Origin of the sequence: Tropicimonas marinistellae (genome assembly GCF_001509585.1) — a bacterium.
In the GTDB taxonomy this organism is placed as follows: Bacteria; Pseudomonadota; Alphaproteobacteria; order Rhodobacterales; family Rhodobacteraceae; genus Tropicimonas; species Tropicimonas marinistellae.
The window spans coordinates 56,461-238,099 of sequence record NZ_LNCI01000010.1; the positions used below are offsets into that span (position 1 = coordinate 56,461).

163 protein-coding genes, 1 tRNA gene and 1 pseudogene (1 of these 165 cut by a window edge) are annotated in these 181,639 nt (G+C 64.0%); 72 read left to right on the forward strand and 93 right to left on the reverse strand.

The features are described from left to right. Both edd and ARC39_RS19770 read left to right on the forward strand, forming a co-directional pair. Positions 1 to 588, forward strand: partial view of a phosphogluconate dehydratase gene (edd, locus tag ARC39_RS19765; RefSeq protein WP_068116858.1) — the 3' end only. Its footprint begins 1,218 nt before the window's first position; the window shows 588 of its 1,806 coding nt (coding positions 1,219–1,806); the start codon falls outside the window, past its left edge; the stop codon is at positions 586 to 588. A gap of 180 nt (positions 589 to 768) precedes the next feature. Next, positions 769 to 1,410 (forward strand): bifunctional 4-hydroxy-2-oxoglutarate aldolase/2-dehydro-3-deoxy-phosphogluconate aldolase, encoded by a 642-nt coding sequence (locus tag ARC39_RS19770; protein ID WP_068116859.1) that lies wholly within the window; start codon positions 769 to 771, stop codon positions 1,408 to 1,410. An 18-nt stretch (positions 1,411 to 1,428) separates the two neighbouring features. Here ARC39_RS19770 and ARC39_RS19775 read toward each other — a convergent pair whose 3' ends face one another. Both ARC39_RS19775 and glnE read right to left on the reverse strand, forming a co-directional pair. Then, positions 1,429 to 1,701: a hypothetical protein gene (locus ARC39_RS19775; protein ID WP_068116860.1), complete on the reverse strand. Its 273-nt coding sequence runs from the start codon at positions 1,699 to 1,701 to the stop codon at positions 1,429 to 1,431. Then, complete coding sequence (glnE, locus tag ARC39_RS19780) at positions 1,698 to 4,505, reverse strand: bifunctional [glutamate--ammonia ligase]-adenylyl-L-tyrosine phosphorylase/[glutamate--ammonia-ligase] adenylyltransferase (protein ID WP_068116862.1); 2,808 nt, start codon at positions 4,503 to 4,505, stop codon at positions 1,698 to 1,700. Before glnE ends, ARC39_RS19775 begins: the two co-directional genes overlap by 4 nt. 121 nt (positions 4,506 to 4,626) lie before the next feature. Here glnE and ARC39_RS19785 point away from each other — a divergent pair, with 121 nt between their 5' ends. Further along, positions 4,627 to 5,106 (forward strand): YbaK/EbsC family protein, encoded by a 480-nt coding sequence (locus tag ARC39_RS19785; protein ID WP_068116866.1) that lies wholly within the window; start codon positions 4,627 to 4,629, stop codon positions 5,104 to 5,106. Positions 5,107 to 5,308: 202 nt separating this feature from the next. Here the strand turns inward: ARC39_RS19785 and ARC39_RS26430 are convergent, their stop codons facing one another. Continuing rightward, positions 5,309 to 5,431, reverse strand: coding sequence for a hypothetical protein (locus ARC39_RS26430; protein WP_268874352.1), 123 nt, complete (start codon positions 5,429 to 5,431; stop codon positions 5,309 to 5,311). Positions 5,432 to 5,676: 245 nt separating this feature from the next. Between ARC39_RS26430 and ARC39_RS25700 the strand changes: the two genes are divergently transcribed. Further along, on the forward strand, positions 5,677 to 7,458 hold the full coding sequence (locus ARC39_RS25700; RefSeq protein WP_068116868.1) for a calcium-binding protein: 1,782 nt from the start codon (positions 5,677 to 5,679) through the stop codon (positions 7,456 to 7,458). A gap of 59 nt (positions 7,459 to 7,517) precedes the next feature. Here the strand turns inward: ARC39_RS25700 and recG are convergent, their stop codons facing one another. The 4 genes from recG to sciP all read right to left on the reverse strand — a co-directional run bounded on the left by recG (position 7,518) and on the right by sciP (position 13,507). Then, positions 7,518 to 9,608 carry an ATP-dependent DNA helicase RecG gene (gene recG, locus ARC39_RS19795; RefSeq protein ID WP_068116870.1) on the reverse strand — a complete coding sequence of 697 codons (2,091 nt, stop codon included), beginning with the start codon at positions 9,606 to 9,608 and terminating at the stop codon, positions 7,518 to 7,520. Then, positions 9,605 to 11,773: an NAD-dependent DNA ligase LigA gene (ligA, locus tag ARC39_RS19800; RefSeq protein WP_068116872.1), complete on the reverse strand. Its 2,169-nt coding sequence runs from the start codon at positions 11,771 to 11,773 to the stop codon at positions 9,605 to 9,607. Before ligA ends, recG begins: the two co-directional genes overlap by 4 nt. Before the next feature lie 609 nt (positions 11,774 to 12,382). Next, complete coding sequence (gene ctrA / locus ARC39_RS19805) at positions 12,383 to 13,096, reverse strand: response regulator transcription factor CtrA (protein WP_068116873.1); 714 nt, start codon at positions 13,094 to 13,096, stop codon at positions 12,383 to 12,385. Between the two features lie 126 nt (positions 13,097 to 13,222). Then, positions 13,223 to 13,507 carry a CtrA inhibitor SciP gene (gene sciP, locus ARC39_RS19810; protein ID WP_068116874.1) on the reverse strand — a complete coding sequence of 95 codons (285 nt, stop codon included), beginning with the start codon at positions 13,505 to 13,507 and terminating at the stop codon, positions 13,223 to 13,225. A gap of 130 nt (positions 13,508 to 13,637) precedes the next feature. On the opposite strand from sciP, the gene mnmA reads away from it, so the two are divergent. Then, positions 13,638 to 14,780, forward strand: a complete 1,143-nt coding sequence (gene mnmA, locus ARC39_RS19815) for a tRNA 2-thiouridine(34) synthase MnmA (RefSeq protein ID WP_068116875.1) — start codon at positions 13,638 to 13,640, stop codon at positions 14,778 to 14,780. A gap of 105 nt (positions 14,781 to 14,885) precedes the next feature. Further along, positions 14,886 to 15,971 carry an NAD(P)/FAD-dependent oxidoreductase gene (locus tag ARC39_RS19820; RefSeq protein WP_068116876.1) on the forward strand — a complete coding sequence of 362 codons (1,086 nt, stop codon included), beginning with the start codon at positions 14,886 to 14,888 and terminating at the stop codon, positions 15,969 to 15,971. A gap of 16 nt (positions 15,972 to 15,987) precedes the next feature. Here ARC39_RS19820 and lpxB read toward each other — a convergent pair whose 3' ends face one another. From lpxB to pyrH, 13 genes are all read right to left on the reverse strand, one after another. Continuing rightward, entirely contained in the window at positions 15,988 to 17,151 is a 1,164-nt protein-coding gene (gene lpxB / locus ARC39_RS19825) for a lipid-A-disaccharide synthase (protein ID WP_068116878.1), read from the reverse strand. Continuing rightward, a complete protein-coding gene (locus tag ARC39_RS19830; RefSeq protein ID WP_068116880.1) occupies positions 17,151 to 17,987 on the reverse strand; it encodes an LpxI family protein in 837 nt (278 codons plus the stop codon). The genes lpxB and ARC39_RS19830 overlap by 1 nt, the downstream gene beginning before the upstream one ends. Before the next feature lie 5 nt (positions 17,988 to 17,992). Then, positions 17,993 to 18,790, reverse strand: a complete 798-nt coding sequence (gene lpxA / locus ARC39_RS19835; RefSeq protein WP_068116885.1) for an acyl-ACP--UDP-N-acetylglucosamine O-acyltransferase — start codon at positions 18,788 to 18,790, stop codon at positions 17,993 to 17,995. Positions 18,791 to 18,794: 4 nt separating this feature from the next. Beyond that, on the reverse strand, positions 18,795 to 19,274 hold the full coding sequence (gene fabZ, locus ARC39_RS19840) for a 3-hydroxyacyl-ACP dehydratase FabZ (RefSeq protein WP_068116887.1): 480 nt from the start codon (positions 19,272 to 19,274) through the stop codon (positions 18,795 to 18,797). A 199-nt stretch (positions 19,275 to 19,473) separates the two neighbouring features. Further along, complete coding sequence (locus tag ARC39_RS19845; protein WP_161470995.1) at positions 19,474 to 20,085, reverse strand: OmpH/Skp family outer membrane protein; 612 nt, start codon at positions 20,083 to 20,085, stop codon at positions 19,474 to 19,476. Between the two features lie 116 nt (positions 20,086 to 20,201). Beyond that, complete coding sequence (gene bamA, locus ARC39_RS19850) at positions 20,202 to 22,610, reverse strand: outer membrane protein assembly factor BamA (protein WP_078059371.1); 2,409 nt, start codon at positions 22,608 to 22,610, stop codon at positions 20,202 to 20,204. 133 nt (positions 22,611 to 22,743) lie between these two features. Further along, positions 22,744 to 22,875, reverse strand: coding sequence for a hypothetical protein (locus ARC39_RS26435; protein ID WP_268874353.1), 132 nt, complete (start codon positions 22,873 to 22,875; stop codon positions 22,744 to 22,746). A 122-nt stretch (positions 22,876 to 22,997) separates the two neighbouring features. Beyond that, positions 22,998 to 24,335: an RIP metalloprotease RseP gene (gene rseP, locus ARC39_RS19855; RefSeq protein WP_068116897.1), complete on the reverse strand. Its 1,338-nt coding sequence runs from the start codon at positions 24,333 to 24,335 to the stop codon at positions 22,998 to 23,000. Between the two features lie 6 nt (positions 24,336 to 24,341). Next, a complete protein-coding gene (gene dxr, locus ARC39_RS19860; protein ID WP_068116898.1) occupies positions 24,342 to 25,520 on the reverse strand; it encodes a 1-deoxy-D-xylulose-5-phosphate reductoisomerase in 1,179 nt (392 codons plus the stop codon). Continuing rightward, positions 25,517 to 26,332, reverse strand: a complete 816-nt coding sequence (locus tag ARC39_RS19865; RefSeq protein ID WP_268874354.1) for a phosphatidate cytidylyltransferase — start codon at positions 26,330 to 26,332, stop codon at positions 25,517 to 25,519. The genes dxr and ARC39_RS19865 overlap by 4 nt, the downstream gene beginning before the upstream one ends. Next, positions 26,325 to 27,050, reverse strand: a complete 726-nt coding sequence (uppS, locus tag ARC39_RS19870; protein WP_068116899.1) for a polyprenyl diphosphate synthase — start codon at positions 27,048 to 27,050, stop codon at positions 26,325 to 26,327. Before uppS ends, ARC39_RS19865 begins: the two co-directional genes overlap by 8 nt. Positions 27,051 to 27,097: 47 nt before the next feature. Next, complete coding sequence (frr, locus tag ARC39_RS19875) at positions 27,098 to 27,664, reverse strand: ribosome recycling factor (RefSeq protein WP_068116901.1); 567 nt, start codon at positions 27,662 to 27,664, stop codon at positions 27,098 to 27,100. 209 nt (positions 27,665 to 27,873) lie between these two features. Next, the gene (gene pyrH, locus ARC39_RS19880) at positions 27,874 to 28,611 is read right to left on the reverse strand and encodes a UMP kinase (protein WP_068116903.1); all 738 of its coding nucleotides are present in this window, start codon (positions 28,609 to 28,611) and stop codon (positions 27,874 to 27,876) included. Positions 28,612 to 28,695: 84 nt separating this feature from the next. Between pyrH and miaA the strand changes: the two genes are divergently transcribed. The 6 genes from miaA to ARC39_RS19910 all read left to right on the forward strand — a co-directional run bounded on the left by miaA (position 28,696) and on the right by ARC39_RS19910 (position 37,074). Further along, positions 28,696 to 29,565 (forward strand): tRNA (adenosine(37)-N6)-dimethylallyltransferase MiaA, encoded by an 870-nt coding sequence (gene miaA / locus ARC39_RS19885; protein ID WP_068116905.1) that lies wholly within the window; start codon positions 28,696 to 28,698, stop codon positions 29,563 to 29,565. 112 nt (positions 29,566 to 29,677) lie between these two features. Further along, positions 29,678 to 30,493 carry an AraC family transcriptional regulator gene (locus ARC39_RS19890; protein WP_068116907.1) on the forward strand — a complete coding sequence of 272 codons (816 nt, stop codon included), beginning with the start codon at positions 29,678 to 29,680 and terminating at the stop codon, positions 30,491 to 30,493. A 262-nt stretch (positions 30,494 to 30,755) separates the two neighbouring features. Continuing rightward, positions 30,756 to 32,420 (forward strand): ABC transporter substrate-binding protein, encoded by a 1,665-nt coding sequence (locus ARC39_RS19895; protein WP_068116909.1) that lies wholly within the window; start codon positions 30,756 to 30,758, stop codon positions 32,418 to 32,420. Positions 32,421 to 32,554: 134 nt separating this feature from the next. Continuing rightward, entirely contained in the window at positions 32,555 to 33,601 is a 1,047-nt protein-coding gene (locus tag ARC39_RS19900; RefSeq protein WP_068116910.1) for an ABC transporter permease, read from the forward strand. A gap of 11 nt (positions 33,602 to 33,612) precedes the next feature. Continuing rightward, positions 33,613 to 34,773, forward strand: coding sequence for an ABC transporter permease (locus ARC39_RS19905; RefSeq protein WP_068116911.1), 1,161 nt, complete (start codon positions 33,613 to 33,615; stop codon positions 34,771 to 34,773). 219 nt (positions 34,774 to 34,992) lie between these two features. After that, positions 34,993 to 37,074, forward strand: a complete 2,082-nt coding sequence (locus ARC39_RS19910) for a dipeptide ABC transporter ATP-binding protein (protein WP_068116912.1) — start codon at positions 34,993 to 34,995, stop codon at positions 37,072 to 37,074. Between the two features lie 28 nt (positions 37,075 to 37,102). Here the strand turns inward: ARC39_RS19910 and ARC39_RS19915 are convergent, their stop codons facing one another. The 3 genes from ARC39_RS19915 to ARC39_RS19925 form a co-directional block, all read right to left on the reverse strand. Then, on the reverse strand, positions 37,103 to 37,690 hold the full coding sequence (locus tag ARC39_RS19915; RefSeq protein ID WP_068116913.1) for a hypothetical protein: 588 nt from the start codon (positions 37,688 to 37,690) through the stop codon (positions 37,103 to 37,105). A 112-nt stretch (positions 37,691 to 37,802) separates the two neighbouring features. Further along, on the reverse strand, positions 37,803 to 38,972 hold the full coding sequence (locus ARC39_RS19920) for a cytochrome-c peroxidase (RefSeq protein ID WP_068116914.1): 1,170 nt from the start codon (positions 38,970 to 38,972) through the stop codon (positions 37,803 to 37,805). A 113-nt stretch (positions 38,973 to 39,085) separates the two neighbouring features. Continuing rightward, the gene (locus ARC39_RS19925; RefSeq protein WP_068116916.1) at positions 39,086 to 39,697 is read right to left on the reverse strand and encodes a lytic transglycosylase domain-containing protein; all 612 of its coding nucleotides are present in this window, start codon (positions 39,695 to 39,697) and stop codon (positions 39,086 to 39,088) included. 193 nt (positions 39,698 to 39,890) lie between these two features. Here ARC39_RS19925 and ssb point away from each other — a divergent pair, with 193 nt between their 5' ends. Then, positions 39,891 to 40,391, forward strand: coding sequence for a single-stranded DNA-binding protein (gene ssb / locus ARC39_RS19930; protein WP_068116918.1), 501 nt, complete (start codon positions 39,891 to 39,893; stop codon positions 40,389 to 40,391). 118 nt (positions 40,392 to 40,509) lie between these two features. On the opposite strand, the gene ARC39_RS19935 is transcribed toward ssb, so the two are convergent. After that, entirely contained in the window at positions 40,510 to 41,982 is a 1,473-nt protein-coding gene (locus ARC39_RS19935) for an ABC transporter substrate-binding protein (protein ID WP_068116919.1), read from the reverse strand. A 126-nt stretch (positions 41,983 to 42,108) separates the two neighbouring features. Further along, positions 42,109 to 42,531 carry a c-type cytochrome gene (locus ARC39_RS19940; protein ID WP_161470996.1) on the reverse strand — a complete coding sequence of 141 codons (423 nt, stop codon included), beginning with the start codon at positions 42,529 to 42,531 and terminating at the stop codon, positions 42,109 to 42,111. 372 nt (positions 42,532 to 42,903) lie between these two features. On the opposite strand from ARC39_RS19940, the gene idi reads away from it, so the two are divergent. Next, the gene (idi, locus tag ARC39_RS19945; protein WP_149866497.1) at positions 42,904 to 43,437 is read left to right on the forward strand and encodes an isopentenyl-diphosphate Delta-isomerase; all 534 of its coding nucleotides are present in this window, start codon (positions 42,904 to 42,906) and stop codon (positions 43,435 to 43,437) included. Positions 43,438 to 43,461: 24 nt separating this feature from the next. Here idi and ARC39_RS19950 read toward each other — a convergent pair whose 3' ends face one another. Beyond that, positions 43,462 to 44,235: a DUF1013 domain-containing protein gene (locus ARC39_RS19950; RefSeq protein WP_068116920.1), complete on the reverse strand. Its 774-nt coding sequence runs from the start codon at positions 44,233 to 44,235 to the stop codon at positions 43,462 to 43,464. Between the two features lie 123 nt (positions 44,236 to 44,358). Here ARC39_RS19950 and ARC39_RS19955 point away from each other — a divergent pair, with 123 nt between their 5' ends. After that, the gene (locus tag ARC39_RS19955) at positions 44,359 to 44,988 is read left to right on the forward strand and encodes a ribonuclease T2 family protein (RefSeq protein ID WP_068116922.1); all 630 of its coding nucleotides are present in this window, start codon (positions 44,359 to 44,361) and stop codon (positions 44,986 to 44,988) included. A 190-nt stretch (positions 44,989 to 45,178) separates the two neighbouring features. Here ARC39_RS19955 and aqpZ read toward each other — a convergent pair. From aqpZ to ARC39_RS19970, 3 genes and pseudogenes are all read right to left on the reverse strand, one after another. Beyond that, positions 45,179 to 45,853 (reverse strand): annotated as a pseudogene (gene aqpZ / locus ARC39_RS19960) (aquaporin Z); the annotation flags it as partial. A 118-nt stretch (positions 45,854 to 45,971) separates the two neighbouring features. Then, entirely contained in the window at positions 45,972 to 46,955 is a 984-nt protein-coding gene (locus ARC39_RS19965) for an NAD(P)H-quinone oxidoreductase (RefSeq protein WP_068117182.1), read from the reverse strand. A 70-nt stretch (positions 46,956 to 47,025) separates the two neighbouring features. Beyond that, on the reverse strand, positions 47,026 to 47,769 hold the full coding sequence (locus ARC39_RS19970) for a COQ9 family protein (RefSeq protein ID WP_068116925.1): 744 nt from the start codon (positions 47,767 to 47,769) through the stop codon (positions 47,026 to 47,028). A gap of 119 nt (positions 47,770 to 47,888) precedes the next feature. Here ARC39_RS19970 and rpsU point away from each other — a divergent pair, with 119 nt between their 5' ends. Together rpsU and ARC39_RS19980 are read left to right on the forward strand one after the other, a co-directional pair. Beyond that, entirely contained in the window at positions 47,889 to 48,095 is a 207-nt protein-coding gene (gene rpsU / locus ARC39_RS19975) for a 30S ribosomal protein S21 (protein WP_005614280.1), read from the forward strand. 365 nt (positions 48,096 to 48,460) lie between these two features. Next, positions 48,461 to 49,186: a glutathione S-transferase family protein gene (locus tag ARC39_RS19980; protein ID WP_068116927.1), complete on the forward strand. Its 726-nt coding sequence runs from the start codon at positions 48,461 to 48,463 to the stop codon at positions 49,184 to 49,186. A 51-nt stretch (positions 49,187 to 49,237) separates the two neighbouring features. On the opposite strand, the gene ARC39_RS19985 is transcribed toward ARC39_RS19980, so the two are convergent. The 4 genes from ARC39_RS19985 to ARC39_RS20000 form a co-directional block, all read right to left on the reverse strand. Then, positions 49,238 to 49,687, reverse strand: coding sequence for a YtoQ family protein (locus ARC39_RS19985; protein WP_068116929.1), 450 nt, complete (start codon positions 49,685 to 49,687; stop codon positions 49,238 to 49,240). 270 nt (positions 49,688 to 49,957) lie between these two features. Then, complete coding sequence (pheT, locus tag ARC39_RS19990; RefSeq protein ID WP_068116932.1) at positions 49,958 to 52,366, reverse strand: phenylalanine--tRNA ligase subunit beta; 2,409 nt, start codon at positions 52,364 to 52,366, stop codon at positions 49,958 to 49,960. Positions 52,367 to 52,494: 128 nt separating this feature from the next. Beyond that, positions 52,495 to 53,607, reverse strand: a complete 1,113-nt coding sequence (gene aroB / locus ARC39_RS19995) for a 3-dehydroquinate synthase (RefSeq protein WP_068116934.1) — start codon at positions 53,605 to 53,607, stop codon at positions 52,495 to 52,497. Positions 53,608 to 53,611: 4 nt separating this feature from the next. Further along, a complete protein-coding gene (locus ARC39_RS20000; RefSeq protein WP_068116937.1) occupies positions 53,612 to 54,202 on the reverse strand; it encodes a shikimate kinase in 591 nt (196 codons plus the stop codon). Between the two features lie 91 nt (positions 54,203 to 54,293). Here ARC39_RS20000 and ARC39_RS26440 point away from each other — a divergent pair, with 91 nt between their 5' ends. From ARC39_RS26440 to ARC39_RS20010, 3 genes are read left to right on the forward strand one after another with little or no spacing between them, the layout of a single operon-like run. Next, the gene (locus ARC39_RS26440) at positions 54,294 to 54,428 is read left to right on the forward strand and encodes a hypothetical protein (protein WP_268874355.1); all 135 of its coding nucleotides are present in this window, start codon (positions 54,294 to 54,296) and stop codon (positions 54,426 to 54,428) included. Between the two features lie 3 nt (positions 54,429 to 54,431). Beyond that, positions 54,432 to 56,114 carry a hypothetical protein gene (locus ARC39_RS20005; protein WP_068116939.1) on the forward strand — a complete coding sequence of 561 codons (1,683 nt, stop codon included), beginning with the start codon at positions 54,432 to 54,434 and terminating at the stop codon, positions 56,112 to 56,114. Beyond that, positions 56,111 to 57,055: a tyrosine recombinase gene (locus tag ARC39_RS20010; protein WP_068116942.1), complete on the forward strand. Its 945-nt coding sequence runs from the start codon at positions 56,111 to 56,113 to the stop codon at positions 57,053 to 57,055. Before ARC39_RS20005 ends, ARC39_RS20010 begins: the two co-directional genes overlap by 4 nt. A 233-nt stretch (positions 57,056 to 57,288) precedes the next feature. On the opposite strand, the gene ARC39_RS20015 is transcribed toward ARC39_RS20010, so the two are convergent. Together ARC39_RS20015 and dksA are read right to left on the reverse strand one after the other, a co-directional pair. Then, complete coding sequence (locus ARC39_RS20015; RefSeq protein ID WP_068116944.1) at positions 57,289 to 58,476, reverse strand: FAD-dependent oxidoreductase; 1,188 nt, start codon at positions 58,474 to 58,476, stop codon at positions 57,289 to 57,291. A gap of 118 nt (positions 58,477 to 58,594) precedes the next feature. Continuing rightward, the gene (dksA, locus tag ARC39_RS20020) at positions 58,595 to 59,017 is read right to left on the reverse strand and encodes an RNA polymerase-binding protein DksA (protein ID WP_068117184.1); all 423 of its coding nucleotides are present in this window, start codon (positions 59,015 to 59,017) and stop codon (positions 58,595 to 58,597) included. Positions 59,018 to 59,235: 218 nt separating this feature from the next. Here dksA and ARC39_RS20025 point away from each other — a divergent pair, with 218 nt between their 5' ends. Both ARC39_RS20025 and ARC39_RS20030 read left to right on the forward strand, forming a co-directional pair. After that, positions 59,236 to 60,075, forward strand: a complete 840-nt coding sequence (locus ARC39_RS20025; RefSeq protein ID WP_068116945.1) for an AAA family ATPase — start codon at positions 59,236 to 59,238, stop codon at positions 60,073 to 60,075. Positions 60,076 to 60,469: 394 nt separating this feature from the next. After that, positions 60,470 to 60,883, forward strand: coding sequence for a Fur family transcriptional regulator (locus tag ARC39_RS20030; protein WP_068116946.1), 414 nt, complete (start codon positions 60,470 to 60,472; stop codon positions 60,881 to 60,883). A gap of 10 nt (positions 60,884 to 60,893) precedes the next feature. Here ARC39_RS20030 and ARC39_RS20035 read toward each other — a convergent pair whose 3' ends face one another. Beyond that, positions 60,894 to 61,253, reverse strand: coding sequence for a putative quinol monooxygenase (locus ARC39_RS20035; protein WP_068116947.1), 360 nt, complete (start codon positions 61,251 to 61,253; stop codon positions 60,894 to 60,896). A 185-nt stretch (positions 61,254 to 61,438) separates the two neighbouring features. On the opposite strand from ARC39_RS20035, the gene ARC39_RS20040 reads away from it, so the two are divergent. The 3 genes from ARC39_RS20040 (at position 61,439) to ARC39_RS20050 (ending at position 64,228) form a co-directional block, all read left to right on the forward strand. Further along, on the forward strand, positions 61,439 to 62,314 hold the full coding sequence (locus tag ARC39_RS20040) for a DMT family transporter (protein WP_068116949.1): 876 nt from the start codon (positions 61,439 to 61,441) through the stop codon (positions 62,312 to 62,314). 42 nt (positions 62,315 to 62,356) lie between these two features. Next, positions 62,357 to 63,631 carry a phosphopyruvate hydratase gene (gene eno / locus ARC39_RS20045; protein ID WP_068116950.1) on the forward strand — a complete coding sequence of 425 codons (1,275 nt, stop codon included), beginning with the start codon at positions 62,357 to 62,359 and terminating at the stop codon, positions 63,629 to 63,631. 171 nt (positions 63,632 to 63,802) lie between these two features. After that, on the forward strand, positions 63,803 to 64,228 hold the full coding sequence (locus ARC39_RS20050; RefSeq protein ID WP_068116952.1) for a cupin domain-containing protein: 426 nt from the start codon (positions 63,803 to 63,805) through the stop codon (positions 64,226 to 64,228). Positions 64,229 to 64,295: 67 nt separating this feature from the next. Here ARC39_RS20050 and ARC39_RS20055 read toward each other — a convergent pair whose 3' ends face one another. Beyond that, positions 64,296 to 65,402 carry an anhydro-N-acetylmuramic acid kinase gene (locus tag ARC39_RS20055; RefSeq protein ID WP_068116954.1) on the reverse strand — a complete coding sequence of 369 codons (1,107 nt, stop codon included), beginning with the start codon at positions 65,400 to 65,402 and terminating at the stop codon, positions 64,296 to 64,298. 69 nt (positions 65,403 to 65,471) lie between these two features. On the opposite strand from ARC39_RS20055, the gene tyrS reads away from it, so the two are divergent. The 3 genes from tyrS (at position 65,472) to ARC39_RS20070 (ending at position 69,947) form a co-directional block, all read left to right on the forward strand. Further along, positions 65,472 to 66,725, forward strand: coding sequence for a tyrosine--tRNA ligase (gene tyrS / locus ARC39_RS20060; RefSeq protein ID WP_068116956.1), 1,254 nt, complete (start codon positions 65,472 to 65,474; stop codon positions 66,723 to 66,725). 310 nt (positions 66,726 to 67,035) lie between these two features. Then, a complete protein-coding gene (gene typA / locus ARC39_RS20065) occupies positions 67,036 to 68,853 on the forward strand; it encodes a translational GTPase TypA (protein ID WP_068116958.1) in 1,818 nt (605 codons plus the stop codon). Between the two features lie 137 nt (positions 68,854 to 68,990). Beyond that, a complete protein-coding gene (locus tag ARC39_RS20070) occupies positions 68,991 to 69,947 on the forward strand; it encodes a hypothetical protein (protein WP_068116959.1) in 957 nt (318 codons plus the stop codon). Positions 69,948 to 69,994: 47 nt separating this feature from the next. Here the strand turns inward: ARC39_RS20070 and ARC39_RS20075 are convergent, their stop codons facing one another. The 3 genes from ARC39_RS20075 to recA form a co-directional block, all read right to left on the reverse strand. Continuing rightward, entirely contained in the window at positions 69,995 to 70,282 is a 288-nt protein-coding gene (locus tag ARC39_RS20075; RefSeq protein WP_068116960.1) for a DUF1330 domain-containing protein, read from the reverse strand. 4 nt (positions 70,283 to 70,286) lie between these two features. Beyond that, positions 70,287 to 72,947, reverse strand: coding sequence for an alanine--tRNA ligase (gene alaS, locus ARC39_RS20080; protein ID WP_068116962.1), 2,661 nt, complete (start codon positions 72,945 to 72,947; stop codon positions 70,287 to 70,289). A gap of 317 nt (positions 72,948 to 73,264) precedes the next feature. After that, positions 73,265 to 74,341, reverse strand: coding sequence for a recombinase RecA (gene recA, locus ARC39_RS20085; RefSeq protein ID WP_068116963.1), 1,077 nt, complete (start codon positions 74,339 to 74,341; stop codon positions 73,265 to 73,267). A 118-nt stretch (positions 74,342 to 74,459) separates the two neighbouring features. Here recA and ARC39_RS20090 point away from each other — a divergent pair, with 118 nt between their 5' ends. Beyond that, positions 74,460 to 75,167, forward strand: coding sequence for a gamma-glutamyl kinase (locus ARC39_RS20090; RefSeq protein ID WP_201455779.1), 708 nt, complete (start codon positions 74,460 to 74,462; stop codon positions 75,165 to 75,167). 68 nt (positions 75,168 to 75,235) lie between these two features. Here the strand turns inward: ARC39_RS20090 and ARC39_RS20095 are convergent, their stop codons facing one another. The 5 genes from ARC39_RS20095 to ARC39_RS20115 form a co-directional block, all read right to left on the reverse strand. After that, entirely contained in the window at positions 75,236 to 77,530 is a 2,295-nt protein-coding gene (locus ARC39_RS20095) for a hybrid sensor histidine kinase/response regulator (RefSeq protein WP_068117187.1), read from the reverse strand. Positions 77,531 to 77,679: 149 nt separating this feature from the next. Then, on the reverse strand, positions 77,680 to 78,846 hold the full coding sequence (locus ARC39_RS20100) for an RsmB/NOP family class I SAM-dependent RNA methyltransferase (protein ID WP_068116965.1): 1,167 nt from the start codon (positions 78,844 to 78,846) through the stop codon (positions 77,680 to 77,682). A gap of 70 nt (positions 78,847 to 78,916) precedes the next feature. Continuing rightward, entirely contained in the window at positions 78,917 to 79,795 is an 879-nt protein-coding gene (locus ARC39_RS20105; protein ID WP_068116966.1) for a transglutaminase family protein, read from the reverse strand. Positions 79,796 to 79,802: 7 nt separating this feature from the next. Beyond that, a complete protein-coding gene (locus ARC39_RS20110; RefSeq protein ID WP_068116968.1) occupies positions 79,803 to 82,172 on the reverse strand; it encodes a circularly permuted type 2 ATP-grasp protein in 2,370 nt (789 codons plus the stop codon). Positions 82,173 to 82,186: 14 nt separating this feature from the next. Then, positions 82,187 to 85,516, reverse strand: a complete 3,330-nt coding sequence (locus ARC39_RS20115; protein ID WP_068116972.1) for a transglutaminase family protein — start codon at positions 85,514 to 85,516, stop codon at positions 82,187 to 82,189. Positions 85,517 to 85,794: 278 nt separating this feature from the next. On the opposite strand from ARC39_RS20115, the gene purU reads away from it, so the two are divergent. The 3 genes from purU (at position 85,795) to ARC39_RS20135 (ending at position 88,329) form a co-directional block, all read left to right on the forward strand. Further along, entirely contained in the window at positions 85,795 to 86,679 is an 885-nt protein-coding gene (purU, locus tag ARC39_RS20125; RefSeq protein ID WP_068116975.1) for a formyltetrahydrofolate deformylase, read from the forward strand. Positions 86,680 to 86,849: 170 nt separating this feature from the next. Continuing rightward, positions 86,850 to 87,503: a cysteine hydrolase family protein gene (locus tag ARC39_RS20130; protein WP_068116976.1), complete on the forward strand. Its 654-nt coding sequence runs from the start codon at positions 86,850 to 86,852 to the stop codon at positions 87,501 to 87,503. 145 nt (positions 87,504 to 87,648) lie between these two features. Continuing rightward, on the forward strand, positions 87,649 to 88,329 hold the full coding sequence (locus ARC39_RS20135; RefSeq protein ID WP_068116977.1) for a DUF4386 domain-containing protein: 681 nt from the start codon (positions 87,649 to 87,651) through the stop codon (positions 88,327 to 88,329). A gap of 10 nt (positions 88,330 to 88,339) precedes the next feature. Here ARC39_RS20135 and ARC39_RS20140 read toward each other — a convergent pair whose 3' ends face one another. Beyond that, on the reverse strand, positions 88,340 to 91,492 hold the full coding sequence (locus tag ARC39_RS20140) for an efflux RND transporter permease subunit (RefSeq protein WP_068116978.1): 3,153 nt from the start codon (positions 91,490 to 91,492) through the stop codon (positions 88,340 to 88,342). A 3-nt stretch (positions 91,493 to 91,495) separates the two neighbouring features. Further along, positions 91,496 to 92,647 (reverse strand): efflux RND transporter periplasmic adaptor subunit, encoded by a 1,152-nt coding sequence (locus tag ARC39_RS20145; RefSeq protein WP_068116979.1) that lies wholly within the window; start codon positions 92,645 to 92,647, stop codon positions 91,496 to 91,498. A gap of 443 nt (positions 92,648 to 93,090) precedes the next feature. On the opposite strand from ARC39_RS20145, the gene ARC39_RS20150 reads away from it, so the two are divergent. Then, positions 93,091 to 93,348 (forward strand): hypothetical protein, encoded by a 258-nt coding sequence (locus tag ARC39_RS20150; RefSeq protein WP_068116980.1) that lies wholly within the window; start codon positions 93,091 to 93,093, stop codon positions 93,346 to 93,348. Here the strand turns inward: ARC39_RS20150 and ARC39_RS20155 are convergent. Then, a complete protein-coding gene (locus tag ARC39_RS20155; protein ID WP_068116982.1) occupies positions 93,345 to 94,082 on the reverse strand; it encodes an RlmE family RNA methyltransferase in 738 nt (245 codons plus the stop codon). The genes ARC39_RS20150 and ARC39_RS20155 overlap by 4 nt on opposite strands. A gap of 134 nt (positions 94,083 to 94,216) precedes the next feature. Beyond that, positions 94,217 to 95,329 carry a Ppx/GppA phosphatase family protein gene (locus ARC39_RS20160; protein ID WP_068116984.1) on the reverse strand — a complete coding sequence of 371 codons (1,113 nt, stop codon included), beginning with the start codon at positions 95,327 to 95,329 and terminating at the stop codon, positions 94,217 to 94,219. Positions 95,330 to 95,610: 281 nt separating this feature from the next. On the opposite strand from ARC39_RS20160, the gene ARC39_RS20165 reads away from it, so the two are divergent. From ARC39_RS20165 to ARC39_RS20200, 8 genes are all read left to right on the forward strand, one after another. Next, a complete protein-coding gene (locus ARC39_RS20165; RefSeq protein ID WP_068116985.1) occupies positions 95,611 to 95,907 on the forward strand; it encodes a virulence factor in 297 nt (98 codons plus the stop codon). 26 nt (positions 95,908 to 95,933) lie between these two features. Further along, the gene (locus ARC39_RS20170; protein WP_068116986.1) at positions 95,934 to 96,860 is read left to right on the forward strand and encodes a methylenetetrahydrofolate reductase; all 927 of its coding nucleotides are present in this window, start codon (positions 95,934 to 95,936) and stop codon (positions 96,858 to 96,860) included. Between the two features lie 8 nt (positions 96,861 to 96,868). Next, positions 96,869 to 97,528, forward strand: coding sequence for an HAD family hydrolase (locus tag ARC39_RS20175; protein WP_068116987.1), 660 nt, complete (start codon positions 96,869 to 96,871; stop codon positions 97,526 to 97,528). Next, positions 97,525 to 98,484, forward strand: a complete 960-nt coding sequence (locus tag ARC39_RS20180; RefSeq protein WP_068116989.1) for a methyltetrahydrofolate cobalamin methyltransferase — start codon at positions 97,525 to 97,527, stop codon at positions 98,482 to 98,484. Before ARC39_RS20175 ends, ARC39_RS20180 begins: the two co-directional genes overlap by 4 nt. 16 nt (positions 98,485 to 98,500) lie before the next feature. Next, positions 98,501 to 100,540, forward strand: a complete 2,040-nt coding sequence (locus tag ARC39_RS20185) for an ASKHA domain-containing protein (protein WP_068116990.1) — start codon at positions 98,501 to 98,503, stop codon at positions 100,538 to 100,540. Between the two features lie 69 nt (positions 100,541 to 100,609). Next, a tRNA-Gly gene (locus tag ARC39_RS20190) sits at positions 100,610 to 100,683 on the forward strand. 131 nt (positions 100,684 to 100,814) lie between these two features. After that, on the forward strand, positions 100,815 to 101,048 hold the full coding sequence (locus ARC39_RS20195; RefSeq protein ID WP_068116992.1) for a hypothetical protein: 234 nt from the start codon (positions 100,815 to 100,817) through the stop codon (positions 101,046 to 101,048). A 45-nt stretch (positions 101,049 to 101,093) separates the two neighbouring features. Further along, positions 101,094 to 101,567: an acyl-CoA thioesterase gene (locus ARC39_RS20200; protein WP_068116996.1), complete on the forward strand. Its 474-nt coding sequence runs from the start codon at positions 101,094 to 101,096 to the stop codon at positions 101,565 to 101,567. Positions 101,568 to 101,658: 91 nt separating this feature from the next. On the opposite strand, the gene ARC39_RS20205 is transcribed toward ARC39_RS20200, so the two are convergent. The 4 genes from ARC39_RS20205 to zwf all read right to left on the reverse strand — a co-directional run bounded on the left by ARC39_RS20205 (position 101,659) and on the right by zwf (position 105,859). Then, the gene (locus ARC39_RS20205) at positions 101,659 to 101,955 is read right to left on the reverse strand and encodes a putative hemolysin (protein ID WP_068116998.1); all 297 of its coding nucleotides are present in this window, start codon (positions 101,953 to 101,955) and stop codon (positions 101,659 to 101,661) included. A gap of 170 nt (positions 101,956 to 102,125) precedes the next feature. Beyond that, a complete protein-coding gene (pgi, locus tag ARC39_RS20210) occupies positions 102,126 to 103,727 on the reverse strand; it encodes a glucose-6-phosphate isomerase (protein WP_068117000.1) in 1,602 nt (533 codons plus the stop codon). 9 nt (positions 103,728 to 103,736) lie between these two features. Further along, positions 103,737 to 104,408 carry a 6-phosphogluconolactonase gene (gene pgl, locus ARC39_RS20215; RefSeq protein ID WP_068117002.1) on the reverse strand — a complete coding sequence of 224 codons (672 nt, stop codon included), beginning with the start codon at positions 104,406 to 104,408 and terminating at the stop codon, positions 103,737 to 103,739. Beyond that, the gene (gene zwf / locus ARC39_RS20220; protein ID WP_068117003.1) at positions 104,405 to 105,859 is read right to left on the reverse strand and encodes a glucose-6-phosphate dehydrogenase; all 1,455 of its coding nucleotides are present in this window, start codon (positions 105,857 to 105,859) and stop codon (positions 104,405 to 104,407) included. Before zwf ends, pgl begins: the two co-directional genes overlap by 4 nt. A 175-nt stretch (positions 105,860 to 106,034) precedes the next feature. Here zwf and ARC39_RS20225 point away from each other — a divergent pair, with 175 nt between their 5' ends. The 3 genes from ARC39_RS20225 to ARC39_RS20235 all read left to right on the forward strand — a co-directional run bounded on the left by ARC39_RS20225 (position 106,035) and on the right by ARC39_RS20235 (position 108,116). Then, positions 106,035 to 106,982, forward strand: a complete 948-nt coding sequence (locus ARC39_RS20225) for a radical SAM protein (RefSeq protein ID WP_068117004.1) — start codon at positions 106,035 to 106,037, stop codon at positions 106,980 to 106,982. A gap of 66 nt (positions 106,983 to 107,048) precedes the next feature. Then, entirely contained in the window at positions 107,049 to 107,531 is a 483-nt protein-coding gene (locus ARC39_RS20230) for a lytic transglycosylase domain-containing protein (protein ID WP_068117006.1), read from the forward strand. A 102-nt stretch (positions 107,532 to 107,633) separates the two neighbouring features. Next, positions 107,634 to 108,116, forward strand: coding sequence for a GNAT family N-acetyltransferase (locus tag ARC39_RS20235; RefSeq protein ID WP_068117008.1), 483 nt, complete (start codon positions 107,634 to 107,636; stop codon positions 108,114 to 108,116). Between the two features lie 61 nt (positions 108,117 to 108,177). Here ARC39_RS20235 and ARC39_RS20240 read toward each other — a convergent pair whose 3' ends face one another. Continuing rightward, positions 108,178 to 108,783 carry a biotin transporter BioY gene (locus tag ARC39_RS20240; RefSeq protein ID WP_068117190.1) on the reverse strand — a complete coding sequence of 202 codons (606 nt, stop codon included), beginning with the start codon at positions 108,781 to 108,783 and terminating at the stop codon, positions 108,178 to 108,180. Positions 108,784 to 108,853: 70 nt separating this feature from the next. After that, on the reverse strand, positions 108,854 to 109,339 hold the full coding sequence (locus ARC39_RS20245) for a DUF6314 family protein (protein WP_236545317.1): 486 nt from the start codon (positions 109,337 to 109,339) through the stop codon (positions 108,854 to 108,856). A 92-nt stretch (positions 109,340 to 109,431) separates the two neighbouring features. Here ARC39_RS20245 and purB point away from each other — a divergent pair, with 92 nt between their 5' ends. The 3 genes from purB to ARC39_RS20260 all read left to right on the forward strand — a co-directional run bounded on the left by purB (position 109,432) and on the right by ARC39_RS20260 (position 112,473). Further along, positions 109,432 to 110,739, forward strand: coding sequence for an adenylosuccinate lyase (gene purB / locus ARC39_RS20250; RefSeq protein WP_068117011.1), 1,308 nt, complete (start codon positions 109,432 to 109,434; stop codon positions 110,737 to 110,739). Between the two features lie 193 nt (positions 110,740 to 110,932). Continuing rightward, on the forward strand, positions 110,933 to 112,222 hold the full coding sequence (locus ARC39_RS20255; RefSeq protein WP_068117013.1) for a DMP19 family protein: 1,290 nt from the start codon (positions 110,933 to 110,935) through the stop codon (positions 112,220 to 112,222). 44 nt (positions 112,223 to 112,266) lie between these two features. Then, positions 112,267 to 112,473: a hypothetical protein gene (locus ARC39_RS20260; protein WP_068117019.1), complete on the forward strand. Its 207-nt coding sequence runs from the start codon at positions 112,267 to 112,269 to the stop codon at positions 112,471 to 112,473. A 3-nt stretch (positions 112,474 to 112,476) separates the two neighbouring features. Here ARC39_RS20260 and nqrM read toward each other — a convergent pair whose 3' ends face one another. Beyond that, positions 112,477 to 112,710: a (Na+)-NQR maturation NqrM gene (gene nqrM, locus ARC39_RS20265; RefSeq protein ID WP_068117021.1), complete on the reverse strand. Its 234-nt coding sequence runs from the start codon at positions 112,708 to 112,710 to the stop codon at positions 112,477 to 112,479. A 29-nt stretch (positions 112,711 to 112,739) separates the two neighbouring features. Continuing rightward, positions 112,740 to 113,765: an FAD:protein FMN transferase gene (locus tag ARC39_RS20270; RefSeq protein ID WP_068117023.1), complete on the reverse strand. Its 1,026-nt coding sequence runs from the start codon at positions 113,763 to 113,765 to the stop codon at positions 112,740 to 112,742. A 248-nt stretch (positions 113,766 to 114,013) separates the two neighbouring features. Between ARC39_RS20270 and ARC39_RS20275 the strand changes: the two genes are divergently transcribed. The 7 genes from ARC39_RS20275 to ARC39_RS20305 all read left to right on the forward strand — a co-directional run bounded on the left by ARC39_RS20275 (position 114,014) and on the right by ARC39_RS20305 (position 120,579). Next, positions 114,014 to 115,363 carry a Na(+)-translocating NADH-quinone reductase subunit A gene (locus ARC39_RS20275; RefSeq protein ID WP_068117197.1) on the forward strand — a complete coding sequence of 450 codons (1,350 nt, stop codon included), beginning with the start codon at positions 114,014 to 114,016 and terminating at the stop codon, positions 115,361 to 115,363. Between the two features lie 3 nt (positions 115,364 to 115,366). After that, complete coding sequence (locus ARC39_RS20280; protein WP_438273275.1) at positions 115,367 to 116,578, forward strand: NADH:ubiquinone reductase (Na(+)-transporting) subunit B; 1,212 nt, start codon at positions 115,367 to 115,369, stop codon at positions 116,576 to 116,578. Beyond that, a complete protein-coding gene (locus ARC39_RS20285) occupies positions 116,571 to 117,380 on the forward strand; it encodes a Na(+)-translocating NADH-quinone reductase subunit C (RefSeq protein ID WP_068117025.1) in 810 nt (269 codons plus the stop codon). Before ARC39_RS20280 ends, ARC39_RS20285 begins: the two co-directional genes overlap by 8 nt. Beyond that, positions 117,381 to 118,034 (forward strand): NADH:ubiquinone reductase (Na(+)-transporting) subunit D, encoded by a 654-nt coding sequence (locus ARC39_RS20290; RefSeq protein ID WP_068117026.1) that lies wholly within the window; start codon positions 117,381 to 117,383, stop codon positions 118,032 to 118,034. Then, positions 118,034 to 118,642 carry an NADH:ubiquinone reductase (Na(+)-transporting) subunit E gene (gene nqrE / locus ARC39_RS20295; RefSeq protein WP_068117028.1) on the forward strand — a complete coding sequence of 203 codons (609 nt, stop codon included), beginning with the start codon at positions 118,034 to 118,036 and terminating at the stop codon, positions 118,640 to 118,642. The genes ARC39_RS20290 and nqrE overlap by 1 nt, the downstream gene beginning before the upstream one ends. A 13-nt stretch (positions 118,643 to 118,655) precedes the next feature. Further along, the gene (nqrF, locus tag ARC39_RS20300; RefSeq protein ID WP_068117029.1) at positions 118,656 to 119,879 is read left to right on the forward strand and encodes an NADH:ubiquinone reductase (Na(+)-transporting) subunit F; all 1,224 of its coding nucleotides are present in this window, start codon (positions 118,656 to 118,658) and stop codon (positions 119,877 to 119,879) included. Positions 119,880 to 120,057: 178 nt separating this feature from the next. Next, on the forward strand, positions 120,058 to 120,579 hold the full coding sequence (locus ARC39_RS20305) for a CBS domain-containing protein (protein WP_068117032.1): 522 nt from the start codon (positions 120,058 to 120,060) through the stop codon (positions 120,577 to 120,579). A 43-nt stretch (positions 120,580 to 120,622) separates the two neighbouring features. On the opposite strand, the gene ARC39_RS20310 is transcribed toward ARC39_RS20305, so the two are convergent. The 9 genes from ARC39_RS20310 to ARC39_RS20350 all read right to left on the reverse strand — a co-directional run bounded on the left by ARC39_RS20310 (position 120,623) and on the right by ARC39_RS20350 (position 131,002). Further along, complete coding sequence (locus tag ARC39_RS20310) at positions 120,623 to 121,735, reverse strand: ABC transporter ATP-binding protein (protein ID WP_068117035.1); 1,113 nt, start codon at positions 121,733 to 121,735, stop codon at positions 120,623 to 120,625. 16 nt (positions 121,736 to 121,751) lie between these two features. Then, positions 121,752 to 122,804, reverse strand: coding sequence for a carbohydrate ABC transporter permease (locus tag ARC39_RS20315; RefSeq protein WP_068117036.1), 1,053 nt, complete (start codon positions 122,802 to 122,804; stop codon positions 121,752 to 121,754). Further along, entirely contained in the window at positions 122,797 to 123,768 is a 972-nt protein-coding gene (locus ARC39_RS20320; protein WP_236545318.1) for a carbohydrate ABC transporter permease, read from the reverse strand. The genes ARC39_RS20315 and ARC39_RS20320 overlap by 8 nt, the downstream gene beginning before the upstream one ends. 61 nt (positions 123,769 to 123,829) lie before the next feature. Then, positions 123,830 to 125,098 carry an ABC transporter substrate-binding protein gene (locus ARC39_RS20325; protein WP_068117037.1) on the reverse strand — a complete coding sequence of 423 codons (1,269 nt, stop codon included), beginning with the start codon at positions 125,096 to 125,098 and terminating at the stop codon, positions 123,830 to 123,832. Between the two features lie 18 nt (positions 125,099 to 125,116). After that, positions 125,117 to 126,193 (reverse strand): Gfo/Idh/MocA family protein, encoded by a 1,077-nt coding sequence (locus ARC39_RS20330; RefSeq protein ID WP_068117038.1) that lies wholly within the window; start codon positions 126,191 to 126,193, stop codon positions 125,117 to 125,119. Continuing rightward, positions 126,190 to 127,197 carry a Gfo/Idh/MocA family protein gene (locus ARC39_RS20335; RefSeq protein ID WP_236545319.1) on the reverse strand — a complete coding sequence of 336 codons (1,008 nt, stop codon included), beginning with the start codon at positions 127,195 to 127,197 and terminating at the stop codon, positions 126,190 to 126,192. Before ARC39_RS20335 ends, ARC39_RS20330 begins: the two co-directional genes overlap by 4 nt. A gap of 27 nt (positions 127,198 to 127,224) precedes the next feature. Then, on the reverse strand, positions 127,225 to 128,256 hold the full coding sequence (locus ARC39_RS20340) for a Gfo/Idh/MocA family protein (RefSeq protein ID WP_068117040.1): 1,032 nt from the start codon (positions 128,254 to 128,256) through the stop codon (positions 127,225 to 127,227). A 118-nt stretch (positions 128,257 to 128,374) separates the two neighbouring features. Next, a complete protein-coding gene (locus tag ARC39_RS20345; protein WP_068117041.1) occupies positions 128,375 to 130,420 on the reverse strand; it encodes an oxidoreductase in 2,046 nt (681 codons plus the stop codon). A 207-nt stretch (positions 130,421 to 130,627) separates the two neighbouring features. Further along, entirely contained in the window at positions 130,628 to 131,002 is a 375-nt protein-coding gene (locus tag ARC39_RS20350) for a rhodanese-like domain-containing protein (RefSeq protein ID WP_068117043.1), read from the reverse strand. Between the two features lie 160 nt (positions 131,003 to 131,162). Between ARC39_RS20350 and ARC39_RS20355 the strand changes: the two genes are divergently transcribed. From ARC39_RS20355 to rpoC, 7 genes are all read left to right on the forward strand, one after another. Next, positions 131,163 to 132,401: a lytic murein transglycosylase gene (locus ARC39_RS20355; RefSeq protein ID WP_068117045.1), complete on the forward strand. Its 1,239-nt coding sequence runs from the start codon at positions 131,163 to 131,165 to the stop codon at positions 132,399 to 132,401. Between the two features lie 95 nt (positions 132,402 to 132,496). Further along, a complete protein-coding gene (locus tag ARC39_RS20360) occupies positions 132,497 to 132,850 on the forward strand; it encodes a hypothetical protein (RefSeq protein WP_068117047.1) in 354 nt (117 codons plus the stop codon). A gap of 55 nt (positions 132,851 to 132,905) precedes the next feature. Beyond that, positions 132,906 to 133,604 (forward strand): L,D-transpeptidase, encoded by a 699-nt coding sequence (locus ARC39_RS20365; protein WP_068117048.1) that lies wholly within the window; start codon positions 132,906 to 132,908, stop codon positions 133,602 to 133,604. A gap of 374 nt (positions 133,605 to 133,978) precedes the next feature. Further along, entirely contained in the window at positions 133,979 to 134,497 is a 519-nt protein-coding gene (gene rplJ, locus ARC39_RS20370; RefSeq protein ID WP_068117050.1) for a 50S ribosomal protein L10, read from the forward strand. Positions 134,498 to 134,563: 66 nt separating this feature from the next. Then, complete coding sequence (rplL, locus tag ARC39_RS20375; RefSeq protein ID WP_068117052.1) at positions 134,564 to 134,944, forward strand: 50S ribosomal protein L7/L12; 381 nt, start codon at positions 134,564 to 134,566, stop codon at positions 134,942 to 134,944. 233 nt (positions 134,945 to 135,177) lie between these two features. Then, a complete protein-coding gene (gene rpoB, locus ARC39_RS20380; RefSeq protein ID WP_068117054.1) occupies positions 135,178 to 139,314 on the forward strand; it encodes a DNA-directed RNA polymerase subunit beta in 4,137 nt (1,378 codons plus the stop codon). A 74-nt stretch (positions 139,315 to 139,388) separates the two neighbouring features. Further along, entirely contained in the window at positions 139,389 to 143,636 is a 4,248-nt protein-coding gene (gene rpoC / locus ARC39_RS20385) for a DNA-directed RNA polymerase subunit beta' (RefSeq protein WP_068117056.1), read from the forward strand. Between the two features lie 151 nt (positions 143,637 to 143,787). On the opposite strand, the gene ARC39_RS20390 is transcribed toward rpoC, so the two are convergent. From ARC39_RS20390 to surE, 8 genes are all read right to left on the reverse strand, one after another. After that, entirely contained in the window at positions 143,788 to 144,921 is a 1,134-nt protein-coding gene (locus ARC39_RS20390) for an ABC transporter permease (RefSeq protein WP_068117059.1), read from the reverse strand. After that, positions 144,918 to 145,850, reverse strand: a complete 933-nt coding sequence (locus tag ARC39_RS20395) for an ABC transporter ATP-binding protein (protein ID WP_068117061.1) — start codon at positions 145,848 to 145,850, stop codon at positions 144,918 to 144,920. Before ARC39_RS20395 ends, ARC39_RS20390 begins: the two co-directional genes overlap by 4 nt. Then, the gene (locus ARC39_RS20400) at positions 145,847 to 146,803 is read right to left on the reverse strand and encodes an HlyD family secretion protein (RefSeq protein ID WP_068117066.1); all 957 of its coding nucleotides are present in this window, start codon (positions 146,801 to 146,803) and stop codon (positions 145,847 to 145,849) included. The genes ARC39_RS20395 and ARC39_RS20400 overlap by 4 nt, the downstream gene beginning before the upstream one ends. Next, positions 146,800 to 147,459 carry a CerR family C-terminal domain-containing protein gene (locus tag ARC39_RS20405; protein ID WP_068117068.1) on the reverse strand — a complete coding sequence of 220 codons (660 nt, stop codon included), beginning with the start codon at positions 147,457 to 147,459 and terminating at the stop codon, positions 146,800 to 146,802. Before ARC39_RS20405 ends, ARC39_RS20400 begins: the two co-directional genes overlap by 4 nt. A gap of 127 nt (positions 147,460 to 147,586) precedes the next feature. Next, on the reverse strand, positions 147,587 to 148,429 hold the full coding sequence (locus tag ARC39_RS20410) for a c-type cytochrome (RefSeq protein ID WP_068117070.1): 843 nt from the start codon (positions 148,427 to 148,429) through the stop codon (positions 147,587 to 147,589). A 111-nt stretch (positions 148,430 to 148,540) separates the two neighbouring features. Then, positions 148,541 to 149,728, reverse strand: coding sequence for a M23 family metallopeptidase (locus ARC39_RS20415; protein WP_068117072.1), 1,188 nt, complete (start codon positions 149,726 to 149,728; stop codon positions 148,541 to 148,543). Positions 149,729 to 149,833: 105 nt separating this feature from the next. Continuing rightward, a complete protein-coding gene (locus ARC39_RS20420; protein WP_068117079.1) occupies positions 149,834 to 150,475 on the reverse strand; it encodes a protein-L-isoaspartate(D-aspartate) O-methyltransferase in 642 nt (213 codons plus the stop codon). Then, positions 150,472 to 151,260 (reverse strand): 5'/3'-nucleotidase SurE, encoded by a 789-nt coding sequence (surE, locus tag ARC39_RS20425; protein ID WP_068117082.1) that lies wholly within the window; start codon positions 151,258 to 151,260, stop codon positions 150,472 to 150,474. Before surE ends, ARC39_RS20420 begins: the two co-directional genes overlap by 4 nt. A gap of 288 nt (positions 151,261 to 151,548) precedes the next feature. On the opposite strand from surE, the gene ARC39_RS20430 reads away from it, so the two are divergent. After that, entirely contained in the window at positions 151,549 to 153,288 is a 1,740-nt protein-coding gene (locus ARC39_RS20430) for a M10 family metallopeptidase C-terminal domain-containing protein (protein ID WP_068117084.1), read from the forward strand. 135 nt (positions 153,289 to 153,423) lie between these two features. Here ARC39_RS20430 and ARC39_RS20435 read toward each other — a convergent pair whose 3' ends face one another. Next, complete coding sequence (locus ARC39_RS20435; RefSeq protein ID WP_068117088.1) at positions 153,424 to 154,107, reverse strand: SDR family NAD(P)-dependent oxidoreductase; 684 nt, start codon at positions 154,105 to 154,107, stop codon at positions 153,424 to 153,426. Positions 154,108 to 154,153: 46 nt separating this feature from the next. After that, positions 154,154 to 154,405 (reverse strand): hypothetical protein, encoded by a 252-nt coding sequence (locus ARC39_RS25705; protein ID WP_149866498.1) that lies wholly within the window; start codon positions 154,403 to 154,405, stop codon positions 154,154 to 154,156. 356 nt (positions 154,406 to 154,761) lie between these two features. Here ARC39_RS25705 and ARC39_RS20445 point away from each other — a divergent pair, with 356 nt between their 5' ends. Both ARC39_RS20445 and ARC39_RS20450 read left to right on the forward strand, forming a co-directional pair. Then, positions 154,762 to 156,573, forward strand: coding sequence for an SLC13 family permease (locus tag ARC39_RS20445; protein ID WP_068117094.1), 1,812 nt, complete (start codon positions 154,762 to 154,764; stop codon positions 156,571 to 156,573). A gap of 119 nt (positions 156,574 to 156,692) precedes the next feature. Continuing rightward, positions 156,693 to 157,115, forward strand: a complete 423-nt coding sequence (locus tag ARC39_RS20450) for a globin family protein (protein ID WP_068117097.1) — start codon at positions 156,693 to 156,695, stop codon at positions 157,113 to 157,115. A gap of 23 nt (positions 157,116 to 157,138) precedes the next feature. Here ARC39_RS20450 and purF read toward each other — a convergent pair whose 3' ends face one another. The 5 genes from purF to ARC39_RS20475 form a co-directional block, all read right to left on the reverse strand. Beyond that, the gene (gene purF, locus ARC39_RS20455) at positions 157,139 to 158,626 is read right to left on the reverse strand and encodes an amidophosphoribosyltransferase (protein WP_068117099.1); all 1,488 of its coding nucleotides are present in this window, start codon (positions 158,624 to 158,626) and stop codon (positions 157,139 to 157,141) included. A gap of 245 nt (positions 158,627 to 158,871) precedes the next feature. Further along, positions 158,872 to 159,489: a CvpA family protein gene (locus ARC39_RS20460; RefSeq protein ID WP_068117102.1), complete on the reverse strand. Its 618-nt coding sequence runs from the start codon at positions 159,487 to 159,489 to the stop codon at positions 158,872 to 158,874. Between the two features lie 40 nt (positions 159,490 to 159,529). Beyond that, complete coding sequence (gene radA, locus ARC39_RS20465) at positions 159,530 to 160,894, reverse strand: DNA repair protein RadA (protein ID WP_068117105.1); 1,365 nt, start codon at positions 160,892 to 160,894, stop codon at positions 159,530 to 159,532. 14 nt (positions 160,895 to 160,908) lie between these two features. Then, entirely contained in the window at positions 160,909 to 161,364 is a 456-nt protein-coding gene (locus ARC39_RS20470) for a paraquat-inducible protein A (RefSeq protein ID WP_068117109.1), read from the reverse strand. Between the two features lie 163 nt (positions 161,365 to 161,527). Beyond that, positions 161,528 to 162,307 carry an SDR family oxidoreductase gene (locus ARC39_RS20475; protein WP_068117206.1) on the reverse strand — a complete coding sequence of 260 codons (780 nt, stop codon included), beginning with the start codon at positions 162,305 to 162,307 and terminating at the stop codon, positions 161,528 to 161,530. A 156-nt stretch (positions 162,308 to 162,463) separates the two neighbouring features. Here ARC39_RS20475 and ARC39_RS20480 point away from each other — a divergent pair, with 156 nt between their 5' ends. Further along, positions 162,464 to 163,534, forward strand: a complete 1,071-nt coding sequence (locus ARC39_RS20480; protein ID WP_068117112.1) for a Hint domain-containing protein — start codon at positions 162,464 to 162,466, stop codon at positions 163,532 to 163,534. A gap of 24 nt (positions 163,535 to 163,558) precedes the next feature. On the opposite strand, the gene ARC39_RS20485 is transcribed toward ARC39_RS20480, so the two are convergent. The 6 genes from ARC39_RS20485 to ARC39_RS20505 all read right to left on the reverse strand — a co-directional run bounded on the left by ARC39_RS20485 (position 163,559) and on the right by ARC39_RS20505 (position 169,467). Next, the gene (locus ARC39_RS20485; protein ID WP_068117117.1) at positions 163,559 to 164,188 is read right to left on the reverse strand and encodes a nucleotide-binding protein; all 630 of its coding nucleotides are present in this window, start codon (positions 164,186 to 164,188) and stop codon (positions 163,559 to 163,561) included. A gap of 15 nt (positions 164,189 to 164,203) precedes the next feature. Next, entirely contained in the window at positions 164,204 to 164,368 is a 165-nt protein-coding gene (locus tag ARC39_RS26040) for a hypothetical protein (RefSeq protein ID WP_201455780.1), read from the reverse strand. Positions 164,369 to 164,810: 442 nt separating this feature from the next. Next, on the reverse strand, positions 164,811 to 165,782 hold the full coding sequence (locus ARC39_RS20490) for a calcium-binding protein (RefSeq protein WP_068117119.1): 972 nt from the start codon (positions 165,780 to 165,782) through the stop codon (positions 164,811 to 164,813). A gap of 273 nt (positions 165,783 to 166,055) precedes the next feature. Then, entirely contained in the window at positions 166,056 to 167,558 is a 1,503-nt protein-coding gene (locus tag ARC39_RS20495; RefSeq protein WP_161470997.1) for an LVIVD repeat-containing protein, read from the reverse strand. Positions 167,559 to 167,795: 237 nt separating this feature from the next. Next, a complete protein-coding gene (locus tag ARC39_RS20500; RefSeq protein ID WP_068117209.1) occupies positions 167,796 to 168,773 on the reverse strand; it encodes a DMT family transporter in 978 nt (325 codons plus the stop codon). A 145-nt stretch (positions 168,774 to 168,918) separates the two neighbouring features. Next, a complete protein-coding gene (locus ARC39_RS20505; protein WP_149866500.1) occupies positions 168,919 to 169,467 on the reverse strand; it encodes a hypothetical protein in 549 nt (182 codons plus the stop codon). Between the two features lie 161 nt (positions 169,468 to 169,628). Here ARC39_RS20505 and ARC39_RS20510 point away from each other — a divergent pair, with 161 nt between their 5' ends. Beyond that, entirely contained in the window at positions 169,629 to 170,120 is a 492-nt protein-coding gene (locus ARC39_RS20510; protein ID WP_068117129.1) for a Crp/Fnr family transcriptional regulator, read from the forward strand. Positions 170,121 to 170,391: 271 nt separating this feature from the next. Here the strand turns inward: ARC39_RS20510 and ARC39_RS20515 are convergent, their stop codons facing one another. After that, positions 170,392 to 170,787, reverse strand: coding sequence for a glutathione S-transferase C-terminal domain-containing protein (locus ARC39_RS20515; RefSeq protein ID WP_078059380.1), 396 nt, complete (start codon positions 170,785 to 170,787; stop codon positions 170,392 to 170,394). Here ARC39_RS20515 and ARC39_RS20520 point away from each other — a divergent pair. The 3 genes from ARC39_RS20520 to ARC39_RS20530 all read left to right on the forward strand — a co-directional run bounded on the left by ARC39_RS20520 (position 170,769) and on the right by ARC39_RS20530 (position 173,816). Continuing rightward, positions 170,769 to 172,376, forward strand: coding sequence for a peptide chain release factor 3 (locus ARC39_RS20520; RefSeq protein WP_068117136.1), 1,608 nt, complete (start codon positions 170,769 to 170,771; stop codon positions 172,374 to 172,376). The genes ARC39_RS20515 and ARC39_RS20520 overlap by 19 nt on opposite strands. A gap of 133 nt (positions 172,377 to 172,509) precedes the next feature. After that, positions 172,510 to 173,127, forward strand: a complete 618-nt coding sequence (locus ARC39_RS20525) for a hypothetical protein (RefSeq protein WP_068117138.1) — start codon at positions 172,510 to 172,512, stop codon at positions 173,125 to 173,127. Between the two features lie 71 nt (positions 173,128 to 173,198). Further along, positions 173,199 to 173,816, forward strand: coding sequence for an exopolysaccharide biosynthesis protein (locus ARC39_RS20530; protein WP_068117141.1), 618 nt, complete (start codon positions 173,199 to 173,201; stop codon positions 173,814 to 173,816). A 188-nt stretch (positions 173,817 to 174,004) separates the two neighbouring features. Here the strand turns inward: ARC39_RS20530 and cobT are convergent, their stop codons facing one another. Continuing rightward, positions 174,005 to 175,033 (reverse strand): nicotinate-nucleotide--dimethylbenzimidazole phosphoribosyltransferase, encoded by a 1,029-nt coding sequence (cobT, locus tag ARC39_RS20535; protein ID WP_068117145.1) that lies wholly within the window; start codon positions 175,031 to 175,033, stop codon positions 174,005 to 174,007. A 71-nt stretch (positions 175,034 to 175,104) separates the two neighbouring features. Here cobT and ARC39_RS20540 point away from each other — a divergent pair, with 71 nt between their 5' ends. Beyond that, positions 175,105 to 175,887, forward strand: a complete 783-nt coding sequence (locus ARC39_RS20540) for an adenosylcobinamide-GDP ribazoletransferase (RefSeq protein WP_068117147.1) — start codon at positions 175,105 to 175,107, stop codon at positions 175,885 to 175,887. Positions 175,888 to 175,917: 30 nt separating this feature from the next. On the opposite strand, the gene ARC39_RS20545 is transcribed toward ARC39_RS20540, so the two are convergent. Both ARC39_RS20545 and ARC39_RS20550 read right to left on the reverse strand, forming a co-directional pair. Next, entirely contained in the window at positions 175,918 to 176,403 is a 486-nt protein-coding gene (locus ARC39_RS20545) for a hypothetical protein (RefSeq protein ID WP_068117150.1), read from the reverse strand. 240 nt (positions 176,404 to 176,643) lie between these two features. Further along, positions 176,644 to 177,105, reverse strand: a complete 462-nt coding sequence (locus tag ARC39_RS20550) for a helix-turn-helix transcriptional regulator (protein WP_068117153.1) — start codon at positions 177,103 to 177,105, stop codon at positions 176,644 to 176,646. A 217-nt stretch (positions 177,106 to 177,322) separates the two neighbouring features. On the opposite strand from ARC39_RS20550, the gene ARC39_RS20555 reads away from it, so the two are divergent. Then, complete coding sequence (locus tag ARC39_RS20555) at positions 177,323 to 178,123, forward strand: glycosyl transferase (RefSeq protein ID WP_068117156.1); 801 nt, start codon at positions 177,323 to 177,325, stop codon at positions 178,121 to 178,123. Positions 178,124 to 178,162: 39 nt separating this feature from the next. Here the strand turns inward: ARC39_RS20555 and ARC39_RS20560 are convergent, their stop codons facing one another. Beyond that, the gene (locus ARC39_RS20560; RefSeq protein ID WP_068117159.1) at positions 178,163 to 179,485 is read right to left on the reverse strand and encodes a DUF3422 family protein; all 1,323 of its coding nucleotides are present in this window, start codon (positions 179,483 to 179,485) and stop codon (positions 178,163 to 178,165) included. A gap of 172 nt (positions 179,486 to 179,657) precedes the next feature. Beyond that, positions 179,658 to 180,830 carry a type III PLP-dependent enzyme gene (locus tag ARC39_RS20565; RefSeq protein ID WP_068117162.1) on the reverse strand — a complete coding sequence of 391 codons (1,173 nt, stop codon included), beginning with the start codon at positions 180,828 to 180,830 and terminating at the stop codon, positions 179,658 to 179,660. A gap of 318 nt (positions 180,831 to 181,148) precedes the next feature. On the opposite strand from ARC39_RS20565, the gene ARC39_RS20570 reads away from it, so the two are divergent. Continuing rightward, positions 181,149 to 181,517, forward strand: a complete 369-nt coding sequence (locus tag ARC39_RS20570; protein ID WP_068117164.1) for a hypothetical protein — start codon at positions 181,149 to 181,151, stop codon at positions 181,515 to 181,517. Positions 181,518 to 181,639: the final 122 nt, after the last annotated feature.

Below are 181,639 nucleotides of genomic sequence, written 5' to 3' on the forward strand. Positions count from 1 at the left end.
ATCCTGCGGCCGGCAGCCACGCCTTTCCAGCCGACCGGCGGGTTGAAGCAACTCAAGGGGTCGTTGGGTCACGGCGTCATGAAGGTCTCCGCCGTCGCGCCGGAGCGCCATGTAATCGAGGCCCCCGCGCGCGTGTTCCACGATCAGGATTCGGTCAAGGCCGCGTTCAAGGCGGGTGAATTCACCGAGGATACCGTGGTCATCGTGCGCTTCCAGGGTCCTGGTGCCAACGGCATGCCGGAGTTGCACGGTCTGACCCCGACACTCGCGGTGTTACAGGACCGTGGGTTGAAGGTCGCGCTGGTAACCGATGGTCGGATGTCAGGCGCGTCCGGCAAGGTGCCGGCGGCGATCCACGTCACACCCGAAGCAGTGTCAGGCGGGCCGATTGCGAAGGTACGCGACGGAGACCGCGTACGTGTGGACGCGACTGCCGGCACGCTGGACGTGCTGGAGCCAGACTTCGACCAGCGAACCGCCGTCGTCGCCGATCTGGCTGCAAATGGCCATGGGCTGGGCCGCGACCTCTTCGAGACCTTCCGAAAAGCCGCCGGCCCCGCCACAGATGGCGCCTGTGCAATATTGTAGGGCCTTCCTGCGGCAAAGACCCGCTTGACTAATATTCCAGTTCGGGCTCTCACTGCGCGCGACACCTGCCCCCAGGTATCGGCGGCGAAAACCCGCACCGTGCGAGCCTGAGCGCCGTATCGGCCAATACCCCTTCCGGAGGCGAGGCACACCCCGCTCCGGCCACTGAAGGACGAAGCGATGACCCCACAAGACGCAAGCAAGAAGACCGCGGAGATCTGCAGGCTGGCACCGGTCGTACCGGTGCTGGTGATCGACGATGCCACGACGGCCCGGCCCCTTGCCGAAGCCCTGGTCGCGGGCGGCCTGCCAGCCCTGGAGGTGACACTGCGCACGCCTGCCGCGCTCGATGCGATCCGCGAGATGGCCAAGGTCGAGGGCGGTGTGGTTGGAGCAGGCACATTGCTCACCCCCCAGGACGTCGCCGCGGCCAAGGAGGCCGGTGCCCGCTTTGGCGTCTCCCCTGGCGCCACCGACACTTTGCTGCAAGCCTGCGAAGACGCCGACTTGCCGTTGCTGCCCGGCGCGGCCACTGCGAGCGAGGCCATGCGCCTGCTGGAACGCGGATACAGCGTGCTGAAGTTCTTTCCGGCCGAAGCCTCGGGCGGCGCTCCCGCCCTCAAGGGCATCGGCGCACCCATTCCACAGATCAGCTTCTGTCCCACAGGCGGCGTGTCTCCGTCGAACGCCGCGGATTACCTGTCCCTGTCGAACACCATCTGTGTTGGCGGAAGCTGGGTCGCTCCAAAGGAAATGGTCGCAGCCGGTGACTGGGCCGGCATTGAAGCGCTCGCATGCGAAGCTGCATCGCTCAGCGTTTAAGGACGCAGGGGCGCTGCCCTAAGCCTTGCCACGGCGGCCCCGCCACCCGCCCCGACGCGCGGCCGGGCGACCATCGGCCATGCCTTCCCGCAGGACAGCGCTCATGGGATGGTCGGGACGCGCGTCGGCGTAGCGCTTCAGTAAAACGTCGAGCGCGGCACGGGACTCCACCGTTCCGGCCACCGAAAGAGCCCAGTCCAGGAAAATCGATCGGCATTCGCGCTCACCGATGCCGTCGATCCGGTAGGCCTCGCGGATCAGTCCCTTGGGGTCGTAGCTATCACCCTTCACGCCACGCCCGCCGCTTTGGATGGCTGTCGTTCCAGCGCCGAGTCGATGATCTCTGCCGCGCGTCCACGCCAATCCGCCAATACCCTCACCAATGCGTCTATGTCCTCGTGACCGGTTTCCCGGGCCAAGACCTCTCGGCCTCCCTGCCCCAACGCCTCCGGCTCGATCGGCCCGTCAATGATCAACCGTCCAACGCTCTGCACCGATCGGGCCAATCGATAGGTTGCGGTCAGATGCGCCGCTTCCGCCTCGGTCAGCCACCCCAGACGTGCGGCGGCATGTAGCTGTGGCGCCGTACGTCGCGCGCGCGCGCCCGCGAGCAACGCCCCGGCCTGCGCCGTGAGTTCGATATCCTGCATCCCGCCGGGTCCCCGTTTCACATCCAGCGGCCCCTGCTGCCCCTTTGCCTCCGCGAGCCGGCGCCGCATGTCGCGCACATCTGCAAGCACCTTCGCGCCGTCACGGGGTGTCGAGAGCACCGAGAGACGGACTTTCTCAACCTGTTCAGCAACCGCTGAACTGCCAGTGACCACCCGGGCGCGCGTCAGCGCGAGGTGTTCCCACGTCCAGGCCTGTTCATGCTGATAGCTGTCGAAGGCCGCAAGCGACGTCGCCACAGGCCCCTGTTTTCCGGATGGACGAAGCCGCATATCGACCTCGTAGAGCCGCCCTTCGGCCGTCGGTGCGGTCAGGGCCGTCAGGATCGCCTTGGTCAAACGGGCGTAATAGGTCGCCACCGGCAGCGAGCGCGGACCGTCGGAGCTATCTGAGCGCTCAGCGTCGTAGATCATGATGATATCCAGGTCGGACCGTGCATTGATCCAGCCCGCGCCGAGCGATCCCATCCCGAGCGCTACACCACCACGACCGGGCGGCGGCCCGTGTTTCGTTGCGAAATTCTCAACGACCACCGGCAGAAACGCCACAAGCACCGCATCGGCCAGATCGGCAAACTGCCGGCCCGCCTCGGCGGCATCTACCAGCCCCCGCAAGTGATGCACGCCGACGCGGAAGTGCCATTCCTTCCACCAGATCCGGGCGGCATCGAGACGCCGCTCATAATCCTCCGCCGCCTCCAGCCGGTTGGCCAGATCCCGCGCAAGCTCGACCTTTCCGGGCCAAGACGCGAAGAAAGCGCCACCCAGCACCGCGTCGAGCACCTGGGAGTTGTGCGACAGGTAGCTCGCCAGTGCCGGGGCGGTCGAAGCGATATCGACGATCAACGCCCGCAAGTTCGGGTTCGCTTCGAAGAGCGAAAAAAGCTGCACTCCCGCCGGCAATCCGGACAGGAAACCGTCGAAGGCGCGTATCGCCTCTTCCGGCCGGGGTGCGCCGTTCAGACGGGCCAGCAAATCCGGTTTCAAGCGATCGAATATTTCCTGCGCGCGCGACGAACGCATTGCCGGATAGTGCCGCCAGCGTGCGACGATCTCCGGCTCCTCCGCGTTCGGCGTTCCGGTGGTGCCGGCACCCGCCTCGCGTGGTGTGAAGAAGGACTCGGCACGCGTACGCACCGCGTTGAAACGGTCCGACAAATGCCGCATGAACCGCTCGGTGTCGCCCTCGCCACACATCCGTGCGATCCGGTCAAATCCTTCCCTCGTACTGGGCAACACATGGGTCCGGGCATCCTCAACCATCTGAACCCTGTGCTCGACCTCACGCAAGGCGCGGTAGTGATCGGTGAATTCCTCGGCAAGCGACGCCGGAATCCATCCTGCCTCGGCCAATCGTGCAAGCGCCGGAACGGTGCCGCGAAGCCGAAGGCGGGTGTCCCGTCCGCCTGCAATGATCTGACGCGTTTGTGTGAAGAACTCGATCTCCCGAATGCCGCCGGGACCGAGCTTCAGGTTGCGGCCCTCCAACACGCCGGTTTCGTGCAGCCCCTTGTGCTCCTTGATCTTTAGCCGCATGTCGTGCGCATCCTGGATCGCCGCGAAATCAAGGTGGCGCCGCCAGATGAATGGCCGAAGCCGCTCCAGATATGCCTCACCGGCGGTCACGTCGCCGGCACAGGGCCGCGCCTTGATATGGGCGGCTCGCTCCCAGGTGCGGCCCACCGACTCGTAGTAGCGCTCCGCTGCCTCCATCGACAGACATACCGGCGTCACCGACGGGTCGGGCCGCAACCGGAGATCCGTCCGCCAAACGTATCCGTCCCCAGTCAGTTCGCTCAACAGAGCCGTCATCCGGCGCGTCGCCTTGACGAATCCCGCGCGCGCCTCCTGAAAATCGCCCGGGTCGTACCGGCTCTCGTCAAACAGCATGATGAGGTCGATATCGGAGGAGTAGTTCAGTTCCGCTGCACCCATCTTGCCCATCGCCAGCGCGACCATGCCACCGGCCTCGGCCAGATCATCCGGTCCCTGCCCCGGGAACTTTCCCCGTTCGAATTCCCGAGCCAGCACCGCCTTCATCGCCAAATCCACCGAGAGATCGGCGAATTCCGTCAGTGCGCCGGTCACCTGTTCCAGCGACCATACCCCGGCCAAGTCGGCCAGCCCGGCAAAGAGCGCAACGCGTCCCTTGACCCGCCGCAAGGCCGGTTTGAGCTCTGACTGGCTCATCGGGCGCAGAGCGACGTACTCCTTCGAAAGGACCGATGTGGGATCGGCTGCAAACGCCGCCTCCAACCACTCCGCATCCCGATCCATCAGGCCTCGCAGGTACGGGCTGCAACCGGCCGCGCCAGCCAGCAACTCGCGCAGTTCCGGCGCAAGCGCGCCGAAGCGCGCGTGGACTTCCGCCCCGGCCGATACATCGAAGGGAATGGGTGTTCGTGTGATCGCGCTTGAAAAACTCATGCAACGTTGATGACTTGCGGCGCATTCGCGGTCAATCCGTATAGGCGCTGCGGACACTGCGCCTTGCCATCGCCCCGTTTGCTCAGGTTAGAAGATAGCAGGGCAGCGTGGGGGAGACATCATGAGTAAGAGCCTAAACCGTGTGACAGGCGCCCTTGAGGCGGCCGGAGCAACGTTCGATCTGCGTGAAATGCCCGAGGGAACCCGCACCGCACGGGCCGCCGCCGACGCCATCGGGTGCGACCTCGACCAAATCGCCAAGTCGGTTATCATGGCGGCAGAGGACAGTCGCACCCTCGTCCTCTTTGTCACCGCCGGGGGGAATTTCGTCTCGACCGAGGCCGTGGCCGCACTTCTTGGCGAGGTTGCGCACCCTGCAAGCGGTAGCGAAATCCGCGCGGTTACGGGATTTGCGATCGGAGGCGTCTCTCCAATCGGGCACCTGAGACCAATTCGCGCCTTCTTCGATCCCCGGTTGACGGACTTCCCAACCGTCTGGGCTGCTGCGGGCACGCCACAGCACGTATTTGGCATCGCGCCGGACCGGCTGCGAAAGCTGTGCAAGGGGGAGTTCGCGGAATTTGTAACGCCTCCCCAGTAGAGGGATTCCAAACCGGCGCGGTGCGAAATGAAAAAACCGCCGCGCACCCGGGCGGGGTGGCGGCGGCGAAGTGGCGACTTTGCTGGACCGGATGGCGGGGAAAAGGCAAAAACCCCGACGCCAATGGGGACAGGCAGATACCGGGCGCCGCATCGAATTGGGGACGGTGACGCGGGCAGCAGGTCGCAGGCAGAGGTTAGACTCAGATCAGCGAAGGCAGATGCAACCCGGCCACCAGAATGACCATCAGCGAGGCGACGCCAATGGCGTCCTCCAACAGGGTTGCTTCGGACCGGACGATGAGGGCTTTGAATTCTGTGAACATGGGCGGTGTTCCTCAATTCGTGGCGATAACGTTTGTTGCACCTTTGTTCTCATATCGCGGCCGGCCTGTAAAGAACTTTTTAAGAACATTTGCGAACGTATCGGAACAACAACCTCCACGAAACGCGCACCGCTCGCTCCGCGTGAGTTTGGACGAGGCTCCGCATGCGTTTGCGCGGCGTCAACGACAGTAATGACGGCGCATGCGATAATTCCTTAAGAACAAAAGAATATTTGGAGGCACCGATGGCCAGGATCGTTGCGAACGCGGGTCTTAACTTGTCCGATTTCGACCTCCACCAAATCATCGAGGGCGCGGTCTACGCACGGTACCGAGACGGCGCGAACGTGACGGTCGACGGAACAACCTACCCCGACGTGTTCGAAGTCCAGTGGAGACAGTCCGATACACTTCTGCTCACACAGCTCGCAGGGCACCATTTCGAGGGTAATGATCTGGAGCTCAGGGCCGGGACGGTCACGGGGTATTTCGAAGCCACGATGAAAGGTGGCACATGGGCACCTTTCTGGCAGGTCACCGAGATTTCGGTCCCCGCGGTCACCATGTATGTGGCGGCGGTGACGCCGGACACAACCGACGACATGAAGCTTCTGCGCACGATTCTCTCGGGGTCCGATCGCTTCGTGCTGAGCGATCAATCCGACTATGTCCACGGCTACGACGGGCGCGATGTGTTCTTCGGCAACCGTGGAAACGACGACCTCCACGGCGGGCGTGGGAATGACGTCCTGAACGGCGGCGGCGGGAACGACCGGCTGTATGGCGAGGCCCATGCCGACGTCCTTCGCGGACACGACGGAGACGACGAACTCCGGGGCGGCGACGGCAACGACGAGTTGCTCGGCGGCAACGGAAACGATTCCCTCGAGGGCGACGGCGGGAAGGCCCGCACCGGTGGTGGCAAGGACCTGCTCCGCGGCGGAGCCGGCAAGGACGATCTCCGCGGCGGCGGTGGAAACGACCGCCTCTACGGGGACACGCAAGACGATCTCCTGCACGGCGGCGATGGCGATGACCGGCTGTGGGGAGGCGATGGCAGGGACAAACTCAACGGTGGTTCCGGTCAGGACATCATGCGTGGTGCGGGTGCAGGTGACTTCATCTACGGCGGTGGCGGCACGGATTTGTTGCTTGGGGGGCGCGGCGGTGATTGGCTCGATGGCGGCGGCGGCGATGACATCCTGAAAGGCGACGCGCACGACGACCAACTTCATGGGAGCAATGGTGAGGATACCCTTCTGGGCGGCACCGGGAACGATCACCTCTACGGCGGGGCACAGGCCGATGTTCTGAAAGGCGGTGACGGCAAGGATTGGCTGTCCGGCGAGGAAGGCGCAGACCGGCTCGAAGGCGGCGCCGACAAGGATTGGTTGTCCGGAGATGACGGGGCCGATATGCTGCTCGGTGGCTCGGGAAACGACACGCTCATAGGCGATGCCGGTGGCGACCTGCTCAAGGGTCAGGCTGGCGACGACTTCCTGCACGGATACGAGGATCGGGACGAGCTCTATGGCGGCGACGGCAATGACCGCATTCTGGGTGGCAGCGGCAAGGACGTGCTTCGGGGCGGCGATGGAAAGGACAGGCTCTTCGGCGACACGCAAGACGACCGGCTGTACGGCGAGGCCGCGAACGACAAGCTCTATGGTGGAGACGGCGACGATACGCTCGTCGGCGGTGACGGCGATGATGTTCTCGAAGGTGAACGCGGGTCGGACGAGCTGATCGGCGGTGCAGGTATGGATACATTCGTCTTCGGGCGCTACGCCGCGCACGAGGTCATTCTCGACTTCGAGGACAACGTGGACCGGTTGAAACTGGAAGATGAACTCTGGATCCATAGCGACGGCACACTGACCAAGGCCGAGGTGGTGGACACCTATGCCACCGTTATCGACGGCAACACCGTGTTCGACTTCAGCACGGGACCCTACGGTACGAACATCCTGACGGTGATCGGTGTGGAGGATCCCGAGGTGCTGATTGACGACATGATGATCGTTTGATGCAGGCTCCAACCTCATGGGATGACGCGGCGCCCCGCCCGAAGCCCCCGCACCTGCACTCAACCAACGGAAATCAGCCGGATCGCCTTGTCCTGTTCCATGAGCCACAGCAGCACGCGCACTGCCTCGCCACGCGGCGATTTCAGCGTATGGTCGTCCGCCAACAGGCGCCGCGCATCCTGCTGGGCCATCTGCATCAGACCGGCCTGCCGCTCAATGTCGGCGATCCGAAAACGCGGTAGCCCCGATTGCGCGGTGCCGATCAGGTCGCCCGCCCCGCGCATTGCCAGATCTTCCTCCGCGATCCTGAATCCGTCCTCGGTTTCTCGCAGGATCTCCAGGCGGCGCCGCGCCGTCTCCCCGAGCGGTCCCTTGTACATCAGCAGGCAGGTCGAAGCGGCTGAGCCGCGCCCGACGCGTCCGCGCAACTGGTGAAGCTGCGCCAGACCGAAGCTCTCTGCCTGCTCAATCACCATGATCGAGGCATTGGGCACGTTCACCCCCACCTCGATCACCGTCGTGGCCACCAGTACGGCGGTTTCCCCCGCCACGAAACGCGCCATGGCCGCGTCCTTCTCCGCCGGTGGCATCTGGCCATGCACCAGCCCGACCGTGCCCTCGCCGAGCGTCGCCCGCAGTTGCCGGAACCGTTCCTCAGCGGCGGTCATCTCCACCGTTTCGCTCTCTTCCACCAGCGGGCAGACCCAGTAAGCCTGCTTGCCTTCGACCACCGCACGTCGCAGGTGATCCACCACCTCGTCCATGCGACCGGCGGAGACCAGCGCGGTAGTCACAGGCGTGCGCCCGGGCGGCTTCTCGTCCAGGACCGAGAGGTCCATATCCCCGTATTGCGCCAGCGACAGGCTGCGCGGGATCGGCGTGGCGGTCATCACGAGCACGTCCACCGCATGCCCCTTGGCCCCCAGTTCCATCCGCTGCGCCACGCCGAACCGGTGCTGTTCGTCGATCACGGCCAGCCGCAGATCGTGAAAGGCCACGTCCTTCTGAAACACTGCGTGGGTCCCGACGAGGATGTGGATGTCGCCCCGCTCCAGCGCGGCCAGCTTTGCCTGCCGCTCCGCCCCCTTGTCCCGCCCGGTGAGTATCTCCAGCACCACACCAGCACTTTCAGCCAGTGGCCGGATCGATTCCAGGTGCTGACGCGCAAGGATCTCGGTCGGCGCCATCATGACGCCCTGCCCTCCGGCTTCCGCCGCAACCAACAGCGCCATCACTGCGACCAGCGTTTTGCCCGCCCCCACATCACCCTGCAGTAACCGCGCCATGCGCTTGGCGCCGGCCATGTCCTCGGATATCTCCCGGATCGCCCGTTCCTGCGCGCCGGTCGGCCGATAGGGCAGCGCTTCCTGCACCCTGCTCTGCAATCGCCCGGTTACAACGGAAGACCGCCCCTTGCCGCGCCTTTCGACGCTGCGGGCGAGCGCGAGCGTCACCTGGTGCGCAAAGAACTCGTCATAGGCCAGACGCCGTCGCGCCGGTGCATCGGGCGAGAGGTCCCGGCTTCCATCCGGGGAGTGGGCGGCCAAGACCGCTGCGGGCCATGCAGGCCAGCCTTCACGCGCCAAAAGCGCGGTGTCGATCCATTCGGAAAGCTCCGGCACGCGCGTCAATGCCGAGCGCACCGCTTTCGTCATCACCTTCAGCGTCACGCCGGAAGTCAGCGGGTAGACAGGCTCATAGGGCGGGATCTCGTCTGCCGCCTCGGGGCGGAGGATGTGGTCGGGATGTACCATCTGCGCGACGCCGTCGAACAACTCGATCCGACCGGACACGACGCGCCGTTGACCGGTCGGCAATTGGCGCTCCAAGTAGTCCCCGTTGGCATGGAAGAACACGAGCTGGAAACTCGTCTCGGCATCCTCCACTTCCACACGGTAGGGCCGACCCCGCGATGCGGGCTTGCGGTGCCGGCCGATCGTCACCTCCAACGTGCCCGTCGCCGGCAGGTCCAGCGCGCGCACCGAGGCCACCGGGCGCCGGTCCACCCCCGAATGCGGCAACGTGAAGATCAGGTCGCGCGGCCGCTCGATCTCGATCTGGCCGAAATGTTTCGCCGTCTTAGGACCAACTCCGTCCAGCGTCTCGAGATCCGCGAAGAGCGGAAAGAGGATCGGCGGCCGACCACTCATGCCTGGCCGATCAGGGTGAGCCAGCCGTCCTCATCAAGCGTCTCGATGCCCAATTCGGCCGCCTTCTTCGCCTTGGAGCCCGCGCCGGGCCCCGCGACGACGATATCGGTTTTCTTCGAAACCGATCCGGACACCTTCGCGCCGAGCGCCTCTGCCCGCGCCTTGGCCTCCGCCCGGGTCATCTTTTCCAAAGTACCGGTGAAAACCACCGTCTTGCCCGCAACCGGCGACCCCTCTCCCGCGGGTGCGGCGACCTCCTCAATCTCCAATTGCGCGACCAACCTGTCGATCACGTCGCGCTCGGCCGGCTGACGCATCGCCGCCACCAGCGCTTGCACCAGCGCATCGCCGATCCCGTCAACCGATACCAGTTCGGACCAGGCCGGGCTCTCCTCCATCGCCGCCTTGCGCGCCTTTCCGTCCGCCGCCTCGGCCGCTGGCTCGCCGCCAGCGCGATCCACCGTGTCACGCAATGTCTCCCAGTTCTGGAAATGCCGCGCCAGCGTCTTTCCCGCGACCTCGCCCAGGTGGCGAATACCGAGCGCGAAGAGAAACCTGTCGAGCGGGATACGGCGACGCTCTTCGATAGCGGCAAAAAGGTTCGTCGCGGATTTCTCGCCCCATCCTTCGCGGTTTTTCAGTTGTTGCATCCCGTCGCCAAAACGGGCCTGAAGCGTGAAAATGTCCGCCGGTTCGGAAATCCAACCGTCGGCGTGGAACTGCTCCACCTGCTTCGCACCGAGCCCCTCGATGTCGAAAGCCGCGCGGGACACGAAATGTTTCATCTTTTCAACGACCTGCGCGGCACAGATCATCCCACCTGTACAGCGGCGCACGGAGTCGCCTTCCTCGCGGATCGCCTCGGAGCCGCAGACTGGGCAATGGGTCGGAAAGTCGAAAGGAACGGCTCCCGCCGGTCGCGCGGAGAGGTCCACATCCGCGATCTTCGGGATCACGTCGCCCGCGCGATAGACCTGCACCCGGTCGCCCACGCGAATATCGCGTCCCTCCCGGATCGGCGCGCCCGAACTGTCCCGGCCGGCGATGTAATCCTCGTTGTGCAGCGTCGCGTTCGACACCACGACACCGCCGACTGTGACGGGCGCGAGCCGGGCCACGGGGCTAAGCGCACCGGTGCGGCCAACCTGAATGTCAATGGCCTCGAGTTGTGTCCAGGCAAGTTCCGCCGGGAACTTGTGCGCAATGGCCCATCGCGGCGTGGTGGAGCGAAATCCGAGCCTGCGCTGGTAGTCAAGGTCATCGACCTTGTAGACTACGCCATCGATATCATAGCCAAGGGTGGCACGCTGCGCCTCGATGTGCCGGTACTGCGCCAACAACTCGTCCGCTGAATTGCAACGCCGAGTCAGTGGATTGGTCGCGAACCCCAACGCGGCGAGCCTTTCGATGGCTGCGGTCTGCGTTTCCGCAAGGGGCTCGCTGACCGCGCCCCAGGCATAGGCGAAGAAACGCAGAGGCCGCGCGCGGGTGATACTCGCATCGAGTTGGCGCAGGGAACCGGCCGCCGCATTGCGGGGATTGGCGAAGGTCTTTCCGCCAACCTCTGCCTGCCGCACATTCAGAGACGCGAAATCTGCGTGGCTCATGTAGACCTCCCCACGCACTTCCATCACATCGGGCGCGCCCGCGATTTGCTGGGGGATGTCGGCCACGGTGCGCGCGTTGGCGGTGACGTTTTCGCCCGTTGTCCCGTCGCCGCGCGTGGCCGCCTGCACGAGACGGCCATCCTCATAACGCAGCGAAAGCGACAGGCCGTCGATCTTGGGCTCGGCGGTATAAGCCAGCGGCGCATCCTCCGCGAGCCCCAGGTATTTGCGGATCGAGCTGTCGAATTCCCGCACATCCGCGCTGTCGAAGGCATTCCCGAGCGAAAGCATCCGAACAGCATGGGTCACCTTGGCAAACCCGTCTGACGGTGCCGCACCAACCTGCGCGGAGGCGCTGTCGGGGCGGATCAGATCCGGGAAACGCGCTTCGATCTCTCCATTTCGGCGCTTCAGCGCGTCGAAATCCGCGTCTGACATCACCGGCGCGTCGTCGGCGTGATATGCCCGGTTCGCTTCCTGCAGAAGCAGCGCGAGGCGGGCCAACTCATCCCGTGCCTGAGCGGGCGTCAAATCCGCCACATCGATTGTCTCGCTCATGTGCCCTCCGCCTGTTTCGCGTACCAGAGATATGCGGCTGAGCGGCGGGGGTCCAGTTGCTCGCGACGGTGCCGTCTCGAAGCCAGCGAACTATCCGATCCCTGCCATTGACGTGGTGCGAAAGCATGCCAGTCACGCCTTGTAGCGCCGGAGGTCGCGCCGCGGCGAGACGTTACACATCACATCGACAACCGGGATAGCGCGCATGACGCCCGCATGCGGTTCCACTTCGGAAGGATACTGGTTCGCGCGCGCGGCCTCGACACGCTACACTCGCCAGCGCGGTCCGACCGCCCCTCGCAGCGCCACACGAATGCGCCGACCGACCTGTATCGCGATAATTCGAGCCATCGGCGTTTGTACGCATTGGTTGGAGTAGTCTCGCGCATTGCCGGTCCAATTTGCCGGCGCCGCGAAATCGCAGAAAGAAATTGGCGAATTGGATAGCGCGCGAGCAACCTGCCTCGGCAGAAAAAAGAGCGCGCCATGTGTCCATGAACGCGCCCGAGGTACACCGCCTTGGAGGGAAAAGACGTCTGGCAGAAATTCAGCTCGTTATTTCCACCAGTGTTGCCGTGAGTTGAGGTGGTGGTGTTGCATTCGCCGCGCTCAAGCGCCTATCGCGAACCTCTGGTCCATCTCCGCCGGTTCCGGATCGCGCATCACGTAGCCGCGGCCCCAGACCGTCTGGATGTAGTTCTCGCCGCCGGTTGCATTGCTGAGCTTCTTGCGCAGCTTGCAGATGAAGACGTCGATGATTTTCAGTTCTGGTTCGTCCATTCCTCCGTAGAGGTGGTTCAGGAACATCTCCTTGGTTAGTGTCGTCCCCTTGCGAAGACTGAGCAACTCCAGCATCTGATATTCCTTACCGGTCAGGTGCACGCTCTTGCTGTCCACGTCTACCGTCTTGGCATCCAGGTTCACGGTGACTTTGCCGGTCCGGATGACCGATTGGGCATGTCCCTTGGAGCGGCGGATAATCGCGTGAATTCGGGCAACGAGTTCCTCGCGATGGAACGGCTTTGTCAGGTAATCGTCTGCTCCAAACCCGAACCCCTTGATCTTGTTGTCGGTGTCATCGGCGCCGGACAGGATCAGCGTTGGTGTCTCTACCCGTGCAAGCCGCAACTGGCGCAGTACCTCATGGCCGGTCATGTCCGGCAACCCGAGATCGAGAAGGATCAAATCGTAGTCGTATAGCTTTGCAAGGTCGATCGCCTCCTCGCCCAAATCGGTGCAATACACGTTCAGGTTTGCGTGCGTGAGCATCATTTCGATGCTCTTGGCGGTCGCCGGGTCGTCTTCGACGAGCAGGATTCGCATAACTCTTTCTCCGGTTCGATCCCTCTTGACGCGACCATGGCCCGAAATGGTTAATCCCCAATTACCGAATTCGTCCTCGATCACTCTCAACTGACAGTTGCATCTTATTGAGAAAGGTTAACCTCGCTAATTATGGGGAGCCCGGAACTGCTGTAGCAGGGTTGTCTTCAGTGCAACCTCGCCGAATCGGCTGACCGCGGCCTGCCAGCTTTCGAATTCCTCGTCGGAAAGCCCATAGCGGCTCTTGGCCTCCTCAAGCGTAATCAGTCCGCCATCCACCGCGCGCACGACGGCCGCTTTTCGACTGGCCACCCACCGCCGCGTATCCGCCGGCGGGAGGTCGGCGCGGGTCATGATCTTGCCGTCGGGCAGCGTCACCGCCCGCGGTCCGTCTATCTTCTTGATAAACATGCGTTGCACTCCCATCTCACCACAGGGCCGCAGCCTGCCGCCGGTGCACTTAAGGAGTGGTGAAACGAGGCCTTGAGAGTGTCTCGAATTTTCCTATAGTCCGGCGCACCTTGACAACCGGAGCCAAGACATGCCGCTTGATGGCGACAACCAATTGAATTCACTCGGCTTTGCAAAAGCACCGAGCGAGACACGCGTTGTCGTGGCGATGTCGGGCGGCGTCGATTCTTCCGTCGTGGCCGCCGAACTGGCGAGCGAGGGCTACGATGTCATCGGGGTCACGCTTCAGCTCTACGATCACGGCGCGGCACTCGCCAAGAAAGGCGCTTGCTGCGCAGGCATCGACATCCACGATGCCCGGCGCGTCGCCGAGGAGATGGGATTTCCGCATTACGTGCTGGACTACGAGAACATTTTTCGTGACGCGGTGATCGACGAATTTGCCGACAGTTATCTTGCCGGCGCAACACCCGTGCCCTGTATCCGATGCAACGAGCGGGTGAAGTTCAAGGATCTGCTCGAAACGGCGCGGGACCTCGATGCCGACTGCATGGCAACCGGACACTACATCCAGCGGAAAACGGGCGGTCACGGCCCCGAATTGCACATGGCCGGCGATCCGCGTCGCGACCAGTCTTATTTCCTGTTCTCGACGACGTCAGAACAGCTCGATTTCCTGCGTTTCCCCCTGGGTCACCTGACCAGCAAGGCCGAAACGCGGGCGCTGGCGGTCAAACATGGTCTGCAGGTGGCCGACAAGCCCGACAGCCAGGACATTTGCTTCGTACCGGACGGCAACTACGCCTCGGTGATCGAGAAGCTGCGCCCCGGGGCCGGCGAACCCGGTGAGATCGTCGATCTGAACGGCCGTGTTCTGGCGCAGCACGACGGGGTCATCCATTACACGATCGGTCAGCGACGGGGGCTTGGCATCGGCGGGCTCTCGGAGCCCCTCTACGTGGTCAGACTCGACCCCGACGCGCGCCGCGTGGTTGTGGGCCCGAAGGAGGCACTCTCCACGCGGATCGTCCCGGTGCGCGAAATCAACTGGCTCGGCGACGTTCCCATGACCGAACGTTCAGAGTGGCCGCTTTCGGTGAAAGTTCGCTCCACCCGCCCGCCACGCGAAGCGATCCTGCGGCCAACGGATCCGGATACTGCCGAGGTCGAACTGCTCTCACCCGAAGAGGGTGTCTCGCCCGGACAGGCTTGCGTGTTCTACGAGACCGAGGGCACCCGCGTCTTTGGCGGTGGTTGGATCTGGCGCGGGTGAAGCCCCCCCTGTTCCACAGGAAATGCGAGAGGGCCGGCGCCGCTGGGGCTTGACCACCACAGCCGGCAGCGCCACTTGCCAAGGAACGCAACGGGAGCCGGGTCAATGAACCGAAATATCGTGATTGTCGGCGGCGGCTACATTGGCGCTGAACTGGCACGCAGGCTCGACCCTGTAGCCGACATTACGCTCGTAGAACCACGCGCTGCCTTCGTCCATGCCGCAGCCATGATCCGCGCTGTGGTACAGCCCGAGTTGCTCGACCGCGCTCTGCTGCCCTACGACAATCTGTTGACCCGCGGCCGTGTCATACGGGAGCGCGCGACTGCCATAGACTCCGACGGGGTGACGCTCGCGGATGGCCGCAGGCTCATGGCAGACATCATCGTCGTGGCGACAGGCTCGGGCTATGCCGCGCCGTTCAAACCCAACGGCGGCGACGTTGATACACTCAGGCAGGCGAACGCCGCGTCGCATGCTGCAGTGATGAACGCGCGTTCCGTCGCCATCATCGGCGCCGGGGCGGTCGGCATCGAACTTGCAGGTGAGATCAAGGCAGCAAGGCCCGCCTGCGAGGTAACGCTTGTATCGGATACTGCCTCGCTGCTGCCCACCTATCCGCCCCGTCTGGGGGCGGAGATGGAACGCCAGCTGAGCGTGCTCGGCGTAACCCTGCAGCTTGGTCGCCGCGTCACGGCGCTACCGACAAAAACCGCGCCCTTCTCGGAAATCGTATCGCTGGACAACGGCGAAACCATACGCGCCGATCTCGTATTCCCGGCCACCGGCGCCTGCCCCCGGACAGATTTGCTCACACCGCTACCCGACGCGCGCATCGGCGCCGATGGGCGGGTAGTGGCAGACCGCTGGATGCGCCCTTCGGCGCTGCCGAACGTGCTGGCGGCTGGTGATGCGGTCGATCTGGGCGATGCAATGACCATTGTCGCGACGACCCGGCAGGTCCCTTGGCTGGAGCGGGCGATCCGTTCAATGCTCGCCGGTCGACAGCTCGACCGGACGCCACCCTACACCCCGTGGAGGAATCCGCCGATCCTGCTGCCGCTAGGCCCGCAGATGGGCGCGAGCTACTTGCCGCCCGCCGGGGTGCAGGGGCCGATACCGACGCGCCTGATCAAGGGCCGCGCGCTGTTCGTTCCCAAGCACCGCCGCCAGTTCGGCCTCGGCGGTTGACCACGGACCCGTCGCGTCAGACCGGCATCCCGTCCAGAACCGCCCGTGCCGCCCGAAGCCCCGGCGACTCCTGCCCGCGCCCCAGGCGTTCCATCGTCAAGCGCATCGCTGCGTGTTGTTCCCCGCCGCTATCCAGCACATCCAGCAGCGCCGGCGCCATCGCCTCCGCCCGGCAGTTTTTTCCCAGAAACTCGGGCACAGCGCGCGTCTCCGATACAAGGTTGACGAGCGTCACCGTGTCCACCAGCAACAATCGGGTCACGTAGATGCGGCTCAACCACGCGCCATCGTAGCCGATCACCATTGGAGTATCGGCCGCCGCCAGTTCGAGCGAGACGGTACCGGAGGCTGCCAGCGCTGCGTCAGCGGCCGCGAAAGCCGCGCGTTTCTCCGCCGCCACAACCGCGTCGTCCCGCCCGCGCGGATCAAGCAGGATCGGCGCGCCCGGCCAGTCCGCCAGCGTCTCGGCCATCAGCTCCGCCCGCGTCGGCACTGTGGGTACAACGATTCGGACCTCAGGACGCGCCGCCAGCACCTGCCGCAGCGTCTGCGCGAACACCGGCCCCAGCTTCGTGATCTCCCCCCTCCGTGACCCCGGCAACGCCAGGACGAGCGGCACATCGGGCGCGATTCCATGCGCCCTCCGAAACGCCGCGGCCTCATCCTGACCGGCCTGTTGCTCGGCGACCACCGGATGCCCCACGAAGTCGCAGCGCATCCCCGCGGCCTCCATGTAGGGTGGTTCGAAGGGAAGCAGCGCGAGGACCTGGTCGATATCGGGCGCCATTTTCGCCGCCCGCTTCGGCCGCCAGGCCCAAACAGTCGGCGCGACGTAGTGCACGGTATGCTGCTCCGGCCGCTGTTGCCGCACGCGATTGGCCAATCTCAGGCTGAACTCCGGCGAGTCTATCGTGATGAGCGCATCCGGTGCGATCCGCACCGCCTCATCCACCGTCTCTTCCAACCGACGCTTCAGTTCGAAATACTTCGGCAGGATCTCCGCCAGCCCGGCAAGCGAAAGCTCCGACATGGGGAACAGGCTTTCCATGCCCTCCGCCTCCATCAGCGGCCCACCGATACCGTGGAACTCGACCTCCCCCAGCAGCGTTTTCAACCCTGCCATCAGCGCCGCGCCAAGTTTGTCGCCGGAGGGTTCACCCGCCACCAGGAAGAGCCGCATCACACCGCCTCCCGTGGACGCACCCACAGGAAGAGTCCGGCCGCATCCGCCTCGCGCACAACCTCTTCACGGTCCAGGACCATGACGCCGCCAGCCTCGATCACCACCCCGCGCAACCCCGCCCTTGCCGCGTTCCGGATCGTGCCCTGCCCGATAGCCGGTAGATCCACACGCCGGTCCTGGCGCGGCTTCGGCCCCTTGTAGAGTAACCCGCCCTCCGGCAGTCCCGCGCGATTGGTTGCCAATGTCTCGAGCATCCAGTCGGTGCCCGGCATCGCTTCGACCGACAGCGCCTGCCGGCGCGACACGACACAGGCCTGCCCCACATCCGCCGAGCCCAGTGCAACCACGATCTCCGCGCCGCGTTCGGCATCCTTGCGATCCGCCTCCTCCGGCTGGAAACGCCCCAGAACGCCCGGTGCAGGCAACAGATCGGGCAGAAGCTCATGTGCCCCGCGCACTGCCATGCCGCGCGCTTCGAACAACTCCAGCACCACGCGCAGCGCGCCGTCGTCCCCTTTGCCGAGCGCCGCCATCAACCGCGGTACAAGTGGCGCTGTTGCCAGATCCAGCGCGCGCGGCTCCAGCTTCGGCCGCCGCACACCGCCGGCGAAACAGACGTCGCGCGCCCCGCGTTTCTGAAGCTGTTTGAGCAGCGTACCCAGGGTTTCCAGGCGAAACGCCAGATCTGGCGCCACTGTTCCAGGCGGCGCATCGTGGTACGCACAGTAAATCACGTCACGCCCGCTGGCCCGCAGTCGTTCAGCCAGCAACTCGGGCAGCCGCCCTCGTCCGGCAATCAGCGCCAGCGGCGGGGTATCCGTCGCGCCGCCCATGGGCCCTACTCCGGCGTCAGGAAGCTGCGGTCACTGTCGCTCCGGATGAAATCGACAATCGCCTGAACATAATCGCTGTCGCTTTCCGCCCCCAGGGCCTCCGCCCGCTCGCGAAATGTCCCCGTGCCTGTGGCAAGCGACCGGTAGGCGTTGCGCAGCACGGCGATGTCCGCGCGGTCAAGTCCGGCACGCTTCAACCCGATAAGATTCAGCCCCACCAGGGCTCCGGCTTCTCCCTGTACCATGCCGTAGGGGATCACGTCCTTCTCGACCTTTGACAGCCCGCCGATGATCGCGCCCTTCCCGATCCTCACCCACTGATGAACCCCGGAGATGCCGCCAATGATGACATCATCGTCGATCTGCACGTGACCGGCCAGGCCCACGTTATTCACGAGGATCACCCGGTCTCCCACGCGGCAATCATGCGCCACGTGAACACCCGCCATCAGCAGGCAATCGTCGCCAATGCTCGTAATGCCGCCGCCACCCTCGGTGCCCGGGTTGATCGTCACGTGCTCCCGGATACGGTTGCGCGCACCGATCACCAGCCGCGTGTCCTCGCCGTGGTACTTCAGATCCTGCGGAATCTCCCCGATCACCGAGAATGGAAAGACAACGGTCTCCTCGCCAATCTCGGTCCTGCCCGTCAGAACGACATGGGACTTGATCTCCACAGCGCGGGCCAGCGAAACCTCCGCACCAATAACAGCGAACGGACCTACGGAAACACCGGCCCCGATCTCGGCGCCCTCCTCGATCACCGCGGTGGGATGAATGCGCGCCGTCTTATCGATCGTCATGGGCTCAGCCCTCCGCTTCCGCCTCTTTCGGCAATTGCACCATGGCCGAAAACTCCGCCTCGGCGGCCAATTCGCCGTTCACCAGCGCGCGCCCTTCGAACTTGCCGATCCTGGTCCCCGCACGTTTCACTGTGATGTGCAATTCCAGCACATCTCCCGGCACGACCGGACGACGGAACTTTGCCTTGTCTACCGTGGTGAAATAGATCAGCAGCTCTTTTTCGATTCCGCGCGACACACCGATCAGAACGGCCCCGGTCTGCGCCATCGCCTCGATCACCAAGACGCCCGGCATAACCGGGTGCCCGGGGAAATGCCCCTGGAAATGCGGTTCATTGAAGGTCACGTTCTTGATCCCGACGCCGCTCTTTCCCGGGTCGATGTCGCGCACGGCGTCGATCATCAGGAAGGGATAGCGATGGGGCAGAATCTTCTGGATCGTCTCGTGGTCCGCCTGCAGCAGCGGGCTCTGTTCTTCGGTCATGAATTCTGTGCCTTGCCGTTGTCGTGTCGGGTCGCGGCTGCGCCCGCCATTGGCAAGCTCCTACACGGCAACCCCCGGCACGGCAAGCGAGGCCGCTGGCCCATTGCCTTGCAAGTGGTGGTCACTGTGCACACACGCGAAGGGCGCCACGCGCAACAATGTGTCGCGATCGTCAGTTCGATTTGAACTTGTGAGAGGACTACGGCTCGGTCGGCGTTTCAATCGCTGGCATGGGGCTCCCTGGGGCCGCGTCGGGATCATCCTGAAACGTCTCCGGAGCCAGACTGGCAGGAGCTTGCGGCGCAGCCTCCTCCGTCTCCTCCAGTGGAACGGCGTCACCGGACCTGCTCAGGTCGCCGCCGTCCCCAAGCAACTCGTTAACCCGCGTGATTGCCCTGTCGGTGATGTCGATCCGGTCAGCGGAGAGAATCACCGCGCGTTCGTCCAGAATCGCGACTGCCCCGGTCTCGATGGCCAGGTCTGAGAGCACGGGCAATACGCGTTGCGTGAACTCCCGACGCTCCTGATCCCGGCGCCTCTGCAACGCGACGATCCGCGCATCCTGCTCTTCGCGGAGACGGATGACCTTGGTGTCGAAAGCGTCCGCGAGCGGCCGGAAGGTTTCCGCGTCCAGGGTTTGGCGCTTTTCTGTCAGCGCCTGCTCTTCGGTAATGAGAAGTGCCGAAATCTCGCGATTTCGCTCGGCCAGCTCCCTGGAGATGGCGTCGAGTTCCGCCAAAATGCGTTTTCCGTACAGTGACCCGGTGAACAGGCGCTCCTGATCAAGTGTCAGAACATCTGCTTGAGCCACGGACCGAACCTGCTGCGCGAGTACAGGCGCCGGCAGGATCGCGGCCGAAACGGCGACAACGCATGAGACGGCCGCCGGCGCCCACATTCTGCGGAACAGGGCACCGACGCACATGGTCAGAAACGCGTGGAAACGGTGAACTCGAAGTTCTGCTCTTCGTCGTAGACCTTCTTCATCACAGGACGCGAGAAGTTGAACCGAAGCGGGCCAAGCGGCGTTTCCCAGAAGATCGAGACACCAGCCGCCGAGCGCCAGTAGAGCTCGTCGTCAACTTCGTTATCGCCGTTGGGACCACCGCCGGTGTTATCGAGCCCCCAAACGGTGCCGATATCCCAGAAGACACCACCGAGGATCCCGTATTCTTCCGGCAGGCCGAGGGGGAAGTCCGCCTCAAGCCGCGCCACAGCGAAGTAGTTGCCGCCAAGGACGTCTTCGTTTTCCACCTTGCGGTCCCGTGGCCCCACACCATTCGGTTCGAAACCACGGATCTTGTTGGAAAGGCTGTAGCGTTCGATGATCCGGCTGTCGCCGCCGGAGAACACCACTCCGCCCCCCTCGATCTCGGCCCGAAGGTTGACCTCTTCGTTCCAGATCGCCTTGCGCGCACGCAGCATCGCGTCGGTGGAGATATAGCTTGCACCGTCGTCGCGGTAGCCGAAATCCTGTCCGAAACGGAAAGCGACGCCCGCGGTCGGATCGAGGCCCGTGTCCATGCTGCTGTAGGTAAGCGAGTAACCGGCCGAAAAGCTGCTCAGGCCGCCCAAATCCTCTTCTTCCTGCAGGATGAAGGACGAACCGCTTTCGAATTCGTTCTCGTCCGGTGTGTCCGGATCATCCGCCCGTCCCTCGTCCACGTTGTGGACACGCCCGTAATCGTAGGCAACGCGCAGGCCCAGACGTGTGCGCTCGCTGATCGGGAAGCTGAAGCTCGGCCGGAAGCGCCCAAGGTCGGTATCGTAGTCGGCGTTGTCCTGTTCTGTCTCCCGATAGTAGGCGCTCAATCCGAATGTGACGTCACGCCCAAGGAATGCCGGTTCGATGAAGTTGAACCCGAACACCTGCGACGAATCCGTGAAACCGATGTCGAACCCAAGCGACTGACCGCGCCCCAGGAAGTTCGCCTCGTTGAACGAGAAGTTGAGCCCCAGACCGGAGTTGGTCGAGTAGGCGACACCGAAACCGAGCGATCCGGTTGGCTTTTCCTCAACGTCGACGTCGATCACGACCTGATCGGGGCTTGTCCCCTCGCGCGGGCGCACCTCGGCCTCGGCGAAAAACCCGAGCGCACGGATACGTTCCGCCCCCTCGCGCACTTCACGCGGATTGAACGGGTCGCCCTCCACGGTCTTGAACTGGCGCCGGATTACCCGGTCCAGCGTGTTCGTGTTGCCCTCGATGTCGATACGTTCCACGAAGACACGCGGGCCGCGGCTGATCACGTATTCCACATCGATGGTCAGGTCCCGGTCATTGCGCCGCAACCGCGGTTCGACGCGAATGAAGTTCAGGCTCTGATCGACGGCCAGGCGCTCAAGGCGTGCGATATCGGTGTCGATCGGCACCGGGGAATAGACCGCGCCGGACCGCATGCGCGTAGCTTTCAGATACTGGTCGATGTCGATCCCGGCAACTTGCGAACTGACGCTCACCTGTCCGATGCGGTAGCGTTGCCCTTCCCGGACGTTGAACTGCAACAGGAAGCCCTTGCGGTTCCGGTCGAGTTCCGAGGTAACGCTAAGAACCTGGAAATCGATGAAACCGCGCGACCGGTAGAAATCCGTCAGCAACTGCTTGTCGAACTCGATGCGGTCGTCAACGAACGTGTCGCGCTGAATCAACTGGCGGAACGACCCGGCCTGTTTGGTCGCAAGTACCCGCCGCAAGCGCCCATCGGAATACGCGCGGTTCCCCACGAAGGACAACCGCTCAACCTCGCTCACCCGGCCTTCGGCGATCTCAAATACCAGATCGACCCGGTTGTCAGAGCGGCGAATGATCTTCGGGGAAACCGTCGCGGCCAGTCGGCCGCTCTGCCGGTACGCCTCGGCAATCGCCGCCGCATCGGCCTCTGCCGTGGAGGGCGAGTAAACCCGGCGGGACTGGGACTGAACAATACCAGACAAGGCCTCGTCGTTGAGGCGCCGATTACCCTCGAAGGCGACGACGTTGATCGTCGGGAATTCCGTCACCTTGATGACGAGAGTGTTGCCCGAAGGTACCAGTTCGACTTTCTCGAAGAGCCCAGTTCCGGCGATATTCTGATATGCGTCGTTGAGCTGTGCCGCACTGACGGCCTCGCCGGCGCCGATTCCCGCGTAGGTGACGATGGTTGCCGGGTCGACCCGTTGGTTTCCCTGAATGTCGACATTGGTGAAGCGGTAGTCCTGCGCCCCGACCGGCATCGGGAAAACTCCCGCCATTACAGGTAACAAGCCGACGACGATGGATTTCCTGACGACCGCGAGACCGCTCTTACCGCTCCGCCGGGCGCGCCTGCTCCTGCCGCCCGTCCCTTGTTTGCTCATGCCGACGTCCCCCGGCCTATGTTGAAATTCGTTACGCCTTTGCTAGCGATGATCGGCTGTCTTGTCAAAATGACAAAGGGCGGCGCTTTCGCACCGCCCCACGAGGGAAGTTTTTGTAAAATCGTCTGGAATGTCAGCCCAGGGCGCTCGCCAGCGCGGTTGCACAAAGAAGCGCACCGACAATCGTCGCCACGTAAAGCAAACGATCCGAATTCAGACGAAACAGAAGGCTCAAGCTTTGGTATCCGGCGTTCATTGTCTGCATTGTTCCATCCTGCGTGCTAATCCCGTCAGGGGTGACTTGCAGTCAGAATAGGCAGCGATTGTGACCAGATTGGGGCGTCACCGTGGTCAAATCTCAACGGTCGCGACCACCTGCCAGCACGGTCACGGGCAGAACAGGTCGTTGGTCAGCGCAAAGGCCATGAGGCTCAGCATCAGGGCCAGCCCCATGCCCATCAGTATCCGCAGCGCGCGGTCGCTCGGCGGGCGGCCAGCGATCGCCTCGAACGCGTGGAACACCAGGTGTCCGCCGTCCAGAACCGGAATCGGAAAGAGGTTCAACAGGCCAACCGCAGTGCTGAGAACGGCGATGAACCAGATGAAGCTTTCCACTCCCTGGCTGGCCGCGGCGCCGCTAGTTTCGGCGATGCCGATGGGGCCGCGCAGATTGCAGGAGGAGATCGCTCCAGTGACCATGTGCCATAGCCCCGAAAGCGAGCTTTGGACGATGAACAGGGTCTGATCCGCGCCGTATTGAAGTGCTTCCAGCGGTCCCGGTGTCTGCGTGGCTGGCGTGAACATCAACCCGCCGGTCATGCCGATCAGCCAGCGAGTTTCAAACCCGCCATCGTTGTCCGGCAGGTCCACGCGCCGGGGCGCAAGAACGAATTCAAGCGTTTCACCGTCACGCCATATGTCGACGGCAAGTGCACGACCTTCGGAACTGCCCACCACATCCTGCAATTGCTTGAACGCAGTGACCGGTTCGCCGTCGATCGCGGTAATCAGATCGCCCTTCTCGATCCCCGCGTCCATCGCCGCGGACCCGGCCTGTAGTCCTTCGACCAGCGGCGGGAAGGGATACGGGCCAGTCACGGCGCTTTGTTGCCCGTCACGCTCAATCTGATACGCGACAGTATCGCTCACAGGCATGTCGCCGATCACGTCGAAGAAGCTCTGGTAGTCCGGGGTTTCTGTCCCGCCAACAGCGAGGATGCGGTCGCCTGCCATCAGTGCCTGCACCTCTGCCGGCATGGGCTTCAGTGCCCCAACCTCCACGGGCTCCTTCGGGGTCCCCTGCCATAGCAGGATTGCCGCGAAGACGAGGGCGGACAGGATGAAATTGAACACCGGGCCAGCCGCCACAGTCGCCGCCCGCGCCCAGAGCGGTGCTCCATGCATCGTGTGCCGCTTCGTTTCGTCGTCGAGTTCGTCGTATGTGTCGGACGCCTTGTCGCTTGCGGCCGAGGCATCCCCGAGAAACTTCACGAAGCCGCCAAAAGGAAGTGCCGCCACCTGCCACTGGGTGCCGTGTTTGTCCGTACGGGAAAAGAGAACCGGACCGAACCCGATGGAGAACACCTCCGCGCGGATACCGGACCAGCGCCCGACGATGTAGTGACCGTATTCATGCACAAACACGATGACGCTGAGCGCGACGACAAAGGCGGCGAGGGTCCATAGGGCGCCCCCGAACTGGGGAATCAGCGAGGCAATATCCATCAGGCTTCAGGCATCCGTTCCGATTTTCAACACGGCCTCTGCCGCGCACTTCCGTGCCAGATGGTCGGTTTCCATGACATGATCAAGGCGCATCCGGTCACATTTCAGGGCACCATCGCCATCCATCGCGTTCAAAACCTCCTCCACGACCGCCGCCATATCGGTGAAACGGATCTGTCGCGCAAGGAACGCGTCGAGCGCCTGCTCCTTCGCGGCGTTGAAGGCGGCGCCGGAAAGGCCGCCACGCCCCATGACCTCCCGCGCCAGTCGCAACGCGGGCCAGCGCCGCTCACAGGGCGCGCGAAAATCCAACTGGCCAATCTTCGCCAGGTCCAGACGCTCTACCGGCAAGCGCCGCCGCTCAGGATAGTGCAGCGCGTACCCGATGGCGTGTCGCATATCCGGTGGACCGACATGCGCCATCAGTGCGCCATCGTTGAAACCGACCAGCGCGTGAACCAGCGACTGCGGATGCACCAGCACCTCGATCTGCGCCGGGGAAAAACCGAAATACTCTCGTGTTTCAATAACTTCCAACGCCTTATTGAACATGGACGCGGAATCAACGGTGATCCGCTGCCCCATATCCCAATTCGGGTGGCTGCTCGCTTGTTCTGGCGTCGCATCGGGCAACCGCTCCAGCGGCCAGTCCCGGAACGCGCCGCCAGACGCTGTGATGATCACACGTTCGACGTCAGCGATTTCTTCACCGACAAGCGCTTGTGCGACGGCACTGTGCTCGCTGTCCACCGGCAGGATGGACGCCCCGTGCGTCCGCGCCGTCTCCATCAGCAGCGCGCCGGCACAGACCAGCGATTCCTTGTTGGCCAATGCCAGCGTCGTTCCTTGCTCCAGCGCCACAAGCCCGGGCTGAAGCCCGGCCGCTCCGACGATGGCCGACATGATCCAGTCCGCCGGTCGCGCCGCGGCCTCCAACAGCGCCGCTTCTCCGGCCGCGACGGCAATCCCGGTGCCTGAAAGACGATCTGCAAGCCGCTGTTTCAACTCCGGAAAACATGTCACTGCAAGCTCGGCATTCAGCGCGATTGCCTGCTCCGCCAGACGATCCACGTTGCGCCCGCCCGTCAGGGCCACAACATGATATTCTTCCGGCGCACGGGCGATCAGGTCCACGGTGTTTTCGCCGATCGACCCCGTTGACCCGAATATCGAAACTCTCTTCATATCCGCACCTCCGGCACGTCGACGATCAACGCAAGCAGCAGCATGAAGAGCGAAGCGCCCAGCAACCCGTCGAAGCGGTCGAACAGACCGCCGTGGCCCGGGATCAGCGCAGAACTGTCTTTCACACCGAGCCGTCGCTTCAGCGCGCTTTCGGCAATGTCGCCCATCTGCGACGCCATGGACAGGATCATGGATATCCAGATCAGGTCTCGGCCGGCATTGGTGAACGTGAGGAAGAGCGCGCCCACCGCAGCGGCCCCGACCCAGCCGGCAATGGTGCCGGACCACGTCTTTTTGGGGCTGATGCGGGGCCAGAACTTCGGCCCGCCAAAGCGGCGCCCAGCGAAATACCCCGCGACATCGGTGACGACCACGCAGATCACCATCCAGAACAGCCACGTGCCCCCGTAGGTGTCGCGCGCCATGATCAGGCCCCAGCCCGCCACAGTAATACCGAGTGCAAACAGGAAGAACGTCAATCGCTCGCGCGCCATCGCAGCCGAGCCGACTGCGGCCGGCACGAGCAGCAGCGCCAGGTGCCAATCTGGTTTCTGAGACAGTAATCCGGAGATGACGGAGGCCGAAAACGCGGCCAGCAACATGGCGCCCACGTCGAGACCCGGGCGGATCATGCGCGCCAGTTCCCAGATCATGACCGCTGTTACGAAAACCACCAGCATCTGAAACCAGACACCGCCGAGCCGAATAGCCACGACGCCGACCAGAACCATTGCCAGCCCGGTCCATGTCCGGGCGCTCAGGTCATCCCATCTCGTGGGCTTCTTGCCCCCGGTCTCGCCGTCGTCAGCCAATGACGGCCCCGTAGCGCCGCTCCCGTTTGCCGAACTTGGCGAGGATCCGGGCGAAGGCGTCCGCGCTGAAGTCCGGCCAGAGCGTGTCGACGAACTCGTACTCGGCATAGGCCGACTGCCAGAGCAGGAAGTTCGAGATTCGCGCTTCACCGCTCGTTCGAATGACGAGGTCCGGATCGGGTAGCGTATGGGTGTCGAGGAACCGACCGAGGGTTTCGGCATCAACCTCGTCCGGGTCGATCCGCCCAGCGGCCACCTCATGCGCCAGACGCCGTGTGGCACGGGTCACCTCGTCGCGCCCGCCATAGTTGAGGGCAATGGTGAGGTGGACGTTATCGTTGGCTACCGTGAGCGCCTCCAGATCGTCCATAAGCTGCACGAGCTTCGGGTCGAGGCGGTTCCGGTCGCCGATGAAACGCACACGCACGCCTTTGGCGAGGAGTCGCTGCGCCTCCTTGAGAATGTAGCGCCGAAACAGCGTCATCAGGCCGGAAACCTCGGCCTGCGTGCGCTTCCAGTTCTCGGTGGAGAAGGCGAATATCGTCAGGTACTGCACCCCCAGATCCGGGCAGGCCTCCACGATCTCGCTCACCCGACGTGCGCCGGCCTGATGACCGAACAACCGCGGGCGGCCGCGCGCCGTGGCCCACCGACCATTGCCGTCCATGATAATGGCCACATGGTCCGGGGCCTTGGAACTTGCGTCGGTCGCGGGCATGAATGGCCCCTTTCGTGATCTGAAATTTGGTTTCGGGGAGGCGCAGGTCAAACCTGCATGATTTCTTCCTGCTTGGTTTCCAGCGCGGTATCGACCTGCTTGATATGCTTGTCGGTCAATTCCTGGATCTCGTCGTGCCAAAGCCGCTCGTCGTCCTCAGACATTCCGTCGGACTTGGCCTTCTTGAGCTGGTGCATGCCGTCCTGGCGGACATTGCGGATCGCCACGCGGGCGCTTTCGGCATAGTGCGCGGCCACCTTCGTCAGCTCGCGGCGCCGTTCTTCGTTCAATTCGGGAATGGGTAGCCGAATGATCGTGCCGTCGACCACGGGATTGATGCCCAGCCCGCTTTCGCGGAGGGCCTTCTCCGCTTTGGAGACCATGGTTTTGTCCCAGATGTTCAACGTGATCATCCGCGGTTCCGGGACATTGACCGTTCCAATCTGATTGAGCGGCGTCATCGACCCATAGGCGTCCACCTGAATCGGGTCCAGCATGGAGGCAGAGGCGCGCCCCGTGCGGAGCGACAGGAATTCGTTCTTGAGCGCTCGGAGAGCCCCGTCCATGCGGTGCTTCAGATCGTCCATATCCGGGTCTTCATAGTCGGCTGACATGTGCCTGTTCCCTTGCAAGCATCTCGTTCGTTCGGAACGGTTCTAACGCCGGGGCAGCCGAATGTATAGCGGCCAATCCAGCGCCTACCGTCTGCCTTCGATCCCTTTGGGCATTTCGCGCACAACAGGTTGTAAAACAGTTAATCGTGCAGCAATCACGAAAACAATCTGACGATTCCGAGGCGGATTGATGCGATCTCCGCGACAGTTCAACCCTGCACGCGCGTGTAGGTCCCCTGCCCCGCGAGAATACCCCGAAATCCGCCGGGTTCATCCAGCGAGAACACGATGATCGGCAGGTTGTTGTCGCGGGCCAGCGCGATGGCCGAGGCATCCATCACCTTCAGCCGCTTGGCGAGACACTCGTCGAAGGTGATGTTCTCGTAGCGCACGGCGTCGTCGTGTTTTACCGGGTCCTTGTCGTAGACACCGTCGACTTTGGTTCCCTTGAAGATCGCCTCGCAAGCCATTTCATTTGCCCGCAGAGTCGCGGCCGTGTCGGTGGTAAAATACGGGTTTCCTGTCCCGGCGGCGAAGATACAGACCCGACCTTTCTCAAGGTGGCGTACCGCGCGGCGACGGATGTAGGGTTCGCAGACCTCGTCCATCCGTATGGCCGAGATTACCCGTGTGAAGACGCCAATACCTTCCAATGCGGATTGCATCGCGAGCGCGTTCATCACCGTGGCGAGCATCCCCATGTAGTCGGCCGTTGTCCGCTCCATCCCCTGTGCACTGCCCTGCAGCCCGCGAAAGATGTTGCCGCCGCCGATGACCATGCAGATCTCGACCCCCAGTTCATGGACCGACTTCACCTCCTGCGCGATGCGCTGCACCGTGGGCGGGTGCAGACCGAAGCCTTGATCTCCCATCAGGGCTTCGCCGGAAATCTTCAGGAGAACCCTCTTGTAGGCCGGCGCCGGTTGATCCTCGGAAGCTTGCAGCATATCACGGTTCCCCTGATCTGGTCGGCGCCTTCCTGTCGGAAAACGGCGCCGGCATCAACCGGTAACACGAGGACGGGTGCCGCAGTGGGGGATTTCCCCGATATCGACCGGGAGCGACCCGTTCTGATCGCCGGCCCCACGGCGAGTGGAAAATCCTGGCTCGCGCTGGAGGTCGCCGCCGGCCAGGGCGGTGTAATCGTCAACGCCGATGCCTTGCAGGTGTATGAAAACTGGCGCGTACTCACGGCCCGTCCGTCACCGGAAGACGAAGCGATCGCGCCTCACGAACTCTACGGACATGTGGGGCGGACCGCGCCCTACTCGGTCGGTCATTGGCTGCGCGAGGTCGCTGGCCTCCTGGACGGCCCCCTCAGGCCGATTATCGTCGGCGGTACCGGGCTTTACTTCACCGCGCTCACCGAGGGGCTGGTAGAGATACCGCCCGTGCCGGCGGAAATTCGCCGGCAAGCTGACGAATTGGACCACGCCGACCGCCTCGCGGCCCTGGACCCCACCACCCGAGGGCGCATAGACACCGCGAATCCAGCCCGCGTTCAGCGTGCGTGGGAGGTGCTCGCCACGACCGGCCGGGGACTCGCGGATTGGCAGGACGACACCCCTTCCCCATTATTGCCACTGGCAGAAACAACCGCGTTTGTCCTCGACGCGCCAAAGGACTGGCTGACCCCTCGGATCGAAGCGCGATTCGACCAGATGTTGGCGCGTGGAGCGTTGGACGAGGTTCGCGCCAACCTCAGAGGTTGGGATCCCGCGCTTCCGTCGTCCCGGGCCATCGGCGCACCCGAACTGATTTCGCACCTTCAAGGTGCGCTCTCGCTAGAGGATGCCCGGGAAGCCGCGGTCATCGCCACACGGCAATATGCCAAACGCCAACGGACTTGGTTCCGTGCCCGAATGAAGCGCTGGACACAGGTGGGCCCGCCCAACGATTGAGCGAGACGGTGCGGCTGGCAACGACCCGCCGTCGCCGGCGCGGGCGGCTTGATTAACCATTTCGCGCGCGGCAGGATTGGCAGGTCGAACCAGGGCTGCTCAGGGTTCCATCATGTCCATTCCGGTTGCCGTTCCGGCCGGACCTCTCCGGCAGGTGTCGATCCAGCGGCTCGCGATAGGCGGGCGCTGGCGCACGGAAGCTATGCGCAGCTACCGAACGCCGCTGCTTTTGTGGTTCACCCGCGGCCAGGGAAGGATAACGGTCGCCGGGTTGACCCGCGGCTATGGCGCACACAATGCCGTCTACATCCCCGCCGGCACGATGCACGGGTTCGAGATCTCGGGACAGGTGTTCGGAACGGCCATCTTTTTCAGCGACGTGAAAAACGACGCTCTACTGACCGATCCCTGCCACCTGCGCGTTCGTGACGTCCGGCAACAAGGCGAACTGACGGCCTTGCTCGAAGCTGTCCAGCGCGAGGCGGACAGCGACCGGCCCTTGCGCGAACAGGCGCTCTCTTACTACGGGGGGCTGTTGGCGGTTTGGATAGCGCGTCAGCGACAACACCACGAGGACCGCCCCGAGGACAGCGCCGCCCGGGCGCTCGTGCGGCGCTATACGCAGGCGATTGAACGGCAGATCTACACCGGTCAATCGGTTGGTGACTACGCCGAAACGCTCGGAGTAACGCCGACCCATCTCAGTCGTGTTTGCCGCAAGACCTGTGGCCGGCCGGCCTCGGAAATCCTTGCCGACCGGTTGACTTTCGAGGCGCGTCGGCTGCTGCTCGACACGTCGCTGCCGGTGAAACGCGTGGCGGAAGTTCTGGGATACCGTTCAGCGGCCTATTTCACGCGCGCTTTCCACAACCGTACAGGCCAGACGCCGACCGATTTTCGCCGCGACCGCCGCTCCGATCCGCGCTGAGACACCGCACCACCGCGGTATTGGTTTTCCTGATTTCTGGTTGATCTCCGGGCGGATGTCGTTTTTGGTCGTGGAAGAGGTCGTTTTCAGCTCATCTCCGTCGCAAGCGGCCGTTGACCCGCCGGGTGAACTGGTGATCGAATGACTTGGCCGACAGGGCTAAACGACGGAGCGAAAAAGGGTTTGTGCACGGCGCTGCGCCACTCATCGTAGCCCCGGACGGCCAAAAAGTTGCGAATGCATGTGTCACAGGGAGACAAGAATGACGCATCCCACCAACAACCGCAGCCGGGTGCATCCGGCGGCACGGATGTACGCTCGGGAATACCGCGAGGGGCTGTTGAGCCGGCGCGAATTCATGACCCGCGCGACCGCGCTCGGCGTTACAGCCGCAGGCGCCTATGCGTTGATCGGCGCAACACGTCCCGCCGTTGCACAGTCGACGCCCACCCAAGGCGGCGACATGAAGATGCAGATGGAAGTCCTGCCGATCAAGGATCCGCGCGTCTATGACTTCTCCCAGATTGCCAACGTCGCCCGTGGCACGTTGGAATACCTGGTTGAGTACAACAACGACGGCACGATCCGCGGCATGTTGCTCGAGAGCTGGGAAGTCAGCGAAGACGCAAAGACCTACACGCTCAAGGTCCGCGCCGGCGTGAAGTGGAACAACGGTGACGATTTCACGGCCGCCGACGTTGCCCGCAATATCGAGCGTTGGTGCGAGGCCGAGGTTCCGGCAAACTCCATGGCAAGCCGCATGGCGACGCTGGTGGATGCCGAAACCAAGATGCTCGCCGACGGTGTGGTCGAGGTCGTGGACGACCTGACCGTCAAGCTGAACCTGCCCAAGCCGGACATCACCATCGTTCCCGGCATGGCCGACTATCCCGCCGCGATCGTGCACGAAAGCTTCGACGTGGAACTCGGAAAGGACAATGTCGGCACCGGTCCCTTCCTCATGGAAAGCCACGAGGTTGGCGTGCAATGCACGATCGTGCGCAACACCGAACATGAGTGGTGGGGAACGGAGGTTTACGGCGGCCCCTACATCGACAGCCTGCAATTCATCGACTACGGCACCGATCCCGCGGCACATCTTGCGGCACTGGAATCCGAGGAAGTCGATCTGAACTACGATTCCGTCGGCGAGTATATCGACGTGCTGTCCGATCTCGGTTTCGTACGGTCCGAGGTCACCACCGCGCATACCATCGTCATCCGCCCCAACCAAGTGGCCGAAATCGATGGCAAGAAACCCTACGAAGACGCGCGGGTGCGCAAGGCGCTGGCGATGGCCGTCGACAATTCGGTGCTGCTGGAACTTGGCTATTCCAATCGTGGAGAAAGCGCCAACAACGACCACGTCGCGCCGGTTCACCCGGAGTTTGCGGACCTCGGCCCGGTGGAGCGTGACGTCGACGGCGCGATCGCACTTCTCGAAGAAGCCGGGATGCTCGATTTCGAGCACGAGATCTTCTCCATCGACGACGACTGGCGCCGGAACACCACCGATGCCGTGGCAGCACAGCTGCGCGATGCCGGGATCAACGTGAAACGGACGATTCTGCCCGGATCGACATTCTGGAACGACTGGACGAAGTACCCGTTCAGTTCGACCAACTGGAACGGCCGCCCGCTCGGCGTGCAGGTCTATGCCCTGGCATACCGCTCCGGCGAGGCATGGAACGAGTTCGGTTTCGCCAATGCCGAGTTCGACGCGTTGCTGGAGGAAGCCCTGTCCATTGCCGATGCCGAGAAGCGGCGCGAAGTCTCCGCGAAGTTGCAGCAGATCGTGCGTGACGAGGGGGTCACAATCCAACCCTACTGGCGCAAGGTCTATCGGCACACCCGCGAAGGCGTGCTTGGCGCGGAGCGGCACATCTCCGACGAGATACACGCCTACAAATACGGATTCGCCGGCTGACACCGGCAGTTTGAGAACGGCCCCGGCCGCCTTTCTGGCGGCCGGGCGCCCGCCGGGGCATGGGGAACGGCTGACCCCGGTTCGACGCGTTAGCCCGAGGTGCGCAGCCGGCGCACCCGCCAACAAGGAACGTCATGCTGTTGTTCATCCTTCGCCGGATTGGGATCATGATCCTAACGGCGCTCTGCCTGACCTTCGTCGTCTTCGCACTGACGAATCTGGAGCCCAACCTGGAAAAGCTCGCGAAGACCCAGGGCAACGTTCGGATGACCGACGAGCAGGTCGCCACATGGCTCGAGCAGAACGGGTATACCGATCCCATGCTGTCGCGTTACGGGCAATGGCTTGGCGTATTCCCGGGATGGACGCGCGAAGATGCGGATGGCAAAATTTCCGGCCGTTGCATCAGCCGCGATGTGCCCGCCGACATCGCCCCGCAACGCTGTGGCGTGCTCCAGGGCGACTGGGGGTGGTCCACAGTGCTGCGCGAGGAAGTCAGCTCGGTTATCGGTAAGCGCCTGGGTCTCACCGGCATCCTGATGTTCTGGGTCATGGCGTTGATGGTGCCCATGGCGCTGATCATGGGGATCCTGGCGGGAATGCGAGAAGGGTCCCGGCTCGACCGCTCGCTGTCGACCATCTCAATCGCGACGACCGCGACACCGGAATACGTTTCCGGCGTGATCCTGATTACCGTCTTCGCCTCCTCCGCCGTTGGATTGAAGTGGTTCAAGGGAACCGCGACCTCGGCAATGGATGGGATCACCTTCGAGAACTTCACCTTGCCCGTCGTGACAATCGCGCTCTACGGCATGGGCTATATCGCGCGGATGACGCGCGCCTCGATGACCGAGGTCATGACAGCGCAGTACATCCGGACCGCCCGCCTGAAGGGCGTGAGTTTCCACAATATCGTACTGAAACACGCGCTCCGGAACGCGCTGATCGCCCCGTTCACCGTCATCATGCTGCAGATCCCCTGGCTGCTGAACGGCGTGGTGATCGTGGAGACACTCTTCAACTACAAGGGCTTCGGCTGGACGCTCGTTCAGGCGGCCTCCAACAACGACATCGAGTTGCTACTTGGCTGTTCGGTCGTCGCTGTCGTCGTCGTTCTGGTCACGCAACTCATATCGGATGTGGGCTATGTGTTCCTGAACCCGCGAATTCGGATTTCATAGGGAGCGCCGCGATGGAACCGATGTCCTGGGGCGCGATCGTCCTGCAAATCCTCATCCAGTTCATCCCGGTCTGGATCGCCATGATCGTGATGTTCGGCGTCTCCTTTGCCTTCCGCCGGAAGCTCGGGCTCTACGGCCAACTCTTCGACACGATGATCGGCGGGATCGGCTTTGCGCTGGTGATCTTCTGGGTCTTCACGGCGCTCTTCGCCGACATGATCGTCACCCATGATCCGCTGGTGCAGGTTTCCGGCATGAAGAACAAACTGCCCGGCACGCCGGTACCGGAGGGCACCGCCGGTTTCGGCTACTACCTTCTGGGCGGCGACAACCTCGCGCGCGACGTGTTTTCCCGAATGGTCTCCGGCTCCACAATCGTGATGCAGATCGCGCCGGTTGCCACGCTTTTTGCCTTCATGGTCGGAATCACGCTCGGCCTTCCCGCTGCCTATTTCGGCGGAACACTCGACACGTTCCTGTCGTTCCTTGCCAACCTCATTCTCGCCTTCCCGGTAATCTTGCTGTTCTATCTGCTGGTGACGCCCGAGATCGTACAGACCGGGCTGCCGACCTACATGGCCGCCGTACTGTTCCTGTTTCCAATCCTCTTTCTGGTGGTGCTTTGGAACTCGCGGTATTTCACCCAACCCACGAAACGGGCGGTCTACCTTGCCGTGACCCTCGTACTGGGTTTCTGGATATACCTCGGCGTCGCCTGGAACGCGGACCCTCTCGGACTCATCTCCGTGCCGCCGAACATCCTGATCGTCTTCGTCTCGGTGGTCTTCGTAAATGCCCCCACCGTATTCCGGATCGTCCGCGGCATCGCGCTGGACATAAAGACCCGGGATTATGTCGCCGCCGCCCAGACGCGAGGCGAAGGCCCGTGGTACACCATGCTCTGGGAGATCCTGCCCAATGCCCGCGGGCCATTGATCGTCGATTTCTGCCTGCGGATCGGCTACACCACGATCCTTTTGGGAACCCTAGGCTTCTTCGGCCTCGGCCTCGCTCCGGAAAGCCCAGACTGGGGCTCGACCATCAACGACGGACGCAAGCTCTTGTCGATCTACCCGCATCCCGCGCTCGCACCGGCCCTGGCGCTGATGAGCCTCGTTCTGGGATTGAACCTTCTGGCAGACGGGCTGCGCGAAGAGAGTTTGAAAGATTGACCGTGGGCGCGAGAAATCCCATTTGCGGCGCTGACATCCCGTCCGGACCGGGGACCAGCCCCCGGACCCCCGGGATATTTCAAGACAGAAGACATCAGACGAACAGGGGGGCACGCGCGCAGCGCGTGCCCGGCCCAACGCTCTTGGTGAGCCCGCAAGGGCGAGACAGAGCGGCGGGAGCCCTGGTCGTACAGAGCGACCGATCCAACGGAGGCTGAGATGACCAAACGGGACTATGATGGCCCGATCCTTGAGATCGAAAAGCTCTCGATCTCCTTCTTCACGCGGCTCCGCGAGATTCCGGCGGTGATGGATTTTTCGGTCAAGGTTCAGCCCGGCGAGGCGATGGGGCTGGTGGGCGAGTCGGGCTGCGGCAAGTCCACCGTGGCGCTTGGGGTGATGCAGGATCTCGGCGTCAACGGCCGGATCGTTGGCGGGACGATCAAGTTCAAGGGGCGCGATCTCTCGGAAATGAGTGCCGAGGAGTTGCGCGACATCAGGGGCTCCGAGATCGCGATGATCTATCAGGAGCCCATGGCCTCCCTGAACCCGGCGATGAAGATTGGCAAGCAACTGATGGAAGTGCCGATGATCCACGAAGGGATCTCGGCCAAGGCAGCCTACGAGCGCGCGCTGGAAGTCGTGACGGACGTGCGCCTGCCCGACCCCAAACGAATGCTGGAATCCTATCCACACCAGCTTTCCGGAGGTCAGCAACAGAGGATCGTCATCGCGATGGCGCTGATGGCAAACCCCTCGCTGCTGATCCTCGACGAACCGACCACCGCGCTCGACGTGACCGTCGAGGCAGCCGTGGTGGATCTGGTCAAGGATCTGGGGAAGAAATACGGCACGTCCATGCTGTTCATCTCGCACAACCTCGGACTTGTGCTGGAAACCTGCGACAGGCTTTGCGTGATGTATTCCGGCGAGGCCGTGGAGACGGGCTCGATTGAGGATGTCTTCGACGAGATGCAACACCCCTATACGCAGGCGCTCTTCCGCTCGATCCCGCTTCCGGGCGCAGACAAGAACGCACGGCCTCTCGTCGCCATTCCGGGCAATTTCCCCTTGCCACACGAACGGCCCCCCGGCTGCAATTTCGGTCCGCGCTGCGACTATTTCGAAACCGGTCGCTGCGACGCGCAGGATATCCGAATGCACCCCGTCCCCGGCAATGACCGTCACGCCACCCGATGCCTGCGGTTCCAGGAGATCGACTGGCACGCGCCGGTGGCGCGGGCGGAAACGACCGAATCGACCGCCGTCGGAGCACCGGTCCTGAAAATCGACCGGCTGAAGAAATACTACGAGGTCGCGGCAAACGCGCTCTTCAGCGGCCACAAGAAGGTGGTCAAGGCCAACGAAGACCTGAGCTTCGAGGCGCGTGAGGGCGAGACACTGGCCATTGTCGGCGAATCCGGTTGTGGCAAGTCGACTTTCGCCAAGGTGCTCATGGGGCTGGAGACTGCAACCGATGGCGCAATCCGGCTCGACAACGCGGACATCGAGGGGATTCCCATCGAAAAGCGCGGCACAGACCTCGTTTCCTCCGTCCAGATGGTGTTCCAGAACCCGTTTGACACGCTCAATCCGTCGATGTCGGTGGGCCGGCAGATCATGCGCGCATTGGAGATCTTCGGTGTCGGCGCGACGGATGCGGAACGGCGTGCACGCATGCTCGAGCTTCTGGACCTTGTGAAACTGCCGCGCGCATTCGCCGATCGCATGCCACGCCAGCTCTCCGGCGGGCAAAAGCAGCGTGTCGGTATCGCGCGGGCCTTTGCCGGGGGCGCCAGGATCGTGGTGGCTGACGAGCCGGTATCCGCGCTGGACGTCTCGGTGCAGGCGGCCGTCACCGACCTCTTGATGGAAATACAGCGGGAGGAGAAGACGACACTGCTCTTCATCTCCCACGATCTTTCAATCGTGCGCTACCTGTCGGATCGGGTGATGGTGATGTATCTCGGCCATGTCGTCGAACTCGGCACGACGGATCAGGTCTTTTCGCCGCCCTATCATCCCTACACCGAGGCGCTGCTCTCGGCCGTACCTATCGCCGATACCAGCGTGAAAAAGAAGCATATCGTGCTCGAGGGCGACATTCCCTCGGCGATGAATCCTCCGTCTGGCTGCCCGTTCCAGACCCGCTGTCGCTGGAAGACCGAGGTACCGGGGGGGATCTGTGAATCCGAAGTGCCGCCGATCCGGCGTCTCGCCGAGGGACACCAGATAAAGTGCCATCTCAGCGACGACATGCTGGCGCGCATGGAGCCCGTTATCAAGATCGCCGCCGAGTGAGTTGCGGCTGCCGGGGCATCGACTGACGTCAGTCGCAGTGATTGTGCTTGCGCCACATCTCGGCGTCGTGCCCGTCGGGCACGCTCGCGCAGGGGTCGTCACGATATCCGCGCAACACGGTGTAGCGCGAGATTTGAGCCTCGCTCAACAGGCTCGGCGTTGCGAGGTGACGTGACAGGTGGACAAACCTCAGCGCGGCGCGGGCTTCTCCTGCTTCGGTAACGAGCAGACGGAGCGCTTCCGGCTCCAACGTGCCGGAGGCAAAAGCGGCGTCCAGCGCCGCCTCAGCGGCAAGCAAGCGCTCCCCGGCGGCAATCGCCTCCGCCTGCATTTCTTGGTGAATCGCTTCGATCTCGGCCACCTGCGCGGGGCTGAGACCAATCTCGTCCTGCAACTCGAGAAGATGCGCCGGACCGGGTTGCCCGTTGAGCTCCGCCGGCAGCGCCAGCCCCCATCCGGCGCCCGCGCGGATCTCGGCAATATCTTCGTCCGACAGGCTCTTGATGGCCCGTGTTTGGAGGCCCGCATACGGGGCGGCATGTTGGCTGTGCGTTTGAGCCTGCGCCCCGGCCGCGGCAATCGCAACCGTGGCAAAGAGGATCGATCTGAGTTTCATGGCATCCTGTCCTGTCAGAAACGCGTTTCCGACTTATGCCATTCGGACAGTCCGATGCGAAATCACAGTCTTTCGAGTGCGACACTCGCACCGGCGCAGGGCAGGCGCGCGGTCATTCCTCTAGCAGGTCCTCATAGCGCGCGTCCGTCAATGTCTCGAGGAACGCCACGATTGCGTCGACGCGCTGGTCGTCCAACGCCGGGCCTATCTCCAGCTCTTCCATCGAGAGCGTCCCGTCGACCTCGGGCACGCCCCAGGGCTCGCCGGTTTCCGGGTTGATCTGACGGGCCTCCGCAACGGAATTGTACTTGTCGTAGAAGAGCACAACGGTGCGCAAGTCGTCGAACACACCGTTGTGCATGTAGGGGCCGGTCACCGCGACATTGCGCAGCGTCGGCACCTTGAACTTGCCGGCCTGGGCCGCGTCGTCCACATTCGGGTGTTGCAGGAGCCCGGTGTCCACGTAGCCAGGGTCCATGCCGTTCTTCTCCCGCAAGGCCACGTTCTCCGGCACGCCGATATTGTGGTATTCGTAGTTGGAGAAGGTTTCCTGTGGGTCGATGGCGCTTCGGCCAAGCTGGTGGCACTGGTTGCAATTGGTGAATTGCTGGGAGAAGAACAGCACCCGGCCCAACTCCTCCTGGTCCGTCATCTTGTACTCGCCCCGCAGAAAGCGGTCGTACTTGCTGTCGAACGGCGCGAATTCCTCAGTCCGCTCAAAAGCCGCGATGGCCCGCGTCATCGCAGAATAGGCAGCCTCGGCATTGTCGAAGAGGTCCGCCCCGTAAAGCACCTCCATCGAGTGTACGTACTCGGCGTTTTCCTGCAGTCGTGCGACGACGCTCGCCTTGTCGGGCATGCCCATCTCGATAGGGTTGAGCGGTGGCCCGCCGGCCTGCCCTTCCAGATCCGGCTCTCGCCCGTCGAGGAACTGACCGCCCTTGAAGAACCCGGTCTCGGCGTCGAAGTGAAACTCCGGTGCGAACATTGCATAAGCGGCCGTCGGCGCGTTGCGATCCCCGATGGAGGTTCCATCGTCACCCAACGACACCGCCAAGCCGGCTTCGGTTTCCCGCGGATCTGTGAAGCCCTTCGAGGGATCGTGGCACGTGGCACACGCTTGGGTACGGTTCATCGACAGGTTGACGTCGAAGAACAACGCCGCGCCAAGCTCTTCGGGCGTACTGAAGGCGGGGGCGGCCTGAACGCCGGAACCAAGCATCGCAACGGTTGCACAGACAAGGGATGGCGACCAAGGGCAGAAGGCGGGCTGTCGTCTCATGGGTTGTCCTGAACACTGAATCGTTGAACTGGACCCGTGCTATCGCCGCAGCGATCCGCCCCCCTTGATTCAGATCAATTCCCTAGTTTTTCTATCAGTTAAGTGCCGTGGCCTCAACTGCCCCAGATCTTGCGCACGTAGTTCTTGGTTTCGCGGTAGGGCGGCACGCCGTCGTACTTGTCCACCGCAGCCGGTCCCGCGTTATATGCCGCCAGTGCGAGACGCCAGTTCCCGTAGCGGTCATACATCATCCTGAGATAGCGTGCGCCGCCGTCGAGGTTCTGCTTGGGATCGTGGGGGTTTACCCCCAGCTTGGCGGCGGTACCGGGCATGAGTTGCGCCAACCCGATTGCGCCCTTGTGAGATTTCGCGCTGACGCGCCAGTTGCTTTCCTGTTGAACCAGTCGCAGGAACAGGTCTTCCGGCACCCCGTGCTTGCGTGCCGCGCTCTTCGCAACACTCAGGAATTCTCCGCGGTACCGGCCGTGATATCCGGGGACCGCAAGCGCGCTTACGGCGGGTTTTGAAGTGGGCGGCTGGAAGCGGGCGGAGTTCGCGTATTGCTTGGAGGCCCGGCTGTCGAGAAGCCGCGTCTGAGAGGCGAAGAGCCGCGCACGCGACTTCGAAGACACCTTTGTTTCCGCAAATGCGGGCGCGACGGATCCGACCGTCACGCTCGCAGCGACGATGGCCGCGACACCAAACACACCGAACAGCCTGCGCATTGGTTCTGCCTTGTCCCGTCTCCCGTTCGGCGGGCAGTATAGGCATCCTCGCCGTGTCCGCCAGTGCAGCTTTGCCACGCCAAAGGAATTAGGCGGTTTTTGCCGGGCCGGAGGTGGTGTAGCGTCGGGCTCCAGACCGGAATCGGTGCCAATCGGCAACAGACGACCACTCGCAAGCATAAAGGAGCAGCGCATGGCGGGATCGGTGAACAAGGTGATCCTGGTGGGCAATCTGGGCCGCGACCCCGAGGTGCGCACCTTTCAGAACGGCGGCAAGGTGTGCAACCTTCGGATCGCCACGTCCGAGAACTGGAAGGACCGCAATACCGGAGAACGGCGCGAGCGAACGGAGTGGCATTCGGTCGCCATCTTCTCCGAACCGCTGGCCCGGATCGCCGAGCAATACCTGCGCAAAGGCTCCAAGGTCTATATCGAGGGCCAGTTGGAAACCCGGAAGTGGCAGGACCAGTCCGGACAGGACCGCTATTCCACCGAGGTCGTTCTGCGCCCATACCGCGGCGAGCTGACACTGCTCGATTCCCGCGGTGGTGAAGGCGGCGGCGGATATGGCGGTGGTGGCGGATACGACGACCGCGGCAGCTACGGCGGTGGCGGCGGTCAGTCCGGTGGCGGGTATGGCGGCGGCGCCCCGGCAGGCGGCGGCAGCGACATGGACGACGAAATCCCGTTCTGATCCGGCCGTCCGCAGTAACGATCGAATTCAAAGGGGTCGGCTTGTGCCGGCCCCTTCTTTTTCTCACCGGACGTCGCTGTGCCTGCGACTGCTGGAACGACGTCTATCCCGGCGCATTTCAATCCGTCCAGCGCACCGCTGTCAGATCGTTGGCCTGGGTGGGAGCGTTCTCCCACAGGCCCTCGATCTTACTGTTCGCGACGCCGGTCTTGGCAAGCTGGAAGAGGAACCCATTCACGTAGTCGTCCGCGATCATCTGCTGGGCGGTCTTCAGAATATCGCTGCGAGCGGCCGGATCGGCCGTGGCCTCCAGCTCCGTCATCAGCGCTTGAAAGTCCGGATTGTCATACTGGAAGTAGTAGTCGGGCCTGGCGTAGATGTTTATGTCAGCGGGTTCGGTGTGGCTGACAATCGTCAGGTCGAAGTCCTTTCCCTTGAATACCTGTTCCAGCCATTGTGCCCACTCCAGATTGGAAATCTCGGTCTCGATACCGACATTGCGGAGCTGTGCGGCCACGATTTCACCACCGCGGCGCGCATAGGAGGGCGGCGGAAGGGCAAGGCGCAGTTTGAGATCGGTCTGTCCCGCTTCGTCCAACAGCGCTTTTGCCGCATCCGGATCGAACGCGGATTGTCCCGTCAGATCAACGTAGTCTGGATTATGCGGAGCGAAATGCGTGCCGATTGGCGTTCCGTAGCCGTGCATGGCTCCATCGACGATCTCCATCCGGTTGATTGCGTGCGCGATTGCCTTGCGCACACGAACGTCCGCGAGGGGCCCTGCAGCGTTGTTCATCGCGAGGATCGTCTCACCCTCGGTCGAGCCGACCATAACCCGGAACATCGGGTTGGCGTCGAACTGCACCAGCGTTTCCGGCGCCGGGAATATGGGGAAGGCATCCAGCTCGCCCGACATCAACGCCGCGAAGGCGGCGTTCGGGTCGGAGATGAACTTGAACGTCGCGCTGGCGAGCGCGGCTGGTTCGCCCCAGTAGGAATCGTTCCGCGCGATTTCCACGCGGTCACCCTGTACCCATTCAGAGAAGGCGAATGGCCCGGTGCCGACGGGATGGGTCGCTGCCTGATCGGCGGTTTCAGGCGCCAAGATAACGGCGTCCCCCCAAGCCATCTTGAACGGGAATGCGCCGTCGGCCGCCGCAAGGCCGATCACCACTGTCTGCGGGTCCGCAACCTCCACCGATTCGATCCCTGCAAACAATGCCTTCTGAGCATTGGTGCTGTCCTCTGCACGGGCGCGGTCGAGTGAAAATTTCACGTCCTCGGCGTCCATTGCCGTGCCATCGTGGAACGTCACACCCTCGCGAAGGTGGAACGTGTAAGTCGTACCGTCCTCCGACACGTCCCAGCTTTCAGCAAGGCCAGGGACAATGGAGCCGTCCGACGCGAAACGCGTCAGCCCCTCGAAGATGTTCGCATAGACCACCTCGTCGATGGCAGCGGCAGCGCCGCCGGTCGGATCGAGATTCGGTGGCTCCAGTGCCATCCCGACAGTGATGTCGTCCTGCGCGGCGCTGGCCATGGCGGCGACAAGAGTGAGCGCCGTGGCGCCGGGGAGTGAGCGGGTAAACATGAATCGGGCTCCCTGTTTCTTTCCACGTGAAGGCTACAGGCGCGGCCCGGTGTTTGGAAAAGAAAAACTGACCGTGATGAGCCAGCCCCCACTCGCTTCGATCGGCACGATCTCGTTCGACGAAGACTACTGCACCGATTTCAGGAAGGCGAAGATCGCGGCAGCATCTTCCGCCGACTTCGCCTTGCCGGCCATTTTCGATCGAGCTTTGCGGTCGCCGGTGAATTCTCGCAAGAAGCCGTTTGTGTCCGTGATGAAGGCGACGAAGGTCGCGTCGTCCCAGATCAACCCGGCTTCGGCGGCAGCCCGCAGCCCTGAGCCGTATCGAAACCCGTCGATTCTGGCGGCGGGCGCTCCTGCGACACCGTATAAGTTAGGCCCGGTTCTCGCCCGCTTTCCGGCAAGCGTTTGTCCCGCGCCGTTCACGACGACGTGGCAGCTTGCGCATTGTTGGTCGAAGGCTTCGGCACCGGCCTCAGCGGTCTGGGCGTTGGATTGGAGCGACAGCGCGATTGTAGCGACGGTAGCCGCGACCAAAGTGCAAAACATGCGGGTTCCTCGCATCAACGCGGCGGTCATGCAAGTCAGTGGTGTTCTGTCGGTATCTCCACCTCGCCGCCCAATCCCTCTCATGTAGAAACGGTGCTCCCGCGCGGGCGGTCAAAAAGACGCATGCGTGCGCGAGCCGGATGGCGTCAGACCGGTGGATCGCCCCGGTTTTCCATGGGTTGCAGGACAGTGTTCGCATGACCTTGCATACACAGGCATGCTAGCCTCCGCCCCCTGTGTCACCTTGTCGAGGTGATATGCTACCAGTTCACGGCTTAGGTTTTCAGGGAATCCGCGCCTGCCCGGCATGGCGCGCCTAAAACGTTACAGTCCGCCCGTACCCGCCATCGCTTTCGCTCCGATCCATAACCAATGACCGACGAAATGATCCCCGCCTGGGTCGATGGCACGCTACAGCCCGTCGACAAGTTGGAGGTGCACCGCCGTGGCCTCCGGCACAAGGCGGTGTCCATCTTCGTCATGGACGGCGAGAACGTCCTGCTGCAGCGCCGGGCAGCGGGCAAGTACCATTCACCCGGTCTCTGGGCGAATACGTGCTGCACCCATCCGCGCTGGATGGAGCCGGCCGCGGACTGCGCCGTTCGACGTCTGCGGGAGGAATTGGGAATTACCGGGCTCTACCCGGCCCACAGGGATCGCGTGGAATACCGCGCCGAGGTCGGTGGCGGCATGGTCGAGCACGAGGTGGTCGACATCTTCATGGCGATGGCAGAACGCAAGATGAAGGTCTATCCGAACCCCGACGAGGTCTCGCAGGTTGAGTGGGTGGGCTTTTACGATCTAACGGCCGAGATAAAACGGCGTCCGCAGCGCTTCACGCCCTGGCTGAGGATCTACCTCGAAGAACACCGGGACCGGATCTTCGGAACGCTGATGCGCCCCTGACGGGGCGCAAAACCAGCAAACAGCTCAGGGCTGCGGGTCGTCTTCCTCGTCGTCCTTGTCATCCGTGGACTCTGGCAAGTTGAAGAAGCTGTCCGCGTCCACGATCGGATCTCGGTCGTCTTCGTCCTCTTCCCCCCGCGGATCGCCAGAGAGCGTGAAGGTCTCAAGGCCGGAAATCGCCGACGGAATCTTCGGTTCCGGATCGGCAGCCAGAGACTGCTCCGTGGAGACCAGCTTGCGACGCTCGTCGTCGCTCATCACCTCGCCCTCGGCAGCCTTCTTTGCCGCCGCCTTCTGCACCACAGCATCCAGTTCGGATTGTTTGCACAGCCCGAGTGCGACCGGGTCGATGGGCTGCATGTTCTGGATGTTCCAGTGCGTGCGTTCCCGGATCGACTGGATTGTCGGCTTGGTGGTGCCGACCAGCTTGGAGATCTGGCCGTCCGTCAGCTCGGGGTGGAACTTCACCAGCCAGAGGATCGAGTTCGGCCGGTCCTGGCGTTTGGAAAGTGGCGTGTAGCGGGGTCCGCGGCGCTTTTCCTCGCCCACCGCAGCAGCGTTGAACTTGAGCTTGAGCTTGTGCAGTGGGTTATTCTCGGCCCGGTCGATCTCGATCTGGTCGAGTTGGTTATTGGCCACGGGATCGAATCCCTTCACGCCGGCGGCGACATCCCCGTCGGCGATCCCCTGCACTTCCAATTCGTGCAGGCCGCAGAAATCCGCGATCTGCTTGAAGCTGATCGTGGTGTTGTCGACCAGCCAGACGGCGGTCGCCTTGGCCATCAGCGGCTTGTTCATATCTGCCTCCTTCGCACATTTCTCCCGTGGCCGGGAAACGGCCGCGACCTTTCGGGGCCGCTTTTCCTCGTTTTCGGGAATTGCATGGCATATAAGGCGGCCGCGGCGGAAAGGAAAGTCAAAATGCGTTGGATACTTGTATGGGCGGCGCTTACCGGCGCGGCCCTGGCCGAGGGCGAGCGGGCCGGCGACTTCGATTACTACGTGATGGCGCTGAGCTGGTCGCCGAGTTTCTGCGCAATCGAGGGCGATGCGAAAGGGGCCGAGCAATGCGACCCACGCTTGGATCACGGATGGATTCTACACGGGCTCTGGCCGCAATACGAGGACGGCTGGCCGAGCTTCTGCAACACCGCCGCGCGCAACCCATCGCGCGGACAGACAGCGGCCATGGCCGACATCATGGGGTCAAGCGGGCTCGCCTGGTACCAATGGAAAAAACACGGGCGCTGTTCGGGGCTTGAGGCCAATGCATATTACGAACAGGCCCGCGACGCATACGAGAGTGTTACCCGGCCACCCGTACTTCGCAGTCTGAAAGAGAGTGTCGCCCTGCCCGCCTCCGTTGTCGAAGAGGCGTGGTTGGAGGCCAATCCGAATCTGACCGCCGATATGGTAACCGTAACCTGCCGGGACGGTCGCATCATGGAAACGCGGATTTGCCTGACCAGGGATCTTGCCCCGCGGGCATGTGGCCGCGATGTCCGCCGCGACTGCACCGAGCAACGGGCCCTGCTGGACCCGGTGCGCTAGGCAAAGCGTCCCAGATTGGGTGGCGGGCGCTGATTTACCTCTACTTGGTGTCCGTATCCGGTTTGGCGATGTCCTCGGCCTTGTCGGCGACATCTTCTGCTGCCGCTTCGGCCTTTTCGACAACAGTGTCCACGGCTTCCTCGACAGCATCCACAACCGAATCTGCCGCCGCCGTGACGCTCTCACCTTCCAGCATCTTCCAGATCACGGCACCGAGCGCACCACCGATGAGCGGGGCGACCCAGAACATCCAGAGCTGCAGGATCGCTTTTCCGCCACCGAAGAGCGCCACGCCTGTCGACCGCGCCGGATTCACCGATGTGTTGGTCACCGGGATCGAGATCAGGTGGATAAGCGTCAGGCCAAGGCCGATGGCGATCGGTGCAAAACCGACCGGCGCTCCCTTGGCGGTGGCACCAAGGATAATGACGAGGAACATCGCCGTCATAACGATTTCGGTCACCAGACCGGCGAAGAAGCCGTAGCCACCGGGGCTGGCAGACCCATAGCCGTTGAGCGCGAAGTTCCCGACGGACGAGAATCCGTCCTGCCCATGCGCAATGATCCAGAGCACGAAACCGGCGACGATGGCGCCTGCAACCTGCGCCGCCCAGTAGGACAACAGGTCCTTTTGGTCGAACTTGCCGGCCACCATGAGCCCGAAAGAGACCGCCGGGTTGAAATGCCCGCCCGAGATGCCGCCGACCGCATAGGCCATCGTCATGACGGTCAGTCCGAAGGCAAGCGATACCCCCAGGAAGCCGATACCCACATCCGGCACACCCGCCGCAAGAACGGCGCTGCCGCAACCGCCCAACACCAGCCAGAAGGTGCCTACGAATTCCGCAATTAGTTTCTTCGACATGTTCGATATCCAGGTTTGATCAATTCAATTTGGGGAAGCTGCCGCACGGGCGACGACTAGGACCTGAATACCTGTATGCCGCAGCGCCGCCGCACCGCGAAACGAAATCTCTCTGTCGTTACACAACCCGCAGCACGATCTTGCCGACATGGCCCGAACTTTCCATGCGGGCGTGCGCCTGGTCGGCCTTGTCGAGCGGAAACTCCGAATCCATCACCGGCGCGATCGAGCCCGCGTCCAGCAATGGCCAAACCTTCTCCCTTAAGCTCGACGCGATTCGCGCCTTGGCCAGATCCGACTGTGGGCGCAGCGTGGAACCGGTGATCGTCAAACGCCGCAACATGACCTGCGCGAAATTCAGCTCGACCTTCGGCCCCTTGAGGAAGGCGATTTGCACCAGGCGGCCATCGTCAGCCAGTGCCCTCACGTTGCGCGGCAGGTAGTCGCCGCCCACCATGTCGAGGATCAGGTCGGCCCCGCCTTCGCCGCGCAGGACTTCCACGAAATCCTCTTCACGGTAATTGATCGCGCGCTCGGCACCGAGTTTCGTACAGGCAGAGCACTTCTCCGGCGACCCCGCCGTCGCAAACACCCGTGCGCCAAACAGGTTGGCGAGTTGGATTGCCGTCGTTCCAATACCCGAACTGCCGCCATGCACGAGGAACCGCTCACCGGCGGCAAGGCCGCCACGCTCAAACACGTTGGACCAGACGGTGAAAAACGTCTCGGGCAGACAGGCGGCCTCGCGAAGCCCCATATCCGTCGGGATTGAAAGAGCATGGGCGGCCGGTGTCGTCACGTATTCGGCATATCCGCCACCGGGCAACAACGCGCAGACCGCATCGCCCACGGACCAGTTCGAAACGCCCGCCCCCACGGCGGCAACCTCGCCTGCGGCTTCCAGCCCCGGCAGGTCGCTCGCGCCCGGCGGTGCCTTGTAGCTGCCGGCGCGCTGCAAGGCGTCAGGCCGGTTCACACCGGCCCAGGCAACGCGGATCAGAATCTCGCCCTGCGCGGGCTGCGGTACCGGACGGTTGGAAAGCGCTAAAACCTCCGGTCCGCCCGGTTCACGGATTTCGACGGCGCGCATCGTCTCTGGCAGGGTCATCGCGGGGGCTCCTCATTGGCGTTCCCCGCTTGTGACCCGCTCGGCGAGGGGTTTCAATCACCGCTCAACGATGACGGAACGCCGCACCCGGCGTCGTCGGCGGCTCTGCCCACTGGCCGGGCGCGCTTTCTTCCGACTGCGGGGCACGTACCATTGCCAACAGCCGGTTCGGTACTACGAACACCCGCTTCAGCACCGGATTGCCGGTGATCCGCGCCCGCGCCTCTTCCAGTCGCATCACGTCTGCCACACGGCGGTCGAGGAAGGACCAGGTATCCTTGTTTCCATCGCTCTCGTCACCGAGCCAATAGAGCACCGTGCTTGCATAGACACCGGCAAGTGACGCGCGCTTGGTGTACCAATTGATGTCGTCGTCGCTGTCGCCTAGGGCGGCCCAGATCCGGTCCGCCGTGGTCCAGAGCGCGCGGGCGCTGTCGGTGGCATATTGCGGCAGCGACAAGAGCGCCGTGCCGCGCCGGACCGCTTCCTTGTCGTCGATCGCCTCGATACGGTAGCGGATCGCACGCGCGATCCGCTCGCGCAGGCGCAGCGTCGGCAAGTCCTCAAGCGCCAGCCGTTCCATCATCAGGCGGTCGCCCTGCTCGTGGTAGGCAAGCGCCAGATCGACCCCGCCACGCGGAAAAAGCACCCGCGCGACGCCGGACTCCACCTCCGCGTCGCGGCACGCGGCGCGAAAGGTCGCATCGCTCCATCCGTCGAAAGCAACATTGACAAGGGCCGCCTCCAGCAGCCGCGACCGGAGCTCGTCCTGCGGCGCAGCATCGGGCGCGCCCAACGTTTCGATCATCCTGTACCTCTCGTGGCGATTTCACGAAAACGACGCAATGGACATCGCCGTAATCGTTTGCTATACGGCCACCTCCTGCAATCAGATGCAACTCTAACAGGAAAGGTGGTGACAACCACATGCAGGTCAGTGTTCGCGACAATAATGTCGATCAGGCGCTCCGCGCGCTGAAGAAGAAGCTGCAGCGGGAAGGCGTTTTCCGCGAGATGAAGCTCAAGCAGCACTTCGAAAAGCCTTCCGAGAAGAAGGCGCGCGAGAAGGCCGAGGCGATTCGCCGTGCACGCAAGCTGGCGCGCAAGAAAGCGCAGCGCGAAGGGCTCCTCTGAGACGGGTGAGACCCACGGCGCCGCCAAGGCGCGACTGTACCGACATGGCGAACGCCAGTCACGAAGCCCCCGGCACTTGTTCGGGGGTTTTTCTTTTTCATGGTGTCCGCGTGCCCATGCGCACCACCATCGCCCGGCGTCTCCCGCCCGTCGTCCCGGCATCGCAGATGCCGCTCCTCCCGTTGGGCCGGGCCGCGCGCCGCTGGCGCGCGGCCGTCGAAAGCGACAAGCAACCGCAGTGCCATGCCGGACGACATGTTTTTCGGCCAATCAATGCACAGGCATTCCCGCAGCTTTGCACAAGTCGCGGGGTTTATCGGATCGCAACAATCTCTACATGGATTTGGAACGCGTAAGGAACCGCCATGAATATTCAGCACAACCCCGCCGTCGCAGATCTAACGACCTTCCCGATCTCGACTCGCTGGCCGGCGAAACACCCCGACCGGATCCAGCTCTACTCCTATCCCACGCCGAACGGTGTGAAGATCTCCATCGCGCTGGAGGAACTGGGCCTGCCGTACGAAGCCCACAAAGTCACCTTGGCGGATGCCGATGTGAAGAGCCCGGAATTTCTGTCGCTCAACCCGAACAACAAGATCCCGGCAATCATCGACCCGGACGGACCGGACGGGGTGCCGCTGCCACTCTTCGAATCCGGTGCGATCCTGCTCTACCTGGCCGACAAGACCGGCAAGCTGATCGGAAAGACAGCGCGGGATCGGCAGATCGTCACCCAATGGCTGATGTTCCAGATGGGCGGCGTCGGCCCGATGTTCGGTCAGTTCGGGTACTTCTATGCCTATGGTGGCAAGGCCATCGAGGACGCTCGCCCGCTAGAGCGCTACCGCAACGAGGTACGCCGTTTGCTGGCTGTGCTGGACGGACAATTGTCGGAGCGCGACTGGATCGCCGGTGACTTCTCCATCGCCGACATCGCCATCGCTCCGTGGCTGCGGTCGCTGGAGACAGGCTACCAGGCGCTCGACGCCATCGGCTGGAGCGACTTCCCGAATGTCGCCGCCTACCGCGAACGATTTCTGGCGCGGCCAGCCGTGCAACGCGGACTGAACATGCCACCGCGGGACTAGCACCGAGACCATGCATGGCCGAGCCGCGCAAACGGTTCGGCCATTCCCCCCTCAGCCCGGCAGTTTTCCGGTCAGCACGTATCGCAGGATTTGCACCACCTGTTCCGGTGTCTCGGCCACCGCAAGGGCTGCGGCATCAACTTCCTTGAGCGCATGCTGGTGGTCGGGGCCATGCTGCACGATCAGCGATTTCCCAAGCGCGGCCGCATAACCTGCATCGAACGCAGCGTTCCACTGCTTGTATTTCTCGCCGAACCGCACGACCACGATGTCTGCATCGGCAATGCCCTTGCGAGTGCGGATCGCATTGACTTTCGCGCCCTTGTGATCGTGCCAGAACTTGTCAGGTTCCGCGCCAAGGATAGCCACACCGCAATCGTCGCTGGCCGCGTGGTCGGTCACCGGGCCATCGAACGAAACGTCAAGTTCGGCCGCTCCGGCCACGATCCGCTCCCGCCAGTCGGTGTGGATCTCTCCCGATAGGTAAACTCTCAGCGCCATGCCACTCTCCCTTTTCCCGTCGCAATACCGTCTTCCTCCCGTGACCGATAGCCCCGTTCGGCAAACCTAGCATTTCGAGATTCCACTCACCGGAACGCCCCTGAAATTGCAGGGGCGCCCCTTGCGGAAGCCTCAATCACTCACATCGTCGGGGAAATCTTCCCGGCGGGCTCCCTACCGCCATGATACACCGCCGATGCGCTTTTTGCTTTGAGCCCGATCAAGCCGAGACAGCCGCGCGACCACGGATGATGTAGCCGCGCAAGGCCGTCACCCCCTGAGAACGCCCCCAGTGGCCTTGGAGACCTTCTCGATCACCTTCTTGCCAACCGCTTCGATTTCTTCCTCGGTGAGGGTTTTCTGCTTCGGCTGAAGTCGCACGGTGATCGCAATCGACTTCTTGCCCGCGCCCATCTGCGCTTCGGCCTTCGCCCCGTGGAACTCGTCGAAGACGCGCACCTCCTCGATCAACGCCTTGTCGGCACCGGCGGCTGCATTGACCAGTGCCAGTGCCTCGACCTCTTGGTCCAGAACGAAGGCGAAGTCGCGTTCAACCGCCTGAAGATCGGCAAGTTCCAACGCGCCACGGCTGGCGCTCTTCGACTTCGGGAAGGGAATCGCGGCAAGGTTCACCGAGAAGGCCACTGCCGGCCCTTTTACATCGAGCGCCGAGAGCACCTTCGGGTGCAACTCACCGAACGTCCCGAGGACGTTCTTGGGTCCGAGGCAGATCGCGCCGGAGCGACCGGGGTGGTACCAACCCGGCACATCGCGCCGCACCTGAACCTTTGCAGGGGCGCCGCAGGCGGCAAGCACCGCCTCGATGTCGGCCTTGGCATCGAACACGTCGACCGCACGGCGCGCACCATGCACGTCGCGCGGTCCGCTGTGCCCCACCAGAAGCCCCACCGCCACCTGGTCCTGTTCCTCCGGCTCGCCGCCGTGGAAGGCAGGGCCCACCTCGAACAGCGCAAGATCACTCATGCCGCGCGCCTGATTGCGGGCCGCAGCCTGTAACAGCCCCGGCAGGGGCGACGGGCGCATGTGGCTCATCTCCGAGGAGATCGGGTTCTCAAGCCGCGTGGTCTCGCCACCGCCACCGAAGAGCTCGGCCGCGGCTTGGTCGATGAAGGAATAGGTCACGCACTCGTTGTAGCCGAGTGCGGCCACGGTGCGGCGCGTCAGGCTCTCTCGCCGCTGCATCGGCGTCAGGACAGGCTCCGGCACGCCGGGCGCCGCACGGCTCATGGGTTTGCCTTCCAGACCGGTGAGCGAGGCGATGCGCGCCACCTCCTCCACAAGGTCAGCCTCGCCCATCACATCGGGGCGCCAGCTCGGTACATGGGCCATGTCGTCTTCCAAGCGGAAGCCGAGCGCGGTCAGCGTCGCGCGCTGCGTCTCCTCCGGGATCTCCATACCCACGAGGCTCTCCACGCGCTTCGCGTCCAGCCGGTAGGCGCGGTCGGTATCGGGAACCGCGCCGGCAATGACGAGTTCGGAAGCCTCGCCCCCTGCATGGTCCACAATCATCCGCACCGCGTGTTCGAGCCCGACCGGCGTGAAAGCCGGGTCCACGCCGCGCTCGAAACGATAGCGCGCGTCGGAACTGATCTTGAGGGCACGTCCTGCGTAGGCGATCTGGATCGGATCCCAGTAGGCGCTCTCAACGAAGACATTCACGGTCTCCTCAGTGCAGCCAGTTTCCAAACCGCCCATGATCCCCGCAATGCTCTCGGGGCCAGCCTCGTCGGAGATCACCATCTGACCCGGCTCGAACGAGTATTCCTTCTCGTCCAGCGCCAGCAGCGTCTCCCCGCCCTTTGCGCGGTGGACGCGCAGGTTACCGTTCACCTTGTCGGCATCGAAGACGTGAAGCGGCCGGTTGCGGTCGTAGGTGAAGAAATTGGTGACATCGACGAGGAAAGAGATCGGGCGCAGGCCGATGGCACGAAGCTGTTCTTGCAACCATTGCGGCGAGGGGCCGTTTTTCACGCCACGAATGAGACGGCCGCAGAATAACGGGCAGCCGTCAAGCGTATCTTCGTCGATACTCACCGTGAGCGGCGAGACGAAGGTGGCCGGAATCGGCTCTACCTCGCGCGGAATGAGTGTGCCCAGGCCGCGTGCTGCCAGATCACGCGCCACCCCCTCGACACCGAGCGCGTCGGGTCGATTGGGTGTGATGGCAATTTCGATCACCGGATCCACCTTCTCCGGCGAATTCTCGGCCAGCCAGTCCGTGAAGCGCTGCCCGACCTCGCCGGAGGGCAGCTCTATGATGCCGTCATGCTCGTCAGACATCTCCATCTCGCGCTCCGAGCACATCATGCCGAAGCTCTCGATGCCGCGGATCTTGCCAACCGAAATCGTCGTGTCGATGCCCGGCACATAGGTGCCCGGCTTGGCCACCACCACGGTGATTCCGGCCCGCGCATTGGGGGCGCCACAAATGATCTGGGTGTCGCCCTCGTCGGTCTCCACCACGCAAACCTTCAGCTTGTCCGCATCCGGGTGCTTCTCGGCCGTCTTCACCTTGCCAATCGTAAAGGCTGCGAGCCGCTCGATGGGGTTCTCCACCCCTTCGACCTCCAGACCGAGGTCAGTCAGGGCATACAGGATTTCGTCCAGCGTCGCCTGGGTTTCCAGGTGATGTTTCAGCCAGGACAGCGTGAATTTCATGGGTTGGCCCCCGCAGCATTCGAAAGTCGCGTGTGCTTATCCCATCCCGCGCGGGGGGTGAAGGGGCGGCGGCAATGCGGGTACGGATTATGTGCCGGCGCCGGTCTCCGTTCCTATGGGGCGTTAACTCAGGCGTTTCGTCCGAGTTCGTCCTGCAAAAGGCGCAGCACCTCGTGGTGCGGCACATCGTTGGCGACGAAGGCGCGCCCGATACCTCGGGTCAGCACGTAGCGGATCTGACCCGCGACAACCTTCTTGTCCTGTCCCATCAGGTCCAGCAGCGCCTCGGCGGACGGCAGATCGCCCGGAATATCCCCAAGATCCACCTTCATACCCATTTGACGCAGATGCGAGCGCACCCGGCTCGGGTCTTCCTGGGAGCACAGTCCCAGCCTTGCAGAGAGTTCCACGGCCAGCGCGCATCCGATGGCCACGCCCTCCCCGTGCAGAAGCCGGTCGGAATACCCGGTCGCGGCTTCCAGCGCGTGACCGAAGGTGTGCCCGAGGTTCAGCAGCGCACGATCCCCCTGCTCCGTCTCGTCGCGGGTCACGATATCGGCCTTCATCTTGCAGGACCAGGAGACGGCCGCCGTGCGTGCGCCTTCGTCGCCGGCCTTCACCGCCGCCCCGTTGTCCTCAAGCCATTCGAAAAACTTGAAATCGCCCAGAAGTCCGTACTTCACGACCTCGCCGTATCCGGCCAGCAGATCGCGCTCTGTCAGCGTGTCCAGCACACCGACATCGGCCAGAACGAGGCTCGGCTGGTGAAACGCGCCAATCAGGTTTTTTCCGGTCGGGGCATTGATCCCGGTTTTTCCCCCGACCGAACTGTCGACCTGCGCGAGCAGCGTCGTGGGGATCTGCACGAACCGTACCCCGCGCCGAATGACGGCCGCGGCGAATCCCGTCAGGTCGCCGATCACCCCGCCACCCAATGCGATTACCATATCGTTGCGCTCGACCCGCTCTTCGAGGAGCCATTCGACCGTTCGCGTGAAATGGGGCCAGGATTTCGTGGCCTCGCCCACCGGCAAAACGTGGGCCGAGCGTTCTATCCCCTCCTCCGCCAGCGCGGCCGAGAGCGTGCCGAGGTGCCGGTCGGCCACGGTTTCGTCAGTCACGATGGCCACGCGAGGGCGGTTCAGCAACGGCGCAATCCGGTATCCCGCCCGTTCCAGGACACCCGCACCGATCACGATGTCGTATGCGCGTTCGCCCAGCGGCACGTGAACGATTTCCATGAACTCAGCTTTCCTCCAAAACATCGGGCCGCGCCTTCAGCGCCTCCACAACCTTCTCCACCATATCCGATATGGCGTATTCGGGACGCGCCTGCACCTTCAAGTCGGCCTCGCCATAGATTGGTGAGCGCTCGGCGTAAATCGCCTCAAGCGTCGCACGCGGATTGGGTGTGCGCAACAGCGGACGGGTATCCTTGTGCCGAACACGGTTCCAGAGCAACTCCACATCCGCGTCGAGCAACACCGATACGCCGCGGTCATGGATCATCTGACGGTTGCGCTCCGCCAGAAAGGCACCTCCACCGGTTGAGAGAATCCCTGGCTCCCCGTCCAGCAGCCGTGAAATCACTTCGCTTTCCCTGTCCCGGAAGAACGCCTCGCCATCGCGCTCGAAGATCTCGGCAATGCTCATGCTGGCAGCCGCGACGATCTCGGAATCGCTGTCGAGGAAAGGCACCCCGAGATACCTGGCAAGCCCTGTGCCGATGGCGGTTTTGCCAGCGCCCATCATACCGACCAGCACCACCGTCTTCTTCAGTCGCAACGCCACCGCGCCCACCTCCTCCGGCGCCAAGCTGCCGGTCGCAAAAAACATCCTCTGAATGGCGTGAAATTCGCCGGGATGCCATGTATAAACTGAAGCGAACGCACGGACGAATGCGCAAAATAAGAGAAAGCGGGCAGATATGCGGCGACTCCTGAAGCTCTTGCTTTACCTCGTGATCCTCGGGGCTGTGGCTCTGGTCGGATATGCCTACCTGGCAGACCTGTCTCCGGATCAGGTGCGGGTCAGCGAGCCGGTGACGCTGGACGTGGACTAAACCATGTCGCGCGCCACCCCGGTCGCCCCTCCGATCCGCGTTCAGGCACGCGGCGTGGGGTACGATCTTGTCCACTCCATTGCCCTTGTCGGTGGTGTCGCCTGCGCCCTGGCTTTCTCCGTCGACGTCCTCGTTGCGCAGCCGGTTTCAGGCTCCGTCGCCGGAACCGGTTCCAGCCCGGGCACCGGACGCGCTCCGGACACAGGCACGGAGGCCGACGCCAACCCGATCTCGGCGATCGACTGGCTTTCCCACAGCCTGGCCACGCCTCGGTCACTGCCGGAGCCGGAGGCGCCCGTCACAAGCGGAATCGTGACCGATGTGATCTCGGTACAGCCACTCGATGCTCCTTCGCCCGATGGGGTCGGATTGTTGCCGCGCGCGGTAACCGGTCTGCCGACCGATCTCTGGGGGGCATCCGAACTCTCAACCCTCATCCGCATGATCGCCGATTTCCCCGCAGAACCACTGCCGGCGATTCAGTCCCAGTTCCGCCACCTGATGCTGGCCGAACTGGCCCCGCCGCGCGGCTCCACACGGGACGGTCCGATGTTGCAGGCGCGCGTGGACGCGTTGTTGGCACGCGGCGCGGTGGAACAGGCCGAGGCATTGCTGGCCCGCGCTGGCTCCAACGAGCCGGAACTCTTCCGGCGCACCTTCGACGTGGGCTTGCTCACCGGACGGGAACAGGCGGCCTGCGCCCGAATGCGCGCTGTGCCTGGGATCACACCGTCCTTCCCGGTGCGGATCTTTTGCCTGGCGCGTACCGGCGACTGGCCGGCAGCCGCGCTTACGCTCGAATCGGCCAAGGCGCTCGGTCAGCTATCGCCCGAGGAAGACGCGCTCCTGGCGCAGTTTCTCGATCCGGAACTGTCGGAGATCCTGCCGCCCACGGCGCCACCGAGCCGCCCCAGCCCTCTCACGTTCCGCATGTTGGAGGCAATTGGAGCCCCGATGCCGACCGCGACACTGCCGCTCGCCTTCGCCCATTCGGACCTGCGCCACACCGCCGGCTGGAAAGCGCGGATCGAGGCGGCCGAACGCCTTGCGCGCGCGGGGGCCCTGTCGCCGGATGTCCTCCTGGCGATCTACGGAGAGCGTCAGCCCGCAGCCTCTGGCGGCGTCTGGCAGCGGGCGGACCTTGTCCAGAAGTTGCTACGCGATCTCGATGCCAGCGATGCCGAGGCGGTCGGTAACAGCCTCGGCCCGGCATGGAGCGCCATGTCATCGGCCGGGCTTGCCGTGCCCTTCGCCCGCTCCGTCGGGCCGAAACTCAGGGGGATCGACCTGAGTGGAAAACCCGCGCAACTCGCCCCTCGCATCGGGTTGTTGTCCGATGCCTACGAAGAGGTGGCGCTCGAACTCGACACCGCCGCCGATCCGACCATTGCCTTTGCCGCCTCGCTGGCACGCGGTCTCCCGGAGGGCGATCCGCCGGGCGCGACGGCCGCGGCAATTGCAGAGGCGTTTTCGCTCGACGCTCCGCCAGCGGGCGACCTCATGACCCGTGCCGTCTGGGATCGGATGGGCGAGGCCCTGCTCATGGCCCTTGAAGCGATAGCAGGTGGTGCCGATACCGATCCGAGCGACCTTGCAGAGGCTCTGGCTTTTCTGCGCCACATAGGGCTCGAGGACACCGCGCGCCGCGCCGCGCTCCAGATCCTGTTGCTGGAGACACCGGCATGACGTCGCCGCCCTCGTCCGCCCATCAGTGGATTTCCACTTTCTTGGAGGCACAGGCAGCCGAATTGAACGCGGCTCAGAACACACTGCTCGCCTATGGACGGGACCTGAAGGACTTTGCTGACTGGACGGAACGGCGCGGCAGATCATTTGCATCGATCGAACGCGGCGATGTGGAGGCCTATCTCATCCATTGCGACGCACAGGGCTTCTCGCGCGCCACACGCGCGCGCCGCCTGTCGGCCATTCGCCAGCTCTTCCGCTTCGCATTCGAGGAGGGGTGGCGCGAGACCAATCCGGCGATCCAGATCAAGGGACCCGGACGAAAAAAGGCGTTGCCCGGCACGCTGGAGATCGCCGAAGTCGATGCGCTTCTGGAAGCGGCCAAGGCGACAGGACGCAGCACGGCGGACCGATCGCGAAACGCCTGCCTGATGCAGGTCCTCTACGCCACCGGAATGCGGGTGAGCGAATTGGTCTCGTTGCCCGTTGCCGCCGCGCGCGGCGACCCGCAGATGCTCCTGGTTCGAGGCAAGGGCGACAAGGAACGCCTTGTGCCGCTCTCCCCACCGGCACGAATGGCATTGCAGGATTGGTTGGCCGTGCGCGACGCGGCGGAGGCGGATGCCCGCACGAAAGGAAACCCCCCGTCGCGGTATCTTTTTCCTTCTTCCGGCAGATCCGGTCACCTGACGCGGCACCGGTTCTACGCCCTCGTGAAGGAATTCGCGGTGGCAGGCGGCATCTCACCGTCCAAGGTCACGCCGCACACCCTGCGCCACGCCTTCGCGACCCATTTGTTGGCCGGCGGCGCGGACCTCAGATCGATCCAGACGCTATTGGGCCACGCGGATATCTCGACGACCGAAATCTACACGCATGTACTCGACCAGCGCCTGAAGGATCTCGTGCTGGAACATCACCCGCTGGGTCGGGACGACTGAAATCCCGAGCACCCGTTGTCGCAGGCGCGCACCGCCGGTTCCGGGGCGTGCGGCAACGGTAGGGCTCCCGCCCGCTTCGAGACGCTGCCGCGTCGTAAGCGGTTGGGCATGGCACCTGCGGTGCGCTGTCTCTTTCTCAATCGGGCGAACGAGTGACCGCGCGACGCTCAAGGGCCCCTGTCACCCGGCAAATCGCAGATTGGGAAGCTACTTCGCTTCGATCTACGCCCGCCTTACGATCCACTCGGTTGCTGACGCGCCGTCACATCATGGGCATATAGCCACGCGAACCGGTCGGGCATGAACCCCGGCGCCACCGCGCCGATCGTCCGCAAACCGGCATGGGCTATTCCACGAATCGGACCAGCGCGCAGGTGGTAGTTGCGTGCATTCGCAGTGGCAGCATCGACGATGCGCCGACACCGGGGCCGACGCAGCGCCTCGAAGCTGTCGAGCGCGGCATTGTTGGTGTCGTGGCTGACAAGCATTTCCGCGAGCACCCAGGCGTCCTCGAGAGCCATACATGCGCCCTGGGCCAGGAAAGGCAGCGTCGGATGCGCAGCGTCGCCAATCAAGACGGCGTTGGAGCCGTGCCATTGCGTGGCCACCCCGTGCCGGAAGAGGCCCCAAACCATGACCGACTCGACGCGCTCAAGCCATCCGCGAACAGGCCCGCCAAACTCCGAGAAATGCGCGCGAAATGCGGCCGGATCGCCGGCGTGGTTCCATCCCTCGGCAGTCCATTCCGGCGTTTCCAGAACACCAACGACGTTGAGCAACCGGCCGCCCCGGAGCGGATAGACGACGAGATGGCGCCCGCGCCCCATGAAAACCTGCGCCTCGTGCGGCACTTCACCCGGCTCTATCGGCAGCAACGTCCGCCAGGCGACCTGCCCGGTGAAGCGTGGCGCCTCGTCTCCCAGGAGTGCGGCACGCAGGCGCGAATGCAACCCGTCCGCGGCCACCAGAAGTTCGTCGCGCTCTGCATCGGCCCCGTCGATGAACAGCACCGGTCGCCGGCCGTTGAGATGCACCGAGGCCACGTGCACGCCCAGCTCGATCTGCACGCCCGCGTCCCGTGCCCCACGCTCCAGCAGCGCGATCAGATCCGCACGATGCACCAGCCCGAAGCGCCCGAACCGGGTCAGGTCCAGGCGCAGAACCTCGGCTCCCTGCGCGTAGTCCCGCAGCACCGCTCCGCGCGAGGCGACCGAGATCTCCTCGAACTCCTTGCCGAGCCCGAGCGCATCGAGCACCACCGCGCCATTGGGGGAAATCTGTAGCCCCGCCCCGACTTCGGAGATTTCGGTCGCCTGCTCCAAAAGCCGCACACGGGCGCCACGCAGCGCCAGCGCGCGCGCGGTCGCCAATCCTGCGATACCCGCCCCGAGTACGGTGACATCCTGCCCAATCAGGTTCATGGACACTCCTAACGAAAACGCCGGGCCCTACGGTCCGGCGTCCCTTTGATTGGTCGAAACGCGCATCCAAGGACACGGACCCGCAGGGGCCGTACCAAGGTTCAGCGCGCTGGAACGCTCAGTCGTCGCGATGCACCTTCTCGCGACGCTCGTGGCGCTCTTGCGCCTCAAGACTCAACGTCGCGATCGGACGCGCGTCCAGACGCTTGAGCGAAATCGGCTCGCCCGTGGCCTCGCAGTAGCCGTATTCGCCCTCGTCGATCCGCCGCAAGGCCGAGTCGATCTTGCCAACGAGCTTGCGCTGCCGATCCCGGGTGCGCAATTCCAGCGCCCGGTCCGTTTCCTCGCTGGCCCGGTCGGCAACGTCGGGTATGTTCCGCGTGCTCTCCTGCAGCCCTTCGATGGTATCTCTGCTGTCGGCCAGAAGATCTTCCTTCCATGCGATCAACTTACGCCGGAAATACTCCAGCTGCCGTTCGTTCATGAAGGGTTCGTCTTCGGCGGGGCGATAGTCGTCTGGAAGAAAGACTTCCTGTTTCATCCCTGCTCCCTCTCGCATTTCACCCTGCGTCAGAAACGTCTCGCCGTTCGTCGGCGCGATTTCGCTTTTTTCGTCGTCTGCCACAGGCATCCTGTCTCCCTGGCGCGGTGATTACTCCATGGCGCATGGGTTGTCACTGCCAAAAAGCAAAGGCAGGGTGGCGCAGGCACGGGACCGGGCAAATGTGAAGGTCGCAATCCAAGAGGCGGAAATTTGGGATGAAATTTACGGGCACCGATTCCTATGTGGCAACCGAGGACCTAAAAGTCGCGGTGAATGCGGCCGTGACGCTCGAACGACCGCTCCTGGTGAAGGGCGAGCCCGGCACCGGCAAGACCGAACTGGCGCGACAAGTGGCAAACGCGCTCGCGCTGCCAATGATCGAATGGCACATAAAGTCCACCACGCGGGCACAACAAGGGCTCTATGAATACGACGCCGTAAGTCGGTTGCGCGACAGCCAACTCGGCGACGAACGCGTTCATGACGTGTCCAACTACATCAAACGCGGCAAGCTCTGGGAGGCGTTTTCGGCCCCGGGGAAGGTGGTGCTGCTTATCGACGAGATCGACAAGGCCGATATCGAGTTTCCCAACGACCTGCTGCAGGAACTCGACCGCATGGAGTTTCATGTCTACGAAACCGGCGAATCCGTGAAGGCCTTGAACCGCCCAATCGTCATAATCACCTCGAATAACGAGAAGGAATTGCCTGACGCCTTCCTTCGCCGCTGCTTCTTCCACTACATCCGGTTCCCCGACATGGAGGTGATGAAGCAGATCGTCGAGGTGCATTTTCCCGGGATTAAGCAATCGCTTCTGACCGCGGCGCTGACCCAATTCTACGAGATCCGTGACCAGCAGGGGCTCAAGAAACGCCCCTCAACGTCCGAGGTGCTGGACTGGCTGAAACTGCTTCTAGCCGACGATCTCGACGCCGAGGATCTTGCCCGCGACGCGTCGGACGCCCTGCCCCGGCTTCATGGCGCGCTGTTGAAGAACGAACAGGATGTTCACCTGTTTGAACGCCTTGCCTTCCTGGCCCGGCGTGGGCGCTAGGGCATTCCCCCAAAGAACCAGCGGCAATACCGGGACAGTGGCATGCCGCCGATGAACCGACAGCGCGCCCGGCAGACCATAATCCGCCCGCGTTCCGGTGGCAGGCGACTGATCTGGTATTCCAGCTGTATGACCGTGTTGCGAACGCACTCAGCCCGTGATTTTGCGCTACAGGCCTGCCCGGGCGGTATGGACCCGCCCCACTGGCGCGCTCCCTGATGCCCTGTTGTTCCAATTTTCTTTAGGATCACTGGAGTATTTTCCGTCCCTTGAATACCCAACACGAGCTCCTTGTGACTCGCACGGCAGGTGCCGCGCGGGTCCGACAGGACATAGCCTTCCCCTGACAAGAGCCATCCGATAACCTGCGCCCAAGAGGCAGGGACAGCGTCGAATGAGCAGGACGATTCTCGAAAGGCTTGAAGAAAAAGGGCTCCGAATGACCGGACAACGGCGGGTGATCGCTGAAGTTCTCGGGGAAGCCAGGGACCATCCGGACGTGGAAGAGCTCTACAACCGCGCCTCCGCCCAGGATCCGAAGATCTCCATCGCGACGGTGTATCGCACCGTAAAGCTCTTCGAGGAGGCCGGAATCATCGACCGGCTCGAATTCGGCGACGGGCGCGCGCGATACGAGGATGCGGAGCGGGAGCACCACGACCACCTTATCGACCTGAACTCAGGCGAGGTCATTGAGTTCTGCGATCCCGAGATCGAGAAACTCCAGGAACGGATCGCCGAACGCCTCGGCTACCGGCTAAAGGGGCACAAGCTGGAGCTTTACGGCGTGCCTAAGAAAAAAGGCTGATCCTGCCCTTTCAGTACCGTGGTTCCTGAAGCGATGTTGCGTCGAACGTCGCGACGTCCGTTTCAACGCTGCCCGCGAATACGTTGTCGAATTCGCCGCGATCGCACATTGTGTTGACGGCAGACCACATCTTCCGGAACGGTTCGGCCTTGAGATGCTCCGAATGCGCCGCAGGCGAGGCGAAGCACTCCGCGATGACGATGACATTCGGGTCGAGCATGCTTGGCGCCATCTCGAAGAAAAGGCATCCCGGTTCTCGCAGGGTATAGCGCATGTAATCCGGCAAAAGCGCCACAAAAGCTTCGCGATGACCCGGCCGAACGAACAACCGTCCGACAATGTATTTCCGGTGTTGGGAACTCTCGTCCATCTGGATCCTCCTACCCGCTCCCGAAGCGATCCTACCACGGACGAGCGCCGACGGCAGCCAAAGCCTTGCGCGCGACGCAGCGCGGCTTTTCGGCCGAATTCGCTGTTTGACCCTTTGTTATCGCCCCAAACGGGTCTAGAGCGAAGCCAAACGCGGCTTTTCAGCCCCAAACACCCGGATTTTCGATGAACAACCTGCGCGGCGCCCTGCTGATGATACTTGCGATGGGCGGCTTCGCGTTGGAGGACATGTTCATCAAGAAAGTGTCCTCGCATCTGCCCGTGGGCCAGATCCTTCTCTTCCTCGGATTCTTCGGCACGCTCGTCTTTGCCAGCGCCAGCCTCTTGCAGCGGCAGACGCTGTTTCCGCCCGAGGCGTTTCACACCGCCGTGCTGCTGCGCAATGGTCTGGAGATTGTCGGCACCTTCGGCATCGTCAATGCGCTTGCCCTGACCACCCTCTCGTCGACCAGCGCCATCATGCAGACGATCCCGCTCCTGGTTACGATGGGTGCGGCGCTTTTTCTCGGGGAGACGGTGGGCTGGCGCCGTTGGACGGCCATCCTCGTGGGTTTCGCCGGCATGCTGATGATTGTCCGGCCCGGCATGGCGGGATTTGAACCTGCCTCGCTTTTTGCGGTACTCGGCGCGGTCGCGCTGGCGGCGCGCGACCTGGTGACGCCAAAGATCCCGGCCCGCATGAGCGCGCTCCAGGTTTCAACCTGGGGATTCTCCATGCTGGTTCCGCTCGGCGCATTCCTCCTTTTCTTGAAGGGGGGTGCACAACCTATGGATAGCATCACGCTCTGGCAGCTTACGGCTGCGGTTCTGTTCGGCGTGAGCAGTTACTACACGCTGATCGTCTCCATGCGTATCGCCGATCTCGCCGCCGTTGCCCCCTTCCGTTACTCTCGCCTGCTGTTTGCGCTGGCCCTCGGCATAGCGATATTCGGCGAGCGGCCCGACGTTCTCACCCTGTCCGGGGCGAGCCTCATCATCGCCTCCGGACTCTACACCCTTGCGCGGGAACGCGCACTTTTCTCAGAGGCCCGACAGAGGTAAGAGGGCCCCGAGTTTCATGACCGCACGGAAAGGACCGTCGAAATGAGCACAATCATCGACATTCACGGACGCGAAATCCTGGACAGCCGGGGCAACCCGACCGTCGAGGTCGACGTTACCCTCGAAGACGGAACCCTGGGCCGCGCCGCCGTGCCGTCTGGCGCCTCCACCGGCGTTCACGAAGCCGTCGAAAAGCGCGACGGCGACAAGTCGCGCTTCATGGGAAAGGGCGTGCAGCAGGCTGTTGCCGCCGTGAACGGCGAGATCGCCGAAAACCTCGTCGGCTTTGACGTGACCGACCAGATCGCCATCGACACGACGATGATCGAACTCGACGGCACCGAGAACAAGGGCCGGCTGGGCGCCAATGCCATCCTTGGCGTCTCCCTCGCCGCTGCAAAGGCCGCTGCTGATTTCACCTGCCAGCCGCTCTATCGCTACGTCGGTGGTACTGCCGCGCGTACACTTCCCGTGCCGATGATGAACATCATCAACGGCGGCGAACACGCCGACAACCCTATCGACGTTCAGGAATTCATGATCATGCCGGTCTCTGCGACGTCGATTGCTGACGCCGTGCGGATGGGCTCGGAAATCTTCCATACGCTCAAGAAAGAGCTCTCCGGCGCCGGTTACGCCACCGGGATCGGCGACGAAGGCGGCTTCGCACCCGCTCTTAGCTCCACCCGCGATGCTCTTGATTTCGTGCTGAAATCCATCGAGACCGCCGGGTACAAGCCGGGCGAGGACATCGTGCTGGCGCTGGACGCGGCCTCCACCGAGTACTTCAAGGACGGCAAGTACGAGATGAAGGGCGAGGGCCTGTCGCTGACCGCCGAGGAAAACGTGAAGTACCTCGAGGCGCTCTGCAACGACTATCCAATCTTCTCGATCGAAGACGGCTGCTCCGAGGACGATTGGGAAGGCTGGAAACTGCTTACCGACACGCTCGGCGACAAGGTCCAACTCGTTGGCGACGACCTCTTCGTCACCAATCCCGCGCGCCTCGCCGAAGGCATCAAGCAAGGCGTTGCAAACTCGCTGCTTGTGAAGGTGAACCAGATCGGTTCGCTGACCGAGACGCTGGCGGCCGTCGACATGGCACACCGCGCCAAATACACCAACGTGATGTCGCACCGCTCGGGCGAAACCGAGGACGCCACCATTGCGGACCTCGCCGTTGCCACCAACTGCGGCCAGATCAAGACCGGCTCCATGTCGCGCTCCGACCGTCTGGCCAAGTACAACCAGCTGATCCGGATCGAGGAAATGTTGGGCGAAACAGCCACTTACGCCGGCAAGTCGATCCTCAAGTAAGAGCACTAGGGCACATATTCATTGGGGCCGTCCGCTCGTCGCGGGCGGCCCGTTTTACATCGGCCACGAACGCGATCGGAAGCTGCAAGGAGTGATCGCCACGTCTCGAACGTGGGGCTGGTCCGCAGTCGCCACGCGGGTACTATCGCAGCGGGCAGCGGCGGAGAATCCATGTTTCCGGAAAAGATCATCTCGCACTTCGGCCTGGAGCCACACCCCGAGGGCGGTTGGTACCGCCAGACGTGGATCGAAGAAGCCGCCAAAGGACGTCCGGCCGGTACCGCGATACTGTATCTTCTTTCCCGTGGTGAACGCAGCCATTGGCACACGGTCGACGCTACGGAGATCTGGCATTTCTACGCGGGAAGTCCGCTGACGATACGGCTGAGCAAAACCGAAGCCGGCCCTGCTCGCGAAGTGCGTCTGGGTCCGGACTTCGCGGCTGACCAACACCCGCAAGTGATCGTTCCCAAGGATCACTGGCAGAGTGCTTTGGCGACAGACGGTTGGTCGCTCGTCGGCTGCACGGTGTCGCCAGGTTTCCGCTTCGACGGGTTCACCCTTGCACCGCCGGATTTTGATATCCCGCACGCGTGACGGGCCGGTCGGTGTCCCGGGCCAGCGGCGCAGTTACGAGCATTTTCTTAGAATTACCGGCAGTTGCCTAAGCGGCGCGCTCTGGATAGGAAACCTCACCGCCACCAACCGCCGCCGCGACACCCGTTGTCGATGGGAAGCTCGTAGGCAACCCTCGCGCCACACGCACGGCGAGATATGCAAAGGCCTGCGCCTCCAGCATGTCGCCATCAAGTCCGACGGCCTCCACCGGCTCCACACCGCATCCGACGCCCTCGGCGATCATAGCCATCATGACGGGGTTTTTCCGCCCACCTCCAGTCACGAGAAGGCGCTCGACGGGCATGGGGAAGAACTCGGCACCTCGCATGACCGATACCGCGACCGCCGCTGTCAACGTCGCGGCGGCGTCGGCATCGTTCAACTCGGCCACCGCCTCGGCAAGCTCCGCAAAATCGTTGCGGTCAAGTGACTTCGGCGGCATTCGATGGAAATATCGATGTTCAGCAAACCGGTCCAGGATGCCCGCCGCGACGGCCCCGGTGGCCGCCAGTGCGCCGCCCTCGTCAAAGGAGGTCCCACGCCGCGCCTGTACCAGATCGTTCAAGGGCGCATTCGCGGGGCCAGTGTCGAAGGCCAGCAACGCGCCTTCCGCCTCCGGTGCCGGCTTGCTCGGATCAACCCAGGTCAGGTTACCCACGCCCCCCAGGTTGAGAAACGCAAGCGGCGCCTCCGCCCCGATCCATTTGGCGAGGGCAAAGTGATATGCCGGCGCCAGTGGCGCCCCCTGTCCGCCAAGGGCAACATCCGCACTGCGAAAATCCCAGACGACCGGCAGCCCCAGGCGCGCTGCCAGAACGGCCCCGTCGCCAACCTGATGCGTCCCCTTGACCTGCGGGTCATGCGCCAGGGTCTGGCCGTGAAACCCCGCAAGGGCGACATCGGAAAATCCTGCCATGATCTCCGCATGTGCCGCCTCGACCAGCGCCGCTGCCTCCGAAACACCCGGCTCGCCCGGCCAACATCCGAGCGCACGGCGCAGTACCGCTCGCTCGGCATCCGAGTATCCGCGAAAGCCGCTGTCGCCAAAGCCCGCAATCGCCACTCCGTCGGTTTCGATCACCGCAGCATCCACGCCGTCGAGAGATGTCCCCGACATGGCGCCAAGCGCCCGCACAGTCCCTGCTTTCAACATGGCCTTTCCCTCGGCACGCCTCGCCGCTAGATATGCGGCACTTAACGCCGACAATGGACCGAAAAACCCATGACCTACCACCCGAAATCCGACTTCATCGCCGTGATGATCGAACGGGGCTTCATGGCCGACTGCACTGATATGCAGGGACTGGACGAAGCCATGTGCGCAGGCGTGGTGCCGGCTTATATCGGCTTCGACGCCACCGCGAAATCGCTCCACGTCGGCTCGCTCATCCAGATCATGATGTTGCGCTGGCTGCAGAAGACCGGCCACAAGCCAATCACGCTCATGGGCGGCGGCACCACCAAGGTCGGCGACCCGTCCTTCAGAGCCGAAGAGCGTCCGCTGCTCACGCCCGACCAGATCGAGGCCAATATCGCCGGCATCAAGCAGGTCTTCTCCGCCTATGTCACCTATGATGACAGCGCCACCGGCGCCTTGATGATCAACAATGCCGAGTGGCTGGACGAATTGAACTACCTCGATTTCCTGCGCGATATCGGCCGCCATTTCTCGGTCAACCGGATGCTCAGCTTCGAAAGCGTGAAATCGCGTCTCGACCGGGAGCAGTCGCTGTCGTTTCTCGAATTCAACTACATGATCCTGCAGGCCTACGACTTCCTGGAGCTGAACCGCCGCTACGGCTGCGCGCTGCAGATGGGCGGCTCAGACCAGTGGGGCAATATCGTCAACGGCATCGACCTGACCCGCCGGGTTCTGGACCAGGAAATCTACGGCCTGACCTCGCCGCTCTTGACCACCAGTGACGGCAAGAAGATGGGCAAATCCCTCTCGGGGGCCGTCTGGCTGAATGGCGACATGCTCAGCCCCTACGAGTTCTGGCAATTCTGGCGCAATACGACCGATGCCGATACGGGTCGTTTCCTCAAGCTCTACACCGAGTTGCCGGTTGAGGAATGCGATCGTCTGGGGGCGCTGGAAGGTTCGGAGATCAACGCGGCCAAGATCCTGCTCGCCAACGAGGTGACCACGCTGCTCCACGGCGCCGAAGCCGCCGCCGCCGTCGAGGCCACCGCCCGCGAGGTCTTTGAGAAGGGCGGCGTGGGTGACGATCTGCCGACACTGGAACTCACCACCGACGATGTCGCCGATGGCATTTCGGTGGTCCAGCTCATCGTTCGCTCAGGCCTTGCCAAATCCGGCAAGGAAGCCAAGCGACTCATCGCGGACAACGGTGCCCGGATCGACGATGCGCCGCTGACCGACGCCGGCCTCATGCTGGACGCGGCGGCTCTCGCCTCCCCGGTCAAACTCTCCGCAGGCAAGAAGCGCCACGCCCTGGTCACGCTTTCCAACTAAGCCTGCGCTTCGGAGCCGTCCTCGCTTGAGACCGGACGGACGGACCGGCGGCCGGCGGTCAGGGGAAATTGCGGAGGGTCCGCGGGCCCGCCCGCGGAAACCGCCATTTCCCTTGAACGACGGGCACCGGGCTGTCAGGCAAGGATCGAGCGAGGATGGCTCAGACGCGCCTGCGCTTGGGTGAGTTCCGAAGCCGGAAACGCGCGAAGCGCATGAGAAGAATGCGCCGCAAGGCGCGCATTTTGAAAACCGCCCTAGCCTTTTCTGCGCGTGCACGCTACCGACGCGGCAAGTTTTCAAGGACACCCAAATGGACCTGCGCAACATCGCCATCATCGCCCACGTGGACCACGGCAAGACCACCCTCGTGGATGAACTCCTCAAGCAATCGGGCGCCTTCCGTGCCAACCAGGCCGTCGCCGAGCGGGCGATGGATTCCAACGATCTCGAACGCGAACGGGGGATCACGATCCTCGCAAAGGCGACTTCTGTGGAGTGGCATGGCACCCGGATCAATATCGTCGACACCCCGGGCCACGCCGATTTCGGCGGCGAGGTGGAGCGCATCCTCTCCATGGTCGACGGCGTCGTATTGCTCGTCGATGCCGCGGAAGGGCCAATGCCCCAGACCAAGTTCGTCACCTCCAAGGCGCTCGCCCTCGGCCTGCGGCCCATCGTGGTGCTCAACAAGGTCGACAAGCCTGACGCGGAGCCCGACCGGGCGCTTGACGAGGTCTTCGACCTCTTCACCACGCTCGATGCGGACGACGACCAGCTCGATTTCCCGCACCTCTATGCGTCCGGCCGTTCCGGCTGGGCCGACGCAGAGCTCGACGGGCCGCGCAAGGATCTTTCCGCGCTCTTCAACCTGATCGTCAATCACGTCCCCGAACCGCGCCAGCTCAAACGGAAGGGGGACGATTTCCGGATGCTCGCCACCACGCTCGGAAGCGACCCCTTCCTGGGCCGCACGCTCACCGGCCGGGTAGAATCCGGCACGCTCAAGGTGGGCGCCACGGTGCAGGCGCTCTCCCGCATCGGCCAGAAGATCGAGCAGTTCCGCCTGACCAAGATCCAAGCGTTCCGCGGTCTTGCCATGCAGGAGATCGACGAGGCAATCGCTGGCGACATCGTCACGCTTTCAGGTATGTCCAAAGCCACTGTCGCCGACACGATATGTGCGCTGGCCGTGGAGGACGCGCTGCCAGCCCAGCCAATCGATCCCCCCACAATCACCGTCACCTTCGGCATCAACGACAGCCCGCTTGCCGGGCGCGACGGCAAGAAGGTGCAATCCCGCGTGATCCGGGACCGGCTGATGAAGGAAGCCGAGACCAATGTCGCGATCCGCGTCACCGATACACCGGGCGGCGAGGCCTTCGAGGTTGCCGGTCGCGGCGAATTGCAGATGGGCGTGCTGATCGAGAACATGCGCCGCGAAGGATTCGAGCTCTCCATCTCCCGCCCTCAGGTGCTGCTGCGCGAGGAGGACGGGGTGAAGATGGAGCCCATCGAGGAGGTGACCGTTGACGTCGACGACGAGTATTCGGGCGCGGTCATCGAGAAGCTCACCGGCCCCCGCAAGGGCGAGATGGTGGACATGCGCCAGTCAAACGGAAAGACCCGCATAATCGCACATGTCCCTTCCCGCGGCCTCATTGGGTACCACGGTGAATTTCTGACCGATACGCGAGGCACCGGCGTTCTGAACCGCGTCTTCTTCACCTGGGCACCGCACAAGGGCGCAATTCCGGGGCGCCGCGCGGGCGTCCTGATTTCCATGGAACAAGGCGAAGCCGTTGCCTACGCGCTTTGGAACCTCGAAGAGCGCGGACGCATGTTCGTCGGACCACAGGCGAAGGTCTATCAGGGCATGGTGATCGGCGAACACAGCCGCGACAACGACCTGGAAGTGAACCCGCTCAAAGGCAAGAAACTGACGAACGTGCGGGCCAGCGGTTCGGATGAAGCGGTACGGCTCACACCGCACGTTCAGTTCAGCCTCGAAGAAGCCATTGCTTACATCGACGACGATGAGTTGGTTGAAGTCACGCCGAACGCCATCCGCCTAAGAAAACGTCACCTGGACCCACACGAGCGCAAGAGACAGGCAAAAGCAACAGCCTGAACCGACACAATCAGCGGTTCTTCGGCGGTTCGTCGCAGAGGGTGGTCCGCCACCTGTCCTTCTCTCCAGCGTTTTGCTATGAACGCAGACGGGCGCTTTCTTGCACTTCTGCGCGTCCGATGGAGGGAGCTTCGCAAATGGACATCGGCGTCGACGACGACCGTTTCCGGCATCTCGTTCTGCTTGCCAATTCCGCCGCACTGGATCAGCGCAAATGGCAGTGGTTTCTTGAGGAACTGCATCACCTGGCAGGTGGGATCCGCGTGCAGATGTTCTGCCACGACATCCACGCGAGTTCCTCGCTCGGATTCCTCGAATTCGGCTACGATCCCTCCTATGTCGAAGCCTACGAAACGCATTTCGTCGACAAGAACCCCTGGACGCCGATGTTCGAAACCCTGCCTGTTGGCAAGATCGTGCAGTCCGACCAGGTTTTCCCGATTGCGGAACTCGAACGTACGGAGTTCTACAACGAATGGGTTAGACCGCAGGACGACATCGTTGGTGGTGCCGGCGCCGTCATCGACCGCGGTGATGGCCGGATGGCGCTTATTGGCGGCAACATTCCTCGCCACTTGAAGGACACGCTGGAAGCACCCTTCGCCGCATTGCTTGACCGGTTGCTTCCGTTCGTCCAGAACTCGCTGCAGGTCTCGCGAATGCTCGGCGATCTGACCATCGAGAACCGCGCCTTGCGCGACGGGATGGATCCCGATCTGACGGCCGTCTTCGCGTTGGACCGCACCGGACGGGTGCATTTCGCCAACGGCCGCGCCCGCCGCCTGGTCGAGTTGGGCGAGATCGTGCAACAGGACAGCCGCGCCCGGCTACGCTTCAAAGACAGCGACGCGCAGGCCGCCCTGGTCCGGGCGATCTACGATCATTTCCAACCTGAAATGACGGTCACCCTGCCCTTCTTCGCTGGCAAACCGCGCGGCAGGTTCCTCTGTCGGACAGCGCCCATTTCGGAATGCGATGGTCCGTTGCCGTGGCTTGTGGGCAATGGCTCGCAGGCCACCGGGTTCATCCTGCTCATGCTCGCGCCCGCCGCGCCGCGCACCCGGCTCGCCCCACGCGAACCCATCATCGGGTAAGCGTCGCGCGCCCCGAAGGCTCCCGATCCGAGCCGGAAGTCAGACAGCTACTCCGTCGTTTCCACGATCAGGAGTTCGCGTTCCGATGCGCCCCTGGCATGGCTGAGCGCTTCCTGGTAGCGCTCCGAATTGTAGCAGGCCTCCGCGGCCTCAACGCTGGGAAACCGTGCCACGACGTTGCGCGGCCGCTCCTTGCCCTCGAGTTGCACATACCGACCACCACGGGCGATAAATGTGCCGCCATGTTCCGCGATCGCCTCAGTGGCAATGGCCGCGTATTTCCCGTAGGCCGCCTCGTCGGTCACGGTGACGTGGGCAATCCACAATGCCGGCATGGGTCTATCCTCCTATAACGGCTTCCGCCGCCTTGATTGCTGCTTCGGCGTTGGTCGCGTCCTTGCCACCACCCTGCGCCATGTCGGGACGGCCACCACCGCCAACGCCACCCAGTTCCACCACTGCCGCTTTGACCAGGTCGATAGCAGAAACCTTTGCCACCATGTCGTCGGTCACCCCAGCCGCGACCGCTGCCTTTCCGTCGGCATCGGCAATCAGCAACACCGCACCAGAGCCAATGCGCGATTTATGCTCGTCGATCATCCCTCGGAGGTCCTTCCCGGTGACGCCCTGCAGAACCTGGGCCAGGAACGGTACACCCGCGATGTCGCGTACCGCCGGACCCTCGGACGCGGATCGACCACCCGCCATCGCCAGATCGCGACGAAGTTGCGCGATCTCGGCCTGCATCGCCTTGCGTTCTTCCACCAGACCGCGAACGCGCTCAACCACCTCGGCCTGCGGTGTCTTGACGGCACCTGCCACTTCGGCCAGACGCCGCTCCTGCTGCGCCAGGTAACGGCGCGCCGTCTCACCCGTCAGCGCTTCAACCCGCCGGACTCCTGCACTCGACGCGCTGTCGCCCAAGGCAACGAATAGCCCAATGTCGCCGGTCTGGCGCACATGAGTTCCGCCGCAGAGTTCGATCGACCAGGTATCGCCGTCGGCGCCCTTCCCTGTCGCCGCGCGCCCCATGGAGACAACCCGGACCTCGTCGCCGTACTTCTCACCGAAGAGCGCCTGTGCACCGATTGCGCGGGCATCGTCCGGCGTCATGATCCGTGTCTCCACGGGCGAGTTCTGGCGGATGAATTCATTGACCTGCGCGGAAACCGTCTCCAGATCCTCGGCGCTCAGCGCCTTGCCATGAGAGAAGTCGAACCGCAGACGGTCGGGCGCGTTGAGCGAGCCGCGCTGTGCCACGTGATCGCCCAGCCGCTCCCGCAGCGCCTCGTGCAGGAGGTGGGTGGCCGAATGGTTGGCACGGATCGCGCCGCGCCGCTGGTGATTCACTTCAAGTTCCACGCCCACGCCGGCGGTCAGCGTGCCGTCCGTCACCTCTGCCACATGGAGGAATACGCCCGTGACCTTGCGCGTATCGGTGATCCGGGCTTTGCCCGCCGGGCCGGTCAATGTGCCCGTGTCCCCCACCTGCCCGCCGGATTCCGCGTAGAACGGCGTCTGGTTCAGGACAACCAGCACCGTCTCGCCAGCACTGGCCTCTTCTGTCAATGCCCCGTCCTTCACGAGGGCGAGGATCTGGCCCTCTGCCGTCTCCGTGTCGTAGCCCAGGAAGTCCGTCGCGCCATGTTCTTCGGCCAGGTCGAACCAGATTGTGGCATCCTTGGTCTCGCCGGAACCGGCCCAGGCCGCCCGCGCCTTGGCCTTCTGTTCCGCCATAGCCGCGTCGAATCCGTCCGTGTCCACGGTCAGGTTCTTTTCCCTGAGCGCATCCTGCGTCAGGTCGAGCGGGAAACCGTAGGTGTCGTAGAGCTTGAACGCTGCCTGACCCGGAAGTTCCGCTCCTTCGGGAAGCTTCTCCAGCTCTTCGTCGAGCAGACGCAGACCACGGTCCAGCGTCTGACGGAACCGTGTTTCCTCGGTCTGCAGAGTCTCGGCAATCAACGCCTGCGCTTGCGAAAGCTCCGGGTAGGCGCCCCCCATCTGGCGCACGAGTTCCGGCACCAACCGGTGCATCAGCGGGTCCTGCGCACCCAATAGATGGGCGTGACGCATGGCGCGGCGCATGATCCGGCGCAGAACATAGCCCCGACCCTCGTTGGACGGCATCACCCCGTCAGCGATCAGGAAGGAGGTCGAGCGTAGGTGGTCGGCGATCACCCGGTGATGCGTACGTCCTGGCCCATCGGGATCGGTCGAGGTCTGGTTGGCACTGGCCTCGATCAGCGCGCGCATGAGGTCGGTCGCGTAATTGTCGTTCGTTCCCTGCAGCAGCGCCGCGACCCGCTCGATCCCCATTCCGGTGTCGATCGACTGGTTGGGCAGGTCGATCCGGCTACCGTCCTCGAACTGCTCGTATTGCATGAAGACAAGATTCCAGATCTCCACGAAACGATCGCCATCCTCCTCCGGACTGCCTGGAGGGCCGCCCCAGATGTGCTCGCCGTGGTCGTAGAAGATCTCCGTACAGGGGCCGCAGGGGCCGGTGGGACCCATTTGCCAGAAATTGTCGTTTGTCGGGATGCGGATGATCCGGTCGTCCGGTAACCCGGCAACTTTTTTCCACAGCTCCGCCGCCTCGTCATCGGTGTGAAACACCGTGACAAGAAGCTTGTCCTTGTCGATACCAAGTTCCTTCGTGACGACGTCCCACGCGAAGGGAATGGCCTGTTCCTTGAAGTAGTCGCCGAACGAGAAGTTGCCCATCATCTCGAAAAAGGTGTGGTGCCGGTTGGTGTAGCCGACATTGTCGAGATCGTTGTGCTTGCCACCGGCGCGCACGCATTTCTGCGCCGTCGTGGCACGCTTGTAGTCGCGATGTTCAACCCCGGTGAACAGGTTCTTGAACTGCACCATGCCGGAATTCGCGAACATCAGTGTGGGGTCATTGCGCGGCACGAGCGGAGAGCTGTCCACCACCTCATGGCCCTGGCGGCGGAAGTAGTCGAGGAAGGTCGTGCGAATGTCGTTCAGGCTGAGCATCTTGGTCTCCGGCGGGTCTGCCGCGAAGATGTAACTGCCCCCGAGGAGGCTGTCCACAGCATGCGGTGCGCGAGGGCGTGGGCAATGCGCGACGATAAGGCTGAGGCTCCCGCCGGGCACGCCGCATCACAGATGCGACCCAGCCCGTTGGGCCGGGCACCGCCTCTGGCGGTGTGGACAAACGGACATGCGGCGCCCTGCCAAAACCGCCGCGGTAAGACGAACGGGGACGCGGTGCCGCGTCCCCTTCAACGCCCGTTCCGGGCGGGCTTGCTTGGCGCTTCGCGCCGGGTCATGTCTAGGTTTTGGCGGCGGTGTCAGGCCTCGACCAGATCGTCTCCGTCACCGGCTTCGCCGTCCATATCGAAGTCGAGCCCATGCGCGGCCCGGATCTTGTCCTCGATTTCGAGCGCAACGGACTGGTTTTCCTTGAGAAATGTCTTTGCGTTTTCCCGCCCCTGACCGATCCGCTCGTCGCCGTAGGAGTACCAGGAACCGGACTTGTCAACGACGCCCGCCTTGACGCCAAGATCAAGCAGCTCGCCCGTCTTCGAGATACCCTCGCCGTACATGATATCGAACTCGACCTGTTTGAACGGCGGCGCCACCTTGTTCTTGACGACCTTCACGCGCGTCGCATTGCCGACGACCTCGTCGCGGTCCTTGATCGATCCGATCCGTCGAATATCGAGCCGTACGGAGGAATAGAACTTCAGCGCGTTGCCGCCCGTCGTCGTCTCAGGGCTGCCGAACATGACGCCGATCTTCATGCGAATCTGGTTGATGAAGATCACCATGCAATTCGACCGCGCGATGGAGCCGGTCAACTTGCGCATGGCCTGGCTCATGAGGCGCGCCTGTACGCCGACCGAACTGTCTCCCATGTCGCCTTCGAGTTCCGACTTCGGTGTCAGGGCGGCGACCGAATCAACAACCACCATGCTGACCGCCCCTGAGCGTACCAGCGTATCGGTGATTTCGAGCGCCTGTTCACCCGTGTCTGGCTGCGAGATCAGCAACTCGTCGAGGTCGATGCCGAGCTTTTTCGCGTAGAGCGGATCCAGTGCATGTTCGGCGTCGACAAAGGCGCAGACACCCCCCTTTTTCTGCTCCTCGGCGATGCAATGCAGTGTCAGCGTCGTCTTGCCCGAGCTCTCGGGCCCGTAGATCTCGATGATCCGCCCCTTGGGCAATCCGCCAATACCGAGCGCGATATCGAGGCCGAGCGAGCCGGTCGAGGTCGCTTCGATCTCCGCCACTGGATTGTCTGCGCCGAGCTTCATGATCGAGCCCTTGCCGAACTGGCGCTCGATCTGCGCCAGGGCGCTGTCCAGCGCCTTCTGTTTGTCCGAATTCCGTTTGTCTGCCATGTCGAGAAGGTTCGCCGTCGCCATCGTTCCCGTCCTTATTCCATAGGCCGCCTGCCGCGGCAATGACTGCTCGTGTTCACCTCTTGTTCCTATGCTTATCAGACCGAAACGAGAACATTTCAAGTCAATTCTTCTTCTTTTCATGACTGAGGCAGAGAGGTTAAGGAGTGATGAATACCTACGCAGCCATGTCGCGACACGCGCATCATCTGGAAGACCCGCACATATGATGATCTTTTGGGAGGCTGGCCTCGTTCTTCTCGCGGTGCCGAAAACCGGGACGCAAGCGCTCGAATCCGCGACTGCGGACTACGCCGATGTTCTGATCCGCAACCCGCCGAAACAGAAGCACATGCCTCTGCGTTGGTATCAGAACGCGGTGCTTCCTCTTTTTGACGGCACCGAGCGCAGCCGGCTGCAAACCGTCGCCGTGATTCGAGAGCCAGTCGATTGGCTCGGTAGCTGGTTCCGCTACCGGCGCCGTGCCAGCCTGTCAGGCCATGCAAACAGTACGCGCCACGTGGATTTCGGCGGGTTCGTCGAGGCTTATCTGGCTCCGGACCCACCCCCCTTTGCCGCCGTCGGGCGCCAGTCGCGTTTCGTTGAAGACGCGACCGGAGAGGTCGGCGTAGACCATCTGTTTGCCTTCGATCGAATGCCAGACCTCGTTCAATTTCTGCGAGAGCGGCTTAGGCAACCTATTTGTCTACCGAACCGAAACATCTCTCCGAACGTCGATCTGCATCTGCCGCCCGACTTGTTGGCCCGCCTCAAACACGAATGTGCCCGCGACTTTGAACTGCACAAGCGTTTGATAAGCCAGACGTCTTCTTCGCCCTGGCGCGCGTAGTGGGATCAATCGGATCTTGGTTTAAACCTGGGTTGCACAAATCCTGACGGTATACTTGCCCATGCGCGTCAATGAATCTGGCTCTGAACGGTCTGAGCGAGTTCATTCAATGAGAAAGGTTTTGGAAGAAAAACCGAATTCGGTATGTTTGACTGCTCGTCTGACAGGCTTTCTTCGGCATATCCCGAAACGAATACAACCCGGACACCGGGTCTTTGTTGCAACGCCAGCCGGACCCAACTTGGTCCATCCATTCCCGGCATGACCACATCGGTTACAAAGACGTCGATCCTGAGGTCCTCATCCTTCAATGTCTCGAGCGCCTCCTCGGCATTTTCGGCCTCGATGACCGTGTAACCACGCATGCGCAGCGCGCGCGATGCGAACGCACGCACGGGCGCTTCGTCCTCGACGAGAAGGATGACCCCGTCAACCTTCTGCGTGGATACAGACGCCGCGATCGGTTTGGGATCTTTCGCCTCCGGCACCTGCCGCTCATAGGCCGGAAAATACAGGGAGAAGATCGTGCCTGTCCCGACGACAGAGTCGACGAAAATGTACCCCCCAGTCTGCTTGATGATGCCATAGGCCGTCGACAACCCAAGACCGGTCCCTTCACCGGTTCGTTTGGTCGTGAAGAACGGCTCGAAGATCTTCGCCAGCTTGTCGGCCGGGATTCCGGTCCCTTCGTCGGTCACCCGAACAACAACGTAATCTCCGGGAGGAACTGTCGCCCGGTCACGTTCCATAGGTACCGAAATCCGCCGGCTCTCTGTCTCGATCCGCACTTCACCGCCCTCGGGCATGGCGTCCCGAGCGTTGACGACCAGGTTCATCAGCACCTGTTCCAACTGTCGCTTGTCTGCCCGGATCGGTCGCAACCCCGGGTCATGTGTCAACGAGAGTGTGACCTTTTCCCCGACGAGACGATTGAGCAAATGGGTTAGGTCCGACAGCGTATCCCGCAGATCCATAACCTCGGGTCGCAGATTCTGCTTTCGGGAAAACGCCAACAGCTGCCCGACGAGGCTCGCCGCCCGGTTGGCATTCTGGTTGATCTGCACCAAGTCACCGTAGTCCGGGTCGCCCTGATCGTGGCGCAACAGGAGAAGGTCGCAGTGACCGGAAATCGCGGTCAGCAAGTTGTTGAAATCGTGCGCAACGCCACCAGCCAATTGACCTATCGCCTGCATCTTCTGGCTTTGGACAAATTGTGCTTCGAGCGTCTTCAACTCCGTCGCATCGTTAATGACCGCGACAAGGTGGACCTCTTCGCCTTCGACGACGCGCCCGAGGGTGATCTGTAGATAGAGTTCCTTGTCTGGCATGCTTGCGCGAACGAATTCCGGGCGCCCGAGGCCGCGCCCCGAGGCAGCTTCCTCCAACCAGTCCCGAACCGAGCGCCCCAAGCCTTCCACAAGCTTCTGTAGCTCCACACCCGGGGCCACTGAATCGCCCAATAGCGTACGGGCCATCGTGTTGGCTTCCCGCAATTCGCCCCGACCATTGAGTTTCAGCACCGCGACAGGCAGGCCATCCATGTTGCCGCTCAATTGATCGCTCCCCTCGCCTGCCACATCACTGTCGCCAACCGGGAGAAGGAATATCTCGCGGCGGCCACCGGCCGCGTCGATCGCGATCACACGCACTGTTACCGGACCGTCCGCGCTGTCGATTCGGTTGATCGAATTGTTTGCGAGCGGCAGATCGGTGAACACCCGGTCGAGGTGCTTCACGCGCCCGCCAAGTATCCGCCGCGCAGCATCATTCATGAACAGGATCGTTCCACTGCGGCTGGCGGTCATCATTGGCAGGCTGAGGGATTCTGCGCCACGCGCCCCGTGCGACCGTTCCGCAAGATCTTCCAGACGCCACAAGTATCGATCATCGCCAATCTGGTGAACCGACAGTCGAACGTGCCCGCGACGCGACAGGATATCTTCCCGCGCCGAGCCACGTGCCTCCGCTCGACCCTGTAGACGCATCAGAATCGACGTTGGATTGGCGAAGAGGTCGCGCAGGCAGCGTGCGATTGTCTGGTCCGGTTCCGTGGCATCGCCGAAACGGTCCCGCGCGGCGCGGTTGCGGTTCAGCACCACGCCCTCGGTGGTTGTGGTGAAATTCGGGGCCGCATCGTTTTCAATGAACCCGGCGATGGTATCTGTGAGGTCCGTCTGCGCGAGACGATGCCTGGTCGAAAACGCCCGGATAAGAATGGCCATCGCCGTCAACGTCCCCCCGGCCGCCAGCAGCGACAGGCCCAAGACCTGCCCCGGAACCACAAATGCCGAACTGAGAAATACCAGGGCAAACAAAAGAAGGTACGGCGTCCGACCGGCGAAGGCGGCGGCCGTACGGGTCATTGGATCAGGGGCGAGCGCTGGATGCGACAAGGCCTTTCTCCGTTGCGATTCGGACCCGCTCATTTCCGCCCCCAATTCGTTAAGTCCGGCTTAAGGGATTTGCGAGAGCCGAAATCACCGGACAAGGAGCGGCCATCCGCCGCCCCGCTTCAAGCATTTCGGCGCAACACACTCAGAAAGAAACCATCTCCGCCAGAAAGCGGCGATAGCTGTTCGCAGGTCTCCACGTCCCATAACGGGTGTTTCTGCAGGAACCGGTCAATCTGCCCAGTGTTCTCCTGCTGCAGAATCGAACAGGTCATGTAGGCGACAGCTCCCCCATCGGCCGTCAGGCGAGCCACCTCGCTAAGGATCTCCGCCTGCGTAGCCAGCAAAGCAGCGAGCGCCGGCCGGTCGAGGCGCCATTTCGCTTCCGGCTGGCGGCGCCACGCGCCACTGCCGGAGCACGGAACATCCGCGACAATGACGTCAAACGGGGCAAGCCGGGCAATGTTCTCATGCGAAATAGTCTTCACCCGGGCCCCAGCTCGAGCAGCGCGCGCCGGAATGTCCTTCATACGTGCCGGTTTTGCGTCATGTGCGACGATCTCACCGTCGAACCGTGCGGCAAGGGCGAGTGCCTTTCCCCCGCCGCCGGCACAATAGTCCAGAACAGGCCCGGAGTTCGGCAGAGGAATGCGATCGGAAACGGCCTGAGACGCGGCATCCTGCAACTCGACCAACCCGTTCCGGTAAGCTTCGGAGGCGCTGACACGACGGGCACCCTCTATCACCCGCAGCGCCGTCGTCGATAGCGGATGGGGCTCCGTGACGATCCGGTCTCCAGCAAGCGCCGCCTGTGCCTCCTTCAACGTGCCTCGCGCCAGATTCACCCTCAGAAACACATCGGCTCTCTCACGCAAGACATTCATGACCCGGGCATAGTCGCCGCCCAGGCTGTGTCTGAGGTCCGCCTCCAGCCATTCAGGGCAATCCAGAGCCTCGGCCTCGGAAAGCTCTGGCGTATGCGCGCTTTCCGCGTCGCTGAGCGGCGGCAGGGAATATCCGGTGCCGGTCAGCATCGTCGTCGGGTCCACCCCCTGCAGGCGCAACAGACCGATTATCAATCCACGACCGGTCTCCGCGCCACCCGCGGCGGCTGCAGAACGTTGCCGTCGAATGGCGTCGTACACGTGGTCGCGAATTGCTGCCCGATCACCCGACCCGGCAAACCGGCTGCGGCGGGCCCACCGCGTCAGTGCCCGTTCCGCAGGCTCTCCTGCCAGATAGAGATCAAGGATCTCGGCTGCCGCTGCGATCCGTGCCTCAGGTGTCATTCCACCTCTCGACCAATGTTAATATCACCCCAAAAGATATTGATAAATATCCCTTTTTCAGCTTCAAAATTCACTCCAGCGGAATAACGTCGACCGATTGGGTCGTACTATGATCGCCTGCCAGGCGCATCATCCCCTTCACCGGCGCGATGTCGCCGTAGTCGCGCCCGTAGGCGATCACGATATGGTCGCGACGCACCTGCTGGGCATTGGTCGGGTCATATTCCACCCACCCCGCCTGATGGCCGCACCAGCACCGAACCCAGGCATGCATGGCATCCGCTCCTTCCAGCCGTGGCTGTCCCTCGGGCGGCACAGTTCGAAGGAATCCGCTGACATATCCCGCCGGAACGCCAACGCCGCGCAGGCACGAAATCATCACGTGGGTGAAATCCTGGCACACACCGTGGCGGCGTTCGAAAGCTGTCAGCGCCGGCGTATCGACCTCGGTCGCCTCCGGATCGAAATCGAAATCCGCATGAATCCGCTCTCCTAGACGCAGCACAAGCTCAAGAACCGTGGCCGACCCCTCAGCCACCTCATGCGCATAGGCGGTCATCTCGGGGTGCGGCGAGATGCGGGGGGAACTCCCGAGAAAGTGGTGTGGCGCTTCGGGTTCCAAGGATTGATGCAGCGCCAGATCACGCGGCAGATCCTCGAGCCGCGGCGAAACATCCAGCAACCGGCCGGGTCCAAAGCGTTCCACACGCGCCGCGATCTCGAAGAGGCTCTCTTCATGCGGCTGATCCAATGCCACTTCAACGGTGCGATTGCCGAAGAAATCGGTGCCCTCCAGCCATTCCACCGGCTTTGGCCGGACCTGCATTCGCTGAGCGCTCACATGCTGCAAGCCGGAAATCTGGGCGGGCAAGAGCCGAAGCAGATGCCGCGCGGAGCTGGCGGCACCGGGGTAGTCATAGCTGATCGACATGCGAAGGTCGTAAAGCATCTCGCGTCTACCCAAGATAGGCCAGCGTCAGCTGGTCGGACATGTCGGCAATCTCGTCTTTCAGCCGCGTGAGACATGTCGTGTCGAGCGTCGACGGGGTCTGCAACGCCAGGTCCGTGCGGGCGCGCAGAACCGCGCGGCTCAACGGAGACATCGGGCGGTGCTCTCCAGTGCCGGGAAGGTGCTCCAAGTGACCCTCGATATCGTTGAACTGGCAAAGGATCGAACGCGGGTTCAGCGCGTCCAGTCCCAACAGGTCAACCACGGTCTCCCGGTTGGTTGAAACAGTGTAGCGCCGGTGGTGGGTCATCACGCTGTCGGCAATTTCCAACGCCATATCCAGGCTACCGGCCGGTGCAATGGGGTCGGCAAAGGCGACAAGGCAGGCGGAAGTATTGGCCGCCCGCTCCAATGCGCGGCCCAGAGACAGAAAGCGCCAGCCGGTAAACCGGTACATGTTGTCATGCACGAGCCCCGCGAACCCATTGAGCTTTCGAAGCAAAACGCTCATGGCACGAGTCGCGTCGTCCCCCGTTTGCACGCGGTTGGAGAAACCGATCGCCGTTCGTTCCAGATCGGCAAGCGCAAGTGTACCGTCCACCGAAAAACGATCCCCGACATGGCCAGCGCTGCCATGCGCGGCACGGATCGTGTCGATAAGCCCTTCTGGCACGGCTTCGCGGGGATCGCAGCGATAGCCCTTGAGATGGGCAGCAACCAATCGCAGAAGCGGGCCGCCGGGCGCGTCGCTCTCGGCCAGTCTCGCGTGGTGCGCGCGCAGCAGTCGCACCAAATACTCCGACCTCTCAACATAGCGCCCGAGCCAGTAAAGGTTGTCGGCGGCGCGACTTGGCAGGGCGCCGGGCGGTGTGCGCGCGACGGTGCCGCGAGCGGGCGCCGCGATCGACTCCTCAGTGTCCGAACCGCGTGCATGCACCCAGACATCCGCAACACGTCCGCCCTTCTGCATCGCCACAACGTTGGAGCTCGCCGATTGACCGATCCGCGCGAACCCACCGGGCATGACCGTCCAGCCCTCCCGCGTGCGCGCCAGAAAGACCCGCAGGCTCATCGGCCTCGGTTGCAATTCGCCGTCGATCAGCGCCGGCGCCGTGGAGAGCCGCACCTTTTCCTGGCCGACCAGCCCGGCGCCCTTGCGCTCGATCCAGTCGGAGAAGCCGGTCGACGGCGGCGTGACATCCCCCGTCTCGTAGAGAAGCCCGGTGGAAAACGCGTCGCCGAGTGTCATCCGCTCGGCATTCTCCCGCACATAGGCCCGCTCACTGTCCTGCCCGCACCACCAGGTTGCGATATTCGGCAGGCGTAGCGGTTTGCCCGCAAGCACTTCGCTCAGCCGCGGCAGGAACGCCATGAGCGCCCGCGTTTCCAGGATACCGACACCCAACGCATTGACCATGGTCAGGTTGCCTTCGCGCACCGCGCGCAGCAGCCCCGGCGTTCCAAGCTGCGATCCTTCGCGAAGCTCCAGCGGGTCTACCCAGGCCGCATCGAGTCGGCGCCAAAGCACAGAAATCGGCTGGAATCCGTCCACGGTTCGGATCATCAACCGCCCGTTCTGAACGGCCAGATCATCGCCCTCAAGCAACGTGAAGCCAAGGTATCGCGCGATATAGGCATGTTCGAAATAGGTTTCGTTCATCTGACCGGGCGTCAGAATGCCGATGCGGCTCTCGCCGGTCTCGCGCATCGCCATGAGCGTATCGCGAAACTCACGGAAGAACCCCGCCAGGCGGGGTATCCCGGCACTGGCGAAAATGTCGGAGTAGACCCGCGAGGTGGCGATCCGGTTCTCAACCGCAAAACCCGCACCGGACGGGGCCTGGGTACGATCTCCGAGCACCCACCAGTTGCCCTCGGGACCGCGCCCGATGTCGAACGCGACGAAGTGGAGAAACTTTCCGGAGCGCGGCTTCACCCCCACAAGCGGTCGCAGCCATTCTGCGTTGTGGGCGACCAACGACGCCGGCAGGTGCCCGTGTGACACGAGCCGGTTCTCACCATAGATATCGGCGACGATCTTTTCGAGGAGTTCGGCGCGTTCGACCAGACCGGCGGATATCTCCGTCCAGTCCTCCTCGGAGATCAGCAGCGGTATATGGCTGAGCGGCCAGTCGCGGCGGGATGCGTCCGCAGGCCCATAGCGGCGGAAATAGACGCCGGCGTCGCGCAGGTACTGGTCGCCGTGGGAAATTCGCGTTTCCAGACGTTCCGGCGACATTGCTGCGAGCCGGGAGATGAAATCCGTCCAGACCGGCCGGACGGCACCCCGGCCATCCAGCAATTCATCGGGCACCCCCGCTGGAGGGGCATAGCCCGACAGGAACCGCTGGAGCGGGTCGGCCTGCTGTCCCTCCATATTCTCTTCGCCTCCTAGAGACCGGGCGCGCGCCTCAGGTCGAGTGTCATGGGGAACTCCCTATGGGGCAATTCGGCCGGGGGCAAGTAGGCCCCGGCACTGTGCCCGTGTGGTTCGAAACGCGACAGGCGCCGCGCCTGTGCTTCGTTCCCATTGACCGGGAAGGTATCGTAGTTGCGCCCGCCGGGATGCGCAACGTGGTATGTGCACCCTCCAAGCGCCCTGCCCGTCCAGGTATCGAAGACATCGAAGGTAAGCGGCGCATCAATGGGCAGGACCGGATGCAGCGCTTCGGGCGGCTGCCATGCTTTGTAGCGCACCGCAGCGACCGAAACGCCGCCGGTTCCGGCCGCCTGCAGGGGCAAGCGCCGACGATTGCACGCAACGACGTATCTCTCCGGGTCGGTTGTGGTGAGTTGCACCTGCAATCGTTCCACCGAACTGTCGGTATAACGCACGGTACCGCCGATGGCGCCGGTCTCTCCCAGCACGTGCCAGGGTTCCAGCGCCTGTCGGATCTCCAGATGTACGCCCTCGTATTCCACCTCTCCGCAGAACGGGAAGCGGAACTCTGCCTGAGCCTTGAACCATTCAGGGTCCATTTCGAACCCATGGTCCGACAAGTCGCGCAGAACGTCCAGGAAATCCTCCCAAACGAAATAGGGCAGCATGAACCGGTCATGCAGGCGTGTCCCCCAGCGGATCGGGGCGCCGGTCACCGGCTGCGCCCACATCCGGGCAATGAGTGCCCGGATCAGCAATTGCTGGGCCAGCGACATGCGGGGGTCGGGCGGCATCTCGAACCCCCGGAACTCGATCAGCCCGAGCCGTCCGGTCGGACCATCGGGCGAATAGAGCTTGTCGATGCAAATCTCCGCGCGATGTGTGTTGCCGGTCACGTCTATCAGGATGTTACGCAACAGCCGATCCACCAGCCACGGAGGCGGCACCTGCCCCTGGCTTGGCGCGTGGATCTGGTTCAGCGCTATTTCCAACTCGTAAAGACTATCGTGGCGCGCTTCATCGATCCTTGGCGCCTGGCTCGTCGGCCCAATGAACAGCCCGGAGAACAGGTAGCTGAGCGACGGATGCCGTTGCCAGTGAAGGATCAGCGATTTCAACAGGTCGGGGCGGCGCAGGAACGGGCTGTCGAGCGGGTTCGCGCCGCCCACGACCACGTGGTTGCCGCCGCCAGTACCGCAATGGCGCCCGTCGATCATGAACTTGTCGGCCCCGAGGCGGGCTTGCCGGGCCTCCTCGTACACGGCTTCTGTGATCGCCTTGCAATCCTGCCAGGATTGCGCCGGGTGGACGTTGACCTCCAGTACGCCGGGGTCGGGCGCGACGCGGATCACGTTCAGCCGGGAATCATGCGGCGGCTGGTAGCCCTCGATATGCACTGGCAATCCGGTGTCCGCGGCCGCATGTTCCACCGCGGCCAGCAGTTCGAGGTAGTCGTCCACCGTCGTGGTCGGCGGCATGAAAACGCACAACCGCCCCCCCCTCGGCTCCACCGTCATCGCCGTGCGAACGTTGCCACCGAGCGGTTCCACCGCCGATTGCGGGTGCAGTTCCTGGCGCGGGCGTTCGGCCCGGAACCGCGCGGCTTGCTGAACCCTACCCTCGGTCGGTACGGGGCGTTCGAATTCCGGCAGGTCGCCTTCCTGCACCGCCGGATCGGCTGGATAGATGTAGGGATAGGAGACTGTCGGAATATAGGGCAGCGAGTCGATGGGAAGCCGGAAGCCCACTGGACTGTCGCCGGGGATCAGGAAGATCTTTCCGCGACGGGTCCGCCAAAGCTCCGTCGTCCAGTTGGCAAAGCCCTTGGCCTGCCAGCGCTGGACCGGCAGCACCACGCCGGTGGGTTCTGTCAAACCGCGCTCGAAGACCCGCGCAATGCGGTGCCGTTCCTCGGGGTCCTTCAGTTTGGAGTTGTCCGGTGAGACGTTTTCGGGAAGATTCGCCTCCTTCACCAGCCATTCCGCCGGATCCTCGTATGCAGGTTGAACGTGGTCGGGATCGACGCCAAGCGTTTCGGCGACGGTTTCGAGCAACGCCTCCGCGTCTTTCCATCCGACCTCGGTATCCGTCTCCTCTTCCGCGAAGAGGTCCTGATTGTGCCAGATCGGCTTGCCATCCCGCCGCCAGTAGAGCGAGAAGGTCCAGCGCGGCAGGCTTTCGCCCGGATACCACTTGCCCTGCCCGTAATGCAGGAAGCCCCCCGGCGCAAAACGCTTGCGCAACCGACGGATCAGGTCGTCGGCGAGCCCTCGCTTCATCGGGCCGACGGCGGCGGTGTTCCACTCGTCGCTCTCGAAGTCATCGATGGAGACAAACGTCGGTTCACCGCCCATCGTCAGCCGCACATCGCCTTCCAGAAGAGCCTCGTCGACCTTCTTGCCCAGGGTATCCAGCTTCTCCCAGCTGTCCTGCGGGAAGGGCTTGGTGATCCGGGGGTGTTCTGCGATGCGGTAAACCCGCATGTCGAACTCGAAGTCCACCTCCGCCGGGCTCGCCATGCCGGAGATCGGCGCGGCATTGCGGAAATGCGGAGTGGCGGCCAGCGGAATGTGGCTTTCTCCGGTGAGCAAGCCGGAGGTCGGGTCGAAACCGACCCAGCCCGCACCGGGGATATAGGCCTCGCACCAGGCGTGCAGGTCGGTGAAATCGTGGTCGGTGCCGGACGGGCCGTCGAGTGATTTCAGGTCGGGCTTGAGCTGGATCAGGTAGCCCGAGACGAACCGCGCCGCGATACCGAGATGCCGGAGCACTTGGACCAGCAGCCACGAGGTATCGCGGCAGGACCCCTTGCGCACCGTCAGCGTCTCCTCCGGCGTCTGCACCCCCGGCTCCATCCGGATGACATAGTCGATCATCTTCTCCAGCCGGTGATTGAGCGCGACGAGGAAATCCACCGTCTTCGGCTCGCCCTTGCGGTCGATGCTCTTGAGCAGCGCCTGCAGCTTCGGTCCGGCAGGTTCCGGCGTAAGGTAGATCGATAGGTCCTCCGACAGGTCGGTCGGATAGTCGAACGGGTAATGCTCCGCACGCTCCTCCACGAAGAAGTCGAACGGATTATAGACCGACATGTCCGCCACGAGGTCCACCTCGATCTTCAACTCCCGCACTGGTTCGGGAAAGACGAAACGCCCCAGCCAATTGCCATACGGGTCCTGCTGATGGTTCACGAAATGCCCGCTTGGGCTGACCTTCAGCGAGTGCGAAATCACTCGCGTACGGCTGTGCGGCGCGGGGCGCAGGCGGATGATCTGCGGACCGAGCGTTACCGGCCGGTCGTACTTGTAATGCGTCAAATGGTGAATGGCGGCCTTGATCGACATTGGGTGTCCCGTTCTGGAGTCTCACGACTCACGCAAGCACAGGCAGGAAATACTGACGAGATGAAACCGCCGCTGCGCGGCACGAAGCGCGCGACCGTGGCTCGCATCCCTCTATGGCGCCTAATAAACAGGCAGGGTTTCGCCAATCGGAAACGGCGGGATGCAATCGGAGCGGCTGGCATTGATTTCGGTCGCCAACGGCGCGCATTCGCGCTTTCGGCCGATGCCGCACCGCGGCACCAATGCGGGAAACGCGACTACTGCAGGAAAGACACCCGATGAGCCGATTTGCCCTGACCGTGAAATGCCCCAGCCGACGCGGCATCGTCGCGGCCGTTTCGAGTTTTCTGGCCGAAAACGAATGCAACATCACTGACTCCCATCAGTTCGACGACATGGAGACGGGTCACTTCTTCATGCGGGTATCCTTCGCCAGCGAAGGCGGAACGGACATGGCAGATCTCGCAGCGGCTTTCTCGCCAGTGGCCGAGACCTTTCGGATGGAACACGCCTTCCACGACGCCGCGTCGCGAATGAAGGTTCTGATCATGGTCTCGCGCTTCGGGCATTGCCTGAACGATCTGCTCTATCGCTGGCGGATCGGCGCGCTGCCCATCGACATCGTCGGCGTGGTCTCCAATCACCTAGCCTACCAGAAGGTGGTAGTGAACCACGATATCCCGTTCCACTACATCAATGTAACCAAGGCCAACAAACCGCAGGCCGAAGCGCGGCAGATGGAGATCATCGAGGAGACCGGTGCCGAATTGGTGGTGCTTGCGCGCTACATGCAGGTGCTCTCGGACGAGATGTGCACCCGGATGTCGGGGCGGATCATCAACATCCACCACTCCTTCCTGCCCTCCTTCAAAGGCGCCAACCCCTACAAGCAGGCATTCGAACGCGGCGTGAAGCTGATCGGAGCGACATCGCACTACGTGACCGCCGATCTCGACGAAGGACCGATTATCGAGCAAGACATCGTCCGGGTCACCCACGCTCAGTCGCCGTCGGACTACGTCTCTCTCGGCCGCGATGTGGAAAGCCTCGTTCTGAGCCGTGCGATCCACGCCCACATTCACCACCGCGTCTTCCTGAACGGCACCAAGACGGTGGTCTTCCCCGCGAGCCCAGGCAGCTACGCGTCGGAGCGCATGGGATGACCCAGGGCCGGGCCTGGGCCGGTCAGACGAGACCATGAAATCCGCGCTCGAATCCAGGGAATCTGCGCCTGTGAGCGGCGATTCACCCAATGGCCGCCACGCCTGCGGTGCGCTACCGTGGCGTCATCATCCTCCGGGGTCGGAGGTTGTCCAGGAGGGGGGCCAGGGCAATGATCTCGCGCGACGTACCACTTCACATTCCGGAATCCGCACTGCTTGTTATCGACATGCAGAATTACACAGCCAGCGAGACAGGCGGCGCTTATTCCTCGCTGTCCGAAGCGGACCGGGCAGACAGGTTCGGATGGTTTTTTCGGGAGCTTGACCGCCAGGTCATCCCGAATATCCAGCAGCTGCAGACAGGGTTTCGCAACGCGGGGATCGAGGTTCTGTTCACGACAATCGAGAGCCTGACCCGGGACGGGCGCGACAGGGGGCTCGACTACAAGACGCTTGGCTACAATGTCCCCAAGGGCAGTTGGGATGGACGCGTGATCGACGCGCTGGCTCCGGACGACGACGAAATCGTGCTGCCCAAATCCTCTTCATCGGTCTTCATCTCGACCAATATCGACTACGTCCTGCGCAGCCTCGGCGTGCGCCAACTCGTGGTCTGCGGGATGGAAACCGACGATTGCGTGGAAAGCGCGATCCGGGATGCCGCCGATCTCGGATACCACGTCACGCAGGTCACTGATGCCTGCGCCACCTACAGCGCGGAGCGGCACGCGGCGGCGCTGGACACGATCTCAGGGCATTGCCGGCAAATCCTGACGCGCGATCTGCTGTCGGAATTGGAAGCCTCGGTTGGCACCTGGGCCTAGAGCCGGCAACTGCTTGGATTCCAAACCTGCGGATGCCGCCCCTGCATATGCACAATAGCATGACTGTTCTGCATCCCTGGGCAATTCCACTCCGCGTGTTCAGGCGGCACTCTACCCGTATCGCGTCAAAACGGAGACCCGCCCCATGACACACATCCCCGATCATCGCCTGTTCCGGATTGCCGGCGTGCTCTATCTGGCAATCATTCTCCTTGGCCTTGGCGCGGAATTGGCCCTGCGTGCACCGGTTCTTTCGGGGCAGTCTCAAGACCCGCTGGCCATCCGGATCCAGGAGGGTGCAACTGTCCTGAGGCTAAGCCTGGTGGCGGATATGCTCATGGCGATTTGCGATGTCGCCTTGGCGGTCGTGCTCTTCGCCATCCTCGCCCCTTACGGGCGCCTGCTCGCAGGGATGGCAATGGCCTTCCGGTTGGTACAAACGGCAATTATCGGCGCCAACATGCTGGGGCTCTTCGGCCTGCTCGCCCTTTCGCAGGCCGATGCAGCGGGAGACGGCGGCAGTCTCGGCGCACTGCTGGAAGTGCATGGTATGGGGTACGACACCGGGCTCGCATTCTTCGGCGTGAACTGCCTTCTGACCGGGGTTTTGCTCCTGCGGCACCCAGCCTTCGCGCAGTGGCTCGGGGCGCTCGTAATGCTCGCAGGGCTGGTCTACCTGACGGGTACGACGCTACGTCTCATGTCGCCCGCGGCCGCCGCTGCCTTCGCGCCGGCATACCTTTTGCCGATCGTGGCCGAGACCACGTTCTGCCTGTGGCTTCTTGCCGGCGGGCGTCGACAGGGCCGATCGCACGCCGTCACCTGATCCGAAGGAGCTAGCCCTGCTCCACTTCCTGTGGTGCGGGCGCATCCGGAGCGCGGCCCATGCCGCGCTTCACCCACTCCCGCAGGTTCTGGAGCACCACGTAGAGCACCGGGACGATGACGACGCCGATCACAGTCGCGGCCAACATGCCCCCGAACACGGCAATACCGATAGCGCGCTGACTGGCCGCCCCCGCGCCCGTGGCGACCAACAGCGGTACAACACCGAGCAAGAAACTGAGCGCCGTCATCATGACGGCTCGGAACCGTTGATGCGCCGCCTCGACAGCGGCCTCGCGCACGCTCATGCCAGCCTCTCGCCGTTCCATGGCGAATTCCACGATAAGGATCGCGTTTTTCGCCCCGAGGCCCACGAGCATGATCATTCCGATCTGTGTGTAGAGGTTGATGTCGTTGCCGGTGATCGCCACGGCCAGAACCGCGCCGAAGAGTGCCACCGTAACCGATAGCAGGATCGCCACGGGCATGGTCCAACTCTCGTATTGCGCCACCAAGAAAAGATAGCCGAACAGGATCGCCATGATCAGGATGACCTGCACCATGCCGGCGGAGTCCTGCTGCTGCTGAGCGGTGCCGGTCCATTCGTAGGCATATCCCGGCGGAAGGGCCGTGACGGCTTCCTCCTCCAGCACCCGAATGGCGTCGCCGGTGGCAAAGCCCGGCGCAGGTACGGCCGTGACCGTGGCGGAGCGGAACATGTTGTAGCGATTGAGGAGGATCGGCCCGAGGATGTTCTCCACGTCGATGAGCGTTCCCAGCGGAACCATATCGCCGGTGTTCGAACGAACATGAAGCTGGGCAATATCCTCGACTTGGTTCCTTTGCTCGCCCTCTGCCTGGATCAGCACCTTGTATACGCGCCCGAACAAATTGAAATCGTTCACGTAGTAAGACCCCAGGAAGGACTGCAATGTCTGGAACACCTCACTCACCGGCACGTCGAGCGACTTTGCCTTTTCGCGATCGAGGTCGACGAAAATCTGAGGCACGTTCGCGCGGAACGTCGTGTAGGCCTGTGCGATCTCCGGTCGCTGGTTGACGGCATAGACCAGCCCGCCAAGAGCCGACGACAGGTCTTGCGGAGAGCCACCGCCAGTTTGCTGCACCTTCATCTCAACGCCGGCAGACAACCCAAGGCCGGAAATGGGCGGCGGATTGAATGCAAGCACACTTGCCCCAACCTCCTGGTTGGCAATGCCGAGGATCCCTTGCAGGATCGCGTTGGCGTGCAGCTCCGGGTCGGTCCGCTCCTCCCATGGATCCAGGTTGACGATGATCAGCGCGGCGTTGGACCCGCTGCCCGACATCAGGCTGAACCCGTTCACGAGCACTGTATTGGCGACCCCCGGCAGGGTCTCGAGGTTGCCGTTAATCCGATCCGTCACAACCTCCGTCCGCTCGAGCGATGCGGCGTCAGGAAGCTGCACATCCACAAAGAGAACGCCATTGTCCTCGGAGGGGATGAAGCCTTTTGGCGTTGCGACGAAGAGTGAGCCGGTAACCGACGTGAACGCCGCAACCGCGACGACGCTCAGGAGCGCCACGCGCACGAAACGCTTCACGATCCCCGTGTAGCCGTTTCTGACGCGGTCAATGGTGCGCTCGAAAACAGCAAAGATCCCCCTGGGCCCACCCGACCGGGGCCGCAACACCATGGCGCAGAGGGCCGGCGACAGGGTGAGCGCATTGATGGAGGAAATCACGACAGCGGTCGAGATTGTCACGGCGAATTGCGAATAGAGCCGCCCTGTGATGCCCGGCATCAACGTGACCGGCACGAAGACTGCGAGCAGCACCAGCGTTGTGGCGATGATCGGCCCGGTTATCTGCCCCATCGCCTTTGCCGTGGCTTCCGCCGGTGGCAACCCCTCCTCGGCGATGATGCGTTCGACGTTCTCGACCACGACGATGGCGTCGTCCACCACGATGCCGATGGCCAGCACCAGCGCAAAGAGCGAAACCGTGTTGAGCGACATGCCAAAGGCGAGCAGAAACGCGAAGGTGCCGATCAGCGAGACCGGGATGGCGACCATCGGAATGATCGTCGCACGCCAGGAGCCGAGGAAGATGAAGACCACCGTCATCACCAGCGCGAACGTCAGGATCAGCGTCGACACCACGTCATCCAGCGATTTCTCCACGAAATCGGTAGAATTGTACGGGACCGCATACTCGATATCGTCAGGAAAGACCTTGGAGAGACGGTCAAGTTCGGCCAAAACGCCCTCCGACACGGCAAGCGCATTCTCCCCCGGTGCCTGGTAGACGGCCAGCACAGTCGAAGGTAGCCCGCTGAAGCGGCCCGAGGCGTTGTAGTAATTCGCGCCAAGTTCCACCCGCGCCACATCCTTGACCCGGACGATCGCACCAGCATCGCCGGTGCGGATCACGATATCCTCGAACTCGTCGACCGACGCCAACCTCCCCTTGGATTTGAGCGTGTACTGAAACTGCTGGCCCTCGGGCGCCGGTGCCGAGCCAAGCTGACCGGCGGACACTTCCAGGTTCTGCTCGCGGATCGCACCAATCACATCGCCCGGCGTGAGGCCGAGGCTCGCCATTCGGTCGGCGTCGAGCCACATCCGCATTGCGTACTCGAAGTTGGTCAGCACATCAGCCTGCCCGACCCCTTTCACCCGAGCCAAAGCATCCTTGAGGTTGATCGATGCGTAATTCGACAGGAACACCTCGTCGTAGGTGCCGTTCGGCGAGTAGAGCGTCGCGACGAGCAGCATGTTGGTGGAGGACTTCCGCGTTACGACGCCTGTGCTGGTCACTTCCGACGGAAGTGCCGCGGTTGCCTGAGCCACGCGGTTCTGCACGTTGACGGAAGCAATGTCCGGATCGGTTCCGACCTCAAAGGTGACCGACAGGGAATACGAGCCGTTGTCCGAACTGTCCGAAGACATGTAGATCATGTCGTCAACGCCGTTGACCTGCGCCTCGATCGGCGCGGCAACGGTGTTCTCTACCGTCTCGGCATTCGCACCGGTGTAGTTGGCACTCACCCGCACGACGGGCGGTGTAATATCCGGAAACTGCTCCACCGGCAGGACAGAATAGGCAATGGCGCCCATGATCGTCAGGACCAGCGAGATAACGAGCGCCGTCTTCTGGCGACGAATGAAAATTGCCGAGAACATCCGTTATTCCCCCGCCTCGGCGGCGGTGCCGGCCAGAACGCTTTCGACGATCACCCCCGGGCGTACGCGTTGCAACCCTTCGACAATCACCATCTCGCCTTCCCGCAACCCGTCTTGCACGACGAACGTGGTCTCGTGTTGCCGACCAAGGGTGACGTAGCGCTGCTCGACCCGCTGGTCAGACGTGACAACCAGTACGAAATCGCCCCGCTGGTCTCGCTGTACCGCGGCCTGCGGGATCAGAAGCTTGGTCTCGGGCTTGAGCGCCTGGATCCGTACATCCATGAAGGCACCGTCCACGATGAGCCGTTGCGTATTGGGGAATTCCGCCTTCAGCGCAATTGTACCGGTTGCCGGGTCGATCCGGTTATCCGCAAACACGATTCGCCCCGGCTCTTCCAGCCGTGTTCCGTTCGGGAGCGTCACGAAGACATCTGGCGTCAGATCCGTGTTCGCCAGTTCCGGGAGATGTGCCTGAATCTGCTCCAGAACATCGAGAAGTTGCTTCTCGGTGAGCGAAAACGATACGTGAACCGGTTTTTCGCGGACCAGCGTCACCAGTTCGGATGTTGACGGGCCGACAAGATCCCCTTCGCTTCTGGAAATCGAGCCAAGGCGCCCCGGAAAGGGTGCCGTGATCTCCGTGTAACTCAGATCGAGTTCAGCGGCGCGGATAGCCGCCTGAGCCGCCTGCACTTCGGCTTCCGCCACCAGCTTGTTCGCGCGTGCGATATCCGCCTCGCTTTGCGGTGAGGCCTGGCGATTCACCAGTTCCTGCCGACGGGTGAGCTCGATCTCGGCAAGTTCGAGGTTGGCCTCGGCCCTTGCCAGATCGGCCTGTCGCGCAGCCAGCGCCGCCTCGTAGGCGTCCGGTTCGATGCGGAACAGCACGTCGTCCTCTTCGACCTCCCTGCCTTCGGAGACCACCCGTTCCAGAAGGAAGCCGCTGACACGCGCGACGATATCCACCTTGTCGATCGCCTCGCCCTTCCCGATGAAGGTCGCTTCGTCGATCAGATCCTCCGTATAGGCGGCTGCGACCACCACCTTCGTGCTCGCTTCGTCGTCCTGCGCGAACGATCCAACGGGCCACGCGCCAAGCCCCATCGCCAACACCACGACCCACTGAATGTTTCGAAGAGATGGGTTCAGCATGGTGGCGGCCTCCTTGAACTGTCCGAATCTTCCCGGACCGGCATGCCGGTCGGTTCCTTGGTTCTATCCTGTTCCCTCGCCAGAGCAATGAAACTTCACACATTTCCGTGGAACTACGCGTCATCCACCGCGGGCACGAACCCGGGGCCGCCGGCCGGGCACCGATTCCGCGTGAATTCTGCGCATATCGGCGCCGCGTCCCGCTGTTGCATCACGCGTTTGCATTGCCCGGGCGAGGTGTCAGGGAGCGGCGGCCTGGATTGCATCCCGAAACGTGCAAGGCACCTTTTCAAGGGCTCGGAGAATCGCTATTGTTAACAGATATTTGTAAGTCAATTGGAAACAGTCGCCTTAAGAGTTCCGAAACCAGGGGTGGGATAGAAACGAACTCGGAAGAATCCTGCCGAAAGTCACGAGTCATCGTTCTGAGGGTTGAAAATTTGATGATGTTGAGCAGCGAAGCCCTGATCGCGCCCGCACGGATGTGCCGCGCGTTCGTATTAAGGATCCTCACAGGGCTGATTGTCGAACTTCCGGCAGACGATTTGCGCGCGCGGGTGTGCGGGCTTCCACTAACCGCACAGATTCCGCTGATCGGTAATTTCATCGTCGTACTCGGGATGGCAACGCTGGTCTTCTCCCACGCCGGCTGGGGCGGTCCGATCGCCTTCTGGCTGACGCTGGCGCTCGTGATCCGCTAGGGTGCGACGGGCTCCTCTTCTTCCGCTCCGGCCGCGGGGCGAAATCCGGTCGCGACCACGAACTTCTCGGAAGAATCCGACCGGCTCGCCGGTGGCTTGACGTTCGCAACCTTGGAAAAACGCTGCTTGAGCAGTTTCTGCAATTCCCCTTCCGCACCTCCGGCCAACACCTTTGCAACGAACGTACCGTTCGGCGACAATACGTCGAAGGCAAAAAACGCCGCTGCTTCGCACAGGGCAATGATCCTCAGGTGGTCCGTTTGCTTGTGCCCGGACGACGCGGCCGCCATGTCCGACATGACCACATCGGCCTGCCCCCCCAACCAGTCCTTGACCCTTTCATCTGCACCGTCCTCGAGGAAATCGAGCACATGGGTCTCGGCGCCGGCAATCGGTTCGACCTCCTGAAGATCGACCCCGACGACCCTGCCCACCCTCTTGCCGGGCTTCTCTCCGAGCGCGTTGACCCGTGAGACCGCAACCTGGCACCACCCGCCGGGCGCACAGCCCAGATCCACCACGCGCGCTCCAGGCACCAGGAAGCGGTACTTGTCATCCAGCTCGAGGATCTTGAAAGCCGCACGCCCGCGATACCCTTCCCGTCTGGCACGCGCGACATACGGATCATTGAGCTGCCGCTCCAACCAGCGCGTGGAACTGAGCTTCCGCCCACGTGCCGACTTCACCTTCACTTTGAGATCGCGCTGCCCGCGCCCGCTCGTTTTCTTCGCCATCTGTCGCCCCTTGCGTCGCGCCAGCAAGTCTTTTTGCCTCCGGCGGGGATATTTCGAGACAGAAGAAGAGTGCAAGCTCCTCAGTTTCTTCTGTCCGAAAATATCCCCGCCGGAGGCAGCCGCCGCAGGCGGCTTCAGAACGGCCCGTCTTCCAGAACGCCGTCCGAAGACATCTGCGCATAGAGCAACCCTTCGCGCAGCCCCCTGTCGGCAACGGACAGCCGATCAGTCGGCCACACACGCATCAGCGCCTGCAGGATCGCCGAACCGGACATGATCAGTGATTGCCGGTCCTTGCCAATTCGAGGATCGGCGCGGCGCCCCGCCTCCCCCAGATCCAGATAGCCGCGGATCACCGCGTCGATCTGGTCGGAGGTCATTCGCAGGCCGTCCACCTTGGTGCGGTCGTAGCGCCTCAGGCCAAGGTGGCTGGCGGCAACCGTCGTGACGGTGCCAGAGGTTCCGATGATCTGAAACCCTTCGCGCGCCTGTTCATGCGCGTATGGGGAGAAGTCGGCGAGTTGTTCTTCGAAATACCAGCTCATGAGTGCAAAACGGCCGGCGTCGTCCTCCACGTCGATAAACAGGTCCTTGAGCGTTGCGACACCGAGTGGAACAGAGATCCAGTCGACAACTTTCGCCGATGGAAACGGGTGCTCGACCGTGTCGAAGCCCTTGTGCAGGCGCATGATCGCCCGCGGCCGATCCGGACCGGGCACCCGGCTGAGATCGATCCAGACAAGTTCGGTGGAACCGCCGCCGATATCGACGACGAGCAATTGCTCCGTCTTCACGGAGACCAGCGGCGCACAGGACACGACCGCAAGCCGGGCTTCTTCTTCGGGACGAATTATGTCGAGCTTGAGCCCGGTTTCCCGCCGCACATAGCGGATGAAGTCACGCGCGTTCTTGGCACGACGGCAGGCTTCCGTCGCCACGAGGCGCATCCGCTGGACCTTGTGTTTCTGGAACTTGGATTTGCAGATCCTCAGCGCCTGCACGGTGCGCGACATGGAGGAGCGTGAGAGCCTGCCGCTCGCCTCAAGCCCGGCGCCGAGCTGCACGGATTTGGAGAAGCTGTCCACGACGTGAAACTGGCTACCCTTGGGCTGGGCAACCAGCATGCGGCAAGAATTCGTGCCGAGATCCAGTGCCGCATAGGGCGCCACCGGATCTGGCGGAGCTAGCGCGGGGGTTACAACCGGCTTCGGGAACGCGCCCGCGCTCACGGGACGCTTGGGCGCCATATCACGCCCTCCATTCGAGTTAAGATCAAGGTAGCGATCGCACCCCGCGGACGCAAGCCCATCTCGCGCCAGCCGCAAGGCGGCAATGCAAGATTGGCAGGCTCATCATGATCATGAGTAATTCGACGGCAACCTGCGCTGTTCGCGGGTCAGGCGGGTGATCTAATTTGCCGCTGGAACGAGTATAGGTCGCAGCCGTTGCCTGCGGCGTCGGAAATCGCCCGCACGTGCCCAGACGGGCCGCGTACAGGGAAACAAGCAGTTGGAAGGATCTGAGTTCCATGCCCGAGGTCACCATCGTCTACTGGCGCGACATCCCGGCCCAAGTCATCGTGGGCAAGGGTCGGCGCGGCGCGAAAGCACCGTTGGCGGAGCGTTTTGAGCAGGCAATAGACCGGTGTGCCATGGCGATCGGAGCGAAAGACAGCGACACCTACCTTGCCGAGTGGCGCAAGGCAGCCCCCTATCCGGTCGAGGGCGCCCCAGCTGAGATAGCCGCCGCGGAAGCTGCCCGGATCGAACGCGAATACGACACCGACCGCCTCAAGCAACTAGTGATCAACGCCGGATGGGACTGACACCGGCCCGAGCATGGGAGACCGTCATGGCTCTGCTACCGTTCCGAAAGGGCAAGACCCAACCCGACAGTTCCACTGCGCTGACGTCGTTCTTGCGTGGTTACTCGGTCGAGGTCATGCCGCGCACTGCGGCGAAGGTGGAGGATTTCCGCGCTCTTCTGCCCGCCGGCACCCGGGTCTACATCGCTCATATCGACGGGACGCCCATCGACGAGATGGTGGCGACCGCGAAACGTCTGGCCGGCGAAGGCTTCGACGTGATGCCGCATTTTCCCGCGCGCATCATCGCCGACACGGCCACGCTCGCTGAGTGGATTGCGCGCTACCAGGGCGAGGCCGGTGTCGACCAGGCGCTCCTTCTCGCGGGCGGCGTGGACGCGCCGCGGGGCGATTTCCATTGCTCCATGCAATTGCTGGAATCCGGTCTCTTCGACCGGGCTGGGTTCACCCGGTTGCATGTGGCGGGGCACCCCGAAGGCAATCGCGACATCGACCCGGACGGCAGCACGAAAAACGTCATGGAAGCACTTGTCTGGAAACAGAAATTCTCCGAGAGAACCGATGCGAAAATGGCGATTGCAACGCAGTTCGCCTTCGAGGCTGGCCCGGTGATCGCCTGGGCCGATGCGCTGCGCGCGGCCGGTGTCGGCTTGCCGATCCACATCGGGATCGCCGGACCGGCCAAATTGCAGACGATGATCAAGTTCGCCGTCGCCTGCGGGGTCGGTCCGAGCTTAAGGGTGCTGCAACGGCGCGCGCGTGACGTGAGCAAGCTCGTCGTACCGTTCGAGCCCACCCAGATTCTCTCCGAGCTTGCGCAGCACAAGGCCGCAAACCCGGAATTTGCCATCGAACGGGTGCACTTCTTTCCGCTTGGAGGTATCAAGGCGACGGCCGCCTGGACGGCCGACCATGGCGGCGCCAAAGCCTGCGCCGCGGCCGCAACCGCTTGAGAGACTTCATGACAACCGCCCTGCTCTTCGACCTCGACGGAACCCTCATCGATTCCGACCCGCTCCACGCTGCTGTTTTTGCCGACATGTTCGCCGCGCGTGGCCGGACCATCGATTTCGGTTTCTACCGCGAACGGATCCATGGTCGGTTGAATGCCCATATCTTTGCCGAATTGTGCCCGGGCGAAGATGCCGAGGCGCTGGCCGATGCAAAGGAGGCCGAATACCGGCGGCGCATTGGCGAGGGGCACCCGCCGATGGCCGGAACCACCGAATTGCTGGACCTTGCCGACTCCATGGGCTGGGCGAAAGCGGTGGTCACAAACGCGCCACGCGACAATGGCGAGGCAGTGCTCGAAGCGCTTGGGATCGCGGAGCGTATCGACACGCTTGTGATTGGCGAGGAATGCGAACGGGCAAAGCCCGATCCGGCGCCCTATGCCGAAGCGCTCCGGCTGCTGGAGGCCGACCCGCAGCGCGCCTTGGCTTTCGAAGACAGCCCGCCGGGTATTCGCTCGGCCGTCGGCGCCGGCATCAAGACAATCGGCCTGCGGTCGCTCCTGGATGACGCGACCCTGCGGGCCGCCGGCGCCGCGCTCACAATCGCCGACTTCCGGGATCCGGCGCTTGCGCCACATATCGAGCAACTCAGAGGAATCGCCGCATGACCCGCACCGTCATCGAAAGCAAGAGCAAGACCGTCACCATCGGCTTCGACGAACCGTTCTGCGTGATCGGCGAGCGGATCAATCCGACCGGCCGCAAGAAACTCGCCGCCGAGCTGGAAGCAGGCGATTTTTCAACCGTCGAGAAGGACGCGCTCGAACAGGTCGCTTGCGGGGCGATGGTGCTCGATGTGAATGCGGGCGTTGTCTACAATTCCAACCCGAACCCGAACGAGACCGAACCGCCGCTCATGCGGAAGGTTCTGGAAACGGTCATGGCGCTGACCGACACGCCTCTTTGTATAGACAGTTCGGTGCCGGGTGCGCTCGAAGCCGGGCTTGAGACCGTTGAGGGCCGTCCGTTGCTGAATTCCGTGACCGGCGAGGAGGAGCGGCTGGAACTCGTGCTGCCGCTGGTGAAGAAGTACAACGTCCCGGTCGTGGCGATCTCCAACGACGATACCGGCATTTCGGAAGACCCGAATGTGCGCTTCGCAGTGGCCAAGAAAATCGTCGAGCGGGCGGCGGACTTCGGCATCCCCGCCCATGACATCGTCGTCGATCCGCTCGTCATGCCGGTTGGCGCCATGGCCACGGCAGGGCAGCAGGTCTTTGCGCTCGTGCGCCGGCTGCGCGACGAGCTCGGCGTGAACACCACATGCGGCGCGTCCAACATTTCCTTCGGCCTGCCCAATCGCCACGGTATCAACGCGGCGTTTCTGCCTATGGCGATCGGCGCGGGCATGACGAGCGCGATCATGAACCCGGTGCGGCCGGGCGAGATGGAGGCGATCCGCGCCGCGAATTTCCTGATGAACCACGACCCGAACGGCGGCACCTGGATCGGCTTTTCGCGGGTGCTGGACGCCGTCAAGGAAGGCGCGACTTTCGCCGAGGCAAGCAAGGCGGCCGCTGCGTCGGGGTCGGGGCGCGGCGGACGCCGCCGACGCAGGGCATGAGACTGCAGCACCGGACATGACGGACCCCTTGGTCATCTTCACGCCATCGGGCAAGCGCGGGCGCTTTCCCGTTGGAACGCCCGTTCTGACGGCTGCGCGTCAACTCGGCGTGGACCTGGACTCGGTCTGCGGCGGGCGCGGCATCTGCTCCAAGTGCCAGGTCACGCCGGCATTCGGAGAGTTTCCAAAGCATGGGGTAACCGTCGCACCCCATGCGCTGTCGGACTGGAATGCCGTAGAAGCCCGCTATGACGAAAAACGCGGGCTGAAGCCGGGTCGTCGGCTCGGATGCCAGGCCGCGATCCAGTCTGACGTGGTCATAGACGTCCCCCCCGAAAGCCAGGTACACCGACAGGTCGTCCGCAAGGCCGCCACGGACCGGGTGATCGAGATGGATCCGGCGACGCGCCGGTATTTCGTCGAGGTCGCCGAGCCGGATATTCACGACCCGTCCGGCGACTTGCAGCGGTTGAAGGACGCACTCCGCGACAACTGGGAGATCGAGTCCTTCGAGGTACCACTGCCGGTACTGGCTGGGCTGCAAAGCGCCCTGCGCAAGGGCAACTGGCAAGTGACGGCCACACTGCTGACTCCGGCTGCCGGTGCACCGCGACTGATCGACGTCGCCCCGGGCTTCGTCGAGGCGCCGCTTCTCGGGCTTGCAATCGACCTCGGCTCGACCACGATCGCCGGACATCTGTGCGATTTGTCGACAGGGGCGGTTCTCGCCTCCAGCGGCATCATGAATCCGCAGATCCGGTTTGGCGAAGATCTGATGAGCCGTGTCTCCTACGCGATGATGAATCCCGGAGGCGCGGCGGAGATGACCGGCGCCGTACGGGAGGCTCTGAACACGCTCGCCGCCGAAACCGCCCGCGAGTCACGGGCCGATCCGGCCGATATCGTAGAAGCCGTGATCGTGTGTAATCCGGTCATGCACCACCTCATGCTGGGGCTCGACCCGACGGAACTGGGTCAGGCCCCGTTCGCTCTCGCGACATCGGAGTCGCTCAGCCTCGCGGCCGACGAACTTGGCCTGAATTGCCTGCATCCCCAGGCGGGCGCCTATGTGCTGCCATGTATCGCCGGGCATGTGGGCGCGGACGCCGCTGCGGTCGCGCTGTCTGAGTCGCCGGAACAGCAGGACAAACTCACGTTGATCATCGACGTCGGCACCAATGCCGAGATCATGCTCGGCAACCGCAACCGCGTGCTTGCCTGCTCCTCCCCCACCGGGCCAGCCTTCGAAGGGGCGCAGATCAGTTCCGGCCAGCGTGCCGCACCGGGCGCCATCGAGCGTGTCGAGATCGCCCCCTTGACCAAGGAGCCGCGCTTCCGGGTCATCGGCTGCGATCTGTGGTCGGACGACCCCGGTTTCTCCGCCGCAACGGCCGTGACCGGTGTGACCGGGATTTGCGGCTCCGGCATCATCGAGGCGGTTGCCGAAATGCGCATCGCCGGCCTTCTCGACGCCTCCGGCCTAATCGGCTCCGCCGAGCAAACCGGTACCTCTCGATGCGCACCCGACGGTCGCACCCATGCCTACCTGATCCACGATGGCAGCGAGGACGGTGGCCCGCGGATCACCGTCACCCAGGCCGATATCCGTGCGATCCAGCTTGCCAAGTCGGCGCTCTACGCCGGCGCGCGGCTCTTGATGGACGAGATGGGCGTCGACCGCGTCGAGCGGATCGTGCTCGCCGGCGCCTTTGGCGCCCATATCAGCCCCAAACACGCGATGGTGCTGGGCATGATCCCCGATGCACCGCTCAACGCCGTGACCTCGGCCGGTAACGCTGCAGGAACGGGCGCGAGGATCGCCCTTCTGAACCACGCGGCACGCGGACGAATCGAGCAGATCGTGCGCCGGATCACCAAGGTGGAAACCGCCGTAGAGCCCCGGTTCCAGGAGCATTTCGTCAACGCCAATGCCATCCCCCACGCCGTCGATCCCTTCCCGGAGCTGGCGCAGGTCGTCGACCTTCCCCGGGTGGGCTTCAACACCGGCGCCAGCGGCGCCGGAGCCGGAGGGCGGCGCCGACGTCGGCGCAATTGACCGCGATTTTAACTGAAATTGTCTATTTGCTTGACGTTTGCGGTAGCCCTGCGTAATCCCGAAAGCCGCGCGGGTGTAGCTCAATGGTAGAGCAGGAGCTTCCCAAGCTTAAGACGAGGGTTCGATTCCCTTCACCCGCTCCATATCCGCGGCAGCCGCCGAAATGGCGGCCTGACGCCCCGGCCGAGTTCTTCGGTTGTATCTCGGTCAAAGGCGTCTCGAATGCCCTGAATGGGCCATTGTCGTTTTCAGGTTCCCAGTTGTGAGTAGCCCGATGGCAAGTTCTGATACGAAACAGTTGAATCTGCGCGCCCGAATCGATCACCACGATATCCTCAGGCGGGTAAACGACCGGCTCAAGAAAGATCCGGTATTCGACCGGGTGCTGCGCGCGCTGCTCGACGACCTCGAGGCAACGGCCTTCATGCCGGTCCGCGAGATTCGGGCGGAACTTCACAAGGTCCACGCGCGGATCGACGCGCTGGAAGATCGGCTCGCAAGCGGGTGAGATCGCCGATATGCCATTCCCATGGCCAAATGACCGGAGACTCGCATGTCGCTGCCCTACCTTACACCTCTGAAACCTGAGGAGCTCGCCGCGTATGGAGTGCCCGGCCAATGGCGCTATGGCGTCGCGGATCGGGTTCGGTTCTCCGAACTCGATGCACTGAATCACGTCAATCACACCGCCTATCTGCGGTGGTTCGAGAGCCTGCGCCTGCCCTATTGCCGCGACTACGGGATTAGCAACTACGACAGTGCCTCACCGGAATTGGTGCTCAAGTCGGTCGAAGCGACCTATCACGCGCCCATGTTCACGAACGAGGCCTATGTTGTTGCGGCCCGGACCGTGAGCTTCCGCACATCCAGTTTCCGGATGGAATACGCCGTCTTCGCCCCGGACCTTCGCGTCGAGGGGGCTGCACTGGTGGTGTTGCTGAAGCGCGACGGAAGCGGACGGTTCCCCCTGTCGGAGGACGTCAAGAACCGCCTGCAAGAGCGTGACGGAGCACGGCCCGACAATTGAATTCGGCAGCGCGTGCCAGCAAAGCGGGCGCGGGCCACTCAGACCCGACCCGCCGCGTTCCGCCGGACGCATGCCCGAGTATCCATTCGGGTCATTCCTTCGCTTTCTCGCGGAAGAACTCCCAGGCGTCCGCCTCTTCGCCGCCTGGCAATATGCACACACCCGACTGGGATCCGTCCGCTACCGTCCGGATCTCGTACTGGCCGCCGCTCTCGACGCAAAACACGGCGGCCGGATTTGGCAATTCAACGGTTGTCGCGTTCGCAACGCGCAGGCCTCCGCGATCGACTGTGGCCCTCGATGAATCTGGGGGAGTTCCAATCGAAATCGCGGGCGTCGCTAGGTAAATTGTGGCGGCAAGCGCAATGGCGGCGTGGTGAATGATCATCGGAAAATGCTCTCTGGCAGGTTGAGGCCAACAACAAGTGCCGGCGGCTCGGTTATTCACCAATCACCGATTCGCCGCCACTGTCCGATTGCTCCGACGGCCTCCAAGGACCGTTATGCCCACCCGCGGGGCGAATGAGGCGGGCAGCGCCAGCCCCCCGATCATCGGCGTCAGCCGTGGCGCCGGACGAAATCGACCAACGCGGCGGTGGAGCCGTCTTTTCCCTCGGTGGATTGCTCGCCCGCGACGATGGGCTCCAGCGCCTTTGCGAGTTCCTTGCCCAATTCCACGCCCCATTGGTCAAACGAGTTGATGCCGAGGATCACCCCCTCCACAAACACCCGGTGCTCATAGAGCGCCACGATCTGCCCAAAGACCTCGGGGGTCAGCAGCGGATAGGCCAGCGTCGTTGAGGGCCGGTTGCCGGGGAAAACGCGGTGGCGGGCCTGCCGCTCCAGTTCCGCGCCTTCGAGCCCCTTGGCCTTCATGATCTCCGTCGCTTCCTGAAGCGACCGGCCCCGCAGCAGGGCCTCCGATTGTGCCAGGCAATTGGCGACCAGAAGCCGGTGCATATGGGCCAGATCGTCCTCCTGGCCCTTGGCCCCCACCATGAATTCGCACGGCACGACGCCTGTGCCCTGATGGATGAGTTGATAGAAAGCGTGCTGGCCATTTGTGCCCGGCTCGCCCCAGACGATCGGGCCGGAGACGACCTCCAGATCCTTGCCGTCCATGGAGACGCGTTTGCCGTTGCTCTCCATTTCCAACTGTTGGAGATAGGCCGGCAGGCGGATCAGCCGCTGCTCGTAGGGCAGCACGGCGCGGGTCGGATAGCCACAGACCTGGTGGTGCCAAATGCCGACGAGCGCCAGCAGGACCGGCAGGTTCTCGTGGAAATCGGCGGCCTGGAAATGCCGGTCCATCGCCTGCGCCCCGCGCAGGAAGGCGCGGAAGGCCGGCCCGCCGATGGCGATCATCAGTGAAAGGCCGATCGGCCCCCACATGGAATAGCGCCCGCCCACCCAGTCAGCGAAACCGAACACGCGGTCAGCGTCGATGCCGAAGGCGGCAGTCAGATCGAGGTTCGACGACAGCGCCGCGAACTGCCCGGCGGGGTTCTCGACCGTCTCCGACATCCAGGCCTTGGCCACCTGGGCGTTGGTCATGGTCTCGATGGTGGTGAAGGTTTTCGAGGCCACGATGACCAGCGTGGTGCGCGGGTCGAGCGGGCGCAGGACGTCCGCGATATGCGCCCCGTCGACATTGGAGACGAAATGCGTTCGCGGCCCGTCGGCATAGGGCGAGAGCGCCAGTGTCGCCATCACCGGGCCGAGGTCAGACCCGCCAATGCCGATGTTGACCACATCGGTGATCTTGCCGCCCGCCCCCGTGAAGGCGCCGCTGCGCACCTCCTCCGAAAAAGTCTCCATCCGGTCCAGCGTGGCCAGAACCTCCGGCATCACATCCTGCCCGTCCACCATGACCGGCCCGCCATCGAGGTTGCGCAACGCGGTGTGCAACACCGCCCTGCCCTCGGTCTCGTTGATCTTCTCGCCCCCGAACATCGCGTCCCGGCGGCCGGCCACATCGGCGGCTTCTGCGAGCCCGATGAGTAGCTCTAACCCGGTGGCGTCGATATTCGTTTTCGAGAAATCGAAGTACATGTCGCCAAAGCTGGCGGAGAAGGCCGACGCCCGTGCCGGATCGTCGAACAGCGAGAGGATGGAGCGCTCCGAGACCGAAGCGCCGTGGGATTTCAGCTCATTCCACATCGGGGATACCTATTCTGCCCAGTGAACGGTTGCGTCATTCAATACGGTTTTCACCGGCGCTTCGCGAGGCGACAAGGTGCGCGCCCGCTCCAGCGCCGCCCGTTTCTCCGGCCCGGTGATCAGGATATGGGTCGAGAGCGCCCCCTGCAGGACCGGCGCCGTGAGCGTCATGCGCGGTTCGCCCGCGGCCTCGGCACGCAAGGCCATCACCGGCGGCGCGTCGTCTGACAACGCCTCGTCAAGCCGGTCGGCACCCGGGAAGAGCGAGGCGGTATGCATGTCGCCCCCCATGCCGAGCAGCAGGACATTGATCGGCAGAACCTGCCGAACCTGCGCCGACAATTCCTCCAGCGCTTCCTCCGGCGTTTCCGCGTCCAGATGCAGCGACTGCAACCGGGCGGCCGCCGCCTGCCCCACCAACAGCCGCTTGCGTACCAGCCGCGTGTTGGAGCGCGGATGATCCTCCCCCACCCAGCGCTCGTCGCCAAGTAGGACAGTCACACGGTCCCATTCGAGCTTGGACGCCGAGAGCGAATCGAAGGCCGGCCCCGGCGTGGTTCCGCCGGGCACGCAAAGCGTGGCGCGCTCCTGGGTCAGCAGGGTGTTCTTCAACTCGCTCGACAGCCGGTCGGCGAGATTGATCATCATCAGATCGCGGTCTGGGTATTCGATGAACTTCATGGCCGGATCTCCCTCCATCGCCTGCCGTCCCGGTGCAACAGCATCAGCGCGTCCTCTGGCCCGGAACTGCCCTGATCATAGGGGCTCGGCACGTGGCCGCGCGCTTCCCAGTCGGCAATCACCGGATCGGTCCAGGCCCAGGCCGCCTCAACCTCGTCGCCGCGCATGAACAGGGTCTGGTTGCCCCGGATGACATCCATGATAAGCCGCTCGTAGGCGTCCGGTATATCCCCTGCCTGCTCGCCGAGCGCTTCGGCAAAGGACATGTCGAGCGGCACATCGATCAACCGCATTCCGCCCGGCCCGGGCTCCTTGATCGTCACCGACATCTGCATGCCTTCGTTGGGCTGCAACCGGATCGAGAGCACGTTGGAATGCCGGCCCTGTGGCACATCGAAGATCGAATGCGGCGCATCTTTGAACACAATGGCGATCTCGGAGGCCCGCGCCTTCAGCCGCTTGCCCGTGCGCAGGTAGAAGGGCGTGCCCGCCCAACGCCAGTTCGACACTGCCAGCCGCATCGCGATGAAGCACTCCGTGCGGCTTGCCGGATCGCCCACATCCTCCAGGTAGCTCGGTCCGCCGGGCCCCTCCCGGTACTGTCCACGCACGATGTCGTCGGGCCGAATGCCGTCGAGCGCGCGGATTACCTTGAGCTTTTCGTCCCGTACCGCGTCCGGATCGTATCGCGACGGCGGTTCCATGGCGATCAGGCACAGAAGCTGCAGCAGGTGGTTCTGCACCATGTCCCGCATTGCCCCCGACCGGTCATAGTATTCACCACGCCCGCCCACGCCCACGGTTTCCGCAACGGTGATCTGGATGTGGTCCACATACTGGCTGTTCCACAATGGCTCGAAGAGCATATTGCCGAAACGCACAGCCATCAGGTTCTGGACCGTCTCCTTGCCGAGGTAATGATCGATCCGGTAAATCTGCGTTTCGTCGAAATGCGCGGCAAGGCTCTCGTTCAACGCACGGGCCGAGGCCAGGTCGTGACCGAAAGGCTTTTCCACCACGATGCGCGCCTTGTCGTCGGCGATGCCACGGTGCTTGAGCCGCTCCGCGATCGGGCCGAAGAGCGACGGCGCGACGGAGAAATAGAACGCGTGGACGGCATCGGGGCGCATCCGCAGCCTCAGTTCTTCCCATCCGTCATCGCCGGTCGCGTCTACCTTCACGTACCCGAGAAGGTCGAGGAACCGGGCAACCTGCTCGGCGTCGAGAGCTTCCGATGGCATGAATTCTTCCAACGCCTCGCGGACCAGCGCTCTGAAACCGTCGTCATCCAGGTCACTTCTGGCAGCGGCGATCAGACGCGCCTCGGGCGGCATCTGCCCATCCGCGAGCCGCCGATAGAGTCCGGGCAAAATCTTGCGCCGAGCGAGATCCCCCGTGCCACCGAAGATTACGAGATCAAAGGTTTCTACCGGAATGATGCGTGCGACCATGTCCATGCTCCTGCTGTCGCCGGCCACCTGGCCTTGCGCCCCTTTGTTAGCGCAAACATCACGCCACTCCAACCCATCACAACGGCGTCAGCGGAGGCCGCGCCCCTTTCGTATCCCGATAGCAGTATTTAGCTCTTGGCGGAACGGAACGCATTGAAGCATCGGAATTGCGGACATGAAAGACATGGCGGGGCCGAATGCTGGCAAATTCCGCGACCCGTCGTTCACTCTGGACGGCGCGCAGCGTGCTCAAATCACGCTCAACAATCCCAAAACCCTTTGGTTCAACACCGGCACGCTCTGCAACATTGAATGTCGCAACTGCTATATCGAGTCGTCCCCTGCAAATGATGCGCTCGTTTTTCTGACCGCCCCGGAGATTGCGGGCTTTCTGGATCAATTGGACGAACAGCGCTGGCCGGTTTCGGAGATCGGCTTCACCGGTGGCGAGCCCTTCGTGAACCCCGAGATGACCGACATGGCCAGGCTTTGCCTGGAGCGCGGCCACGACGTGCTGATCCTGACCAATGCGATGCGGCCAATGATGCGCCCGACCGTGCAAGCCGGCTTGCAGGGGTTGCGCGCCGCGTTCGGACAGCGCCTCACACTCCGCATCTCACTCGATCACTGGTCGCCGGATCGGCACGACGAGGAACGCGGGAAAGGCAGTTTCGCCAAGACGCTCGAAGGCATGATCTGGCTCCGCGACGCAGGCATCCGCATGACAGTGGCCGGCCGTACGGTTTGGGGTGAGCGCGAAGCGGAGACGCGTGCGGGCTTCGCTCGCCTCTTTGCCGCGCATGGCTTCGATGTTGACGCGTACGATCCCGCTGCGACGGTGTTGTTCCCGGAAATGGACACGAGCGTCGATGTCCCGGAAATAACGACTGCCTGCTGGGCCGTCCTCGGCAAGGACCCGAACTCGCTCATGTGTGCAAGTTCCCGCATGGTCGTCAAACGCCGTGGCGCGGCACGTCCCTCGGTGCTCGCGTGCACGCTCTTGGCCTATGACCGTCGGTTCGAGTTGGGAGAGACACTGGCAGAAGCCGAGGGACCGGTGCCGCTCAACCACCCCCATTGCGCGAAATTCTGCGTGCTGGGCGGGGCAAGTTGCTCTGCCTGAGAGCCGACACTTGCCGAAACAACCCGCAACGGGCAATTCTGGCGCAAATCACTGCCGGAGCCAGCGATGCCCCAACTGCCCATCGTGCCCTTTTCCATTCTGCTTGCACTTCTCCTCGCGGCTTGTGGCGATGGTGGAGAGACCAGCCGCCGCCAGGGCTTTCCGCAGGACTACGGAACCCGGCTCCATCCGAACGAAACACCCGAGTTGCGGGCGTTGATCAACAAATACGCGACCGAATACGATCTGCCGCCGTCGCTCATCCACCGCCTTGCAATCCGGGAGAGCACGCATCGCCCCTGGGCCCGCAACGGGCCATATTACGGGCTTCTACAGATTCTCCCGCAAACCGCCCGCACCATGGGCCACGAGGGTCCGCCCTCGGAATTGCTGGATGCCGAGACCAACTTGAAATACGCCGGAAAGTACCTGCGAGGCGCCTGGCTCGTCGCCGATGGCGATCCCGACGAGGCAATTTCCTGGTACGCGCGGGGCTATTATTACGAGGCCAAGCGGCTCGGAATGCTGGAAGAAACAGGGTTGCGGTGAGGCCCGCGCACAAGATCTTGATCTCTCGGCAGCGCGCATGTCTTGACGCGGAACCCGGACGTGACCGATTGGCCTATTCTCCAATCATGTGAGATCGCGCCAATGACCCCAGTCTCCCCAGACCTAACCTTTTCCCGGCTGCCGGCGGTGCCCGCGGAACAGATCCTGGCGCATATGTCGGACCCGCGTCTTGCCGAACACATGCCGCTTCTGACCGGCGCGTGGGACCTCGCGACCGTGGAAGCCTTCGTCGCCGCAAAGGAAGCTTGCTGGCAACGTGACGGGCTCGGCCACTGGGCCTTCCTCCACAAAGGCGCATACGCCGGCTGGGGCGGCTTTCAGAAAGAGGGCAATGAGTGGGATTTCGGCCTTGTCCTGCGGCCCGAGTGTTTCGGGTTGGGTGCCCGTATTGCGCGCGCGACGCTGGCGGCGGCACGGAACGACCCGCGCATTCCTTTCGTGACATTTCTGCTCCCGCCTTCCCGGCGCCACCTCGGCGCGTTGAAACGGTTGAATGCGCGGAGCCTGGGCGAGGTCGAACATGCCGGCGCGCGGTTCCTCAAGTTCCGGCTGGAAACCGAGTGACCCCCAAAAGCAAAGAGCGCCGCAATCGCGGCGCTCCCAATCCTCACGTCCCTTGAATGTGTCAGCCGCGGGCTTTGCCCACCAGCTTCCACGCAGCGGGCAACAGCAGCGCGGCCAGAGCCAGCTTGAGAGCGTCGCCGACGAGGAACGGGGTCAGGCCCCATGCCAGGATCGGTTGGTCCCAACCGTAGAGTTGGCCGAGCCACAACAGGCCGGGAACGTAGATCAGCGCATTGCCGACCAGCATCGCAACGGCCATTTTCGACGCGGAGCGATCCCACCCGAGGCGAGCGAACCAGCCCAGTGCAACGGTGGCCAGCACGTAGCCAACGAGATAGCCGCCGGTGCCGCCCATCATGTACTCAAGGCCGTTCATCTCCGCGCTGGTACCGGCGAAGACGTCGAAGCCAAGCGCGCCGATGATCATCCAGCCGAGCATGGTGGTCAGGCCGAGGCGCGGGCCATAGGCGGCCGCGATGGTCAGCACGCCGAAGGTGCCGAGGCTGACCGGGACGGGCGAGCCCGGAACCGGAAACTTGATCTGCGCGGAAACCGCCAGCAGCGTGATGCCGAGCACCACCAGAACCGCTTGCTTCACACGAAGCGCCGTCCCCTCGCTGGGGCCGATCGCCTCCACGAGTGCCTTGTCGAAAGTTGCCTGGGCCATGTCCCCGGTCTCCTCGTCCGAATTGGTGTATCCTCGTTTGATTTGCCGCAAAGCGGCGCGCTCCGCAAGGTCACCCACGGTGATACCGGCTTTGCATTGTGTAGTTCTTTCGCGGCCCATCGACGCTCCAGCGGCAGGACCAGACCGGCCAGGCACTGAAATCGTAGCGCACGCGGTAGCTGTCCGGATCGCACCAATGCGCGGCGATTGGACGCTCCGCCGGGCTGAATTCGTGAAACTGGCGCCCGTCTTCGAAGAACACCGCGATTGCCGCGCCACGCGGCTCCCAACGGTAGCGGCGCGTCGCCTGAATCGGCGCGGTGCCGAGGCCCCGCAACATGCCCGTTTCCGCGTAATCGAGCCCGCCGCCGCTGGGCGTGAACTGCGCGTCCCCCTCGAAGTGCAGAACCGAACCGGCCCGGTGATCGTCGATCCGGCGCGTGATACACCAGGACCCGGCGAAGTCTTCCAGCCGCGGTTGCGTGCCCCCCTGCATGGTCTTGTCCTTGTCGCGGTCGCTCTCAACGGTGATGCCAGCGCCGCGTGCCTGCGGCAAGGCCCCGTTTTCTGCGACGCCAGCCCGCTTGCCGATCCGTGGCGAAGCCTCTATGCCCTGCCCCGCATGTCAATTCATCCGAGGGCCCGCCCATGATCCCCCGCTATTCCCGTCCCGATATGGTTGCCATCTGGTCGCCCGAGACCAAGTTCCGCATCTGGTACGAGATCGAGGCCCATGCCTGCGACGCCCAGGCCGAACTTGGCGTGATCCCGAAGGAAAACGCCGAGGCCGTCTGGAAGGCCAAGGACGTGGAATTCGACGTGGCTCGGATCGACGAGATCGAAGCGGTCACCAAGCATGACGTCATCGCCTTCCTCACTCATCTGGCCGAGATCATCGGCAATGACGAGGCGCGGTTCGTCCATCAGGGCATGACGTCGTCGGATGTGCTCGACACGTGCTTCAACGTCCAACTCACCCGCGCCGCCGACATTCTGATCGCCGATGTGGAGGGGCTGCTCGCCGCGCTCAAACGCCGCGCCTACGAGCACAAGGATACGGTCCGCATCGGTCGCAGCCATGGCATCCATGCCGAGCCCACCACCATGGGTCTGACCCTCGCCCGTTTCTACGCCGAGATGGACCGCAACCTCTCGCGCCTGCGCGACGCACGGGCCGAGATCGCCACCGGCGCAATCTCCGGCGCCGTCGGCACCTTCGCCAATATCGACCCGGGCGTGGAGGAGCATGTCTGCGCGAAGATGGGGCTCGTGCCGGAGCCAATCTCGACGCAGGTTATCCCGCGCGACCGCCACGCGGCCTTTTTCGCCACGCTGGGGGTCGTCGCCTCCTCGATCGAGAATATCGCCACCGAGATCCGCCACATGCAGCGCACCGAGGTCCTGGAAGCCGAGGAGTTCTTCTCCAAGGGCCAGAAGGGCAGTTCGGCCATGCCGCACAAGCGCAACCCCGTCCTGACCGAAAACCTGACCGGGCTCGCGCGGCTGGTGCGCATGGCGGTCGTCCCGGCGATGGAAAATGTCACCCTCTGGCACGAGCGGGACATCTCCCACAGCTCCGTGGAGCGAAACATCGGCCCGGACGCGACGGTGACGCTCGATTTCGCACTCGCCCGGCTGACGATGGTGATCGACAAGCTGGTGGTCTACCCCGACAACATGCTTGCCAACATGAACAAGTTCCGCGGTTTGGTGATGAGCCAGCGGGTGCTGCTGGCGCTGACCCAGGCCGGGGTAAGCCGCGAGGACGCCTATGCGCTCGTGCAGCGAAATGCCATGAAGGTCTGGGAAGAAGGCAAGGATTTCAAGGAAGAGCTGCTCGCAGACACCGATGTGCGCGCGGCGCTGTCCGCCGAGGCGATCGAGGAGAAATTCGATCTCGGGTATCACACCAAGCACGTGGATACGATCTTCGCCCGGGTCTTCGGCGACGGGTAAACAGGTGCCGCACGCGTAAGGCGATAGAATCGGGCCATTTCTGTGCGGACCAACGCCGGAATTGGCGCGTTCTCGCACCCTCAACCTCAGCCCGCAAATTACCGCCACCGCTCGACCACAAATTCGCCCACCTCGCATCCTTCTATCCGGCCCGTGGCCTCGCCCCGGGCCACGGGAGATGCACGAGGTTCCCATGCTCCAGAAACTCTTCTCGCGTTTGCGCCCTGCGACGGAGACGGACGTCCACGAAACCACCGAGCGCGCACGGCAGCTCCGGCACATCGTTGTGCCCAAGTCCGCTCTCGACACCGCCGAGAGCGATCCCTTTCGCATCGTCGGCGCCGTCGTCGACTATGTGAATCACCTCGTCTCCAGCGGGCACTACACCCGGGACGAGATCCCGCCCGAGGCAATCCAGGCCTATCACTGCGACTACTACTACGCACAGGTCACCAACGGCGGCCATGCCCAGTTCGTCGGCAACAGCCTGCGCAACCTCGAGTTCGTATTGTCCGATATCGACGAGGGCCTACGCACGGCAGGGGCGGACGACTACCTCGCAATCTTCGCAAAGATGGGCGAATGGATCCTGGCAAATCCGAAGGACGCCCGGAAGCAAACCGGGTTCGAGGGCGGAATCGCACCGGAGCTCGAAGCGCTCGACGCGCCGTTCTATGCGCTCGATGACAATCCGGGCATGACGGAATATCTCGCGCGCTGGATCTCGGGGCTGCCAAACCTGAAGATCGTGGAGGACGACGCGCTTCCGACCGTCATGCGCGAGATCACTGCGCGTCACAGCGACCGCGACCCGGAGGCGATTGCCCGCGACATCGCGCGCATTTCAATGCAGCTCACCGACCCGACGCACCTGGGTTTCGGCCTCGTCGGAGCATCGAAGTCGCCGCCCGAGCCCCTTGTTCAACTTGGCGGCGCATCGCAGATGCGGATATCCGAACACCGCGAGGACCAGGTCTTTGTCTTGCGCACCGTGGCCGGCCCGCGGTTCGGCGTGCAGAGCGCGCGCGGGTTCGAGTTGTTCGAACGGATCGAGGGCGACAATTCGCACCTGCCCCGGCTCAGCAGTCCGCAGGACCTCGCCGATGTTTCGCTGGACGAGGTGCTCTCCTTTCATCCGCCCACGGTTGGGCCGCGCCTCGCCTATGTTCCGCGCAAGATGGCCGAGGTCGCCGCCCTTGTTTGCGAGCGGTTCCGCGCCGCCGCCGCAATCGACCTGATGTTGCGTAGCCTGCCGCGCACGCCGGAGATCGATTACGTCTCCGTCCGGAGCGTCGGAAAGGGCAGCGATGGCAAGATCGGCACCACGATCCTCGTCGTTGCCGACAAGGCGCGGACAGCCTTCTGTGCTGTCATCGAGGCCGGCGATGCGAAACTGCTCGCCGAGCCGTCGCACGACGTGCTGGTAACCGCAACGCGGGCCGAGATCGAGGAGCACGCGCGGACCTACATGTTCGACGGCTGAACCGGCAGGCTGGCCACTGCCGCCCAAGTGTGTCATCGGGGCGTATGAGCCCGCTGTCCGCACTTGTTGAAACCCAGTCGCTCACACCGGTAACGGCGACCGCATTGCTGTTGGTGATGGTGTTCGCCGGGCGGGGCTTCCGGCAGAACTGGAAGGCACAGGGGCAGCACTGGCAGCTCAAGGCCTGGGCCTATGGCCTGCCCGCCCTGCTGGCATTCGCAGCGCTTGCCTTCCTGCCATTCAAGATGTGAACGCTACATGTCCTCGACGATCTTTCGTGCCCGCGGGCAGCCCTTGAGCCTGTCGCGAAGCGGGCTGTCAGGGTCGATATCCTTCTGACACACAACGCATTTGTCGGCGCCTGCAATGGCGTTCAACCCACCGCAACTGCCCTTGATTCGCATCTTCTGCCCCACCAGGATCACCCCGATGGACATCGCCGCAACGATCGCAGCAAGCAGGACGAAGGCGAAGGCAAAGGTGGCCATGGCAATCCTCTCAGGTGGTGCGGATCAACCTAATCGTCGCCGCGACGCTTTTCAAATGCTGGGCTCGCCTGCTTCACGTAATCCTCCCCGGCGCCAGCCTCGGCACGGGAGATGAAGTAGACCGCGAGGTCATTGGCTTCGGCAACGGCCATGCCCTCCTCCGCGCCAAGAACCATCATCGCGGTCGCCAGCGCGTCGGCCATCATGCCGCTCTCGGCAAGCACCGTGACCGAAGTGGTGCGATGGGTGACGGGCCGGCCCGTGGTCGGATCGATGATGTGCGAATACCGGATCCCGTCCTGCTCGAAAAAGTTGCGGTAGTCGCCCGACGTCGCCATGCCTAGGTCGGACACAGGCAACACCATCTCGATACTCTGCGCGCCGGCATCGGGTGTCTCGACCCCGATCTTCCACGGAGCGCCCTCCTCGTTCAGGCCAGCCGCAACAAGGTCGCCGCCGATCTCCACGAGGTAGTTCTCGATCCCGAACCCGCGCAGCGTTTCGGCGACCGCGTCATTGCCATAGCCCTTGGCAATTGCGGACAGGTTCACCGAAACCGCCGGGTCGGCCTTGGCCAGCGTCTCGCCGTCGAGCGTGACCAGTTCGGCCTGACCCACGTGCTCCAGCGCGGCGGCGATTTCGGCCTCCGACGGAACGGGATCGCCGGGTTTCTTGGCGCCGAAGCCCCAGAGTTCGATCAACGGGAAGAGCGTCACGTCGAACTTGCCCAGGGAAAGGGCATGCACCTCGTTCGCCGCGGCCATTACGTGCGCGAACTCGGGCGAAATCGCATAGGGCGCAGGGCCCGGATCCGCATTGAACAGCGAAACCTCCGACGCCTCGTCCCAGTTCGACATGGAGGCATTCACCGCCGCCAGCGCCTCGTTCACGGCCGTGGCCAGCGCCTCCTCCGTGACATCTCCGGGCACATCAACGGCCGTGATGTTGTAGGTCGTCCCCATCGTCTCGCCGGACAGCCGGTAGGTTTCCCCCGTATCCTCCCCGAAACAGCCGGAAAGCAGGACAGCAACAGGGAGAAGAAAAAGCGCGCGCATGGATGATTTTCCGCATTTGAACCGGTCGCAAGGGGGTCTGCACCTTTGAAAAGGCTCTGTCAACGCGCAGAAACCGCCGCATGTGGCATTCCGAACCCGCCGACTTTTGTTGCGCTGCGGCGGCAGCCTCTCTATGAGATACAAAACCCGCCTGACTCTGCTTACCGTCACAGGCCGATCCGGTTCTCGGCCCGGGCCCGATGGTGGCAGATCGAAGCAAGATCGGAACGGACAGCGCAGCGACACAGATGCCAGACTTCACCTGCAAAAAGGGCCTGGACCTGCCAATCAGCGGAGCACCAGCACAAGAGATTCACGACGGACCGCCGATTTCATCGGTCGCCGTCATCGGGGACGACACCCTCGGCCTGAAACCACGGATGCTGGTGGCCGAAGGCGACGCCGTCCGGAAGGGCACGCCCCTGTTCGAGCACAAGGACACGCCTGGCGTGGTCTTCACCGCCCCGGCCAGTGGCCGCGTGCGGGCGATCAACCGAGGCGCAAGGCGGGTGCTGCAAAGCGTCGTCATCGACATCGACGACGTGGCCGATCAGGGTGAGGATTTCGGTACGCTCGGCGATGCCGGCGACACCGACGCCATCATCGACAAACTGTGCCGGTCTGGCCTCTGGGCCTCGTTCCGCGCCCGTCCCTATTCCCGCATTCCCGACCCGTCGAGCCGCCCGGCGGCCCTCTACGTAACCGCAATGGACAGCGAGCCCCTCGCGGCGGACGCCGCGGTGGTGATCGGCGACGCGCCCGAGGCCTTCGCAGCCGGTCTTGCCGCAGTGGCACAACTCTCGGACGGCAAGACCTGGCTCTGCCACGCGACTGGCGCCAGTATCCCCGGCGGCGACATCGCCGGGGTCGAGGTCGCCACCTTCTCCGGCCCCCACCCCGCAGGGCTTCCGGGCACGCATGTGCATTTCCTGGAACCACCGACGGCGCAAAAAACCGTCTGGACCATTTCCTACCAGGACGTGATCGCCATCGGCCGGCTGATGACCACCGGATTTCTCGACAACTCCCGGGTGATCGCGCTCGCTGGGCCACGTGCAGCCAACCCGCGGCTGATCCGCACGGTTCTGGGTGCCAGCCTGGCCAATCTGACCGACGGCGAGGTCACAGGCGACGACCCGGTTCGCGTCATCTCAGGCTCCGTCCTGTCAGGCCGCATGTCGGACGGCGGACCGTTTGGCTTCCTTGGCCGTTATGCCCGCGCCGTCACGCTCATTTCCGAGGACAGGACGCAGACCTTCATGGGCTGGATCGCGCCGCGCCGCGACCAGTTCGGCTTCCTGCCGGTGCTGGCCTCGGCCTTGAACCGGACGACGAAATTCCCGATGGGGTCCAACCTGCACGGCGGCCGCCGCGCCATGGTGCCGATTGGGATCTTCGAGGAGCTGATGCCGCAGGATTTCCTGCCGACCCAGCTCCTACGCGCGTTGCTGGTGATGGACACGGACAGCGCTCAGAGCCTCGGCGCGCTGGAACTGGACGAGGAAGACCTCGCACTCTGCACCTTCGCCTGCCCCGCCAAGTATGAATACGGACAAGCGTTGCGCGACAGCCTGACCAAGATCGAGAGGGAGGGCTAAACGATGAAGATGCTTCGCGGAGTCTTCGACAAGATCGAGCCGAATTTCGAAAAGGGCGGGAAGTACGAGAAGTACTTCGCGCTCTACGAAGCGGTCGAGTCCTTTTTCTATTCGCCCAAGACGGTGTCCACCGTCGCGCCGCATGCACGGTCCTACACCGACATGAAGCGCATCATGATCTATGTGTTCCTCGCTACGATGCCCTGCCTGTTCTTCGGCATGTGGAACACCGGGCACGGCGCCAACGTGGCGCTCGCCGCGCTCGGAGAGGAGGCGCACACCGGCTGGCGGATCGGCCTCATGCAATGGCTGGGCTTCGGGTTGAACCCCGACAACATCCTGTCCAGCATGTTCCACGGCTTCCTGTGGTTCCTGCCGATCTACGTGGTCACGATGGTCGTGGGCCTGTTCTGGGAGATCCTCTTCGCCGTTATCCGCGGCCACGAGGTCAACGAAGGGTTCTTCGTCACCTCGATCCTCTATGTCCTGATCGTACCGGCCTCCACGCCGCTCTGGCAGGTTGCGCTTGGCATCTCCTTCGGGGTGGTGATCGGCAAGGAGGTCTTCGGCGGCACCGGCAAGAATTTCCTCAACCCGGCGCTTGTGGCACGGGCATTCCTCTATTTCGCCTACCCGGCGCAGATGTCCGGCGATTCTGTCTGGACCCCGGTCGACGGGTTCTCCGGCGCAACCGCGCTCGGCATTACGGCAGCCAATGGCGTGGAAGGTCTGGCGGAGTACGATATCTCGTTCTGGTCCGCCTTCTGGGGCAACATGCAAGGCTCCTTCGGTGAAACCTCGGTCGTCATGTGCATGATCGGCCTTGCGTTCCTGCTCGTGACCAAAATCGCCAACTGGCGGCTGGTCGCGGGCTGTGTCGCGGGTACCGTGGTGTTCGCGACGCTTCTGAACATCATCGGATCGGACACCAATCCCATGTTCTCCATGCCCTTCTGGTGGCACATGGTGCTGGGCGGCTGGGCGTTCGGGCTGGCATTCATGGTCACGGAGCCGGTGACGGCCTCCCACACCAACGTCGGCCGCTTCTGGTACGGCGCGCTGATCGGCTTCATGGTCGTGATGATCCGCGTCATCAACCCCGCCTTCCCCGAAGGCATGATGCTCGCCATCCTGTTCGCAAATATATTCGCCCCGCTGATCGACTGGTTCGTCGTGCGGGCCAACATCTCGCGGAGGGCAAAGCGCAATGCCTGAGCCAGACGACACCCAGGGCTTCCTCGCCCGCTGGAAGGCGCTGCCGGTGGATTCGGTGCCGAAGACGATCTTCGTCGCCGCCGCGCTCTGCCTGTTCTGCTCCATGGTCGTGGCTTTTGCCGCGGTGAACTTGCGGCCGACCCAGGAAGCCAACAAGCTCAAGGACAAGCAGCTGAACATCCTGCAGGTGGCAGGTCTCTACGAGGAAGGGATCGATATCCCCGAAGCCTTCGCCGCCTTCGAGCCGCAGGTGGTGAACCTCGAGACCGGCACCTTCACCGAAGAGGTGGATGCCGCCAACTTCGATGACCGCGCCGCCGCCTCCGATCCGGGCCTGAGCCGGCCTCTCGACGACGACCCTGCAGGCATCGGCCGGCAAAGCCGGTTCAAGACAGTCTACCTGCTCCGCGACGACGCCGGCGATCTGGACAAGATCATCCTGCCGATCCACGGTTACGGACTTTGGTCCACGCTCTACGGCTTCATTGCGCTGGAATCGAACGGCAACGACATCTTCGGCCTCCAGTTCTACGAGCACGCCGAAACACCGGGCCTCGGTGCCGAGGTCGACAACCCGCGCTGGAAGGCCATGTGGCCGGGCAAGGCGCTGCGCGACGAGAACGGCGAGCTGAAAATCACCGTCGCCAAGGGCGTACCGTCGTCGGGTATGGAGCAATTCCACGTCGACGCCCTTGCGGGCGCCACCCTGACCTCGGTCGGCGTCGACAATCTCGTACGTTTCTGGATGGGCGAAAACGGCTTCGCCCCCTTCCTCGAAAACCTTAAGGCGGGAGACGTGTAAATGGCGCAAACCCGGCGCACCTATCTCGTCGACCCGCTGGTCGACAACAACCCGATCACCCTGCAGGTGCTGGGCATCTGTTCGGCGCTCGCCGTGACCTCGTCGCTGCAGGTCTCCTTCGTGATGGCGCTGGCCGTGACCTTCGTGACCGCCTTCGCCTCGATGTTCATCTCGATGCTCAGGAACCACATTCCCGGCTCGATCCGGATCATCGTGCAGATGGTCATCATCGCGTCGCTCGTGATCCTGGTGGACCAGATCCTGAAGGCCTATCTCTTCGAGATATCGAAGACCCTCTCGGTCTTCGTGGGCCTGATCATCACGAACTGCATCGTCATGGGCCGCGCCGAAGCCTTCGCCATGAAGAACCCGCCGATCGATAGCTTCATCGACGGCGTCGGCAACGGGCTTGGCTACGGGCTCATCCTGATGCTGGTTGGTTTCGTGCGTGAGCTTTTCGGCTCCGGCACGCTCTTCGGCATTACCGTCCTGCCCACAGTCAACAACGGCGGCTGGTACGTCCCGAACGGTATGCTGCTGCTGCCCCCCTCGGCCTTCTTCATCATCGGGCTGATCATCTGGGCCTTCCGCACGTGGAAGCCGGAACAGGTGGAGGAACGCGAGTTCCGCATCCAGGAAGCGGAGGCGCACTGATGGAAGGGCTGCTGTCCCTCGCCGTGAAGGCGATTTTCGTCGAGAACCTCGCGCTCTCCTTCTTCCTCGGAATGTGTACCTTCATCGCCGTTTCCAAGAAGATCGCGACGGCCATCGGCCTCGGTATCTCGGTCATGGTCGTCCAGACGATCACCGTGCCGGCCAACAACCTGATCCTGAACGGGCTGTTGAAACCCGGCGCGCTCGAATGGGCGGGCTTCGGAGACGTGGACCTGACCTTCCTCGGCCTCATCTCCTATATCGGTGTGATCGCCGCCATGGTGCAGATCCTGGAAATGGTGCTCGATAAGTACTTTCCGCCGCTCTACAACGCGCTCGGCATCTTCCTGCCGCTCATCACCGTGAACTGTGCCATCCTGGGTGGCTCGCTCTTCATGGTGGAGCGCGACTACACCTTCCCCGAGTCGGTGACGTACGGCCTCTCGTCCGGCTTCGGCTGGGCGCTGGCGATCACCGCCATGGCAGGTGTGCGCGAGAAGCTGAAGTACTCCGACATCCCTGACGGGCTTCAGGGCCTCGGCATCACCTTCATCACCGCCGGGCTGATGGCGATGGGCTTCATGTCCTTCTCCGGCGTGAAACTCTGAGGGAGGCGCAGAAATGACCACTTTCGTTCTGGGCGTCGCCCTCTTCACCCTGATCGTTCTGGCGCTCGTGACGATCATCATGTTCGCCCGCTCCAAGCTGGTTTCCACCGGCGATGTGGCGATCACGATCAACGGCGAGAAGACGATCCACGTCCCCGCCGGCGGCAAGCTCTTGCAGACCTTGGCCGCCGAAAAGCTCTTCGTACCCTCCGCCTGCGGCGGTGGCGGCACTTGCGCCCAATGCCGGGTCCGCGTGCATTCCGGCGGCGGCTCCATCCTGCCCACGGAGGAAAGCCACATCACCAAGCGCGAAGCCGCGGCCGGTGACCGGCTCTCGTGCCAGGTGGCGGTGAAGCAGGATATGGAAGTCGAGGTTCCCGAAGAGGTCTTCGGCGTCAAGAAATGGGAGTGCACGGTGCGCTCCAACGAGAACGTCGCCACCTTCATCAAGGCGCTGATCCTCGATCTGCCGGAAGGCGAGGACGTGAATTTCCGCGCCGGCGGCTATATCCAGATCGAAGCGCCGGAACACGAGCTCAAGTACACCGAATTCGACATCGAGGAGGAGTACCGGGAGGACTGGGACAAGTTCAACCTCTGGCAGTACGAGTCGGTGGTCGGTGAGCCCGTGGAACGCGCCTACTCCATGGCGAACTACCCCGACGAGAAGGGCATGATCATGCTCAACGTCCGCGTTGCCTCGCCGCCGCCGGGCACGCAGGGCATCCCGCCGGGCAAGATGTCGTCCTACATCTTCAACCTCAAGCCCGGCGACAAGGTCACGATTTCCGGCCCGTTCGGCGAGTTCTTCGCCCGCGAAACCGACAAGGAAATGGTCTTCATCGGCGGTGGCGCCGGCATGGCGCCCATGCGCTCCCACATCTTCGACCAGCTCAAGCGGCTGAAGAACAAGGACCGCAAAATCACCTTCTGGTACGGCGCCCGTTCCAAGCGCGAAATGTTCTTTGTCGAAGACTTCGACGAACTCGCCAAGGAATTCCCGAATTTCACCTGGCATGTGGCCCTGTCGGACGCGATGCCTGAGGACGATTGGAAGGGCTTCACCGGCTTCATCCACAACGTTCTTTATGAGGAGTACCTCAAGGACCACCCTGCCCCCGAGGATTGCGAATATTACATGTGCGGTCCGCCCATCATGAACTCCTCGGTGATCAACATGCTGCTGGAGCTAGGGGTCGACCGGGAAGACATCATGCTCGACGACTTCGGCGGATGAGCGAACAGGACCGGGCCGGAACGAACGTTCCGGCCTGTTTCATTTACCGGCAACGGCCGCGGCAGAATGCTCCGAGGCGAATTTGTTCTGTGGATTCCGCAAGCAACGGGTCTAGACTTCCCGCAGGCACCGGATTCGACGCCTCCCGCGAAACGTAGCCAGAGACAAGAGAAGACAGATGGTATCGAAGAACAAGAAACCGCATTTCGGCCATGAGAGCATGCATACCCACAGCCAGTCCATCGAAGCGGCTGTGATCGAGCAGTCGAAGGCCACCGCCGAGAACATCCTCGCCAACAAGGGGCACGATGTCGTCGCGGTCCGCCCGACCGACTCGATCCACAAGGTGACCGAGGTGATGAAGGAGCACGGGATCGGCTCGGTGCTGGTGAAGGATCAGAACGGGCACATGGCGGGCATCCTGACCGAACGCGACATCGTGCGCGGCTTCGCCGACGAGCCGGACAACACCTTCGACGAGACCGCCGCCGACCTGATGACAACGGACGTCGTGACCGCGACGCCGGAAACACCTGTTCTGGAACTCCTCCACCGCATGAGCGAAGGCCGCTTCCGCCACATCCCCGTGATCGATGGCGAACATATCGCCGGGATGATCTCCATCGGCGACGTCGTGAAATTCCGGCTGCAGGAACTGGAATACGAAGCGCTGAAGCTCAAGCAAATGATCGTCGGCTGAACCGCGTCTCAGCTCTACATTTTAAAGACGGTACGCGCCGGTCTCAGACCTGGCGGAGAGACTGACCGTTCGTGGAATCGAATAGATGAGCGACCTGAGGGTCGTGGTCCAGGTACACGTCCGTGCCTATCTGAAGGTCGGTCTGCCCCGGTCTGTGCAGGGTTACCTGGTCGCCGGTCGGCGTCGCCGCGTAAATGTAGGAATCGCCGCCAAGTTGCTCGATGCTGCGCACCGTTGCGTGCAGGCCAGAGCCCTCCCCGGCTGCCGGGAAAAGGTGGTTCGGCCGGATGCCCAGCGTCACGGCGGAGCCCTCGCGAAGCGAGAACCCCTCCTCCGGCAGGCGCACCGCCTCCCCATTCTCGAGCCGCAGCCGCCCGCCTTCGACCGAACCGGACAGGAAATTCATCCGCGGCGACCCAATGAACCCGGCCACGAAAAGGTTTGCCGGCCGATTGTAGAGTTCAAGCGGCGCGCCGGTCTGCTCCACACGGCCATCCCGCAGCACAACGATCTTGTCGGCCATGGTCATCGCCTCGACCTGATCGTGCGTGACGTAGATCATCGTGTTTCCCAACCGGCCATGCAGCCGCGATATCTCACCCCGCATTTCCACGCGCAACTCGGCGTCCAGGTTGGACAATGGCTCGTCGAAAAGGAAGATCCGCGGCTCCCGTACCACCGCCCGCCCGATGGCCACCCGCTGACGCTGCCCGCCCGACAAGTCCTTTGGGCGCCGGTCCAGTAGCCCGTCGATCTGCAACATCGCGGCAACCTCGTCCACTTTCGTTGCGATCTCGGCCCGGGGGGTGCGCAGGTTTTCCAGCCCGAACGACAGGTTCTGCCGCACGGTCATATGCGGGTAGAGCGCGTAGGATTGAAACACCATTGCCAGGCCACGTTCGGCCGCCGGAATATCGTTGACCACCTCGTCGCCGATCCGGACCTCGCCCGCGGAAATGTCCTCCAGCCCCGAGATCATCCGCAGGAGCGTGGACTTGCCGCACCCGGACGGCCCGACGAAGACGCAGAACTCCCCCTGCTCCACGTGCAGATCGACACCGCGGATCACCTCGGCACCGCCGAAGGACTTTTTCACGCCCCGCAACTCCAGCCGCGCACGGCGCGATGTGTCCACGGGTTTCTGCTCGCCTGCCATCGACATCGCTCCTCGCTCACTTCCCGCCCGTCGAGGCGATCCCGGTGGCGATGTATTTCTGCAGGAACGCAAACACCAGCGCCACCGGCAGAAGCGTCAGCACCGTCATCGCCAACAGGCTGCTCCACTGGGTGTGCATTTCGCCCTGGAACGAGTTCAGCGCGAGTTGCAGCGTGTAGTTCTCGCTCCGCGACAATGCGATCAGCGGCCAGAGGAAATCGTTCCAGCGCCACATGATCGAAAGGATCGCCAGCACCGCGATTGCCGGCGCCGACAGCGGCAGGATGATCCGCCAGAAGATCTTCCACTCGCTCGCCTTGTCCATGCGCGCCGCATCGAGGATCTCGTCGGGGATCGTCAGCATGTACTGGCGCAGCAGGAAGACGCCTGTCGGCGTTGCCGCGCCGGGGATGATCACCCCCCAGAGGCTGTCGAGCATGCCGAACTCCCGCGTCACCATGAAAAGCGGCACCAGCACCACCGACTGCGGCACCATCAGCACCCCGATCACCAGCGCCATCACCACCGCGCGGCCACGGAACTGGTACTTGGAGAGCGCGAAAGCCGCCATGGAGTTGACCAGCAACGTGATCGCCGTGGCAACAAGCGTGATGAAGGTGGAGTTCCAGAAATAGCGCATGAAATCGAAGCGCTCGAACAGATCGCGGTAGTTCTCCGTGGCCAACCGCACACGTTCCACCGGCACCCGCTCGCCCCGGGCGATCTTGATCACCTCGCCCGGTGCGTCCGGGCGCACGACCTGCGCCGTCAGCCCGATCCGCCGCACCTGCGCCACCACCTCGCCCTCCAGATCGCCCCCCGTGACCCGGAAGAGCGGCAACGGTTTGTCGTATCCGTCCAGCGACACGGTCTGCTGGGCATAGGGCAGGAACCGCGGCGGGAAACGGTCGAGTTCCGCATCCGTCTTGAAGGAAGAAAAGACCAGCCAGATCACCGGCCCGAACATCAGGAAGATTCCGAGAACGAGGTAGCCGTAGGTCAGCCAGTCGGTCCAGTGCAGCCGGCCGCGACCGCGCGTGCGGGTGAGGAAGCGGCCGGCACTACCCATTGGACGACCTTCGCGTGATCCAGAGTTGCACGCCAGTCAGCACCACCAGCAGGAGCGCCAGCAGCAGCGATGCCGCCGCCGCCGGGCCGAAGAGCCGGGGTGCGCCTGCAAACCCGGTCTCGTAGATATACTGGATAATGAGCGTGGTCGCCGAGCCCGGCCCCCCACCGGAGAAGGCATAGACCTCGTCGAAGGTCTGCACCCCCTTGATGAGCGCCAACACGAGGACGACCAGCATCGTCGGCATCAGGAGCGGCAGGGTGATCCGTCGGAAGGTGCGCCAGGGGTTCGCGGCATCCATCACGGCGGCCTCGTAGACATCGCGCGGAATCGCCTGAAGTCCGGCCAGCAGGATCAGCGTGTAGAACCCCATATGGGCCCAGACCGACAGGAAGACCGACCAGAAAAAGGCCCAATGCCGGTCGAGCATCCAGACGACGCTCTCCAGCCCCACCGCCTCCAGCCCGGCATTCAGGATACCGTTGCGTTGCAGCACCCATTTCCAGATCAGCGCCACGACAACCGGCGAGAGCAGGACCGGAAAGAAGAACACCGCCCGGAAGAAACCGCGCGCCCGGATCTTCCGGTTCAGCACCAGCGCGGTGAGCAGAGACAGGCCCACCATGAACCCGACCTGAAGCACGATGAACCAGGCGGTATTGTGGACGGACCGCCAGAACAGATCCCGCACGCAGGTGTTCGGGTCCAGGTAATTGTCGCAGTCGAGGAGTTGCACGAAATTCTCGGTGCCAACGAAACTGCGCTCCATCAGCAGGATCTTGTCGGTACCGGTAAAGGCATAGGCGAAGTTCAGGAGGATTGGCAGGAAAGCAAAGGTGCCGAACAGCAGCAGGTTCGGCAGGAGGAACACCCACGCCAGCCGCGTAATCCCGAACCGCCGCTGCAGGAACTGCATCGGCAGGTCGATGAGGTTCATCAGGGGTGAGATCAGTCGCAGCAGCATGGGGCCTTCCGGGATCGGGCGCGAAGCAACCTTCGCGCCCGGCGCGCTTGAATTGGCGGCGCTATTCGCCGGCTTCGTCCAACGCTTGCGCCAGATCCTCCTTCGCGCGTTCCATCGCCTCCTCGACGGTCAACTCGCCCACGATGGCCTGGGTAATCCGCGTGGCAGAGATGTTGAACATCGCGCGGTTCAGTTTGTAGCCCTGATAAGCGAAGGCGATGGGCGAGACTTTCGGCAATTGCGACGCATAGGCATTGAGCGCAGCCCCGGCGGCCGGAGAAGCGCTCTCGTAGGTCATGCCCTCAGTGATGACAACGCCATGCGCGGGGATGTTGAGCGATTTTCCGGCAAGCTCGGCGTAGTTGTCTTTCTGCGCCAGGAAGTCGATCAACTTGGCAACGATCTCCGGATGCTCGGTGTCCTTGAAGCCGACAATACCGGCGCCGCCCGGCATGCCGGAGCAGGCGGCCGGACCGCAGGGCGAGCTGACAACGGCCCAGTCGAACGCGTCGCCGATAGAGCTGTCCATTCGCTGAACGTTCCAGCTCCCCGAATAGTAGAAGACCAGCTCGCCGTTGATGAATTCCTGCGCCGCGTCCTGGTAGGTGGTGCCGCCCGTGGCGCCCCAGACGTCGCGTGCCATGGTGCCATCGGCGTTCCAGTCGACGAATTTCTGCGCGAAGGTCTGGAAGCCCTCGTCCACGAGGATCGGCGTGCCATCCTCCGCAAAGAGCTGCGCGCCGTAGGAAATCGCCGGGCCGGCGATCCGGTGCCCGGAGCGGTCGATGGCCATTGCAAAGGGCGTTTCGGTGGCCTCTGCCACCGCGCGCGCGGCCTCCGCCCAGTCGTCCCATGTCGCGTCTTCGCCCGGCACCTCGACGCCCGCCTGTTCGAACAGGGTGGTGTTGATGTAGGGCCCGGTGATCGTAAGCTGCGAGTGCAGCCCGTAGACGCCCGAATCCTCCGGCCCGCTGCGGTACCAGTTCAGGATCGGACCGAAGCTCTCCTCCCAATAGGCCGTGTCAACGTGCGGTGCGAGATCCAGATAATACTGGCTCAGCCCGCCGAGGTCCGTCACCTTTGCCATGTCCGGCCCCGTGCCGGCGGCAAGTTGCACCGGCAGGTTCTCCAGGATCGCCTTGTAAGGCACCTTGTCGATTACGACGGTCACACCCTCGTTCTCGGCCTCGAACCGGTCGATGATTTCGCCGGCCGCTTCGCATTCGTTGCCGTCGGAATAGCACATGAAGCGGATTTCCTGCGCCATGGCCGCCGAACCAGCCACCAGCAATCCCGCGGCCATTCCGAAAATCCCCTGTTTCAAAGTCATTGGTCCTTCCTCCCTTTTTCAGACCGGTTCGGCCGAATGCCTTTCCGGCACCCAACCAGCATACAACGGGTGGTCCTGCCGCAGCGGCATTCGCACCGACCGCCCCGTTCGTGCCGCGTGATAGATTGCCGCGACCAGTTCCACGGACCGCCGACCGTCCTGTGGCGTCACCGCCCGAGTGCCGCCATTTTCGATCCGATCCGCCAGCGCCGCGAAGAACCCGGCAAAACGGCTGGGCGACGGCCCCACCGAGGCCAACACGCGATCGACCGCGGGCTGGTCCGCAGGATCTCGCGCAGTGAAGCGCCACGGCACCGACATCGGCGCGTAGGGCTCGGCCCCGCTCTCGGCGGTGACCCCTTCCCAGCAGAGGCGCAGGCGGCTCGTGTCCGTTGCCGCGCCCAGCGTCACCGAAGAGGTCGCCAGCGCGCCGCTCTCGAAACGCAGCAGAATGGCCGCACAATCCTCCGTCTCGATCCTGTTCACGCGGGTGGCGACCTGGGCCTGCACCTCCGCGACTGGGCCGAGCAGCGTTCCCAACAGGTCGTGGTTGTGGATCGCGTGGCCTAGTACCGCGCCACCGTTCTCGCCGTCCCACGTGCCGCGCCAGCGCGTGTCGTAGTAGGATGCACCGCGATTCCAATGCGTCTCGACACTGGCCGCATAGGCGCTTCCAAGCAGGCCGGCTCCGCGCAGCGCCTCGATCTGTTCCATCGCCGGGCCGTAGCGATACTGGAATACCGGCGCGAGCACCCTGCCCGACTGCTCGGCACAGGCAATCAGCGCGTCGGCCTCGGCCAGCGACGGTGCCATGGGTTTTTCGCAAACCACGTGTTTGTCAGCGTTCAAGGCCTCCATGGCGGCGGCGACATGCAGATGCGGTGGCAGGCAGATATCCACCAGATCCACCCCGGGATCGGCCAGTGCCTCCGCAAGATCCCGGCCGACGGGAAGACCGAATGGTGCGGCAATCTCCTCTGCCCGCGCCAGGTTCAGATCACAGATTCGGCGGACGTCGAACCGTTCCGGCAATGCCCGGTAGCCGTCGAGATGCTCCCGCCCGATCCCCGCCCCTATGATCGCGACGCCGATCACGGGCGCGGGATCCCCTCGGCCATGCGCTGCGCCTCGAGCGCCAGTTCCATGACGCGGAAGCAATGTTCCTGGCGCATGGCGGTCTCGGTCCGGTCCCGGATATCGGCCATCAGCCGCCCGAAATATGGCAACCCGGCATCTGCGCAGTCGACCTTCTCGCAGCGCGTGCCATTGACGAGAAACAGGTGATCGGTGCCCGGCGCGCCGGCCACATCCACGTATTTCCGCAACTCGATATAGCCCTCGGTCCCGAGGATCGTCAGCCGCCCGTCGCCCCAGTTCGGAAGCGCATCCGGCGTGTACCAGTCGACGCGGATATAGCCGTGCCCCTGTGAACTCCGCAGCGCGATCTCGCCGAAGTCCTGTAGCCCGGGCGTTTCGGCATTCGCGAAATTGCCGATGCTCGCCATCGTCACCTCCGCATCGGTGGACCCGGTGAAGTGGAGAAACTGGTCGATCTGGTGCGAAGCGATGTCGCAAAGGATCCCGCCATAGGCCTCGCGGTCGAAAAACCAGTCCGGCCGCGTCGCCTTGTTGAGCCGGTGCGGGCCAAGCCCCACCGTCTGCACCACGCGGCCGATCTCCCCGGCCGCCACCAGCGCCTCTGCCCGCGTCACGCTCGGCACCTCGAAGCGTTCGGAAAAGTTGACGGACCAGATGCGCCCCGTCGCCGCCTGGCAACTCTTGATCTGGCCAAGTTGTTCGAGCGTTGTGCACCCCGGCTTGTCGGTCATCACGTCCTTGCCGGCCTCCATCGCCTCCACCGCCAACGCGGCGCGGCGGTCAGGCCGGTCGGCGATCAGGAAAAGGTCGATCTCCCTGTCCGCCAACAGCGCCCGGCGATCCGCCGCCCGCGGGACGTCCGGAAACCGCTTGCGAAATCCTTCCAGCGGCTCCGGGTCGCCATCGTTCCACCAACCGGCAAAGCTGGCCCCCGCATCCACCATATTCTTCGCCATTCCGAAGATATGCCGGTGCTCAATCCCGAGAGCGGCGAATTTCATCGTTTTTTCCATGGATTACGAAACCTTTCAAAGGTCCACGGCCTGCCCCTCGCGGGACGACCGCACCAGCGCGTCGATCAACCGGTGAACCGTCAGCGCCTCGCGGCCCGTCACCAGCGGGGCACGCCCGGTCTTGAGCGCATCGGCAAAATCCTCGATCACGCCCTGATGCCAGGCATGGGTAAATGCCATCGGGTCGGCTCCCCCGCCGGTACCGGCGGCCGGTGCACCGATGGTTTCACGGCGACCATCCTGCCAGTCGAGCGTCACAATGCCGGATTCCAGCCGGAGGCTGCCCGCCTCCCCATGCAGCACGATGTACTCCGCGCTGCCCGGGTAACTCGCCGTGGACGCAACGAGTGACCCCACAGCGCCACTGGCAAACTCCATCCCGGCGCTCACGAAATCCTCCGACTCCATGCGGTGCAACCCGGTGGTGCGCGCCATCGCCTGCACGCGACGCACTGGCCCGGTGAGCGAAAGCATCAGGTCGAGCGTGTGGATCGCCTGCGAAATCAGCACGCCGCCGCCATCGCGCGCATAGGTTCCACGCCCCGGTTCGTCGTAATAGGCCTGCGGCCGCCACCAGGGCACGGCAACCTCGACCAGCGCGATCCGGCCAAGGGCGCCCTCTGCGACAAGCGCCGCCGCCCGTTGCGACGCCTCCCGGCACCGATGCTGGAACACGACGCCAAGCGGCACGCCGGCGGCTTCGCACAGCGTGACGATCTCCTCCGCGGCCACGCTGTCGCGCTCTACCGGCTTCTCCATCAGGATCGGCTTGCCAGCCCGTGTCAGGGTCTGCACGATCTCCATTCGTGCATTCGGAGGGGTGCAGAGCAACACGAAGTCCACCGCGTCGTCCCCGGCGATCTGTGCCACGTCCTGGTAGACCAGCGGTGCTGCACCGCAAATCGGCGCCACGTCTTCTGCGAAACCGGCCGCGCGTTCCGGATGCGCCGCCAGGACACCGCGCAAGGACACCTCGCCGTCGGTCGCGGCCAAGGCCTCGACATGGGTTCGGGCCACCATCCCAACGCCAATGAGGGCAACCTGCATTCTATCCTCCCGCGAAGCCGAACCGCCGCCAGCGACTGACCGAACAGTAATCACGTCGCGGCACGCTTGGCCAGAGTGCCCACGGGGGAAGCTCCGGATGCCGGCACGTGGCGCGGCCTCAGATGTCCTTCACCAGCCGGAGGGCGTCGTAGATCGCGGCGTGCGTGTTGCGCGGCGATACCGCGTCGCCAATGCGATAGAGCCGGAACGCACCGTCTTGGTTGCGCACCAACGTCTGCGGACGTCCGTGCAGAAGCGCGTTGTAATCCACCTCGCCGAGGTTCAGGGAGGCTGGCCGCAGTGCGTGGTACAATTCGTCGAGCGGCCGGGTGCCGTAATTGACGACCACCTGATCCACCTCAATATTGCTGCGGAACGCACTGTAATCCGTGCCGATTGTCGCTTTCAGCCGGTTCCCGGACGGCGCGACCGCCAGCAGCCGCCGCGCGACGGTCAGCGTGACCGCCTTGTCCTGAAGCGCCCGCATGTAGGGCACGAGATTCATCCCCATGACATCGGGGGCAATGGTCCTGTGGGGCGTCATGACTTCCACCACCGATCCGGCCATTGCGGCAAGTTCGGCCGCCTGAAGGCCCGGATGATCGCCGGCCTCGTCGTAGACGAGCACCGTATTTGCCGGTTTCACATCGCCCGACAGCAGGTCCCACGCGCTTGTCAGCAGCGCGTTCTCGCCATTGGTCTCGAAGAGTTCCACGTTCGGAAGACCACCGGATGCGACAATCACGATGTCCGCCGTTTCCGACATTACATCATCGACTTCCGCCCATGTATTGAAGTGGAACGTCACGTCTCCTGCAGCGCATTGCGCCATGCGCCAGTCGATGATCGACATCATCTCGCGCCGCCGCTCAGAGCGCGCCGCGAGCCGCAGCTGGCCGCCCGGCTGATCGGCCGCCTCGAAGACCACAACCTCGTGTCCGCGTGCCGCCGCCACCCGGGCAGCCTCCAGCCCACCCGGCCCCGCGCCGACGACGACAACCTTGCGCCGCTCCTCCGCTGGTGGAATATCCTGCGGCATCGTCTGCTCCCGCCCGCTTGCCGCATTGTGCATGCAGAGCGCCTCGCCGCCCTGGTAGATCCTGTCGAGGCAGTAATTGGCGCCGACGCAGGGGCGGATATCCTCTTCCCGGCCAGCCATGATCTTTCGCACGATGTGCGGATCGGCGATATGGGCGCGCGTCATTCCAACCATGTCCAGCAACCCGGCCGACACCGCGTGGCGCGCGGTGGCCACATCCGGGATCTTCGCCGCATGGAATGTCGGCAGGCCCGTCGCTGCGCGGATCGTCCCGGCGAAATCCATGTGCGGCGCATTGCGCATCCCCTGCACCGGGATCACGTCGGTCAGCGCCGGATCGGTATGGATGCGGCCGCGAATGACATTCAGGAAGTCGACCTTGCCCGTTGCCTTCAGACGCTCGGCCATCGCCAGACCCATTTCCGGGTCGATGCCGCCGCCGCAATTCTCGTCGGCCGTGAACCGCACGCCGAGAACGAAGTCATCCCCAACGCGTTCTCGAATAGCATCAATAACTTCCAGCCCAAACCGCATGCGGCTTTCCAAGGTCTGCGGCCCATAGGGACCATCCAGCGTATTGGTCAGCGGCGACCAGAAATTGTCGATCAGGTGCCCGTAGGCCTCCAGCTCGATCCCGTCCATCCCCCCGGCCTTCATCCGCTCCGCCGCATCGGCGAAGTCGCCGACGATCCGGGCGATATCCCAATCCTCCAGAACCTTCGGAAAGAACCCGTGCGCCGGTTCGTAATGCGGCCCCGGCGCGACGGATGGAAGCCAGTCACCCTTCGACCAACCGGTGCGCCGGCCGAGATGGGTGAGTTGGATCATCGCCGCGCACCCGTGCTCGTGCAATGCATCGGTGAGCCTCCGGATCCATGGCACGACCTCGTCGCGGTAAGCCAGGATGTTGCCGAAAGCCGGCGGGCTGTCACGAGAGACGACGGCCGAGCCCGCCGTCATCGCCAGGGCGACGCCGCCTTTCGCGCGCTCGGCGTGATAGGCGATGTAGCGCGCCTTCGGCATGCCATCTTCGGTGTAGGCCGGCTCGTGACTCGTGGTCATGAGCCGGTTGCGCAGTGTCAGGTGCTTCAGGCGGTAGGTTTGCAGCAGTGGGTCGGTGTGCATCGACGGCTCCGTTGGGACGCGCGTCCATCATGGCGCGCCGCCCGCGACACCGACAGCCCGGATGCGACACCGAATTGTCCCTCAGGGACACGTGATCCACTCATTGCAAAAGAAACGCCGTCGCCCGCGCGCGTCCTCTCAGCACCCGGTGCAGGCCCGGGCAGACCGCCCGGACCCGCTCATGAAATGTTACCCTTGCAAAGGGGCCTAGCCTTCAGTCGGGCCGCCCGCCGTCTTCCAGTCGTTGAAGCCGCCGACGTTGGAGACGTTCTTGTAGCCCATGTCGACCAGCGTTTTCCCGGTGAGCGCCGCCTGACCACCGGCGCCGCAGACGATGACGATGTCGGCATCGTAATTGAGACGCGTCTCGTGGAACGGCGTGTTCGGGTCGGCGGCGAATTCGATCATGCCACGCGGGATGCGCACCGCCCCCGCAATGGTGCCCGAGTTGGCGATATCGCTCGAATCCCGCACGTCGAGGAACACCGATCCGCCGTCCTTGTGCTTTGCGATACCGTCCTCGGCCGTGATACGCGGCACCACGGCGTCGGCTTCCTCCAGAAATTCCTTCGCGCCCTTCATGTCCTGTCCTTTCGCTGTTTCCCTTCCCTTATCTGGCGCAACGCACCGCCCGGTCAACGACGCTTTCGGCGTAACTGCGCCGACCGGGCCGGAGTGCTTTGCGCGCTGGCGAGCCTCGGGTATTGAGGGGCAACAACGGCAAACCGGGCAGGACAGAACCATGCAGACAACCAGACGCACCGTCACGGCAGGGCTTCTCGCCACCGCTCTGACCGCCTGCAGTGGCGGAGGCGGCAGCGGCACCTCCTCCACGCAAGTCACCCGCGCGCGCGCCGTCCCGAACCCGGCGTTCGACGCCTGGGTCGCGGCGTTCAAGCCCCGTGCCGCCGCGAGCGGCATTTCGCAGGCCACGCTCGACCGGGCGTTCCGCAACGTCGGGTACCTTCCGGAGGTGATCGAGAAGGACCGCAACCAGACCGAATTCAAGCGAAGCCTCGAAGACTATCTGGCAATTGCGGCGTCCGACGAGCGCGTGCGCCTCGGCAAGTCCGCGCTGCGGCAACACGGGTCGACCCTCGCCGCCATCGAGCAACGCTACGGCGTCGAACGGCAGATCGTCACCGCCATCTGGGGGTTGGAAAGCAAATACGGCGCGCGGCGCGGCGACATTCCCGTGATCTCCGCGCTCTCCACGCTCGCCTACGATGGCCGGCGCGGCGCGTTCATGGAAAAGCAACTCATCGCGGCGCTGCGGATCCTGCAAAACGGCGACATCACGCCGGATCGGATGACCGGGAGCTGGGCCGGGGCGATGGGCCACACGCAGTTCATTCCCACATCCTACCAGGCTTTCGCGGTGGATTTCACCGGCGACGGACGGCGCGACATCTGGTCCGACAATCCCGCCGACGCACTGGCCTCCACCGCCGCTTACCTGCAGCGAAACGGCTGGCGCACCGGCCAGCCCTGGGGCATGGAAGTGCGCTTGCCGGCAGGGTTCAACACCGGTCTGGCCGGGCGTGGAAACGCCCGGAGCGCGGCAAGCTGGGCCTCCATGGGCGTGACAGATACCGGCGGGCGGCCAGTGCCAAACCATGGTTCGGCCGCCATCCTGATCCCACAGGGGGCAAGCGGGCCAGCCTTCGTCACCTATCGCAATTTCAACGTCATACTGCGCTACAATAATGCCGAGAGCTACGGGCTCGGCGTCGGGCACCTGTCCGACCGCATCCTCGGCAAACCGCCGATCCAGGCCGGGTTTCCGCCGGACGCGCAGGGCATGACCATCGACGACCGCAAGGAGCTTCAGCAGCGCCTCACCGCGGCAGGCTTCGACACGCAGGGCGCCGACGGCGTGATCGGTTCCAATACCGAGGCCGCCATTGCCGGCTACCAGCGCAGCCGCGGCCTGCCGGTGACGGGGCAACCGTCCATGGCGCTCCTGCAATCCCTGCGCTGAGCCGAACGTCGCCGCTGCCCGCGATCACGGCAAATTGCACAAGCGCGCCCTGACCGGGTCTCGACCGGCAGCACCGCCTCTGGCAAGGATCGCCTATGCGCCACATGCACAACATCGTGATCCTGCTGCTCATCGTCTGCGTGCTCCCTTGGGGTGCGCATGCCGGCAGTCGCGTCGCGTCCATCGAAGCGCAGTTGAACGCCATCCGCACCGAAATGTCCGCCGAAAGCGACGCCGCCGGGGCGATTGCAACTGTGTCGCCCGACACGTTGAAACACTGCCGCAAGGCAACGCTGCCCGGTTCGTATTGTGGCATGGACATCGGCCTGCCCGCCGCACGACCGCTCACGGTGGCGCCACCACGCAGCGTCGGGCCGCGCCCTGAACGCGGCCGCGCCGGTAACGGATCGGATCCGCCCGGCCATCTCGACCCGCCTCGTGCACTTTGATCGCCCCGGCGCAATGCGCCCCGTCGATTGATGCGCACCGAAAAGGATTCCTCCCATGATCACCCGCCGCAATTTCCTCGCCGTTGGCAGCGCGGCCGCCCTGACGGCCTGCTCCCAGCCCGCGCCCGATACAGTCTCCCGACAGCCCGTTCCGGTGGAGCCAATCCCGCCGCTTCCGCCTATCTATGGCGCTGTCACCGACGAACCCTATCCGGTACCTGCGGTGCCCGAGGGTGTCGTCCCACAACGCCTTTGGCGGCAAACGGTGGACAACCCGCTCCCGCAGGAGGCGCCGGGAACGATCATCGTGGACCCCGACGAGGGCTACCTCTACCTGGTGCAGGCCGACGGCAAAGCGCTGCGCTACGGAGCCGGCACGGGTGCGGCCGCCTTCTCCTGGAGCGGGGTGGCAAGGCTGCAATACAGCCGCAAATGGCCGCGCTGGAAGGTGCCGGAGTCAATGGCCGAACGGCGCCCGGAACTCGCCGCCTACACCGTCGAAAACGGCGGCATGGACCCCGGCCCGGGAAACCCGCTGGGCGCACGCGCGCTCTACCTGTTCCAGAACGGCGAGGACACGCTCTACCGCATCCACGGCGGCTGCGAGCCGGAGCATCTTGGCAAGGCGGTCTCCTCGGGCTGCGTCCGGTTGCTCGATCAGGATGCCATCGACCTCTTCGACCGCGCCGAACAGGGGGCGAAGGTGTGGGTGTTGCCTTCGCTGAAGCCGCCACAGCTGGGGGCGCTCTATTGAACGACGCCCGGAGGGCGCAATCGGACGGTTGGCGTCGGGCGGTTGGGGCGGGTGCGGCTCGCGAGTTGCTGCGTCGAGCGTCTGACCTCACCGCTCTGTTACTAGTGACGGGTTTGACCTTGGCAACCTTTCGGTTTGCGAATATGTAACCTTCTCGCAGTTCAGCGTGCGATTCGTCGTGCGCTGTTTTGCGTTTCGTCCAAGACGGTGGGTGGCATCCTTGCCTTAATCTCCTGCCTGAGACGGGATACGACAAGATTGGCCGAGGGTGTCCTCGGGCGTATTGGCGCAGCCCCGTATACGGACCTGAACGCCGGAGCAATCCGGCAAACATGAGCCGGGGGGTGCAAGCCTCCCATACTTGGAGTGAAACTGTGGATAGAGCCCAGAAAGAGAAAGTGGTCGAGGAACTCGGCCAGATCTTCGAAAGCTCTGGCGTCGTGGTGGTTGCCCGCTACGAAGGTCTCACGGTTGCAGAGATGCAGGATCTTCGCGCTCGCGCCCGCGGTGCCGAAGCCTCCGTTCGCGTTGCCAAGAACAGGCTCGCCAAGATCGCCCTTGATGGACAGCCCTGCGAAAGCATCGGCGAGTATCTGACGGGCATGACCGTTCTCACCTTCTCGGAAGACCCCGTGGCCGCGGCCAAGGTTGCCGAGGACTTTGCCAAGGAGAACCAAAAGTTCGAAATCCTTGGCGGGGCCATGGGAGAGAACGCCCTGGACCGTGCTGGTGTCACGGCCGTGTCGAAAATGCCGTCGCGCGAGGAGCTCATTGCTTCCATCGTCGGCTGCATCGGCGCGCCTGCATCCAACATTGCCGGGGCCATTGGCGCACCTGCTTCGAACATCGCGAGCATTCTCAGCACCATCGAGGAGCGCGGCGAGGCCGCCTGATCGCGAGACCTTCGTGGGGTTGCATTCCTCGCGTTGGAACACATCTAGGAAAACGGAAAGCACAAAATGGCTGATCTGAAGAAACTTGCTGAAGAGATCGTGGGTCTGACCCTGCTCGAAGCCCAGGAACTGAAAACCATCCTCAAGGACGAGTACGGCATCGAGCCCGCCGCTGGCGGCGCGGTGATGATGGCCGGTCCGGCCGGCGACGCCGGTGGCGCTGCCGAGGAAGAGAAGACCGAATTCGACGTGATCCTCAAAGCCGCTGGCGACAAGAAGATCAACGTCATCAAGGAAGTCCGCGCCATCACCGGCCTCGGACTGAAAGAAGCCAAGGAACTGGTCGAAGCCGGCGGCAAAGCCGTCAAGGAAGGCGTCGACAAGGCCGAGGCCGAAGAGATCAAGGGCAAGCTGGAAGCAGCTGGCGCCGAAGTCGAGCTCAAGTAATCCGAGCCTCGATACGAGGAATGTAGGCTGGAGCCGGTCGCGAACCGGCTCCAGCCGAACCTGTCTTGGAAAGGGCTAATGTCCGAGCCCTTTCCAAGGCGCGGTTCAAACGGTTCGGGAGCTGCCTTTGGGACGGCGGCGGGAATGGAACCTGACCCCCTTCATTCGTGAGCGGCGTGCAGCCGGGGCCCGACGGCGTTGCACAATGCGACAGACGAAAGGTGACATACCACATGGCGCAGACCTTCCTTGGCCAGAAGAGACTCCGCAAATACTACGGCAAGATCCGGGAAGTCCTGGAAATGCCGAACCTGATCGAGGTTCAGAAATCTTCCTATGACCTGTTCCTGAAATCCGGCGACGCGCCCGACCCCCGCGATGGCGAAGGCATCATGGGTGTCTTCCAATCGGTCTTCCCGATCAAGGATTTCAACGAGACCGCCGTGCTCGAATTCGTCAAGTACGAGCTGGAAAAGCCGAAATACGACGTCGAAGAATGCATGCAGCGCGACATGACCTACAGCGCACCGCTCAAGGTGACGCTGCGCCTGATCGTGTTCGATGTGGACGAGGACACCGGCGCCAAATCCGTGAAGGACATCAAGGAGCAGGACGTCTTCATGGGCGACATGCCCCTGATGACGCCCAACGGCACCTTCATCGTCAACGGCACCGAGCGGGTCATCGTCTCCCAGATGCACCGTAGCCCCGGCGTGTTCTTCGACCACGACAAGGGCAAGACGCATTCCTCGGGCAAGCTGCTCTTCGCCTGCCGGATCATCCCCTACCGCGGCTCCTGGCTCGACTTCGAATTCGACGCCAAGGATATCGTCTACGCCCGCATCGACCGCCGCCGCAAACTGCCCGTCACGACGCTGCTCTATGCCCTGGGTCTCGACCAGGAAGGCATTTGCGATCACTACTTCGACACCGTCGACTTCAAGCTGGAAAAGGGCAAGGGCTGGGTCACCAAGTTCTTCCCCGAGCGTGTGCGCGGCACCCGGCCGGCCTTCGACCTTGTGGATGCCGCCACCGGCGAAGTGATCTGCGAGGCGACCAAGAAGGTCACGCCGCGCGCGGTCAAGAAGATCCTCGACGAAGGCACGATCACCGAGTTGCTGGTGCCCTTCGACCAGATCGTCGGCCGCTATGTCTCCAAGGACATCATCAACGAGGAAACCGGCGCGATCTATGTCGAAGCCGGCGACGAACTGACCTGGGAAGTGGACAAGGACGGCGACGTAACCGGCGGCACGCTCAAGGACCTGCTTGACGCCGGCATCACCGAGATCCCGGTTCTCGACATCGACAACGTCAACGTCGGCCCCTACATCCGCAACACCATGGCGACGGACAAGAACATGAACCGCGATACCGCGCTCATGGACATCTATCGCGTGATGCGTCCGGGTGAGCCGCCCACCGTGGAAGCGGCCTCCGCACTCTTCGACACGCTGTTCTTCGACAGCGAGCGCTACGATCTCTCGGCTGTTGGCCGGGTGAAGATGAACATGCGCCTGGACCTCGACGCCGAGGATACCCAGCGGACCCTGCGCAAGGAAGACATCATCGCCTGTATCAAGGCTCTGGTGGAACTGCGCGACGGCAAGGGCGAGGTGGACGATATCGACCACCTCGGCAACCGCCGCGTCCGCTCCGTCGGCGAGCTGATGGAGAACCAGTACCGCGTCGGCCTGCTGCGGATGGAGCGCGCGATCAAGGAGCGCATGTCCAGCGTCGAGATCGACACGGTCATGCCGCAGGACCTGATCAACGCCAAGCCCGCGGCCGCCGCGGTGCGCGAGTTCTTCGGCTCCTCGCAGCTCTCGCAGTTCATGGACCAGACCAACCCGCTGTCCGAAGTGACGCACAAGCGTCGCCTCTCGGCGCTTGGACCGGGCGGTCTGACCCGCGAGCGTGCCGGCTTCGAGGTGCGCGACGTGCACCCGACCCACTATGGCCGGATGTGCCCGATCGAAACGCCGGAAGGCCCGAACATCGGCCTGATCAACAGCCTCGCCACCTTTGCCCGCGTGAACAAGTACGGCTTCATCGAAACCCCCTACCGGGTGGTGAAGGACGGACAGGTGACCGACGAGGTTCACTACATGTCCGCGACCGAGGAAATGCGTCACACCGTGGCGCAGGCCAACGCGCACCTCGACGCAGACGGTCGGTTCGAGAACGAGCTGGTGAACACGCGTCAGGCCGGCGAATACACCATGGCGCCGCGCGACGTGGTGGACCTGATCGACGTGTCGCCGAAGCAGCTGGTCTCGGTCGCCGCCTCGCTCATCCCGTTCCTGGAAAACGACGACGCCAACCGCGCTCTCATGGGCTCGAACATGCAACGTCAGGCGGTTCCGCTCCTACGCGCCGAGGCGCCGCTGGTCGGTACCGGCATCGAGGAAGTGGTGGCCCGAGATTCGGGCGCGGCCATCATGGCCAAGCGCGCCGGCATCATCGACCAGGTCGATGCCCAGCGGATCGTTATCCGCGCCACCGCCGATCTCGAAGTTGGCGACCCGGGCGTGGATATCTACCGTCTGCGCAAGTTCCAGCGGTCGAACCAGAACACCTGCATCAACCAGCGTCCGCTGGTGAAGGTGGGCGACCAGGTTTCCAAGGGCGAGGTGATCGCCGACGGCCCGTCGACCGATATCGGGGAACTGGCGCTCGGCAAGAACGTGATCGTCGCCTTCATGCCGTGGAACGGCTACAACTACGAGGACTCGATCCTGATTTCGGAACGTGTGGCGCGCGATGACGTGTTCACGTCCGTTCATATCGAGGAATTCGAAGTCGCGGCCCGCGACACCAAGCTCGGCCCGGAAGAGATCACCCGCGACATTCCCAACGTCGGCGAGGAAGCCCTGCGCAACCTCGACGAGGCGGGTATCGTCTACATCGGCGCCGAAGTTGGCCCGGCGGACATCCTCGTGGGTAAGATCACGCCCAAGGGCGAAAGCCCGATGACGCCGGAGGAGAAACTCCTGCGCGCCATCTTCGGCGAAAAGGCATCGGATGTACGCGACACCTCCCTGCGCCTGCCGCCGGGGGATTTCGGCACCGTCGTGGAAGTGCGCGTCTTCAACCGCCATGGCGTGGAAAAGGACGAGCGCGCGCTGCAGATCGAACGCGAAGAGGTTGAGCGTCTGGCCCGTGACCGGGACGACGAGATGGCCATCCTCGAGCGCAACATCTATGCGCGTCTCAAGGACATGATCCTTGGCAAGGTCGCGGTGAAGGGTCCGAAGGGCATCGCCCCGAACTCCCAGATCACCGAGGACCTTCTGGAAACGCTCTCCAAGGGCCAATGGTGGCAGCTTGCGCTGGCCGAGGAGGCCGACGCCCAGATCGTCGAGGCGCTCAACGAGCAATTCGACGTGCAGAAGCGCGCGCTTGAAGCCCGTTTCGAGGACAAGGTGGAGAAAGTCCGCCGTGGCGACGACCTGCCGCCGGGCGTGATGAAGATGGTCAAGGTCTTCATCGCGGTGAAGCGCAAGCTTCAGCCGGGCGACAAGATGGCCGGCCGTCACGGCAACAAGGGCGTTATCTCCCGCGTTGTGCCGATGGAGGACATGCCCTTCCTCGCCGACGGGACCCCGGTCGACTTCGTCCTGAACCCGCTCGGCGTGCCGAGCCGGATGAACGTCGGTCAGATCCTCGAGACCCATATGGGCTGGGCCGCGCGCGGTCTGGGCCTGAAGGTCGATGACGCGCTGGACGAGTATCGCCGTTCGGGCGACCTGACCCCGGTGCGCGACGCGATGAAGATCGTCTATGGCGACGATGTCTACGAAGAGGGCATCGCCGACATGGACGAGGATCGTATCGTCGAGGCGGCCGGTCACGTCACCGGCGGTGTTCCGATCGCCACCCCGGTCTTCGACGGGGCCCGTGAAGAGGGCGTCAACGACGCGCTCGGGCGCGCTGGTTTCGACCTGTCGGGCCAGTCGGACCTGTTCGATGGCCGCACCGGCGAGAAGTTCTCCCGTCAGGTCACGGTGGGCGTCAAGTACCTGCTGAAGCTGCACCACCTTGTCGACGACAAGATCCACGCACGGAGCACCGGCCCGTACTCGCTCGTCACCCAGCAGCCGCTGGGCGGTAAGGCGCAGTTCGGCGGTCAGCGTTTCGGGGAGATGGAGGTCTGGGCGCTGGAAGCCTATGGCGCCGCCTACACCCTGCAGGAGATGCTGACGGTGAAGTCGGACGACGTGGCAGGCCGGACCAAGGTCTACGAGTCGATCGTCAAGGGCGAGGACAATTTCGAAGCCGGCGTGCCGGAATCGTTCAACGTTCTCGTCAAGGAAGTGCGCGGCCTCGGCCTCAACATGGAACTCCTGGATGCGGAGGGAGAGGAATAACGGCCTCTCGCCCGAAGCGGGCGGCCTGACGGTCGCCCGGCTCCCCCCTCCCGCACCATTTCAAGGATTTGAAGATGAACCAGGAACTGACCAACAACCCGTTCAACCCGCTGACGCCGCCGAAGGTCTTCGACGAGATCAAGGTGAGCCTCGCGAGCCCCGAACGGATTCTCAGCTGGTCCTACGGCGAGATCAAGAAGCCCGAGACCATCAACTACCGGACCTTCAAGCCCGAGCGCGACGGCCTGTTCTGCGCCCGGATCTTCGGCCCGATCAAGGACTACGAATGCCTCTGCGGCAAGTACAAGCGCATGAAGTATCGCGGCGTCGTCTGCGAGAAATGCGGCGTGGAAGTCACGCTGCAGAAGGTGCGCCGCGAACGTATGGGCCATATCGAACTGGCAGCGCCCGTTGCGCATATCTGGTTCCTGAAGTCCCTGCCCTCCCGCATCGGCCTGATGCTGGACATGACCCTGCGCGACCTTGAGCGCATCCTCTACTTCGAGAACTACGTGGTCATCGAGCCGGGGCTGACCGACCTCACCTACGGACAGCTCATGTCCGAGGAAGAGTACATGGATGCCCAGGACACCTACGGCATGGACGCCTTCACGGCGAACATCGGTGCCGAGGCGATCCGCGAGATGCTCAGCCAGATCGACCTCGAGTCGACGGCCGAACAACTCCGCGAGGAGCTGAAGGAAGCCACCGGCGAGCTGAAGCCCAAGAAGATCATCAAGCGTCTGAAGATCGTCGAGAACTTCCTCGAATCCGGCAACCGTCCGGAATGGATGATCCTCACCGTCGTCCCCGTGATCCCGCCGGAACTGCGCCCGCTGGTGCCGCTGGACGGTGGCCGCTTCGCGACCTCGGACCTCAACGACCTCTACCGCCGGGTCATCAACCGGAACAACCGCCTCAAGCGGCTGATCGAGTTGCGCGCGCCGGACATCATCATCCGCAACGAGAAGCGGATGCTGCAGGAATCCGTTGACGCTCTGTTCGACAACGGCCGCCGCGGCCGGGTGATCACCGGTGCCAACAAGCGCCCGCTGAAATCGCTCTCCGACATGCTCAAGGGCAAGCAGGGCCGCTTCCGGCAGAACCTTCTCGGCAAGCGCGTGGACTTCTCCGGCCGCTCGGTCATCGTGACCGGTCCGGAGCTGAAGCTGCACCAATGCGGCCTGCCGAAGAAGATGGCGCTCGAACTCTTCAAGCCCTTCATCTACTCGCGTCTGGAGGCCCGCGGGCTCTCCTCGACCGTGAAGCAGGCCAAGAAGCTGGTGGAGAAAGAACGTCCGGAGGTCTGGGACATCCTCGACGAGGTCATCCGGGAGCACCCGGTTCTCCTGAACCGCGCCCCCACCCTGCACCGTCTCGGCATCCAGGCGTTTGAACCCACGCTCATCGAAGGCAAGGCGATCCAGCTTCACCCGCTCGTCTGCTCGGCCTTCAACGCCGACTTCGACGGCGACCAGATGGCCGTTCACGTGCCGCTTTCGCTGGAAGCCCAGCTCGAAGCCCGCGTGCTGATGATGTCGACCAACAACGTGCTGTCGCCCGCCAACGGCGCGCCGATCATCGTGCCCTCGCAGGACATGATCCTCGGCCTCTACTATGTCTCGCTGATGCGCGAAGGCATGAAGGGCGAAGGCATGATCTTCTCCGGGATCGAAGAGGTGCAGCATGCCCTCGACGCCGGAGAGGTGCATATGCATGCGAAGATCCAGTGTCGCGTGCCGCAGATCGACGAGCACGGCCAGGAAGTGCTGAAGCGCTACGAAACGACCCCGGGCCGGGTCCGGCTCGGCGCGCTCCTGCCGAAGAACGCCAAGGCGCCTTTCGATCTGGTGAACAAGCTCTTGAAGAAGGGCGAAGTTCAAAAGGTCATCGACACCGTCTACCGCTATTGCGGCCAGAAGGAATCGGTCATCTTCTGCGACCAGATCATGTCCATGGGTTTCAAGGAGGCCTTCAAGGGCGGCATCTCCTTCGGCAAGGACGACATGGTGATCCCCGACAACAAGTGGGAGATCGTCGACAGCGTCAAGGAGCAGGTCAAGGACTTCGAACAGCAGTACATGGACGGCCTGATCACCCAGGGTGAGAAGTACAACAAGGTCGTCGATGCCTGGTCGAAGTGCAACGACAAGGTCACCGAGGCCATGATGAACACCATCTCCGCGAAGCGGAAGGACGAGAACGGCCAGGAACTCGAGCCGAACTCGGTCTACATGATGGCCGATTCCAAGGCACGGGGCTCCGTGACGCAGATGAAGCAGCTCGGCGCCATGCGCGGCCTCATGGCCAAGCCGTCGGGCGAGATCATCGAGACGCCGATCATCTCGAACTTCAAGGAAGGCCTGACGGTGCTGGAGTACTTCAACTCCACCCACGGCGCCCGGAAAGGTCTGTCGGACACGGCCCTGAAAACCGCGAACTCGGGTTACCTGACCCGCCGCCTCGTGGACGTGGCGCAGGACTGCATCATCCGTGACACCGATTGCGGCACCGACCGCGCGATCACCGCTGAACCGGCGGTGAACGACGGCGAAGTCGTGGCCTCGCTCGGCGAGCGGATCCTTGGCCGCGTGGCCGCCGACGACATCCTGCGTCCGGGCACGGACGAGGTGCTCGTGGCCCGCAACGAGCTGATCGACGAGCGCAAGGCCGACGAGATCGAGAATTCCGGTCTCGCCTCGGTACGCATCCGCAGCCCGCTGACCTGCGAGGCCGAGGAAGGCGTGTGCGCCATGTGCTACGGGCGCGACCTTGCCCGCGGCACGATGGTCAACATCGGCGAAGCAGTCGGTATCATCGCCGCCCAGTCGATCGGCGAGCCCGGCACGCAGCTGACGATGCGGACCTTCCACATCGGCGGCGTGGCCCAGGGTGGTCAGCAGTCGTTCCAGGAGGCCAACCAGGACGGCAAGATCGTGTTCCAGAATCCCAATATTCTGGTCAACGATGCCGGCGAGCAGGTGGTCATGGGCCGCAACATGCAGATCGCCATCGTGGACGATCACGGCGCAGAACGCGGCAGCTTCAAGATCGGCTACGGCACGAAGGTCTTCGTCAAGGACGGCGCCACCGTCGCCCGCGGCGACAAGCTCTTCGAATGGGATCCGTTCACCCTGCCGATCATCGCCGAGAAGGCCGGTACCGCGAAGTTCGTGGATTTGATCAGCGGCATCTCCGTACGCGAGGAGACCGATGATGCCACCGGCATGACCCAGAAGATCGTGTCCGACTGGCGCTCCGCGCCCAAGGGCAACGAACTCAAGCCGGAGATCATCATCGTCAATCCCGAAACCGGGGAGCCGATACGCAACGAGGCGGGCAACCCTGTCACCTACCCGATGTCGGTGGATGCCATCCTCTCGGTCGAGGACGGCACCGCCGTCAAGGCCGGCGACGTTGTGGCGCGTATCCCGCGCGAGGGCGCGAAGACGAAGGACATCACCGGCGGTCTGCCGCGGGTGGCCGAACTCTTCGAAGCACGCCGTCCGAAGGATCACGCGATCATCGCGGAGGCCGACGGCTACGTGAAGTTCGGGCGCGACTACAAGAACAAGCGCCGGATCTCCATCGTGCCGGGCGACGATTCTCTGGAGCCCGTCGAGTACATGGTGCCCAAGGGCAAGCACATCCCGGTGCAGGAAGGCGACTTCGTGCAGAAGGGCGACTACATCATGGACGGCAACCCGGCGCCGCATGACATCCTGGCGATCATGGGTGTCGAGGCGCTCGCCGATTACATGATCGACGAGGTGCAGGACGTCTACCGGCTTCAGGGCGTGAAGATCAACGACAAGCACATCGAGGTGATCGTTCGCCAGATGCTGCAGAAGTGGGAGATCCTCGACTCAGGCGAGACCACGCTGCTCAAGGGCGAGCACGTGGACAAGACGGAGTTCGACGCGGCCAACGAGAAGGCGCTCGACCAGGGCCGGCGTCCGGCCGAGGGTCAGCCGATCCTTCTGGGGATCACCAAGGCCAGCCTGCAGACCCGCAGCTTCATGTCCGCCGCCTCCTTCCAGGAGACCACGCGCGTGCTGACCGAAGCCTCGGTCCAGGGCAAGAAGGACAAGCTGATCGGCCTGAAGGAGAACATCCTGGTCGGTCGCCTTATCCCGGCCGGCACCGGCGGTGCGACCCGTCGCGTGCAGAAGATCGCCCGCGACCGCGACCGCGACGTTATCGAGCAGCGTCAGGCCGAGGCCGAAGCCGCCGCCGCCCTGGCTGCGCCGGTGGACGACGTGGTCGGTGGCGATCTGGACGATGCCTTCATCGTGGATACGCCGGAGAGCCGCGACCTCTGATCGCGCGCCATCCCCTGCGAAAATAACCGGACCCCCGCCCATCGGCGGGGGTCTTTTCGTTTCGGGGCTCGGGTGTCGTGGCGCGGTCGCGGTTCGATAGGGCCGCAGGCGGCCGCGCGGCGTGCTGAGTGGCCGGCTTGGGGTCCGTCGCTTAATCCAATGTCCGGCGGAACCGTGTGAGAGCAATACCGGCATAGGCCAGAACGAACACGACGAGTGCAGCCATCGGTGCGGAGACATTCGTCAAGTCGGCCCCCTTCAGCATCACCGCCCGGATCATTCGCAGGAAATGGGTGAGCGGGAAAAGCTCGCCCAGTACCTGCGCCCAGACCGGCATGCCGCGATAGGGGAACATGAACCCGGAGAGAAGCAGCGAGGGCAGAAAGAAGAAGAACGTCAGCTGCATGGCCTGCATCTGGGTTCGGGCCGCGGTGGAGATCGTGTAGCCCAACAGCACGAGCGACAGGACGAAGATGAACACCCCTGTCAGCAACAGCCAGAGCGAGCCCACGAATGGCACGCCGAAGAGCGCCTTGGCCGCCGACAGCACCAGCGCCACCTGCACCGCACCGACACCGAGATAGGGAAGGATCTTGCCCAGCATGATCTCCAGCCCCGTCGCCGGCATGGCGAGCAGGTTTTCCATCGTGCCGCGCTCCACCTCCCGCGTCAGCGCCATGGAGGTCATCATCACCATTGTCATCTGGAGGATCACGCCTAGCAGCCCCGGCACGATATTGTACTGGGTGACGCCCTCGGGGTTGTAACGGCGGTGCACCACCACTTCGAGCTGGCTGCGGGCGGCATCGGCGGCCTCCGCCTCCTGCCCGCTCTCGTGCAGCAGCGCCTCGCTTGCCACCTGCCCAAGGGTGGAGATCGCACCGGACGCGACGGCCGGGTCAGTGGCATCGGCTTCGATCAGGATTTGCGGATTGTCTCCCTTGTCGATACGCCGGTCAAAATCGGACGGGATTGTCACAACAAAGGAAACAGCGCCGCGCTCAATCAGCGCCTCGGCCTCCGCCGCCGACGAGGTGATGTGGTCGAACCGGTAGTAGCCCGTCATCTCCAGCGCCGTGACGATCGCCCGGGAATACCGGTCCTGCGTCGGAGCAACCAGCGCAGCAGGCAAGTCCTTTGGATCGTTGTTGATGGCGAAGCCGAAGAGCAGAAGCTGCATCAGCGGCACGCCGATCATCATGGCAAAGGTGATCCGGTCGCGCCGCATCTGGATCACCTCCTTCCTCAGGAGCGCCCGCAGGCGCCGCAGCGAAAACCAACTCATGCCATGTTGTCCTGCGCTTCGCTCATGAACCGGATGAAGGCATCTTCCAGGCTGGTCTCGGTCGCGCTCATCCGCGTACCGGTTTCCGCGGCCACGTGTTGAACCGAGTCCTTCAACGCCGCGGCATCCCGACCGACCACATGAAGCGACGTGCCGAAGGGCGCGGTTTCCGCCACGCCGGGCATGCCGCGCAGCATCCGTTCCGCCGCCGTCACCTTCTCCATCTCCCCTTCCAGCAGGAAGGTGGTCAGCCCCGCATGGGCGATCACCTCTTCCACGGTGCCGGAGGCGACCAGCTTGCCGTAGGAGATGTAATTGACGAAATGGCAGCGTTCGGCCTCGTCCATGTAGTGCGTGGAAACCAGAACCGTCATTCCCCCGGCGGCAAGGTGGTGGATCTCCTCCCAGAAATCGCGCCGCGCCTTCGGGTCCACGCCGGCGGTCGGTTCGTCCAGCAGCAGCAGCCTCGGCTTGTGCATCACGCAGGCGGCCAGCGCCATGCGCTGTTTCCAGCCCCCCGAGAGCGCACCGGCAAGCTGGTGCTGCCGGCTGGAAAGGCCAAGCCCCTCCAGCACCTCGTCCACCACCTTGCGCAACGGCCGCAACCCGTAGAGCCCGGCCACGAACGCCAGGTTCTCGCGGATCGTCAGGTCCTCGTAGAGCGAGAACCGCTGCGTCATGTAGCCGATTTCGCTCTTGATGCGCCGCGTGTCACGCCCGAGCTGGTAGCCCAGAACCGTGCCCGTGCCGCCATCAGCCGTCAGCAACCCGCACATCACCCGGATCATCGTCGTCTTGCCCGATCCGTTGGGGCCCAGGAAGCCGGTGATCTGGCCACGGTTCACATCCATCGACACATGATCCACCACGGTTCGGTCTCCGAACCGCTTGACCAGCCCTTCGACCCGGATCGCCGGTTCGGTGCTCACGCCGGGTTCTCCGTCAGCCGGACATCGACGATCTGCCCCGGCTTGAGCCAATGCGATGCCGCGTCCGGCCGTGCCTCGACGAGGAAGACCAGCTTCTGCCTGTTGTCGAGCGAGTAGATCACCGGTGGGGTGAACTCCGGCCCATCCGCGACGTAGGTCACCTGTGCGGTCTGCCCCTCCGGGCAGCCGTCGCAATTCACGTCCAGCGTCGAGCCGATGGAGAGCCGGGAGACCTCCGATTGCGGCACATAGAGCCGCAGCAGCACCGCGCCATCCGGCAACATGGAAAGCACCGGCGCCTGCGGCCCGGCAATCTCGCCGTCGGTGCGCAAGATCTCGTGGATTGCCCCGCCTGCCGGCGCCGTCAGGGTGCGCCGCTCCAATTGCCATTCGGCGGCATCGACCCCCGCACTTGCCTGCGCCACCGCCGCCTGCGCCGCGTCGATCTCGTGCGGGCGCGCGGGCAGTTTCGCCACGGCGAGATTGGCCTCCACCTCGGCGATCTTCGCCTTGGCGACGTCCACCCGCGTTCGGGCATCCTCGGCCTCGGCCGAGGGCGAGATACCACGCGCTGCCAGACCTTCCAGCCGCTCGGCCTCCCGCTCCGCCTCTGCCGCCTCGGCGCGGGCGGAGGCAAGCGATGCCTCGATCACCTCGATCTCCTCCTTACGCCGTCCCTCGCGCAGGTTGTTCAACTCGCTTTCGGCGGCTTCCAGCCCGGCGCGCGCCTCGGCAAGGGCGATGGTCGCATCCCGCGTCTCCATCACCGCCAGAACCGCACCCGCCTCGATCCGGTCGCCTCGGTTGACCTTCAACTCCTCGATGCGCGCGGTGGTGATCGGCGCGATCAACCTGTACTCGCCTTCCACATAGCCCGTCGCCAGCGGCGGCAGCCCGGTGCAGGCCGCGAAGAAGGTCGCGAGGACCGGTATCGTGCAAACGAAATCGCTCATGGCTCGGATCTCCGGTTGGCGTCGAACATTGCGCGCAAGTTGGCGAGCAGCACGGCGGTGATCTGCGCCACCTCCGCCTCGCCCATGCCGTCCCAGCCCATTCGGCGTTCGACAATCGACTGGCCGACACGGAAATAGAGAACCTGACCGATCATCGCGAAGACGGTGAGACGGGTTTGCTCGCTCTCCGCCGGCCAGCCGGTGACGACCTCCCAGAGACGGCAGAATGCACGATGGCGCGGTTCCATCGTGCGCTCGTACATGATCGCCACCGCCGGCCCGTCCTCGGACAATTCCCGCATGACGAAGGCGACGATGTCGCTCTCTCCCTGCTCCAGGAGCAGAAAGTGGACGAATGCCGAAATGACCCGCTCGAACTGCGCCAACGCCTGTTCGGGCGTCTCCGCCACCGGCATTTCGACCCTGCCCAGCACACCCGCGACCCGCTCCGCGATGGCGGTACCACAGGCCAGCCGCAAACCCTCCTTGCCGCCGAAGTGGTAGGCGATGGAAGCGACGTTGGTTCCGGCCTTCTGGGCAATGGCGCGCGTGCTGGTTCCACGATAGCCCTCCCGGCCGAACAGCGCGATTGCGGCATCGATAAGCGCCGCGCGTGTCTGGTCGGATGGGCTGAGTGGTGGGTCGGTCGTGGTCATCGGGCGACTCAAAATTCAATCAAACGTTTGATTGAATTTTGCACGTCCCGTTCCACGACGCAAGCCCGGACCCCGCGACACGGGCTCCGGGTGTCAGGTTTTCGTCACGGCGGTCGGGCCACCGTCGTCAGGATTTGTCCGGCAGCGGTGGCAGGCTCCGAAGATAGAGGATGATCGCCGACAGATCGTCCGCCGTCATGCGGGCCAGGTACCCATAGGGCATCGGCGGCAACATCATCGACCCGTCAGGCCGTTTTGCCTGCGTGACCATCGTGGCAATCTCGTCGTCGGAATACTCCGCGAGACCGTCGGCATGGCTGGTCAGGTTCGGCGCGACAGAGACGCCCCAGGGACCGTGGAACTCGAACCCGCCTCGGCCAAGATCGGTCTCCACCATCGGCCCCTGCGGCCCAAATGGCGTATGGCACTCCATGCAATGGGCCACGGGCCCGGCCAGATAGGCGCCGTATTCCTCAGTTACCCCGCGCGGGACGTCGGCCACGGTCTCGACCGGTGGGCCGTAGGCCGGTGGCAACGGGATATTGTAAACGGATTCTCCAGGATCCATCTCAACGGCCGGGACTGTTCGCAAATACGCGACAATTGCCGACAGGTCGCCGTCCGACAACCCACGGTAGAAGGTGAAGGGCATGGGCGGGCCGATGACAGAACCGTCAGGTCGTATGCCCTCCCGGATCGCGCGCGCCAGTTCCGCGTCACTCCAATCCGCAACCCGGCCCGCAGGGGTGATATTTGGCGCGATGGCGGTGAACGCATCGATCTTCTCCACCAGCCGGCCGGCAAGGTCCTGCGCCGCCACTGGCCCCTCCGGTCCAAGCGGCGTGTGGCAGTTTCCACAGCCCGCCGGACCCTGCACAAGGTACTCGCCGCGTTCCTCCATGGTTTCGGCCGCTGCCGAAGACAGCCCCGCGCCAAGCGCGAGGGCCGCAAAGCCCATCCATCTGTTCATAGGTGCCTCCCAGGTTCCTGTTCGCGGGTGGAGCGTAGCACAGGTCCGCGGGAACGCTGACGAAATTCCCTGGGGGAAGGTTTTCGGCACCTCGCGCCCGATCAGGTCATGTCAGTTCAGGTAGGGGGTCGGGTCCACCGCTTCCACGCCTTCGCGCACTTCGAAATGCAGGAACGGCGACGCCGCATCCCGCACCGTGGCAATGGGTTGGCCGCGGCTGACCCTGTCGCCTTTCTTGACCTTCAGGTCTTCCACATTGGCATAGACGGTCAATACACCGCCCTCGTGGCGCAACACCACGATGGGCACCTGGTCGGTGTCTTCGGTGATCGCGGCGACGACGCCGCCGTCCGCGGCCTTCACCGCCTCGCCCGAACTGGCCGAGATGTCGATGCCGTCGTTCCTGCCCTTGCTGAAATCGCGGATGATCGACCCGCCAACGGGCGCCGTCATGCGCGTGCTCGATGCTTCTGTCGCCTGTTGGCCGAGGTCGGGAGATTCCGGTGTGCCTTCCACTTCCGGGCTCTCGGCCGTCGCGGTGGCGGCCACCGGCGCGGTCCGTTCGTCCGGCAGCGGCGCGGCCGCACTTGGCGGCGTCGGGGTCTGGCTGCCCTGCCCCGGCGCCGACGTGGCGCTTGCCGTTGCCGGCCGCGCCGCCGGCCGGTCGATCACCACCGGGATCAACAGGTACTGGCCGGCGCGCACCTCCAGGTCCGGCCCGAGCCCGTTCCACTCCGCCAGCGATTTCGGCGAAACGCCGTAGAGCCGCGCGATGGAATAGGCGGTCTCGCCAGCCGCCACCTGGTGACGCACCGGCTCCTGCCCGATCTGTTGCGACGCGACCTGCGTGCCGCCGCCCGTCGTCCCCGCGCGATCAATGGCACCGCCGGCGAGCGTCTCGATATCCACGTTATCGGCCGGCAGGATCGGCCCGGTGCCCGCGGCCCCGGTCGCCGGCGAGGGCTCCGCCACGCGGCGCGGAAGCGCCAGGATCTCGCCCTGGTTCAGCGGCGCATTCACCGGCACACCGTTGTACCGGGCCAGCTCCTCCGGCGCGATGGTGCCAAGCCGGGCCGCGACATCGGCAACGGTATCCCCCCGCCGGGCCACGACCACCTGGTAATTGGGATAGGAGATGACGCCGCGGTCGTCGGGCCGTGGCCGCGCCGCCGTTTCCACGCTCACCGCATCGCTGGTGTCGAAACCGCGCCCGAGGTCGCGCAAGTCCAGATCAAGCTCGTTGGTGGAACAGGCGCTCAGGGCAACAAGGCTGGCGCAAAGGCTCAGGATCGGGCGCATCGGCTCTCACTCCTCAATCGCAGCGCCCTCTTCTCGGGGCGTCTGGGTAAGTCTCGCGCGGCCGCGGCAAATCTGCCCGCAAACCGCCATTGAAATACATCTCTCTCATTCCCGTCCGAGCCCTTCCAGCAGCGGCACGAAACGCACCGGACAGAGTTCGTCGTAATCGTACCCCTGCTCGGTCCGACGGACCCGGATCAGCGTCTGCACCGCGTCGGACTGGCCGACGGGCAACACCATGATACCGCCGATGCCCAGTTGCGCCAAGAGCGGGCCGGGCGGATCTTCGGCCGCCGCGGTGACAATGATCCGCTCGAACGGCGCATGTTCCGGCAGGCCGTGGCTTCCGTCGCTCAGAAAGGTGGTGATATTGGTCATGCCGAGCCGGTCGAACACGGCCTGCGACTGGTCAACCAGCCGCTTGAACCGCTCCACCGTGTAGACCCGCCGCGCCAGCTGCGACAGGATCGCCGCCTGGTAGCCCGACCCGGTGCCCAGCTCCAGCACCTTGTCGCGCGGATTGACCTCCAGCGCCTGCGTCATCAACCCGACGATCGACGGCTGGCTGATCGTCTGGCCGCAGGCGATGGGCAGCGGCGTGTCGTCATAGGCGCGGTCGGCAAAGAGCCCCTGCACGAAAAGGCCGCGGTCCACGCTCTCCATCGCCGTCAGCACCCGCTTGTCCGTCACCCCCTTGGAGCGCAGCGCGAACAGCAGGCGCATCTTCTGTTCGGCGGTCCAGCTCATTCCAGCGCCGCCTTCAGCGCCGCGATACGGTCATGCGCGGTCAGGTCCGCCCGCATCGGCGTGACCGAAATATAGCCCTCGATATTGGCCTGAACGTCCGTCCCCTCGCCGGTCGCGACATCCTGCGGCCCGCCACGGACCCAGAGATACCGCCGCCCCGAGGGCGCGTGCGTGGCTTCCACCGAGAACCGCACGCCGGGCCGGACCCCCTGAACGGTCACGCGGCGCCCCTTGACGGCCGCCGCCGGGCACGCCGGGAAATTGACATTGTAGAACGTCCGGTATCCGCCGTTGCTCTCCCAGTCGCCCCGGTCGAGCAGGTCCCGGACCAGTGCCGCGCCATGCTCCGCCGCAGCCTCGAACGGATCATCGAGCGCCGCGTTGTGCGGCCCGAAAAACTGCGACAGCGCGATCGCCGGCAACCCTTGAAGCGCGGCTTCCATGGCGCCGCCGATCGTTCCCGAATAGAGCGTGTTTTCACCCGCGTTATTGCCTCGGTTGACGCCGGAAAGCACCAGATCGGGGCGATTCTTCGCCAACACGTCATGCACGCCCGCAAGCACGCAATCCGCCGGGCTGCCCTCCGCGGCGTAGCGCCGCTCACCCATTTTCGCGATCATCGTCGGATGGATGTAGCTGATGCAATGGGCGACACCCGATTGCTCGAAGGCCGGCGCCACGGTCCACACCTCGCCCTCCGGCCCGGCCACCTGTTCCGCGATACGATGCAGGACCGAGAGCCCCGGGGCGTTGATCCCGTCGTCGTTCGTTATCAGAATGCGCATGCCCGGCCTCTTGCTCTCCCGTCCTGCTTAGACCGAGGCCGCAGGTGGGGCAAGTCACCACGCGCCGCGCTGACGCAGCCGCCGCCGCGATCGTGCCGCGCGCGCCAGTCTCGCACCACGTATGCGCGCCCGGCGCCCCGGTCGCACGCCGCCTCGGTCGCTCGTGCTGCGGCCGCCTCCGGCCGCGCTGCGATCTAACGCAGGAAAGTTGACAGGGAAAAGCGTATCGCAGAGGCTGGTTACCCAAGGTAAATAGTAATCCGCGCGCGCACAGGAGCGGCCCTTGCCATGACCTATCTCAACATCGACAACATCGACGTGTCGCTTGGCGACTCGATGGATGCCAATCCCTTCGTCAACGTCACCACAGCGCAATCGCTGATCAACATCATCGACGCCGCCTCACCGGAGACGACGGAGACACATACCCAGGCCAGCCATGTCTGGATCAACAGCCAGCCGCTGGAACTGGAGTTCGATTTCGGGCTCGAATACAACCTCACGGACCTGCACTTCTGGAACTACCACACCGAAACCTACGATGTGGACCGGATCCAGTTCACCTTTCGCGACGCCGACCGCAAGGTCGTTGGCCGGCTGGATTTCACGCCCGATCTCGGCACGGGCGTAGTGCAGACCGCCCAGGATTACCCGCTCGATTTCCCCTCGCGCATCCAATACGTGACCGCGATCCTGTCCGGCACCAACGGCGAGGTGGATTTCAACAACCTTGGGTTCACCGGCGAACGCTTCTGCGAAGACGAGGTCATCGGCACGAAAAAAGACGATCTCTTCGAAAGTTGCGAGGAACCCGTCTTCTACGATGGACGCGGCCACCGCGAAACCGGCGACACCGTCTCCTACTGGACCAGCCCGAAGAAGGTCACGGTCAATCTGGCCAAGGGCGAGGGTCAGTTCGGTGACGCCAAGGGCGACACCTACCGCAACATCGAGAACATCGTTGGCAGCCGCAAGGCAGGCGACCGGCTGATCGGCAATGGTGCGGACAATATCCTGATGGGTGGCGCTGGCGGAGACTGGCTTGACGGCCGCGGGGGCGACGATGCGGCGGATTACAGCCTCAGCCGCGCCGGCGTAAAGATCGACCTTTCCACTGGCCTCAACAAAGGCGGCCATGCCGAGGGCGATACACTCAACGCCATCGAGAACATCATCGGCTCTGACCACGCGGATACCCTGGTCGGCGATGGAGCAGACAATGTCCTGCAAGGTGGCAAGGGCAGCGACCTGCTCGAAGGCCGCAGCGGCGCCGACAGGCTGATCGGCGGCAACGGCAAGGACGAAGCCACCTATCGCGGCTCCTTCAAGGGCGTTCAGGTCAATCTGGAAACGGGCGCGGCCTCTCGCGGCCACGCCGAAGGCGACCGCCTCAAGAGCATTGAGAACCTGTCCGGATCGACCCACAACGACTTGCTTGTGGGCGATGAGAAGGTCAACCTTCTCAGAGGGCTGGGCGGGAACGACACGCTCCGTGGCAGCGCCGGAAAGGACACTCTCATCGGCGGCGGAGGCTATGACACCGCCAGCTACAAGGGCAGTGAGGCTTCCGTCGAGATCCATCTCGGAAAGGAACGGACGGTTGGCGGACATGCCCAAGGCGACCTCTTGATCGGAATCGAAGCCATTGAAGGTTCGCGCCATCAGGATCGGCTGATCGGCGACAGCGGCAGTAACCGACTCGACGGCGGTGGGGGGCGGGACACACTTCGCGGCGGCCTGGGCGACGACATCCTGATTGGCGGCGGCGGCGGGGACAAATTCGTTTTTATCCGGCAGGATTTTTCGCGCGGCCGGTGGGAAGACACCATTTCGGATTTCCAGTCGGGGCTGGATCTCATCGACCTGCGCAGCTTCGGATACGACGGTCTCGGCGATCTGAAGATCCGCGATCTTCCCGGATCGGTTCTCGTGATCACCTCGAAGACAGATGAGGACGATCTGCGGATTCGCGTCGATCTGGGATCGGACGGAAGCGACGTTTTAAAAGCCTCCGATTTCCTCTTCTGACCGCCCCAACCGGTGCACTGACGGCGTGCGCGCGAAGATGTGGACGCGGAAGGCGTTAACGAAAGGTTAATTGGCGCCTGTAACTCTTTGAAAAATATAAGGTCGCGCCATGTCTCACGCGTGAGACACGCCCAATCAGGCGCCGGCCTTCTCGCCCAGCAGCGACACCAGCCGCGCGCCCTCCGCCCCGACATCCGCCAGCGCCGCCCGATCCTCGCCGGGGAAAAACCGCGCCCGCAGCGCGGTCGGGACCGGCTCGGGCCGCAGGATCTCGACCTTGGGTCCGGTCCGCTGCGTCTCCGCCGCCCAGGACCGGACCAGCGCCATCTGAGCGGCCTTGGTGGCCCCGTAGCAGCCAAAGAACGCCTGCCCGGCCCGGTCATCGTCGAGGAAAACGGCGCGCGCGCCTTCGCGGGCGCGCAGGAGCGGCGCCACATAGGTGATGAGGCGCCGCACCGCCTCGACATTGGTCGCCAGGGACCGCTCCCAGTCCTTGCCTTCCACCTGGTCGGTCGGCGTGCGCGGCGCGGCATGCGCGGCCGTGTGGAGCCATAGATCCACCCCGCCCCACCGGTCGTGGATGGACCGGCACAGGTGCTGCATCGCCCCGTCGTCGGTGACGTCGAGCGGCGCGAGCGTCGCTTGCCCGCCACGCGCCTGGATGCGGTCATCGAGTTCTTCCAGCCCGCCCACGGTGCGGGCGACGGCCATTACGTGAAATTCGGGTGCGAGTTGCTCGGCCATCGCCGCGCCGAGGCCGCGCGAGGCGCCCGTCACGAGCGCCAATCGAACGGCAGTGTCAGGGGTCGGTGTCGTCATGAAGGCTGACTGCACCGCCACCCGTGGCAAGGTCAAGCCGAAGCCGTCAATCGGACGGCATTTTCAAGCGCCGTTCCCGGCCGCTTGAGAGATAGACCAGCGAGTCAGCCTCAATCGCGGCGACCCGGCCGCCTTTCAGCCGTTCTCCCGGCCGCACCTTCTCGATCCGTCCCGATGGATGGCGCACGAGCGCGCGGCGGTCGTCGGGGTGGCCGAAGACCCCGATAAGACTCGTCTCGCCGGTTCGGAAGCGGTTCTTCTGGGTCGCCGCAGCGGCCACCCGGGCATTCGTGGACATCGAATATCCTTTCGCTCGCACAACGCCAGCGGACCACAACTCATCTGAGCGCCGCCGGTCGCAATGAAAACCCTGAGAAAAAATCGTCCGCAGTGTCGGGGTCACCGTTTCCGCGGCTGAGTGGAGCGGCGATCTACCACCCTTTGCACCGGGCCGAAAGGGGCGCATTCGCGGGACCGGCAGGATCTGGCCAAAGCCGGTACGCCTGCCGGTGGCCGGCGTCGGCGCCCCCTTCCCCTCAAGCTTGTCCTTCACATGCGGCAGCACGCGCATGGGACGCATCGCGGATTTGGCGGTATGGTGCCAAAGACTTGCCGCTCCCGGTTACGTCCCGGCGATTTTCCACGAGGTCACCTATGCCCAGCGACGCCACCCTCGTCTTCTACCTGATCGGCCTTGCCGCCGTTCTTATGGCGTCGAACAGGGTCCGCTATGACCTGATCGCGCTGCTGGTGCTGGTGACGTTGGCGCTGACGGGCATTCTCACCCCCGCCGAAGCGGTCTCGGGCTTCGGGGCGACGATCATCATCATGGTTGCCGGCCTCTTCGTCGTCGGCGAGATGTTGGACCGCACCGGAGTCGCCCGCACAGTGGGCGATCTTATCCTGAAGCAGGGGCGCGGCCAGGAAGTGCGCCTGATGATCCCGCTCTGCGTCGGCGCGGCACTCCTGGGCTCGGTCATGTCCTCGACCGCGGTGGTGGCGATCTTCATTCCCATCGTGATGCGCGTGGCCCGCGACACCGGAATCAACGCAGCGCGCCTGCTGATGCCCATGTCCTTTGGGGCAATGGTCTCCGGCATGCTGACGCTCATCGGTACCCCCGGCAACCTGGCGGTATCCGATGCGCTGCGCGATGCGACCGGCAAGCCGCTCGGTTTCTTCAGCTTCACCATCATCGGCGTGATCGTGTTGGTGGGCACGGTCGTCTTCTTCGCGTTCGCCGGTCGGCACCTGCTCGGGCCACTGATGGCCGACGGCGCAGACCGCCCGCGCCGCGCCGACCGCTCCTTTGCCGACATGTACCGGGTGCATGGCGTGGAACGGGTTGAAACACTCCGTCTGGAGCAGAGTTTTTCAGGTGCGGACGCCAAGGCACTGGAGGACGCCGCCCCCCGCATCCTCGCACGGCGCCGCCGAGGGCCACGCGGCAATCCGCACACCTCGCTCTACGCGGCGGGCATGGATTTTCAGCAGGGCGACCTGATTGTCGTCACCGGCGACGCGGCGGAGATCGCAGGTTTTTCCGACCGGCCCGGTATCGAACCCGTGGGCAGCTTTTTCGACGACATGAACGCCTGGATCGACACGCTGGGCATCCTTGAGGTCATGATCCATCCCGAAGCCTCGATTCGCGGCCGCAGCCTCGCCGAACTCGGCTTTCGCGAACACTATGGGCTGGAAGTGCTCAACATCCTGCGCGGCACCAAGCCCCTCGGCGACATGCAGAGCACTCCGCTCAAGGGAGGCGACCGTCTGCTGGTGGCCGGAAAGTGGACGCGTCTCGATGCGATCAATTCTGCCGGGCGGGATTTCGTGATCGTGGAAGAACCGGCCGAACGGGCGCAATCGGTGCCCAACTCGAACAAGCTCTGGATTGCCCTAATCATCCTCTTCGCGATGATCGCGGTCTCACTCGGGGGGATGTCGGTGACCATCGCGGTGATCCTGGCGGCGATTGCCGCAGTCATGACCGGTACCGTCAGCACCAACCAGGCCTATCGCTCGATCAAGCTGGAAACGCTTGTGCTGATTGCCGGCATGCTGCCGTTGGCACAGGCGCTGGACAAGACCGGCGGAACGGACATGATCGTCTCCTCGCTCCTTCAAGTGGCCGGCGACGACAACCCGCGCGCGGTGATGTTCGCGCTGTTCTTCCTGACAATGTCGCTCAGTTGGATCCTGTCGAACACCGCGACGCTGGTGCTCGTGGCACCCATTGCGGTCAATGCGGCGCTCTCGATGGGGGTCTCGCCAATGCCCCTGGCCATAGCCGTGCTTGTCGCGGGCTCCGCGGGCTTCGCCTCTCCTGTCTCCTCGCCGGTGGTGACGCTGGTCGTTGGGCCCGGCAACTACAAGTTTGCCGATTTCCTGAAATGCGGCCTGCCGCTCACCCTCTGGGTTGCGTTGGTCACGCTTGTCGCGATCCCGGTTTTCTTCCCGTTCTGAAGCAACTCCGACATCGCTGCGCACTGAAACAAGTGAAGCATTTTCCGGCACGGGCCGAAACATTGCCGCAACGAAGCGGTTTCAGGCTGGACGGGACTTCGGACAAAGGAGACCCGACCATGACCCCAGACACCATTCGCGAAGTGCAGACCAGTTTCCGCGCCGTCGCCGCGATTTCCGACGCCGCCGCCGACATTTTCTACGACAAGCTGTTCGCGGCCGACCCCACCCTGCGCGCGCTCTTTCCCAGCGATCTTGCCGCGCAGAAAAAGAAGCTCATGCAGGCGCTCGCCTTTGCGGTTGGATCGCTTGACCGGGCGGACGCTCTTTTGCCCACGCTGCGCCAACTTGGTGCGCGCCACGCCGGTTACGGTGTGACACCGGAGCACTACCAGACCGTCGGCAGCGCGCTCATCGACACGTTGGATACCGGGCTCGGAGATGCGTTCACGCCGCAGTGTCGCCGCGCTTGGACGGACGTTTACGGCGTTGTCGCCGCCACGATGCAGGAGGGCGCAGCAGAGGTTGCCGACGCCGCCTGACAAAGGTCAGGCCAGCGGCGTGCTCATTCCGCGGCGGTCTTCAGTTTGAACCCGCGTTCAAGCATATCGGCCGGCTCCACCGGGTATTCACCGGAAAAACAGGCATCGCAATATTGCGGGCAATCCGCGGCACGTCCCTCCGCCTCCCCGACGGCACGGTATAGTCCGTCCAGCGAGATGAATTTCAGGCTGTCCACCGCCAGATGCTGCCGCATTTCCTCTTCGGACATCGTGGCGGCCAGCAGCTTCTCGCGCTGAGGCGTATCAACGCCGTAGAAGCACGGCCACGCCGTCGGCGGCGAGGCGATGCGGAAATGCACCTCCTTCGCGCCGGCATCGAGGATCATCTCCTTGATCTTGCGGCTCGTCGTTCCGCGCACCACGGAATCGTCCACGAGGATCACGCGCTTGCCGGCAATCAAGGCCCGATTGACGTTCAGTTTCAACCGCACGCCCATGTTGCGGATCTGCTCGGTGGGCTCGATGAAGGTGCGGCCCATGTACTGGTTGCGGATGATCCCCATCGCGTAGGGGATGCCGCTCTCCTGGCTGTAGCCGATGGCCGCGGGCGTTCCGCTGTCGGGAACCGGGCAGACAAGATCGGCCTCCACCGGGTTTTCACGTGCCAGTTCCACCCCGATCTGCCGGCGCGTTTCATAGACGGACCGGCCACCGAGGATGGAATCCGGCCGGCTGAAATACACGTGCTCGAAGATGCAGAAGCGAGACCGCTTGGCTTCGAAGGGACGGTAGCTCAGCAGGCCACGCTCCGGGGATATCACGACCATCTCGCCCGGCTCGATCTCCCGGATGAAATCGGCACCGATGATGTCCAGCGCACAGGTTTCCGAGCTGAGCACCCAGCCGCCGCCGACACGCCCCAGCACAAGTGGCCGCACGCCCAGCGGATCGCGCACGCCGATCAGCTTGGTGCGAGTCATCGCCACCACGGAAAAGGCACCTTCGACACGGCGGAGCGCATCCTTCATCCGCTCGGGGATGTCGCGCTGCAGGGAACGCGCCATCAGATGGATGATGCACTCGCTGTCGGAACTGCTCTGGAAAATCGACCCGCGGTCGATCAGCTCGCGCCGGAGGGCGTTCGCGTTGGTGATGTTTCCATTGTGGGCGATTGCTGCTCCGCCCATGGAGAACTCGCCGAAAAAGGGCTGCACATCGCGGATCTCGGTACGCCCCTTGGAACCGGCGGTGGAGTACCGGACGTGGCCGATCGCCAAATCGCCGGGCAACGTTTCCATCAGCTTCGCAGAGGTGAAATTGTCCCGCACGTACCCGAACCGGCGCGCCGAATGGAATCCGGTGCCCTGGTTGTGGGTGACGATTCCCCCAGCTTCCTGGCCACGATGTTGTAGCGCGTGGAGCCCAAGGGCGACGAAATTTGCGGCATCGGCGATACCGGTGACCCCGAAAACGCCGCACTCTTCACGGAGTTTATCGTCGTCGAAAGGGTGTGCGGGAAACGGCTGTAGCGTCTCTGGCGCGGCAGACATATGGCAGATGGCTCCGAATCCGGGAGGGTGGCAGCGCCGCCTGTTTACGGTTTTGTACGCCGGGTGTCATCCCCGTGTCACAGACTACACATGCAAAACACGGTATCTGGGCAACCGAAGACACCATGCGTCGCGCGTTTTTTCTTACATATCAACGAGCACCGCGCGGTTTCTCGTACCGCTCAATTCTCGGGCGGAATGCCGGCGACCGGATCGCTCATTGACGCAGGTTCCCGCAAGCCCAATCAGTTCGCGTCCGCATCCGTTGGGGGCACCGCAGGTTCAATTTCGGCGGGCGCCGACGTCACTCCGCATGAAACGTCGATCAGGCCGTTGAATTTGTCCGTCAGCCAGGCAAGCGCCGTTTCCTGATCGGCGATCTCGCCGCTGACGCGTTCCTGCATCGAGGCAAACACCTGCGCAGAACGGCTCTCTTCGACCACTTCGAGCCCCTGGGCCCCTACGGCGAAATCGTAGACGACCAGCGCGATGACAATGAGCAGCATCCCCCTCAGCACGCCGAAGAGAAAGCCCAGCCCCTGATCGATCGCATTGAGCGCCGAGCGTTGCACGATCGAAGAGAAAAGAGGCGTGAAGAGCGCGAAAACAACCAGCGCCAAAGCGAAGACACCAGCGAATGCGGCGATCGTCGAGGCTGTGCAATTGTCCAGGAAATCGCTGATGACCGGGATTTCGCGCACCAGAGGTTCGGCCTTGGGCGCGAACATGTAGGCCAGCACCGCGGCCGCGATCCAGCCGGCAATGGCCAGCGCCTCGCGAACGAATCCCCGCGAGTAGGCGAGGATCGCCGAAAACACGATGATAACCGCGACGCCCGCGTCGACGATGGTGAAGCCTTCCATTCGATTGCCTTCCTGCCCCGGACCGCTCTGTTTCTGGCGCCTACCCTGCGCCGAACATCTCTCCAACGAACGCGGTCAGGTCTGAAACCGGCCGCATGGCGAAGCCGTCAGGGGCCGACCCGGTCGACCTCTCCGGCACTGCTGCCTGCGAGAAACCAAGTTTCTGCGCCTCTTTCAACCTGTTTTCTGTCTGCGACACCGGCCTTAGTGCGCCACTGAGACTTATTTCCCCGAACACGACCATATCTGGCGGCAGGGCAGCGTCCTCGCGCGCCGACAGTAGCGCAGCGGCAACAGCCAGGTCTGCCGCCGGTTCGCCGACCCGCATTCCGCCGGCCACGTTGAGGTAAACATCGAGCCCGGCAAAGGGAATGCCGCAGCGCGCCTCAAGCACGGCCAGGATCATTGCCAGCCGCGCATTGTCCCATCCGACAACGGTGCGGCGGGCCTGCGGGGTCGGGCTGGGGGCGACCAGCGCTTGAAACTCCACGAGAACCGGGCGCGTGCCCTCGATCCCGGCAAAGACAACCGCACCGGGACTGCGGGCCTCCCGGTCCGACAGGAACAGGGCGGAGGGATTCGTCACCTCGCGGAGCCCCTGCCCCGTCATCTCGAACACACCGATCTCGTCGGCGGGGCCAAACCGGTTCTTTACCGCGCGCAGGATTCGGAACTGATGTCCTCGCTCGCCTTCGAAATAGAGAACCGTGTCGACCATGTGCTCGACAACGCGGGGGCCCGCGATCTGTCCCTCCTTCGTCACATGCCCCACCAGGATCACGGCTGTACCGCGCCGCTTTGCGAAGCTGACCAACTCATGCGCGGCCGCGCGGACCTGGCTCACGGAGCCCGGCGCTGCCTCCACGTTATCCGCCCACATCGTCTGGATCGAATCGATCACCGCAAGCTGCGGCCGCTCGCGGTCGAGCGTCGTCAGGATGTCGCGCAGGTTGGTCTCGGCAGCGAGCCGGACAGGCGCTTCCCCCAGGCCCAGCCGCTGTGCCCGCATTCGCACCTGTGCGCTGGCCTCTTCGCCCGAGACGTATACGCAGGAGAGGCCGGCAGACGCGAACCGCGCGGTGGCCTGCAACAAAAGCGTGGACTTCCCGATTCCCGGGTCGCCGCCCAGCAAGAGTGCCGAAGCCGGCACCAGCCCACCGCCCAGAACACGGTCGAGTTCCTCCATCCCGGACCGCGTACGCGGCGGCGGTGCCTCCTCGGTTGCCAGGTCCAGCAATTCCAGCGCCCGCCCTTTCCCCGCGCCGAGCGATTTCTTCGACGGACCGGCGGAAAGCGGCGCTTCCTCCTGGATTGTGTTCCATGCACCGCAGGCATCGCAGCGGCCCGACCAACGCGGGTGGGTGGCGCCGCAGGCGGTACAGGTGAAGGTGGGTGTCTTGGCCATGGGCTAGGGATGCCCTACCGCGTCACCGGCGGCAAGCCGCTCCGCCGCTCGGTCAGGTAGCCGATCGCGAGCGACGCGAGAATGCAGGCGGTAAAAAGGTACAACCCCCATGCCGTTTCGACCCGCCCGAGTCCCATTCCCTTGGCAATGACGACATAGAGCGCGATCAGGAAGACATCCGCCATCGCCAGACGTCCCAGCACTTCGAGTGCCGGCAACAGGCGCTTGCGCGCAATCCTGAAGTGCACCAACGCCAAGCCGATTGTTTTCAGGTACGGCGCGAAGAGTGCAAAGCAAGTCACGAGGAGTGCGAGAAAAATGTCGCTCCGCCAAAGCGACTGCAAACCGGAAATCACCGAGATCTCGCTCATACCGAACAGCGGCAGAATGCCTGCCCGCATCAGCGGTGCAAACCACGCCAAGGGGTACAAGGCGAGCAGGGAGAGATTGGCGAATTTCAGAACTGTCATGACAGCTGCCATATACGCAACGACGCGCCTCGTTGACAGCCCCGCCGATCGCTCGCGCCCACGATCATGCCTTTGCGCCAACGAAGCGGAGCCGCAAACCTGTATTTCGCGACGAAGGTGGTTTCCGGCGTCGGTACAATGACCTTCGCCCACAGACCGAAGTTCACAAAACCGTCGTGGTCGCACCACCGTCCATCAGGATATTCTGCCCGACGATGAAAGCCGCCTGCTGCGAGCACAGAAACGCGCACATGGCACCGAAATCTGCCGCATCGCCGTACCGGCGCGCCGGAATCGTCTCCAGTCGCCGGGACCTCGCTTCCTCCGGTGTAATCCCGGCTGCTTCGGCAGCGGCCTGATCGAGACTCACTGCGCGGTCGGTGGCATGAATACCCGGCAGCAAATTGTTGATCACGACCCCATGCTGCGCAACTTGTCGCGACGTGCCCGCTACGTATCCCGTCAGCCCCGCCCGCGCGGAGTTCGACAAGCCAAGCAAACCGACCGGCGCCTTGACCGACACGGAAGTTATGTTCACCACCCGGCCCCAGCCAGCGTCAATCATCCCCGGCAAGAGTGCCTTCATGAGTGCGATGGGGGCGAGCATGTTGGCGTCCAGCGCCGCGATGAAGTCCTCGCGCTCCCAATCTGTCCACATCCCCGGCGGCGGCCCACCGGCGTTTGTCACGAGAATGTCGGCCGCACCGGCGGCCGCCAACACGTCGTCCTGCCCCGTCTTGGTGCCCACGTCCGCCGTAACGGTGGTGACCGCTACGCCATGCGCCCGTCGTATTCTCTCCGCCGCGGTCTCAAGCGCCTCGGCGCCACGCGCGTTCATCACCAGATCGACGCCCGCCGCTGCCAGCGCCTCCGCGCACCCTAGCCCCAGCCCCTTGGAGGAGGCCGTCACCAAGGCGCGTTTACCCGATATTCCAAGATCCATCGCGTGCACTCTCATCATCGCCGCCGAGAACCCACCCTGCCTGCAGGAATGCCCGGCCGCAACCGCGTATGCCGTGCCCCGCATCGCCCCGGCCAATTGACGACCTCCACCCTGCGGCCTATTGCAGTGCGAAGTACGGAGCCACGCCCTGCGTCGATGACAGACACACCCGATCTCGAACCGGACTACGCCTGCCAGGTCTTTCCTGCCAGTCAGTTCCGTGTCGTCTCTGGCGCCAACCTGGGCGATCCACTGCGCGGGGCCGACGAACTGTGCCTTGACGATGTCTACCGCCTCGCCCCTGATGCCGAGCCATTTCACCTTCTCGTCCGCGACACCGGCACCCTCGGCGGGCGCGTGCTGTCTCAGAACGGCGTTGGGCAGCGTGTTGCCCGGCGCTCGGAAATCGGTTGCGCCGGCGCGGGACTGCGGCTCAGCGCGCGTCTGACCTTCCTCGGGCCAAGCGGCCACAAGGTCGACCTGCTGCTGCTGGAAACGACCGATCAACACGGGCGCACAACCCACGCAGCTCTTCCGCTGGATCCACTGGAGCCCGGACAGACGCACACGCTCATCGGGGTCGACAGCGCCCCCGGCACCGTGCGCCTTGCGGATATCACTGCGCTTGCATTCGGCCAAGGAACGCAGATCGCCCTCGCGGATGGCAGCCAGCGCCCGGTCGAGGCACTGCGGCCCGGCGACCGCCTTCTGACACGCGACAATGGCCCGCAACCGTTGCGCTGCGTATTGCAACGGACCGTCCGGACGGTGGGTGCACATGCGCCCGTTGTGATCCCGGCCGGAACGCTCGGCAACGTGGGCGACCTGATCCTTGGGCAGCAGCAGCGGGTTTTCGTGTATCAGCGCGGTGACGACCGGCTGACCGAGACCGCCGAGATGCTGGTGAAGGCGCAGTACCTGGTCGATGGCGAGCGGATCTTTCTGCGGCCGGGCGGATTTGCGGAGTTCTATGCGTTGGTGCTCGACCATCACGAGGTGATCTATGCCGAGTGCATTCCGGTGGAGAGCCTGGAAGTCAGCGCCCGTACGCTGCCCGCTCTGCCGGAAGATATCGCCCATGAAGTCGGAACCGAGCTACCCGGCCTGACACATCGCCCCCACATCGGCATTGAGGCAGACCGCGCCGCCGCCCGCATGGCACGCGAGCGCCTCCTGCAAGACCGCAAGCGGCGCACGCTTCCGGCCGACCATCAAAAAAAGTTATAAACTTCAGATACATACATCCAACTCTCACCGCCTAACGAGCGCTCGAACAACCGGCTCCCATTGCACGCGCATTGGCCGATACGCGGCCTGGGACTGGTCGAAGACGGAGAGCCCCTGCTCCGCCAGATCGCCATAGGCGACGCGCTCGGTGATCCGCGCGACCGGCGCGCGCCCGACTTTTTCAAAGAAACGATCGAGCCGTTCGTTGGCGCGGCCGCGGGTTTTGACGCGGTTGGCGAGGAGTTCGATCTTCACCTTGCCCTTGCGGATGCGCTTCATTTCCTGGAGGTCTTTCAGGAAGCGCTTGGTGCTGTCGGCGTCGAAGTAGGACGGCATGACCGGGCAGATCACGGCCTTGGCTTCGGCCACGAGCTTCTGGCTGTCGTCATCGTAGAGAGCGCCGGGCGCGTCGATGATAACCCATTCAATTCCCTTGGGAACTTCGCCCAGGGAGCGGCGAGAGGTCCAGTCGAGATGGGTGATCTTGGTGGCGCCGTAGGGGCGGCGCTTGAGCCAGCGGGTTGTGGATTTCTGCAGGTCCGCATCGGCGAGGGCGACCTTCCAACCGCCGTCGGCCAGCGCTGCGGCGAGGGTGATCGCCGTCGTCGTCTTGCCGCATCCGCCCTTTCGGTTGGCAATCAGCACGGTCTTCATCTGCTCTCCCTCCGTTCAGTTTTTTTCTTGTTTTTCAACGAATTCCCGGATGAACCTGCGGATTTCCCGCGCCGCGCTCGTGTCCAGCTCCTCGCAGAGCCGGACAAAGCGGTCGCGTTCTTCCAGAGAAATCCGGATCATCAACTGCCCGTCTTTCTTGCTTTTTTTCTTGTCCGGCATGATCTCTCGCCGCCGTTGATGTGTATACATTGTATATACATATGTGACGACGCAGCAACCGCTCGACCGTGGATTTCCGGTCAGAACGTACGGAACGGGGTGGGAGAGCGACCGAAACCAAGGTCGTTTTCGGCGGGCTTTCGGTCATTTCAGCCGCGATCAGCCGTGTACCGGAGAATTGACCGCAGTTTCGGACGTTTCGACCGGCAAAAACGACCGAAACGCCGGTGTCCGGTGGTGCAACGTGATAACGCACGGCCCGGCTGGCGAATCCGGAGATGGCAGCCGACGCCGGTGCCGTGCCGCCGGGCACCTTCTGCGCGGTTTCGGGATTGCGCGCGACGTGGTCGCCCCGGGCGTGCAGATGAGCCGCGGGAGATTGTCAGGGGAACCCTCGATGTGTTCCGAGGGCTCCCGCCGCTGTTTGAGTCGGAGGCCGTCCCTAGATGAAGTCGATGTCGTCGGTCAGAGCCTTGATGTTCGTGAAGTTCTCGATGGTCAGCTCGTGCTTGCCGAAATCCAGCACCACGTCGCCATCCTGCACGGATGCGAACTTGTTGAGGACCTGCTTCTTGGTCAAAGACCCGGACCAAAGCGCGTCGTCCAGCAAGAGCGTGTCCTTGTTGTTCTGGAAGTCCGCGACGGTGTCCTTTCCGTAGCCCTTCTTGAACACGAACTTGTCTGATCCCTCTTGCCCGAACAGCTTGTCGGTGCCCTTGCCGCCATCCAGCCGGTCGCCTTTCTCGCCGCCCTTAAGCACGTCGCTCCCATCGCCGCCAAGCAGCTTGTCGCTCCCGGCGTCGCCGAAGAGTTTATCCTTGCCGATGCCGCCGATCAGCGTGTCCGCGCCGCCCTTGCCGTAGATCTTGTCATTGCCGAGACCGGCATTGATGACATCCTTGAGGTTCGTACCGCGCACGACGTCGTCCTCGGTGACCTTGACGCCCGGGAAATCCGCGAAGGAGATGTCGTCACCCGCCGCGAAGCCAGATGCCTTGCCCGGATTGGACAGGCTCGCGCCGCCCATGAATGAATTGAACTGAGCGACGCTGGAGAAGTCCGGCAGCGTGTCGCCACCGATGGCGAATACGTAGGATTCCTTGTTCACCTCGTCGTAGAAGTTCGCGACATAAGTGGTTTTGGCGCCCCCGTTCCACGTGACCTTGAGAACCTGGTTTGTAAGTTCCGTGTCCGGGTCCACGTTGCCGATTTCGATACCGTCGGCGCGCACGCTGTATGCAACCCCTGCCCAGGTTACTGTCGGCTCACCATCGTCGGCCGTGCCTGTCACCTTGTAGCTGACGCTCTCCACACTGTCTTTCACGGCAATCTTCAGCTTGGAGTCGCGAATGCCGACAACATCGCCGCGCTTGTTCTCTTCAAGGACGAACCCGATCTGAGTGTACGTAGTCATCTATCTTCCTGTATTTCCTGCCTGTTCGCTGTACTTTCGACAGCCTCCGCGCCGAACCTTGGCTAATCGCTCCTCGTTCGGGCAACCTTGGCGATCCGAAGCGGAGGAATGCCAGACGAACACGTTGCTGGAACGTCACAACCTTGAGGTGCGTGTGCGGGCATTTGGGCGGCGCGGGCTGCGCGCCACGCCCGATCGCGCACCGTGCAAGCGACGGGGCCGCCGCGATTGATGCGGCGGCCCCGGTTTGCGCGGCAGGAACCGCGCGGTGGTTCAGACGAAGAGCCCCAGATCGGCCAGGTCGATCTCCATGACCATGGCGGTCGATTTACCGCCAAAGTCCAGATCCATCCCCTCACAGCCGCCCCAGGCGCCAGCCTCAACGATGCTGAGGCCGCCCTGGCAGTTTTGCCAGACGCCCTCGAGTTCAGCGTGCGTTGCAACGGCGATGATCCCGTCGTCATCGGTATCCGCTGCGTCCAGTTCGGCCAGCGTGAAGTCGAAAACGATCTCGTCACCGACCGCGTCGGCCCGGTAGTCAAATTGCCCGACTTTCGGATTGCCGCCGCGATTGACCGGGAAGCCGCTGACATCGCGCGTTGCGGTGTCCACGTCGCCCAGGTGCAGCTTGGCTTCCGTGATGGTCCAGTCGTCCTGACCGGTGAGCGTGATACGCAGACCGTCGACGGTGTTCGAGAAGACCACATCGCCGATATCCGCCTCGAAGCCCTGGCCCTTGAAGAGATCGCAGGCGATGTCATCGGCCACGTCGTAGACCGCCAGCCCGCCGGCGTTTCCCATTTCGAATGCGGTCACATAGGCGAAACCGTTGTCGACCTCGACGTCACCGCCGCGGGACGGCAGGAAGGCGCCCGGGAGGGCGAAGTCGGTATCGACGTTCGGGTTGATGAGCAAAGCCGGGTCGGCCGGATCGCTCAGGTCGTAGATATAGAGACCGCTGGTGGAGGCCATGTAGAGCCTGTCGCCCACCACATCGAGCCCGCTGCTGCCGCCGCCGCCTGGCAGGGCAACGATGCCGGCATCCGGGATGGAATCGAAATCGGCGACATATGGGTTGTTTTCATCGCCGATGCCGATCGTCAGCAAACCGCCCGTGAGGCCCTGCGATGGCAGTGCACCGCGGGCCCAATAGGCATAGTCGCCCGCCACCTCGATCTCACCGCTCCAGGTGCCGTAGCTGGCCTGTGGCGTGGGCAGGTAAGCGACCTGAACCGGGGCAAGCGGATTCGAGACATCGACGATCTCGAAATACGGCCCGCCATTGGTGGCCGCCATGTAGAGCCTGTCACCGACCACATCCACGCTGCCGGCGTGCCGGTTGCCCACGGCGTTGTAGCTCGCGACCGGGGCGCTCGGGAAGCTGGCGAGGTCGTAGACCTTCAGTTCGGAGCCGTAGGTGTAGCCGTAGCTCACGTAGCCATAGACCCCGTCGTCGCTATCGAAGCTGTTGGCGTAAGTGCCGTCCTTCTGCGTCCCGGCATATGTGGGATTGGTCGGATCGCTGATATCGACCCGTACGAGACCGTAGTAGTCCCAGGCGAGGTAGGCATAATCCCCTACCACATCAACACCGATGAGTTCCTGGCCGGGTTGGCTATAACTGCCTACGACCGTCGGTGCCGTGGGGTCGCTGATGTCGAAGACATCCAATACGCCTCCCATGTCGGCGACGAAGGCATAGCCATCGGCCAAATCAACAGAGACTGCCGCGCCCGGTGACACGGGCGTCCAGCCTATCAATCCAATATGTGTCATGAGTGCCCCCTCCTCTTTCGGCTCCCGCGCCTTCGGTTTCGGGCGCTGTTCGGGTGTGTCCGACGTCTGGAAGGGCCGGAGCATGAGATATTGTATCCCAAACGGGGGGTTGGTGCCTTGATTCCAAACAAGGTTCGGTCATTGCGCGGGTGGGCGCGCCGAGCCGCCGGGGGGGTGCGCCGGGCGCGCTCGACGACGACAACGCCGGGTTGGTCTACCGCACCGGGATCATCGCTTTCATCCGCGCGGCCGGCGTGGTTTGGGCAGAAACCGGCGCGGCGCCGGGCGGCCGGCTGTCGGCGTGACCGCCTGCGCCCGGGACGGCGGCGCCTTGGCCGCCAGCCGCCCCTCGCGCCAGATGATCAGGATACCGGCGGCGATCACCAGCGCGGCGCCGAAGAGCATTTGCCAGGTGGGAAGCTCGGCGAAGACGAAGTAGCCCACCAGGAGCGCAATCAGCATCGAGGCGTAGTCGAAGGGCGCCAGCAGGCTCGCGTCGCCCATGCGGTAGGCGGTGGTCAGCATCGCCTGCCCCAGCCCGCCGGCGAGCCCCGCCAGCACCAGCAGCGCCGCTTCGCGCGGCTCCGGCCAGACCCAGCCGAAGGGGATGGTCAGCAGTGACAGGAGGGTGGAGCTGAGGGTGAAGTAGAGCACGACCGTCACCGGGCGTTCGGTGGCCACCAGCCCGCGAATGAGGATCTGCGCGAAGGCGGCGAGCAGGGCCGAACAGAGCGCGAAGAGCGCACCGAGCGCCGCGCCCCCGCCGATGCCGCCGCCCGAGAAGGCGGTGAGCCGCGGCGACAGGATGATCAGCACGCCAACGAGCCCCATGGCGACCGCCGAGAGCCGCACCGGACCGACCTTTTCGCCGAGGAACACGATGGCCAGCGGCACGACGAAGAGCGGAGCGGCATAGCCGATGGCCGAGACCTCCGGCAATGGCAGCAGACCGAGCGCGGCAAACCCGAACCCCATCGCCGCCGTTCCCACCAGACCGCGCAGCAGGTGCGCGCCCGGCCGGCGGGTCCGCAGCCCCGCCGCCAGACGCCCGTCCGCGCTGAGCCAGAGCAGGATCACCGGCAGCGCGAAGGCGGAGCGGAAGAACACCGCCTCGCCGGGCGGCACGTGGTCCGACGTGGCCTTGATCAGGCTCTGCATGGTGACGAAGACGACGACGGAGCCGAGCTTCAGGAGGATGGCGCGGGTGGGATGCATGGCCCGCTGATGCGCCCGCAGCGCGGAGAATGCAAGGTGCGGCGTCGGCGGTGGCCGGAGGCGGCCGTCCGGCTGTCGCGCAGCGCCGACATTGGAGTAGGTTGAGGAAAGGTCGGAGATGCGGGACGAAGCGGGCACTGCTCCTCTAGGTAGCAGCGTCCGCTTTGGGCAGGCGCGCCCAGATGACCCCTGTCGCAAGCGCGAGCATCACAGCCAGGGTTGTCGTGACGGATTTGGCGATTGTCGCTGTGCTGACGGCGTAGACCAACGATCCCGGCACATCTGGCCAACCATAGATCATCGCCACGATCCCTAGGTTCTCAATATAGTCGAACAGCGCACTGCCGACCGCGAGGGCAACGCCAAGATGGACAAGTCTTCTATTGGGCATGCGTCGCCCAAACCAGCAGATGGCGCTGCTCAGTGTGAGCGCGAGCAAGGCCGGATAGAGCGTATCCAGAGGAATCTGGCGCCTGAGATAATATTCACGTCCATCCGCTCCCAATGCATCGAGAAGCGTCGCGGCATCCGAGGGACCGTAACCGAAGGGCCGCATGTCGAATGGCACCTGCCCCGAGACAAATTCGAGATGCGCGAGTGTGACGCTGACCATTGCGACGTAAACAGATGTCGCAAGCAATGTTGCGCCAATCACGATCTTTCCGTAGTGCTTTGACAGGGTTATGTGCATCATTTGTGTCCTCTTTGACCTCTGCCACCCATGCCAAAGAACGCGCTCATCCACATTATCATTTGATAAGGTCTGCCAAGATGGATCTGAGGACTTTTCTGACGCAGTCGCCTGACCTGGCAGACGTCGGTTGCGTGGATGGCTTTGCAGCTCATTGGACACCGATGCGCCTCAGCAGGGGGGCCCATGCGACCCAGCAGGGACAACCCGAAAGGAACGAGTACATCGTCCTGGACGGGTCTCTGGCGAGCAGTATTTGCGACCGGGACGGCAAAGAAGTATGCGTCGGGTTCTTCGTGGGGCCCTGCGTTGTCACACCGAATATCGCCCGCACGCGGGACGGTTTGTCGCTCGTGTCCATGACCGCAATAACCGATGCGTCGCTTGTTCGGATCGACAGTGATCGGCTTACAGATCTGATGATATCCTCTGAGCCGGTCCGTAACTGGGCCAATGGTATTCTGCGAAATGCGCTGAGCGACAAGGCGGATCGAGAATGGTGTCTCGCGGCTCTTGGCGGGGCAGAGCGGCTAAGCTGGTTTCGCGAAACATTTCCGGGCTACGAGGACATCTTTACCCATTCGTTGATTGCGTCTTTTCTCGGAGTCACACCAGTCACGTTGAGCCGCCTGCGCGCCCGCGACAACCGCAAGTAGCAAGCGGACAGTTGTGCGAGGTGCAGCATCCGTCAAAATGGGCGCGAAACCGCCATTCTCCGCGAGTGCACGAAGGGCCTTGGGTGTCTCACGGGGTCCATCCCACCCCCGGCACTTTGGGCACGACACACCCTCACACCGGTAGCCGGGCGGGGTGGCGCGTTGTTTCCAATTCCGGGTGGAAAATGCGGATACGCCTTGGATCGTTTCCGAAATATGACTGTTCGCGTGACTTAGGCGGCCGTCGGCGCTGGCCGCGGCGGGACTCGCATTAACGGCAGCGGCACTTCGCCAGCACGGCGAGCCGGTTGGCAATCCTCAGATACCAGTCGCGCACGGCCGGGAAGGCGGCGGGGTCGGCCTCGTGCCATTCGAACCGGCGCACCCACGGCCAGCACATCATGTCGGCGATGGAAACGCTCCCCGCCCCCTCGCCCGCGATATAGCGCCGCCCGGTGAGCCCCGCCTCCAGCGTCCTGTTGGCACGCGCCACCTGCTCGCGGCATTGCTGCTCGTTCTCCGGCGTCCGGCCCCGGTTGAACTTCAGCACCTGATGCGCCTGCCCGAGAAAGGGGTCAATTTCCGCCCCGCAAGCGGTAGCGGTCGGGCGCGATTGCGCCCGCCCCGCCGCTCGCCTATATCGCGCCCATGTTAGACGCCGCCACAAACCGCCCCGACCTGCCGCCGGAGATTGCCCGTCGCCGGACCTTCGCGATCATCTCGCACCCCGATGCGGGCAAGACGACGCTGACGGAAAAGTTCCTCCTCTACGGGGGCGCCATCCAGATGGCCGGTCAGGTGCGCGCCAAGGGCGAGGCGCGGCGGACACGCTCGGACTTCATGCAGATGGAGAAGGACCGGGGGATCTCGGTTTCCGCCTCGGCGATGTCCTTCGATTTCGGCAAGTTCCGCTTCAATCTGGTGGACACGCCCGGTCACTCGGATTTCTCGGAGGACACCTACCGGACGCTGACGGCGGTGGATGCGGCGGTGATGGTGATCGACGGCGCGAAGGGCGTGGAGAGCCAGACGCAGAAGCTCTTCGAGGTGTGCCGGCTGCGCGACCTGCCGATCCTGACCTTCTGCAACAAGATGGACCGCGAAAGCCGCGATACGTTCGAGATCATCGACGAGATCCAGGAGATGCTGGCGATCGACGTGACCCCGGCGAGCTGGCCCATCGGGCGCGGACAGGATTTCATCGGCTGCTACGACATCCTGCGCGACCGGCTGGAGCTGATGGACCGGGCGGACCGCAACAAGGTGGCCGAGAGCGTGGCCATCGAGGGGCTGGACGACCCGAAGCTGGCGGAGCTGGTGCCCGAGCATTTGCTGGAGAGCTTCCTCGAGGAACTGGAGATGGCGCGCGAACTGCTGCCGTCGCTGGACCCGCAAAGCGTACTGGAAGGGCATATGACGCCGATCTGGTTCGGCTCCGCGATCAATTCCTTCGGGGTGAAGGAGCTGATGGACGGGATCGGCAGCTACGGGCCGGAGCCGCAGGTGCAACGGGCGGAGCCGAGGCAGATTTCCCCCGACGAATCAAAGGTCTCCGGCTTTGTCTTCAAGGTACAGGCGAACATGGACCCCAAGCATCGCGACCGCGTGGCCTTCCTGCGGATGGCGTCGGGGCATTTCAAGCGCGGCATGAAGCTGACCCATGTGCGAACGAAGAAGCCGATGGCGGTGTCGAACCCGGTGCTGTTCCTCGCCTCCGACCGCGAGCTGGCGGAAGAGGCCTGGGCCGGCGACATTATCGGCATCCCGAACCACGGGCAGCTGCGCATCGGCGACACGCTGACCGAGGGCGAGGCGCTGAAGGTGACCGGGATTCCGAGTTTCGCGCCGGAGCTGCTGCAGAATTGCCGGGCAGGCGACCCGCTGAAGGCCAAGCACCTCGACAAGGCGCTGATGCAATTCGCCGAGGAAGGCGCGGCGAAGGTGTTCAAGCCCATCGTCGGCTCCGGCTTCATCGTCGGCGTCGTCGGCGCGCTGCAATTCGAGGTGCTGGCGAGCCGGATCGAGCTGGAATACGGCCTGCCGGTGCGTTTCGAGCCGACGCAGTTCACCTCCGCCCGCTGGGTTTCCGGGCCGAAGGACAAGGTGGACGCCTTCGCCAATGCCAACAAGGGGCACATGGCGCAGGACAACGACGGCGACCTCGTCTACATGACGCGGCTGCAATGGGACATCGACCGGGTGGAACGGGACTATCCCGACCTGACGCTGAGCGCGACCAAGGAAATGATGGTGTGAGGCCGGGCGATACGACGACACCCAATCCCGCCCGGGGCGCTTGCGTCCCGGGCAGCGCCCACCCCGCGGTTCCGGCGCTGCCCTGCGTTCGGAGTTGACCCGACGTGTGCCTCAGCCGATCTGATCATCGTTCATGACCCGCCAGAACCGCGTCCTGCCCACCGGCGAGATCGTCGCCACCCCGGCGCGCGGGCTGTTCATGGGCAATCGCGGCATCCTGCACGATACCGAGGGCCGGCTGGGCGTGAGCCGCTGGAAGCACACGGCCTGGATCTGCTGCGCGCTGTCGTTCAAGGGGCGGCGCCGGCCGGTCATGGCGCCGGGCCGCTACACGGAACTCTTCTTCCTCGACGAGGCGGTGGCGCTGGCCGCGGGCCACCGCCCCTGCGCGGAGTGCCGCCGAAATGATTACTCGCGGTTCCGCGCCGCCTGGGCCGCGGCTTTCGGGACCCCGCCGCAGCGCGCCGCGGAGATGGACAACCGGCTGCACGGCGACCGGGTCGGGCGCGACCGCAGGCAGATCCGCCACGACGCGGAATTCGCCGCGCTGCCGGCCGGCGCCTTCGTGTTGTGGAACGATGCGCCGCACCTGGTGACGCGCACCGCCCTGCAGCCCTTCTCCGCGTCGGGCTACGGCGCGCCCCTGCCCCGCCCGCGGTACGGCGCGGCGACGGTTCTGACCCCGCGCCGGACCTGCGCCTGCCTGATGGCCGGCTACACGCCCGCCCTGCATCCGACTGCGGCGGTCTGACCCTCCCAACCGGCGCCCCGGCGCGGTAGCGTCTGCCCGAAGACGCCCGCCGCCACGATCAACGGAGAGCCATGAGCGAGACACCGCCCCCCGCCGCGGCCGAGCCACTGCCGCCCCTGGAGCAGATGCTGGTCGACGTCGCCACCGTGGTGGACGGCCGGGAGAAGGTGTTGTTCGGCGAATTGCTCGACGCCCTCGGCCGCCGCGGCTTCGGGCCGGTGCTCACGCTGGCCTCGGCGATGACGATCCTGCCCACCGGGGTCGTGCCCATGGTCCCGGCCTTCATGGGGGCGATCATGCTGCTGGCCTCGGTGCAGATGCTGCGCGGCCGCAAGGAGATTCGGGTGCCGCCAAGGGTCTACCGGCTGCAACTGCCGGGGGCGACGGTGCTGCGCGCGCTCGAACGGGCGGCACCGGCAGCGCACCGGCTGGGAAAGCTCATCCGGCCGCACCTGGTGTGGCTGACCCGCGGCTGGCTGGCCGTCCGCGCCATCGCGCTCGTCACCATCGCCACCAGCCTCGCGATCATCGCGATCGGCGCCATTCCCGGCCTGCCCTTCGTGCTGGCAATCCACCTCCTCGCCTTCGGCATCGGGCTCACCGCCGGCGACGGGCGCTTCGTGGCCGCCGGGTTCGCCATCTTCCTGCCGGCCGCCTATGGCGCCGCGAAATGGGCCGGGCTGCTCTGACACCACCTCCCCGGACCGATGCCGCCAGCCCCCGCGCCGCGTCTTCTGTCGCGAAATATCCCCGCCGGAGGCACGATCTTTCCCCGGAAAGATCGCCCGCGCGCCCACGGCGCGCGGCCCCGCCCAACGGGTCGCGACGCATCTGCGATGCGGCGATACCCGGCGGGAGCCCCGCCCGCCGGGATCGGTCAGGCGCCGCCGCCCGACACGCCCGCCTCGCCGAAGGTCGCCATGCCGGAGTGGCAGGCGATCGCCCCCTTGAGCACGCCGATGGCCAGTGCCGCGCCCGTGCCCTCGCCCAGCCGCAGCCCGAGGTCCAGAAGCGGCGCCTTGCCGAGCCGCTCCAGCAGCGCCGCATGCGCGCCCTCGGCCGAGACATGCCCCGCCACCGCGTGGTCCAGCGCGCCGGGCGTGGCGGCCTCCAGGACAGCGGCGGCCGAGGTGCAGATGAACCCGTCGAGGATCACCGGCACGCGGTGGTGGCGCGCGGCCAGGATCGCGCCCGCCATGGCGGCGATCTCCCGGCCGCCGAGGCAGCGCAGGACCTCCAGCGGATCGGCAAGCGCCGCGGCGTGGCGGGCAAGACCCGCGTCCACCACGGCGCGTTTGCGCGCCAGGCCCGCATCGTCCACGCCGGTGCCCCGACCGACCCAGGCCTCGGCGCCGCCGCCGAAGAGCCCGGCGGCGATGGCGGCCGCGGCGGTGGTGTTGCCGATGCCCATCTCGCCGGTGATCATCAGGCCGGCCTCCGGGTCCACCGCCTGCCAGCCGGCGCCCATGGCCGCTACCAGCTCTTCCTCGGTCATCGCGGCGGTTTCGGTGAAATCGCCCGTCGGGCGGTCGAGCGCCAGCTCCACAACCGCCATCGACGCGCCGAACGCCTCTGCCAGCTGGTTGATCGCCGCGCCGCCGGCGCGGAAATTGGCCACCATCTGCACCGTGACCTCGGCCGGAAACGCCGAGACACCGCGCGCGGCAACGCCGTGATTGCCGGCGAAGACGAGCGCCTGCGGCGCCTCCAGGCGCGGCCGGGCGGTGCCGCGCCAACCGGCGTACCAGATCGCCAGGTCCTCCAGCCGCCCGAGCGCCGCGGGCGGCTTGGTGAGGGCCGCGTTGCGTGCACGCGCGCCCTCGGCGGCCGCCGCATCGGGCTGCGGCAGCTCCGCGAGGGCGGCACGAATGCCATCGAGATCGGAGAAGGGAGGAGTATGGGTCATCTTGCGCCTCAGTCTTGTTTCCCGCCTTCTGCGCCCATATGGCAGGCGGGACAAGAGCTTGCGAGGCGACGATGACATCACGTCCCACCCCATTGCGCGCGCCGCTGCTGCGCGACCTGGCGCTGGGCCTCGGCCTGCTGACGCGGTTGCCGCTGCCGGTGGATTCCGACTATGCACGGGCACGCGGCGCCCGGGCGGCCTGGGCCTATCCGCTGGCGGGCGTTCCGGTTGCACTCGCCGCCTGGGGGGTCGCCTGGGCGGCGCTGGCGCTCGGCCTGCCCGCCGGGATCGCCGCGGGGCTCGCCCTGGCAGCGCAGGTGATGCTCACCGGCGCGATGCACGAGGATGGGCTTGCCGACAGCGCCGATGGGCTCTGGGGCGGCTGGGACCCAGCCCGCCGGCTGGAGATCATGAAGGACAGCCGCATCGGCAGCTACGGCGTGTTGGCGCTGATCCTGGGCATGGGTCTGCGCTGGAGCGCACTGGCGGCGCTCTGTTCGGGCCCGGGCGCGGGCCTTCTGCCGGCGCTGCTGGCGGCGGCGGTGTTGAGCCGGGCGGCGATGGTCGCTCTCATGGCCGGCCTGCCCAATGCCCGGGAGGGCGGGCTGTCGCGCGCCGTCGGCCGGCCGGGCGCGGGGCGCGCGGTGCTGGCGGCGGCGCTGGCGCTGGGGCTGTCTGTCGCGGTGCTGGGATGGCAGGCGCTCGTGCTGGCGGGCGCGGTATGTGCGGCCACGCTGGGTGCCGCCGCGATCGCGCGCGCCAAGATCGGCGGTCAGACCGGCGACATCCTGGGCGCGACGCAGCAAGTGGCGGAGATCGCCGCGCTGGCGGCGGCCGCGGCACATACCGGCTGACGCGCCGCACCGGCCAAGGCCCGGGGGCTGTCAGAGCAGCTTCGGGCTGCGCCGCTGCCGCGCCGCAAGGACATGGGTGAGCAGGATCAGCACCAGCCAGCCGAGGCCGACAACAGGCTGGTCCGCATAGGCAAGGATGCCGGTCAGCGCGCCACCGACGATCCGCAGAAGCTCGTTCAGGTCGAGGCCGCTCGTCAGCGCGCGGGGAATGCTCAGCAAGGCGCCGGCAACGGCGCCGGAGAGCAGCGTCAGGAAGAAGCCGCCAATCACCGAGAGCATCCAGCCGAACACCCGCGGCTGGCCGAAGACCGACGCGAAGAGCCAGCCGCAAATCGCGCCTCCAAGGGCCTGGGCGGCGATCTGGACGGTGACGAACCCGCCGACACCGTCGAGCTGGCTCGCATCCTCGGGCCGTTCCTGCAACAGGAAGGCGAGCACGAGGAGTGCCGAGATGACCGCCATCATCGGCGCGACGATGCCGCGTGCCGAGCGGGTTCCGGTGCCGTTAGAATTCATCTGCGTCTCCCTGCGCTGCCCACCCGTGGCCGTCCCATGCGCAGTGTGACCGCATTGGCGGAACGGGAAAAGACCCGCCCCGCCGCAAAGCCGGAGACCGTGGCACCGCGGCCAGCCCGCGGCCGGCGCGAACGGTGCCGCCGCGCGCGCCCCGCGCGCGGCCCGGCCCAACGGGAGGAGCGGCATCTGCGATGCGGCGACGACGGGCGGGAGCCTGCCGTGCCCCGGCGCGGGCGCGGGTCAGCGGCGCTCCAGCACGCCGGCGTGCAGCGCTTTCACGGCGGCCGTCGTGCGGTCGGCCGCGTCGAGCTTGCGGAAGATCCGCCGGTTGTAGGTATCCACCGTGTGCCGCGATATCCCGAGGATCTCGGCGATCACCGCGTTGCTCTTCCCGCTGGCGATCCAGCCGAGGATCTCGTGCTCGCGCGGTGTCAGCGGGACGTCGGCGGCCTGGCTGCGATCCGGCAGCAGCTCCGATTCGAGCTGCGCCAGCAAGCGCCGCAGCTGCCGTGTCACCCGGTCCAGCTGCGCCTCGGCCTCGCGGCAGCCGCGCGCGCCGCGCGCCGCCGAGATCCTGACGCCCAGCGTCTCCAGACCGCGCAGCACGTCGCGCAGTTCCGCAATCGTGCGCGCCTCGGGACAGGGGTGCGCCTGAACGGCGGGCACGCGCCGAGAATACCCTTGCGACGGGGCGTTGGACATCGTTGAAATCTCCGGTCGGACCGTGGCCGGCGACGCGCGGCATACCGCGCCGTCAGGCCTGGGGTGAAAGTGAATTGATTGTGATCCAGATGTAGGAAGCGCCGGGACGTTTGCAAGTGATATGCTAGCAAAATAGCAGCACCTCCCGCATCAGGGCCGGTTTCGCCACTGGCAGCGCGCGGGGCTTCGCGGTAGAGCGGGGCAAAGGAGTGCGCGCATGGCCGTCGCCAACGTCATCTGCATCAAGTGGGGCACGCTGTTCGGCCCGGAATATGTCAACCGGCTCTACTCCGGGGCGCGGCGCAACCTGTCGGTTCCGGTGCGGTTCTTCTGCATGACAGAGGACGCCGACGGGCTGCACCCCGAGATCGAAGCGCTCGACCTGCCGATTGAACCCTTCCGCGCGGAGATGGAGGCCGCGCTCGCGGTGGCGAACCGCCAGGGCGCGATGCGCAAGGTGAGCCTTTTCCGACCCGGCCTGATCCCGGACCTGGACGGGCCGCTCCTGGGGTTCGACCTCGACGTGGTGATCACCGGGGCGCTCGACGACATCCTGCATCACGCGCCGGGACGTGTGGCGATGCGCGCGGATTGGGTGGAAGCGCGGCGTGGCCGCAAGACGGGGCACGGCTCGGTCTTCCGCTACGACCCGGCGCTGCACGGCTGGCTCTACGAGACGCTGGCCGCCGATCCGGCGGGCGAGGTCGCGAAAGCGCGCGGCTCGGAGCAGCGCTACACCTCGACGCTTGCGCAGGAGAAGGGCGCCTTCGCCTATCTGCCGCCCGACCAGGTGGTGAGTTTCAAGCACGGCTGCCTACACCTGCCGCCGATGAACTACCTGAGCGAACCGCGCCTGCCGGGCAACGCCCGCGTGGTCTGTTTCCACGGCCGGCCGAAGATGGGCGACGCGGTGGAGGGCTATCACGGCTCCGTCTTCCGCCACACCCTGCCCTGCGGATGGCTCCGCGATCACTGGATCGAGCGCGCGCGGGCGGATCTCGGGGCCGGCTGGGCCTGATCCGCCGCGGCCGGACGGGCCGCGCCGCGCCGGAGGCTGTCAGTGCATTCCCTTGCGGATCCGGCGGATCATCAGGAAGACCGCCCCCACCACCACCGGCAGCAGCAACGCGGTTGCGAGCCCCTTGCTCAGCCCCAGCGGCTCCAGGAAGGGATAGACGGCATAGCTCGCGAGGTTCAGCGCATAGTAGCTGATCGCCACCACCGACAGCCCCTCGACCGTCTGCTGCAGGCGCAGCGCCAGATCCGCCCGGCGGTCCATGCTCTCCAGCAGCTTCTGGTTCTGTGCCTGGCGCTCGACGTCGACCCGCGTGCGCAGCAGGTCGCCCGCGCGCGCCGCTCGTTGCGCCATGCTCTTCAGCCGCGCCTCGGTGGAGCGGATCGTCCGCATCGCCGGGTCGTAGCGCCGCGACATGAACTCGCTGAAGAGCTGCCGGCCGGAGAAGCGGCTCTCGCGCAGCACCCGCACCCGGTCGAGCACGATCGCCTCGTAGGCGGCCGTCGCCCCGAAACGGAAGCTCGAGGTGGCGAGCAGGTTCTCCAGCTCCGCCGACACCGCCAGCAGCTTCACCAACGCTTCGTCGGCGGGGCGCGTCTCCCCCGTCAGATCGCCCATAAGCCCAACCAGCTGCTTGTCGATCTCGCCCATGCGCGCGCTCAGCGTCCGCGCCCGCGCCAGCCCCAGGAGCGACATCGCCTTGTAGGTCTCGATCTCGGTCAGCCGCTGCACGACCCGCCCGATCCGCCGCATGCCCATGTCGGGGCCGACGAAGAAGGCAAACCGCATGTGACCGGCGGTGTCGATCCGGAAATCGGTTGCGACGATCCCGGCCTCGTCGAGCACATAGGCCGCCGACAGGCTCTCGGCCACGAACCACTCGTTCAGGCGCGCCGTCACGGCGTCTTCGCCGCCGGCGGCCAGCGGCTCGACGCGGATCATCGCCGACGTCACCCGCGCGCCCGGCGCCTCGGCCAGCCAATCCGCGGGCAGCACCTCGTAGGCGGTGGCATCGAAAGGCCGTTCCTCCAGCCCGTCGACAAACACGGTGTAGGTGGTGAATTCCGTGTGGCATTCCCACTTCAGGCGATGCTTGCCGATCTCGCCGAACCAATGGGTCGCGCCCGGCTTGGGATGCTGTGCGCCGAACCGGTCCAGCAGCGACAGGAGGTGGTCGCGGTCCTTGCCACGATCCCGCGAGGCGGCATCGGACGGCGGCTTGAAGGCCAGGAACATCGCATGGCACGGCGGTTCGATCACCGGGAACGGCCGGGCGTGCAACTCGTTGGCCAAGTCGTAGCGCATGGGGTGATCGGCGAGGATCGGGCGTTCGACCGGGGCGGAGGCGGGATCGGGATCTACCATGCTGCCAGATAACCGGCGGAAAACAGGGCTGTAAAAGGGTTTCTGGGCATGCCTTGGCATACGGTCCGGATCGGCGGCCGCGGCACGGTGCCCGGTATTTCCCCTGCACGCAAACGGCCGGGCAGGTTTCACTGCCCGGCCGTGCCATCGCCCCCGCACCGGTGGCGGCGGCTCAGATGGCCACGACGTCCAGCGGCGGGAAGCCGTTGAAACCGACCGAGGAATAGCTCGACGTGTAGGCGCCGGTGTTGCGGATCACGATCCGGTCACCCGCCTGCAGCGTCACCGGCATCAACATCGGACGTTTTTCGTAAAGCACGTCGGCGCTGTCGCAGGAGGGGCCCGCCAAGATGCAGGGACCCAGCGGATCGCCGTCGCGCGGGGTGGAGAACTGGTAGCGGATCGCCTCGTCGATCGTCTCGGCGAGGCCGGAGAACTTGCCGATGTCGAGATAGACCCACCGATGCGAGTCCCGCGCCGATTTCCGCGACACCAGCATCACCTCGCAGGCGATGGCACCGGCCTCGGCCACCAGCCCCCGGCCCGGCTCCGCCATGATCCGCTCGACCGCGCCGAACCGCGCGTGCACCTGCCGCATGACACCGGCGGCATAATCCGTCGGGGCCTCGATGGCCTCGCCGTAGAACGCCGGGAAGCCGCCACCGATGTTCAGCAACCGCAGGTCATGACCACGGTCGCGGGCGTCGTGCCAGATCCGCGCCATCTCGTCGAGCGTGGCCCCCCACATATCGGCGCGGCGCGTCTGGGAGCCGACGTGGAAGGAGATCCCCACCGGGTCGAGGCCCAGCATCCTGGCATGGCCCAGCAGCACCAGCGCGGTCTCGCGGTCGCAGCCGAACTTGCGGCTCAGCGGCCAGTCCGCCTCGCTCGTCTCCACGATGATGCGGATATAGACCTGCGCACCCGGCGCGTGATGCGCGATCTTCTCCAGCTCCTCCTCCGCGTCGGCCGCGAAGAGCGTGACGCCGGCACGATGGGCGAAGGCGATATCGGTGGCCCGCTTGATGGTGTTGCCGAAGGAGATGGCCTCGGGCCGCGCCCCCAGCGACAGGCACAGCTCGATCTCGCCGCGCGACGCCGCATCGAAATGCGCGCCGAGCTGGACAAGGCGGGAGATCACGTCGCGGGACGGGTTGGCCTTCACGGCATAGTGGATGTCGGCCTCGCCCAGCCCGGCCTTGAGTGCCAGGAACTGCTCGGCCACGATCTCCATGTCGATCACCAGGGTCGGGCGGTCGAACTGCCGGGCGGCCAGAAAGGCGTCGAGGCGTGAAGGCAGGCGGAGGGCGCGCGGCGCAAGCGCCTCGCCGAAATGCATCGTCATCGGTCATCTCCAATAGACCCGGCCATCAATGACCGTTTCGTTCCAAGGGAGACGTTACCGTCGCTACATAAACACGTGGGCGTTGATGCTTCGGCCAGAGGCGCGTGCGTTGGCGTCTTGCCGCGCACCTGAGGCAGAACGGGATTCGTTGCAAGGGCCTTTTTCCGCGTCGCGCAGATTTTCCCCCGCAACGGCAGAGCGATGCAGATCGGTGACACAGCCGCGCTGGCCGCGTGCCCTTGATTCCGCCCCGCGTCGCCCCCTATCTGCGAAGCATCGAGAGACACGCGCGCCCGGTGCGCAGGAAGGACGAATAAAATGCGCAACGCGGCACTGACGCTGGGGGTGATCGGCGGATTGATCGCGATGATCGTTGGCTTCTTCGGCTATGGCTACACCGAGGTTGTCCGGCAGCATTCCGAAATCGGCGAGGTGTTCGGTCAATTCGAGAAGGAAGGGCTGATACGTGCCGCGAGTTTTCTCGCGCCCCTGCTGGCGATTGCCGGCGGCGCCATGGCCCGTGTCCGCGCGCTGTGGGGCGGCGCGTTGATGATCGCCGCCGCGGCGCTGATGCAGGTCGCCTTCGGCTTCGGCGTCTTCACGATGTTTCCCATCGGCTTCTGCCTGGTCGGCGGCCTGCTGGCGCTGGCCGCCGGCAAGCCCGACGAACCCAAGGCGCATTTCTGATCCCGGCTCGCAGGGGCGGGCTGCCCCTGCGCCCCGTCCATCAAGCGCAAGCCGCGCACCGCCGGCCCGTTTGGGCGAACCGGCGATGCGCTGTCGCTCAACTGATTCTCGCGAGGAGGTCG

What these genes read in the sequence shown, in the direction of transcription:
- ARC39_RS19985 (WP_068116929.1), bottom strand. Translation starts at nt 49,687, where the DNA reads ATGGCGCTGAGAGTTTACCTATCGGGAGAGATCCACACCGACTGGCGG.
- ARC39_RS20165 (WP_068116985.1), top strand. Translation starts at nt 95,611, where the DNA reads ATGCCCGAGGTCACCATCGTCTACTGGCGCGACATCCCGGCCCAAGTC.
- ARC39_RS20525 (WP_068117138.1), top strand. Translation starts at nt 172,510, where the DNA reads ATGACCCGCCAGAACCGCGTCCTGCCCACCGGCGAGATCGTCGCCACC.
- ARC39_RS19910 (WP_068116912.1), top strand. Translation starts at nt 34,993, where the DNA reads ATGACCAAACGGGACTATGATGGCCCGATCCTTGAGATCGAAAAGCTC.
- ARC39_RS20040 (WP_068116949.1), top strand. Translation starts at nt 61,439, where the DNA reads ATGAACAACCTGCGCGGCGCCCTGCTGATGATACTTGCGATGGGCGGC.
- pgi (WP_068117000.1), bottom strand. Translation starts at nt 103,727, where the DNA reads ATGTGGAATGAGCTGAAATCCCACGGCGCTTCGGTCTCGGAGCGCTCC.
- ARC39_RS20305 (WP_068117032.1), top strand. Translation starts at nt 120,058, where the DNA reads ATGGTATCGAAGAACAAGAAACCGCATTTCGGCCATGAGAGCATGCAT.
- ARC39_RS20075 (WP_068116960.1), bottom strand. Translation starts at nt 70,282, where the DNA reads ATGCCGGCATTGTGGATTGCCCACGTCACCGTGACCGACGAGGCGGCC.
- rplL (WP_068117052.1), top strand. Translation starts at nt 134,564, where the DNA reads ATGGCTGATCTGAAGAAACTTGCTGAAGAGATCGTGGGTCTGACCCTG.
- ARC39_RS26440 (WP_268874355.1), top strand. Translation starts at nt 54,294, where the DNA reads ATGCGGCGACTCCTGAAGCTCTTGCTTTACCTCGTGATCCTCGGGGCT.
- pgl (WP_068117002.1), bottom strand. Translation starts at nt 104,408, where the DNA reads ATGAAGTTCATCGAATACCCAGACCGCGATCTGATGATGATCAATCTC.
- ARC39_RS20445 (WP_068117094.1), top strand. Translation starts at nt 154,762, where the DNA reads ATGCCCAGCGACGCCACCCTCGTCTTCTACCTGATCGGCCTTGCCGCC.
- cobT (WP_068117145.1), bottom strand. Translation starts at nt 175,033, where the DNA reads ATGACCCATACTCCTCCCTTCTCCGATCTCGATGGCATTCGTGCCGCC.
- ARC39_RS20200 (WP_068116996.1), top strand. Translation starts at nt 101,094, where the DNA reads ATGTCGCTGCCCTACCTTACACCTCTGAAACCTGAGGAGCTCGCCGCG.
- ARC39_RS20555 (WP_068117156.1), top strand. Translation starts at nt 177,323, where the DNA reads ATGGCCGTCGCCAACGTCATCTGCATCAAGTGGGGCACGCTGTTCGGC.
- ARC39_RS20025 (WP_068116945.1), top strand. Translation starts at nt 59,236, where the DNA reads ATGAAATTTACGGGCACCGATTCCTATGTGGCAACCGAGGACCTAAAA.
- purB (WP_068117011.1), top strand. Translation starts at nt 109,432, where the DNA reads ATGATCCCCCGCTATTCCCGTCCCGATATGGTTGCCATCTGGTCGCCC.
- ARC39_RS19905 (WP_068116911.1), top strand. Translation starts at nt 33,613, where the DNA reads ATGGAACCGATGTCCTGGGGCGCGATCGTCCTGCAAATCCTCATCCAG.
- fabZ (WP_068116887.1), bottom strand. Translation starts at nt 19,274, where the DNA reads ATGACCGAAGAACAGAGCCCGCTGCTGCAGGCGGACCACGAGACGATC.
- ARC39_RS20270 (WP_068117023.1), bottom strand. Translation starts at nt 113,765, where the DNA reads ATGCGCGCGCTTTTTCTTCTCCCTGTTGCTGTCCTGCTTTCCGGCTGT.
- mnmA (WP_068116875.1), top strand. Translation starts at nt 13,638, where the DNA reads ATGCCGCTTGATGGCGACAACCAATTGAATTCACTCGGCTTTGCAAAA.
- ARC39_RS20560 (WP_068117159.1), bottom strand. Translation starts at nt 179,485, where the DNA reads ATGGTAGATCCCGATCCCGCCTCCGCCCCGGTCGAACGCCCGATCCTC.
- rpsU (WP_005614280.1), top strand. Translation starts at nt 47,889, where the DNA reads ATGCAGGTCAGTGTTCGCGACAATAATGTCGATCAGGCGCTCCGCGCG.
- ARC39_RS19970 (WP_068116925.1), bottom strand. Translation starts at nt 47,769, where the DNA reads ATGATCGAAACGTTGGGCGCGCCCGATGCTGCGCCGCAGGACGAGCTC.
- ARC39_RS20260 (WP_068117019.1), top strand. Translation starts at nt 112,267, where the DNA reads ATGAGCCCGCTGTCCGCACTTGTTGAAACCCAGTCGCTCACACCGGTA.
- ARC39_RS20500 (WP_068117209.1), bottom strand. Translation starts at nt 168,773, where the DNA reads ATGCATCCCACCCGCGCCATCCTCCTGAAGCTCGGCTCCGTCGTCGTC.
- ARC39_RS20400 (WP_068117066.1), bottom strand. Translation starts at nt 146,803, where the DNA reads ATGAGCGATTTCGTTTGCACGATACCGGTCCTCGCGACCTTCTTCGCG.
- recA (WP_068116963.1), bottom strand. Translation starts at nt 74,341, where the DNA reads ATGGCGACGGCGAACCTTCTCGACATGGCAGACAAACGGAATTCGGAC.
- ARC39_RS20280 (WP_438273275.1), top strand. Translation starts at nt 115,367, where the DNA reads ATGAAGATGCTTCGCGGAGTCTTCGACAAGATCGAGCCGAATTTCGAA.
- ARC39_RS20550 (WP_068117153.1), bottom strand. Translation starts at nt 177,105, where the DNA reads ATGTCCAACGCCCCGTCGCAAGGGTATTCTCGGCGCGTGCCCGCCGTT.
- ARC39_RS20570 (WP_068117164.1), top strand. Translation starts at nt 181,149, where the DNA reads ATGCGCAACGCGGCACTGACGCTGGGGGTGATCGGCGGATTGATCGCG.
- ARC39_RS20410 (WP_068117070.1), bottom strand. Translation starts at nt 148,429, where the DNA reads ATGAACAGATGGATGGGCTTTGCGGCCCTCGCGCTTGGCGCGGGGCTG.
- nqrF (WP_068117029.1), top strand. Translation starts at nt 118,656, where the DNA reads ATGACCACTTTCGTTCTGGGCGTCGCCCTCTTCACCCTGATCGTTCTG.
- dksA (WP_068117184.1), bottom strand. Translation starts at nt 59,017, where the DNA reads ATGAAACAGGAAGTCTTTCTTCCAGACGACTATCGCCCCGCCGAAGAC.
- sciP (WP_068116874.1), bottom strand. Translation starts at nt 13,507, where the DNA reads ATGTTTATCAAGAAGATAGACGGACCGCGGGCGGTGACGCTGCCCGAC.
- nqrE (WP_068117028.1), top strand. Translation starts at nt 118,034, where the DNA reads ATGGAAGGGCTGCTGTCCCTCGCCGTGAAGGCGATTTTCGTCGAGAAC.
- ARC39_RS20135 (WP_068116977.1), top strand. Translation starts at nt 87,649, where the DNA reads ATGACACACATCCCCGATCATCGCCTGTTCCGGATTGCCGGCGTGCTC.
- ARC39_RS20335 (WP_236545319.1), bottom strand. Translation starts at nt 127,197, where the DNA reads ATGAAATTCGCCGCTCTCGGGATTGAGCACCGGCATATCTTCGGAATG.
- rseP (WP_068116897.1), bottom strand. Translation starts at nt 24,335, where the DNA reads ATGGATATTGCCTCGCTGATTCCCCAGTTCGGGGGCGCCCTATGGACC.
- ARC39_RS20315 (WP_068117036.1), bottom strand. Translation starts at nt 122,804, where the DNA reads ATGGGTAGTGCCGGCCGCTTCCTCACCCGCACGCGCGGTCGCGGCCGG.
- eno (WP_068116950.1), top strand. Translation starts at nt 62,357, where the DNA reads ATGAGCACAATCATCGACATTCACGGACGCGAAATCCTGGACAGCCGG.
- ARC39_RS20175 (WP_068116987.1), top strand. Translation starts at nt 96,869, where the DNA reads ATGACAACCGCCCTGCTCTTCGACCTCGACGGAACCCTCATCGATTCC.
- ARC39_RS20100 (WP_068116965.1), bottom strand. Translation starts at nt 78,846, where the DNA reads ATGACACCTGAGGCACGGATCGCAGCGGCAGCCGAGATCCTTGATCTC.
- ARC39_RS20015 (WP_068116944.1), bottom strand. Translation starts at nt 58,476, where the DNA reads ATGAACCTGATTGGGCAGGATGTCACCGTACTCGGGGCGGGTATCGCA.
- pheT (WP_068116932.1), bottom strand. Translation starts at nt 52,366, where the DNA reads ATGAAATTCACGCTGTCCTGGCTGAAACATCACCTGGAAACCCAGGCG.
- ssb (WP_068116918.1), top strand. Translation starts at nt 39,891, where the DNA reads ATGGCGGGATCGGTGAACAAGGTGATCCTGGTGGGCAATCTGGGCCGC.
- ARC39_RS19955 (WP_068116922.1), top strand. Translation starts at nt 44,359, where the DNA reads ATGCGTTGGATACTTGTATGGGCGGCGCTTACCGGCGCGGCCCTGGCC.
- alaS (WP_068116962.1), bottom strand. Translation starts at nt 72,947, where the DNA reads ATGCTCAGCCTGAACGACATTCGCACGACCTTCCTCGACTACTTCCGC.
- zwf (WP_068117003.1), bottom strand. Translation starts at nt 105,859, where the DNA reads ATGGTCGCACGCATCATTCCGGTAGAAACCTTTGATCTCGTAATCTTC.
- uppS (WP_068116899.1), bottom strand. Translation starts at nt 27,050, where the DNA reads ATGCCCGCGACCGACGCAAGTTCCAAGGCCCCGGACCATGTGGCCATT.
- ARC39_RS26040 (WP_201455780.1), bottom strand. Translation starts at nt 164,368, where the DNA reads ATGCCGGACAAGAAAAAAAGCAAGAAAGACGGGCAGTTGATGATCCGG.
- ARC39_RS19890 (WP_068116907.1), top strand. Translation starts at nt 29,678, where the DNA reads ATGTCCATTCCGGTTGCCGTTCCGGCCGGACCTCTCCGGCAGGTGTCG.
- recG (WP_068116870.1), bottom strand. Translation starts at nt 9,608, where the DNA reads ATGAGTGGTCGGCCGCCGATCCTCTTTCCGCTCTTCGCGGATCTCGAG.
- ARC39_RS20480 (WP_068117112.1), top strand. Translation starts at nt 162,464, where the DNA reads ATGACAGACACACCCGATCTCGAACCGGACTACGCCTGCCAGGTCTTT.
- ARC39_RS20285 (WP_068117025.1), top strand. Translation starts at nt 116,571, where the DNA reads ATGCCTGAGCCAGACGACACCCAGGGCTTCCTCGCCCGCTGGAAGGCG.
- ARC39_RS20275 (WP_068117197.1), top strand. Translation starts at nt 114,014, where the DNA reads ATGCCAGACTTCACCTGCAAAAAGGGCCTGGACCTGCCAATCAGCGGA.
- ARC39_RS20320 (WP_236545318.1), bottom strand. Translation starts at nt 123,768, where the DNA reads ATGCTGCTGCGACTGATCTCACCCCTGATGAACCTCATCGACCTGCCG.
- ARC39_RS20290 (WP_068117026.1), top strand. Translation starts at nt 117,381, where the DNA reads ATGGCGCAAACCCGGCGCACCTATCTCGTCGACCCGCTGGTCGACAAC.
- ARC39_RS20155 (WP_068116982.1), bottom strand. Translation starts at nt 94,082, where the DNA reads ATGGCGAAGAAAACGAGCGGGCGCGGGCAGCGCGATCTCAAAGTGAAG.
- ARC39_RS20235 (WP_068117008.1), top strand. Translation starts at nt 107,634, where the DNA reads ATGACCCCAGTCTCCCCAGACCTAACCTTTTCCCGGCTGCCGGCGGTG.
- ARC39_RS20110 (WP_068116968.1), bottom strand. Translation starts at nt 82,172, where the DNA reads ATGGAGGGACAGCAGGCCGACCCGCTCCAGCGGTTCCTGTCGGGCTAT.
- ARC39_RS20390 (WP_068117059.1), bottom strand. Translation starts at nt 144,921, where the DNA reads ATGAGTTGGTTTTCGCTGCGGCGCCTGCGGGCGCTCCTGAGGAAGGAG.
- ARC39_RS20415 (WP_068117072.1), bottom strand. Translation starts at nt 149,728, where the DNA reads ATGCGCCCGATCCTGAGCCTTTGCGCCAGCCTTGTTGCCCTGAGCGCC.
- ligA (WP_068116872.1), bottom strand. Translation starts at nt 11,773, where the DNA reads ATGAGCGAGACAATCGATGTGGCGGATTTGACGCCCGCTCAGGCACGG.
- pyrH (WP_068116903.1), bottom strand. Translation starts at nt 28,611, where the DNA reads ATGCTGCAAGCTTCCGAGGATCAACCGGCGCCGGCCTACAAGAGGGTT.
- ARC39_RS20010 (WP_068116942.1), top strand. Translation starts at nt 56,111, where the DNA reads ATGACGTCGCCGCCCTCGTCCGCCCATCAGTGGATTTCCACTTTCTTG.
- aroB (WP_068116934.1), bottom strand. Translation starts at nt 53,607, where the DNA reads ATGGAAATCGTTCACGTGCCGCTGGGCGAACGCGCATACGACATCGTG.
- ARC39_RS20000 (WP_068116937.1), bottom strand. Translation starts at nt 54,202, where the DNA reads ATGTTTTTTGCGACCGGCAGCTTGGCGCCGGAGGAGGTGGGCGCGGTG.
- rpoC (WP_068117056.1), top strand. Translation starts at nt 139,389, where the DNA reads ATGAACCAGGAACTGACCAACAACCCGTTCAACCCGCTGACGCCGCCG.
- ARC39_RS20540 (WP_068117147.1), top strand. Translation starts at nt 175,105, where the DNA reads ATGACATCACGTCCCACCCCATTGCGCGCGCCGCTGCTGCGCGACCTG.
- ARC39_RS25700 (WP_068116868.1), top strand. Translation starts at nt 5,677, where the DNA reads ATGGCCAGGATCGTTGCGAACGCGGGTCTTAACTTGTCCGATTTCGAC.
- ARC39_RS20345 (WP_068117041.1), bottom strand. Translation starts at nt 130,420, where the DNA reads ATGCACACCGACCCACTGCTGCAAACCTACCGCCTGAAGCACCTGACA.
- ARC39_RS20185 (WP_068116990.1), top strand. Translation starts at nt 98,501, where the DNA reads ATGACGGACCCCTTGGTCATCTTCACGCCATCGGGCAAGCGCGGGCGC.
- ARC39_RS20430 (WP_068117084.1), top strand. Translation starts at nt 151,549, where the DNA reads ATGACCTATCTCAACATCGACAACATCGACGTGTCGCTTGGCGACTCG.
- ARC39_RS20420 (WP_068117079.1), bottom strand. Translation starts at nt 150,475, where the DNA reads ATGAGCTGGACCGCCGAACAGAAGATGCGCCTGCTGTTCGCGCTGCGC.
- rpoB (WP_068117054.1), top strand. Translation starts at nt 135,178, where the DNA reads ATGGCGCAGACCTTCCTTGGCCAGAAGAGACTCCGCAAATACTACGGC.
- ARC39_RS19770 (WP_068116859.1), top strand. Translation starts at nt 769, where the DNA reads ATGACCCCACAAGACGCAAGCAAGAAGACCGCGGAGATCTGCAGGCTG.
- ARC39_RS19925 (WP_068116916.1), bottom strand. Translation starts at nt 39,697, where the DNA reads ATGCGCAGGCTGTTCGGTGTGTTTGGTGTCGCGGCCATCGTCGCTGCG.
- ARC39_RS20070 (WP_068116959.1), top strand. Translation starts at nt 68,991, where the DNA reads ATGGACATCGGCGTCGACGACGACCGTTTCCGGCATCTCGTTCTGCTT.
- ARC39_RS20105 (WP_068116966.1), bottom strand. Translation starts at nt 79,795, where the DNA reads ATGCTTTACGACCTTCGCATGTCGATCAGCTATGACTACCCCGGTGCC.
- tyrS (WP_068116956.1), top strand. Translation starts at nt 65,472, where the DNA reads ATGACCTACCACCCGAAATCCGACTTCATCGCCGTGATGATCGAACGG.
- ARC39_RS20460 (WP_068117102.1), bottom strand. Translation starts at nt 159,489, where the DNA reads ATGGAAGGCTTCACCATCGTCGACGCGGGCGTCGCGGTTATCATCGTG.
- ARC39_RS20520 (WP_068117136.1), top strand. Translation starts at nt 170,769, where the DNA reads ATGTTAGACGCCGCCACAAACCGCCCCGACCTGCCGCCGGAGATTGCC.
- ARC39_RS20055 (WP_068116954.1), bottom strand. Translation starts at nt 65,402, where the DNA reads ATGTTGAAAGCAGGGACTGTGCGGGCGCTTGGCGCCATGTCGGGGACA.
- ARC39_RS19950 (WP_068116920.1), bottom strand. Translation starts at nt 44,235, where the DNA reads ATGAACAAGCCGCTGATGGCCAAGGCGACCGCCGTCTGGCTGGTCGAC.
- radA (WP_068117105.1), bottom strand. Translation starts at nt 160,894, where the DNA reads ATGGCCAAGACACCCACCTTCACCTGTACCGCCTGCGGCGCCACCCAC.
- bamA (WP_078059371.1), bottom strand. Translation starts at nt 22,610, where the DNA reads ATGAGCAAACAAGGGACGGGCGGCAGGAGCAGGCGCGCCCGGCGGAGC.
- ARC39_RS19915 (WP_068116913.1), bottom strand. Translation starts at nt 37,690, where the DNA reads ATGAAACTCAGATCGATCCTCTTTGCCACGGTTGCGATTGCCGCGGCC.
- ARC39_RS20510 (WP_068117129.1), top strand. Translation starts at nt 169,629, where the DNA reads ATGCGCCTCAGCAGGGGGGCCCATGCGACCCAGCAGGGACAACCCGAA.
- ARC39_RS20240 (WP_068117190.1), bottom strand. Translation starts at nt 108,783, where the DNA reads ATGGCCCAGGCAACTTTCGACAAGGCACTCGTGGAGGCGATCGGCCCC.
- ARC39_RS20470 (WP_068117109.1), bottom strand. Translation starts at nt 161,364, where the DNA reads ATGACAGTTCTGAAATTCGCCAATCTCTCCCTGCTCGCCTTGTACCCC.
- ARC39_RS20490 (WP_068117119.1), bottom strand. Translation starts at nt 165,782, where the DNA reads ATGACTACGTACACTCAGATCGGGTTCGTCCTTGAAGAGAACAAGCGC.
- ARC39_RS20160 (WP_068116984.1), bottom strand. Translation starts at nt 95,329, where the DNA reads ATGGCGCCCAAGCGTCCCGTGAGCGCGGGCGCGTTCCCGAAGCCGGTT.
- glnE (WP_068116862.1), bottom strand. Translation starts at nt 4,505, where the DNA reads ATGAGTTTTTCAAGCGCGATCACACGAACACCCATTCCCTTCGATGTA.
- ARC39_RS20115 (WP_068116972.1), bottom strand. Translation starts at nt 85,516, where the DNA reads ATGTCGATCAAGGCCGCCATTCACCATTTGACGCATTACAAGTACGAC.
- ARC39_RS20145 (WP_068116979.1), bottom strand. Translation starts at nt 92,647, where the DNA reads ATGCTGAACCCATCTCTTCGAAACATTCAGTGGGTCGTGGTGTTGGCG.
- ARC39_RS26435 (WP_268874353.1), bottom strand. Translation starts at nt 22,875, where the DNA reads ATGCAGACAATGAACGCCGGATACCAAAGCTTGAGCCTTCTGTTTCGT.
- ARC39_RS20035 (WP_068116947.1), bottom strand. Translation starts at nt 61,253, where the DNA reads ATGGACGAGAGTTCCCAACACCGGAAATACATTGTCGGACGGTTGTTC.
- ARC39_RS20095 (WP_068117187.1), bottom strand. Translation starts at nt 77,530, where the DNA reads ATGACCCGTACGGCCGCCGCCTTCGCCGGTCGGACGCCGTACCTTCTT.
- ARC39_RS20365 (WP_068117048.1), top strand. Translation starts at nt 132,906, where the DNA reads ATGATCACCCGCCGCAATTTCCTCGCCGTTGGCAGCGCGGCCGCCCTG.
- ARC39_RS19920 (WP_068116914.1), bottom strand. Translation starts at nt 38,972, where the DNA reads ATGAGACGACAGCCCGCCTTCTGCCCTTGGTCGCCATCCCTTGTCTGT.
- ARC39_RS20030 (WP_068116946.1), top strand. Translation starts at nt 60,470, where the DNA reads ATGAGCAGGACGATTCTCGAAAGGCTTGAAGAAAAAGGGCTCCGAATG.
- ARC39_RS20340 (WP_068117040.1), bottom strand. Translation starts at nt 128,256, where the DNA reads ATGCAGGTTGCCCTCATTGGCGTTGGGATGGTGGCCCGAACCCATGTC.
- ARC39_RS19785 (WP_068116866.1), top strand. Translation starts at nt 4,627, where the DNA reads ATGAGTAAGAGCCTAAACCGTGTGACAGGCGCCCTTGAGGCGGCCGGA.
- ARC39_RS19940 (WP_161470996.1), bottom strand. Translation starts at nt 42,531, where the DNA reads ATGTTTTGCACTTTGGTCGCGGCTACCGTCGCTACAATCGCGCTGTCG.
- ARC39_RS20310 (WP_068117035.1), bottom strand. Translation starts at nt 121,735, where the DNA reads ATGGCAGGCGAGCAGAAACCCGTGGACACATCGCGCCGTGCGCGGCTG.
- ARC39_RS20450 (WP_068117097.1), top strand. Translation starts at nt 156,693, where the DNA reads ATGACCCCAGACACCATTCGCGAAGTGCAGACCAGTTTCCGCGCCGTC.
- ARC39_RS26430 (WP_268874352.1), bottom strand. Translation starts at nt 5,431, where the DNA reads ATGTTCACAGAATTCAAAGCCCTCATCGTCCGGTCCGAAGCAACCCTG.
- lpxA (WP_068116885.1), bottom strand. Translation starts at nt 18,790, where the DNA reads ATGACGATCGATAAGACGGCGCGCATTCATCCCACCGCGGTGATCGAG.
- ARC39_RS19830 (WP_068116880.1), bottom strand. Translation starts at nt 17,987, where the DNA reads ATGGGCGGCGCGACGGATACCCCGCCGCTGGCGCTGATTGCCGGACGA.
- idi (WP_149866497.1), top strand. Translation starts at nt 42,904, where the DNA reads ATGACCGACGAAATGATCCCCGCCTGGGTCGATGGCACGCTACAGCCC.
- purF (WP_068117099.1), bottom strand. Translation starts at nt 158,626, where the DNA reads ATGTCTGCCGCGCCAGAGACGCTACAGCCGTTTCCCGCACACCCTTTC.
- ARC39_RS20130 (WP_068116976.1), top strand. Translation starts at nt 86,850, where the DNA reads ATGATCTCGCGCGACGTACCACTTCACATTCCGGAATCCGCACTGCTT.
- ARC39_RS20325 (WP_068117037.1), bottom strand. Translation starts at nt 125,098, where the DNA reads ATGACTTTGAAACAGGGGATTTTCGGAATGGCCGCGGGATTGCTGGTG.
- purU (WP_068116975.1), top strand. Translation starts at nt 85,795, where the DNA reads ATGAGCCGATTTGCCCTGACCGTGAAATGCCCCAGCCGACGCGGCATC.
- ARC39_RS20350 (WP_068117043.1), bottom strand. Translation starts at nt 131,002, where the DNA reads ATGAAGGGCGCGAAGGAATTTCTGGAGGAAGCCGACGCCGTGGTGCCG.
- dxr (WP_068116898.1), bottom strand. Translation starts at nt 25,520, where the DNA reads ATGAAGAGAGTTTCGATATTCGGGTCAACGGGGTCGATCGGCGAAAAC.
- ARC39_RS20205 (WP_068116998.1), bottom strand. Translation starts at nt 101,955, where the DNA reads ATGATCATTCACCACGCCGCCATTGCGCTTGCCGCCACAATTTACCTA.
- typA (WP_068116958.1), top strand. Translation starts at nt 67,036, where the DNA reads ATGGACCTGCGCAACATCGCCATCATCGCCCACGTGGACCACGGCAAG.
- ARC39_RS20545 (WP_068117150.1), bottom strand. Translation starts at nt 176,403, where the DNA reads ATGAATTCTAACGGCACCGGAACCCGCTCGGCACGCGGCATCGTCGCG.
- ARC39_RS20530 (WP_068117141.1), top strand. Translation starts at nt 173,199, where the DNA reads ATGAGCGAGACACCGCCCCCCGCCGCGGCCGAGCCACTGCCGCCCCTG.
- ARC39_RS20140 (WP_068116978.1), bottom strand. Translation starts at nt 91,492, where the DNA reads ATGTTCTCGGCAATTTTCATTCGTCGCCAGAAGACGGCGCTCGTTATC.
- ARC39_RS20405 (WP_068117068.1), bottom strand. Translation starts at nt 147,459, where the DNA reads ATGACCACGACCGACCCACCACTCAGCCCATCCGACCAGACACGCGCG.
- ARC39_RS20170 (WP_068116986.1), top strand. Translation starts at nt 95,934, where the DNA reads ATGGCTCTGCTACCGTTCCGAAAGGGCAAGACCCAACCCGACAGTTCC.
- ARC39_RS20505 (WP_149866500.1), bottom strand. Translation starts at nt 169,467, where the DNA reads ATGATGCACATAACCCTGTCAAAGCACTACGGAAAGATCGTGATTGGC.
- ARC39_RS20565 (WP_068117162.1), bottom strand. Translation starts at nt 180,830, where the DNA reads ATGACGATGCATTTCGGCGAGGCGCTTGCGCCGCGCGCCCTCCGCCTG.
- ARC39_RS20360 (WP_068117047.1), top strand. Translation starts at nt 132,497, where the DNA reads ATGCGCCACATGCACAACATCGTGATCCTGCTGCTCATCGTCTGCGTG.
- nqrM (WP_068117021.1), bottom strand. Translation starts at nt 112,710, where the DNA reads ATGGCCACCTTTGCCTTCGCCTTCGTCCTGCTTGCTGCGATCGTTGCG.
- ARC39_RS25705 (WP_149866498.1), bottom strand. Translation starts at nt 154,405, where the DNA reads ATGTCCACGAATGCCCGGGTGGCCGCTGCGGCGACCCAGAAGAACCGC.
- ARC39_RS20230 (WP_068117006.1), top strand. Translation starts at nt 107,049, where the DNA reads ATGCCCCAACTGCCCATCGTGCCCTTTTCCATTCTGCTTGCACTTCTC.
- ARC39_RS19935 (WP_068116919.1), bottom strand. Translation starts at nt 41,982, where the DNA reads ATGTTTACCCGCTCACTCCCCGGCGCCACGGCGCTCACTCTTGTCGCC.
- ARC39_RS20225 (WP_068117004.1), top strand. Translation starts at nt 106,035, where the DNA reads ATGAAAGACATGGCGGGGCCGAATGCTGGCAAATTCCGCGACCCGTCG.
- ARC39_RS20255 (WP_068117013.1), top strand. Translation starts at nt 110,933, where the DNA reads ATGCTCCAGAAACTCTTCTCGCGTTTGCGCCCTGCGACGGAGACGGAC.
- lpxB (WP_068116878.1), bottom strand. Translation starts at nt 17,151, where the DNA reads ATGCGGCTCTTCCTGGTGGCGGGTGAACCCTCCGGCGACAAACTTGGC.
- frr (WP_068116901.1), bottom strand. Translation starts at nt 27,664, where the DNA reads ATGTCAGCCGACTATGAAGACCCGGATATGGACGATCTGAAGCACCGC.
- ARC39_RS20355 (WP_068117045.1), top strand. Translation starts at nt 131,163, where the DNA reads ATGCAGACAACCAGACGCACCGTCACGGCAGGGCTTCTCGCCACCGCT.
- ARC39_RS20050 (WP_068116952.1), top strand. Translation starts at nt 63,803, where the DNA reads ATGTTTCCGGAAAAGATCATCTCGCACTTCGGCCTGGAGCCACACCCC.
- ARC39_RS20195 (WP_068116992.1), top strand. Translation starts at nt 100,815, where the DNA reads ATGGCAAGTTCTGATACGAAACAGTTGAATCTGCGCGCCCGAATCGAT.
- ARC39_RS20005 (WP_068116939.1), top strand. Translation starts at nt 54,432, where the DNA reads ATGTCGCGCGCCACCCCGGTCGCCCCTCCGATCCGCGTTCAGGCACGC.
- ARC39_RS19980 (WP_068116927.1), top strand. Translation starts at nt 48,461, where the DNA reads ATGAATATTCAGCACAACCCCGCCGTCGCAGATCTAACGACCTTCCCG.
- ARC39_RS20435 (WP_068117088.1), bottom strand. Translation starts at nt 154,107, where the DNA reads ATGACGACACCGACCCCTGACACTGCCGTTCGATTGGCGCTCGTGACG.
- ARC39_RS20150 (WP_068116980.1), top strand. Translation starts at nt 93,091, where the DNA reads ATGATGTTGAGCAGCGAAGCCCTGATCGCGCCCGCACGGATGTGCCGC.
- ARC39_RS20475 (WP_068117206.1), bottom strand. Translation starts at nt 162,307, where the DNA reads ATGGATCTTGGAATATCGGGTAAACGCGCCTTGGTGACGGCCTCCTCC.
- ARC39_RS19820 (WP_068116876.1), top strand. Translation starts at nt 14,886, where the DNA reads ATGAACCGAAATATCGTGATTGTCGGCGGCGGCTACATTGGCGCTGAA.
- ARC39_RS19895 (WP_068116909.1), top strand. Translation starts at nt 30,756, where the DNA reads ATGACGCATCCCACCAACAACCGCAGCCGGGTGCATCCGGCGGCACGG.
- ARC39_RS20090 (WP_201455779.1), top strand. Translation starts at nt 74,460, where the DNA reads ATGACTGAGGCAGAGAGGTTAAGGAGTGATGAATACCTACGCAGCCAT.
- ARC39_RS20495 (WP_161470997.1), bottom strand. Translation starts at nt 167,558, where the DNA reads ATGACACATATTGGATTGATAGGCTGGACGCCCGTGTCACCGGGCGCG.
- ARC39_RS20180 (WP_068116989.1), top strand. Translation starts at nt 97,525, where the DNA reads ATGACCCGCACCGTCATCGAAAGCAAGAGCAAGACCGTCACCATCGGC.
- ARC39_RS19900 (WP_068116910.1), top strand. Translation starts at nt 32,555, where the DNA reads ATGCTGTTGTTCATCCTTCGCCGGATTGGGATCATGATCCTAACGGCG.
- surE (WP_068117082.1), bottom strand. Translation starts at nt 151,260, where the DNA reads ATGCGCATTCTGATAACGAACGACGACGGGATCAACGCCCCGGGGCTC.
- ctrA (WP_068116873.1), bottom strand. Translation starts at nt 13,096, where the DNA reads ATGCGAATCCTGCTCGTCGAAGACGACCCGGCGACCGCCAAGAGCATC.
- ARC39_RS20485 (WP_068117117.1), bottom strand. Translation starts at nt 164,188, where the DNA reads ATGAAGACCGTGCTGATTGCCAACCGAAAGGGCGGATGCGGCAAGACG.